This window comes from Eionea flava (assembly GCF_055393785.1).
On record NZ_AP036018.1, the window covers coordinates 2,330,857 to 2,561,542 of the forward strand.

The 230,686-nt window shown below is 43.6% G+C and carries 206 protein-coding genes, 1 tRNA gene and 2 riboswitches (1 of these 209 cut by a window edge); of the genes, 83 read left to right on the plus strand and 124 right to left on the minus strand.

Annotation, left to right across the window (positions count from 1 at the left end):
* Positions 1 to 135: 135 nt before the first annotated feature.
* The gene (locus ACZ5O6_RS10060) at positions 136 to 1,083 is read left to right on the plus strand and encodes a helix-turn-helix domain-containing protein (protein WP_447091321.1); all 948 of its coding nucleotides are present in this window, start codon (positions 136 to 138) and stop codon (positions 1,081 to 1,083) included.
* A 14-nt stretch (positions 1,084 to 1,097) separates the two neighbouring features.
* Here the strand turns inward: ACZ5O6_RS10060 and ACZ5O6_RS10065 are convergent, their stop codons facing one another.
* The 13 genes from ACZ5O6_RS10065 to ACZ5O6_RS10125 form a co-directional block, all read right to left on the minus strand.
* A complete protein-coding gene (locus tag ACZ5O6_RS10065; protein WP_447091320.1) occupies positions 1,098 to 2,183 on the minus strand; it encodes a DUF3080 family protein in 1,086 nt (361 codons plus the stop codon).
* 28 nt (positions 2,184 to 2,211) lie between these two features.
* The gene (gene lipA, locus ACZ5O6_RS10070) at positions 2,212 to 3,216 is read right to left on the minus strand and encodes a lipoyl synthase (protein WP_447091319.1); all 1,005 of its coding nucleotides are present in this window, start codon (positions 3,214 to 3,216) and stop codon (positions 2,212 to 2,214) included.
* An 11-nt stretch (positions 3,217 to 3,227) separates the two neighbouring features.
* Positions 3,228 to 3,962, minus strand: a complete 735-nt coding sequence (gene lipB / locus ACZ5O6_RS10075; protein ID WP_447091318.1) for a lipoyl(octanoyl) transferase LipB — start codon at positions 3,960 to 3,962, stop codon at positions 3,228 to 3,230.
* Between the two features lie 12 nt (positions 3,963 to 3,974).
* A complete protein-coding gene (locus ACZ5O6_RS10080) occupies positions 3,975 to 4,277 on the minus strand; it encodes a YbeD family protein (protein ID WP_447091317.1) in 303 nt (100 codons plus the stop codon).
* A 58-nt stretch (positions 4,278 to 4,335) separates the two neighbouring features.
* Entirely contained in the window at positions 4,336 to 5,496 is a 1,161-nt protein-coding gene (locus ACZ5O6_RS10085) for a D-alanyl-D-alanine carboxypeptidase family protein (protein WP_447091316.1), read from the minus strand.
* Positions 5,497 to 5,746: 250 nt separating this feature from the next.
* A complete protein-coding gene (locus ACZ5O6_RS10090) occupies positions 5,747 to 6,676 on the minus strand; it encodes a septal ring lytic transglycosylase RlpA family protein (protein ID WP_447091315.1) in 930 nt (309 codons plus the stop codon).
* A 308-nt stretch (positions 6,677 to 6,984) separates the two neighbouring features.
* Positions 6,985 to 7,962, minus strand: coding sequence for a lytic murein transglycosylase B (mltB, locus tag ACZ5O6_RS10095; RefSeq protein WP_447091382.1), 978 nt, complete (start codon positions 7,960 to 7,962; stop codon positions 6,985 to 6,987).
* A gap of 72 nt (positions 7,963 to 8,034) precedes the next feature.
* Complete coding sequence (gene rodA, locus ACZ5O6_RS10100; protein WP_447091314.1) at positions 8,035 to 9,192, minus strand: rod shape-determining protein RodA; 1,158 nt, start codon at positions 9,190 to 9,192, stop codon at positions 8,035 to 8,037.
* Positions 9,192 to 11,081 (minus strand): penicillin-binding protein 2, encoded by a 1,890-nt coding sequence (gene mrdA / locus ACZ5O6_RS10105; RefSeq protein ID WP_447091313.1) that lies wholly within the window; start codon positions 11,079 to 11,081, stop codon positions 9,192 to 9,194. Before mrdA ends, rodA begins: the two co-directional genes overlap by 1 nt.
* Before the next feature lie 134 nt (positions 11,082 to 11,215).
* Positions 11,216 to 11,683 carry a 23S rRNA (pseudouridine(1915)-N(3))-methyltransferase RlmH gene (gene rlmH / locus ACZ5O6_RS10110; protein WP_447091381.1) on the minus strand — a complete coding sequence of 156 codons (468 nt, stop codon included), beginning with the start codon at positions 11,681 to 11,683 and terminating at the stop codon, positions 11,216 to 11,218.
* 1 nt (position 11,684) lies between these two features.
* Positions 11,685 to 12,041, minus strand: coding sequence for a ribosome silencing factor (gene rsfS, locus ACZ5O6_RS10115; RefSeq protein ID WP_447091312.1), 357 nt, complete (start codon positions 12,039 to 12,041; stop codon positions 11,685 to 11,687).
* A gap of 88 nt (positions 12,042 to 12,129) precedes the next feature.
* Positions 12,130 to 12,807: a nicotinate-nucleotide adenylyltransferase gene (gene nadD, locus ACZ5O6_RS10120; protein ID WP_447091311.1), complete on the minus strand. Its 678-nt coding sequence runs from the start codon at positions 12,805 to 12,807 to the stop codon at positions 12,130 to 12,132.
* The gene (locus ACZ5O6_RS10125) at positions 12,807 to 14,063 is read right to left on the minus strand and encodes a glutamate-5-semialdehyde dehydrogenase (RefSeq protein WP_447091380.1); all 1,257 of its coding nucleotides are present in this window, start codon (positions 14,061 to 14,063) and stop codon (positions 12,807 to 12,809) included. The genes nadD and ACZ5O6_RS10125 overlap by 1 nt, the downstream gene beginning before the upstream one ends.
* Before the next feature lie 257 nt (positions 14,064 to 14,320).
* Between ACZ5O6_RS10125 and ACZ5O6_RS10130 the strand changes: the two genes are divergently transcribed.
* From ACZ5O6_RS10130 to ACZ5O6_RS10145, 4 genes are all read left to right on the plus strand, one after another.
* Positions 14,321 to 14,941: a glycine zipper 2TM domain-containing protein gene (locus ACZ5O6_RS10130; RefSeq protein ID WP_447091310.1), complete on the plus strand. Its 621-nt coding sequence runs from the start codon at positions 14,321 to 14,323 to the stop codon at positions 14,939 to 14,941.
* A gap of 235 nt (positions 14,942 to 15,176) precedes the next feature.
* Positions 15,177 to 15,569, plus strand: a complete 393-nt coding sequence (locus ACZ5O6_RS10135; RefSeq protein ID WP_464283509.1) for a PepSY domain-containing protein — start codon at positions 15,177 to 15,179, stop codon at positions 15,567 to 15,569.
* A 13-nt stretch (positions 15,570 to 15,582) separates the two neighbouring features.
* The gene (locus tag ACZ5O6_RS10140) at positions 15,583 to 16,260 is read left to right on the plus strand and encodes a response regulator transcription factor (RefSeq protein ID WP_447091308.1); all 678 of its coding nucleotides are present in this window, start codon (positions 15,583 to 15,585) and stop codon (positions 16,258 to 16,260) included.
* 18 nt (positions 16,261 to 16,278) lie between these two features.
* Positions 16,279 to 17,664, plus strand: coding sequence for an ATP-binding protein (locus tag ACZ5O6_RS10145; protein WP_447091307.1), 1,386 nt, complete (start codon positions 16,279 to 16,281; stop codon positions 17,662 to 17,664).
* 61 nt (positions 17,665 to 17,725) lie between these two features.
* Here the strand turns inward: ACZ5O6_RS10145 and mtgA are convergent, their stop codons facing one another.
* The 5 genes from mtgA to mpl all read right to left on the minus strand — a co-directional run bounded on the left by mtgA (position 17,726) and on the right by mpl (position 23,689).
* Positions 17,726 to 18,412 (minus strand): monofunctional biosynthetic peptidoglycan transglycosylase, encoded by a 687-nt coding sequence (gene mtgA, locus ACZ5O6_RS10150; RefSeq protein ID WP_447091306.1) that lies wholly within the window; start codon positions 18,410 to 18,412, stop codon positions 17,726 to 17,728.
* Positions 18,405 to 21,056: an efflux RND transporter permease subunit gene (locus ACZ5O6_RS10155; RefSeq protein WP_447091305.1), complete on the minus strand. Its 2,652-nt coding sequence runs from the start codon at positions 21,054 to 21,056 to the stop codon at positions 18,405 to 18,407. The genes mtgA and ACZ5O6_RS10155 overlap by 8 nt, the downstream gene beginning before the upstream one ends.
* Positions 21,057 to 21,147: 91 nt before the next feature.
* Entirely contained in the window at positions 21,148 to 21,444 is a 297-nt protein-coding gene (locus ACZ5O6_RS10160; protein ID WP_447091304.1) for an Rdx family protein, read from the minus strand.
* A gap of 57 nt (positions 21,445 to 21,501) precedes the next feature.
* Complete coding sequence (locus ACZ5O6_RS10165; protein WP_447091303.1) at positions 21,502 to 22,155, minus strand: flavin prenyltransferase UbiX; 654 nt, start codon at positions 22,153 to 22,155, stop codon at positions 21,502 to 21,504.
* A 91-nt stretch (positions 22,156 to 22,246) separates the two neighbouring features.
* Complete coding sequence (mpl, locus tag ACZ5O6_RS10170; protein WP_447091302.1) at positions 22,247 to 23,689, minus strand: UDP-N-acetylmuramate:L-alanyl-gamma-D-glutamyl-meso-diaminopimelate ligase; 1,443 nt, start codon at positions 23,687 to 23,689, stop codon at positions 22,247 to 22,249.
* Positions 23,690 to 23,889: 200 nt separating this feature from the next.
* Here mpl and ACZ5O6_RS10175 point away from each other — a divergent pair, with 200 nt between their 5' ends.
* The 4 genes from ACZ5O6_RS10175 (at position 23,890) to ppa (ending at position 29,046) form a co-directional block, all read left to right on the plus strand.
* Positions 23,890 to 25,155 (plus strand): 6-phosphofructokinase, encoded by a 1,266-nt coding sequence (locus tag ACZ5O6_RS10175; RefSeq protein WP_447091301.1) that lies wholly within the window; start codon positions 23,890 to 23,892, stop codon positions 25,153 to 25,155.
* 371 nt (positions 25,156 to 25,526) lie between these two features.
* Entirely contained in the window at positions 25,527 to 26,870 is a 1,344-nt protein-coding gene (locus ACZ5O6_RS10180) for an HD-GYP domain-containing protein (RefSeq protein WP_447091300.1), read from the plus strand.
* Positions 26,871 to 27,016: 146 nt separating this feature from the next.
* A complete protein-coding gene (locus ACZ5O6_RS10185) occupies positions 27,017 to 28,363 on the plus strand; it encodes an HD-GYP domain-containing protein (protein WP_447091299.1) in 1,347 nt (448 codons plus the stop codon).
* A gap of 152 nt (positions 28,364 to 28,515) precedes the next feature.
* Positions 28,516 to 29,046: an inorganic diphosphatase gene (gene ppa / locus ACZ5O6_RS10190; RefSeq protein WP_447091298.1), complete on the plus strand. Its 531-nt coding sequence runs from the start codon at positions 28,516 to 28,518 to the stop codon at positions 29,044 to 29,046.
* An 84-nt stretch (positions 29,047 to 29,130) separates the two neighbouring features.
* Here the strand turns inward: ppa and ACZ5O6_RS10195 are convergent, their stop codons facing one another.
* From ACZ5O6_RS10195 to ACZ5O6_RS10215, 5 genes are all read right to left on the minus strand, one after another.
* Positions 29,131 to 29,436, minus strand: a complete 306-nt coding sequence (locus ACZ5O6_RS10195) for a cupin domain-containing protein (protein ID WP_447091379.1) — start codon at positions 29,434 to 29,436, stop codon at positions 29,131 to 29,133.
* 41 nt (positions 29,437 to 29,477) lie between these two features.
* The gene (locus tag ACZ5O6_RS10200; RefSeq protein ID WP_447091297.1) at positions 29,478 to 29,969 is read right to left on the minus strand and encodes a GNAT family N-acetyltransferase; all 492 of its coding nucleotides are present in this window, start codon (positions 29,967 to 29,969) and stop codon (positions 29,478 to 29,480) included.
* 69 nt (positions 29,970 to 30,038) lie between these two features.
* Positions 30,039 to 30,500 (minus strand): OsmC family protein, encoded by a 462-nt coding sequence (locus tag ACZ5O6_RS10205; protein ID WP_447091296.1) that lies wholly within the window; start codon positions 30,498 to 30,500, stop codon positions 30,039 to 30,041.
* 22 nt (positions 30,501 to 30,522) lie between these two features.
* Positions 30,523 to 31,452 carry a DMT family transporter gene (locus ACZ5O6_RS10210; protein WP_447091295.1) on the minus strand — a complete coding sequence of 310 codons (930 nt, stop codon included), beginning with the start codon at positions 31,450 to 31,452 and terminating at the stop codon, positions 30,523 to 30,525.
* Positions 31,453 to 31,560: 108 nt separating this feature from the next.
* The gene (locus tag ACZ5O6_RS10215; RefSeq protein ID WP_447091294.1) at positions 31,561 to 32,016 is read right to left on the minus strand and encodes a GFA family protein; all 456 of its coding nucleotides are present in this window, start codon (positions 32,014 to 32,016) and stop codon (positions 31,561 to 31,563) included.
* Positions 32,017 to 32,431: 415 nt separating this feature from the next.
* Here ACZ5O6_RS10215 and ACZ5O6_RS10220 point away from each other — a divergent pair, with 415 nt between their 5' ends.
* Positions 32,432 to 32,716 carry a hypothetical protein gene (locus ACZ5O6_RS10220; protein ID WP_447091293.1) on the plus strand — a complete coding sequence of 95 codons (285 nt, stop codon included), beginning with the start codon at positions 32,432 to 32,434 and terminating at the stop codon, positions 32,714 to 32,716.
* A 67-nt stretch (positions 32,717 to 32,783) separates the two neighbouring features.
* Here ACZ5O6_RS10220 and ACZ5O6_RS10225 read toward each other — a convergent pair whose 3' ends face one another.
* The 3 genes from ACZ5O6_RS10225 to ACZ5O6_RS10235 form a co-directional block, all read right to left on the minus strand.
* Positions 32,784 to 35,270, minus strand: coding sequence for a DNA polymerase II (locus ACZ5O6_RS10225; protein ID WP_447091292.1), 2,487 nt, complete (start codon positions 35,268 to 35,270; stop codon positions 32,784 to 32,786).
* Positions 35,271 to 35,343: 73 nt separating this feature from the next.
* Complete coding sequence (locus ACZ5O6_RS10230) at positions 35,344 to 36,387, minus strand: DUF2333 family protein (RefSeq protein WP_447091291.1); 1,044 nt, start codon at positions 36,385 to 36,387, stop codon at positions 35,344 to 35,346.
* Between the two features lie 91 nt (positions 36,388 to 36,478).
* The gene (locus ACZ5O6_RS10235) at positions 36,479 to 38,440 is read right to left on the minus strand and encodes a bifunctional diguanylate cyclase/phosphodiesterase (protein WP_447091290.1); all 1,962 of its coding nucleotides are present in this window, start codon (positions 38,438 to 38,440) and stop codon (positions 36,479 to 36,481) included.
* Positions 38,441 to 38,775: 335 nt separating this feature from the next.
* Between ACZ5O6_RS10235 and ACZ5O6_RS10240 the strand changes: the two genes are divergently transcribed.
* The 11 genes from ACZ5O6_RS10240 (at position 38,776) to coq7 (ending at position 51,562) form a co-directional block, all read left to right on the plus strand.
* A complete protein-coding gene (locus ACZ5O6_RS10240) occupies positions 38,776 to 40,665 on the plus strand; it encodes a protein-disulfide reductase DsbD family protein (RefSeq protein WP_447091289.1) in 1,890 nt (629 codons plus the stop codon).
* A 365-nt stretch (positions 40,666 to 41,030) separates the two neighbouring features.
* Positions 41,031 to 41,477, plus strand: a complete 447-nt coding sequence (aroQ, locus tag ACZ5O6_RS10245; RefSeq protein WP_447091288.1) for a type II 3-dehydroquinate dehydratase — start codon at positions 41,031 to 41,033, stop codon at positions 41,475 to 41,477.
* 56 nt (positions 41,478 to 41,533) lie between these two features.
* Positions 41,534 to 41,995 carry an acetyl-CoA carboxylase biotin carboxyl carrier protein gene (gene accB, locus ACZ5O6_RS10250; protein WP_447091287.1) on the plus strand — a complete coding sequence of 154 codons (462 nt, stop codon included), beginning with the start codon at positions 41,534 to 41,536 and terminating at the stop codon, positions 41,993 to 41,995.
* Between the two features lie 19 nt (positions 41,996 to 42,014).
* Complete coding sequence (accC, locus tag ACZ5O6_RS10255) at positions 42,015 to 43,355, plus strand: acetyl-CoA carboxylase biotin carboxylase subunit (protein ID WP_447091286.1); 1,341 nt, start codon at positions 42,015 to 42,017, stop codon at positions 43,353 to 43,355.
* Position 43,356: 1 nt separating this feature from the next.
* Positions 43,357 to 44,271, plus strand: coding sequence for a 50S ribosomal protein L11 methyltransferase (gene prmA / locus ACZ5O6_RS10260; protein WP_447091285.1), 915 nt, complete (start codon positions 43,357 to 43,359; stop codon positions 44,269 to 44,271).
* Between the two features lie 123 nt (positions 44,272 to 44,394).
* Positions 44,395 to 46,035: a DUF3426 domain-containing protein gene (locus ACZ5O6_RS10265; RefSeq protein ID WP_447091284.1), complete on the plus strand. Its 1,641-nt coding sequence runs from the start codon at positions 44,395 to 44,397 to the stop codon at positions 46,033 to 46,035.
* Positions 46,036 to 46,213: 178 nt separating this feature from the next.
* Entirely contained in the window at positions 46,214 to 47,350 is a 1,137-nt protein-coding gene (gene dusB, locus ACZ5O6_RS10270; protein ID WP_447091283.1) for a tRNA dihydrouridine synthase DusB, read from the plus strand.
* Complete coding sequence (gene fis / locus ACZ5O6_RS10275; RefSeq protein WP_447091282.1) at positions 47,347 to 47,676, plus strand: DNA-binding transcriptional regulator Fis; 330 nt, start codon at positions 47,347 to 47,349, stop codon at positions 47,674 to 47,676. Before dusB ends, fis begins: the two co-directional genes overlap by 4 nt.
* Before the next feature lie 117 nt (positions 47,677 to 47,793).
* Positions 47,794 to 49,368 carry a bifunctional phosphoribosylaminoimidazolecarboxamide formyltransferase/IMP cyclohydrolase gene (gene purH / locus ACZ5O6_RS10280; RefSeq protein ID WP_447091281.1) on the plus strand — a complete coding sequence of 525 codons (1,575 nt, stop codon included), beginning with the start codon at positions 47,794 to 47,796 and terminating at the stop codon, positions 49,366 to 49,368.
* A gap of 183 nt (positions 49,369 to 49,551) precedes the next feature.
* A complete protein-coding gene (purD, locus tag ACZ5O6_RS10285) occupies positions 49,552 to 50,850 on the plus strand; it encodes a phosphoribosylamine--glycine ligase (protein WP_447091378.1) in 1,299 nt (432 codons plus the stop codon).
* A gap of 64 nt (positions 50,851 to 50,914) precedes the next feature.
* Complete coding sequence (gene coq7 / locus ACZ5O6_RS10290) at positions 50,915 to 51,562, plus strand: 2-polyprenyl-3-methyl-6-methoxy-1,4-benzoquinone monooxygenase (protein WP_447091280.1); 648 nt, start codon at positions 50,915 to 50,917, stop codon at positions 51,560 to 51,562.
* Positions 51,563 to 51,594: 32 nt separating this feature from the next.
* Here the strand turns inward: coq7 and ACZ5O6_RS10295 are convergent, their stop codons facing one another.
* A complete protein-coding gene (locus tag ACZ5O6_RS10295) occupies positions 51,595 to 52,014 on the minus strand; it encodes an OsmC family protein (protein ID WP_447091279.1) in 420 nt (139 codons plus the stop codon).
* A 200-nt stretch (positions 52,015 to 52,214) separates the two neighbouring features.
* Here ACZ5O6_RS10295 and crp point away from each other — a divergent pair, with 200 nt between their 5' ends.
* Complete coding sequence (gene crp, locus ACZ5O6_RS10300; protein ID WP_447091278.1) at positions 52,215 to 52,850, plus strand: cAMP-activated global transcriptional regulator CRP; 636 nt, start codon at positions 52,215 to 52,217, stop codon at positions 52,848 to 52,850.
* A 17-nt stretch (positions 52,851 to 52,867) separates the two neighbouring features.
* Here crp and trpC read toward each other — a convergent pair whose 3' ends face one another.
* From trpC to rpe, 6 genes are all read right to left on the minus strand, one after another.
* Complete coding sequence (gene trpC, locus ACZ5O6_RS10305) at positions 52,868 to 53,674, minus strand: indole-3-glycerol phosphate synthase TrpC (RefSeq protein ID WP_447091277.1); 807 nt, start codon at positions 53,672 to 53,674, stop codon at positions 52,868 to 52,870.
* 228 nt (positions 53,675 to 53,902) lie between these two features.
* Complete coding sequence (trpD, locus tag ACZ5O6_RS10310) at positions 53,903 to 54,940, minus strand: anthranilate phosphoribosyltransferase (RefSeq protein ID WP_447091276.1); 1,038 nt, start codon at positions 54,938 to 54,940, stop codon at positions 53,903 to 53,905.
* 35 nt (positions 54,941 to 54,975) lie between these two features.
* Complete coding sequence (locus ACZ5O6_RS10315) at positions 54,976 to 55,578, minus strand: anthranilate synthase component II (RefSeq protein WP_447091275.1); 603 nt, start codon at positions 55,576 to 55,578, stop codon at positions 54,976 to 54,978.
* Between the two features lie 81 nt (positions 55,579 to 55,659).
* Entirely contained in the window at positions 55,660 to 55,962 is a 303-nt protein-coding gene (locus ACZ5O6_RS10320) for a hypothetical protein (protein WP_447091274.1), read from the minus strand.
* Positions 55,963 to 56,011: 49 nt separating this feature from the next.
* Positions 56,012 to 57,478 (minus strand): anthranilate synthase component I, encoded by a 1,467-nt coding sequence (trpE, locus tag ACZ5O6_RS10325; RefSeq protein ID WP_447091273.1) that lies wholly within the window; start codon positions 57,476 to 57,478, stop codon positions 56,012 to 56,014.
* A 98-nt stretch (positions 57,479 to 57,576) separates the two neighbouring features.
* Positions 57,577 to 58,245, minus strand: a complete 669-nt coding sequence (gene rpe, locus ACZ5O6_RS10330; RefSeq protein ID WP_447091272.1) for a ribulose-phosphate 3-epimerase — start codon at positions 58,243 to 58,245, stop codon at positions 57,577 to 57,579.
* Positions 58,246 to 58,414: 169 nt separating this feature from the next.
* Between rpe and ACZ5O6_RS10335 the strand changes: the two genes are divergently transcribed.
* A complete protein-coding gene (locus ACZ5O6_RS10335; RefSeq protein ID WP_447091271.1) occupies positions 58,415 to 59,572 on the plus strand; it encodes a DUF3530 family protein in 1,158 nt (385 codons plus the stop codon).
* Positions 59,573 to 59,620: 48 nt separating this feature from the next.
* Here ACZ5O6_RS10335 and ACZ5O6_RS10340 read toward each other — a convergent pair whose 3' ends face one another.
* The 6 genes from ACZ5O6_RS10340 to msrP all read right to left on the minus strand — a co-directional run bounded on the left by ACZ5O6_RS10340 (position 59,621) and on the right by msrP (position 64,979).
* On the minus strand, positions 59,621 to 60,412 hold the full coding sequence (locus ACZ5O6_RS10340) for a TSUP family transporter (RefSeq protein WP_447091270.1): 792 nt from the start codon (positions 60,410 to 60,412) through the stop codon (positions 59,621 to 59,623).
* The gene (locus ACZ5O6_RS10345; protein ID WP_447091269.1) at positions 60,409 to 62,208 is read right to left on the minus strand and encodes a C13 family peptidase; all 1,800 of its coding nucleotides are present in this window, start codon (positions 62,206 to 62,208) and stop codon (positions 60,409 to 60,411) included. Before ACZ5O6_RS10345 ends, ACZ5O6_RS10340 begins: the two co-directional genes overlap by 4 nt.
* 122 nt (positions 62,209 to 62,330) lie before the next feature.
* On the minus strand, positions 62,331 to 62,948 hold the full coding sequence (locus ACZ5O6_RS10350) for a SprT family zinc-dependent metalloprotease (RefSeq protein WP_447091268.1): 618 nt from the start codon (positions 62,946 to 62,948) through the stop codon (positions 62,331 to 62,333).
* Between the two features lie 12 nt (positions 62,949 to 62,960).
* A complete protein-coding gene (locus ACZ5O6_RS10355) occupies positions 62,961 to 63,305 on the minus strand; it encodes an MGMT family protein (RefSeq protein WP_447091267.1) in 345 nt (114 codons plus the stop codon).
* Positions 63,306 to 63,356: 51 nt separating this feature from the next.
* Positions 63,357 to 63,947: a protein-methionine-sulfoxide reductase heme-binding subunit MsrQ gene (locus ACZ5O6_RS10360; protein ID WP_464283510.1), complete on the minus strand. Its 591-nt coding sequence runs from the start codon at positions 63,945 to 63,947 to the stop codon at positions 63,357 to 63,359.
* 57 nt (positions 63,948 to 64,004) lie between these two features.
* Positions 64,005 to 64,979 carry a protein-methionine-sulfoxide reductase catalytic subunit MsrP gene (msrP, locus tag ACZ5O6_RS10365; protein WP_447091265.1) on the minus strand — a complete coding sequence of 325 codons (975 nt, stop codon included), beginning with the start codon at positions 64,977 to 64,979 and terminating at the stop codon, positions 64,005 to 64,007.
* A 529-nt stretch (positions 64,980 to 65,508) separates the two neighbouring features.
* On the opposite strand from msrP, the gene ACZ5O6_RS10370 reads away from it, so the two are divergent.
* The 4 genes from ACZ5O6_RS10370 to ACZ5O6_RS10385 all read left to right on the plus strand — a co-directional run bounded on the left by ACZ5O6_RS10370 (position 65,509) and on the right by ACZ5O6_RS10385 (position 69,411).
* Entirely contained in the window at positions 65,509 to 67,191 is a 1,683-nt protein-coding gene (locus ACZ5O6_RS10370; RefSeq protein ID WP_447091264.1) for an NAD-dependent malic enzyme, read from the plus strand.
* A gap of 129 nt (positions 67,192 to 67,320) precedes the next feature.
* Positions 67,321 to 68,160, plus strand: a complete 840-nt coding sequence (gene tcdA, locus ACZ5O6_RS10375; RefSeq protein WP_447091263.1) for a tRNA cyclic N6-threonylcarbamoyladenosine(37) synthase TcdA — start codon at positions 67,321 to 67,323, stop codon at positions 68,158 to 68,160.
* Entirely contained in the window at positions 68,157 to 69,047 is an 891-nt protein-coding gene (locus tag ACZ5O6_RS10380; protein ID WP_447091262.1) for a DMT family transporter, read from the plus strand. Before tcdA ends, ACZ5O6_RS10380 begins: the two co-directional genes overlap by 4 nt.
* Positions 69,022 to 69,411, plus strand: coding sequence for a VanZ family protein (locus ACZ5O6_RS10385; RefSeq protein ID WP_447091261.1), 390 nt, complete (start codon positions 69,022 to 69,024; stop codon positions 69,409 to 69,411). Before ACZ5O6_RS10380 ends, ACZ5O6_RS10385 begins: the two co-directional genes overlap by 26 nt.
* On the opposite strand, the gene ACZ5O6_RS10390 is transcribed toward ACZ5O6_RS10385, so the two are convergent.
* Positions 69,359 to 70,402: a metal-dependent hydrolase gene (locus tag ACZ5O6_RS10390; protein WP_447091260.1), complete on the minus strand. Its 1,044-nt coding sequence runs from the start codon at positions 70,400 to 70,402 to the stop codon at positions 69,359 to 69,361. The two genes, ACZ5O6_RS10385 and ACZ5O6_RS10390, sit on opposite strands and share 53 nt — an antisense overlap.
* 335 nt (positions 70,403 to 70,737) lie before the next feature.
* On the opposite strand from ACZ5O6_RS10390, the gene gcvA reads away from it, so the two are divergent.
* Positions 70,738 to 71,709 carry a transcriptional regulator GcvA gene (gcvA, locus tag ACZ5O6_RS10395; RefSeq protein ID WP_447091259.1) on the plus strand — a complete coding sequence of 324 codons (972 nt, stop codon included), beginning with the start codon at positions 70,738 to 70,740 and terminating at the stop codon, positions 71,707 to 71,709.
* 46 nt (positions 71,710 to 71,755) lie between these two features.
* On the opposite strand, the gene ACZ5O6_RS10400 is transcribed toward gcvA, so the two are convergent.
* From ACZ5O6_RS10400 to ACZ5O6_RS10420, 5 genes are all read right to left on the minus strand, one after another.
* Positions 71,756 to 72,199 (minus strand): chemotaxis protein CheX, encoded by a 444-nt coding sequence (locus ACZ5O6_RS10400; RefSeq protein WP_447091258.1) that lies wholly within the window; start codon positions 72,197 to 72,199, stop codon positions 71,756 to 71,758.
* Complete coding sequence (locus tag ACZ5O6_RS10405; RefSeq protein WP_447091257.1) at positions 72,196 to 72,570, minus strand: response regulator; 375 nt, start codon at positions 72,568 to 72,570, stop codon at positions 72,196 to 72,198. Before ACZ5O6_RS10405 ends, ACZ5O6_RS10400 begins: the two co-directional genes overlap by 4 nt.
* A 52-nt stretch (positions 72,571 to 72,622) precedes the next feature.
* Entirely contained in the window at positions 72,623 to 74,773 is a 2,151-nt protein-coding gene (locus ACZ5O6_RS10410; protein WP_447091256.1) for an ATP-binding protein, read from the minus strand.
* Between the two features lie 87 nt (positions 74,774 to 74,860).
* A complete protein-coding gene (murU, locus tag ACZ5O6_RS10415) occupies positions 74,861 to 75,547 on the minus strand; it encodes an N-acetylmuramate alpha-1-phosphate uridylyltransferase MurU (RefSeq protein WP_447091255.1) in 687 nt (228 codons plus the stop codon).
* Positions 75,547 to 76,632, minus strand: a complete 1,086-nt coding sequence (locus tag ACZ5O6_RS10420; RefSeq protein ID WP_447091254.1) for an aminoglycoside phosphotransferase family protein — start codon at positions 76,630 to 76,632, stop codon at positions 75,547 to 75,549. The genes murU and ACZ5O6_RS10420 overlap by 1 nt, the downstream gene beginning before the upstream one ends.
* 209 nt (positions 76,633 to 76,841) lie before the next feature.
* On the opposite strand from ACZ5O6_RS10420, the gene ACZ5O6_RS10425 reads away from it, so the two are divergent.
* From ACZ5O6_RS10425 to ACZ5O6_RS10450, 6 genes are read left to right on the plus strand one after another with little or no spacing between them, the layout of a single operon-like run.
* Complete coding sequence (locus ACZ5O6_RS10425; protein WP_447091253.1) at positions 76,842 to 79,295, plus strand: LPS-assembly protein LptD; 2,454 nt, start codon at positions 76,842 to 76,844, stop codon at positions 79,293 to 79,295.
* Positions 79,285 to 80,625: a peptidylprolyl isomerase gene (locus ACZ5O6_RS10430; RefSeq protein WP_447091252.1), complete on the plus strand. Its 1,341-nt coding sequence runs from the start codon at positions 79,285 to 79,287 to the stop codon at positions 80,623 to 80,625. The genes ACZ5O6_RS10425 and ACZ5O6_RS10430 overlap by 11 nt, the downstream gene beginning before the upstream one ends.
* The gene (pdxA, locus tag ACZ5O6_RS10435) at positions 80,622 to 81,659 is read left to right on the plus strand and encodes a 4-hydroxythreonine-4-phosphate dehydrogenase PdxA (RefSeq protein ID WP_447091251.1); all 1,038 of its coding nucleotides are present in this window, start codon (positions 80,622 to 80,624) and stop codon (positions 81,657 to 81,659) included. Before ACZ5O6_RS10430 ends, pdxA begins: the two co-directional genes overlap by 4 nt.
* A gap of 3 nt (positions 81,660 to 81,662) precedes the next feature.
* Entirely contained in the window at positions 81,663 to 82,490 is an 828-nt protein-coding gene (gene rsmA, locus ACZ5O6_RS10440) for a 16S rRNA (adenine(1518)-N(6)/adenine(1519)-N(6))-dimethyltransferase RsmA (RefSeq protein ID WP_447091250.1), read from the plus strand.
* On the plus strand, positions 82,483 to 82,857 hold the full coding sequence (gene apaG / locus ACZ5O6_RS10445; RefSeq protein ID WP_447091249.1) for a Co2+/Mg2+ efflux protein ApaG: 375 nt from the start codon (positions 82,483 to 82,485) through the stop codon (positions 82,855 to 82,857). The genes rsmA and apaG overlap by 8 nt, the downstream gene beginning before the upstream one ends.
* Before the next feature lie 12 nt (positions 82,858 to 82,869).
* Positions 82,870 to 83,676, plus strand: a complete 807-nt coding sequence (locus ACZ5O6_RS10450; protein WP_447091248.1) for a symmetrical bis(5'-nucleosyl)-tetraphosphatase — start codon at positions 82,870 to 82,872, stop codon at positions 83,674 to 83,676.
* Between the two features lie 111 nt (positions 83,677 to 83,787).
* Here the strand turns inward: ACZ5O6_RS10450 and galE are convergent, their stop codons facing one another.
* Both galE and ACZ5O6_RS10460 read right to left on the minus strand, forming a co-directional pair.
* A complete protein-coding gene (gene galE / locus ACZ5O6_RS10455; RefSeq protein WP_447091247.1) occupies positions 83,788 to 84,810 on the minus strand; it encodes a UDP-glucose 4-epimerase GalE in 1,023 nt (340 codons plus the stop codon).
* 14 nt (positions 84,811 to 84,824) lie between these two features.
* Positions 84,825 to 85,721: a DMT family transporter gene (locus ACZ5O6_RS10460; protein WP_447091246.1), complete on the minus strand. Its 897-nt coding sequence runs from the start codon at positions 85,719 to 85,721 to the stop codon at positions 84,825 to 84,827.
* A gap of 469 nt (positions 85,722 to 86,190) precedes the next feature.
* Between ACZ5O6_RS10460 and ACZ5O6_RS10465 the strand changes: the two genes are divergently transcribed.
* Complete coding sequence (locus ACZ5O6_RS10465; protein ID WP_447091245.1) at positions 86,191 to 87,372, plus strand: hypothetical protein; 1,182 nt, start codon at positions 86,191 to 86,193, stop codon at positions 87,370 to 87,372.
* Here the strand turns inward: ACZ5O6_RS10465 and ACZ5O6_RS10470 are convergent.
* From ACZ5O6_RS10470 to tsaD, 4 genes are all read right to left on the minus strand, one after another.
* Positions 87,347 to 88,369 carry an NAD(P)/FAD-dependent oxidoreductase gene (locus ACZ5O6_RS10470; RefSeq protein WP_447091244.1) on the minus strand — a complete coding sequence of 341 codons (1,023 nt, stop codon included), beginning with the start codon at positions 88,367 to 88,369 and terminating at the stop codon, positions 87,347 to 87,349. The two genes, ACZ5O6_RS10465 and ACZ5O6_RS10470, sit on opposite strands and share 26 nt — an antisense overlap.
* Before the next feature lie 73 nt (positions 88,370 to 88,442).
* Entirely contained in the window at positions 88,443 to 89,045 is a 603-nt protein-coding gene (gene folK, locus ACZ5O6_RS10475) for a 2-amino-4-hydroxy-6-hydroxymethyldihydropteridine diphosphokinase (RefSeq protein WP_447091243.1), read from the minus strand.
* A 42-nt stretch (positions 89,046 to 89,087) separates the two neighbouring features.
* Complete coding sequence (gene folB / locus ACZ5O6_RS10480) at positions 89,088 to 89,456, minus strand: dihydroneopterin aldolase (protein WP_447091242.1); 369 nt, start codon at positions 89,454 to 89,456, stop codon at positions 89,088 to 89,090.
* A gap of 70 nt (positions 89,457 to 89,526) precedes the next feature.
* Positions 89,527 to 90,558, minus strand: coding sequence for a tRNA (adenosine(37)-N6)-threonylcarbamoyltransferase complex transferase subunit TsaD (gene tsaD / locus ACZ5O6_RS10485; RefSeq protein ID WP_447091377.1), 1,032 nt, complete (start codon positions 90,556 to 90,558; stop codon positions 89,527 to 89,529).
* Between the two features lie 266 nt (positions 90,559 to 90,824).
* On the opposite strand from tsaD, the gene rpsU reads away from it, so the two are divergent.
* Both rpsU and ACZ5O6_RS10495 read left to right on the plus strand, forming a co-directional pair.
* Positions 90,825 to 91,040 carry a 30S ribosomal protein S21 gene (gene rpsU / locus ACZ5O6_RS10490; RefSeq protein ID WP_009669848.1) on the plus strand — a complete coding sequence of 72 codons (216 nt, stop codon included), beginning with the start codon at positions 90,825 to 90,827 and terminating at the stop codon, positions 91,038 to 91,040.
* 82 nt (positions 91,041 to 91,122) lie between these two features.
* Positions 91,123 to 91,575, plus strand: a complete 453-nt coding sequence (locus ACZ5O6_RS10495) for a GatB/YqeY domain-containing protein (RefSeq protein WP_447091241.1) — start codon at positions 91,123 to 91,125, stop codon at positions 91,573 to 91,575.
* On the opposite strand, the gene ACZ5O6_RS10500 is transcribed toward ACZ5O6_RS10495, so the two are convergent.
* The 3 genes from ACZ5O6_RS10500 to ACZ5O6_RS10510 are packed head-to-tail and all read right to left on the minus strand — an operon-like array spanning position 91,572 to position 94,177.
* Positions 91,572 to 92,621, minus strand: a complete 1,050-nt coding sequence (locus tag ACZ5O6_RS10500; protein WP_447091240.1) for a flavin monoamine oxidase family protein — start codon at positions 92,619 to 92,621, stop codon at positions 91,572 to 91,574. The genes ACZ5O6_RS10495 and ACZ5O6_RS10500 overlap by 4 nt on opposite strands.
* Complete coding sequence (locus tag ACZ5O6_RS10505) at positions 92,618 to 93,355, minus strand: cupin domain-containing protein (RefSeq protein ID WP_447091239.1); 738 nt, start codon at positions 93,353 to 93,355, stop codon at positions 92,618 to 92,620. Before ACZ5O6_RS10505 ends, ACZ5O6_RS10500 begins: the two co-directional genes overlap by 4 nt.
* A 54-nt stretch (positions 93,356 to 93,409) precedes the next feature.
* Complete coding sequence (locus ACZ5O6_RS10510) at positions 93,410 to 94,177, minus strand: SDR family NAD(P)-dependent oxidoreductase (protein WP_447091238.1); 768 nt, start codon at positions 94,175 to 94,177, stop codon at positions 93,410 to 93,412.
* A 242-nt stretch (positions 94,178 to 94,419) separates the two neighbouring features.
* On the opposite strand from ACZ5O6_RS10510, the gene ACZ5O6_RS10515 reads away from it, so the two are divergent.
* The 4 genes from ACZ5O6_RS10515 to ACZ5O6_RS10530 all read left to right on the plus strand — a co-directional run bounded on the left by ACZ5O6_RS10515 (position 94,420) and on the right by ACZ5O6_RS10530 (position 99,472).
* Entirely contained in the window at positions 94,420 to 94,968 is a 549-nt protein-coding gene (locus ACZ5O6_RS10515) for a TetR/AcrR family transcriptional regulator (protein ID WP_447091237.1), read from the plus strand.
* A gap of 75 nt (positions 94,969 to 95,043) precedes the next feature.
* The gene (dnaG, locus tag ACZ5O6_RS10520) at positions 95,044 to 97,116 is read left to right on the plus strand and encodes a DNA primase (protein ID WP_447091236.1); all 2,073 of its coding nucleotides are present in this window, start codon (positions 95,044 to 95,046) and stop codon (positions 97,114 to 97,116) included.
* A 222-nt stretch (positions 97,117 to 97,338) separates the two neighbouring features.
* Complete coding sequence (rpoD, locus tag ACZ5O6_RS10525) at positions 97,339 to 99,141, plus strand: RNA polymerase sigma factor RpoD (RefSeq protein ID WP_447091235.1); 1,803 nt, start codon at positions 97,339 to 97,341, stop codon at positions 99,139 to 99,141.
* 254 nt (positions 99,142 to 99,395) lie between these two features.
* Positions 99,396 to 99,472: transfer RNA gene (locus ACZ5O6_RS10530), tRNA-Ile, on the plus strand.
* 280 nt (positions 99,473 to 99,752) lie between these two features.
* On the opposite strand, the gene ACZ5O6_RS10535 is transcribed toward ACZ5O6_RS10530, so the two are convergent.
* A complete protein-coding gene (locus ACZ5O6_RS10535; protein ID WP_447091234.1) occupies positions 99,753 to 100,226 on the minus strand; it encodes a universal stress protein in 474 nt (157 codons plus the stop codon).
* A gap of 78 nt (positions 100,227 to 100,304) precedes the next feature.
* A complete protein-coding gene (locus ACZ5O6_RS10540; protein WP_447091233.1) occupies positions 100,305 to 100,781 on the minus strand; it encodes a universal stress protein in 477 nt (158 codons plus the stop codon).
* A 169-nt stretch (positions 100,782 to 100,950) separates the two neighbouring features.
* On the opposite strand from ACZ5O6_RS10540, the gene ACZ5O6_RS10545 reads away from it, so the two are divergent.
* The 7 genes from ACZ5O6_RS10545 (at position 100,951) to olsF (ending at position 109,734) form a co-directional block, all read left to right on the plus strand.
* A complete protein-coding gene (locus tag ACZ5O6_RS10545) occupies positions 100,951 to 102,195 on the plus strand; it encodes an APC family permease (RefSeq protein WP_464283511.1) in 1,245 nt (414 codons plus the stop codon).
* Positions 102,196 to 102,325: 130 nt separating this feature from the next.
* Complete coding sequence (locus tag ACZ5O6_RS10550; protein ID WP_447091231.1) at positions 102,326 to 104,992, plus strand: AsmA family protein; 2,667 nt, start codon at positions 102,326 to 102,328, stop codon at positions 104,990 to 104,992.
* Positions 104,985 to 105,743, plus strand: coding sequence for a tRNA pseudouridine(65) synthase TruC (truC, locus tag ACZ5O6_RS10555; RefSeq protein WP_447091230.1), 759 nt, complete (start codon positions 104,985 to 104,987; stop codon positions 105,741 to 105,743). Before ACZ5O6_RS10550 ends, truC begins: the two co-directional genes overlap by 8 nt.
* Positions 105,744 to 105,839: 96 nt before the next feature.
* Positions 105,840 to 106,601: a UDP-2,3-diacylglucosamine diphosphatase gene (locus tag ACZ5O6_RS10560; RefSeq protein WP_447091229.1), complete on the plus strand. Its 762-nt coding sequence runs from the start codon at positions 105,840 to 105,842 to the stop codon at positions 106,599 to 106,601.
* Between the two features lie 72 nt (positions 106,602 to 106,673).
* A complete protein-coding gene (locus ACZ5O6_RS10565) occupies positions 106,674 to 107,825 on the plus strand; it encodes an IS4 family transposase (protein ID WP_447093036.1) in 1,152 nt (383 codons plus the stop codon).
* On the plus strand, positions 107,822 to 107,947 hold the full coding sequence (locus tag ACZ5O6_RS10570) for a hypothetical protein (RefSeq protein ID WP_447091595.1): 126 nt from the start codon (positions 107,822 to 107,824) through the stop codon (positions 107,945 to 107,947). Before ACZ5O6_RS10565 ends, ACZ5O6_RS10570 begins: the two co-directional genes overlap by 4 nt.
* 38 nt (positions 107,948 to 107,985) lie before the next feature.
* Positions 107,986 to 109,734 carry a bifunctional ornithine lipid synthase OlsF gene (gene olsF / locus ACZ5O6_RS10575; protein ID WP_447091594.1) on the plus strand — a complete coding sequence of 583 codons (1,749 nt, stop codon included), beginning with the start codon at positions 107,986 to 107,988 and terminating at the stop codon, positions 109,732 to 109,734.
* Position 109,735: 1 nt separating this feature from the next.
* On the opposite strand, the gene ACZ5O6_RS10580 is transcribed toward olsF, so the two are convergent.
* Positions 109,736 to 110,167 (minus strand): DUF6524 family protein, encoded by a 432-nt coding sequence (locus ACZ5O6_RS10580; protein WP_447091593.1) that lies wholly within the window; start codon positions 110,165 to 110,167, stop codon positions 109,736 to 109,738.
* Positions 110,168 to 110,566: 399 nt separating this feature from the next.
* Between ACZ5O6_RS10580 and ACZ5O6_RS10585 the strand changes: the two genes are divergently transcribed.
* A complete protein-coding gene (locus ACZ5O6_RS10585; protein ID WP_447091592.1) occupies positions 110,567 to 111,544 on the plus strand; it encodes a serine/threonine protein kinase in 978 nt (325 codons plus the stop codon).
* A 130-nt stretch (positions 111,545 to 111,674) separates the two neighbouring features.
* On the plus strand, positions 111,675 to 112,472 hold the full coding sequence (cysE, locus tag ACZ5O6_RS10590; protein WP_447091591.1) for a serine O-acetyltransferase: 798 nt from the start codon (positions 111,675 to 111,677) through the stop codon (positions 112,470 to 112,472).
* A gap of 53 nt (positions 112,473 to 112,525) precedes the next feature.
* On the opposite strand, the gene epmA is transcribed toward cysE, so the two are convergent.
* Positions 112,526 to 113,470, minus strand: a complete 945-nt coding sequence (gene epmA / locus ACZ5O6_RS10595) for an EF-P lysine aminoacylase EpmA (protein ID WP_447091590.1) — start codon at positions 113,468 to 113,470, stop codon at positions 112,526 to 112,528.
* Positions 113,470 to 114,042 (minus strand): elongation factor P, encoded by a 573-nt coding sequence (efp, locus tag ACZ5O6_RS10600; protein ID WP_447091589.1) that lies wholly within the window; start codon positions 114,040 to 114,042, stop codon positions 113,470 to 113,472. The genes epmA and efp overlap by 1 nt, the downstream gene beginning before the upstream one ends.
* Before the next feature lie 34 nt (positions 114,043 to 114,076).
* Between efp and epmB the strand changes: the two genes are divergently transcribed.
* Both epmB and ACZ5O6_RS10610 read left to right on the plus strand, forming a co-directional pair.
* Positions 114,077 to 115,147 carry an EF-P beta-lysylation protein EpmB gene (gene epmB, locus ACZ5O6_RS10605; RefSeq protein WP_447091588.1) on the plus strand — a complete coding sequence of 357 codons (1,071 nt, stop codon included), beginning with the start codon at positions 114,077 to 114,079 and terminating at the stop codon, positions 115,145 to 115,147.
* A gap of 104 nt (positions 115,148 to 115,251) precedes the next feature.
* Complete coding sequence (locus ACZ5O6_RS10610) at positions 115,252 to 117,321, plus strand: EAL domain-containing response regulator (protein ID WP_447091587.1); 2,070 nt, start codon at positions 115,252 to 115,254, stop codon at positions 117,319 to 117,321.
* 29 nt (positions 117,322 to 117,350) lie between these two features.
* Here the strand turns inward: ACZ5O6_RS10610 and serB are convergent, their stop codons facing one another.
* Entirely contained in the window at positions 117,351 to 118,565 is a 1,215-nt protein-coding gene (gene serB / locus ACZ5O6_RS10615) for a phosphoserine phosphatase SerB (protein WP_447091598.1), read from the minus strand.
* Between the two features lie 141 nt (positions 118,566 to 118,706).
* Between serB and ACZ5O6_RS10620 the strand changes: the two genes are divergently transcribed.
* On the plus strand, positions 118,707 to 119,867 hold the full coding sequence (locus ACZ5O6_RS10620; protein WP_447091586.1) for a hypothetical protein: 1,161 nt from the start codon (positions 118,707 to 118,709) through the stop codon (positions 119,865 to 119,867).
* Positions 119,868 to 119,874: 7 nt separating this feature from the next.
* On the opposite strand, the gene ACZ5O6_RS10625 is transcribed toward ACZ5O6_RS10620, so the two are convergent.
* The 11 genes from ACZ5O6_RS10625 to glyA all read right to left on the minus strand — a co-directional run bounded on the left by ACZ5O6_RS10625 (position 119,875) and on the right by glyA (position 128,861).
* Positions 119,875 to 120,534: a retropepsin-like aspartic protease family protein gene (locus ACZ5O6_RS10625; RefSeq protein WP_447091585.1), complete on the minus strand. Its 660-nt coding sequence runs from the start codon at positions 120,532 to 120,534 to the stop codon at positions 119,875 to 119,877.
* A 12-nt stretch (positions 120,535 to 120,546) separates the two neighbouring features.
* Positions 120,547 to 121,011, minus strand: a complete 465-nt coding sequence (locus tag ACZ5O6_RS10630; protein WP_447091584.1) for a phosphatidylglycerophosphatase A family protein — start codon at positions 121,009 to 121,011, stop codon at positions 120,547 to 120,549.
* Positions 121,012 to 121,036: 25 nt separating this feature from the next.
* The gene (gene thiL, locus ACZ5O6_RS10635) at positions 121,037 to 122,005 is read right to left on the minus strand and encodes a thiamine-phosphate kinase (protein WP_447091583.1); all 969 of its coding nucleotides are present in this window, start codon (positions 122,003 to 122,005) and stop codon (positions 121,037 to 121,039) included.
* A 109-nt stretch (positions 122,006 to 122,114) separates the two neighbouring features.
* Entirely contained in the window at positions 122,115 to 122,558 is a 444-nt protein-coding gene (gene nusB, locus ACZ5O6_RS10640; protein WP_447091582.1) for a transcription antitermination factor NusB, read from the minus strand.
* Positions 122,559 to 122,659: 101 nt separating this feature from the next.
* Positions 122,660 to 123,154, minus strand: a complete 495-nt coding sequence (ribH, locus tag ACZ5O6_RS10645) for a 6,7-dimethyl-8-ribityllumazine synthase (protein WP_447091581.1) — start codon at positions 123,152 to 123,154, stop codon at positions 122,660 to 122,662.
* A gap of 22 nt (positions 123,155 to 123,176) precedes the next feature.
* Positions 123,177 to 124,289: a bifunctional 3,4-dihydroxy-2-butanone-4-phosphate synthase/GTP cyclohydrolase II gene (gene ribBA, locus ACZ5O6_RS10650; RefSeq protein WP_447091580.1), complete on the minus strand. Its 1,113-nt coding sequence runs from the start codon at positions 124,287 to 124,289 to the stop codon at positions 123,177 to 123,179.
* A 289-nt stretch (positions 124,290 to 124,578) separates the two neighbouring features.
* On the minus strand, positions 124,579 to 125,217 hold the full coding sequence (locus ACZ5O6_RS10655; protein WP_447091579.1) for a riboflavin synthase: 639 nt from the start codon (positions 125,215 to 125,217) through the stop codon (positions 124,579 to 124,581).
* Between the two features lie 29 nt (positions 125,218 to 125,246).
* On the minus strand, positions 125,247 to 126,458 hold the full coding sequence (gene ribD, locus ACZ5O6_RS10660) for a bifunctional diaminohydroxyphosphoribosylaminopyrimidine deaminase/5-amino-6-(5-phosphoribosylamino)uracil reductase RibD (RefSeq protein ID WP_447091578.1): 1,212 nt from the start codon (positions 126,456 to 126,458) through the stop codon (positions 125,247 to 125,249).
* 4 nt (positions 126,459 to 126,462) lie between these two features.
* Complete coding sequence (gene nrdR / locus ACZ5O6_RS10665; protein ID WP_447091577.1) at positions 126,463 to 126,924, minus strand: transcriptional regulator NrdR; 462 nt, start codon at positions 126,922 to 126,924, stop codon at positions 126,463 to 126,465.
* Between the two features lie 113 nt (positions 126,925 to 127,037).
* Positions 127,038 to 127,478, minus strand: coding sequence for a GFA family protein (locus tag ACZ5O6_RS10670; RefSeq protein ID WP_447091576.1), 441 nt, complete (start codon positions 127,476 to 127,478; stop codon positions 127,038 to 127,040).
* 120 nt (positions 127,479 to 127,598) lie between these two features.
* Positions 127,599 to 128,861 (minus strand): serine hydroxymethyltransferase, encoded by a 1,263-nt coding sequence (gene glyA / locus ACZ5O6_RS10675; RefSeq protein WP_447091575.1) that lies wholly within the window; start codon positions 128,859 to 128,861, stop codon positions 127,599 to 127,601.
* A gap of 603 nt (positions 128,862 to 129,464) precedes the next feature.
* Here glyA and ACZ5O6_RS10680 point away from each other — a divergent pair.
* The 3 genes from ACZ5O6_RS10680 (at position 129,465) to ACZ5O6_RS10690 (ending at position 132,622) form a co-directional block, all read left to right on the plus strand.
* Positions 129,465 to 130,475: a C4-dicarboxylate TRAP transporter substrate-binding protein gene (locus ACZ5O6_RS10680; protein WP_447091574.1), complete on the plus strand. Its 1,011-nt coding sequence runs from the start codon at positions 129,465 to 129,467 to the stop codon at positions 130,473 to 130,475.
* 87 nt (positions 130,476 to 130,562) lie between these two features.
* Positions 130,563 to 131,219: a TRAP transporter small permease subunit gene (locus tag ACZ5O6_RS10685; protein ID WP_447091573.1), complete on the plus strand. Its 657-nt coding sequence runs from the start codon at positions 130,563 to 130,565 to the stop codon at positions 131,217 to 131,219.
* Positions 131,216 to 132,622, plus strand: coding sequence for a TRAP transporter large permease (locus ACZ5O6_RS10690; RefSeq protein WP_447091572.1), 1,407 nt, complete (start codon positions 131,216 to 131,218; stop codon positions 132,620 to 132,622). Before ACZ5O6_RS10685 ends, ACZ5O6_RS10690 begins: the two co-directional genes overlap by 4 nt.
* A 45-nt stretch (positions 132,623 to 132,667) precedes the next feature.
* Here the strand turns inward: ACZ5O6_RS10690 and ACZ5O6_RS10695 are convergent, their stop codons facing one another.
* From ACZ5O6_RS10695 to ACZ5O6_RS10705, 3 genes are all read right to left on the minus strand, one after another.
* Positions 132,668 to 134,113 (minus strand): hypothetical protein, encoded by a 1,446-nt coding sequence (locus tag ACZ5O6_RS10695; protein WP_447091571.1) that lies wholly within the window; start codon positions 134,111 to 134,113, stop codon positions 132,668 to 132,670.
* 189 nt (positions 134,114 to 134,302) lie between these two features.
* Positions 134,303 to 135,004, minus strand: a complete 702-nt coding sequence (locus tag ACZ5O6_RS10700; protein WP_447091570.1) for an alpha/beta hydrolase — start codon at positions 135,002 to 135,004, stop codon at positions 134,303 to 134,305.
* Positions 134,913 to 135,353, minus strand: coding sequence for a hypothetical protein (locus tag ACZ5O6_RS10705; protein WP_447091569.1), 441 nt, complete (start codon positions 135,351 to 135,353; stop codon positions 134,913 to 134,915). The genes ACZ5O6_RS10700 and ACZ5O6_RS10705 overlap by 92 nt, the downstream gene beginning before the upstream one ends.
* Before the next feature lie 202 nt (positions 135,354 to 135,555).
* On the opposite strand from ACZ5O6_RS10705, the gene ettA reads away from it, so the two are divergent.
* Entirely contained in the window at positions 135,556 to 137,220 is a 1,665-nt protein-coding gene (gene ettA / locus ACZ5O6_RS10710; RefSeq protein WP_447091568.1) for an energy-dependent translational throttle protein EttA, read from the plus strand.
* 206 nt (positions 137,221 to 137,426) lie between these two features.
* Positions 137,427 to 137,831, plus strand: coding sequence for a PilZ domain-containing protein (locus ACZ5O6_RS10715; protein ID WP_447091567.1), 405 nt, complete (start codon positions 137,427 to 137,429; stop codon positions 137,829 to 137,831).
* On the opposite strand, the gene ACZ5O6_RS10720 is transcribed toward ACZ5O6_RS10715, so the two are convergent.
* A complete protein-coding gene (locus tag ACZ5O6_RS10720) occupies positions 137,825 to 138,799 on the minus strand; it encodes a general secretion pathway protein GspB (protein ID WP_447091566.1) in 975 nt (324 codons plus the stop codon). The genes ACZ5O6_RS10715 and ACZ5O6_RS10720 overlap by 7 nt on opposite strands.
* 22 nt (positions 138,800 to 138,821) lie before the next feature.
* On the minus strand, positions 138,822 to 140,603 hold the full coding sequence (locus ACZ5O6_RS10725; protein ID WP_447091565.1) for an AAA family ATPase: 1,782 nt from the start codon (positions 140,601 to 140,603) through the stop codon (positions 138,822 to 138,824).
* A 277-nt stretch (positions 140,604 to 140,880) separates the two neighbouring features.
* Here ACZ5O6_RS10725 and ACZ5O6_RS10730 point away from each other — a divergent pair, with 277 nt between their 5' ends.
* On the plus strand, positions 140,881 to 142,872 hold the full coding sequence (locus tag ACZ5O6_RS10730) for a diguanylate cyclase (protein ID WP_447091564.1): 1,992 nt from the start codon (positions 140,881 to 140,883) through the stop codon (positions 142,870 to 142,872).
* A gap of 42 nt (positions 142,873 to 142,914) precedes the next feature.
* On the opposite strand, the gene radA is transcribed toward ACZ5O6_RS10730, so the two are convergent.
* From radA to mutL, 11 genes are all read right to left on the minus strand, one after another.
* Complete coding sequence (radA, locus tag ACZ5O6_RS10735) at positions 142,915 to 144,306, minus strand: DNA repair protein RadA (RefSeq protein WP_447091563.1); 1,392 nt, start codon at positions 144,304 to 144,306, stop codon at positions 142,915 to 142,917.
* A gap of 8 nt (positions 144,307 to 144,314) precedes the next feature.
* A complete protein-coding gene (gene rnr / locus ACZ5O6_RS10740) occupies positions 144,315 to 146,897 on the minus strand; it encodes a ribonuclease R (protein ID WP_447091562.1) in 2,583 nt (860 codons plus the stop codon).
* Between the two features lie 402 nt (positions 146,898 to 147,299).
* On the minus strand, positions 147,300 to 148,595 hold the full coding sequence (locus tag ACZ5O6_RS10745; protein WP_447091561.1) for an adenylosuccinate synthase: 1,296 nt from the start codon (positions 148,593 to 148,595) through the stop codon (positions 147,300 to 147,302).
* Positions 148,596 to 148,740: 145 nt separating this feature from the next.
* Positions 148,741 to 149,931, minus strand: a complete 1,191-nt coding sequence (locus ACZ5O6_RS10750; protein ID WP_447091560.1) for an ATP phosphoribosyltransferase regulatory subunit — start codon at positions 149,929 to 149,931, stop codon at positions 148,741 to 148,743.
* 41 nt (positions 149,932 to 149,972) lie between these two features.
* On the minus strand, positions 149,973 to 150,158 hold the full coding sequence (locus tag ACZ5O6_RS10755) for a DUF2065 domain-containing protein (protein WP_447091559.1): 186 nt from the start codon (positions 150,156 to 150,158) through the stop codon (positions 149,973 to 149,975).
* 174 nt (positions 150,159 to 150,332) lie between these two features.
* The gene (gene hflC, locus ACZ5O6_RS10760) at positions 150,333 to 151,235 is read right to left on the minus strand and encodes a protease modulator HflC (RefSeq protein ID WP_447091558.1); all 903 of its coding nucleotides are present in this window, start codon (positions 151,233 to 151,235) and stop codon (positions 150,333 to 150,335) included.
* On the minus strand, positions 151,235 to 152,398 hold the full coding sequence (gene hflK / locus ACZ5O6_RS10765; RefSeq protein ID WP_447091557.1) for an FtsH protease activity modulator HflK: 1,164 nt from the start codon (positions 152,396 to 152,398) through the stop codon (positions 151,235 to 151,237). Before hflK ends, hflC begins: the two co-directional genes overlap by 1 nt.
* A gap of 303 nt (positions 152,399 to 152,701) precedes the next feature.
* Positions 152,702 to 154,057: a ribosome rescue GTPase HflX gene (gene hflX / locus ACZ5O6_RS10770; protein ID WP_447091556.1), complete on the minus strand. Its 1,356-nt coding sequence runs from the start codon at positions 154,055 to 154,057 to the stop codon at positions 152,702 to 152,704.
* 129 nt (positions 154,058 to 154,186) lie between these two features.
* Positions 154,187 to 154,432 carry an RNA chaperone Hfq gene (gene hfq, locus ACZ5O6_RS10775; RefSeq protein ID WP_447091555.1) on the minus strand — a complete coding sequence of 82 codons (246 nt, stop codon included), beginning with the start codon at positions 154,430 to 154,432 and terminating at the stop codon, positions 154,187 to 154,189.
* A gap of 202 nt (positions 154,433 to 154,634) precedes the next feature.
* Positions 154,635 to 155,573: a tRNA (adenosine(37)-N6)-dimethylallyltransferase MiaA gene (miaA, locus tag ACZ5O6_RS10780; RefSeq protein ID WP_447091597.1), complete on the minus strand. Its 939-nt coding sequence runs from the start codon at positions 155,571 to 155,573 to the stop codon at positions 154,635 to 154,637.
* Between the two features lie 107 nt (positions 155,574 to 155,680).
* Entirely contained in the window at positions 155,681 to 157,549 is a 1,869-nt protein-coding gene (gene mutL / locus ACZ5O6_RS10785; protein WP_447091554.1) for a DNA mismatch repair endonuclease MutL, read from the minus strand.
* A 185-nt stretch (positions 157,550 to 157,734) separates the two neighbouring features.
* Here mutL and ACZ5O6_RS10790 point away from each other — a divergent pair, with 185 nt between their 5' ends.
* The 3 genes from ACZ5O6_RS10790 (at position 157,735) to ACZ5O6_RS10800 (ending at position 160,553) form a co-directional block, all read left to right on the plus strand.
* On the plus strand, positions 157,735 to 158,469 hold the full coding sequence (locus tag ACZ5O6_RS10790; RefSeq protein ID WP_447091553.1) for a substrate-binding periplasmic protein: 735 nt from the start codon (positions 157,735 to 157,737) through the stop codon (positions 158,467 to 158,469).
* A gap of 222 nt (positions 158,470 to 158,691) precedes the next feature.
* Positions 158,692 to 159,411 carry a substrate-binding periplasmic protein gene (locus ACZ5O6_RS10795; protein ID WP_447091552.1) on the plus strand — a complete coding sequence of 240 codons (720 nt, stop codon included), beginning with the start codon at positions 158,692 to 158,694 and terminating at the stop codon, positions 159,409 to 159,411.
* Between the two features lie 233 nt (positions 159,412 to 159,644).
* Entirely contained in the window at positions 159,645 to 160,553 is a 909-nt protein-coding gene (locus tag ACZ5O6_RS10800; protein WP_447091551.1) for a histone deacetylase family protein, read from the plus strand.
* 51 nt (positions 160,554 to 160,604) lie between these two features.
* On the opposite strand, the gene ACZ5O6_RS10805 is transcribed toward ACZ5O6_RS10800, so the two are convergent.
* The 9 genes from ACZ5O6_RS10805 to ACZ5O6_RS10845 form a co-directional block, all read right to left on the minus strand.
* The gene (locus tag ACZ5O6_RS10805; protein WP_447091550.1) at positions 160,605 to 161,492 is read right to left on the minus strand and encodes a DMT family transporter; all 888 of its coding nucleotides are present in this window, start codon (positions 161,490 to 161,492) and stop codon (positions 160,605 to 160,607) included.
* A 9-nt stretch (positions 161,493 to 161,501) separates the two neighbouring features.
* Positions 161,502 to 162,224, minus strand: a complete 723-nt coding sequence (locus ACZ5O6_RS10810; RefSeq protein ID WP_447091549.1) for an amino acid ABC transporter ATP-binding protein — start codon at positions 162,222 to 162,224, stop codon at positions 161,502 to 161,504.
* Positions 162,221 to 162,883 carry an amino acid ABC transporter permease gene (locus tag ACZ5O6_RS10815; RefSeq protein WP_464283512.1) on the minus strand — a complete coding sequence of 221 codons (663 nt, stop codon included), beginning with the start codon at positions 162,881 to 162,883 and terminating at the stop codon, positions 162,221 to 162,223. The genes ACZ5O6_RS10810 and ACZ5O6_RS10815 overlap by 4 nt, the downstream gene beginning before the upstream one ends.
* 10 nt (positions 162,884 to 162,893) lie before the next feature.
* Complete coding sequence (locus tag ACZ5O6_RS10820) at positions 162,894 to 163,556, minus strand: amino acid ABC transporter permease (RefSeq protein ID WP_447091547.1); 663 nt, start codon at positions 163,554 to 163,556, stop codon at positions 162,894 to 162,896.
* Positions 163,557 to 163,816: 260 nt separating this feature from the next.
* A complete protein-coding gene (locus tag ACZ5O6_RS10825) occupies positions 163,817 to 164,641 on the minus strand; it encodes a transporter substrate-binding domain-containing protein (protein ID WP_447091546.1) in 825 nt (274 codons plus the stop codon).
* Between the two features lie 213 nt (positions 164,642 to 164,854).
* The gene (gene putA, locus ACZ5O6_RS10830; protein ID WP_447091545.1) at positions 164,855 to 168,040 is read right to left on the minus strand and encodes a bifunctional proline dehydrogenase/L-glutamate gamma-semialdehyde dehydrogenase PutA; all 3,186 of its coding nucleotides are present in this window, start codon (positions 168,038 to 168,040) and stop codon (positions 164,855 to 164,857) included.
* A gap of 217 nt (positions 168,041 to 168,257) precedes the next feature.
* A complete protein-coding gene (locus ACZ5O6_RS10835) occupies positions 168,258 to 169,055 on the minus strand; it encodes a helix-turn-helix domain-containing protein (protein WP_464283513.1) in 798 nt (265 codons plus the stop codon).
* A gap of 575 nt (positions 169,056 to 169,630) precedes the next feature.
* Entirely contained in the window at positions 169,631 to 170,407 is a 777-nt protein-coding gene (locus ACZ5O6_RS10840) for a siderophore-interacting protein (protein ID WP_447091543.1), read from the minus strand.
* An 87-nt stretch (positions 170,408 to 170,494) separates the two neighbouring features.
* On the minus strand, positions 170,495 to 170,863 hold the full coding sequence (locus ACZ5O6_RS10845; protein WP_447091542.1) for a DUF2750 domain-containing protein: 369 nt from the start codon (positions 170,861 to 170,863) through the stop codon (positions 170,495 to 170,497).
* An 84-nt stretch (positions 170,864 to 170,947) separates the two neighbouring features.
* A riboswitch (cobalamin riboswitch) is annotated at positions 170,948 to 171,148 on the plus strand.
* A gap of 282 nt (positions 171,149 to 171,430) precedes the next feature.
* On the opposite strand from ACZ5O6_RS10845, the gene cobW reads away from it, so the two are divergent.
* The 6 genes from cobW to ACZ5O6_RS10875 all read left to right on the plus strand — a co-directional run bounded on the left by cobW (position 171,431) and on the right by ACZ5O6_RS10875 (position 182,325).
* Positions 171,431 to 172,543 carry a cobalamin biosynthesis protein CobW gene (gene cobW / locus ACZ5O6_RS10850; protein WP_447091541.1) on the plus strand — a complete coding sequence of 371 codons (1,113 nt, stop codon included), beginning with the start codon at positions 171,431 to 171,433 and terminating at the stop codon, positions 172,541 to 172,543.
* Between the two features lie 21 nt (positions 172,544 to 172,564).
* Positions 172,565 to 176,683, plus strand: a complete 4,119-nt coding sequence (gene cobN, locus ACZ5O6_RS10855; RefSeq protein WP_447091540.1) for a cobaltochelatase subunit CobN — start codon at positions 172,565 to 172,567, stop codon at positions 176,681 to 176,683.
* Between the two features lie 5 nt (positions 176,684 to 176,688).
* Complete coding sequence (locus ACZ5O6_RS10860) at positions 176,689 to 178,200, plus strand: cobyric acid synthase (RefSeq protein ID WP_447091539.1); 1,512 nt, start codon at positions 176,689 to 176,691, stop codon at positions 178,198 to 178,200.
* Between the two features lie 25 nt (positions 178,201 to 178,225).
* Complete coding sequence (locus ACZ5O6_RS10865; protein WP_447091538.1) at positions 178,226 to 179,371, plus strand: aminotransferase class I/II-fold pyridoxal phosphate-dependent enzyme; 1,146 nt, start codon at positions 178,226 to 178,228, stop codon at positions 179,369 to 179,371.
* The gene (bluB, locus tag ACZ5O6_RS10870) at positions 179,371 to 180,018 is read left to right on the plus strand and encodes a 5,6-dimethylbenzimidazole synthase (protein WP_447091537.1); all 648 of its coding nucleotides are present in this window, start codon (positions 179,371 to 179,373) and stop codon (positions 180,016 to 180,018) included. The genes ACZ5O6_RS10865 and bluB overlap by 1 nt, the downstream gene beginning before the upstream one ends.
* 372 nt (positions 180,019 to 180,390) lie before the next feature.
* The gene (locus tag ACZ5O6_RS10875; protein WP_447091536.1) at positions 180,391 to 182,325 is read left to right on the plus strand and encodes a methyl-accepting chemotaxis protein; all 1,935 of its coding nucleotides are present in this window, start codon (positions 180,391 to 180,393) and stop codon (positions 182,323 to 182,325) included.
* Between the two features lie 93 nt (positions 182,326 to 182,418).
* On the opposite strand, the gene cobM is transcribed toward ACZ5O6_RS10875, so the two are convergent.
* From cobM to ACZ5O6_RS10960, 17 genes are all read right to left on the minus strand, one after another.
* Entirely contained in the window at positions 182,419 to 183,231 is an 813-nt protein-coding gene (gene cobM / locus ACZ5O6_RS10880; RefSeq protein ID WP_447091535.1) for a precorrin-4 C(11)-methyltransferase, read from the minus strand.
* A 161-nt stretch (positions 183,232 to 183,392) separates the two neighbouring features.
* Positions 183,393 to 184,169 carry a precorrin-3B C(17)-methyltransferase gene (cobJ, locus tag ACZ5O6_RS10885; protein WP_447091534.1) on the minus strand — a complete coding sequence of 259 codons (777 nt, stop codon included), beginning with the start codon at positions 184,167 to 184,169 and terminating at the stop codon, positions 183,393 to 183,395.
* A 291-nt stretch (positions 184,170 to 184,460) separates the two neighbouring features.
* Complete coding sequence (locus ACZ5O6_RS10890) at positions 184,461 to 185,237, minus strand: cobalt-precorrin 5A hydrolase (RefSeq protein WP_447091596.1); 777 nt, start codon at positions 185,235 to 185,237, stop codon at positions 184,461 to 184,463.
* Positions 185,238 to 185,266: 29 nt separating this feature from the next.
* Positions 185,267 to 187,414 (minus strand): precorrin-6y C5,15-methyltransferase (decarboxylating) subunit CbiE, encoded by a 2,148-nt coding sequence (gene cbiE, locus ACZ5O6_RS10895; protein WP_447091533.1) that lies wholly within the window; start codon positions 187,412 to 187,414, stop codon positions 185,267 to 185,269.
* 25 nt (positions 187,415 to 187,439) lie between these two features.
* Positions 187,440 to 188,078, minus strand: coding sequence for a precorrin-8X methylmutase (locus ACZ5O6_RS10900; RefSeq protein ID WP_464283514.1), 639 nt, complete (start codon positions 188,076 to 188,078; stop codon positions 187,440 to 187,442).
* A 287-nt stretch (positions 188,079 to 188,365) separates the two neighbouring features.
* On the minus strand, positions 188,366 to 189,166 hold the full coding sequence (locus ACZ5O6_RS10905; protein ID WP_447091531.1) for a precorrin-6A/cobalt-precorrin-6A reductase: 801 nt from the start codon (positions 189,164 to 189,166) through the stop codon (positions 188,366 to 188,368).
* Complete coding sequence (locus tag ACZ5O6_RS10910; RefSeq protein WP_447091530.1) at positions 189,163 to 190,314, minus strand: cobalt-precorrin-5B (C(1))-methyltransferase; 1,152 nt, start codon at positions 190,312 to 190,314, stop codon at positions 189,163 to 189,165. The genes ACZ5O6_RS10905 and ACZ5O6_RS10910 overlap by 4 nt, the downstream gene beginning before the upstream one ends.
* A gap of 46 nt (positions 190,315 to 190,360) precedes the next feature.
* A complete protein-coding gene (locus tag ACZ5O6_RS10915) occupies positions 190,361 to 191,107 on the minus strand; it encodes a hypothetical protein (protein ID WP_447091529.1) in 747 nt (248 codons plus the stop codon).
* 78 nt (positions 191,108 to 191,185) lie between these two features.
* Positions 191,186 to 192,532: a cobyrinate a,c-diamide synthase gene (locus ACZ5O6_RS10920; RefSeq protein ID WP_447091528.1), complete on the minus strand. Its 1,347-nt coding sequence runs from the start codon at positions 192,530 to 192,532 to the stop codon at positions 191,186 to 191,188.
* Complete coding sequence (cobO, locus tag ACZ5O6_RS10925; RefSeq protein ID WP_447091527.1) at positions 192,532 to 193,122, minus strand: cob(I)yrinic acid a,c-diamide adenosyltransferase; 591 nt, start codon at positions 193,120 to 193,122, stop codon at positions 192,532 to 192,534. Before cobO ends, ACZ5O6_RS10920 begins: the two co-directional genes overlap by 1 nt.
* A 132-nt stretch (positions 193,123 to 193,254) precedes the next feature.
* The gene (locus tag ACZ5O6_RS10930) at positions 193,255 to 195,105 is read right to left on the minus strand and encodes an ATP-binding protein (protein WP_447091526.1); all 1,851 of its coding nucleotides are present in this window, start codon (positions 195,103 to 195,105) and stop codon (positions 193,255 to 193,257) included.
* Positions 195,106 to 195,256: 151 nt separating this feature from the next.
* A riboswitch (cobalamin riboswitch) is annotated at positions 195,257 to 195,527 on the minus strand.
* 161 nt (positions 195,528 to 195,688) lie between these two features.
* Positions 195,689 to 196,849, minus strand: coding sequence for a sirohydrochlorin chelatase (locus ACZ5O6_RS10935; RefSeq protein WP_447091525.1), 1,161 nt, complete (start codon positions 196,847 to 196,849; stop codon positions 195,689 to 195,691).
* Between the two features lie 47 nt (positions 196,850 to 196,896).
* Positions 196,897 to 198,783: a DNA topoisomerase IV subunit B gene (gene parE / locus ACZ5O6_RS10940; RefSeq protein WP_447091524.1), complete on the minus strand. Its 1,887-nt coding sequence runs from the start codon at positions 198,781 to 198,783 to the stop codon at positions 196,897 to 196,899.
* An 8-nt stretch (positions 198,784 to 198,791) separates the two neighbouring features.
* On the minus strand, positions 198,792 to 199,391 hold the full coding sequence (locus tag ACZ5O6_RS10945; protein WP_447091523.1) for a YqiA/YcfP family alpha/beta fold hydrolase: 600 nt from the start codon (positions 199,389 to 199,391) through the stop codon (positions 198,792 to 198,794).
* Positions 199,392 to 199,437: 46 nt separating this feature from the next.
* Complete coding sequence (gene cpdA, locus ACZ5O6_RS10950) at positions 199,438 to 200,229, minus strand: 3',5'-cyclic-AMP phosphodiesterase (RefSeq protein ID WP_447091522.1); 792 nt, start codon at positions 200,227 to 200,229, stop codon at positions 199,438 to 199,440.
* A gap of 123 nt (positions 200,230 to 200,352) precedes the next feature.
* A complete protein-coding gene (locus ACZ5O6_RS10955) occupies positions 200,353 to 200,904 on the minus strand; it encodes a DUF1249 domain-containing protein (protein ID WP_447091521.1) in 552 nt (183 codons plus the stop codon).
* A gap of 11 nt (positions 200,905 to 200,915) precedes the next feature.
* Entirely contained in the window at positions 200,916 to 201,548 is a 633-nt protein-coding gene (locus ACZ5O6_RS10960; protein WP_447091520.1) for an NUDIX domain-containing protein, read from the minus strand.
* Positions 201,549 to 201,665: 117 nt separating this feature from the next.
* Between ACZ5O6_RS10960 and ACZ5O6_RS10965 the strand changes: the two genes are divergently transcribed.
* From ACZ5O6_RS10965 to ACZ5O6_RS11000, 8 genes are all read left to right on the plus strand, one after another.
* A complete protein-coding gene (locus ACZ5O6_RS10965; RefSeq protein ID WP_447091519.1) occupies positions 201,666 to 203,036 on the plus strand; it encodes a TolC family outer membrane protein in 1,371 nt (456 codons plus the stop codon).
* Between the two features lie 192 nt (positions 203,037 to 203,228).
* On the plus strand, positions 203,229 to 204,152 hold the full coding sequence (locus ACZ5O6_RS10970) for a DMT family transporter (protein ID WP_447091518.1): 924 nt from the start codon (positions 203,229 to 203,231) through the stop codon (positions 204,150 to 204,152).
* Entirely contained in the window at positions 204,152 to 204,469 is a 318-nt protein-coding gene (locus ACZ5O6_RS10975; protein WP_447091517.1) for a putative signal transducing protein, read from the plus strand. The genes ACZ5O6_RS10970 and ACZ5O6_RS10975 overlap by 1 nt, the downstream gene beginning before the upstream one ends.
* Positions 204,470 to 204,693: 224 nt before the next feature.
* Positions 204,694 to 205,962, plus strand: coding sequence for a valine--pyruvate transaminase (locus ACZ5O6_RS10980; protein WP_447091516.1), 1,269 nt, complete (start codon positions 204,694 to 204,696; stop codon positions 205,960 to 205,962).
* 381 nt (positions 205,963 to 206,343) lie between these two features.
* Positions 206,344 to 208,005, plus strand: coding sequence for a flavin-containing monooxygenase (locus ACZ5O6_RS10985; RefSeq protein WP_447091515.1), 1,662 nt, complete (start codon positions 206,344 to 206,346; stop codon positions 208,003 to 208,005).
* 27 nt (positions 208,006 to 208,032) lie between these two features.
* Complete coding sequence (locus tag ACZ5O6_RS10990) at positions 208,033 to 208,860, plus strand: glycine/sarcosine N-methyltransferase (RefSeq protein ID WP_447091514.1); 828 nt, start codon at positions 208,033 to 208,035, stop codon at positions 208,858 to 208,860.
* Between the two features lie 36 nt (positions 208,861 to 208,896).
* Positions 208,897 to 209,838 (plus strand): phytanoyl-CoA dioxygenase family protein, encoded by a 942-nt coding sequence (locus tag ACZ5O6_RS10995; protein WP_447091513.1) that lies wholly within the window; start codon positions 208,897 to 208,899, stop codon positions 209,836 to 209,838.
* A 112-nt stretch (positions 209,839 to 209,950) separates the two neighbouring features.
* Positions 209,951 to 210,904, plus strand: coding sequence for a DMT family transporter (locus ACZ5O6_RS11000; protein ID WP_447091512.1), 954 nt, complete (start codon positions 209,951 to 209,953; stop codon positions 210,902 to 210,904).
* Positions 210,905 to 210,972: 68 nt separating this feature from the next.
* On the opposite strand, the gene waaA is transcribed toward ACZ5O6_RS11000, so the two are convergent.
* Entirely contained in the window at positions 210,973 to 212,283 is a 1,311-nt protein-coding gene (gene waaA, locus ACZ5O6_RS11005) for a lipid IV(A) 3-deoxy-D-manno-octulosonic acid transferase (protein ID WP_447091511.1), read from the minus strand.
* The gene (msbA, locus tag ACZ5O6_RS11010; protein WP_447091510.1) at positions 212,283 to 214,049 is read right to left on the minus strand and encodes a lipid A export permease/ATP-binding protein MsbA; all 1,767 of its coding nucleotides are present in this window, start codon (positions 214,047 to 214,049) and stop codon (positions 212,283 to 212,285) included. The genes waaA and msbA overlap by 1 nt, the downstream gene beginning before the upstream one ends.
* 228 nt (positions 214,050 to 214,277) lie before the next feature.
* Between msbA and waaF the strand changes: the two genes are divergently transcribed.
* Positions 214,278 to 215,318, plus strand: a complete 1,041-nt coding sequence (waaF, locus tag ACZ5O6_RS11015; protein ID WP_447091509.1) for a lipopolysaccharide heptosyltransferase II — start codon at positions 214,278 to 214,280, stop codon at positions 215,316 to 215,318.
* Between the two features lie 13 nt (positions 215,319 to 215,331).
* Here the strand turns inward: waaF and ACZ5O6_RS11020 are convergent, their stop codons facing one another.
* On the minus strand, positions 215,332 to 216,423 hold the full coding sequence (locus ACZ5O6_RS11020) for a glycosyltransferase family 4 protein (RefSeq protein WP_447091508.1): 1,092 nt from the start codon (positions 216,421 to 216,423) through the stop codon (positions 215,332 to 215,334).
* 112 nt (positions 216,424 to 216,535) lie between these two features.
* Between ACZ5O6_RS11020 and ACZ5O6_RS11025 the strand changes: the two genes are divergently transcribed.
* The 6 genes from ACZ5O6_RS11025 to ACZ5O6_RS11050 are packed head-to-tail and all read left to right on the plus strand — an operon-like array spanning position 216,536 to position 223,886.
* Positions 216,536 to 217,297, plus strand: coding sequence for a glycosyltransferase family 2 protein (locus ACZ5O6_RS11025; RefSeq protein WP_447091507.1), 762 nt, complete (start codon positions 216,536 to 216,538; stop codon positions 217,295 to 217,297).
* A 19-nt stretch (positions 217,298 to 217,316) separates the two neighbouring features.
* The gene (locus tag ACZ5O6_RS11030; protein WP_447091506.1) at positions 217,317 to 218,465 is read left to right on the plus strand and encodes a glycosyltransferase family 4 protein; all 1,149 of its coding nucleotides are present in this window, start codon (positions 217,317 to 217,319) and stop codon (positions 218,463 to 218,465) included.
* The gene (locus tag ACZ5O6_RS11035; protein WP_447091505.1) at positions 218,465 to 219,568 is read left to right on the plus strand and encodes a glycosyltransferase family 4 protein; all 1,104 of its coding nucleotides are present in this window, start codon (positions 218,465 to 218,467) and stop codon (positions 219,566 to 219,568) included. The genes ACZ5O6_RS11030 and ACZ5O6_RS11035 overlap by 1 nt, the downstream gene beginning before the upstream one ends.
* Positions 219,561 to 221,828 carry an O-antigen ligase family protein gene (locus ACZ5O6_RS11040; RefSeq protein WP_447091504.1) on the plus strand — a complete coding sequence of 756 codons (2,268 nt, stop codon included), beginning with the start codon at positions 219,561 to 219,563 and terminating at the stop codon, positions 221,826 to 221,828. Before ACZ5O6_RS11035 ends, ACZ5O6_RS11040 begins: the two co-directional genes overlap by 8 nt.
* Positions 221,829 to 221,842: 14 nt before the next feature.
* Positions 221,843 to 223,057 carry an FAD-dependent oxidoreductase gene (locus ACZ5O6_RS11045; RefSeq protein ID WP_447091503.1) on the plus strand — a complete coding sequence of 405 codons (1,215 nt, stop codon included), beginning with the start codon at positions 221,843 to 221,845 and terminating at the stop codon, positions 223,055 to 223,057.
* Positions 223,044 to 223,886 carry an aldo/keto reductase gene (locus tag ACZ5O6_RS11050; RefSeq protein ID WP_447091502.1) on the plus strand — a complete coding sequence of 281 codons (843 nt, stop codon included), beginning with the start codon at positions 223,044 to 223,046 and terminating at the stop codon, positions 223,884 to 223,886. Before ACZ5O6_RS11045 ends, ACZ5O6_RS11050 begins: the two co-directional genes overlap by 14 nt.
* Here ACZ5O6_RS11050 and hldE read toward each other — a convergent pair.
* The 8 genes from hldE to glnE form a co-directional block, all read right to left on the minus strand.
* Complete coding sequence (gene hldE / locus ACZ5O6_RS11055; protein WP_447091501.1) at positions 223,883 to 225,298, minus strand: bifunctional D-glycero-beta-D-manno-heptose-7-phosphate kinase/D-glycero-beta-D-manno-heptose 1-phosphate adenylyltransferase HldE; 1,416 nt, start codon at positions 225,296 to 225,298, stop codon at positions 223,883 to 223,885. The two genes, ACZ5O6_RS11050 and hldE, sit on opposite strands and share 4 nt — an antisense overlap.
* A gap of 11 nt (positions 225,299 to 225,309) precedes the next feature.
* On the minus strand, positions 225,310 to 226,329 hold the full coding sequence (gene waaC, locus ACZ5O6_RS11060; protein WP_447091500.1) for a lipopolysaccharide heptosyltransferase I: 1,020 nt from the start codon (positions 226,327 to 226,329) through the stop codon (positions 225,310 to 225,312).
* A gap of 8 nt (positions 226,330 to 226,337) precedes the next feature.
* Positions 226,338 to 226,967, minus strand: a complete 630-nt coding sequence (locus tag ACZ5O6_RS11065; RefSeq protein ID WP_447091499.1) for a 2OG-Fe(II) oxygenase family protein — start codon at positions 226,965 to 226,967, stop codon at positions 226,338 to 226,340.
* Positions 226,968 to 226,987: 20 nt separating this feature from the next.
* The gene (locus ACZ5O6_RS11070; protein WP_447091498.1) at positions 226,988 to 228,004 is read right to left on the minus strand and encodes an NAD-dependent epimerase; all 1,017 of its coding nucleotides are present in this window, start codon (positions 228,002 to 228,004) and stop codon (positions 226,988 to 226,990) included.
* A gap of 156 nt (positions 228,005 to 228,160) precedes the next feature.
* Positions 228,161 to 228,682, minus strand: a complete 522-nt coding sequence (gene gmhB, locus ACZ5O6_RS11075) for a D-glycero-beta-D-manno-heptose 1,7-bisphosphate 7-phosphatase (protein WP_447091497.1) — start codon at positions 228,680 to 228,682, stop codon at positions 228,161 to 228,163.
* A 13-nt stretch (positions 228,683 to 228,695) separates the two neighbouring features.
* Positions 228,696 to 229,262, minus strand: coding sequence for a D-sedoheptulose 7-phosphate isomerase (locus ACZ5O6_RS11080; RefSeq protein WP_447091496.1), 567 nt, complete (start codon positions 229,260 to 229,262; stop codon positions 228,696 to 228,698).
* A gap of 48 nt (positions 229,263 to 229,310) precedes the next feature.
* The gene (locus ACZ5O6_RS11085) at positions 229,311 to 230,231 is read right to left on the minus strand and encodes a branched-chain amino acid transaminase (RefSeq protein ID WP_447091495.1); all 921 of its coding nucleotides are present in this window, start codon (positions 230,229 to 230,231) and stop codon (positions 229,311 to 229,313) included.
* 156 nt (positions 230,232 to 230,387) lie between these two features.
* On the minus strand, positions 230,388 to 230,686 hold the 3' end of the coding sequence (glnE, locus tag ACZ5O6_RS11090) for a bifunctional [glutamate--ammonia ligase]-adenylyl-L-tyrosine phosphorylase/[glutamate--ammonia-ligase] adenylyltransferase (protein ID WP_447091494.1). It continues 3,052 nt past the right edge of the window; 299 of the gene's 3,351 nt are visible here — the last part of the coding sequence; its start codon lies off the right edge, out of view; it ends in the stop codon at positions 230,388 to 230,390.

The following is a 230,686-nucleotide window of genomic DNA, read 5'->3' on the forward strand; positions in this document are numbered from 1 at the left end:
AAATTACTCTCACTGCTAGTAAAAAATAAAAAAGCATTCAATCGAATCACTTATGCATCATGCGACTGCTAATTTTTATATCTGCCTTTAGAAACGTATGATGTCATCTTCTATAACATAAAATGTTGTACCTTTATGAACGATAGGGCTTTAAAAGAAACAAGCGCAGAACTTGTCAACCTTGACAACTTAACTGAATACGTACCTGGTGAATGTGATTTTTCTGTACGATCGAAAAGTGATTCAATGATGGTTAACCAGTGGTATTTTCCACAGGTGCTAGAAGATGCCCCACCTTTATTAGCACGCAACCACCATGGTTTTGGTCTACTTATTAGCGGGTCGATAAAGGGCAGCTTTCAACACAATTATGGCAAGTGGAAGAAAGCTGAGTTAGGAAACAACCAGTGGATAATGAGCCCAGCAAAGGGCAATGCTATGAACTGGCGCTGGAAGGCTGACTCCCCAGAGGACGTGCCACTTTCTGTTGTAGATTTTCATTTGTCGCCAAAAGTAATGGCCGACGTGGCTTCACAAGCACTTGATATTGATGGTGACAGCGTCATTGAATTGCCACACAAGCTAAATATTCCCGACAAACAACTGGGAGAGCTGGCTTTATATATTTTAAGTGAGTCAAAAAAGAATAACCCTTACGGGCAATTATTTATCGATACAGCGGCGCAACTCTTTGCGGTACACCTACTTAACAATCACTGCTCTACACCGAATAAAATATTAAAAAACGAGTACACAAATAAATTGTCTTCCGACCGATGTAAAAAAGTCACAGAATATATAGAGGAACATATCACGGAAGATCTATCACTTATAGAGCTCGCTAACGCAGCTAACTTAAGCGTTTATCACTTTTCCCGCGAATTTAAGCAAACAACTGGGTGCTCACCTCACCAATATGTAACTCAACGAAGAGTCGAAAAAGCAAAGCATTTACTGGCAACAACTTCATTGCCCATTGACCATATAGCATGGCAAGTAGGTATTAAAAGACTATCTCATTTTTCTACATTGTTTAAACGCTCAGTCGGTGTAACACCAACGACCTATAGAAAAAATACCTGATAACGGATTTTCGGTTATTGAGGGCGCTGACCACATTGCTCTAACAATATTTGCCAATACTGAGTGTGCCGTTTGATCGCGGTTGTAAATCTCGCCCACTCACTATCATCTGATTGATACACTGACTGCCAAAAGAGATGTGTTTTATTATCCATCTCTAACGTTATTAATAATGCATCGATAGCTGAAAAAAGGACAGATGTCTGCTGATGAAGAGTGGAAAAATACGTTTGCACCTGCTGAATATAATATTTATGAAAAACATTATCGACGATCATAAATTGTGAGCTTTTCTGCTGACTAACGCACAATGGACGCTCATCCATTCGCTGCTCTAGCATTTGGTCTGCTTGCTGTAGCGTATAGGTGACAATCTGCAACGACAAGCGAATTTCCCCTATATACTTAGACGACTCAATCGTTTGATAATGTGACTCGACACCATTCACAAATACATCAGCGGACTCGGTTTTTAACAATTGTTGATAACCTTGATTGAGTTGCTTTAATGCTTCTTGCAACTGTAACGACTGGCGTTTTACTTCAGTAAAAGACAATGCTTGAGTACCTAAAGAAAACAGATAAGAAAACTCTTTGCTTGCCACCGTCGCATTCCATACCGAATACGGCAAGTACTCCTGCTTATGCTGATAGGCTTCTTGTAAGGTTTGCGCTAATAGCGTATTGCTGGGCAACTGCTCCAAACAAGTTTTTGCTAACCGCAAAAAAGTAGCGTCATAGGCAAGCTGTTGTGTCGCCTCCATTACTCGCCCCAGCGCACCATTTTTAGCGCCAATATGTCGTTGCAATTCACACTCGGACAAGCGCAAAAACTCAAGCAAGTTGATATTAATACGGGGAATCGATTTTTGTAAGTCTCGCCGATCAGGATAAGGCGTTAATGGCGGTAACGCTTCTAAGGCATCGGGGTTGCGTTCAACTTGTAAGCTATTCGATAAACGGTAGAGGTAATTATCCATTATATAGCGTGCGGAATCACGAGATTCACAAGACACTAGAGCCGCTAATAGCAATATAAAAAAAGGAATACGACAAGCGAGTAAACATATCGTGTACGCTTGTCGTGTTGTTAATGGCATGAAGGCGCCTTAACTTAGGGGGCGTGTACTAGGCAACATCCACGCCATGCGCCTGTTGATCAGCATGATAAGACGATCGCACCAGTGGCCCACAAGCGGCTCGCTGAAAGCCAATACTGTCGGCAAAGTCTTTGTACTCTTGAAACTCTTCTGGTGTAACAAATCGCTTAACTGGCAAATGATCTTTTGATGGCTGCAAGTATTGCCCAATGGTGAGCATGTCGATGTTGTACTCGCGCATATCTTTTAAGACATCAAAAATTTCTTCTTTCGTTTCTCCTAAGCCAACCATTAATCCTGATTTAGTCATGACGTCTGGACGACGCGCCTTATATTGTTTAAGTAGTTCCAACGACCATTTGTAGTTGGCCCCTGGTCGGGCTTCGCGATATAAGCGAGGCACAGTTTCTAAGTTATGGTTGAATACATCAGGGGCTTCGCCTGCCAGAATATCTAAGGCGATATCCATACGGCCGCGAAAATCAGGAGTCAAGATTTCTACTTCTAAATTAGGAGAACGATCACGCGCCTCACGAATACAATCGGCAAAATGCTGGGCGCCGCCATCGCGCAAATCATCACGATCGACCGATGTCACAACAACATATTTTAAACGCATTTCTGCAATAGCTTCGGCTAAACGGATAGGTTCTTGTGCATCTAAATCGTTCGGTTTTCCATGCCCCACATCACAAAACGGGCAACGGCGAGTACAAATATCCCCCATAATCATAAAAGTAGCGGTACCACCGGAAAAGCATTCACCCAAATTAGGACAGGCGGCTTCTTCGCACACGCTCGACAAGCTGTTTTTACGTAATACCTTTTTAATACGCTCAACTTCTGGCGAAGCTGCGACTTTAACGCGAATCCAATCTGGCTTACGCAACATTTCGTCAGTGGCAATAACTTTTACGGGGATACGCTCTACCTTATCCGCATCACGTAGTTTTTCGCCTTTTTCGCGCCTAACAGTACGTCGTACTACGCCGGTGGGTGCAGCTGAATCGGTAGTGGGAGTATTCTCTGTCATTGCTGTTACCTCTAATCACATGGGTCGGCGCTAGTGACTACTGGCGACCAACGGTCTTGTGTATGCTCAATGGTTGATATTTTCATTAATTGAACAAACTGCTTGATAAGCGCCTCGGTGAGCGCTGCCTTGCTAGGAAGTGGAGCGGCTATCAAATCCTCGAGTTGAGTCATCGCGAGCCCCTCGTAACCGCAAGGGTTGATATACCCAAACGGCTTAAGATCCATATTTATGTTGATACTGACACCATGAAAACTACAGCCACGGCGTATTCTGAGCCCTAGAGATGCAATTTTAGCATCTTTTGTAGAGCTATTTTGAGGTTCGGGCGCTACTGAAGATAACGAAACGTAAACACCGGGCGCGTCCGGCTTAGCGTAAGACTCAATACGGTAGGCCGCTAACCATTGGATCACTAAATTCTCTAGCAGCGTCACCATATCACGCACACCCAGTTGGCGGCGTCGCAAATTAATCAGCGGGTACAATATCAGTTGACCAGGCCCATGATAGGTCACTTGCCCCCCTCGGTCTGATTTTACAATCGGAATATCACTTGTTTGAAGAATGTGTTCGGGCTTACCTGCCTGACCTTGAGTAAACACCGGCTCATGCTCCACAATCCACAGCTCATCTGGTGTGCTGTCATCACGCGCATTCGTAAACTGCGACATTAACTGCCAAATAGGTTCGTAAGGCTGTAAACCTAGATGACGAATGCATAATGGAAGCGTGCTACTCACCACAAACACCCATCATCATAATACAATTTTAATCGCGGGGTTTGCGCGTAAGGCTTTATGATACTCATCAAGCTGTTGCGGACCTGTCGCCGTAATAAACACGGTTACGGATGTAAATCGCGCTTTACCACTTTGCTTAATCGATACTTTATCGCGATTAAAATTAGGGGCAAATTGCTCTGTAGTCGCCAATACAAACTCTAACAAGGTATCACTCGACTCCCCCATGATTTTAACGGGGTAGTCATGGCAAGGGAACTCGATAAGCGGGGCTTTATCAGTACTTTCTGTGGTATTAATGGGTATTTTATTAGACATGATCATCTCTTAATTGTTGAAGTAAAAAAGTACACATCAGATAGTATGAGTACTATTTTTATTTAACACTAAAAAAACCACCAAAAAATAGCTGAATGCTGTCGATCATACGAGAGAAAAATCCGGCCTCTTCAATAGTGGCCGCTGAAACCACCGGTAAATTTAACAATTCTTCTTCATCTAAGGCGATAACCACATTGCCCAACTCTTGGCCCTGAGCGATAGGTGCAGAAATAACATCGTCAATATGTACTGTCGCTTTCAGGTCATTTTCGCTACCTCTGGGTACCGTTAAATACACATCGTTAGGGACAACAATAGACACTTGATCTGCCTGCCCTTTCCACACCATCGAAGTGTTGACAACATCCCCTTGGCTATACACTTTATGGGTATAGTAATAGCGAAAACCGTAAGATAAGAGTTTTTGTGACGAGGAAGCACGCGCAGACTCCGACTGTGTTCCTGTGACAACAGAGATGAGACGCATACCGTCACGTTCTGATGAGGCCGTTAATCCATAACCCGCTTCTTCAGTATGTCCGGTTTTGATACCGTCGACACTTTTATCAGTGAATAATAGGCGATTACGATTCGGTTGGTTGATTCCGTTATAGGTAAAATATTTTTCAGCATATAGCGCATAGTGATCAGGAAAATCCCTAATCAATGCCTGTCCCAAAATGGCTAAATCACGCACCGTACTAATGTGACCGTCGGCAGGCCAGCCGGTTGCATTTTTAAACGTTGTATTCGTCATGCCTAACATGGCCGCTTGCTGATTCATAATATCCGCAAAGGCTTGCTCGCTACCGGCAATATGCTCGGCAAGTGCAATGCTCGCATCGTTACCTGACTGAATAATCAAGCCTCTGAGAAGATCTTTAACGGTGACTTGTGTGCCTTCACGAACGAACATTTTAGAGCCGCCCTTTTTCCATGCTTTGACACTAATTGTTACCAAGTCATCGGGGTTAATCGATCCACGATCTATCTCGGACGAAACAATATAGCTGGTCATCATTTTCGTCATACTAGCCGGTGGCAATTGCATGTCGGCATTTTTTTCAACTAACACTCGACCCGTATTCGAATCCATCAAAAAATACGCCGTTGCTGATAACTGAGGGGGCGCAGGGATAATGACCGGTCGTGCAAAAACCGACATTGCCAGCAACAGGCTGGTGATAGTGAATAGTGATCGTATGAAGAACGCCATAAATAAACTCTTATAAATGTGATACGGGGAAAATTGCGCTGTATTCTACCACAGCCAACAAGATCTAGAATGGCACCAATTACACCTCAAGTATGTATAGCGATATTCGATGCATGTATGTATGTATGTATGTATGTAGAACGGGATCAATATGGAGCAGAATATACAAGAATGACGTATTTTAGCTAATTAGGTGTTAAAGCAATCCTTATCAACTATTCCATTTAATATGAAATCCGCACTATCGATTCTAGGGTGATTTAACCAGCTGTGGCTTTTTAACGCCTTGTTCGTAAAGTAATTGCTTGGTTTCTGAAACACGCTGAGCACTTGTCAGAGGCCCCACACGCACACGATGCCAGGAACCCTCTTGATTTGGCACAACAACAACTGGCGCACGGATAGCTGAAGATTGCAGTTTTTTCTGTAGCTTATTCGCACTATCAAGCGATCTAAAAGCGCCCGCTTGAAAATACACAGGCTGAAAGCTTACCGACGATGTAGAAGATGACGATGTATTGACTACGGGCGCTAACGGAGGGGCAACAGGAACTACGACGGGCACCTCATTGACAGGCTGAGTTTGAGCCACTGAAGGCGAGGCAGGAGAAGAAATTGCTCTAGGTACAACTGCAGATTGCTCTAACGGTGTCACATCCATTACTTCGACGTCTGCTACGCCTTGCTGTGCAAAGCCTAGCTTCAAGGCCGCCGCATAACTTAGATCAATAATGCGTTCGCTATGAAATGGGCCACGATCGTTGACTAATACAATAATACTGCGACCATTCGCTAGATTAGTAACACGAACATAGCTGGGGATAGGCAAGGTTTTATGTGCCGCCGTCATGCCCCACATATCGTACACCTCACCATTAGCGGTACGCCGACCGTGAAATTTAGTGCCGTACCACGATGCTCCACCCTGCTCTTGATAGCCCTCGCTGCTGGGTAATAGCGTGTAGGTTTTTCCTAACACCGTATACGGTGACTTATTACCCGCTCGAGTACGAATAACCGGCTGAGGTTGCGCATCGGCAATTTGCGATATATCTCTTTGCTCACTCGGTGCACTATCACCACGATCACTAGTGCTAATCGATGTGGGAATCAGATCAGACATACTAGAGCATGCCGAAAGAAAAACCGTGAGTGATGTAAGTAATAAAATACGTTTCATAATGAACTCGGTAAGAAGAGTGTGAACAAAGCGCAAAATATCTGAGCCAATCATTTCAATAGGCCATTACCTATTGTGAATTCTGAGCTAAATTACGCTCATAGAACAGAAAAACGGGCTATTTCTTCAGCAACTCTCGGCAGCAAGGGCAGATTTTTGCTCCTGCAAAACCTGCATTCCCTACTTCCATATAGGTCAAGCTGCCGCGAAGCTTATAGGATATATTTACAGCGTGTTGCTGAAGAAATAGCCTGTTTTTTTGTTCGAAGCCTTAAAGTGTTCCACGGATAGCCATTACAAAAAATCGCTTATTGATTTTTAGCCGCCGCTATTTCTTGGCTGAGTTGCCAAACAGCCATGGCATATAACCGGCTATGATTATAGCGAGTAATGACATAATAATTGTTCAGCCCTACCCAAAACTCCATGCCATTATCGCCCTCTAAACGAATCGCATTAGCGACTTGCTCGTCAAGCGACTCAACAGGCGTATATCCCTTCGCCGCCAAGCTGCTAACCGTATGTTTAGGCTTTAATGAATCGTTAAGAATGCTCGCGTCGTACGTATCACTAATACGCGTTCTAACAATGACCGGAGCGTCCTTTTTCCAGCCATGCCGCTTGAAATAATTCGCTACACTACCAATAGCGTCAGTCGCGTTATTCCAAATATCAGCGAAATCATCATTGGTGTAATCAATAGCGTACGCTCGGTAACTGGATGGAATAAATTGTCCATATCCCATTGCACCGGCATACGAGCCTTTCAGCGTTAGAGGGTCTTGCTTTTGCTCTCGCGCCAGTAAGAAAAACTCTTTGAGCTCTTTTCTAAAAAACGTAGAGCGCGGGGGATAATCAAAACCCAATGTACTCAACGCATCGATTACGCGGAAACTGCCTTTGTTACCGCCATAACGTGTTTCCACACCGATAATAGCCACAATCACTTGTGCGGGCACGCCAAATTCGGCCTCTGCTTTTTCAAGTGTCTCTTTGTTTTCGTTCCAAAATTCTACGCCTTTTTTGATGCGTGATGAGGTAAGAAAAATTTTACGGTAACTCCCCCACGTATGCGTTTTTTCTGCCGGACGAGAAATAGCATCGAGAATATTTTGTTTTTTCTTTGCTTCAGCGAACCAAGCCTGCATCTCCTCGCGAGAGAACTGATGCTCACTCACCATTTCATCAATAAACGCGTCAACTACAGGGCGATTCTGGTAATCGCCAGCAGCATAGGTCACTGGACTTATCAAAAATAAGGCAGCCACTAACAATGCGCGACTCATGATGGCTGCTTTTTTCATATCGATCACTTTCATATCTCCGTTTTTCACAACCTATTCAAAGGTCGCCATTAATTATTTATTAACCACCAAACGCTGCTCTGTACTAATAGCCATTAACAAACCAAAACCCAGCATCAGTGTTACCAATGATGTGCCCCCCAAGCTAACCAAGGGTAAAGGCACGCCAACAACCGGTAATAAGCCACCTACCATACCTACATTCACAAACACATAAATAAAGAACGTGAGAGTAATACTACCCGCCAATAAACGACGGAAGCTATCTTGCGCATTAACCGCGATCATAAAACCTCGTGCGATAATCAGCAAATACAAACTCAGTAGCAGTAATACACCAATAAAACCCAGCTCTTCTGCTAATACCGCAATAATAAAATCCGTGTGGCTTTCTGGCAAAAAATTTAAGTGCGACTGCGTCCCTTCTAACCACCCTTTACCGGAAACACCCCCAGAACCAATCGCCGTTTTTGATTGAATAATATTCCAACCGGCACCTTGCGGATCAGACTCTGGATTAAATAAGGTTAACACTCGTTGACGTTGATAGTCACGCAATACATATTCCCACATTGGCCAAATACTAGCGCCTAGCAGAGTAATGGCAGAAAAAATATAACGCCAACTTAAACCGGAATAAAAAAGTACAATAATGCCGGAGGTGGCAACGAGAATGGAAGTCCCTAAATCCGGTTGGCGAATAATCAACACTGTAGGAATAGCCACCAACACTAATGACCAAAATACATGCTTAAATTTGGGCGGTAGAGTTTTACTCGATAAATAAGCGGCAATAGCAATGGGCATAGCCAACTTCATAATTTCTGAAGGCTGAAACCGAAAGCCGCCTAAACTTAACCAGCGTTGTGCACCTTTAGCGCCAACGCCAATAAAAATAACAGCAATAAGCAAACAGACGCCGCCCACATAAAATACAGGCGCCCAACGAGAGACTAGTGACAAACGTATTTGCGCAACAGCAAACATACCCATATAAGCCAGTGCAAAAAAAGTCGCTTGGCGCTGCACTATTCGCATACTGCCTTCACTAGCACTATACAAAATCCACATGCCACTTAACGTTAACACCAGTAATAGAACGAGCAACAAAGGATCAATATGTATTGTTTGCCACACGCTACGCCTTTGCCGCAAGTCATTGCTAGCTTCTGGCATTCGACGCAAAAAGTCTTGCTGTCTAACTGAAGACATCAGGGCTGCACTCCATTAGCTTGGGCAACACGGTCGGGTGAACGAGACAAGTAGTCACCTAGTAAGTGCGCATCAAACAATTTTCTCGCCACAGGTGCTGCTGCAGATGAACCGGCCTCACCATTTTCAACAATAACAGCAATGGCAATCTCAGGATCTTCATACGGTGCAAAACCAATAAATAAGGCATGATCACGATGCCGCTCTTTGAGCGCCTCGGAATCATACTCTTCACCCTGTTTGATACCGACGACTTGTGCGGTCCCGGTTTTACCCGCGATATGGTAAGACAGGTTTCGACTAATACGGCGCGCAGTGCCGTTAGACGCATGTACCACATCATACATTGCCTGATGAATAGCATCCCAATGCTGTTGACTGACCGAATCCATTCGAGACACTTCTATAGGTTCAACCACCTCATCATTAATCGACTTCACTAATTGAGGTTTTAAACGAACACCTCGATTAGCCAGCGTGGATGTCATGACTGCTAACTGCAAAGGTGTCGCGGCGGCATCCCCTTGACCGATGCCCACATTAACGGTGTCTCCGGGAAACCAAGGCAAGCGCTTTGTTGCTTTTTTCCATTCACGTGATGGCCACAAGCCTTTACGCTCATTAGGCAAATCAACCTCGGTACGGCTACCCAATCCAAACATAGTGCCATATCGGTGCAAGGTATCAATGCCCGTACGATAAGCCATATCATAAAAAAAGGTATCGGATGATTGTACGATCGCCTTATGCACATTTACCCAGCCATGCCCGGTGCGCTTCCAGTCGCGATAAATGCGATCATCATATTCAAGCTTGTAGTAGCCCGGGTCAAATAATCGATGACTGGTAGTAATCGTTTTTGCATCCAAGCCCACCAAACCAAATGCCGGTTTAATGGTCGATGCTGGAGGGTAAGTTCCCTGAATGGATCGATCAAATAAGGGTAAATCAAGATTCCCCGTTAACGCGTTGTAATCCTTATGGCTTATACCGGTCACAAATAAATTCGTATCGTAAGTCGGTGTACTCAACATGGCGAGCACGCCTCCGGTTTTCACATCAAGAGCCACTACTGAACCACGACGGCCATTCATCGCCTGAAAGGCAGTTTCTTGTAAACGCCGATCAAGGTGTAAATGCAGGTCTTTTCCTGGTGTGGGCGGTTGTCGCTCTAAGGTGCGCAGTACTCGCATGCGCGCGTTAATTTCAACATTCTGAAAACCGGTTGTACCAAATAAAGTATCTTCGTAGTACTTTTCTAAGCCAATTTTCCCGATGGTTGAAAAGCCTTTATAGCGATCCTGCTCTACCTCATCGAAGCGATTCCATTCTTTATCATTAATTTTACCCACGTAACCGACACTGTGAGCAAATAAGAAAGGTGACGGGTAACTACGAACCAGTTGCGCTTCGACATCAACCCCCGGCAAGCGGTATTCATTGACGGCAATCAGTGCAATTTCCTGCTCCGTCAAACGATGACGTAACGCAACCGCTTGATAAGGGCGGCGGCCACTCTTACGTGATTTCTGGAAACGTTTAATATCGTCGTTATCGATAGTGATGAGTGCTTGCAGTTGCTCAATGGTCTGATCAATATCTGAGACATTCTCTGGTGTCAGGGAAAGTGTGTAGCTGGGGCGATTATCGGCGAGTAATTCACCATTGGCATCAAAAATTAAGCCACGCTTAGGGTGGATAGTTTGCACCAAAATACGATTATTATCCGACTGAGTCGCGTAATTTTCGTAGTTTACAACCTGTAAATTGTAATAACGTGTTAAGAGGATACCCAACATCAATAATACTAATAACATCGTCACCACGATGCGGCCAGAAAAAATTCTGGCTTCACGATGATGATCTTTGAAATGTTCCAGTTCTTGCATTATTGTCTTTTTGCTGAGTAAGTTTTATGTCGCCCCTATTTTTTGTCGCCCCTATTAAGCCATAAGAGGATCTATAGGTAAGCCGCAAAAGAAGCTACATAATAATCGTACTGTTTATACGAACACCTTTAGTATTACTTATGGTATGGGTGATTTTTTAAAATACTCCACCCACGATACAGTTGCTCGGCTAATAATACCCGCACCAATGGGTGAGGCAGTGTTAGTGGCGATAATGACCACGTTTGATCAGCTCTTGCCAAGCACTCGGCTGCAAGTCCATCAGGGCCCCCTACTAGCAAAGCCATATTAGCGCCAGCCATTTGCCATGACTCCATTTGCGCCGATAGCTGCTCTGTACTCCATGACTTGCCTTTGACATCAAGCGCGATCACGCGTTCACGTGGATGAATCGCTGCCAGCATAAGGCTACCCTCTTTGGCAATCGCCTTTTGTGGATCCTGCCCTTTGCCACGATGCCCTAAAGGTATTTCAACAAATTCGACCTGCCACTCACGGGGAAAACGCTTGATATAATCCTGTGAAGCCTCCTGCACCCAAGCAGGCATCTTAGTGCCAACAGCAATAACTCTTACGCGCATATTATTTTGGCATACTGCCGTCGTAATCTTCATCGCGCGTTAAAGGCGACCATAATTTTTCCAAATCATAGAATTTGCGCGTTTGCGGCAGCATAACGTGAACCACAACAGAACCGTAATCCACCAGCACCCAATCGGAGGAATCCATACCTTCCACACCGACAGGCTGAATCCCTTGTTTTTTCAATTCATCAACCACGTTGCCCGCAAGCGATTTAACGTGTCGATTAGAAGTACCTGTGGCAATAATTAAATCATCCATTACATCGCTAAGGCTAGTTACATCAAGGGTCACGACCTCTTGCGCTTTAAGGTCGTCTAGAGCTTCTAACGCTAGCTGGCTTACATTTTCTGTCATTCTATATCCTATTTAATCTTTCAATTGACTGTTCTACTGAGGAAACCGCTAAATAAACTAGAGGCTCCTTACGATGTTAAGTGACGACTCACTTATGTGGTTTGTCGTCGGCATATAATGCTTCGGTTTCAATATACTCACGTACGGCATCCGGCAAATATTGCAATACCGACGCGGCCTGTTCACTGCCATCATTACGCCGCAATTGATCACGGATAGCGGTTGCAGAAACAGCGAGCTCAGGTTGCTGCAAGACCATAAGCCCACCGGCGCACTGATGATGAACAATCACTGCATCATCCGCTTTATTCAGCCATTGCAAAAGCACGTTATTCGTCGGCAACACACTGTGAGGACGACGCATGACCGCAATATGTGACAGTTCACGTATGCGCTCCCACTGATACCATGTATCTAACTGCGCAAAAGCATCCGCACCCATAACAAACACAAGCGATGTCTCTGTGCCAACCTCTGCACGCACCTGCTCAAGTGTTGCGACAGTATACGAGGCCTGATCCCTCAAGAGCTCACGGGTATCAACCACGAGATGCGTATCATTCTGTACTGCTCGCTCCAACAATACCGTGCGTTGCTCGCTGCTTAACATTGGCGCTTGCCGATGAGGCGGTCGGTGACAAGGCACCAAACGCACTTCATCTAGCCCTAACATTGTTAATGCATATCTAGCGATGGATAAATGCCCCTGATGCACAGGGTCAAATGTTCCCCCCAGTAAACCGATGGCACGCGTTACGGCTGACATTAGGTACGAATGTGTCCATCACCAAAAACAATCCATTTTTGCGAAGTGAGCCCTTCCAAACCCACGGGCCCTCGCGCATGAATTTTATCGGTTGATATACCAATTTCAGCGCCAAGACCGTATTCGAAACCGTCGGCAAAACGTGTTGATGCATTCACAATAATTGAACTGGAATCGACGACCGTCATAAATTGACGAGCGCGCGTTACACTCTCGGTCACAATAGCTTCGGTATGACCTGAACTATACTGAGCAATATGATCAACCGCTGCCTGCATATCAGCGACCACTCGAACGGATAAAATAGGCGCTAAATATTCTGTTTGCCAATCGGTTTCTGTTGCAATCAACAGTTGCTGATCTAGCGTACGTGCAATATCGCAACCTCTTAATTCCACACCTTTATCACGATATGCTGCGGTCAATCTTGGTAGCAAGACTGGCGCTATAGACTCAGCGATAAGCAACGTTTCCATGGCATTACACACACCATAACGATGCGTTTTTGAATTAACCGCAATATCAAAAGCCTTATCGGTATCCGCAAGATCATCAATATAAACATGGCAAATACCATCTAAGTGCTTAATGACTGAAACCTTCGCATCATTAGCAATACGCTCAATCAACCCGCGTCCACCACGAGGTACAATGACATCAACATACTCGCTCATGGTAATTAATTCTGCCACGGCTTCACGGTCGGTCGTATCAATGACCTGTACAGCCGTCGCGGGCAAACCGGCTTGCTCTAAGCCTTGCTGAATACAAGTAGCTATCGCCTGATTGGAATTTAATGCTTCTTTACCGCCACGCAAAATCGTTGCGTTACCCGACTTTAAGCACAGACTCGCTGCATCGATCGTCACATTTGGGCGCGATTCATAAATAATACCGACAACGCCCAAAGGCACACGCATTTTCCCAACTTGAATACCACTTGGGCGATATTTCAGATCAGAGATTTCACCACAAGGGTCAGGCAATGCAGCAACCTGACGCAAGCCCTCAATCATCCCGTCAATACCGCTGTCATCAATCGACAACCGATCTAATAGCGCGGCATCAAGACCATTATCCTTGCCTTTACTCATATCGACCATATTGGCAGCAATCAACGCCGCTCGCTGCTCATCTAATGCGTTTGCAATGGCCAGTAGCGCGGCATTTTTTTTACCCGTATCTGCCGCAGCAATAACACGCGATGCCGCACGCGCCTGCTGACCCAATTGCTGCATGTAAGCCTTAATCGTCATTACCTTATTCCAAATAATCTCTTTAAATATTAACAAATATGTTGCACAACATAGCACTCGCGATAGCCACGCAAGCGCCATAAAATAGTGCCTAACTAAACTATTATACGGTATTAGGAAATTAATTGATGACTAAATTAGGTTTCAGTCTGAGTTCAGTTTTAACGCAGTAATCTAGAGGCTATTAACACTTATTGAATGCTCACTATCTTGTTAACCAGCGCTAAGTAACAAGATCAACAAAAGAGGATATGACAATGCCTAACACTCATCATGCATTAAAAACTCAAACAGACACTCAAAGACAACATTGGCAAAAAAGCAAAGTCGCACTCACCCTTTCACTCACTGTATTATTGACATCAGGGCATGCGTTAGCCGGTTCAACCACAACCTATGCCAAGGTCACCTCAGTCACCCCAATATACGAAACACTCACGGTAAAAGAACCTTATGAAAAATGTCATCTAGAAAAGACCTTACTCAAGCAACCCAAGCGCCATCACTCCCGTGAATACTCATCAACAACTCCCACCATTATCGGCGCACTGATTGGGGGTGCTATTGGCAATGAGCTAGGGCACAACAAAAGTAACAAGCGTGTTGGCGCCGTCGCGGGTGCTATCTTAGGCGGGTCAATTGCCAATGACCTCAAGCATCGTTCATCGAATCAACACTCGCACAATACCCGACGCCACACATCGCGATATGTCACCGAAGAAGTGTGCGAAACACATTATGATATCCGCCATGAAAAACAGCTCTCCGCTTATGATGTCAATTATGCGTATGATGGACAAATTTACACAACCGTCATGGATACACACCCGGGCAAGAGAATCCGTGTAGCGGTTGATGTTACGCCCATAGATTACTAATATGCAGAGACCTTTGCACGAAAGCCATTTCACTCTCATACGGCGTTTACCCCACAAGGGGGTACCGAGGAAAAATGTACTCAATCAGTCATTTATCATGCATAAACTCCCTCTCTCCGTGCATTTTTGCCTTGCCTGAGAGTAAAATCATCTTCCGTGCAAAGGTCTCAGTTTCCTATTTAAGGAACCGCACAATAAAATACACTCGTTTTCACCACTGATGGAGTTATTACTCTTGCATCGCGAACCGACTCAATATAACTGGCGACTACAGCACAAATGGCTGCTTATTAGCGCCATTGTGGTTTGTAGTTATACAAACGGTGTAGTGGCACAGAATCTTTCGCCATCGGAGGCGGCTGATAGCGCACGGCAAGTAACCGACGGAAAGGTGCTAAAAGTAAAACCCATCAATGGCGATACAATACACTACCGAGTGAAGATACTTTCTCCTGAAGGACGTATTCGCTACATTGTCATTGATGGCAATAACGGCAGCTTGCACCCAAGACCGCCACACACTCATCACTATTCAGACAAGCAAGCTCGCAAAAAACGCAAGCCTAATCCCCAACCTAAGCCCCAACCTAAGCCCCAACAAAATAACTATACAGAAACAGGTTTATAGTCGAGCCATTATTATGCGTTTATTATTAATTGAAGATGAACCCACCTTACGCAACAACTTACAACTTTTTTTAACGCAACACAGCTACAGTGTGGATAGCGCCGAAGATGGTCGTGAAGGTTTGTTCTTAGGCTCTGAACACCCCTACGACATTGCCATTATTGACATCGGCTTACCCGAAATTGATGGCATAGAAATTATTAAACGCTTACGCAACAACAACATCACCTTTCCTGTATTACTGCTAACCGCCCGCAGCAATTGGCAGGATAAAGTGACGGGCTTAGAAGCCGGCGCTGACGATTACTTAGTTAAACCGTTTCATAATGAGGAGCTACTCGCTCGATTAAATGCCTTGACTCGCCGCTCGAAAGGCCATGCTTCACCCGAAATTACAATTGGTGACATGACAATTAATACGGCCAGCAAAACTGTCGACGTTAATACAACAAGCGTGACGCTAACCCAATATGAATACAACACACTGGAGTATTTAGCCTTAAATAATGGACGGGTGATTTCAAAAACAGAACTCACCGAACACCTATACGATCAAGACTTCGATCTTGATAGCAACGTTATCGAAGTACTCATCGGCCGTTTACGCAAAAAACTAGATCCCGACAACATTCGCAAACCCATTACTACATTGCGCGGTCAGGGCTATCGTTTGACAGACCCCATTGCGTAATTCAATAGGCGGCGCAGTATGAAGCTCACGCTTTTTTCTTTTTTTAATAAGCGCTCGCTCTTACAGCGTTTTTTTATCGCATCGCTATTAATTTTACCGCTATTTATTGTGCTTAGCGGCACACTGCTATTAAACGCATTTCATCACAGCCAACTCAATGCCGAAGAGGAAAAGCTACAAGCACAACTGTATTTATTACTCGGTGTTGCCGAAGTCGAAAATGATGGGCCACAATTACCACAAGCACTAACAGAGCCGCGCCTTAATCAACAGTCATCCGGTTTATATGCCTTTATTACCGACAGCAAAAATACACTCCTATGGCGCTCGGCATCATCAGAATTATTGCCCACTTCATTGTTACCCCGCCACAACACGTTTCAACTCAATCAACGTTTATTCTCCCAAGCCAATCTTGAAAAGCCTAAAAGCTTATTAAACATGCTGAGCTATGATACCGAATGGGTGAACCCTAACAATGACGTAAAACGTTTACGCTTTATTATTATCAGTGATGCCGCCTCGATGATTGCCGAGCTTAATAGCTATCGTTCACGCTTATGGCAATGGCTAGGCTCTATGGGAGTTGCGCTCATTCTTGCACAATTATTGATTATGCGATGGGGCTTACAACCGCTAAAAAGGCTATCAAAGCAACTCGCACAATTACAAAACAATACAACTGAGAGACTAGGCAATGATTACCCTGCCGAAATACAACCGGTAATTGATGACTTCAATAACATTTTGCTGTCTGAAAAAAAACAACGTGAACGTTACCGCAACACCATGTCTGATTTAGCGCATAGCTTAAAAACCCCGCTTGCGGTTATTCAAAGTGAATTAACAAAAGAGCACAACCGTAATGAAATCATTGAGCAAGTCGAACGCATTGATCAAATTATTTCTCACCAACTACGCCGAGCCGTAGTACGAGTTAATCAAAGCCCCATTAACCATAATACCGATAAAATTTCTGTGCATACGATGGCTAATCGTCTCATTAAAATATTGGAAAAAGTGTACCCAACCATTAGCATTCGCAACCTATGCCACGACGACAGTTATTTTTACGGAGACGAGGCGGATTTATTAGAAGTGCTTGGAAACATTATGGACAACGCCTGCAAGCATGGTCATCAGCACGTCGTTATTAATGCTAATAACACAGAGCATGCACTAGACATACAAATCAGTGACGACGGCAAGGGCGTTGCTGACAACCAACAACACATTATCTTACAACGAGGCACACGGGCGGACACAGCAAAACCCGGACAAGGGATAGGGCTAAGTATTGCCGTTGATATTATCAGTAGCTATGGTGGGGAGATCAGCGTTAGCAATAACAATCCTGCTCCGCATTTATCCGGCGCTTGTTTTTGTATTCGCTTTAACAGTTAAATGACCAAGTATTTTTTCATTGACGATACATTTAGCCAGTAAAAAATCACACATGACTTGCTCAGAGATTCCCTAAGTAACGTGTTCCACCCAAGTTGCGTATGGCAAAGCGAATATTCAATGCGCGGTCGTAAACGTATGCGGAGGGCTTGGCCACATCAAGCACTTTAGGGTTAGGTAATACTGCAGCCAACAATGAGGCATCAATACGGTTTAATTGCGACGGAGCTTTATCAAAAAATGACTGGCTCGCCGCTTGCACGCCATAAATACCCGGACCGAATTCCACAACATTCAAATACAATTCAAGAATTCTTGATTTCGGCATTAACAGCTCAACAAAAACGGTTAAGTAGGCCTCAACGCCTTTACGGAACACGCTTCTGCTCGACCATAAAAAAATATTTTTGGTTAGTTGCTGACTAATCGTACTAGCACCACGCTTTGGACCACCCGATTGCGATAACACTATCTGCAACTGCTCAAAATCAAAACCATAATGCTTAGGAAATTTTTGGTCTTCTGATGCAATAACCGCCATTTGCATCATAGGGGCAATATCCTCTATGTCGGTCCACTGCTGATATATCCATACAGAATCAACAGACTCATCTGACAAAATAAAACTTGTTGTTGCTGGATTTAGCCAACGCAATGGCAAAACCAAAACGACGGTTAATACTAATACGCCGCATATTAGTAGCAAAATATAGCGCATTACATAAGAACGTAACGAACGTTTATTCATCACTTTCCTCTCTTCCTTTACCCAGCGGCTTAAGTACGAGCATCAATTGAGGTAGTAGTGTAAGAGAAGAAACAATCGCAGCCAGCATGGCTAAGCCGGTCAGCAAACCAAAATAAATAGAAGGAATAAACTTAGACAAGGCCAATATGGAAAACCCAACGATGACTGTGACGGAGGTGTAATACATAGCTCGGCCAATAGAGCCGTGAGCACGATGCATGGTTGCCACATAATCGCCATCTTTAACAAATTCTTCTTTAAAACGATAGATATAATGGATCGCATCATCCACGCCAATACCGACGGCAATCGCGGCAATCGTAATTGTCATCATATCCAGTGGAATACCCACCAAGCCCATCCCTCCAAGTACCACCAATGCGGCCAGCATATTGGGCACTAAGGCGATAAGCGAAAGCGATAATGAACGAAACAGTATTAAAAACATGAGCAAAATACCAATAAACACTGCTCCAATTGTTAAAATTTGCGAGGAAAACAAACTTTGCAACATATTATTATAAAGCACCAATACGCCCGTCACGCGAACATCTTTCTCAGCAAAGCCCATTTCTTCAACCGCATAACGACGCACTTCTTTTACCAATTCATTCCGACGCAAATCAGGGTCTGTTTCTTTCACTCGCATGGTAATACGCGTTTGATCAATGTCAGCCGCCAAATAAGGTTTCAGTAAGAAGCCTTTAATGTCGTCCGGTAATAAATTTCGCATTAAGGCTAATTCAAAGTCATTCACTTTCCGACCGTTAAGGTCATTCGCTACCTTGTAGGCAGTCGCCAGCGATTGCACCTTACCAATTTCAGGAAGGCTATTGAGGTAATCGTGAAAGCGGTTTATTTTCTCCAGCCCCGCTTGAGTAAACCAATAACTATCATAAGAGATAGCACTTGTATTTTCAGACTGATTCGCCAATGGATCTTCACCAAAAGGATCAACATCATCACCAAACTCTGCACCACGCTGAATATCCTTTGCGGGCTCAAAGGTATCGGCAAAAGGATCACTAGCATCGTGACCAAAGTCATCTTCAGGCGAAGCGAACGAGTCAGCGAATGATGTGTGTACAGGTGTCGATGGTTGCGGGTGATCAATAGTAATATCTAGAGTAATCGTGCCACCCAACTGTTGATCTATCACTAACATACCCTGATGAATTTCGGTAGACGAATGAAAATAATCAATAAACCGATTTTCTACTTCTAGCTGTTTTATACCAACAATACTGATTAACGCTGCAGCAATACCCAAGCCCAAAATTAGACGCCCGTTCCGCTCAGTGAAGCGTGAAAATAATAAGGTCAACGGTTCTTTTAATGGCTCATCTTGGGTTTTAGCTGAGCTTTTAATCACGTTACCATTAGCCACTGATACTTTTGGCAACATTAATAAACCGGCGGGAATCAATAGAAATGCTAATACAAAAGCAATCACTAAACCGATGACCATCATCCAGCCAAAATCGATCACGGGGCTAATACCACTCACCACTAAAGAAACAAACGCCACCATAGTCGTCAACACGGTATAGATACAGGGTCTTGCCATGTGATTAATCGTTTCTCGCAACCAATCGATCGGTTCTTTATCGGGTTGCAGCTCACTTTCTTCACGATAGCGAACGATCAAGTGGATCGTAATCATCAGGCAAATAATCAGTAATAGCGCTACAAAATTAGAAGATATAACCGTCAATCGCCAATCTACAGCAGCAAGAAATCCCAGCATAATCACGACGGCCAAAGAACATACGGTTAAGGGCAGGATAACCAATTGCCATTGACGAAAAATAACCGACAAAATAATGATAATAAAAATAATAATTCCCACACCAAATACAACAATATCGCTACGGATAAAGTCGACCATATCGGCAGCAATCATCGAGACTCCGCCCAAAAATATTTGGGCATCGGGCTTATAACGTTCAACAACACGACGTACATTCTGCACACGCTGATGGCTTTTTTCTGTCGCAGCCGTGCTGTAAATTAAAAACGCTTGAGACACTTCCTCTAAACGATTTTTCTCTGCCAGAGTTAGGCCTTGGGTATCGCGCTGCAAGCGTAAGGCATCACGCTCACGCACTAAACGAATAAAGGTTTCATCGATAGCTAAGTTAAGCAAAATAGCGGTGGTTTTACCGTCGGGGCCTAACAGCATATTTTTATAAATAGGTGAGCGTAAAAATTCTTGTCGAGCTAATTCACGATCAACGCCATCATCGCGCAACGTTTTAACCCCAGAGGTAACGTCGGTGAGAGACACTTTAGGGCTATATAGCAAGGGGACATCTAGAATAGAGTTGGCACTAACAACACCATCGACTTCCAATAGTGCAAAGCGCAACGCGGCTAGGTGATCTAAGGTTTTATCTTCAAACAAATCGCCATCGGGGGTGTAAGTGACAACCAAAAAATCACCCGATTGATAGCGCTTACTTACCTCACGAAAGTAATCGAGATCTTTGTCATATTCCAAGGTTAACGCATCTGACGATGCATCAATGGTGAGATTGGGTAGCTGAATAGCTAATACAATAGCGAGCACCATTATACTTACTACCGTTAGCATCGAATGCTTAAGAACTAACGAAAAATAGGCAGACTGTATTTTTTGAAACATAATTATTCCTACTCAGCGCCACTCAGTGCGGCCATTCTTTTTTATTTTTGATGTTATCTATTCATCGATTGTAGCAAGGGTTGATTGGCACTCATCGTGAGTGATCACTGTGCCCAAGATTTTTGTCAGGCGCAATAAAATCTCTTAGCCGCTGCTTCAATGCCGACAGTTCAGGAAAGCCTCCATCGCGCTTACGCTCCCAGATGCATTCAGTATCCACCCATATCGAGAACGCACCGTCATTATTGGGCACTAATGCGAGCTCGTGAATTTCTGTATCAAAGGTTGTTAACAACTCTTGCCCCATCCATGCGGATCGCAATAACCAGCGACATCGGCGACAGTAATGAATCGTCACTTTGCAATGAATAGGCTTATCGTCTGTCATTTGAGAACCTGCACACTGAAACTCCTATGGGAAAAATACGGTTAATGATTACCCGAGCTAAGCTTGAGAAATTTCACCCCACCTCGGCATCAAATCCTGCGGTAAACCTAACTGATCTAAGATACGAGCAACAATAAAGTCAATTAAATCTTCAACCGTATCGGCATTAGCATAAAAGCCAGGGCTTGCTGGCAACACCACGGCACCTAGCTGTGTCAGTTTTAGCATATTTTCTAAGTGTATTTGCGAGTACGGTGTTTCGCGAGGAACCACAATAAGTTGACGGCGCTCTTTCAGTGCCACATCGGCTGCTCGCTCAACGAGGTTGTTACTTGCACCATGAGCAATCGCAGATAAAGTACCGCCACTCGCAGGGCAAACCACCATACTCGCAGGGCTACTGGAACCCGAAGCTACCGGCGAAAACCAATCTTCGCGACTAAAGAGAGTCAATTGCTCTGACTGGGCACCGTATCGTTCACTTAAAAAATGCTGCTGCTTTTCTAAGCTATCAACATGCCCCGATTCAGGTAAACAAATAGACGTTTCGGTGGCAATAACCACTTCGGCTGCGCGCGACAGCAAAAGGTAAACACGACAATTAGCGGCCAATAAACACTGCAATAACCGCAAGCCATACTGCGCTCCGGATGCTCCCGTTATCGCCAAGGTAACTATTTTCTGCATAGTATTAGATGGATGATCGCTCATGACATACTCTCATTGCTTATTGGTTTACACGTAGCGCATTGTAGACTCACGCATAAGTCATTCGTGGTTAATCAGAGGTTCCTATAACTATTTATTGGTTTTGTAATGCCTGAACCAGCAAGCCATGAACACCACCAAAACCGCCGTTGCTCATCACCACCACATGCGCTTTTACCGATGGCTCGAGTGCGGCACGACACTTAACAACAGCAGCGACTAATGCACCTAAAGTATCGTAACGCTGACTAGGGGCTTCACTTGCCTTAATCACACCATCAATATCCCACGATAACGAGGGCGGATTAAACCACAATACTTGATCGGCTTGCGTAACAGAATCAGCCAAATGTGCCGCATGCACCCCCATGCGCATCGTGTTGGAGCGCGGCTCAATGACAGCAATAATATAGTCATCGCCCTGCTTTTTACGCAAACCTTCAAGGGTTGTCGCTATCGCCGATGGGTGATGAGCAAAATCGTCATAAATTTTGACACTTGCCACTCCAGCATCACGTATATCAGCGATACATTCCATACGACGCTTAACACCACCAAACTGTGACAACGCCTCACAACTAACCTCGGGCGTTACCCCCACATGCTGAGCCGCCGCAATAGCCGCTAAGCCATTAGCAATATTATGTTTGCCTAATTGAGACCAGTTAACTTGCCCTTGTTCTTGCCCTTGATAATATACGGTAAAGCCATCGCCTTCAGGTGTGACCATACGGTTATCCAACGCGTTATTATCTATCTTCTTCGCATGCCACGTCGCAGATCTATCTTGATCGTCTGAGCCCGCTTGAGACATCGTCGCCGTTTCACTCCAGCAACCTTGATTAATCACCTCATCAATAGCGGTGACTCCCGCTGGGTAAATCACACGCCCATTCTCAGGAACAGTTCTTACGACATGATGAAATTGGCGCTGAATGGCTGCCAAGTCATCAAAAATATCCGCATGGTCAAATTCAAGATTGTTAATCACTAAAGTACGTGGGCGGTAGTGGACAAACTTAGAGCGCTTGTCGAAGAAAGCACTATCATATTCATCCGCCTCAATCACAAAAAATGGGGTGTTTCCTAGGCGCGCAGACACGTCAAAATTTTGGGGCACTCCTCCAATAAGGTAGCCGGGTGACATATTGGCATACTCTAAAATCCACGCCAGCATACTGCTAGTGGTGGTTTTCCCGTGCGTACCCGATACGGCTAATACCCATTTATCTTGCAGGACATGGTCACTTAGCCATTGCGGCCCTGATATATAAGGTAGGCCTTTGTTTAATAATGCCTCCAATAGAGGATTACCTCGACTAATCGCATTGCCAATGACAAATTGGTCAGGTTTAAGATCTAGCTGATCAACACCAAAGCCTTCGATCAGCTCAATACCCGCCGCCTCTAATTGCGTACTCATCGGTGGATACACATTCGCATCGCAACCGGTCACTCGATATCCTTTCGCAATAGCCAATTGCGCCAGACTCCCCATAAAGGTGCCACAAATACCCAATATATGAATGTGGTTCATGTTAATAGACCTTAGCATTAGGTTGAGATAAATCGCAGAGCTTACACGATAACACGATGAAATTGCCATTAAATTGCCGTATCATTGCCGCCTTTCAGAATGCCTGCGCAATGAGCACAATCGGCTCTTACGCTGCGCTCCCAATGAGCAACCCAACCATCATTACTGACATTGTTCACCACTAAAAAGGTTCTTTGATTATGGCGAAGAAAAATGCGTTTTATGCACAGTCCGGCGGCGTTACCGCTGTGATCAATGCGTCAGCATGTGGCGTTATCGAAACGGCACGACAACACAAAAAACATATCGGTAAAGTGTATGCCGGAAGCAACGGTATTATCGGCGCATTACGCGAAGAACTTATCGACACAAGTAAAGAAAGCGCAAAAGCCATTGCAAGCCTAAAGCATACGCCGTCAGGCGCATTTGGATCTTGTCGTTATAAGCTCAAAAGCCTTGAAGATAACCGCGCCGAATATGAGCGACTTATTGAAGTTTTTAAAGCACACAACATCGGTTATTTCTTTTATAACGGCGGTGGCGACTCTGCAGATACCTGCTTAAAAATATCCCAACTCTCCGAGACCATGGGCTACCCCCTACAAGCCATTCATGTTCCCAAAACTGTCGATAATGACTTACCTTTTACGGATAATAGCCCAGGGTTTGGCTCGGTTGCTAAGTATGTCGCCATATCAACAAAAGAAGCCGCGCTGGATGTAAAATCTATGTGCGAAACCTCGACTAAAGTTTTTATTCTTGAGGTGATGGGGCGTCACGCTGGCTGGATTGCTGCGGCTGGCGGATTAGCGGCAGAAAAAGAAGGGGATGCCCCACACATCATTCTTTTTCCCGAAATTGCCTTTAATAAAGAAAAGTTTTTAAAGCGCGTAAAAAGCACGGTTAAAAAGCACGGCTACTGCGTTATTGTCGCCTCTGAAGGCGCACAATATAAAGACGGCCGTTTTTTAGCGGATGCCGGCAATACCGACGCTTTCGGCCACAAGCAACTAGGCGGTGTCGCGCCCACCTTAGCAACCATGGTAAAAGATGAGCTGGGCTATAAATACCACTGGGCACTGGCAGACTACCTACAACGCGCTGCACGCCATATTGCATCAGCTACCGATGTAGAACAGGCCTATGCCGTCGGTAAAGCGGCTGTAGAAATGGCAATAGAAGGAAAAAATGCGGTAATGCCTGCGATTATTCGTGGGAAAGGCAAGAAATATAGCTGGGCGATCAAAGAAGCCCCCCTTGATCAAATTGCCAATGTCGAAAAAATGATGCCTCGCAGCTACATTAGCAAAGATGGCTTTGGTATCAGCGAAGAAGGGCGTCAGTACTTAGCACCGCTCATTCAAGGGGAAGACTACCCGCCTTACGGCAAGAATGGCTTACCCGACTATGTGCAACTCAAAAAAGTACTAGCCGACAAGAAAATCAAAAAGAAATTTGTCGTTTAACTGACATTGACCTTATCTCAACCAACATATCTCTTGAGCAGCTACAAACACCATCACCTTGTAGCTGCTCACAGCTCGGTTCTATTGAGCTCACACATAACCTTAACAGCCCTTAAATTACTCTCTCTTACTATTAAACCCACATAATCGCCTATATTAATGGCTACCTAACTATTGCCTGCTACACTACATACGATGGCCTTATTATTTCCATCAAACATCAAGTACTTTTGTATAGAAACCTCTGCGTAGGCCATTCGGGCATAAGCCACCCCATGTAGGCTTTATCGGGGCTAGGAACAACGAGCGCCTAATCAGAGTTCTGCATTGCTCGCTCTTCGCGGGTTAGCAGCAATAGCAATGGATAAATAATGGATCGATACCTTTCTTATTTGCGAGCAAAACTTCGTGGCAAAGTCGATTTTATCGTGACGGACGATATTATTGCGCATCCAGAAGGCGATGTTGCAAAAAAAGGCGATATATTAGACAAAGAAAAATATCTTGAGCTCTCTCACCTCAATCTTAATGACACATTAGATAACCTGATCAAAATCGCTGAACCCCTCACATACACCGCGATATACGACGCGATTAATTTGCTCGTCAGTAAAGATAAGTCATTTAGCGAAATTGATGAAAACTTTGGCAAAGCCTCTTTATTAAGCCAGTGTTGCGAATCATTAAAGCGCTATCCCGAATTATTAGAAATAATGACCGTTATGAAGGTTGAAGCCGAAGAATTGTATGAGCAATCTGTGCTATCTGCTTACCTTGCCTATATTTCTGGCATCACCGCAAAATACTCTCAAGCTAAAATTGAGGCTGCATTTTTAGCCGGTCTACTACATGATATTGGCCTACTATTTATCCCAAAGAATTGCCTTGATAAAAGAAAAAGGCTGACAGCCCAAGAGTGGAAAGAGATACAACTTCACCCCATCATTGCCTTCAAACTATTGAAAGAAGTGGATGAGTTTTCTGCCACTAGCAGAAAAGCCATTTTAGACCACCATGAACGGCCCGACGCCTCCGGCTACCCCATGGAAAAAGAAGAAAAAGACATTAGTGAACTAGGCTCGCTAATTAGCTTATTGGATGATGTTATTGTCATTTACCAAAAACAGTTTAAACCGCTAAAACGCACAATCAAAAATATTTTCCCGATTATTCAAATGAATACTTTCGGCTATCACCAATCTGCAGTTACTGCGATAACGTTAATTCTCAAGCAGTTAAACGAGCAAAAAGTAGAGGATGTCGATAAAGAGACGGTCAAAGACCTTATCGATTACACTTACCAACAACAACTGTATATTAATAAAATCATGGATGTCATTAAGCAGGTTAACGACATTATAGGCTTTACTCACAATAGTAAAAGTGTGACCGCCATACAAAATATTGGCAATAAGATATCTGCTGTTATCGCAAGTTCGGGATTGCAAGAGTCTTCTTACATTGAATTACTGCAACGTTTAAACCAAGAAGACCACCAAACATTACATTTGGAAGTTGAAGAGACACGGCTCATGCTAGAAGAAATCATTTTTCAATTACAAAGTTATTACAAAGCTGCTAATTTATTCAGCACTAAGAACTCAAACAGTCTGTCTGAAAAAGTGGGGATATTTGCTGACGTATTTTCATCCACCGATCGACCACCAATCCCCGAATCCATTGTAGATTATTGGAACAGTTTGTCATCTAAATAATCTTTTTAAAAAATAATTACAATGTAAACATTTACACTGTCACCTAAACATTCATCTGCAACCTATTCTTTTTGCAAAGGATTTTCACTTCACTATACTGACCTTTACCGATGACAACATCGCATTTACAGGTTTGTAGATCCCCTATGAGTGAATACGCCAAAAACATAGCAAAGCTTCAAGAAAAAATGACGCTCGTCGCGACAGAAGATATTCTTAGTGATCAAGGAGTATTACTCGCTAAAAGCGGACTCGAACTGAATAAAAAAACCTGTGACACCATTCTTAATTTTAAATTATTAAAACCTTTAGAAAACTCTATAGCAATAGAAAACCAACTCAATGCCAAATCTATTTATGATCATATTAATCGCATTATATTGACGAATACGAGCATTCAATCTTTACATAAAAAAATATCAACGGATCGAAAACCATTACAAAAATGTTGCTTACGCATCGAAAAATTCCCCATGCTGCAACAAAAACTCACGGTATTGTGCGCACAACTACCCGACACATTCGATCAATCGATAAAATCTGCTTACTTCGCCTATCTATGTGCCACGCTAGATAATAAATCACAAACAGAAATTGAAGAATACTTTCTCGCAGGCTTAGCTCACGACATTGGTTTCTTACATATTGACCCTAACATTCTGAAAAAAAAGGGAAATCTAACACCTGAAGAATGGAATAGCATACAAGCCCACCCCATTATTGGCCATAAGATTCTCAGCGCGATAGCTGCATTTCCTAAAGTCGTTTCTAGAGCCGTACTAGAGCACCATGAAAACATTGATGGTACGGGATACCCAAGAAAAAAAGTCGGCGAAGGTTTAGGCGAACTTGGGCAATTACTCAATTTATTAGATAACGTCATTGCTATTTATGGGAAAAAGTTTGCAGCACAAGAACGCAGTTTCTGCAGTGTCATTCCTGTATTGCAAATCAACGTACACTCTTACTTTGCCAGCGTATCATCTACTATTATAAAGATGCTGAAACACGCACCTACACTCCCTTTCAAGTCTAGCGACCCTAATTTTGCTGCAAACACCGTTGCCCAATCAGAGAGTAAACAAAAATACATTCAGCAGACTACAAACATCATCAAAGATACTAATACAGAAGTTGGCTTTACTCACAATAATAGTGAAGTTTATTTCATCCAAAATATCGCCAATAACATAATTTTTATTGTTAATAGTGCAGGGCTATATGGCTCCTTTTATTTAGATGACGGTAGTGATTTAGATAAAGAAGAAAAACAACGACACTATAACGAGCTTGCCGATACACTCGTTATGCTTGAAGAGGTTATCTACCAATGCAGCTCTTATGAAAAAACAGCAAACTTTTTTGTTAACAAAAACCCTAAGAACCCCTTGGCAGCCATTATTGGCCAAGGGCTGAAGAAAATTGAAGCACTACCTTCGCCAGACTCCGCACCACAAAATGGAGGTTCTTTCCCTCGTACAGCCGTTATCTAGCTCCTCTTAGTGCGATAGTAAACACCTACCCTCCTCAAATACGATAAAAACGACCTAAAAGCTTGGTAAGCCTGCGACTTATGGTAAAATTTGCGCCAGTTTTTACGGGCAAAGCCCTATTTCCTCCAACTTAATACGAAAGAAACTATACTATGAGTCTTAATTCTGTGCCTGCTGGCAAAAAATTACCTGAAGAAGTGAATGTTATTATCGAGATCCCCCTTAACGGAGAGCCCGTTAAATATGAAGTGGATAAAGACAGTGGTGCCCTATTTGTTGATCGTATTTTAGGCACTTCTATGCACTACCCATGTAATTACGGTTATGTGAATGACACTCTATGTGGTGACGGCGACCCTGTCGATGTATTAGTTATTTCGCGATTTGGCTTTGCGGCTGGCTCTGTCGTTCGCTGCCGTCCAGTCGGCGTATTAAATATGACGGATGAGTCAGGAGAAGATGCCAAAATCCTTGCCGTTCCAGTGACAAAAATCAGCCCTATGAATGCACATATCAACGATATTGATGACGTTCCTGAGCTGTTACTCAAACGTATCAGCCACTTTTTTGAGCATTACAAAGACCTAGAAGAAGGCAAATGGGTAAAAGTAGAAGGCTGGGATAACGCTGCAGCTGCTAAAAAAGAAATAACCGATTCTGTTGAGCGCTTTAATAAAGGCTAAATAGAAACGACTCACCGAATACTTAACATCGTCTGCTTCAACAGAACAGGCGATGTTATACCCCTCTAGATATAACCACGCTCCCTATACGCTACCTTCAGATTCAACTACCAATACACGTGCAATACCTACTGGATGCGCAACATGCTCTGTGCCCACAGAGGCATAAAATATATCTCCCACATCAAGTAATACCGAGCGTTCAACCCCCTCTTCTCGGAAATACATCATTACCTGACCATCAAGTACAACGAAAACCTCTTCGCCATCGTTCACATGCCATTTATAAGGCTGATCCGTCCAGTGGAGCTTCGTACTAATACCGTTCATTGTCGTAATAGGCAACGAACCCCAAGCGGAGTCAGCAGTAAATTCACAAGGCTTAATCACTTTCAAGCGTATATCTCCGAGCTCAATGATAAATACAAATATTACAAATACAGACGCAAATATGTCACATCAAAAGGCAAGTGTGAGATTTCTTTAGTCTCACCTTCCTCAAAACCTAAACTGATATACCACGACTTTAGCGATAGGTGAGCGGCAATAATCCCAATACTAATGGTCGAAATAGCTAACTGTTCTGCGTGCGACACAATATACTCGACCAACATTTTGCCAATACCCTGCCGTTGATATGCCGGCAATACCGACAAGCGATTAAGGTATGCGGTATCCGGGCGCGGATGCTCAAATGCGACACAAGCAACAACACGCTCACCTTGCCTGCAAACAAAATATTGCTCTCCTCTCGCAATATCACTGGCCAACCATTCCTGCGTATAAAATGAAGGATGCTTAGGGTTATTTTGGCGAGAAATACCAAACTGCTCAGCAACGACTGCATTGGATTCAGCAATCACGGTAACAACATATTCGTGATCACTTTCTTGAATTTTTGCTAACGTGAACTCTTTTTTCATTCTTATCCTACTAATGACTTATGCGCTGAATATTTTACCAGTAACCTAAACACCCCTCAGTGCATAAAGTTAACTTTCTACTATTATGCGTGTTTTTACCGAGTTGGCGATAAAGCATTGCTCATGAGCCTGATGGTGCATCTGTTGAATCTCTTGCGTGCTCACTGTTGAACCAACCGAAAACTGAATAGAAGGACGAAGAGTCACCGTTGTCATCGCCATATTACCCTCATCATTTCGCTGCATCACACCCGTGGGTCTGTCTACATAGCGCTCCACAATATACTGTTGTTTGGCGGCTATCGATAAAAAAAACAACATGTGACAGCTGGACAATGAAGCCACAAAGGCTTCCTCAGGGTCGACACTTTTTTCACAAGAATAGGGCAAGGGAACAACATACGGAGATGAAGACGCCGGCACAGTAATACCACCATCAAATAACCATTCGTGTGCACGACTATATTTATTGTCTAGATAGACTTCATTCTCTCGACGCTGCCAAACCACTGTGGCTGTATATTCAGACATAAACCGACCTATAGAGATTAGCTCATTGACGTTTTTTGAAAAATTGATGCTTGAGTAAGCGGCCATCAATACCTAGCAAGCTAACAATAATAAACCCCATACCGATAAAATGCTCAACATATAATGTTTCACCTAATACAAGCACACCCAATAAAATGGCCGTCACCGGAATTAAAAAAGTTACCATTGATAGATTAGTAATTCCCGCTGACGATAAAATACGGAAATATAAAATATAAGCTAAACCTGTTGAAAATACTGCCAAGCAAATAACCGAAAACCACACGCCAAGGCTCGGAGATGATAATAGATAAGGCTGCTCAACCCATAAACTGATCGGCAGTAGCATTAAAGAAGAAGTGATTAACTGACCTGTGGCTATCGCTAAGGGCGGCAAACCTAGCGCCTTAAAACGCCTTCCATATACCCCTGAAATACCATAGGAAGCCGCTGCACAAAGCACCGCTAATTGAGCAAATACATTAGCATTTAAACCATCGAGCGATGAAGGACCTATCAGCACCACCACACCAATAAACCCAATGACAATACTCATCACTTTGCGAGAGCTAATACGCTCATCCGCGAGAAAAACACCCGCCATAATCACGGTAAACAACGGTGTGGTTGCATTAAAAATGGATGCTAACCCAGAAGGGATATGCGTTTGCCCCCAAACGATTAATGAAAATGGTAACGCACTATTAAAAACCCCCATCAACGCAAATTTTTTCCACACCCCAAACTGAGTCGGCAAACGTTGCCCCATCGCAATCATGGCAAGCCAAAGCGTCAATGCTGCTAACACTAAGCGTAAAGCAACAATCGTTAACGGAGGCAATTCTTGAACTGCCACCTCAACAAAAAAGAAAGACCCTCCCCACAAAATCGACAACAGCAACAACATTAGCCACTCTTGCTTGCCCATGGTTTGATTAATACTTGAAGACATTAATAACTACCTTGATAAATGGAGGCTAGGAAAATAAGGGGACAGCTAAGCATGCAATAAAATAATAAACAACGCATACTACAATGAAAAAGTATAAGTCACACCATCTTAGTTATTGCCAGCATCTACTCTCGAACTATCGCGCCCTTGGGCGTACTGGGGAAGTGGCTGCTCAATCTCATACCAGCAGGCCTTATTCTCAATAAAAATGTGTGCATCGGGCTTATAAGGAATATCTGTATCTAACGTACCCAAGCTAAACTCAACTATATCACTCGGCATGTTTGGTGATTTAAACAGTAAACTAGACCCGCAGTGAGAACAGAACGTTCTTTTTGTACCATTTGACGCTACATACGTTTTTAAGAAACTCTCGCCCGACAACCATTGAAATTGCTCTTTGCTGGCTTCGCCAAAAGTCGCAAAAGCAGCGCCGTGAAACTTACGACACATAGAGCAGTGGCAGTGCCCCATGTGTCGGCCAAGATTTCCTACCGAGTAACGAATCTCACCACACAAACACCCACCTTGATACCTTATTAACTGATTATCAATACTCATCATTATTACTCCATGACTATATTTAATGCCTCAAGCTATTCGCTAAAAATGTATGCACTATCTTCATCAACCTAATCGGCGGGAAGATAGGATGAGAGGTGATTCATATCACGCATTTCAATCACTTTTTTAGACTCTCTAAATTCGTTAAGAGCTATGCCAACACTCCAAAAAACAAGCATACTAGAGGAGACAAAAATCACCAGCCATTTTCGGCACTCACACGCGAGCCACTACATTTTCTTTAACGTTCAAGATTTTAAAGCCAACAAATACATAGCTGCATATAACCAAAAATCGCATTTTGCAAAAATAAAATTATAAAAATTCCGGTGAACTATCACTCGCATAACCACTCTTAATTGCGCATCAATTATTTAGCACATTAAATTTACATTAACTTAAAAGGTACATCATTATGAAAAACAAAAAATTAGTTTTAGTCGGCACTATATTACTAACCTCTCTAGGCTTAAGCCTAAATGCTTCTGCAGGAAAACTCGCATATGGCGGCGGCGAAAACAGAAACACTTTTTCAGAAGACATTCCATTTGGCGGCGGCGAGCACAGAAATACATTTTCAGAAAAACTTCCATTTGGCAGCGGTGAAAATAGAAATACGTTTTCAGGCGAGCATCCATTTGGTAATGGAGAAAACAGAAACACTGAAAACACACCTATTACCGAAGCGGGTCGCCGATAACACAGCAACCAGTAAAAAAATTCATGCTAACCTAGCAATAGGTGAGCATGAATTTTTCAAAAAACATCTACAGCAAGCGCAGTTGTGTATCGATAATACGCTCAAAATCATCATCTAAAAATCCAAGTATACTATTAGCAATAGGCTTAAGCTGCTTATCTATATAATGCTGATAATCAATTGAGCTTTGCAGATAATCAACCGGCTCAGGGCCATTAACTGTTATCACATAAGCAATCAAATCACCTTTATGCATAGCCTCGCCACAATGTGCCTGATATTTTTTTGCAGCTTTAATATGCGGAGGGTTAGACTTTTGATAATTCAATACATCACGACGAAGACGCTTTTGGTAAAGTAAATCGTCATCATATGCGCCCGACAATACATTATTAACTGTATCCACGATATAAGATTGATACGTCTGCCGGTCAAAAATTTTTTGATAGAGCGCTGTCTGAAATCGTTTTGCTAATACTGTCCAGTCAGTACGCACTGCCTCCAAACCTTTAAACACCAACTCACTATCGACGCCCTTTCGAATACGCCCCGCATAACGTTTTTTACTGCCTTTCTCAGAATTACGAATCGTCGGCATTAGAAAATCATAATAATGCGTTTCAAACTCAATCTCTAACCGACTGGTAATATTGAGCGTATCCGCAAGTGTTTTTTTCCACCAAGTATTCAACTGGCTAGCCAAAGCTTGACCTATCTGACTTGCCGCACCATTCGCAACATCAATGGTATCGTGCTGCTGAGAAAATGCATCGCCCAACCATACAAACAATGAATCTGTATCACCATAAATCACGGTATAGCCTTGCTGCTCAATAAATTCATGGCTCTTCTGGATAATTTCATGACCACGCAGTGTAATAGAACTACATACCCTAGGATCAAAAAAACGACAACCTGAAGACCCGAGCACGCCATAAAAAGAATTCATTATAATTTTAATCGCTTGAGACAAGGGCTTATCATTATCGGCTTTTGCTTGATCACGCGCTTGCCATAAACGCTCTATCAGTTCAGGGAGAATGGATTGTTCTCGAGAAAAAAATGCGCCATTAAAACCCTCAACAACATTGTCAGCCGATAACGACTGCTGCTGAGCAGACCAAAAACTGTAAGGGTCAATCATAAATGTGCGAATAATGCTGGGATACAGACTTTTAAAATCCAATACCAACACATGCTGATACAAACCCGGCTGCGATTGCATAACATATCCGCCGGGGCTAACAATATCCGATTCCATTTCACCTAGATTGGGTGCCACATAACCTTTTCTATGCAATTTTGGCAAATAGGCGTAATCAAAGCTAGCGACCGAGCCTCCCGCTTTATCCAAAGACATACCCGTGAGTCTTGAGCGCGCAATGGCAAATTCAAGCAGATTGGTCTTTTTAAAAATATCCCATACGAGTCGGCAGTCTTGCAAATTATATTTCGCCAAGGCAAGGCGATCATGCAGATCGTTAGAATAAAATAAATCGCTAATCGCTTGCCCACGATCATCATGAGAAATCAACTTACTTTCACCCAGCAATTGATTAGCCACAAACTGTAGGCTAAAGCTATCAAAGTGATAAAACGCCGTACGCAACAATTCTATTCCATCAAGTACGACTCTACCGGGCACACTCATATAACGACGCTGGCGATCAACCCAATCACCCTCATGACCGGTATCCGCTGAGCCCGACTGACCCTCAACACGCCAATGAGGGGCTTGTTGACCACGCCCTAAAGTGAACGAAATACCTAAACGCTGACACAACTTGGTCAGAATCCAACAATCAAATTGCACCACATGCCAACCAATAATAATGTCAGGATCATTTTTCTCCAGCCACGAGAGAAACTGAAGCAAACAATGTCGCGCCGTATTACATATAATCACCGACATATCTTCTGGCACATCAGGCAGTTCAGTATCACCCACCATAAACACAATGGCTGTATCACTGCCATAAACAGCGATTGAATACAGTTCTTTTGCATCCATTGATGTTTCAATATCTAACGATATGACGGAAAGCGACGGCTCATATTCGATTGGCTGACAGCGTCGCGTTTTTATTGTTGGGTGCTGCAAGGACTGACTAGCAGATTGAGATATAGAAGAGCTAGACGAAATATCATAGCCGTTTGATAGCGCCGCATCGGGCAATAAAATATCACTAGTGATAAAACGCTCCATCAAAAAGCGCTCTGTCGGGCGAATATCCGCTTCCCAACAGGTAATATCTTTAGCCCGCAATTGCTCAACAATGGTTTTTAATTGTCGCTGCTGAGAACAATAAACAGCAGTCACCGCCTCTCCGGTAGAAGAACGTAACGGCAGAGATTTGAGCGTTAAAAAAGACTGATTAGAAAAAAAGTGCTGTTGTTGCTGTGCGTCCAACTGCCGAATAAAAAAAACGGCACGCTGGCGAGGCACAATACATTGTACCGCGCCCTGATCCGTCGACAGCCACAATTCTATTTGTATACCATTAGGCGTATCCCGCCACTGGCGCGTTAGAATAAACCCCTGCAGCCCCGTCATGACATTCTCAAGTGGCTACTTGGCGCTGACTATAGAACCACTTAAAAAATCGTAGCATAAACGCCTTCGTATTTTACCCTTGTGCTAAAAGCTCTCGAATATCGATAATGGCCGCATGTGCGCGCGAAAGATAAGATGCCATCACCAAGGAATGATTTGCCATCATACCAAAGCCACTACCATTTAAAATCATCACACTATAAACAGGTTCTTGCGTCGCTTCTAATTCACGAATAATTTGGCGTAAACTAATCAGTGCATTTTTCTTTTCAAGTACATCCGCAAAATCAACCTCGGCTGCTTTTAAAAAATGAACCAATGCCCACGCACTTCCCCGCGCCTCGTAGAATACATCATCAATTTCTGTCCACGGGGTTTTAATTTCTAATTCGCTGGGTGCCGGCGTGGCCTGACTCGCATTTTCTTCGCCCGCCAAGTCTGTATTAATTCTGCGCTGTCCTACACTGGCACTTAAGCGCTGCGACAAACTGCCTAAACGAGACTCAACGGTGGCTAACCATGAATGTAAATTGTCGGCGCGCGCATAAAATTGCGCATTAGTTTTATCATCATCAACTAAACGCGCCTGATAAAGCCTTAAGTGTTTTATACCTTCACGGTAAACGGATTCTGATGAAGGAAAAATCCAACTTTGCGTATCAAAATTAAAACGAGGCTCGGCAATCACAAGGTCTTTATCTTCTGTCGACTGTGATTGCGAACGACTAAACGATTCACGCAATGTTTTACTGAGGTCGCGCACCTGTATCAACGCGCCATACTCCCAACTGGGGATATTATCTAACCATACGCCGGGGAGTGATATATCATTCGACAAATAGCCACCCGGTTTGTTTAACACAGTATCAGCAACATTAATTAAGGCGTTGGTTGTGGATACCCCGACAATAGCCGGAGTATTAGTAAGTTCAAGAGAAATAGGATCAGGTTCGCGACTCCAGTACATCGCCAACAAAAGGCAAACAATCAGATAAGTTAACACCAATACGATAAGCCAGCGACGCCACGACGAATTATCCGCGGTATCATCTCGCCAGTCATCATACCAATCACCCATGCGGGTAAAAGTGCGGGAAAGCCAAGAGTTAGAGGTCATAAAGAATACTCGCTGCGTTGATTCAACAAATCTCAAGTGATTGTTAACGCATCTATTCTAACAGTCCCTTAAAAAGAAACCAGCACATGAGTCAGCCAATAATATGCTGTAATGACGGCTTACCTAGCCAATACCCTTGACCACCTTGAATACCCAAATTAATCAGTGCTTGCCACTGCTGCTCCGTCTCAACGCCTTCGGCAAGTATTTTAATATCGCAACTATTGGCAATCGCCACCAATGAACGGATGAAGAAACGCGTATCCGCATCAGTGACTACATGTTGTATAAACTGCCGATCTATTTTCAGACAATCCACAGGCAATGTTTGCAAATAGGCAAATTCTGCCGAACCTCGCCCAAAATGGTGGAGGGAGAGTTTGGCATTATGCTGTTTGATCAGCATGGCAAAACGCCTAACCGCATCTTGCGAAAAAGACAAACCATTGGCAGGCAACTCAAACGTTAATCTTGATGCCAGCTCTGGGTTATTGGTGAGCATTTGCGCTAAACGTGAAATAAATGTTTCGTCCTGAATAGAGGCAATCGAGCAGTTGATGCAGATATTTTCAGGCAATACACTAAGACCACCGATAAGATTTTCAATTACTAGGCAATCAATGGCAGGAAGTAAGCGAAATCGCGTCGCCATAGGCATAAAAACACCCGCCGAATATTCGGTTTCGCCGGATCGCATACGAATCATAATTTCGTTAAATAATAAGCGACGCTCACCGTGCACCAACTCCCAAACAGGCTGAAAATAAAAGAAAAAATCCTTTTTCTCAATGGCATCATGAATCATTGCCGACCACTCACCCGACGATAGGGTTTGCTCGGCTTTGCCTGCCTTATGCCAAAAACAGCCGCTCACATTTTCACTTTGCGCTTGGCTTAATGCACCATCAGCCAATGCCATAAAATTGGTACCTGACGACAACACAGGCATGTATAAGGCACCAATAAAAACAGCGCACATTTCATCATTTTGCCATTCCATTTCTTGCAGAGCACTGTATATACCATCCATTAACTCTCGACTCTCGCTCTCCGTAACCGCCGGCACAAACAAAGCAAAATCAGCTCCTGAATGACGGGATACAATATATCGAAGATCTTTTGTCAACGAGTGCGTTTCTAGCAACTGTGAAAGTCGGTCAGCAATACTGCATAAATAGTCGTCGCCTTGTTGACGACCATGCGCCGCATTCATCGCCATCAAGTCGCCCGCACGAATAATCATTAATACGCCACTAGCTGCTGCACGCTCAATACTTAGCGCAGCAGTAAAACACTGATCAAAATGCTGGCGATTAGATAAGCCCGTCACCGAATCGGTATTCAGTTGCTGGCTTAAATGATCATTCATTTCTACATGATGATGAAACATGCCTTTGAGCTTTTCCACCATACGATTCATTGCCAAGACAACATTGCGCAGCTCAGGAATATTAGGCAAAGGCTCTTGAATGGTAAATTCACGGCGGCAAATCGCATCGGCCTGCTCTTCTACTCGTTTCAGCGGACGAAGGACGAACTTCAACCCTACCCCCAGCAACAAATAACAAATGACCGTCGCCACAAAGAACAACCATATCTGCTCTTTAAAAGAGCGCCACATATCTTGATAAGCAAAGCCGGGATGACTCACCACTTCTATTTCACCAAGCTGATACCACCCCGAATTCACTTGAGCAACACCACTCGGCTCCGGTAGAGGTAACCATTGCACAAACCAGTCAGGCACCTCGTTGCTTGCAATTGGTAAGGTACGATTAATCACTTCGCTACCGGTAGTATCTCGAAAGACAATTCGACGGTAATAACCACGATCAAAAATGGCATCAACCATTAAGCCCATTTGCACATTATCTTTATCTAATGCGGCTTGCGATAGGCTAAACCCCAGCGATGTTGCCGTATCCTGCGAATGAACCTTTAACTGCTCATAAATATTAAGCCGCGCGTTATAGAGTGTAATCACCATATTAGCAGCGAGCAAAAATAGAATAAGAGCAATAACGGCGAAAATAAGGCGGCGATGTAATGTCATAGGAGCGTCTTTTTAAAAGGCAAGGCTTCACTTAACTATAGCAAAGGACACCAAAAAGACCTGACGACAATACTGATATTTTGCTGAACAAAGCTCAGGCATCACTGTCTGAGCTACCATTGCCTCTATTTGAAGCGAATTATTTGAGAAATGTATAGGAGCCTCTGATTAACCTCGGATAACTGAGGCTCCTATAGTAAATGAGTCACCCCCAGTTCAGCCTTACACCTTATAATGGCCAACATATAGGTTATTGGCCTTGGGGATAACGGTGTTTATCCTTACTGATGTCACTGCACCACCTTAACTAACCCATTGTTTTTCATAAGGTATCTATGAATTTGAGCCAATCGCCAATCCTCACCCCCGGCGCAAACAACATAAAAAATACAGACAAGCGAGGATCAATCGCAACGTTATTCACGATAATAGCTGCAACCGTGTGCTTTTTGCTGAGCATAACTCACCAAGCTCAAGCACAATCCACACCGTTATTTTCCTCAAACACTACAGACAATCCTTTTAGCAATCCATTTGCGGGCAGCACAGAAGAGTTCTTACATGTTGATGAAGCCTATCAATTATCTGTTCGAGCAACAAAAGACCATATCATCGCCCAGTGGATCGTGGCCGATCACTACTTTTTATATGGCGAACAGTTTCGCCTATCCATTAACGGGCAAGCCGTAGAAGCAACACGCGCGGCCGGCGAAATCTCTTATGATGAAATTTTTGAGAAAGATGTCGAAAAATATTATGTTTACACAGAATCGATCATCGACAGAAAAGCACTGACCCAATCACTCGGTGGCGTACCCCATCCTAACGATATCCCTCTTACTTTATCCGTGACATATCAGGGCTGTGCCGATGCTGGCTTATGTTATCCACCGGAAACCAAATCATTTACGATTGAAGGCACTTACGCTCAAAAGTCCAGCGTTCAACAATCCAGCGCCCAAAAGGCCCTCAACGCTCCAGCAATACAGACCTCGACAGAAAACAACAACGACAGCATCACCCTTACGGCACTTATGCTGCTATTCGCGATTGGCGGAGGTGTCATTCTTAATCTTATGCCCTGCGTTTTTCCTGTCCTCTCAATCAAAGCCCTATCTATCGCTAGCCATACCGATACGCGATCACGCATTGAGCATGGCTGGAGCTACACCGCTGGATGCGTACTCACATTTATTGCTGTAGCCGCTACATTATTAGCGATACGCAGTGCTGGCCAAGCCGTTGGCTGGGGGTTTCAACTGCAATCGCCCGCGGTGATTACTTTTCTTAGCCTGCTATTTTTTATTATGGGCCTTAGCCTTGCCGGACACATTCAATTGGGCAACCGCTGGATGGGCCTAGGGCAATCGCTCACACAAGGGAATAAGCGCAGCCACTCATTTTTCACTGGTGTGCTTGCCGCCGTGGTTGCCAGCCCCTGTACCGCGCCATTTATGGCAACCGCTTTAGGCTATGCACTCACACAACCCACCAGTACTGCCCTGCTGATTTTTGCAGGCCTTGGCTTTGGCATGGCTCTACCTTTTTTATTACTAAGCCACATACCTCAACTCAGCCGAATACTGCCAAAACCCGGGCAATGGATGGACACCTTTAAACAAGCCATTGCCTTTCCTTTATACCTCACCAGCCTTTGGCTACTTTGGGTACTCGGTCAGCAAATAGGTATCAATGGAGTCATAACTACACTACTTGGCGGACTATTAATACTATTTAGCCTATGGCTATGCCATATTGGGGCTGGCAAGCGCCACTCTCGATTTAACACCGTTATTTTACTGCTCTGCGGTATAACGCTAGCGAGCATCATTTGGCAAAACAGCGACGCTCCGAATGACAACGCTCAGCCATCGACATCTCATACGCTTTGGCAACCTTACACGCCAGAAACCTTGGCGCAACTACGTGATAACAACGCCACCGTGTTTGTCAATCTCACCGCTGACTGGTGCATTACCTGTAAGTGGAATGAAAAACGAGTATTCACATCTCAGACACTAGAAGCGATGAAGAACAAAGGCATTTACTTACTCGAAGGGGATTGGACACGATACAACAAAGACATTACCGCATTACTTGACGAATATGGACGCGGCGGCGTACCGCTTTATTTACTGTTTCGCGGAGATACGTCAACACGCGCAATGATACTGCCCCAAATTTTAAACCCCACCGAATTTGAGCAATTACTATCGCAACTATGAGCACAATCAGACAAATCGCCAAAAAAGCCAAGACAATGGCAACAAATTAGCCGCTATTAAGGCGATTTTTGGCGAAAATACGACAACTTCTTAAAAAAGCGGCAGAAAGCGGGGTTAAAAGAGGGAAAATCTTGCATCTTGCTAAAAAGCCAACACACACATCATTATCTGGCCACAACATTTCCTTCAGGTACTCGCAAAATCATTAACTTCTTCTAAAATCGGCGAAAAAGCAGATAAAACAACAACAAAAACAGGTTTCAATAGACAAAACTTTTCTTTTCGTTCAGACTTGGCAGTATTAGTCAATTCACTAACGTACACGCGATCGCTAACAACAAGCCTTCCATTTATTTGAGCATATTATGGCATCGATACTTGCTTTACATGGCCCCAACCTTAATCTACTCGGTACACGTGAGCCTGAAGTTTACGGGTCAACAACGCTAGATGACATCAACTTAACACTAAGCACTCTGGCACATGATGAAGGCCACCACATGATGTGCTTACAAAGTAATGCGGAATACGAACTCATTGACCGTATTCACGATGCCAAAAAAGAACAAGTCGACTTTATTCTACTTAATCCCGCTGCATTTACGCATACCAGCGTCGCTCTGCGCGACGCACTGGCAGGTGTAGACATTCCCTTTATTGAAATTCATCTATCCAATGTTCACAGCCGAGAGAGTTTTCGCCAGCAATCATTTTTTTCCGATATTGCACAAGGGGTCATTTGCGGGTTTGGCGCCGCCAGCTATACATTAGCCCTGCAGGCCGCGTTTGAACATCTACAGCACACTAAATAACACCGCGCTTTTCACATTTTTTATTATTTATTACCTACATTACAGAGAGACATTTTATGGACATTCGTAAAATTAAAAAACTGATCGAGCTACTCGAAGAATCAGATATTGGCGAATTAGAAATCAAAGAAGGCGAAGAGTCGGTTCGCATCAGTCGCGGTAGCGGCAACCAACCCGTAATGGCCCAACCACAATTTATTCAACAAGCACCGGTTGCGCCAGCACCCGTTAGCGCTCCTGCAGCCGCGCCTGCCGTCGAAGCCGCTGCCGAAGCCAGCCCTGCTGGACATGTTGTTAAATCACCGATGGTTGGCACATTTTATCGCTCACCAAGCCCAAGCTCACCTCCGTTTATTGAGGTAGGACAGCACGTAAAAGCGGGTGACGTGATCTGTATTATCGAAGCGATGAAAATGATGAACCAAATTGAAGCTGATAAATCGGGAGTTATTGAAGCCATATTGGTTGACGATGGCGAGCCTGTCGAATTCGATCAACCAGTTGTCACTATTGTTTAATTAGCAGAGAATTTGGCTCATGATAAAAAAAATGGTTATCGCCAACCGTGGCGAAATCGCTTTACGCATTTTACGTGCCTGTAAAGAACTCGATATTAAAACTGTCGCTATTCACTCCAAAGTAGATCGCGACTTAAAACATGTACGCCTCGCGGACGAAGCTATCTGCATAGGCCCTAATGCATCAACCGACAGCTACTTAAATATTCCTGCAATTATTAGCGCAATGGAAATCACTGACTCCGTAGCCGTTCACCCCGGCTACGGGTTCCTCGCTGAAAATGCCGATTTTGCTGAACAAGTACAAAATAGTGGCTTTATTTTTGTTGGCCCTGACGCCGATGTGATTCGCATGATGGGCGATAAAGTATGCGCCATCGAAGCCATGAAAAAAGCCGGCGTACCGACTGTTCCCGGATCGGATGGCGAATTACCAGAAGACAAAGAAGAGTGCATGCGCATTGCTAAGCGTATTGGCTACCCTATTATCATCAAAGCCGCCGCAGGTGGTGGTGGTCGCGGTATGCGTGTTGTTCATACTGAATCAGCACTGATCAACTCCATTCATGTGACAAAATCAGAAGCGGGCGCCGCCTTTGGCGACGACACCGTGTACATGGAAAAGTTTTTACAAAACCCTCGCCATGTCGAAGTACAAATTATTTCCGACGGGCAAGGTAACACCGTTCACTTAAGTGACCGCGACTGCTCGCTACAACGCCGCCACCAGAAGGTGATCGAAGAGGCTCCGGCTCCCGGCATTCCACAAGATATTAGAGAAGATGTATACGCTTCATGCATTAAGGCCTGCAATGACATTGGCTACCGTGGCGCAGGCACCTTTGAATTTCTCTATGAAGATGGCGGCTTCTACTTTATTGAAATGAATACCCGTATTCAGGTAGAACACCCCGTATCCGAAATGGTTACCGGTATCGACCTCATTAAAGAACAAATTCGTGTTTGCAGCGGCGAAAAACTAAGCATCACTCAAGACGATGTCGTGGTACGCGGCCACTCGTTTGAATGCCGAATCAACGCCGAAGATCCGAAGACTTTCATGCCTAGCCCAGGCTTGGTGAGCACCTATCATCCACCCGGCGGCATGGGCGTACGTGTAGATTCACACCTTTACTCGGGCTACAAAGTGCCTCCTTATTATGACTCAATGATCGCCAAGGTGATCACCCATGGCGAGACGCGTGACATTGCTTTACGTCGCATGCGTAACGCTCTCGATGAAATGGTCATTGACGGCATTCGCTCCAATATTCCGCTACAACAAGAGCTTGTGCGTGATTCCGCCTTCGCTGAAGGTGGCGTTAACATTCATTATCTTGAGAAGAAACTCGGCCTATAATATGCCATGGCTACAACTGTTTGCGGATACTAATAGTAAAACGGCACCGACCATTGAAGATGCACTACTCAATGCCGGTGCCGTTTCCGTCACCTTTAAAGAACATATCCCTGCCGGAAAAGAAGAAAAACCCATTTTGGAACCGTCGCTCGGCGAAACACCTCTCTGGGAGCATACTCGCATTGTCGGCTTATTTGATGCCACTATTGATACGCATACCGTTAATAGACAATTAGCCGAGCAGTTTTCATCAAGCCTCTCTTTGACACTACGCTGGGAGCAACTCGAAGACAAAGACTGGGAACGAGAGTGGATGAAGAACTATCATCCCATTCAATGCGCTGACAACCTGTGGATTTGCCCTAGCTGGATAAAGCCTCCCGCACCCGAGGCCGTCAATATTTTACTCGATCCCGGTTTAGCCTTTGGCACAGGCACTCACCCCACCACTTACTTATGCCTTCAATGGCTCGCAGAACAGTCACTCGATGCACAACATATCGTTGATTATGGTTGCGGCTCCGGCATTCTTGGTGTTGCCGGTTTATTATTAGGGGCAAGCGCTGCAACCGGCATTGATATTGACCCACAAGCACTTATCGCGACACAAGAAAATGTTAGGCGTAACCAGTTAGCTTCGACACAGTTCCCGGTTTATTTGCCTGACGACTGCCCCGCATTAAACACGCCTGTACTCGTAGCGAATATTTTAGCGGGGCCTCTGGCAGAGTTAGCGAACGACCTCGTATCTATTCTTGCTCCAGGCGGAAAAATTTGTTTATCCGGTATATTGCATCATCAAGCAGAGGCCGTCATGCAGGCATATGCAGATCATATCGTATTCGACCCCATCGCACAGAAAGAGGAATGGGTCAGGCTCACCGGCTACAAACCTGCTCCCGCAATCGGCGTATAATCATCAACAATTAACTTAGGGAATCGCTAAACCGGTCATGAATGGTTTTTCGCTGACTAAAATGAACGCTACTGATTACACCGAGTTTACGTAAACACCGACAAGACACAACGAGTACAACACGTGACAGCCGACAACGATATAATCACCCGATGCCCGCAATGTGCAACCGCGTTTCGAGTAACCGCAGAGGTGCTTCACGTGGCCAATGGCGCTGTGCGTTGCGGTTCATGCCTTCGCGTCTTTAATGCCAAAGATTATCTCCTAACCGATAGTCAGCAAGACAAACCAACAATCCCTGAAGAAGAGCACTCCCCCGCTGAAGATGAAGGTTTTTCTGCTATCAGCGAGCCCCTTTCCGACGAAAAGCCCTTAGCACATGAAGAGCCCTCAGCACATAGAGAACCTTCAACACAAAAAGAACATTCAACACACAAAAAAGTATCAGCAAATGACGCTCACTCAAATAGCCCACTACCATTTCAAGCACCTGAATCAGAAGTAGCATCAAAAAAACCAAATCATCTAGCCAGCCAAACCCGCCTAGCACCTGAAAGCAAGAGCTCTTTGTTCTCTCATGGCAGCAGCGCCAATGACGAACCCGATGAAAGCTGGGCATTAGAATTACTACAAGAAGCTGAGCAAACCGAAGCCGCACTCGCCGAAGAAACACTCGATGAAGAGTTGATTTTTGCCGAAAAAGCCGACGATTTTTCTTATGAACCCATAGTCCATGAACCCTTTGCTCATGAACCCCAAAAAACATCTACTGACTATAGTGACGAACTCTCGCTGTCTTCGTTAGAGACGAGCATCAACCCTCAACTTACCCAAGAGACATCATCCGACGCTCTCAGCGCCGACATCAGCATCAACGACTTACTTGATGAAACAGAAACTCTTGAAAGCAGTGATCAGCTGCTCGATACGGAAGATGAATACTCTACGTTAATCCCAAACAATGACGCACTAACAAGCAACACTGAGCCCGCTATCGAGCCGATTAACGAAGTACTTAATGACGATGGCTGGGCGGATGACTTATTAGTGGATGAGCATAGCGCTCCCGATGCGATACTCGTGCCTTCAATGGTAACAACACCAAACGATAATGACTCAGCACAACAAGAATCAACGATCACTTCTGATCCAGTGCTTGCTGCAATAGATGACCAAGCTGTTAACGCATCAACAGAAAACGAAGCACCTAAAGCAAGCGACAAACCATCCGTCAATTTAGATTTTGAACGAGACAACATTCACTTTCATGAAGAACCACCTGCCCGCAGGCAATGGCCTTGGGCAGTAAGCAGTTTATTATTATTGATAATACTAGGAGGGCAAGTCGCTTGGTCGCAACTTGATCACTGGAGTACTCTACCCAGCTACCGAGCGTACTACGAAAGCGCCTGCAAAATAGTCGGTTGCCAATTACCAATCCAAACTAATATCAAGCAAATTCGTTCTACTCACCTCGTGGTGCGCAGCCATCCCGACCAAGCAGGCGCTTTAATTGTCGATGCTATTATTGCCAACGATGCTGCATTTTCTCAGCCCTTCCCCGGTATTCGTCTAATTTTTTTAAATATTGAAGAACAAACCATTGCTAGCCGCATTTTTAAACCGAGCGAATACGTAAAAGGCGAGCTTTTCGGTGAAACCAACATGCCTGCCGAGCAATCCATTCAACTGTCACTCTCTATCGCTGACCCGGGAAAACAAGCCGTTAATTACCGCTTAGAGATTGTACCAACCCCACCCTAGCGTCAAGGTAGGCTTATCAGCCTCAATATTGACAATAAAATGACCAATTTGTGACATTTTTGCTTTCATCAACATTGCGCTGACGGTATCATATGCCTCCTTTTTGGCACTGCCCAAAAAACAACCACTTTGTTCCACTTGTGCACAATATCATACAGCGCACATTTCTAGGATAAGCATGTTTACGATAGGTGATTGGTCAATTCCACACGCAACGATCCTTGCACCAATGGCAGGCGTGACCGATGAGCCTTTTCGTCAATTGTGCCTTGAGTTAGGCGCTGGCATGGCCGTATCAGAAATGGTGACCTCAGATGAGCGCCTATGGAAAAGCCGCAAAAGCCAGCAACGTTTATCGTCCTTAAAGAACCGTTCAAACAACAAGAAGTTGTCACCGACAACACTACAAGCACAGCCTGACTTTACTCAAGTACGCTCCGTACAATTAGCCGGCAATGATCCATTAATGATGGCGAATGCAGCAAAAGCGAATGCTGCTATGGGTGCCGACATCATCGATATCAATATGGGTTGCCCTGCCAAGAAAGTCTGCAAAAAAGCAGCAGGATCTGCACTATTACGAGATGAAAAACTCGTCGCTGAGATTCTACACGCGGTGGTTAACGCAGTTGATATACCCGTGACCTTAAAGATACGCACCGGCTGGAGCCAAGACGAAAGAAACGGCGTACAGATCGCACGCATCGCAGAAGATAGTGGCATACAAGCACTAGCGGTACATGGCCGTACTCGCGCTTGCGCCTTTAAAGGCGATGCTGAATACGACACCATTGCAGAGATTGTAAACCGCGCTGCTATTCCTGTTTTTGCCAATGGCGATATCACTTCGCCCGAAAAAGCCAAAAATATTTTGGAATATACACGCGCCAAGGCCGTCATGATTGGTCGTGCAGCTCAAGGGAATCCGTGGATATTTAGAGAGATCAATCATTATCTAGCCACTGGAGAACGATTAGACAAACCCTCTAGCGTAGAAATTTATCAAACCCTCAGCGGCCACATCCATGCCCTCCATCGATTTTATGGAGAACTGATGGGCGTACGTATTGCACGCAAACATGTCGGCTGGTACCTCAAATACCATGCTCAGCACGCCGAGAGTGATAGATCAGCGCAACATTACGAACAATTTAGACAAGTGTTTAATGCATTAACCATTGCTAACGAGCAGCTCGATGCCATCGAACACTTTTTCACTGGCACAGTAACATCAACCGATATTTATAGTGAAAAACAATCAGTAAAAAAGCAAACCATTATGACAAATAAAACAACAGGGGAAATAGCCGCATGAATACAGCTGAAAACACCGTTCTTGATACACCATTTCAAACCTCGGAACAGCAGCAAACCAACAATGCATCGGTATCCAGCATCGACTCATCAGCACAGAGCCAGTCACTTCGTGCATGTGTTGAAACGACAATGGAAAATTACTTTCGTCATTTAGACGGCCAAAACGTCAGCGATGTTTACAACATGGTATTAGCAGAAATAGAAGCTCCCATGCTTGAAGTTGTGATGAAAAACACACGTCAAAACCAAACGAAAGCATCAGAAATTTTAGGCCTTAATCGCGGCACACTACGCAAAAAGTTAAAACAGTACGGCTTACTGTAACGCGCCGATGTCAAACAACTATTGAGGGATACGCCACTGGGTGTATCCCTTTCTTTTTGCAAAAATCATCAATCACAGTCTTTAACTTGATACACAACTCATAGGATAAACACCCTCATGCCCAACACCGATCTCGTTACTGTTAAACGCGCTCTTATTAGCGTGTCAGACAAAACCGGCATTGTTGAATTCGCTCAAGCCTTACAACAGCAAGGCGTAGAAATATTATCGACTGGCGGCACCTACCGCCTATTATGCGACAACGACGTTGCGGCTATCGAGGTATCAGACTACACCGGTTTTCCAGAGATGATGGATGGACGTGTAAAAACACTTCACCCTAAAATTCACGGCGGCATTTTAGCCCGTCGCGACATTGATGGTGAGGTAATGCAAGCACACGGCATTAATGGTATTGATATGGTGGTAGTTAACCTATACCCATTTGCAGCCACCGTTGCAAAAGCGGATTGTTCATTAGAAGATGCCGTCGAAAATATTGATATTGGCGGCCCAACGATGGTTCGTGCAGCCGCTAAGAACCATGCGTTTGTCAACATCGTCGTGAACGCTACCGACTACCAAGCAGTGCTCGAAGAAATGAGCGCGAATAACGGTAGCACGTCTCTCAAAACACGCTTTGATTTAGCCATTAAAGCCTACGAGCATACCGCCGCTTACGACGGTATGATTGCCAACTATTTTGGCCGACAAGTCCCCGGCGGCAACGACCATTTTCCACGCACATTTAATACGCAATTCATTAAGTCACAAGACATGCGCTACGGTGAAAACCCTCATCAAAATAGCGCATTTTATGTTGAAGCGAATGCAAGCGATGCCAGCGTGTCAACCGCTACGCAACTACAAGGTAAAGCATTATCGTTTAACAATATTGCAGATACCGATGCTGCACTAGAAACGGTAAAACTTTTTGATGAGCCAGCCTGTGTCATTGTGAAACACGCTAATCCTTGCGGCGTTGCCACTGACAGCGACTTGTTATCTGCCTATGAAAAAGCATTTGCCACAGACCCAGAATCGGCCTTCGGTGGCATTATTGCCTTTAACCGCGAACTAGATAGCGCCACGGCTCAAGCAATTATCGATAAACAATTTGTTGAAGTCATTATCGCGCCTAGTGTTGCCAATGGCGTCAGTGATATCGTTGCCGCTAAAAAGAATGTGCGTCTACTTGTCTGCGGCCAGCTAGGTCAACCACATAGTGCCCTTGATTTTAAACGCGTCAATGGCGGCTTGCTGGTGCAAGATCGCGACCTTGGCATGATTACCGCTGATGATCTTAAAGTCGTCACGCAACGCCAACCTACCGAGAGTGAAATTCGTGACTTACTTTTCACATGGAAAGTCGCAAAAATGGTTAAATCCAATGCGATTGTTTATGCTAAAGATGGCCGTACTATTGGCGTGGGCGCTGGACAAATGAGTCGTGTCAACTCAGCTCGCATTGCGGCTATCAAAGCAGAACATGCTGGCTTACCGGTAGAAGGTTCGGTTATGGCTAGCGACGCCTTTTTTCCATTCCGCGATGGCATGGACAATGCCGCGAGTGTCGGGATTAGCTGTGTTATTCAACCCGGTGGTTCTATGCGTGACGATGAAGTCATTGCCGCCGCCGACGAACATGGTATGGCAATGGTCTTTACCGGCATGCGACACTTTAAACACTAAGGTCTATTAATCGAAGCGCCATTCATCGAAATAAAATGGTTTGATAAAAAAATCGAGTAACTATTCAGCAAAGCCAGTAACTGTTCAGATTACGTTCAAATTTGTGCAGGATAAGGCGAAAAATTTGAACGTAAACTGAATAGTGGCAACATCGACAGCTCATCAACACAGGTACATTACATGATAAATGTTTTAGTCATTGGCTCTGGCGGCCGCGAACACGCCCTAGCATGGAAAGCAGCGCAAAGCACACAAGTCGAAACGGTATTTGTGGCTCCGGGTAATGCCGGCACGGCACTCGAAAGTAAACTCGAAAATATCGCTATAGACCCAATGGCGTTTGAAGCATTAGCTGACTTTGCTGACCGTAATAACGTTGGTTTAACCATTGTAGGTCCGGAAGCTCCTTTAGTTGAGGGAATCGTTGATTACTTCCAATCACGTCAATTAGCGTGCTTCGGCCCTTCAAAAGGTGCCGCACAGCTTGAAGGCTCTAAGTCATTCACCAAAGATTTTTTGGAACGACACAATATACCAACGGCTGACTACGCCACCTTTACGGAAGTCACACCTGCACTCGCTTATTTACAAGAAAAGGGCGCGCCTATTGTCGTTAAAGCCGATGGCTTAGCCGCAGGCAAAGGGGTTATTGTTGCTGAAACACTCGAACAAGCTGAAGATGCCGTAAAAGATATGTTGTCAGGTAATGCCTTTGGTGAAGCCGGCTGCAAAGTCGTGATCGAAGAATTTTTGCAAGGCGAGGAAGCCAGCTTTATTGTCATGGTCGATGGCAAAAATAGCCTAACCATGGCCACCAGCCAGGACCATAAACGTGCGGCCAACGGTGATACAGGCCCCAACACCGGAGGCATGGGAGCTTATTCACCCGCTCCTGTCGTAACAACAGAAATCCATCAACGCATTATGCGAGAAGTCATCGAGCCAACGGTGGCGGGGATGGCAGCAGAAGGCAACGACTACACTGGTTTCTTATACGCAGGCTTGATGATCGCTAGCGATGGTACACCTAAAGTGATCGAATATAACTGTCGCTTTGGTGATCCAGAAACACAACCGATTATGATGCGCTTACAATCAGACCTAGTCGCTTTATGCCTTAGTGCTCTTAATGGTGAACTCGATCGCTGTGATACACAGTGGGATTCACGTCCCGCGGTAGGTGTCGTATTGGCTGCAGGGGGCTATCCCAATGCTTATCGCAAAGGCGATGTCATTAGCGGTTTACCTAGCAACGACGACCACAGCCGTAAAGTCTTTCATGCTGGCACTGCGCTCAATAACGAGCAGGTCACCACTCAAGGCGGTAGAGTATTATGCGCAACTGCACTCGGAGATGATGTCACCGACGCACAAAAAAATGCTTATCAACTTACACACGCCATCGAGTGGGACGACGTATATTATCGTGATGATATTGCATATCGAGCAATTGCGAGAGAGCAAGAAAAAGCGGACGCTTAATCGGCTCGCTTTACAATTGAAGCTGTGACTTTGGAAGAACAACGAGCACTTATCGGAGGTTATTATGCAACGCAGACCATCACTATCATTGATTGATCGCTTAATTACCGAATCGGATAAGGTACTGCGTACACTCGCCACGGGGAATAAGGCGAGTGGACAAGCCTCGCCATCACGCACCATAGAAGAAGGGCAGCTTAGCGATAGTGAGCGTTCACACGCTGCCAACCTTATGCGTATCAACCACACTGGGGAAGTCTGCGCCCAAGCGCTTTATCAAGGACAGGCACTCACTGCAAAATTACCGCACGTTCGAGAAGAAATGGATACAGCCGCCAAAGAAGAGGTCGATCATCTCAATTGGTGCCATGAACGCTTACAGCAACTGGATAGCCGCCCTAGCCTCCTTAACCCTGCATTTTATGGTTTATCATTTGGCATGGGAGCGCTCGCAGGCGCTGTCAGCGACAAGGTCAGTTTAGGATTTGTTGCGGCAACCGAGGATCAAGTCTGCCTACACCTTGAGAAGCACTTAAGTGAGCTCCCCGCTAATGACAATAAAAGCAGGGCAATCGTTGAACAAATGTTAGAAGATGAAGCGCGACACAAACAGTCGGCCTTGGAAGCTGGCGGAGCTGAATTTCCTGCACCAGTTAAACTCGGCATGCAGCTGCTATCAAAAGTAATGACAACAAGCACTTATCGTATATAGCGATCAATAAATCCGGCACTGCAAAAAGCTTATTAGGCTTCCTGCAATGTGTAACCGTGAGTCAGCTCGACACCCGCCGCTTCCATCATCATTGATGCCGAACAATATTTAGTCGCCGACAACTCCACCGCTTTTGCGACCTGCTTTTCTTTTAGATCGTGACCGCTAACAATAAATTGCAGATGCATACGTGTAAATGGCGACGGCACACCTTCTGCACGTTCACCCGTTAATTCTACTCGGCAATCAACCACTTGCTGGCGCCCTTTCTTCAAGATACTCATCACATCAAAACTGGCACAACCGCCTACGCCCAATAGCAGCATTTCCATAGGCCGAATACCCATATTGCGACCACCATGATCTTCTGGGCCGTCCATCACTACACTATGACCGCTACCCGACTCGCCCAAGAACATTGCGTTATCAACCCACTTAACCGTTGCCTGCATATCGTTATTTCCCGCTTAACCATTGATTAACAAAGAAGCGTAGATTAGCACACTACGCCGCCAATTTAGGCAATCAAGGCTGACACGAATAGAAAATTGCTGGTATCATGAATCTATTAGACGATCGTCGTAAAGCCTTACGCCTTGAAGCGGTCTTCGTTAAACACGATTAAAACATTATAAAAAATACAGGAGTTCTCGTGGTTTCTTCCATAACACCACATATCGATAACGTAGAGACCTTTCTTAGTCACTGCAATATGCGTAAATGCTCCCCCAAGAGCACGCTGATTAGCGCGGGAGACAAAAGCGAGCATCTCTTTTATATCGTCAATGGTTCAGTCACTGTCATTATTGAAGATGATGAAGGACGAGAAATTATCGTTGCTTATCTTAACGAAGGTGACTTTTTTGGCGAGATGGGGCTTTTTGATGATGACGGTGATGAGCGCAGCGCTTGGGTTAGAACAAAAACACAATGTGAAATTGCGGAAATTTCTTATGAAAAGTTCCACGAATTACGCGTTACTCACCCTGAATTCATGTTCGCACTCTGCTCACAAATGGCTTACCGCCTTCGTAACACAACACGTAAAGTCAGTGACCTTGCCTTTTTAGACGTGACTGGCCGTGTTGCAGGTGCGCTGCTAGATTTAACCCGCGAGCCAGATGCACTAACGCACCCTGACGGCATGCAAATTAAAATTACGCGTCAAGAAATAGGCCGTATTGTGGGTTGCTCACGTGAAATGGTTGGGCGTGTGTTGAAAACATTAGAGTCTCAGGGACTCGTTTCTGTTTCAGGAAAAACCATGGTCGTTTACGGCACTCGCTAAAAACGACTGTCAATCCCCTAAAAAAACATCTCCGCTAGGCGCTGACCCGGATCATCCGCACGCATAAAGGCCTCACCCACTAAAAAGCTATTCACACGATGCTCACGCATCGCTTGCACATGCTCTAATGTATGTATTCCGCTCTCAGTAACAACGATGCGATCATCACCTATTTTTTCAAGCAAGTCATACGTGGTGTTTAGGCTGGTTTCGAAGGTGTGGAGATTACGATTATTAATACCTATCAAACGATTAGGGATCGTCAGAGCCGTTTCCAATTCTTGAGAGTCATGCACTTCAACTAAAACATCCATCCCCAATGTTTGAGCAAGGTCATTTAATGTGGTGAGTTTTACCACATCTAACGCCGCGACAATCAATAAAATACAATCTGCCCCCATCGCCTTGGCTTCATACACTTGATATTCATCAACGATAAAATCTTTACGAATAACCGGTAAATCGACAGCATTTCGCACATCTTTTAAATAGGCATCGGCACCTTGAAAAAAATCAACATCGGTTAATACGGATAAACAAGCAGCACCCGCATCGGCATAACTACGCGCGATATCTGCAGGGTAAAAAGGATCGCGAATCACCCCCTTACTGGGCGATGCTTTTTTAATTTCAGCGATCACCGCCGACTGGTTAGCGGCTAGCTTTGCCTCCATCGCAGCGACAAAACCACGCGCTACTGAGGCTTGTTCAACCTGCTCGCGAAGCTGCCCAATCGGCGTATGCTGGCTACGTTCATCAATCTCTTGAAATTTTCGAGTAATAATTTTTTTAAGCACCGTCGGTGCAGAATCAGGGGTAGACATAGTCGTTACTTTTTATTCCTTTCAATATTCATATCAATTTTTACCCGTGGTGCATTCTAAAATTTCGAACAAAAAAGCAGGTTATTTCTTCATCAACACGCTGTAAATATATCCTATAAGCTTCGTGGCAGCTTCCCTGCTGCCAAGAGTTGCTGAAGAAATAACCTGCTCTTCTGTTCTATGAGTTCAATTTGGTTCAGAATGCACCACAGGTATTTTTAATTGTTATTAAATCGACCGGCAGCACTCAGTAAATGCAGCAAGTTCTTGTATTTTGGCTTTGGCTAGACCACTGCCGATAGCATCTTCAGCCATACGCACGCCTTCCTCTAAGGTAGAGGCGATACCTGACACATATACCGCCGCGCCAGCATTTAAAGCAATAATATCAGCCGCCTTATGTGCAAACTGACCTTCTTTTTTACCCAGAGCATCATTGATCAAAGCAAGAGACTCCTGTGCGGAACTCACTGACAAACCATCAAGATTGGTTGTGGATAGACCCAGCGCTTCTGGACTGATGGTGTATTCAATCACCTTATCTTCTTTTAATTCAGCAATATGGCTCGTACCTGACACCGTTAACTCATCAAGGCCATCACTTGCATGCACAACCATCACGTGCTCACTACCCAACTTTTGTAATACCTCGGCCATAGGACGACACAGCGCTTGATCAAAAACACCGATCACTTGGCGCTTTACACCGGCAGGATTGGTCATGGGGCCGAGCATATTAAAAATAGTACGCATCGCCAGCTCTTTGCGTGGCCCAATCGCGTGCTTCATCGCCCCATGATGGGCAGGAGCAAACATAAAGCCTACGCCCACCTCTTCCACACAACGCGCCACTTGTTCAGGTTTTATATCAAGATGAACACCTGCAGCTTCAAGTACATCAGCACTACCGGTAGAGCTCGATACGGAACGATTACCGTGTTTAGCTACTTGACCACCACAGGCCGCAACAACAAAAGCCGATGCCGTTGAGACATTAAATAAATTGGCGCCATCACCTCCGGTACCGCAGGTATCCACCAAGTGATCGCCATTGATCTCGACCGGCGTCGCTAATTCGCGCATGACTTGCGCCGCGCCAGTGATCTCTTCAACCGATTCGCCTTTCATTCGAAGCGCCACTAAAAAGCCTCCAATTTGCGCCGGCGTTGCCGCGCCCGTCATAATCTCGCGCATTACACTGGCCATTTCGATTTGGCTTAGTGAATGTTGAGCAACGACTGTATGTAACGCTTGTTGGATATTCATAGTTAACGCCTTTGAATGAGGTAATAAATGGCCGGTTAAACAGACTGGACTGCCGTCGAGTAAGCCGTCAGAAAATTATTGAGCAACTGATGACCATGCTCGGTGAGAATCGACTCTGGATGAAACTGAACGCCTTCAACATCTAGCTCTCGATGCTTAACGCCCATAATTTCATCTAATGAACCATCGTCATTTTGAGTCCATGCGGTAATTTCTAAACACTCAGGCAAGGTGTTTTTATCAATAACCAATGAATGATAACGCGTAGCATTAAATGGGCTGGGCAGACCTGAGAACACACCTTTGTTATTATGAAAGACAGGGGATATTTTACCGTGCATAACCTGTGATGCACGAACCGTTTTCCCACCAAAAACTTCACCGATACTTTGATGTCCTAAACAAATCCCCAATACCGGCACACGGCCTGCGAAATGTTTAATCGCCGCTAAAGACACACCAGCTTTACTCGGATTACATGGGCCGGGAGAAATGACAACATACTCTGGTTGCTCAGCCGCCATTTCATCAACCGAGACTTCGTCGTTGCGAACGACTTTTACATTCGCATTTAACTCACCAAAATATTGCACCACGTTGTATGTAAAAGAGTCGTAGTTATCGACCATTAACAACATAACTATTACCTATTTATTATCGTAACTGTTCAGCTTACGTTCAAATTTACGCATGACTGCGTTAAAAAACCTCTAAAAAAGTCAATCCACTTTATCCGCAGGCGTTTTCGCGGCTACAACTCTATCAACAAAAAGTCGCTCACCCACTTTCCAAACTGCATAAAACAGCACGCTAACAAAGGCGTGGAAGACAATCATGACAAATTGCAGCGCAGCGCCTTCTTTGATCGCCATTAAGCCAAATTGATTAATCAAATTGACATTGGCTTCAAAAAGGTAAAATAAATTAATCGAAAAATAACCAAAACCTAAAAAACTCACCGTCATGATGCATAAAACAACAATAGGCGAACGTTCTAAAAAATGAATAAAAGAAGATAGCATGTGCACGCCCTTTACAGTCAGTTAAAAAGAGTCAGTTAACAATTCCGAATTAAATCACCTTATCAACAGCACGGAACAACGCTCGTGCCTTATTCATCGTTTCTTTCCACTCAAGCTCAGGGATCGAGTCAGCCACTACCCCTGCGCCCGCCTGTACATAAACTTTGCCGTTTTTAATAACGGCAGTACGAATAGCAATAGCCGTATCCATATTGCCATTCCATGCAAGATAACCAACAGCTCCGCCATAAATACCGCGCTTTTCTGTTTCGAGTTCATCGATAATTTCCATAGCACGAATTTTAGGCGCACCAGATAAAGTGCCTGCGGGAAGCGCTGCGCGTAACACATCCATTGCCGTTAGACCTTCTTGTAGTTCGCCGGTGACGTTAGAAGTAATATGCATGACATGGGAATAACGCTCGACAATCATTTTTTCAGATAAGCTGACAGTGCCGGTTTGCGCAACACGCCCAACGTCGTTACGACCTAAATCAATTAACATTAAATGCTCTGCAATTTCTTTGGGGTCTGCAAGCAGCTCTTTTTCCAAAGCAATATCTTCTGCATCGTTATAACCACGGCGACGAGTCCCCGCGATAGGGCGAACCGTGACTTCATTATCTTCTAGCCGCGCCAAAATTTCTGGGCTAGAACCAACAATATGATGATCATCTAAATCAACAAAATATAAATAAGGCGACGGGTTAATACTGCGTAGTGCACGGTATAGATTGAGTGGCTCGGCCTCAAAGTCCATCGATAGACGCTGCGAAACAACCACTTGCATGGTATCGCCATCCAACACGTATTCTTTAATATTATCGACTGATTGAGCAAACGCAGCCTCTCCCGTATTGGAGGTAAAAAGCGTTTCAGCACGTTCTTGGGCTTGCAAGTTAATTGCCGGCAGCAGTGAAAGCGGCTGTTGTAATTGTCGCCCCATTTCATCTAAACGCTGCTCGGCTTTAGTCAAGGCGTTATCAATGGCTGGATTTGCCATAATGACAAAATTTAATGTGCCCGACAAATTATCAAAAATAATAATTTCATCCGAAACCATCAATAAAATATCAGGCGTACCAATAACATCTTTATTAACACCAGCCGCTAATGTCGGCTCAACGTAGCGCACACAATCATAAGCAAAGTAACCAACCAAACCACCATGAAAGCGCGGCAAGTTTTCTAGTTCCGGCGCACGATAACGCGCTTTAAACGTTTCGACAAAAGCAAGAGGGTCTTCAACTTTATGGGTCTCAGTAACAACGCCATCAACCTCTATCGTCACACGGTAACCATGAACGCGAAGCAAGGTACGACAAGGCAAACCGATAATAGAATAACGCCCCCATTTTTCACCACCTTGCACCGACTCGAATAAGTAAGAGTAAGGCCCTTTTGCTAATTTAATGTATGCAGACAATGGCGTTTCGACGTCCGCCAAAAAAGTACGCATAACAGGAATACGATTGAATCCCTGAGCAGCAAGTTGTGAAAAGTCGTCTTGATTCATAATAATTACTATTTTAAATCGCTGCGGATAACAACGAAGGTGTTACAAAAAAGTGGATAAAGAATTAAGGAACCCCTTAACAATCACGCAAGCCCATTTTATTTAGCTAATTGTTCTCGCATCGCAGATATTGTTGCCCGATAATCGTCTTTTCCAAATATTGCCGATCCGGCAACAAATGTATCGGCGCCTGCGGCAGCTATTTCGGCAATATTATCCACTGTCACGCCACCATCAATTTCTAATCGTGTATCGCTACCAGTAGCATCAATAGCTGCACGAGCTTCGCGCAACTTATCCAATGTGTAAGGGATAAATTTTTGCCCACCAAAACCTGGGTTCACTGACATTAACAACAACATATCTAACTGTGGTAACACGTGACGAATACTATCGATAGGCATTGCTGGGTTAAGCACTAACCCCGCCTTACACCCTTTTTGCTTAATCAGCTGCAAAGAACGATCGACATGACGAGAAGCATCAGGATGAAAAGTAATATAGGTCGCACCGGCATCGGCAAACATCGAAATCAAGTCATCCACAGGATCAACCATTAAATGCACATCAATCGGTGCTGTAACACCATGTTTGCGCAAGGCACTACACACCATTGGGCCAATGGTTAGATTAGGGACATAGTGATTATCCATCACATCAAAATGCACAATATCGGCCCCTGCAGCAAGGACATTATCGACCTCTTCACCTAAACGAGCGAAATCAGCCGACAGTATAGAGGGAGCAATCATGGGGGGCTTTTGCATATCATACCTTTGCTTATATCAATAGGCGGCCTTAGCGCCAAGTAACCGTATTTCATAAAACCACTCATCACATGTGAAGGTAATATGAACACGGGTTAACGTAAAGCTGAGCATTGTAATTGATAACGCTAAAACACACCATGTGCGGCATGTGGTCTACACTCTATATATGGGTAAAAAACATCACTTAGCAACTATATTCGTCATCTGCCTAGGTTTACTAGCAAATACTGGGTGGGCTCAGAATACTGAACCAACGACAAACACGGCCGAGAATGAAGAGACGGAGAATACTGACAAGCAACAAACGCCTGAAACCAATACACCTTCTCGCCTTTCTAGCAAAATAACACGATCGACAATTACCGCTGACCGAAAACGTAAGATGCAGTTATTAGCCGACCAGTTACCCAGCGGACAACCTTATTGGCTAAACGATGGCACCAGCGAATTTCTCGGTATCTGGCAAGAGGACCGATCAGGTGACGCCCAAGGCGCATTGCTCATACTGCACGCCGAAGGCGAACACCCTGCATGGCCTCAAACCACACAGCCACTTCACGATTCACTCCCAGAGTACGGCTGGGCAACCATGGCTATACAGCTCCCCGATCCGCTGAGCAAGCCTCTCCCCAAACGTACGTTAGCAGCTAAATCCATTGCGCAACCAACCAACCGTGACATTGTGAACGAAGGTGATGAGAGTGAAGGCGCTAATGACGAAAACAGTAGCGATGAAAGCACCACTAGCCAAGCTAACCCAGAAAAAGAAACGGCTAAAAATATGCAGCCTACTGAAAACAACAACCCCTCACCCCAAGCAACGCAAGATGTTGAAGATATTGCCGAAAAACGGCTAACAGTAGCCATCAAATTTTTACATGACAAAGGGCAATTTAATATTGTACTAATGGGCAGTGGCACTAGCGCCATTCGCGGGCATAAGTTAATGAAAGAAATCGTGCCGGTTATTGATGATGCCAGACTAAAAAAGAAGATAGAGAAGCCTATAAGAGGATCCATTCTCTTTAACGCCAAAAACACATTGCCGACCAGTAGCGAAGTATATAAAGATTGGTTTTTCGACCCTGAAATTCCAATTTTAGATATTTACACCGCAACCAACTTACAAAATCAGCAAGACGCTAAGATGAGAAAAGTCTTATCCAAAAAAAATAAAGCCATCGCTTATAAACAATTAAAAGTATCTGAATTATCTTACGAAAAAAGCTGGAAAGAAAACCGACTCTCTCGCCGCATTAGAAGCTTCTTAGATGCTTATATTCAAGGCATTGAAGTAACCAACGCCAAACTAAAAAAACAATAAAATAGACAGATTAACCTTTTAAGTTCGAGAATAAATAGAGAACAAACATCACCCGACAAACCACTCCTTCGCTATACCCCCAATACTCGTAAACAATAATAAAACACCAAACACGCGATAAAACTTAACACTATCGGTTGAAAGTAGATATTCATGTAAACGCAAGCCAATAACATGGCCTACCGCTGCACAAGGAAGTAGCCACAGGTGGTGCTCAAGCTGTAAATCAACACCATAATAAATAAAAGATGCCATCTTAATAACAACTAAAATAAACCACAGTACAAATAACGTATCGCGCAGTTGCGCTTTCGCTATATTCTTCACAAAAACCGCAACGATCAATGGCGCACCAATAAGTGATGTGCCACTGATATAACCACCTAACATTAAAAACACAACATCCAACACTTTGTGATTACTTTGAAAAGGCTTATTAAAAACGTAGGAAAAAGCATAAATTGTAATAATGCCAAAAATAATCACACTCATTATTTTCGGTGGCAATGTAAGCAAACCAAACACACCAATCATTTTTGGGATAATCATAATACCCAATGCTTTTTTCAGATAACGCCAATCGACGTTATTATTCACCGAACCGCCGCTTTCTGATATTTCCGGCTGTTTTTTACGATGATTTTGATAAACCGTTAGCGAAGAAAAAACCAGCAAATGAACAGCAATAATTGGTAAAAAAACAAGCGGCTGATTATCAATAATCAACAAAAATGGCAAAGCAAAAACAGCGCCACCAAAGCCAAAACCAGAGCGTACAATACCACTCCAAATAAATAGCAAACCAATCAAGGCATACTCATACCATTCTAATCCGATCATGGTGCTGCCGATTCACTCGCTGCGGAACGTACCGAACGATCATTATTGTCAGTTTTCTGCGCTCGCCACTTTTCCAGGTGCGCCACTATCGCCTTAGGCTTATAAATAAGCGGATTAGAATTTTCTAACCCTTGCGCCGCCTCCCGCCCCTTAACAATATCGCGCGCACGCTCAAAAGCGTCAATAAACGTTGCTGACGGGGCATCTTGATTGAATAGCGCATCTTTGAAGAATGCCTCACCAAAGTAAGTCATGGTTGAACGATCGCTACAACCAAACGACGTTTTATCAGCAGAGGCCGCAGTAATAACCATCATATAATCATCTTTAATCTCTTTAATAAAACCACCGGAGTAACAAGCAGAGATAACAACCACCTTATGACGCACAGGTAAGGCCGAGAGTATTTCGCCCAACTGCTCTGCCGGTAGCGAATCTAAAGACAACCCCGGTTGATACAGGTAAAAGCGAAAATCTGATGAGCCATGACTAGAAAGATAAACAAAAAGCACATCATTTTCGTTATCCATTTTTTCTGCGACTGCGTCTAATGTTTGCTGAATACTCGTTTGGGTTGCTAACGGATGCTGGTCGTACTCCAGTCGATTATTGATGAGCGCAATTGAGCGATGAGCGGTGTGGTAATATTGGTCAAACCATTGTTTAACTGAACTCACTTCACGACGAAATACCCCTTGCGACCCATCACCACCAATACCCACAAAATATAAATCAATCAGTTCAGGATTTTCTTGTTCTATGGCAGCTAAACTCGATTGCAATAGTGCCGACTGGTGATAGAGCGCATGCTCTGCCATCACGCTTGGCGACACCGCTAAACGTGGATCATCCGCCGATACGAGTTGACCACGATCCCACTCACCCTTGACCATCGCAATACCATCTAACGGCTCTGCATAGGTTAATATGCCTTTTCCATGTTTGCGCCCGCGAAGAAATTCACCCTCATACTTATCACCGTTTTCGGCAATTAACACGCCTTTTCCACTATAGCGACCATTTAAAAAACTTCCCGTATATTCTTCGCCATCATTATGCTGGTAAACGCCCACACCATGATAATAACCGGCTGTAAACTCACCTTCATAGCGGCGATCTTTTTCCTGATAAATCCCTTTGCCATCGAAAGCGTAATTAACAAACTCACCCTCATAAAAAGCATCTTCTTTTTCCCAACGCCCTTCCCCCGTGAAGTCATCATTAACAAATGTTCCAGCGTACACCTCTTCTAATAACTCGCCCTCTGCACTTTCATAAGAACGCGTATACACGCCGTCGCCATGAAATAGGTCTTTCTCAAAACCACCCTCATATTGATAACCACTCGCAGAAACTAAAACGCCTTCGCCGTGATAAAGGCCATCAACAAATTCACCGGTGTAGGTATTTTCGCCCGAGGTAAAAACACCGAGACCATTAGGTAACCCACTGTCCATTTGACCTTCATAAACATCATCATTGCTATAACGAAGTTTACCGTTACCTTGCATATCCCCACGCGAGAACATACCTTCATAAAAAAAGTCACGCGCATGTAAGACGCCTTCACCATGAAACAAACCTTCTTCAAACTCACCCTCATAGTATTCCTGATTCGGCCACACTAAACGGCCAGCACCGGACAATAAGCCTTTACGCAATTCACCTTCATATACCGCGCCATCGGCCAATGTCGCGACAGGCACAGGAATAGCTTTTGTATATCGATCTTTATACTCAATCGCTAATGCTCCAACGATAAGGCCACATGTCATTACAAACGCGTATTTAACCAAAACATTTTTCCTCTTAACGAGCCTATGATTAGAAGGGGATGATAAAAATAATAAAGAGTAGAGGAGAGCCGCGGCGAACTCAAGTACAAGCGACTATAGCAATGGCTTTTACCCAGTAACTTTTACTCAGTCTCTAGCATCAATTCAACCGCACAATCTTTGCATCGATAGCGCTGCTCACCTGATTGAATTTTTCGATGCCTCTGCGCCGTCAGCTCAACAGTGCGACAATCGCAACGATAAGCATAACGTGTTATTTTCCTTACTGGGATACCGCGTAAATCGTAATTCGCTCTCACCGTTGGCTTTGCCCCAAAAACACGCATTACATCACGCCACTGTTGCCCATGCGGGCGAATATGCCGCAGACCAAAAAGGCAATCCGTTACGTAATGTGCCACTTCATGAGGGATCGTATTACACCAACTATCGTCAGCATATTTTGCGAATAACCATGGGTTAAAACGAATGCAGCGCTCGTACGTCGGTGAACGCGATGAACGGCTAACACCCAACATGTCAATGACACCTTTTACGCCGACTCTTGTCATTCTTTTTGGCATCATCGATTTAACACGATACATCCCTGCCGTTTTACCTTTAATATCAAATAACACAGGAATCTCAGGAAAAGAGCGTTGATAATAGTTTTCAGCGACCAACAAATAACGCTGTACTTCTTGTGCGACACGTTGCTGTTGTTGCTTATCAATAGGGGAAATTAAAGGCGCTAGAGCCATCGAAATAAACCTTTACCAAAAATAGGTTTTGGGCACTCGTCCTGATGCCGTAAAAACAATGCCTTCTGACTCCAATTTTTTACGCTGATCATTCGCACCGGCAAAATCCGCAAGACATCCTTGAGCATTGACGATACGAAACCATGGCAAACTGGAGTCCTTAGGCAAGCGCTTCAATAGACGCGCACTTTGTCGAGGATTGGTAAGTTCTGATAGAGCAGCAAGGCGCCCATAACTACATACATGACCTTTAGGCACTTGAGACAACACCCAACAAAAACGCTCAAATACGGCATCGAATTGGGATGAAAGAGCCTCTGACGGGGAGTTATTTATTGCAGTTAGATCTTGAGTCATGCGAGACAGCATAACATCTCGCCGCGCTATTTTCAGCGGCAGTTGTGTGATCTATCGGTAAGATTTTTTCACGCGAAAAAACACACGCACCCCCAACAATACTGACAACAACAGGGCGTATACTAGCGGCCATAAAACATCCGCTTTTACCAACCACCAGTAATGCAATATAACAAGAACAGCCACAAGATAAACTAAGCGGTGCAGACTAATCCATGCTTTACCCATTCTTTTTTGCCAAAAATGCAACGATGTCACTGCTAGTGGCAACATAAAGACATAAGCAGCAAAACCGAAAGTGATATAAGGGCGCTCGACTATGTCATCAATAATCGATAGCCAATCAAAGAAGTGATCGAAGAGTAAAAAAACGCTTAAATGTAGAGAGGCATAAACAAAGCTCCACACCCCCAATAAGCGACGAAAACGGGATAAGACATTCCAATGAAACAGCCGTCGAACGGGCGTTATCGCCAAGGTTAACAAGAGTAGATATAGGGCCCACTCACCGGTAATATGGGTCAGCGCTTCAACAGGGTTGGCACCCAATCGATCATAGGCGACGCCCAGCACCAAATAACCGATATGCCCTATAAAAAAGCCAATAAGTAAGAACTTTACCCAGAAAACCCAATGGCGCACTCCCCACATACTCTATCACCCACTTCGATATTATGGACCCAGCCACAAAGGCATCGATTAAAAAAACCGGCGTAAATCCATACCCGCATACAAACCAGCGACATCATCAGCATAGCCATTAAACAGCTGTGTTTTTTGCTTAAACAACTTCCCTATCACGCGCTCTCGACGCTGGCTCCAACGAGGATGGCTAACATCGGGGTTAACATTGGAATAAAATCCATACTCTTGAGGACCTGACATATTCCAGCTGGTTTTGGGCTCGGTCTCACTAAAACGAATCTTGACGATAGACTTAATACTTTTAAAGCCATACTTCCAAGGAACAACTAAGCGCAACGGCGCACCATTTTGATTAGGTAACGGCTTTCCGTACAAGCCCGTCGCGAGCAACGTCAACGGATGCATCGCCTCATCTATTCGCAGACCTTCTCGGTAAGGCCACTCCAATACATCACGAGTCTGCCCGGGCAAAGGATTTTTAGGATCAAATAAGGTTTCAAAAGCAACATACTTCGCTTTGCTATTAGGCTCAAAACGTTTGAGCAAGTCTCCCAATGGAAATCCCACCCAAGGAATCACCATAGACCACGCCTCGACGCAACGAAAACGATAGATACGCTCTTCATAATCATGCGGCTTAAGAATATCTTCCAAGGTGTATACGCCGGGCTTCGCACATTCACCCGCAATTTCAACTTGCCAAGGGTCTGTCACCAAGGCACTCGCATTTCGCTTAGGATCGCCTTTGCCATAGCCCAGTTCGTAAAAGTTATTATACGTTGTAATATCATCAAAACTATGAGGAGTTAGTGCAGAAGTATCAGGCTCCACCTTGGCAAATTTACTGGCTAATAATTCATTACCTAAGGATCCATAAGAAGACATGGCTAACGTCGGTAAATAAGCAGCCAGCGATAACGCCATCGACTGTTTAATAAAGCGCCTTCGCTGTTGAAACAGTGCTTCATCGGTTACGTCATTTTCGGTGAGCTGATGTGCATTTTTAGCATGCGGTAATGAACGTAACATAGCGTAAAACCCTTACAAAATAATCGTTTTGGTTAGAGTGAACTGCAAACAGATAGTTCAACTCATATACCACTAAAAAACAGTATCATCTCGTGATACATGAATTATTTTTATTTAAAAAAAGCAGAATTCACTGTATAGTGGCGCTCGCAACAATGTCGTTCAGCAGGTTCGCGAACTGGCGTTTACCCACTATGCAGCAACAACTCAAGCATAGACGACAGTGCGATTAGCCACTCACTGTTATGGTATCGCTACCCAGCATAAGCGCTATATTGAGCGCTATCGCCCTATTAAGTACTGACTATTTAGTCACAGATTAACTTAATCTATTGCTTGCTTAAATTTTGCTTAATCGCATAGAAGGTATCGCGACCCCCTTCAGTCATCTTGCTCTCTTGATTTGTCCACTATACTGTACGGGCAACACTGAACAGCATCGAGCGCAACAAGAGCCAGTAACGCAAAAGACAATATCTTATGTTACGGTGCTTACCATTAATTGACCAACCGAGAAGACGCAGAGCCAATGAAAAAGAAACCGTTATATATCCAGTACGCAGGCCCAATGTTGTTAGAAACACCCCTTTTGAATAAAGGTAGTGCATTTACCAAAGAAGAGCGAAAGCATTTTAATCTAAGCGGACTACTACCGGATATTACGGAAACCATTGAAGAACAAACCGCTCGCGCTTATCAGCAGTTAACATCGTTTACCACCGATATTGATAAACACATTTATCTACGAAACATTCAAGACACCAACGAAACACTGTACTACCGACTCATCACTGAAAATCTGAATGAAGTCATGCCTCTTATCTACACCCCCACTGTTGGCCAAGCCTGTCAGCAATTCTCTCGCATTTATCGCCGCCATCGCGGATTATTTATTTCTTATAATGATCGCGACACCATTGATGACATGCTACAAAACGCGACCAAACGTAATATCAAAGTAATTGTTGTGACTGATGGCGAACGCATTTTAGGCTTAGGTGATTTAGGTATCGGCGGCATGGGCATCCCAATTGGTAAACTGGCGCTCTATTCTGCTTGCGGTGGTATCAGCCCTGCTTACACATTACCCATCACCTTAGACGTAGGCACGAATAACCAAGCATTGATTGACGACCCTATGTATATGGGTGCGAAGCATCCTCGTATTACCGGACAAGAATACGATGACTTTGTTGAGCGCTTTATGCAATCTGTGCAGAGCCGCTGGCCTGATGCGCTCATTCAATTTGAAGATTTCGCCGGACACAATGCCAATCGTTTACTTGACCGCTATCGCGATAAAGCTTGCAGCTTCAATGACGACATACAAGGCACTGCCGCGGTTACCGTAGGGACATTGCTAGCCGCTTGTAAAGCCAAAGGCGAGCAGTTAAAAGATCAAATCGTCACTTTCTGTGGTGCAGGTTCAGCGGGCTGCGGTATCGCAGAGCAAATCGTTGCACAGATGGTCTCTGAAGGCCTTAGTGATATGCAGGCACGCAAACGTATATTTATGATTAATAGCCGCGGATTAGTCATTGGCAGCATGAGCGGATTGAAAGATTTTCAATTGCGACTTTGCCAATCCGATGAGCGCTTAACCGAATGGGGTGTTAGTGGTGATACTGCCACGCTGGCGGAAACCGTAGAGCTTTCTAAATCGACAGTCATTGTTGGCGTATCAACCGTTGCCGGTTTGTTCACAAAAGAAATCATTGAACAAATGCAGGCTAATACAGCCAAACCCATTGTACTTCCCCTATCCAATCCAACCTCAAAAGTTGAAGCGCTACCAGAAGACATTTTGACATGGACAAACGGCAATGCCATCGTCGCTACCGGCAGCCCTTTTGATCCTGTCGAGCTCAATGGTAAGACATATCCCATCTCACAATGTAACAATAGCTACATATTTCCCGGCGTTGGTCTAGGCGTTGTTGCCAGTAAGGCGAACCGAGTTACTGACAATATGCTAATGGCTTCTAGCTATGCGCTAGCGGAGTACTCAGCCGTTCATAACTCAGGTTCAGGAGAGTTACTACCAGACCTGAACGATATCCGCGATGTAAGTAAATATATTGCCAAAATGGTTTACAAGCAGGCGATCATTGACGGCGTGACGCCAGAAGTGAGCGACGAAGAGATAGGCAAGGCCATTGACCGGAACTTTTGGCGTCCTTCCTACCGCCCTTACCGCCGCAATGCACTTTAAAGATGAAAGTATAAAGCGAATAAAAAAGCGAGGCTAAACACCTCGCTTTTTTCGTTTAATCCATCTAAGATTTGCGCGCACGAACAAAGACAACTCCCTATTTAATCGACGCTAGCAGCCACACGCTTTATGACAACCATGATTCACCCCGATGTTCGCGATCGCTTTGACGGCGTTATTCGCCTTTATGGCACACAAGCGATTAAGGCTCTACAAAATAGCCGCGTACTGGTTATTGGTATTGGGGGCGTAGGCTCATGGGTTGCTGAAGCGCTGGCAAGATCGGCCATTGGACACATCGCGCTAATGGATTTAGATGATGTTTGTATATCCAACATTAATCGCCAATTGCACGCGACTCAAAAAACCATCGGGCACTCTAAAATCGACATCATGGCTCAGCGATTGCGAGAGATTAATCCGTTGATACAGGTCGAGACGATTCACGACTTTATTGATGGCGACAATTTGGATAATTATATTCGTCGCGACTACGACATCGTTATCGATGCTATTGACGCTGTCATGGTAAAAACAAAACTGATTAATTTTTGCAAATGGAAAAAAATTCCCACCATTACTATTGGCTCAGCAGGAGGCAAACGCGACCCGTTAAAAATTATTGCTAGCGACCTTAGTAAAACCAGAAATGATCCACTACTGTCAAAAGTGCGCAATAACCTGCGACGCCAGCATCGCTTTAGTCGCAACCCCAAACAACGTTTTGCCATTACGGCCGTATACTCTACAGAGCAAATGACTTACCCAAACGACACCGGTGAAACCTGCTCGACTAAGGCATTTATTCAAGATGGCGCCAGCCTCGATTGCAATCAAGGTTTCGGCGCAGCCACGATGGTGACCGGAACTTTTGCTTTTGTTGCGGCCAGTGCAGCTATCGACAAACTCATTAAGCGCCACCAAGCCGCACAAGAGAAAAGCGCCATAACAAACCATACGAACGCATGAAGATATCCAGCGCTCACCTCACCCTGTACACATCAATTAGCTTATTGGGGCTCAATGGCTTATTTTCTAATGGGCTTCCGGTTGACGCGACCACGCTCACGCAAGTACGCAGTGTCTTTGCAGGCATCACCCTACTGTTATTTATTATCTGCATGCGAGGCACCATAAAACTACCCGATAAACGTTCGGCATTAACCGTATACGGTATTGGTATTTTATTAGGCCTACATTGGGTTACTTTTTTTTACGCTATGCAATCGGCATCGGTCGCTATCGGCATGCTAGCGCTGTATACCTACCCCATTTTTACTATTTTTATTGAGCCTTTTTTTACTCGCAAAAAAGTGCAAATGCTCGATATATTCCTAGCCGTAGTTGTTCTTATCGGTTTATTTATTATTGTTAGTGACCATTTGCCAGATAACCTAGTGAATGACAGCAGTGCCCAAGGTGTCTCGGGCAACGTCATCCTTGGCGTTGTTTCCGGTATCGCTTCTGCTATGTTGTTTGCTTTTCGCAATACGCTGCAAAAATACTGCTGCACGGCTGTACGCAGCGACACACTCATGCTTCACCAAATGTTAGTTATTACACTATTGCTAGCATTATTTATTGATATTGACACACTACAACAACTCGATGGCACACAATGGTTTTATATCGTTATATTAGGCGTGATTACGACAGCGATAGCACACACATTACTGGTAAAGAGTTACAAACTATTTGCCGCCAAAACAGTGGCTATGGTCAGTTGCTTACAGCCGGTATTGGGCAGCTTATTTGCTTGGCTAGTGCTCGATGAGACTATCAGTATATATACCGCCGTAGGCGGTAGTATTATTTTAGGTGTTGCTGCTTATGAATCTACTAAAGCGGCCACTTAGCCGCTGCTTATATTTCCAAAAGCAAAACACGTGGCTCAATCGCAGCGTGCTCATTATTTATGCAGCTATCGTATTGTGGCTATCACTTAAACCCACCGTCGATATTGCATCACCACTCTACAACGACAAGATCGCCCATTGCTTAACGTATGCTTTGTTCACTGCACTTATGTGGCGAATAAGCCATCACCGCAGTGTATTTATCGGTGGCGTTATATGCGTATTACTTTTCAGCACCATCATCGAAATCATTCAACCCTATACGGGCCGCCTATTTTCTTGGGGGGACATTGCTGCCAATGTACTCGGCGTCAGTTTGATGTCTCTATATCTTTCCCGCTTATCATTTGCCAAAGCGTTGTAAAGTGGCTGCCATTGCGATCTCTATCACCCACATAACGAATATGTGTATGCATATTGGCATCGGGATTGAGCTCAATCCCCCATAATCCTTTAATTTGATTAGGGATTAATGAATAGCGCATATCAATCACCCGATCTGGATAGCGCGGAGATACCGCCAAATAGTCATTGGAAAACCAGCGAAATCGCTCAACATCTCGTGCCTGCTGAGAATCTTCCTGTAACCACGGAAAGTCTCGCACCACATTGAGCTGCTCAATAGAACCGCCTTCGTAAAGCTTAACACCCCAGCCAACACGAATGGCATCCACGTAAAATCGCGTACCTTCTCGATACACGACCTTCCACACTAAAATATTGGCAAAACTAGGTTTCGCTTCAATACTCTCAGGCTGATGCCCTCTCGCTTCGGCAACAACACTCATAGCGACCTCAGCTCGCTCGCGCTGAATAATACCTAAGCTGATATAAGCCATAGCCCAGCACAATGCACCCAATGATAATATGCGAGACACTCCCTCTTTACGCCGCAGCAGCATGGCCAATATAACGAAGAACAGCAAAGGTAGAGTAAATAAGGGATCAATAATAGAGATGACATTCCAGGCCACTCGCATATCACTCAAAGGCCAAAGTAGCTGCGTACCATAGGTAGTCAAGGAGTCTAGAAGGCCATGCGTTGCATAACCCAAGGTACAAAACAGTAGCACCTGCTTAAAAGACAAGCCAATGCGGGAAAACCAAGACCTAAAGACAAACGAGAAAAATAGCGCACAAAGCAGTCCACCAAAAGGGATAAAAAGTAAGGAGTGCGTAAAATGGCGGTGATATTCCAAGCCCAATAGAGGGTCAACATCGGACTTAATGAGCACATCAAGGTCAGGCGCCATACCTGATAATGTCCCTAAGACCGTCGCAGCAATAAGTATCTGCCGCTTTGATATTTGCTGAGAGGCTATAGCACCGACAACACCCTGAGTAACTGGATCCATAATATCTCCTAAAGACAACAACAATAATCGCGATAATTGCGTAAGGTAACAGCATACTATATACGCACGCCACCGTTCTGATAGACGTCAAACTCACAAGCATAAAAAAACCGCTGCGGCAAAAGCCGTAGCGGTCTAAAAAAGGTGGCTTAAAAGGAGAAATGAATAAGAATGTAGCCAACACCCTATCCAGAAAAAACATAAAAATACATTTATGGCGCCTAAAATCGTAGATAACTACAAGAAGCGCGGATAATCTTGCAAATAATCCAGTTTTTACTTCTGTTACAATAGCTCTCTAAGCTCGCTAGACAGGCGCGCAATATAGTTGTGAATTGCTTATAAAACAAACGAAGTTTCTTCACGAGACTAATGAAAAAAATTCACCATTAGAGATCAACCCTATCAAACGTTTACCACCACTCAATGCCCTGCTAAGTTTTGAATCTGCAGCTCGTAATGGCAGCTTTTATCAAGCTGCGGAAGAGCTTTATGTCACGCCGTCAGCTATTAGCCACCAAATTAAATCACTAGAAAGTTTTTTGGGGGTGCAATTGTTCGAGCGCAAAAAGCGCCAGATCGAAATTACCGTTGCGGGCAAGCGATATACCAAGTTTATCCAAAAAGCACTTAAAGAGATCGACAAAGGTACACAAGACCTTATTGCCTCTCATGATACTGGCGAACTCAGCATCAGTATGACACCGGCTTTTCTAAATTACTGGCTACTTCCCAGAATCGATAAATTTTACGAAAAAAACCCTGACATTCAATTAGATATCAACGCGAGCGTCGCATTAATCGACTTCCCTCGCTCAGATATTGATATTGCTGTCTACTTTGGCCATGGCGACTGGCCGAACGTAGAAAGCTCTTTTCTTCGACACTCAGAACGCGTACCCGTATGCAGCCCAAAACTTTTAGAAAAGCACGCCATTAATACGCCCAGCGATTTACTGGAGCATAAGCTGTTTTTTGTCAAACAGCGTAAAGAGGAGTGGGAAGCCTGGTTTGATTTAGCGGAAACAGAATATAATATGCGCAAATACCCCATATCATTTTCAAGCAGCTCGCTAGCAGTAAAAGCAGCAGCGGAAGGTGTTGGTATTGCCTTGGCGGATATTAGTTTAGCCAGTGAAAGCATACGTAAAGGTGAGCTCATTATGCCTTTTGATGTACGCTTAAAATTAGAGAAGGCCTTTTATGTGGTTTATCAAAAAAACCGAAAAATGACTTTCGCAATGAAAGCCTTTAAAGAGTGGATGATGAACGAAATGTCATCCGATAGTATTGCCGAGGAGCGGTAAAACCACCGCCCCTCAAACCGTCATGCTGACTACGCACGACACGTCACTACTTTAAACATACGACCAAATGCCCCGTATAAGATTTCCAGCGAAAAGGCACATTAAAAGCCTGATCCTCTTCAGAAAATTGATAACCTTCACTCTCTCTTATCGCGGGAATAGAAATCACAAATTGGGAGCCAAACTGCTCCCTCACATTGCCTGAAATAGTATTGGCAACCTCACCGACAATGTCGATGATAAGCTCTGGCGTGACATATTTTTCACCTAAACTTAATAACAAATGACGCAACATAGCTCGAGCAGCAAGCACATAAACCTTCCCCTGACGAACACCTGACACATTGATCACCCCCATATAATCACTGGATGGCGCATCAGTAGAAGTCATAAGATAAGGGGTGCCCACAACGGCTTTACTATCAGAGACGGTTAGAAAATAGTTTTTAATTCCATCAATAAATGCCTGCACTTCATTTTCTGTCATCATGCGATATACGGCTCCGTTTCAAGTAATTCATTCAATGCTATTGTTAGCTCATTATCGCTAAAAGGTTTTTTGAGAAAGCCCTCTGCACCCTGCTTGATCGCCTCTAAAGCCGTAATTTTATCTGACAAAGCAGATACAACTAATATATGCACACGCGGATTTAAATCCGTCAACACTTTAATACACTCAACGCCGCCAAGCTCTGGCATCGTTAAGTCCATAGTGACCATATCAGGCTGCTCACTTTTAAATAGCGCTATCGCATCACGCCCATTAACGGCCGTTAATACCGTCAGCTCTTTATTCTCCAACGCACAACGTTCTATTTTTCTACGAACCGCTAAGGAGTCGTCGACGATCATCAACTTCATTGAAAGCTCTTTCTTTATTTATCGTTTAAAAATTAATAGGGGAAAAAATATTTTATGCGCACTGCGCCGATAAAGACTGAGACACATCGGCTGGGCTAGCATGATCAGGAATAGAAATACGAAACTCCGATGAACGCTTAGCCTTACAACCCACCGAAAGCGAAGCTCCCATATTATCGATATAGGCCTTAACCACATCTAAACCGACCCCCCTTCCTGCATGATTATCAACATACTTAGCTGTAGAGTAGCCCGGTTTAAATATCGTTTTCACTAAGTCTCTAGGCGTCATCGACTCAATTTTATTTGCCGCATATTGCCCTTCATCCAACAAATGTTGCTTAATTGCACCAAAATCGATGCCTCGCCCGTCATCTTTCACGACAATAGTGACAACATCATTGATCTTTTTAATCATCACCGCGATATGTCCCTTTTCATCTTTACCTAACGCCATACGTTTTTTAGGCTTTTCTAAACCGTGAATAATGGCATTACGCAACAATTGGATAATGATATTTTTCACGACACCTTGATGCTTTGCCGGAATCAATGTTTCATCAAATTGAGAAAAATCAAGATGTACTTTTTTGTGATGATCTCTACTGACTTTTTTAGCCAAGTTTTTTAATGCTAATTGTAACGGCGAATAAAATACAGCATCTGAAGGCGATGCATTCGCTTTTTTCAAAGATTGCTCGTGAGCAAGTTCATTAAAGCGCGACATAAACAAATGAATAGATTCAGCCGACTTCACTAACACGGTTAATTCAACGGTAATTGGCAAGAAGTCATCACCCTCAAGACTCTCTTTCTTATTTAAGATCACCAATTTATCTTCTAAGGCATGCAGATGTTTTTCGATCATCTGCAAGCCCAGCATCGACGCCTCACCCTTTAATGCGTGGACTACTCGATTAATATTATCCAACTTATCTTTGAATGCCGACAAAGAATACAGTGGCTTTTCTAAGGTCGAGTTAATCGCGCTTAGTTCTTCATCTAGCAAAGACATAAAATCTTTAAGCAATTGAAAATCAACATTCATTAATGATAAAACCGACTCAGCCTCCTGACTAATACGCTCATGACTTAACGCCAACTTTTCTCGCAACTCAACAATTTCTGTGACATCTTTAACGGATACTAGTAAGTGTACAATGGTACTTTTTTCAAAAACACGAGAAAACGTAAACTCAAAAAAGTGATCGCTTTCGCCATATTTATTAGTAATACTTAGCTTAACTTCTTTTAGAGGATTCAACTCATCCATCAAGCTAGACTTTACACGGGGATTAAATAATGAATCGACATAGTCTTTAGCAATCGTCAAATCATCCTTATTAACCAGCGGCGCCAATAATTCAAAAAAATCTTTACCCGAAAAATTCCGCTGACGAAATAAATTTTCCATGCTGGATGAATGCTCAGAACCTATTTCATAATTTGGGTTTAGCAAAAAAAGTCCATCGCGTACGGTCTGCATAATTTCTGACATCTCACGCTGCGCACGCTGACTTTTATCATCGCTTGAACGTAAGCGTTTAATAAAGTGAAATAAAATGATGAAAAAGTTAACCACGGCCAAAATTATCGCTACACCTTGTACTATACGAAGGCTGACCGTTTTTTGGTGCGCTTTGTTTTCAACGGCAGTAGCAAAAGCGGTGACTAAATTGAGGAGTTGATCACCCTTCTCACGAGAAAAAGCAATGGATCGCTCTGCTTTATCAAGCAATCTATTACGATCAATGTTTTCTGAATAATCTGCATACACTAAAGCACTGACTAGATTACGATAGGGCTGCCATATTTTTTCAGCATCTACCAAATATTGCTCGCTTAATAACTGATAATCATCACCAAGCAATAACGTATCTTGCCCCTGACCTTGACCGATTAAGCTTCCTCCATAAATAAATGCGTCAAACACTTCATCAAACTGCTTATAACTCGCGGCTAATTTTGACTGGCTTTCACTAATATCACGGTTAGCCACTAAATCGTCTCTGATCTGCTCTACACTATGGAACAAGCGTTGCGTAAGCATTGATTGACGGTTAGCCAGATGAATGGCATGAGCATCATCGGATATTTGATACGTTGTATAAAAATTTAGCAGGAGAACACCCGCATCAAGGACAAGAAAAATAGCAATCGCTGCTACCATTTCTTTGTATTTACCCAAGAGGTTGCGCCACATATCAAAAGCCCTAGAAGAAGGAGATCAGAAGCGCGCACTGTAATTGCAAGACATGTCAGATTTATGACAAATGCTTAATAATATTTTTTACACTGACGCTTCTTTTAGGCTCTGCTCAAGGGCGACCAGCCTTTCTGGTGTCCCTACATCACACCAATCACCCTCAAACAAAGAGCCTGATAAGCGGCATTTGGATATCCAATACAAAAACACTTCTTTTAGTGCAAACGCCTCTCGTCGTTGAGGATAATCAGCAATCATCTTTGGGTGGACTAACGCTAGGCCCGAAAAAGTATAAGCAGGCAATACGTCTTGTTTCATCATTACTGTCGACACATCAAGAGAAAAATCACCGTCGAGATTATGATCAGGGTTATTCACAAGCCACAAATGTGCCACGCTATCGTTCAACGGTGATGAAGCTATACGCGAGAATGCCAAGTCACACCAAACATCGCCATTCACCAACAAAAAGGGTTCGTCGCCCAGCAAGGAAAGCGCATGGTTTAACGCACCACCCGTCTCTAGCGCGTAAGGTTCTTGAGAATAAACAATACGCAAACCCCAGCGCTCACCATCACCCAGTGATGCGATGATTTTTTCACCCAAGTATGCGGTATTAATAATGACCTCAGACACACCTAGAGAGGACAGCTTTTCCAAATGATAAACAATCAACGGTTTTCCGTTCACAGGCAGCAAAGGCTTAGGCGTATTATTGGTCAGTGGCCGCATGCGCTCACCTCGACCTGCCGCCAAAATCATGGCTTTCATTATTGATCTCCTGCTGCGCGATAATCGGTATACCACGATTGAGCCTCAATCATTGGCAGTAATGTATCTTCGAACCATTGAGCAAATATTTGGGTCTGGGGGTAGCGATGAGACGCTTCCAATACATAACGGATCACAAGCGGTAAATCTTGTAAGTATCGCTGCTTACCATCTCTAATAGACAAACGAGCAAAGATCCCCAAGACTTTTATATGCCGCTGTAGTCCCATCCAATGAAACCAAGCCATAAACTGCTCTTGAGGCACCGCCTTCATAAGACCCGCATCAGCGGCTTGTTGCATGTACAGCATTGCCCATGCATCGACTTGCTCTGGCGCCCAGCGGACATAACAATCCTTCAACAAGGAAACAAGATCATATGTTATTGGGCCATACACTGCATCTTGAAAGTCGATCACCCCTAGCCGGCCGTCATCACAAAGCATCAAATTGCGTGAATGATAATCTCGATGCACAAGCACTTGCGGCTGTTCACGTGCCGATGTTGCCAAATGGGTCATAACGTCTTCAATGATTCTTTCCTCAGCCTCAGATAATGTATAAGCCAACATATCGTTAACAAACCATTGCGAAAACAATAACATCTCTTGTGTTAGCAATTCAGGCTCATACCTCGGTAACTCAATGGCAGAAGCCGGTGTTTTCTGTAAAAGAAGCAGCATGGACTGCGCCTGTTCATAATATCGATCGACCGTCTCAGGCGAGAGTACATCCAGCAAATCCGTGCGACCAAAACTTTCGATCAGTAGATAATTATTATCGGGGTCAGAGGCGTAGATAGCGGGTGTGGCAACACCATACGAACGCAATCGCTCTGATAGCTCCGCAAAATAAGCACCCGACTCACTCCTGCCCGCATCGACGGGCGCCACAACCAGCAAGCTCTCAGGTACTGTATTCGCTCGGTAGTATTGGCGAAACCCTGCATCACCCGCTAACGGAGTGAGCGATAGTGGTGTATTCGGTAGGCGACAGACCGTTTCTTCTACTTCTTTCGCCAGCGTCTCTCTCACCCACTCGACAAGCGTCGTGGGCATTGCGACGACTGATAAATGATTACTCAAAAAAACACCCCTAATAAATTGATCAAACGAAAAGAACCTCCGCAAGCAAGACGTTATATTCGATTAGCCAGAGATTCTCATAGAAATTTATGCGCTAAAACACGACGCCTTGACCATTTTACAGTAGAATTGCTGTTTTTATTCTCTGAAACACCCAAATGGTTAGTTAATAGTAATAACCAACCATAAATATGGAAGTAGAATCACCCATGTCATCACCTCGCCTATCCGGCAAAAAAGGCTTTTTACTACCTGTTATCGTCGGCGGATTGGTTGGCACACTTTACTCAACAATGAGTAGTGCAAACCTAAGGGAAACCTTAGACTGGGTAGCTTATGATCAACTCACCCCTGAACAGCAAGCAGCACTCCCTATTGGTAGCTGCGGCGCTTATATATCTCCCATAGCATATGATAATCAAAAGGTAGACAGTGGTAATGAACTTGCAACAGAAGCATCAGCGAATAAAAGCGAAATCATCGAAAAGCAAGGATTTAAGCAAATCACTCTGATTGGTGACGTTCTAGTAAAGCAAGGCGCTCAACAGCTTACAGCTAACGAAGCATTTTATAGTGAAAAAACCGGTTCAATCACTATTGAGGGTGAGTTAACAGTCAGGCAACCCGATCTATTGCTTATTGCCAACAAAGGCGTAGTCAATCAACGAGAGAACCGTCTATCCATTGACGATGCTACCTACGTTATTCATTCTGCCAATGTGCGCGGTAAAGGTCAGAAAATCACAAAAGACAATGAAATAATTGACCTACAGGGTAGTGAATATACCAGCTGCGAGCCTGGAAATAATAATTGGTTATTAAGAGGCAGCCAAATCACTATTGATACCGAAAAAAATCAAGGGATAGCCAAACATGTACGTTTAGTCGTTGAGGGTATACCCGTGTTTTACTGGCCTTATCTGAGATTTCCTGTGGGTAACGATAGGCAGTCTGGCTTTCTATACCCAGTAATAGAATCAAGCGGCGGCGCCATTAATGCATCTGTCCCTTATTACTTTAATCTTGCTCCTAACTACGATTTAACGTTAACTCCTCGCTTTTTACAGCACCACGGCACACAACTTGAGGCTTATGGACGGCATCTCAGTAAAAGCTTTGAAACAGACATTACGCTAGCTTATCTCAGCGACGATAAAGGCATACTTAGCGACAGCGAACAATCACTCGTCGATCAAGGAACTAAAACGAATGACGAGGTCAATCCCTTTGCTGGAGATGATCGATGGCTGGTTAACATCAATCAAATAGGCGGTAAAAATCAGCGTTGGTTCAGCCAAATTGATTACAATGAGGTTAGCGATAACGATTATTTAAATGATTTTGATGGCTCCAGCATCAACTCGACCAACGAGACAAGCCTAATACAAAAGATTACCGCAGGATATTTGTTTGAAAATTGGCGTCTAGAAATCAATAACCAACGATACCAAATACTTAATGACAATATTACCCGCCCTTACAAGTTACTACCCCAGATTTCTCTGGACGGGGAGTATGAACTGAAACAAACTCGATTTGGGATAATAAGTACCGAATTAGAAAACGAATGGACACGCTTTGATCATAGCGATGCCGATGACCGAAACGACAACACACTTGTCGGAAATCGATCAAGACTGAAGTATTCCATAGAACTAGATAACAGTGTTGACGCAGGCTTTTTTCGTCCAAGAATTCAAGCCCGGCATTTAAGCTACGAACTCAATGAATCAAAGCTTGCCACTGGAGCCAATACCTCACCCTCTTTAACCATTCCTCAGGCGGTTATTGATTCGGGCCTATATTTTAATCGAGATGGCAATGGCTACCAACAAACTTTTGAGCCAAGATTATTTTATTTTTATAGCCCGTTTAAAGATCAATCCAACCTGACCGGTGACGGTAGCAATATTGATTTTGATACCTCAAATCGCACGTTCAGCTACAACCAGCTTTTTAATGATACACGCTTTGCCGGAGGCGATCGTATTGACGATGCCAATCAGTTATCCATAGGATTAACAACCCGCTACGTGTCAAACCTATCAGGCTTAGAATGGTTTAGTGCTAGTATTGGTAAAGCCATATACTTCGATGAAAGAAGTGTCGCGGTTTCAGGTGTAGCAGATACAGATAACAATTCTAGACTGGCAGGCTTAATGAGTTCACAGCTTAGCAAAGAGTGGCAAATAACAAATAATTTTATTTATGATGATGATAACAATAGAATTGACGATAACACTCTCTCTGTAAAGTATCGGGGCAACGACAGCACGCTCTTCAATATAGGCCATCGCTTTTTACGTAACGCGGTTTCGTCCAGGACAACTCAGCAAACACAAACGTCAATCATACTACCTTTAGCCAACCGTAGTTGGTACATCTTAGCGCATACTAATTATGATCACACCAATGAACGAGAACTAGAACAGCTACTTGGCATTGAGTACAACAGTTGCTGTTATCGTGCTCGTTTTGCCTATAAAAAATTCATTGACGACGATCAAATAAGCGCAGGCAACACCAACATTAACTACGATGAAGGGCTGGTATTAGAGTTCCAATTCTTGGGTTTAGGAGGTACCGGCAGACAATTCAACAACCTATTTAACGATAATATTGAAGGTTACGAACAATGGCAGGCAACATATCGTGAAAACTAAACGACACTTTTTTGAATCACTTAAACGCACGATTACACATATGATTAAAAGAAATAATATCCAAAAAATATTAACATTGTACCTATGCGTGCTATCAACAATACTTGGCATTCATACTGTAAACGCAGCCGAAAATGTCGATAGCGTTATCGCTATTGTCAAAGACGACATTATTTTTGCACAAGAGTTAGCACAAAAAATGCAACAAGCCAAAGCTCGGCTCAACGCGCGCAAAAAAAGTTTCAATGAAACGGCCCTGCGAGATGAATTACTCGAATCGCTCATTTTGGAGAAACTTCAATTAAGCCTAGCCAAACAAAACAATTTAACGATTACCGATACCGAAATTGACACTGCATTAGAAAGGACAAAAGCTCAATTAAAACGCAATGGCGTACCTTTTGACGAATACCTTAGTAGTCAAGATTTATCGATTAATCAAGCACGAGCGGAACTAGAGAAAGAGCTCCTCATCAACAGGGTTCAGCGTGCCGTTATCAGCCAACGAGTAAATATTACTGAACGGGAAGTGGATAATTTTTTAGAGTCAAAAGAAGGAAAAGAATGGCTAACACCGCGATTCAATGTTGGTCAAATATTTTTTCCGTACACTGAAAAGAACAAAGAACGCGTTATGCAAGACGCTAAAAAACTGCACAACATCGTCAAAAGACAACCTGATAGCTTCCGCGCTTTTGCGCAGCAATATTCCAAAGGCCCTAACGCCAGCAAAGGCGGTGATATTGGCACACTAACAAAAGAAGAATTGCCGGACTTATTTGCAGAGCGCGTGTCTACTATGGAACCGGGCGATATTACTGCACCTTTTTTTAGCGGTGCGGGTGTACATATACTGACATTATTTGATCGAAAAGGGGCCGAACCTGTTGTCGTCACTCAGTACAAAACACGACATATTTTAGTTAAGCCTACTGATCTGTTAACCGAAGAAGAAGCAAAAGCAAAAATTGAAGACTTGCGTAATCAAATTAATAACGGCACTAATTTTAATACGCTGGCAACAGAAAATTCTGATGACTTAGGATCTAAGTCAGAAGGAGGAAGCCTTGGCTGGTCTTCACCGGGTGTTTTTGTACCGGCTTTTGAACAAGCCATGCAGAACACGCCAGTGGGAAAAATAAGCGCGCCATTCAAATCACAATTTGGCTGGCATATCTTAACCGTTGAAGAGAAGCGCACCAAAGATATTTTCGAAGACGTCAAACGATCTCAAGTACGTAACATTATTGGCAATCAACGCTTCCAAGATGAGCTAACTATTTGGTTAAGAGAGTTACGCGAAAGCGCTTATGTGGAAATACTCATTTGATTAAACGCATACTCTATACTGCGGGAGAACCCGCAGGCATTGGCGCCGATCTCGCGATTCTTTACGCCTCTCGTCATCAAAACGCCCACCAAAAACAATCATTACAATTTGTTGTAATAGGCGATCCATCTTTACTTCAACAGCGAGCAAAAGACCTTAAACAAGAGATTATACTCGTTGATATTGATACGAACGAGCCACCTTATCGCTTACGAGATAATGAAATCGGTATCATCCCGGTACACACCGCAGAGCCTGTGAGCACCGGCCAACTCAACGTTAGTAACGCACCCTACGTCGTACGCACACTCGAATTAGCGACACAGCTATGCATGAGTCAGCAATGCCATGCCGTTGTCACCGGCCCCGTACAAAAAAGCGTCATTAATGATGCCGGCATCCCTTTTAGCGGGCATACCGAATACTTTGCACAACAAACTCATACCGAACAAGTAGTGATGATGTTGGCAACAAAAGGCTTACGCGTCACCTTGGCAACGACACATCTACCATTAAAAGATGTTGCTGCAGCCATAACCAAAGACTCTCTGATACGCACGTTACGCATTATTCATAATGATATGCGATGTAAGTTTTCGCTCGACACCCCACGCATTGCTGTCTGCGGGCTAAACCCTCATGCCGGAGAAAATGGTCATTTGGGCAGAGAAGAAATTGACACCATTATCCCCGTATTAACTCAACTACGAGAAGAAGGGATAGACTGCCAAGGCCCACTACCAGCCGATACGCTGTTCACTCCAAAATATTTAAACAATGTCGACGTATTGCTCGCGATGTATCATGATCAAGGTTTACCTGTACTTAAATTTAAAGGGTTTGGAGCAGCAGCAAACATTACACTTGGCCTTCCCATTATTCGAACCTCTGTTGATCATGGAACAGCATTAGATTTAGCCGGTACTGGAAACATTGATACTGGTAGCCTTATCACCGCGATCGATTATGCATTATCTATGCATGCAGTCACTGAGCAACCGGCCGCCGAAATTGACAAACACACTAACGAATAATTTATGAATAAACCGTCAGCGCCCTTCGCCCACAAAGCACGTAAACGTTTTGGTCAAAACTTCTTAACTGACCAAAGTATTATCAACCGTATAGTGACGAGTATTAATGCGAAAACATCGGATCGATTAATTGAGATTGGCCCCGGACAAGGTGCCATCACACAGCAACTTATTTTGGCATGCCCACAGTTACAGGTAATTGAGCTCGATCGCGATTTAATTCCTATTTTATTAGCGCAATTTGCCAAATATCCCGATTTTGCCATTCACCAACAAGATGCTTTACGTTTTGATTTTGCCTCCTTAATCAAAGATGACCAACCACTACGTATTGTGGGCAACTTGCCGTACAACATTTCCACACCTCTCATATTTCACTTATTGTCTTACCAAGAACGTATTCGCGACATGCACTTTATGTTACAAAAAGAAGTCGTTAATCGATTGGTGGCCAGTGCGGGAGAAAAAAATTATGGCCGACTCAGTATCATGGTGCAGTACTATTGTGAAACAGAACATTTGTTTGCCGTGCCACCTGAATGCTTCGATCCTAGGCCAAAAGTGGACTCAGCCATCGTACGCTTGCAACCGCACAAAACACTGCCTTACATTGCCGATAATGTTGATCATTTAAGTCACCTAGTCAACTTAGCGTTTCAGCAACGTCGTAAAACACTGCGTAACAGCCTTAAACAATTAGCCGACACTGAAATCTTAGAGCAGGTTTCAGAGCAACTGGATATTAAGTTATCACTGCGCCCAGAAAACCTCTCCATAAAAGATTATGTTAATTTAAGTAACACCTTACACGGTTTATCAGCACATGAGTGAATTTACCATCCGCATTTCAGTTAAGAGCGCTTACCTCGATGAGTACTCGCAACCGCATAAAAATCGTTTCGCATTTTCCTATACAGTAAGTATCGAAAACTGTAGTGACATGAGCGCCCAACTACTCAGCCGCCACTGGGTTATTACCGATGCCAAAGACAAAATTCAAGAGGTCAGTGGTGATGGTGTGATTGGAGAGCAACCACATATAGCCCCCGGTAAAAAATATACTTACAGCAGCAACGCTATACTAGAAACTCATGCGGGTATTATGGAAGGGTCATACACTATGCGCACCGAAGCGGGCACAGTTATTCAAGTACCCATACCGGCGTTTTCGCTCACTCGCCCACAATCACTGCATTAACCTACTTCTACTATGGCAACATACGCAGTTGGCGATCTACAAGGGTGCTTAGCGCCTCTCAAGCAACTTCTGAAGATCGTTAATTTTGATCCTATTAACGATAGATTATGGCTTACTGGCGACTTAATTAATCGTGGCCCAGAGTCCCTCGACACCTTACGTTTTATTTATGCAATGGGTGACACCGCCATTACCGTTTTAGGTAATCACGACTTACATTTATTAGCCGTAGCTGCCGGTGTGCGAGAAGCATCTCCATCAGATACTTTAGATGAAATAGTAAAAGCACCCGATAAGGACGAACTTCTTCACTGGCTACGCCGCCAACCATTAATTCACCATGACCACGATCTTGCCTACACCATGGTTCACGCAGGTATCCCGCCCCAGTGGTCATTAAAAAAAGCCCTTAAGCGCGCCAACGAAGTCGAAGAAATTTTGCAAAGCGATGCATACGAGTACTATCTATCAACCATGTATGGCAATACACCAAAGCGCTGGGAAAAAGGCTTAGACGATCACGAACGCTGGCGAGTCATTACTAATTATTTTACCCGGATGCGTTTTTGTAGCGCCGATGGCAAACTAGAACTAACCTCCAAGGCTGGCATTCATCACGCACCCAAAGGTTATGCCCCGTGGTTTGAACACCTGAACCGTAAAACCTATTACGATCGTATTGTGTTTGGGCATTGGGCGGCACTTGAAGGACAAGCGTACAGCGAAAACGTATTTGCTTTAGATACTGGCTATGTGTGGGGTCAGAAAATGACAATGATGCGACTGGAAGATCAGCAACGATTTACCGTTGATGCTTGAAACGACACTATATTCACAAAAACGCTCCTATCGTCATGCCTGCGAATGCAGGCATCCAAAAAACCACAAAATAGTGGCTTTTATATCATGCAGTACAATCGAAATTTGCACTTATTCTGAACGAAACCCCTGAGGGTTTGTCGATTGCCAACGCCACGTATCTTCAACCATTGCCGTTAAGTCGTACTCAGTTTTCCATCCTAGTTTTGCCAATACTAGCGCCGGATTTGCATAATAGCTTGCAAGATCCCCTTCACGTCGAGGAGCAAACTTATAGGGTATTTTTTTACCACAGGCACCTTCAAACGCAGCCACTACATCCAAAACACTATAGCCCTTACCTGCTCCCAGATTAAATACTTGGCAACCTCGCTCGCCATCAACCATGGCTTGCAACGCTTTCACATGCCCTCGCGCCAAATCAACAACATGAATATAATCACGCACACCCGTACCATCAGGCGTCTCATAATCATTACCAAAAATCTGCAAAGCCTCTAAACGACCCACAGCAACTTGAGCCACATAAGGTAGCAAATTATTTGGAATACCTTGCGGATCTTCGCCAATTAAACCACTGGGATGCGCACCGATAGGATTAAAGTAACGCAATAAGCTCACCTGACATTGGCTATCGTTCACACGACACGCATCACGTAGGATCTCTTCTACCATCAATTTTGTTCGGCCATAAACATTGCAGGCACTCGTCGGCAAATCTTCAACATAAGGGCTGGGTGCGTCCGCACCATATACTGTCGCAGAAGAACTAAATACGATGCGATGACATTGGTATTCCGCCATCACTTCGGCCAAAGCAATACTACCTGACACATTGACATCATAATAATGCAAAGGAATTTGCGCAGACTCGCCAACCGCTTTTAGACCCGCAAAATGAATCACAGCATCAACGGTATGTGCAGAAAATACCGCACGTAAATCAGCACGGTCGCGCACATCGCCTCGAATAAACGTTAACTTTTTGCCCGTGATACGTTCTACGCGACGCAAAGACTCTTCATAGCTATTACAAAGATTATCAAAAACCACCACCTCAAAACCGGCATTAAGCAGCTCGATGCAAGTATGACTACCAATATAGCCCGCACCGCCAGTGACCAAAATTTTCACTATCATTCCTCTCTCTATGACTGTTCTCTCGCAGGGGATTTGCGAGAAAAAACTGTACCACGTACATGATATAAGGTTAGCCCAAACAGCACCAATCCGGTACCACTGATAATATGCCACGTTAATGGCTCATTTTCGAAAAAATGACCCAACAATAAGGCAAATACAGGGCTAATCATACCAACCGTTGATACAACATAAGCCGACAAGCGATGCAGTAAAAAATAATACAGCGCAAAACCCAGCAGTGAACCCGCAATAGCCAAATAAAGAATCGCCAACCCTGCCTGGGCACTGATAGGCCAAGGCATTGCTCCATCCAACCACCACCAAGCGATAGCCAGCATAGGTACAGAAAAGCAAAGGCCGCCGGTAGTTTTTTGTAATACCGGTATATCACTCTCTATTTTTTGCAAAAAAGTTCCGCTAATTGAGAAAGAAAATACCGACAAAAGCATCGCTATAATGCCATACGCACCCTCTACACCCACCCAGCGCAATTGATCCGCAAAGATAACCAACAAGCCGACAATAGCAATCAATAAGGCAATAACCCGCTGCACGGTAAATACTTGTTTGCCTAAAATGAAGTAAGAAAACACCCCCATCACGAACGGTGTCGTACTAAAAATTACCGATATTAGACCCGAAGTAATCCATTGGGATGCCCAATACACCAACAGAAAATTAGGCGCGATACCAATCGCTGCCACCGTATAAAAACGAATATCATTACGATACCCAAATAGCGACTCGCCTTTTATACGAACAAGACATAGCGCAATCACCGCCGACAATAAAATACGCCAAAAAATGGCTCCCGCAAACGAGACCTCGTCGGCACTCCACTTAATAGCCAACGGTGTGGTTGACCAAATAACAATAAGCAAGCCATAGGCAATACTATTCACAACATCAACTCCTCAAGGATCTGAAACAAACCTCTAAAAATACACATCACATCTATAAAAGCCTTACCCCCTTACAAAAAAACCGCAGGGTTTAGGCTGCGGTTTTTAATTAAAAACGAATTAATCAATAATCAACGCAGAAAAAACCTTGGGGCACACATGCGTAGCCGCCAAATATTGACAGCCAGGACCGCACTGGCAATAAACGTTATCGCCTTGGTTGTTTTCATTGTAGTTACTTGCATTATGGTTACTTGCGTTTTCATCAGTTTTTTCTTACCAATATATTTACACATCTTCGTTCATCTACAAATTCTCTGTAGACTATGACCTTTGCAGGCTATGAATAGCCAAACAAAATTTTAAAGAACAACCAGTCTCGCGGATTTTTAACCGCAACGCAAGTAGCAATTCACTCAATGAACGATTACTCTACTCTTTACCTGAATAATTCTAAGTATCGTTAACCATGAATACATACCTCGTCGGCGGTGCCGTACGCGATCAATTGCTTCGCTTCCCTTATCACGAAAAAGACTGGGTGGTCGTCGGTAGCACACCGGATGACTTACTAGCGCAAGGCTATACGCCTGTGGGTAAAGACTTCCCCGTCTTTTTACACCCAAAAACACACGAAGAATATGCATTGGCTCGCACCGAGCGAAAAACTGCGCCAGGCTATAAAGGCTTTACTTTCCATACCGACAAACACATTAGTCTCGAAGAAGATTTACAGCGTCGCGACCTGACCATTAATGCAATCGCCATGAATGAAGCGGGAGAAATCATCGACCCTTATGGCGGACAGCGAGACCTCGACAATAAATACCTACGACACGTGTCAAGCGCATTTAATGAAGACCCTGTGCGTATATTACGTGTCGCACGTTTTATGGCACGCTATTATCACTTAGGCTTTCGCGTGGCAGATGAAACACTGGAACTGATGCAACAGATGGTCATTCAAGGAGAAACTAGAGCATTAGTTGCTGAACGCGTATGGCAAGAAATGGAGAAAGCCTTACATGAGCGCCACCCCGAACAATTTTTTATTACCTTGCAGAAATGCGGCGCACTCAAGGATATTTTACCTTCGGCAAGCTCAATACAAAACGTAATAGACACTGCCGACATGTCGTCAATCACCGGCACATTAGCACCACTACTTCACGCTATTGATCACCACAAATTGCAACATATCACCAACGAAAAATGGACGATTCATCAAGCAATGGTACATTTTTCAGCCTTTTGCTTTATCTTTAACACAGAGGATATTGCGAAAATCTGCCAACAATTATCGGCACCTAATCATTTCACAATAATGGCGACACGCCTAAAGCAATACTTCAATCTCTGCACGGATAGCACGCAATGGAGTACATCTTCATTAAGCAAACTCTTCAAGCAATGTGATGCGATAAGAAAGCCAGAATCGTTCAAGCATTTACTAAATGCCTGTAGAGCAATTGACGATGGAGATGAAAGAAAAAGTGCAGACAATAGCACGCGATTATTAGAGGCATTACACGCTTATCAAGCAGTAGATCATCAGGCGTTAATGCAGCAAGGCTTTGAAAAAGCAGCGCTAGGAAAAGCTATTCAACAACAGAGAGAGCAACAACTTAGCGACTGGTTGAAGCGCTGCTAATATCCTGACTCATTATTTTAGCGGCCAATGCGCCACCAGACACCGCGCTTACCACACTAGGAAAGCCTGTATTACATATATCACCGGCGGCATAAATACCCGCAATATTCGTGCGACCACACTGATCAACTTGTAAAAAATATTGCTCATCACAACTCAAGTTCTCACCTAAACCTTCAGCGATACACGCGATCAGAGATTCACTATTCGGCCGATAACCTGCCAACAAATGAATGGTATCGACGGCAGTTATCTCAACAAAAGAACATCGATCAGATTTTTCAGAACGTACACTAAGCTGCACATTTAATTGGCCATTAAGCCGTGATGTCGATGCGAGCGTCGCATGCTCAATAATCGTTGCCTTCTCATGACCGGCAACCTTATCCATAAACTTTCGCTGTGCTCGCGGGGTTGAACGTGCAACCACAATAACTCTGCACCCTTGCTCTAGTAACATGCTAGCGTTTTCAAACGCATTATCGCCAGCACCTACAACAACAACCGTCTTACTTTTTTGTTGCTCTATATCAACAAAGGCATAAGGCCCTTCAATAATATACGGCGCAGCAATATCGAGTATCGTGTCTGGAAAAATATGTTTGTCAACGTAACGCGTTCCGGTTGCTATTAATACACCCGCGCATTCAAGTGTGCTTAATGCATTGTCGTCAGCAGTTTTCGACGAACGCAATGTCAGGCAAAAATTACCCGATGTATCTCGAGTCATAGAATGCAACTGTGTTTGCACACGCAGATCGATAGCTTTTTCTGAGATATGCTGATCATAACGTGCTGCCATTTCTGGCCCCGTAACATCGGTTTGACCTAGCACCCAGTCATTCGATAAAAAATTAACATTCAACATGCCGCCCGTCGCAACCCCCTGCTCTAAAATAATTGGGGTTAGGCCTAGATTATTTAGCCACAGCGCTGCCGATAAACCAGCGGGGCCTGCACCAATAATAGCAATGACGGGGGATGATTGAATATTCACGAGATCTCTTTACACAAGCACTTTTAGGAACATTACATGAGTTCGATAACTGCATTCATGACCATTAATTTATCTACAATGATACGCAAGGTGGCGACACCGATATCACACGATCACGCCATATAAAATCCACAGGATAAAGATCACTTGGCGATAGCAATTTAGATTTTCTCTCAAGCATTTCATGCCATAAAGCCAGCCATTCTTTCTGCGCTTGCGGGCATAAACCTGTAGGCCAAATATCCGATAAGGGTCGCAATACATAATCACAAACAGCAATATCAGGATGAGGTAATACCACATCATCTTGATGAATCACCGCATCACCATACAGCAAAAAGTCTATATCAATACTCACCACTTGCGGGTTGGTACGATCTCGACCACATTGTTGTTCAATATCGCGAGTGAGGTTTTTGATGGATGGCACAGACCAATCACTATCAACGAGAACGACGGCATTGTAATAGCTCGCCATGTCATTCATGGCTGTCGGCGATTTATTTTTTTGGCTTAATTTTGGAGCGCTTTTATAAATGGGCGATACACACAATTCGCCCAAGTGCTCACTTAAGGCATCAAGCGCATAACGAAAATGCGCTTCTTGCTGAGTATTACTACCCAGACCTAACACAACTTTTTTCGATAGCACACTGACGGATAACGATGATGACATTTAATGCTTACTCTATTTATTGATTGGGTCAGTACTGTCTCGTTAATCCTTTACCAATAATTGGGAACCACGCTCAATAGAAATGCCAACGCAATTAACATTCGTCATTACATCCAACTTTTTAACCGCCACTTTTACCCAAGCGACTGTATATTGTTGCTGGATCATATCGGCAATATTTTCGGCCAAGGTTTCAATAAGGCGGTACTGGCCTTTATCTGCCAGCGCGGCAATTGAAGAACACACGGCAGAATAATCAATCGTATATTGTAAATCATCATTTTCTGCCGCCTGCCGAATATCGGTTGCCATATCAACATCAATACACAAACGTTGCTTAACCGCACGTTCCCATGGATACAAACCCACGATAGTTTCCAAGGTTAAATCCCGGATAATTACTGTATCCATTACTATTTACCTGCTACTTACTGTCATCAATGGTTAACGGTTTATTTATTATTTGAGCCAATGCACACACCTAATCAATTGCCGGCAGTTCATCCAAAGGCCAACGAGGCGTGACTTTAATCGCTAAACCTTCCTGCTGTTGAGCCAATAAACGCTGGCAACCTGCATAGGCGATCATTGCACCATTGTCGGTACAAAATTCGTGACGCGCATAAAACACATGAGAATCCATTTTTTTCAATGCAGATTCTAAACGCTCACGTAAGCGCGTGTTTGCAGACACACCCCCGGCAATCACTAATGTGGATAACGCCTCTTGCTCTAGCGCACGGCGACATTTAATCACCAACGTATCAACAACCGCTTCTTGAAAAGCACAAGCGATATCGGCGCAGGTTTGATCATCGGGCAAACCATTAGCTTGCGCGTATTTCGTCACGGTATTGAGTGTAAAGGTCTTTAACCCACTAAAACTAAAATCTAAACCTGGGCGATCAGTCATTGGACGTGGAAAAGAAAAACGACTGGCGTCGCCAGATTCTGCCAATTTAGCAATCATTGGGCCGCCGGGGTAGTCCAAGTCCAACATTTTAGCCGCCTTGTCAAAGGCCTCACCGGCCGCATCATCTAGCGACTCACCCAGTAAACGATATCGACCGATACCATCTACCCGCACTAGCTGCGTATGACCACCCGACACCAACAAGGCGACAAACGGAAATGACGGCGGCGTATCCTCTAGCATCGGCGCAAGCACATGCCCTTCCATATGATGCACACCAAGTGCCGGCACATCTAAGGCCAGCGCTAATGCTCGTCCAGTACATGCGCCCACCATTAGCGCACCAACAAGCCCTGGACCTTTGGTATAAGCAATGCCATCAATATCTTGCTTGCTCATTTGGCATTCTTTTAATAATTCGTCGACTAATGGCAATAGCTTGCGCACATGATCACGAGAGGCCAACTCTGGCACTACGCCACCATATTCACTATGTAAGGCAATCTGGCTATACAAACGATGCCCCAACAAACCCTGTTCGCTATCGTATAGCGCAACACCAGTTTCATCACAGGATGTTTCTATACCTAAAATACGCACGCGCTCACTCTCTCTAAAAACTATTGATATTTCATCTTCGCTGGTACTGGAAAACGCCTTATTTGATGGCGACAACACAAAAGAACCCGTCTTCGTTGGCTGCGCATCATACCAGACAGAACAAAATACCACACAAACACTTGTGATCGTCATCGCGACTGTGTAAAATCTGCGCCCCTTGTAGTTGCCTGTTGCGATCTATTCGACCAGCCGGCCAAGAGATTACACCGAATTCATATATTATTATTGATTAAATAGGGTTAACTATGCCTGCAGTAAAATTGAAAGAAAACGAGCCATTCGATATCGCTCTTCGTCGCTTTAAGCGTTCTTGTGAAAAAGCAGGCGTTCTTGCTGAAGTTCGTCGTCGTGAACATTACGAAAAACCAACCACCGTACGTAAGCGTCAAGCTGCAGCGGCGGTTAAGCGTCATGCGAAAAAGGTACAGCGCGAGTCGAAAAAGTTTCAGCGTTTGTACTAAACCGTACATTTTTTGTACGCGCAATTTCTTGGGTTAGCAATCTGGCTAGCCCAATCTGCTCCTCAAAGATAGCGTAATAACCATGGCTAAATGCGAGTTACAATTACGTATTCATGACGAAATGAAAGCGGCTATGCGAGCTAAAGACAAGCCTCGCCTAAATGTTATTCGTCTTATTCAGTCGGAATTTAAACGTATTGAAGTCGACGAGCGCATTGAGCTAGATGAAGCTCGCGTACTCGCGGTACTCGATAAAATGGTTAAGCAACGACGAGACTCGGCCAAGCAATACGAAGATGCTGATCGCCAAGAACTCGCTGACCAAGAACACTTTGAAATTACTGTTGTCAGTGAATTTCTCCCTCAAGCACTGACCGATGAAGAAGTCACCCAACTTATTAATGACGCTATTGCAGCAACTAATGCTAGCGGCATGCAAGATATGGGAAAAGTGATGGGCATACTCAAGCCACAACTACAAGGTCGCGCTGACATGGGTGCAGCCAGCAAGTTAATTAAGGCGCAACTGAGCTAAAACTCTCTCTCACAATAGCTATCGACAGAAGCTAAAGCACCCTCCAGATAACCAGCCTCTGCTTCTGCATATTCTGACCCGACAAAATTGATTTTCTTCGACGCCAATTCTTGCTGGTAAGCTCTCAGGTGTATTGATGGGTGCCTAGGCGATTCAGTAACATCTTCAGCCGTACACACCCATCTATCTTGCGACCAGTCTTGAACATAACAGCGCGATGGTTTTGCCGCTTTTTCTCCAAACACATCCACCAATTGCTTAACACAAAGATGCTCTAATGTCTGACCACCCAAGGCTTCGCGCTGCGCAACACTTAAGCCTAAAAAGCCAAAGAGCGCACACACCGACTCATCATCAGCACAAGCATCGTGCAATTCAATCATTGGCCCAACCCGGCTAAACACATCACCCGCCAAACCCTCTTTGCGCCAAAATGCACTGGGGTATACCGCAACAAACTTTGCCTGCGCCGCCATCCATGTCGGCGTGCTTGATAAACTCTTCACGCAATCAGCGGATAAAAAATCTGACAAGGGCAAGCGAGATAACAACAGTCGGGGTGGCGCAGCAAACACAACCTGCTTAGCGCTAAACTGCTGATCTCCGCTACCCAAAAGCCAAGCTTCTTTATTTTTCTGCAACCGCGTAACAGGGCACGACAAGTAAACCGATTGCGGCGATAACGAGCGCTGCAACGCACAGATCAAGGCCATCATTCCACCCACTACTCGGTAGGATAACAACGCGCTAGCACCAACCGAGCGCTGCGGTAATTCGGCTGTGCTAATTTGATACAGCACATCACCCACAGCATATTGTTCAAACCACAACAACGATAGTTCACACAATAGCGCTTGCATACGCTGCTGATGCGGCCAAAACCATGTCGGCCCAAGGTCTAGCGAATTCACACTATGGATACGGCCACCCAATTCAGGCTTTGCCTCTAACAACACATAAGGGACATTTTTTTGCTGTAAGCGATAGGCAAGATAAACACCCGCCAAACCACCACCAACAATAGCAACATCAACTGGCTTTATCACAACTGCCCGCCTGACAAATGCCCCATTTTTATCCACACCTCTGCGCCCTCCTGAATGACCAAAGGCTCATCGGGCAAGGTAGCAAAACGCAACCATGATCCTACCTCATACCGATCACCACCTAACAGCACGCCACCCGATAATACGAGCAACTCAATGCCTTTTTCTGCGACTTCAACGACTTTCTGTTCGCGACACCAGTCAGAAAATCGCATAGTGTTCTCGGCTGTCAATAACGATACTCGTTCATAACCATCAAACAAAATAGACGCCTGCCCCACCTCGCGATCTTCTGGCCGAATAACTTTATGCTCGCTATCGTCCAGCGCAAATTGCTGCAATTTCACAAAGATCAAACAACCCTCTCGGCTAAATGGCTGATGGGAAGACTCGGGCGGGTTTCTGACATAAGTACCCGCCGGATAATCGCCATGCTCATCAGAAAAAACGCCCGACAACACAAAAAACTCCTCGCCTAAAGGGTGAAGATGAGGAGCAAAGTGACTATTGGGCTGATAGGCAACAAGGCTCGTCGCCCGCGTTGTTTTCTCCCCGCCATTGCGTTCCAACAACAAACGCAGCACGCCTTTTGCGGGCGAACTTAACCACTGAGATCGCTTCGCACAGATTGCTGCAAACACTGACAAATCAGCATTCAATTGCTGAGCCACTAAAGCCTGCTCATCAATCACAACCGCTTGGCTTTCGTGATATAAATCATTCCAAAACGTCACGTTATTATCCTCCATATACTGAGCGGCAAGCGCCTAAATAACAAAACCGGCGAATTAATTACGACCGGCCATCACACCGCCATCAACATCAACGACGGTACCTGTAATCCAGCCCGCTTTATCTGACAACAAAAACTCTGCAGCATTAGCCACATCATCAACCGAGCCAATACGCCCAATCGGATGAAAGGCATTAAAGCCTTGTAGCGTTTCTTCAATCTTCTCTTTTTCAATAAAAGATTGATAAATGTCCGTTAGTACAACTGCGGGCGCAACGGCATTTGCTCGAATACCGTCGCCTGCAAGCTCCATCGCGAGGTGCTGCGTTAGCGCATGTAAACCTGCTTTTTGCATTGAGTACGCGGATGATGGCGTAGCTTTGACCGCTTGATGCGCCCACATTGAACCAATATTCACAATAGCACCCTCGCCATGATGCTTCATATTTTTTGCCACCGCCTGCGTGATAAAAAAGAAAGATTTATTCATATCCATCTGCTGATCATAATCAATCTGTGTGTGTTCCAAAAAACTCACCGGCTTAAAATATCCTGCCGCATTGACCAGATAACGAATATGACGCTCATCTTTTTCTATACCGGCAATCAATGATTCAACTTGCTGAGAATCATAAAGATCAACCGACACCGTATCGATCACCGCCCCCGGATAGCCGGCCATTAACGCTTGCTGCACAGCCTGCAAAGAAGATTCATTTCTTGCCAATAAGATGACCGCATTCCCCTGCGCCAACAAACGCTCGGCAATCGCCTTACCCATACCACTTGACCCACCCACTATTAACGCCACTGATGATTTCATTACATTTCTCACTCTATTTTTATCAATCGCCTAACCAACCAAGCCATAAAATCAAACAATAAAGCCTGCTAGCACCATTATTTAAATCTACCTATCTTCCGATAGGTAGATTTAAATAATAACCACCCACTCATTAGCTGTCAACATCTACCTCTCGATAGGTAGATGTTGCATGCTACAATACCGTTATCATTGAACTCAAAACGCACAACCAATAATCTGTCTATTACTAAGGGGGACTAATGTCTTCAGACACCATTGAACGCATTATTCAGTCAGCGGAAAACCAAGCGCGCACTGGGGGCTACCACGGGTTTAGCTTTCGCGAAATCGCCAAAGATATCGGTATTAAAAGCGCTAGCATCCACTACCACTTCCCCACAAAAACAGACTTAGCCACTGAACTCGCAAAGCGCTATACCGAAAAATTTAACGGCCACTTACAAGCCATTAGCGATACCGACAAAGGGCTAGAAGAACAGCTCAGTAGTTATACCGCATTGTTCTACCACGCCATTAAAAATGATCAAAAAATGTGCTTATGTGGATTATTTGCCGCCGAGTCGGAGGTGCTACCCAAGGAAGTGCAAACAGCAACAAGGCAATTTTTTGAAGCACAAATTCAATGGCTAACCGACCTAATGCTACATCACAGGATTGATCTAGCCGAAGATAAAGCGATCGGCTTATTAGCCAATTTAGAAGGCGCCATGCTATTAGCCAAAACCTTTGATTCTGAGGACATGTTCACCCGTGCCATCAATATTCAGCGTTATCTTGCAAACACTTAGCGCAACAGATGCCCGTGTCATAAAGGTGTCGTTTTTTCTGTTAAGTCTTCTCTGTAGGCGGTAAACTTCAACGCTATGGCCGGCTCTATCCCTCAACCTTTTATTGATGACCTACTCGAACGCGTCGACATTGTCGATGTGATAGATAGCCGTGTAAAACTCAAAAAAACCGGCAAAAACTATTCTGCCTGCTGCCCCTTTCACGACGAAAAAACGCCCTCTTTTAGCGTCAGCCCCGACAAACAGTTTTATTATTGCTTTGGTTGCGGCGCAAGCGGTAATGCTATTGGCTTTGTGATGGATTATGAACGCCTAAGCTTTCCCGAGACAGTAGAAAGCCTTGCCAAGGTGGCCGGTGTTGAAGTGCCTAGAGAACAAACCAAAGACCCTCAAAAGCGCGCAGCCAACGAAGCTAAAGAAAAAGCACGTAAACTACTCTTTAGCCTGATGGAACAGGCCAATGATTATTACCAAGAACAACTGCGAGAACACCCCAAAAAAAGCACGCCTGTTAATTACCTAAAAAATCGCGGTTTAAGCGGCCAAATAGCCAAAGAGTTCGGTATTGGTTACGCTCCAGCGGGTTGGGATAATTTAATTAAAACCCTCGCTACCTCTAATGAAAGACAAGACTTACTGCTTGATGGCGGCATGCTCATTCGCAACGAGGAAAAAAACCGTCTCTATGACCGCTTCCGTGAACGTATCATGTTCCCTATTCGCGATAGTCGTGGACGCGTGATTGGATTCGGCGGCCGGGTTCTTAATGACGAAAAACCCAAATACCTCAACTCCCCCGAAACCCCCATTTTTTTCAAAGGCAAAGAACTTTACGGCCTTTATGAAGCGCGCCAGGCTTACCGACAACTGCCCCGTGTACTCGTCGTAGAAGGCTATATGGATGTGGTAGCACTCGCCCAATATGGCATTCGTTATGGTGTAGCCACACTCGGCACTGCCTGCAGCGAAGAGCATTTGCGCATTGCCTTTAAATATACCAATGAAGTGGTATTTTGTTTTGATGGTGATGAAGCAGGCCGCAAAGCGGCTAGACGCGCGATGGAAAACTCACTCGCGGCCATGGAAGATGGTCGCCAAATTAAATTTTTATATCTGCCCGAAGGCGAAGATCCCGACACCCTTGTGCGCCAAGTAGGTGAAGACAAATTCACTCGACTTATCGAAGGCGCATCGCCACTTGAACAATTCTTATTTGAAGAGCTAGGACAAACGGTCGACACTCAAACCATGGAAGGCCGTGCACGCTTATGTAAAATGGCCGCTCCCATGCTAGACCAACTCCCTCGTGGAGTATACCGAGAACTCATGTTCAACCAGCTCGCCAACCGCACACAATTGAGTGTTGATGCACTAATGCGGTTACTAGAAGAATTACCTCAAGAGCCACCTCAATCACCAACACAAACCGATACAAAACAAGCGGTACAGCAAAGCGTCAGCACAGGCTCTCAAACCCCTGCTAGCCAACACTCACATACATCACATTCACCCGACTCAATTAATAACGAACACTCGCACAGTAATCAATACTCAACTCACGATTATTCATATAGTGATGACAACCACTATTTTGAAACACCCAGCTACAACAACGAAAGCTCAAGTCAGGCACACACTCTAAGCAGCGACCGCCTGAAGAATCCTCAAGCTCAAACGGGATCTTCTCACCAGCTCGCGCATCAAGCGCTAAGTCTATTGCTCTTTCAGCCTAACGCCGCCAGCAGTCTGAATGAATTACATCTAGACGACCTGAGACACAGCAATGAAAAATCCGTCACCATGTTAGTTAATCTTATTGATTTACTACAGCAACGACCTGAGTTTACTCGCAGCCAGATTATCGGCCATTGGCAAGGCACTTATGGTGCAGATGACAGTAACCAGCTACAAAAACTCGCTGACAAAGCGGCTATTTTTTACCACGCAAACGACCTCACACACACCGACGAAAAACAGAGCTTTAATCCGCAGCAAGAGCTCGTTGATGCAATCCAATTACTCACGCAACAACAGCAGCAACGAGACTGCGATAACATCATCGAGCAACTTAACAATAAGCCTAGTCACGAATGGTCAGCCGCCGAAAAACAGCTATATTTGAAAGCCATCGCAGCTCGCGCTAATTAACCCCACATAAACTGTTGATTTTTGTAAAAAACGCCCCACTTTATATCCTTACTAGAACGTTAAGCCCTAGCATAAAAAGTAAGAAATCGTCTATAATTACGGGTTTAGCCTAAAACTTCTAATCAGTATCTCGAATAGTGTATAACAGCGACCCGATTGGTCAATTCAGTTCCAGTCAACTGCGAATATAACTTAGAAATACCCTGCGCAACCGGAGCGTGCATGTCAGACAACAAGCAAGAATCTCGCATCAAACTACTGATCGCCCGAGGTAAAGAGCAAGGTTACCTAACCTATGCCGACGTTAACGACCATTTACCTGAAGATATTTCTGATCCTGATCAGGTCGAAGACATTATTCAAATGATTAACGACATGGGGATTCGCGTGTATGAAACCGCGCCCGATGCCGAAGAAATATTGATGACCGATGGCGACTCGTCTGCCGATGAGATTGCCTCTGCTGAAGCGGCGGCTGCACTTGCCGCCGTAGAAACCGAAGCTGGACGCACAACCGATCCCGTACGTATGTATATGCGCGAAATGGGTACCGTTGAGTTACTGACCCGCGAGGGCGAAATTGCCATTGCTAAACGCATCGAAGAAGGTACCCGTGACCTGATGCACGCCTTAGCCTGCTGGCCAGAAGTTGTTCAAGGGCTAATCAATGAATTTGATCTTCTCGCCAAAGAAGAGCGACGTATTCCTGATCTGATCGCTGGCTGGCTAGACCCCGCCGACGACGTTCCTGCCGCTGGCCCCTCTGCCGCCAAAAACACCGACAGTGATGACGATGACGAAGAAACAGATACCGGACTAGATCCAGAAGAAGTTAACGAGCGTTTTGGCGCACTTAAAAAGCAACTTGCCAAAACAGACAAAGTGATCAAAAAACATGGCAGAACAAGCAAAGAAGCAGATAAGGAACTATCTGAGCTAGGCGACATCGTTAAATTTTTCAAACTCCCCCCTCGCCAATTTGATCCTATGTACTACAAGGCACGCGATGTACTCGACGATGTCCGCAGAGAAGAACGCAACATCCTATCGTTGTGCGTGCGCACCGCGAGAATGCCACGCAAAACGTTCATCAAAGAATTTCCCGGCAATGAAATCAACCTAGATTGGATCCCGGAAGTCATTGAGAAAAAGCGTGACTACTCGGCCAACCTTATCGTGGTTAAAGAAGAAATTCTGCGCTCGCAACGCAAACTTAACCATATACAAGAGAGCGTCGGCCTTGAGCTTGCAATGATTAAAGAGATCAATCGACGCATGTCTATTGGTGAAGCACGCGCACGTCGCGCCAAGAAAGAAATGGTAGAAGCTAATTTACGCTTGGTTATTTCGATTGCGAAAAAATACACCAATCGCGGCTTACAATTCCTTGACCTGATCCAAGAAGGCAATATCGGTCTCATGAAAGCCGTCGACAAGTTTGAATACCGCCGCGGTTACAAGTTTTCAACCTATGCAACTTGGTGGATTCGTCAGGCCATCACACGCTCCATTGCCGATCAGGCGCGCACCATTCGTATTCCGGTACACATGATCGAAACGATCAACAAGCTCAATCGTATTTCTCGTCAAATGTTACAGGAAATGGGGCGCGAGCCTACGCCTGAAGAGTTAGGCGAACGCATGGAAATGCCTGAAGAGAAAGTGCGCAAAGTCTTAAAAATCGCCAAAGAGCCCATCTCGATGGAAACCCCCATTGGTGATGACGAAGACTCGCACCTAGGCGACTTTATCGAAGACAACACTATTACTTCTCCTGTGGAATCTGCAACCGATGTTGGCTTAACCGAGTCTACACGCGACGTACTATCTGGCCTTACCGCACGAGAGGCTAAAGTACTTCGCATGCGCTTTGGTATCGACATGAACACCGACCATACCCTCGAAGAAGTGGGCAAGCAGTTTGATGTAACCCGTGAGCGTATTCGCCAGATCGAAGCCAAAGCACTACGCAAACTACGCCACCCTAGTCGTTCAGATCATTTAAGAAGTTTTTTAGACGAGTAAGTTGGACGAATAAGAAAAAATCGGTATGATACGCGCCTCTCGAAAGAGAGGTGTTTTTGTTTCGCCTCACTGCTTATTAAATACAGTGCAAGTGCAAAACATTAAGTAAAATAACTCTGTAATCACAAAAGACTGAACGCAGAGGTTTTGTTTTCTAGCAAAGAGCCGCGCAACGCATTGAGGGAATGTACATCAAGTACATGACCGAAAGAAGTGAGCACGCGATGCCGCTAGAGAACAAAAGATCCAGTTCAGGGCCCGTAGCTCAGTTGGTTAGAGCATCCGACTCATAATCGGCAGGTCGACAGTTCGAGTCTGTCCGGGCCCACCATTCTTTACAAACACTTCTTAGAGCATCCGACTCAACTCTCTATACATTCAGGCAGGTCGACAGTTCGAGTCTGTCCGGGCCCACCATTCTTTACAAACACTTCTTAGAGCATCCGACTCAACTCTCTATACATTCAGGCAGGTCGACAGCTCGAGTCTGTCCGGGCCCACCATTCTTTACAAACACCTCTTAGAGCATCCGACTCAACTCTCTATACATTCAGGCAGGTCGACCGTTCGAGCCTGTCCAGGCATCCCCCACTCTCCCACACAACAGCGTATTAGCCGCTGACTGGTACGAGCAATACGGGTCTTTTACTGGTACGCATAACTCTATCTGCAACCGACCCCAAAAGAAACTGACCAATTGCACTATGAGCATTTGAACCCATAATGATCATGCCTGCATTTATTATATCTGCGTATTTTACTATCGACTCGGCAGCGTGACCTTTGATTATTTCAACATTAGGCCGAGTGATTGCCTCTTCCTTTATTGCTCTTTGGTCAAAAAAATCATTCGCTAAATTCTCTAACTCGGATTTAGCTCGGCTTAATGTATTTTCTTCGATTTCATCCCATAGCTCTATCGAACCACCATAGAAGACACTCGCATCTACAGGCCGCACTACATTTAGCAGCGTCACTTTTGCTTGATATTTTTCGGACAAACTTAAGCCCATGGATAACAATTCTGAACTCGTATCATCATTAAAATTCACCGCACACAATATAGTATTGATAGTCGTTAACATGTATCACCTCACGACGTAAATTGACTTTAAATGAAATCATAACGCGCTACTTAACCTCAATATAAATACTTAGGATTACTAAGCAGCGAGTATTGGCACCAGTAACACCGGTCTCGAACTACTACGAATAACCTTATCCGCCACCGAACCTAAAAGAAGCCCACCAATGACATTATGTCCATTTGACCCCATGATAATAACGTCTGCATTTATGTCGTCTGCACAACCTAGTATTGACTTGGCAACATGACCTTGAATAACTTTCACGTCAGGAAGATGGGTATTTTCACCCTGCGCCAGCTCTTTATCGCAAAATTGGCTAACCTGTTCATCAATTGCTGCCAGCGCACGATCTAACGCATTTTTCTCGATCTCGTCCCAAGCTTCCATTGAACCCCACGCATAGATACTCGCATCGATAGGCTCGATTACATGCAGCACGGTTACTTGCGCCTGATATTTTTCAGCCAAACTCATTGTCATGAATAATGTTGTTAGATCTGTATCTGCGTTCAAGTCTACCGCGCACAGGATGGTATTAATTGATGTCAACACAATATCACCTCACTAGTAAAATTAGCCTCGAGAGAAACGTTATCGCCCTCTCCCACCAACACCTATAAAACATCAAAAGTTTCGCGCACTATTTGATTTCGATCAAAGAAGCCTTGGATATATTCAACTACCTTACTATTCATCAAACGATCAAATTATGGGGAGTATTTTGGAAAAGAGAGCATCTTTTACGAAAAAGATTAGCTTAACTTTATTAACATTTTATGGGCTAGGCACCATTGTTGGCGGTGGCATCTATGCCCTGCTAGGTAAGGTCGCCAGTGAAGCGGGGATGTCTATGCCCCTGTCGTTTGCTTTGGCAGGGATAATCGCGGCGCTGAGTGCCTGCTCATTTTCGGAATTATCCGCACGTTACCCTGTCAGCGCAGGTGAGTCTTTTTATGTATCAAAAGGTTTTAATAACAATTTGCTAGCCGCTATCGTTGGCATTTTAGTTATTTTTACAGGCGTTGTGTCTTCTGCGACGTTGGCCGTCGCCACCGCTCGTTTTTTATATGATGTACTACCACTCTCTTCTGCGCTTATTATTATTTTTTTAGTGATCGGCATGACACTAATAGCTATCTGGGGCATCAGTCAGTCTGCAAAGCTAATTATGCTCATTACCGTCATAGAAGTCGGCGCACTACTATACATATGTGTTGTGAATGTAGATGCACTACAAGAACTGAGTATGCGCTGGAAGGAAATTATTCCGTCGGGATCCGACAATGATTTTTACTGGGTCGGCTTGCTCGCAGGCTCTTTTTTGGCATTTTATGCCTTCATTGGCTTTGAAGACATGGTCAATATTGCAGAGGAAGTGCGCGATGTAAAAACCAATATGCCTAAAGCTATTTTTTGGAGTATTGGGCTGTCAACGTTACTGTACATTGTCATTGCTACGATAGCTGTACTCAGTGTGCCCATTGATACACTTGAAAAAAGTAATACCCCTCTCACACTATTGGTGAGCCACCAACCTGTATATGCGCATACAACACTATGGGCCATCAGCGTTCTGGCAGGGATAAACGGCGCGCTCGTGCAAATTATTATGGCGTCTCGGGTAGTTTATGGTATGGCAGCCAACCGTTTACTGCCCTCTCTTGGAAAGCTATCCACCCTTTCAGCTAGAACAAAAACACCCATTTTTTCAACTGCTGTAGTGGCTGTCGCAGTACTCTTATTGGCCCTATTTTTTCCTATGGAAACGTTAGCCAAACTAACAAGCACCATCGTCTTTATTGTTTTCTTTTTCGTCAATAGTGCTTTATGGAAGCTCAAAAAACCTTCATGCACAACACTCTCCTCCTCTTTTGACGGGGTAACATTTCCTAGGTGGATACCTCTAGTCGGCACGCTATCATCGCTTACAATGCTGACATTCCAAGTGTATCGGTGGGTTACGTAAAAACAGTAAATGCAACCGTATAACCAATCCCGCGTACTGGTACGGTACGCTTTTTTGACATACTTTCTTATAGCGACTACCCTCCCTCGCTGAATGTCTTACAAAAAATACTTCTCGGGATTATCGACTCATGCGCTTGCTGCTTAACACCGTTATCGGGATTGCCTTACTGTTTTTTTTGCTGATTATCAGCGGCTTAGCATTACTACAATATTCCCCTCAATCATTATTATCATTAGCGCCTTATATTAGCCCTTATCGAGTCACTGCAGAAAAGGTAGCGATTGACCTGCGCACACCGAGTGTTTATATGATCGACGTGCAAGTCGATAATAGTGAAGCTGAAGCCGCTACTCTCAGCAGCTTCAGCTTTTCCACCTCATGGGAGTCACTAAGAAAGGATAGCCAAGAGTGGACTGTGCGCGCTGAGAGTGGCGTTATTCACCTCAACCAATTGACCTCCTCTCAATTAGAAGCACCCTCAGAATTCTCAGCGCCCAATATCGGTGACTTGCACAATATCTTACAAAAAGCGAACATCGCTGTTACTAACATTAACGTCACTATTGATGATTCGACATCCACTCAGCTCGATTACCTGCGCCGGCCAGAAGCATTAAAACCCGAAGAGCAAGGGCTTGCCTTTTCGCTGACTTACCAACAAAACAATATCACTATGCCAATAGAGGGCACGCTATTATCAACGATCAATAATGGCATACCTGAAATCGCACTCAGCCTTCCCACGCTAGATTTACGAGCGATTACTGCCGCGAAAAATAGTGATGACACCCGCTCATCACAACAACAGGCACCATCATCTAATCAATTAACAACGTCTAAGCAAGAACCTCGTATTGACTGGTCATCCCTGTCGCAATTTACTCCGTTAACACTGGTTTTTGATGCCGAAAAAATACAACTTAGCCAAGGTGATATTACCGCTCTTCGCTCTCGTATTATTTTCGAGGATGCAGGCGGTTCGCAACGAATTCGACAAGAACATAGCGCCAAAGTAGACCTTGCGTTAGCTAATGATTTTTCAATCAAACAGTCCATTTTAGCAACCAGCGATTGGACCCTACTGGACACGGTTACCGAAGGGGCAGACATTGATGGGGAGGTACATATAACCTTAGGGGATACCGCAAGTAGCAAAAAAACAGATGCCAAAATAACAGCCAAAGGAAAAATAAATATTAATGGATGGATGGGGCAAGAAATAACCTTGAGCGCTGCACTTAACCGCTTTCCGCTCATTGCACGATCACAAGCAGCGAAACAACAGAAAAAAGAGATAGAAAAACTGCTACCCTTTGATTCACAATCTCAGCTACGTCTCCAAAAAAATACACTAGCACTAAACGATTTTTCTATTAATGCTAAGACATCGGATATTACCGGTAGTCTGTCGGCCGTTTTCAACAAAGACATGACCGACCTACGTGATATCACCTTCGACATTACATCTAATCGGCTAGTGATTCCACCGTCTGAAAAAAACCGTACCGCTAATAACGATAGCAGTACCGACATTCACTCACTGATAGAGAAAGCACGTAAGGTGACCGCAACGGGCGCTATAAAAATTGGCGAAGTGGTATACAACAACGAAGTATTTCTTGATAGCTTACAGACTCAGCTTTTACTCAAAGATGAAAAACTCACACTTAGCGATATTGCATTGCGTGCAGCAGGCTCAGATCTAAACGGAAACATCACAGCCCACCTCAACGAAAAGGTAAACTACCTTTATGCCATGACATTTGATCTTGATTCAACACAGATTACTCTGCCCGGCACTCCGCCAAACACAACAACGAAGCAGTCGACAGCCGCCAATCCAACAACAGTCAAAAAAGAATCACTATTTTCTGACGAACTACTCCCGACAGGTTGGCTAGATACACTTAAGACTGATGGGCAACTGAATATCGCCAAGGTAGTTCGTGATGGCAATGTATTAATTAGAAACGTCAACAATCGTGTCACTACAGATAAAAATAAGCTGCAACTCAAGAGCCAAATAGAGAATATTGCTGGGGGCAATAGTACTATTGATATCTCACTCGACAACACAAAAGACACTCTCTCTATAGCCATTGATGCTAGCGCTAAGAATATTATTCTTGAACAATTGGCGCTCGTTTCAAAGGAATCGTTGAGTGGAGGAAAAACTGATTTAAGTCTATCACTAAATAGTTCGGGCAATTCTACTCAAGCGTTAGCTAGCCAACTTCAAGGTAATATACTGCTTACGACTACCGACGGTGTCATCGCCAACAACACGTTTGAGCTGATTGGCTCAGATATTTTTTTGAAGTTAATCAATACCATTAACCCGTTTTATAAAAGCACCAAGACCACCAATTTAGAATGTGCGGTCATTAAATCAAATATCGTTGACGGAAAAATGTTATTTGATGATTCTATTGCGATCAAAACATCAAAAATGGTCATTGTGGCCAATGGTAATATTGATCTAGCCAGCGAAAAAATAAATCTAGGAATTAATCCAAAAGCGAGAGAAGGTGTAGGAATTGATCTAGCCAGTCTGGCTAAATTTGTTGCGATTCAAGGCACTTTAACACAGCCTAGCGTTGGCGTGAGCGGTAAAGGTACCGCTAAATCTTTACTCAATATTGGGGCTGCTATTTCAACCGGAGGTTTATCATTACTTGCTAGCAAGCTGGCCGATACAGTTATTTCTGGTGACGCCTGTGAAACTGCTAAAAATGCCTTTTCAACTAATGCCTCAGGGGCCACTCAAAAAACCTCAGCCAAGCCCAATGATTAGCCATCCTGTCCTTGATACCCCTATCCTTAAAATGCCTGACGCTCCTCTATCCATTATTTATCAAGATGAGTATCTCATCGCCATCAATAAACCAGCAGGCTTACTCGTTCATAAAAGTCCGATTGATAAACATGAAACACACTATGCCATGCAAATATTACGCGACCAAATAGGTCAATGGGTATACCCCTTACATCGCTTAGATAGGCCCACATCCGGGGTTTTATTATTTGGGTTATCACCTCAAATTGCACAATTAATGGGTAAACAATTTGAAGAGCACACCATCAAAAAAACCTATAACGCAATTGTCAGAGGCTATATTAACGAGGAGGGTGTCATTGATCACGCCATTAAACCCACCGCCGATTTTAAGCAGGATAAAAAACGAATAGCACTCAAAACACCTCAGCATGCGGTTACTCACTATCGTCGCCTAGGCACACTAGAAGTTGACTATGCCGTTGATCAATTTCCTACGAGTCGATATTCTCTGGTTGAGTTGTCACCCCAAACCGGCAGAAAACATCAATTGCGCAAGCATTTAAAACACCTTAGCCACCCTATTATTGGCGATCCGAAATACGGAAAAAGTAAACACAACAATTTTTTTAAACATCATTTTGACTGCCATCGCTTACTACTTGCAGCAACGGCACTTCAATTCACTCACCCTATTACTGATCAAACGGTGCGCATTAACGCCAGCCTTGATGGTGTTTTTTTAGATCTATACGCGAAATTTCTTTGACGAATAGTCATCATTTTGTCATACACACTTCACAAAAGTGTCATCTACAGCTCTTACTCTAGCGTTATTCTATTGTTATCTTTATGAACGCACCTTATGAAAGAAAAGACGCATTATCGTACAGTTTGGCTATCTGATATTCATCTTGGGTGTAAAGACTGTAAAGCAGACTACTTAATTAATTTTTTAGACAACAACACGATTGATACCTTGTACTTAGTCGGTGACATTGTTGATCTATGGGCTCTTAGCAAGCAATTTTGCTGGCCAGAATCTCACAACACACTTTTTCATAAACTACTTTCATTACCCGATGGCGATAACGCTGGGCATAAAACACGTGTTATCTATCTCCCGGGCAACCATGACGAGCCTGCACAAAAATACGATCAAATGGCGTTTGGCCATGTAGAAATTCATCGTGAATATATTCACACCACTGCTGATGGAAAAAAATTATTGCTATTACACGGAGATCAATTTGATAGCGAAGTTTGTTTTGGTCGCACTCAATCATGGATAGGTGACAAAGGTTATGACTTATTACTCTTTATCAATCGCTGGTACAACGCTATACGTGTTAAACATGGTTATCCTTACTGGTCACTGGCAGGTCATATTAAAACCCGCATTCGCGGAGCCAACGAAGCCATTGCCCGATACCGAGGTGCCGCTATAGCACGCGCCAAAAAAGACAATGTTGATGGTATTGTCTGCGGACATATTCATCATCCAGAAGTCACAACCATTGATGGTATCACTTACTATAATGATGGCGACTGGGTAGAAAATTGTTCGGCTTTAACAGAGGACAAAAAAGGCACTATTCGCTCACTACTGTCCCACAGTTTGATCTAGATAAGAAAGCCTGAACCTCACTTGTTATAATGATTCTGCGAAGAAAACATTACTAACAAAGGGGTTCAGGCTTTGTCACATCATAACACCGCATTTCATCAGTTACTAAAACCATTATCTAGACATGAATTTGAAGGGCTTGCTAAAAAGCATCATGTAGGGCAAAAATTAAGGTCGGCCACTCGCTGGGATCAGTTTATTGGTATGGCGATGTCGCAGCTATCTGGCCGCCAAAGCCTACGAGATATTCAATCTAATTTAGAATCTCAACAGGATAAGCTGTATCACTTGGGTGCAAAACCCGTTTCAAAATCAACGCTATCTCGATTAAATGCCAATCAACCTGCAGAACTCTACGAAGCACTTTTTTATAAACTACTGAATCGCTGTAAAAACCAATCCGGCCAGCACAAATTCCGTTTCAAAAATCCATTGTATTCACTGGATGCAAGTGCGATTGATCTCTCACTAAAACTGTTTCCTTGGGCAGCTCATCGAGATGATACCGCTAATGTAAAACTCAGCGTGGGCTTGAACCATGGAACACTGATGCCTGAGTTTGTCGCACTGAGTGATGGCAACGAAAATGATATGGTTAAAGGTAGAGAATTCACCTTTCCAAAAGGAAGCATTGTTGCTTTTGATAAGGGGTATGTGGACTACCAATGGTTTGGAAGTCTTACACAGCAAGGTGTATCGTTCGTAACGCGCCTACGATCTAAAGCCGTTTACCGCGTGTTAGAGCGCAGAGAAGTCAACAAAAAGAAAGGCGTTTCAAGTGATCAAGTTATTCAGCTGAGCAGTGCTCACGCCATCAAACGCGGTGCGCCTACGCTACGACGGATAGGCTACCGAGACAAAAATAGCGGTAAGTTCTATACGTTTTTAACCAACAATTTAATACTGGCGGCGAGTACGATTGCTGCCATTTACAAAGACCGCTGGCAAGTCGAATTATTCTTCAAAGCGATTAAGCAAAACTTACAAATCAAAGCGTTTTTAGGCTTATCAAAAAACGCCATATTGACACAAATTTGGATAGCAATGATTACCTATTTACTACTCGCTTTTGCTCGGCATTCAGCAAAGAAAGGGTGGACAGTGCAGCGCATTCTTCGGGTGATCCAACTCAATTTATTTGAACGAAAAGCCTTGAGAGAGATACTTGATCCAAGTCCTCCTCCTAAACAAAAAGACCAACCTCAAATGAGGTTGGTCTTATGATTTCAAACTGTGGGACAGTAGTGACTATTCGCTTAGTTTTTTGGGCGGAGGAATTGGCAAAAAAAACATCACCCTCGTTACGGTTACTTCCTAAAAAAATCAAAGTTAACGAAGCCGCTTAATACATTCAAATGTTCTTTCACCCAAATGATAATAATCCATGGTGACTACCCAAATGCTGACCGCCAATGACATTATTGAGAAACACTACCCCGCTTTATCTCGTCGCCCTTGGTTAAAAAAGCCAACAAGCATTTTTTTACGTTATTTATTAAAAGAGCGAGAAATCAATCAATTTTCGCAATCTTACCCTCACCTTAAAGGCTTTGATTTTGTTGAGCAAATTTTAGAATATTTTTGCTTTAGCTATTCTTCACGCGACACCGAAAAAGAGAATATTCCCTCACAAGGGAAAGTCGTCATTATGGCAAATCATCCCATTGGATCACTAGATGGCTTAGCATTAATCAAACTAGTGAGCGAAGTACGGCGTGATATTAAAGTAGTTGCCAATGATATGTTAGCGTCAATTACACCATTGGATACGTTACTTTTACCGATCAATAGTCGCTCGGGGAACATAGATAAAGCACAATTACATAAGATTTACTCACATCTTCAAAATGATGGGGCTGTGATCATTTTTCCGGCTGGGGAAGTCTCTCGCCTCAAACCTCAAGGCGTTCGCGATAGCCGTTGGCATAACGGATTTTTGCGTATAGCATCCAACACCCAATCACCCCTACTGCCAATTTATATCGATGGAAAAAACTCTCCCTTATTTTACACACTATCGATGGTATATAAGCCACTAGCAACATTAATGCTCGCGCGCGAGATGTTTAAACAAAGCACTAAGCATCTTCCCATTCGTATTGGCGAGATTATTCCTTATGACAGCTATAACAACAGCTCTATCGCCGAACATCAAAAGGTTAAATTATTACGTAAACACTTATATCGTGTCGGCCAAAATAGGCGTGTCATTTTTACTACACAAAAAGCCATTGCTATGCCAGAAAATCGCCAAGCATTATCACAAGCAATACGTACCTGTGAAAAGTTAGGCAGTACTCACGACGGCAAAGACATTTATTTATACAAGCACAGCGATAGCTCACCAATTTTGCGAGAGATTGGGCGCCTTCGAGAAATTGCTTTTCGCGCCGTCGGCGAAGGGACTTATCGGCGTAGAGATATTGACCAATACGACACAACATATTTTCACATTATCTTATGGGATAACCATGACTTAGAGATCGTTGGCGCTTACCGTCTAGGCGATGCCACTAAGCTAGCTCAAAAGAGTCACAAACTTTATAGTGAGACACTCTTTAACTACACCCCCAAAATGGAACCTTATTTTGAACAAGGTTTAGAGCTAGGAAGAAGTTTTGTTCAACCAAAATATTGGGGTAAGCGTAGTTTAGATTATTTATGGTATGGCATTGGTGCTTTTTTAACACACCGACCACAATATCGTTATTTATTTGGGCCAGTATCTCTAAGCGACAATTTACCAACAACGGCAAAAGATATATTGGTGCACTTTTATCAGCTATATTTTTCTCACAGCACGCACCTAGCCTCAGCAAACATACGTTATGATCTACCACAAACAACAATAGATATTTTCGCAGGAAATAATTACAAAGAAGATTTTTCGCGCTTAAAAAGTGTAATGAATAATATGGGCGTTGCCATACCAACACTCTATAAACAATACACGGAATTATTCGAAGAGGGTGGGGTTCACTTTTTAGATTTTGGTGTAGACCCCGAGTTTAATGCTTGTGTTGACGGTCTGGTACTCACCGACTTACAAAAACTTAAAGACAAGCGCCGCAAGCGCTACATGGGAACGTCACTCGAGAAAGAGCAAGAATTATCATTGCCCCAGCTTGTATAAGTTATTGATCAACGTCATCCATATCGGCTTGACCAGAAATGCGTCGACGAACATGCGACCATGACATACCGATACCAAGCACTAAAGCAACAATAACCAACACTACATACTGAAAAACGATCCCTTGTAACACTAGCCACTTCAGATCCACTAATACCCAGATAACACAGGCAAATAGTGCTGCCACTAAGCTAATACCAACAGGGCCAAGCGAGCGTAATGTCGCTCGCATATAAATCACCCAAGCAATAGCGAGCAAAATACCACAAAGCAATAGCACCGGTAGCGATACGAGAGCTTCTTGTGTGGGAGATATTTGTGTCACAGCCAAGTGATAAAAAGAATAGCCTGTCGGGTTAAACGTTAACATCACTAACGTCAATGCTAATACGAAACGGATTGAAAAACTCGAAAAGGTAAATGAAGCAGCCATTTTTACACTCTTTTTACTGCGCTCTTTTATTGCGCGATTAACTGGATTCGCAAAGAATCTGGATAAACCAACCTTAGAAGGTTCGTTTTAATGATTAATTTTGACAGTTTATAGTATCACTAGCAACTCTATGCATACCCCCTGTGCTCACACCCTTCTCGTTAAGGTTGATTCACTACAAAATAGCCACCATAGTTTTATCTCTAAAACCTGTGGTGCATTCTGAGCTAAATTTGCATTCATAGAACAGAAAAGCGGGTTGATGAAGAAACAACCTGCTTTTTTGTTCGAGATTTTAGAATGCACCACGGGTCTCTAAAATAAATCAGTAACCAGTCGCAATCTGCCAGCGGATGTTTTAATCTCCTTAGCGCCTACCATCCAACCTTGGAAACACACGTGCTAGAAACGACATACCATAACCTAACACCCGACTGCGTAATGGATGCAGTTGAACAACTCGGGTTTTACAGCGATGCTCGCATTCTCGCACTGAATAGTTATGAGAACCGCGTTTACCAAGTCGGCATAGAGGACGGAGAACCATTAATCGCCAAATTTTATCGCCCGCTTCGATGGAGCAATGAACAAATCTTGGAGGAGCACCAGTTCACTCAAGCCTTAGTCGATATTGATATCCCTGTTGTGCCACCGCTCACCATACAAGACAGCACCTTACACGAACACGCGGGTTACCGTTTTAGCGTATATCCCCGCCGTGGAGGACAGGCACCCTCCCTGGACAATGGTGACCATTTAGAAATATTAGGCCGCTTTCTAGGGCGTGTACATAACTTAGGTAAAGCAACACTATTTACCCATCGCCCCACGGTTGATATTGACAGTTACGGCATCGCCAGCCGTGAGTTTTTACTCGCCAGCAATATGATCCCCAAGGAGTTACATATTGCCTACGAAACGCTGAGTAACGATTTGCTCAGCCGTGTCCAAGATGTTTTTGGATCGATTGACTATAACCCTGTTCGTCTACATGGCGATTGCCACGGTGGTAATATTTTATGGCGCGATGATAGCGCTCATTTTGTCGATTTTGACGATGCTCGCAATGGCCCAGCCATTCAAGACTTATGGATGATGCTCTCTGGCGATTACCAGCAACGCTGTATTCAACTCGCCGATGTGCTTGAAGGTTACACTGAATTTTGCGACTTCAACCCGGCAGAAATCACCCTCATTGAAAGCCTACGCACATTACGGATTATGCATTACAGTGCATGGTTGGCTCGGCGCTGGGAAGATCCGGCATTCCCACACAACTTTCCATGGTTCAATACCGAACGTTATTGGGCCGAGCATATTTTAGAATTGCGTGAGCAATTATCTGCACTACAAGAACCCGCTTTGCGTTGGCTATAACGAACATTGATGCTTGAGGTGCTCAACTTTTCATTGGTATGATGCTTTTCCACAAGCGTACCACCTAGAGAATGCACGCCAAACATGCGTGAAAAACCATCACACCAATAACGTAGATATACAAACCACTATGAGCAATAACGATCCCGTATGGGAAATGATGCGTAAAACGTCGCAAGAGCAAGCACAAGAAGAACCGGTACTTGCCAGTTTCTTACACGCGACCATTCTCAATCACGATAGTTTAGAGGATGCTCTTAGCTACCATCTCGCCAGTAAGTTAGATAGCCCTACCGCATCCGCCTTACTGATTAGAGAAATTATTGAGGAGGCCGTTCAGTCTTCTGACACCATTAGCCAAGCGATGCGTGCGGATATTGTCGCCACCTACGAGCGTGACTCTGCCTGTGAGTGCCTATCGACACCCTTCCTGTTTTATAAAGGTTTTCATGCTTTGCAGGCCTATCGAGTTGCACACTGGTTATGGCAGAATCAACGGCGACAACTTGCAGCGTTTTTACAAAATCATATTTCTATGGCTTTTGGTGTCGATATTCATCCTGCCGCCAAAATTGGTAAAGGCATTATGTTAGACCACGCCACAGGCATTGTGATTGGCGAAACAGCGGTAATAGACGATAACGTTTCTATTATGCAATCCGTCACTTTAGGGGGTACAGGCAAAGAGTGTGGTGATCGCCATCCAAAAATACACCAAGGCGTATTAATTGGTGCAGGATCAAAAATACTAGGCAATATTGAAGTCGGCGAAGGCGCGCATGTCAGCTCTGGTAGTGTCGTTCTACACCCAGTGCCCGCGCATAGTGTTGTTGCAGGTGTGCCTGCGAAAGTCATTGGCGAATCAGCGACATCTCAACCCGCACTAGATATGTGCCAAGAGTTACGCTGTAAAAACAGCACACATTAGCGTTGAACCCACATAAAATAGCATCGTTGAAAGTTAGACAACAGAGAGGAAAGCTAGAAGCTCACCACCTCTCTGATGTCACTTTTATCGAGCCAGCACATAAGCAAGCGATCAATACCTAAGGCAACGCCTGCACAATCCGGCATCTCGCCTTCTTTCAAAGCACTCACCAAGTATTCATCGTAAGGTAATTTAGGTAACTGATGGGCTTGCCGATAGGCAAGGTCGTCCTGAAAACGTTGCTGCTGCTCATTGCCATCATTAAGCTCCCAATAACCATTGGCGAGCTCGATACGATCAACATACACTTCGAAGCGCTTAGCCACTAACTGTCCATTATCATTATGGCCACGCCTTGCTAAAGCGGCTTGTGAGGCAGGGTAATCGCTAATCGCAACAATACCCAAAGGCAAGTGAGGCTCAACACAATGCGTAAAGAGAAGGTCCAGTAAAGTGTTTTTATCACTATTGATTACACCGTCGTCAACGGTATGGCCCAGCACATGCCGTACACATGACGACAATTCGTCTACTGTCGCTTGATGAGGGTTCAGCAATAGGACGTCGCTAAAAAGATCGGCGTAAGTGTAACGACTGATGGGCTTATCAGGGAAAAAAAGCGCGAGTAATTCACCCACTTCATTGATTAAGCGCTGCTCCGTCCAGCCCACTCGATACCACTCTAACATGGTAAATTCAGGGCGATGACGACGACCGCGCTCGCCTTGTCGAAAAGCTTTACCTAATGAATAGATGTCGTGCTGATAGGCCGCCAATAGGCGTTTAAGAAAAAACTCTGGAGACGTTTGCAAGAAAGCCGTTTGCCCCATGACATCGCTCTGCAAACTATCGATAAAAGGGTCAACCGTGGCATAGTCACCCAGAACGGGGACTTCGACTTCCAACACCTGTCGCTCACTAAAAAATGCTCTTAACTGCTGATACATCGCTGCCCGCTGTTGCAGCACAGACAACGATGCTGATGGCTGCCAAGCCATTAACTATCCTTAGCGCGACTCAAATACTCGCCGGTGCGCGTATCAACACGAATAACCTCACCCGTGCACAAAAATAGGGGGACTTTGACCGTCGCACCGGTGACTAATGTGGCAGGCTTAGTGCCACCCTGCGCTGTATCGCCTTTTAACCCAGGGTCTGTTTCTGCTATTTCTAGCTCGACATGGTTGGGCGGAGTGATCGCTAGCGGTGAACCATTGTATAAAGTAACAACCACTTGTTCTTGTTCTTTAAGCCATTTGTAAGAGTCACCTACTGCTTTTTGATCTGCAGGAAACTGCTCGAAGCTCACCGGATCCATAAAATACCAAAACTCACCATCGGTGTAGAGGTATTCCATATCTTGATCCATTACATCGGCGCCTTCTAATGATTCACCGGATTTAAACGTACGTTCCCATACGCGCCCCGTGTTAAGGTTACGTAACTTAACACGGTTAAATGCCTGCCCTTTTCCGGGTTTAACGAACTCGTTATCCAAAATGGCGCATGGTTCACCATCAAGCATGACTTTTAACCCACTACGAAATTCACTGGTAGAATAATTACCCATTATTTCCTCAAATTCATCAAATATTGAAACCGCAATGATACATCGAACCGCTACGACATGGCAGGCTATTAACAATAAAGATCAACAATTAATCGGCAGTGATCACGACGAGGGGACAGAGAAAGTCACCTGTTGGCAAGAACAACTACAGCAAACCATTAGTGACCCCGCAAAATTATTGGCCAAACTCAACTTAGACGCTGGGTATTTACCCGCGGCAATGCAAGCAGCCACACTCTTTCCATTACGCGTTCCCTTATCATTTGTTGCACGGATGAAAAAAGGCGACATTAACGACCCCTTGCTACAACAAGTATTGCCTGTGGGAGCGGAGAGCATAATAACACCGGGGTATTCTACTGATCCGGTTGGCGAGCAATCTGGCGACCTTAACGGGCTCATTCATAAATATCACGGTCGAGTATTGCTAATGGTGAACGGGCATTGTGCGGTTAATTGCCGCTACTGTTTTCGTCGCCACTTCCCTTATGAAGAGCATAAACTTAGCCGAGCACAATGGGGAGAGGTCATCACCCATATTCGCAATGACCACACTATCAGCGAAGTGATTTTTTCCGGTGGCGACCCATTAGCGTCGAACGATAAGCAGCTACTATGGCTAACCCAACAAATTGCCGACATTCCTCATATTCAACGCCTACGTATTCATACCCGCCTGCCTATTGTTATTCCAGACCGAATAACCGACGAATGCCTTCACTGGATGACATCAACACGCTTACAAACCATCATGGTATTGCATAGCAATCATGCCAATGAACTCAACGACAACGCATTACGACGCAATATTCAACGTATGCGTGAGTCAGGAATCACACTACTTAACCAAGCCGTGTTATTAAAGGGGGTGAACGATACCGTCGCCGACCAGGCACAACTCAGCGAAAGCCTCTTTGAAGCCGGCGTACTACCTTACTACTTACATGTGCTCGACAAAGTACAAGGAAGTGCACATTTTGCTATCGACGATATGACAGCAAAAGAATTACTCGCCGGAGTAACAGCAAGACTGTCAGGCTACCTTGTTCCTAAATTAGTGCGAGAAGTATCTGAAGAGCCCTCAAAAACTTCACTCATGGGTTAAAAAGCCAATAAATGAATAGAGCTATTTATGCGACTTAGCGCATAGCAAGCATCGGTCGTTACAGGTATTATAGGCGTATAATTGATAACGTATTTGATAAGCTTATGAATCTACCCTCTTCCTCTTTTCGCCTTATTATTGTTCACGACTCGCCGCAAGAAGCGCAACGTTTAAGTAGCATGCTACACAATGCAGGCAACCCATGTCGTGCCCAACACATTAACACCGAAGACACGCTAATTAAGGCACTAGAAGATCAAAACTGGGACTTGCTAATCACCTACGACGATGCAAAGAGCCTTTCTCCTGCGATTATTATCCGCCATATAAGAAAATTCGAACGGGATATCCCCGTCATTCTGTTAACTAACGAGTCAAGCAATAAGTCTGTCGTTGATGGCATGAAACTAGGCGCAGCAGATGTTGCACAGATAGATGATGACCAACATTTATTACTCATCATTAACCGCGAACTTGAAAATCGTCGGCAGCGAAAGCTCACTCGAGTCACTGAACGAAAGTTGAAAGAAATAGAAAGAAAAAATCAACGGCTGTTAGATAGCTCTCGCGAAGGTATCGCTTTTGTGCAAGACGGAATGTATCTCTATGCCAATGACTCTTATGCAGAAATGCTAGGTTTTAATGGTAGGGATGACATTGAATTTATGCCCATCATGGATACGATCAAAGAGGACGAGCATCAACACATAAAAAAAACGCTAAAAGATTTTACCTTACAGGTGAACGAAGACAATAACACGATAAAATTTACTGCGTTACTGCCTGATGGACAGGAAAAATCGATCACAGCCGACCTACTCCTAGGTGAGTACGAAGAAGAAGCCTGCACCCAACTCATTTGTCATACTCAAGTAGAAAATAGCGTATTAATGGAAGCGGAACTCCAAAATATTAAATACACTGATGCGCTCACTGGACTTTACAACCGAACTGCCCTGATTGAAGAAATCGAAAAAACCGTCGACATTGTCACCCAAGAAGAAATACAGCAGTCATTTATACTTATCGATGTCGATCGCTTTTCTAAAAAAGTAAAAAATGTATTAAGCATCACTGATGCCGACAAGTTACTGAAAAACATTGCCGTCTTTATTAAAAAGCACTATGACGGAGAAAACTTTATTGCTCGTGTATCCGATCATACATTTGCCGTTATTTCTGACGAACACGATGCAGAAAAGCTTATTAAGAATGCAGAAATACTGTGTCAAGAAATTACCGAACACTTTTTCGAAGTCGATAACAAATCGCTTCAATTTACCCTTAGCGTAGGTATTTGTTTAATTAATGAAGCCACAAAAAGTTCTCAAACCCTTATTCATCACGCTCTAAAATCCATAGAAGAATTGCGCAAGTCACAAGATGGCAACGGCGCTTTACTCTTCCAGAAAAAAACAAGTGAGGATGGCCTACTCGCCAGCACCATTAAAAAAGCACTAACTAACAATGATCTTTCTCTACTCTTTCAGCCTATTATTAGCCTGCGCGGTGAAGAAATAGAACGCTATGAAATACTACTGCGCATGAATATTGATGGTGAAGAGTTATCACCACCAAAATTTTTAGCCACCGCTGAAGAGCTAGGATTAAGCAACAAGATTGACCGCTGGGTTATTTTAGAGTCGATCAAACACTTACAGCGAGCAACCAATAATACACAACACTTCATTAATTTAACCGCTTCTACCTTACAGGATAATGGCTTACTCAACTGGGTAAAAGTGGCTCTTGATGCAGCAAAAGTACAGCCATCATCGATTGTATTTCAGGTAAAGGAAGCCGATGTGATACAACAAATCACTGTAACCAAACAATTCACCGAAGCCGCCAAGAAATTAGGCATAGAATTTAGCATCACTAACTTTGGTAGCGCCGCCATAGAGCCATTGACCACTCTAGAACACATCGACAATCAACATATTAAAATTGATGGCGCACTTGCCAAAGAACTACAAGACAATCCAGAAAACAGTAAAGACCTAGAAGAACTCGTCCAAGCTCTGCACGAGAAAGGAAAAGTGACGACCATTCCTCATATTGAAAAAGCCAGTATTTTATCGAAACTCTGGCAGCTTGGCGTACACAACATTCAGGGTAACTATTTACAAGCCCCCACCAATGAAATGAACTACGAGTTTTCTAGCGAAGACTAACCGGTTTAACGCTATTGATATTGGATAAGTTACTCATCGATATCAACAGCGTTAAATCCCATAAGATACAAAACGCTATCAAGCCCAAGATAACTCACATTAAATTTTGCGGCGGCCTTAACTCGAGGCTTAGCACGAAAAGCTACCCCCATACCCGCAGTATCGAGCATAAGCAGATCATTAGCACCATCACCTATTGCGACCACTTCCGATAGACGCAAGCCTTCTTTTTCGGCCAGCATTTTTAACAGTTCAGCCTTACGTTCCCCATTAACAATATCGCCAGAAACCTTGCCCGTGACTTTGCCATCAACAATATCTAAATTGTTTGCATACACATAATCAACGCCCAACTTTTGCTGTAAATAACGGCCAAAATAATCAAACCCGCCAGATAATATGGCCGTTTTATAGCCCCGCTTATTGAGATTAACAAAAAGCTTTTCAACACCAGGATTTAATTTCAAGCGACTCGCTATAGAAGCCAAGACCGATTCATCAAGCCCCTCTAAAAGCGCCATACGCTGACGAAAACTCTCATCAAAAGCAATATCACCGCGCATAGCCGACTCAGTAATCGCTGCGACTTTATCACCAACGCCTATTTCTTTTGCTAACTCATCAATAACTTCAGCATCTATTAGCGTGGAGTCCATATCAAAACAAACTAAACGGCGATGACGGCTATCATAACCATTTTTTTGCAAATGAAGGTCAAGCGAGCGCTCTTGTGATAACTGCAACAATGCCTGTCGCAAACCACTCTCATCGCTTGGGGGCGTGGATGCTAGGCACTCCACAACAAAAAATGAATGGCTCTCTTGCTCAATCATGTCACCGTCTGACAACCATTGAATGGTTTCAAAAGATAAAGAAAATTCGCTAGCAACTGCATTGACTGCAGAAATATCAGCCAAAGAGATCGTCTCACCCATCAACAACAAACGGTAAGCCGGCTGCGCAGAACAGGTCGTATCTTGTGCTAATACGCTATCAATACTGACTTCACATTGGTTTTCCTGTGCATAAGCACGAATTGCCGCCGATAAATCATCAAACAAGCGATGGTAGTCGTTGCTTTTATCATCTGATAATTTGATATCAAATAAGGCATGCAAAGAATATCGTGTTGTGGTTCGTGTTTGTTGCACATCCCTTAATGTGGCAGAGTGCGCATCGGCTAATTGGCCAACAACCGCCAAAGCATCGGTATTTTTCGGGCCAAACAATGTGACTAACATCATACTATTCACAGAAACATCCTCTTTTGAAAGCGTAGGGTTTTATACTAACATTAATAAAAACGCCTTAATTATGATGTCTATTATAGCGACAATTATTAGGTTAAAATAGCGACCCACAAAATAAAAGGCCATGTAAACGGTATGCTCAAACCTACGCATTTTTCTATAGCATCCTTAATCAAGGCAAGTAATATAGAGCATAGACCTTACCGTTTTCTTGCTATTGTTGTGGCAGCGATACTATTTGGAAGTCTAATCAACAAAATTATTGACCAACCAACCTATAGCGACACGCAAGCATTTGCAATTAATCAATACGGCGACCACTTCTCGTCAATCATTAGTGATCGAATCACTAATAGCGTATTACAAAAAGACGCCATCAGCATTCAGGCGATTGTACAAAACATCCTCAAAATTTCCGCTATTAATTCTATTATTGTTTACGACAATAATAACCAAATACTCGCTCAAGCACTTAATGAAAAACCAGAAACGAACACTATGGATGCGGAGTATTCTTCGCCCATCATTTCTAATGAAAACATCATTGGTTCCATAGCCATCACCATCAACCACAAAAAGCTCACAAAAAGTCACGAACAAGAAAACTACTTACTGTGGTTGCTTTTTGTTGTTTTATGTACCCTCATAGCATTGGACTATTTTAAAAAGACAAACGAAATAGAAAAGCCTGCTATAAAAATAGAGGCCGAACAAAAAAGCATTGAAACAACACCTCATAAGAAAGAAGAAGATACTCAGCGTTTTTACACCATCATCAAGCTACATAATAACAATACGCTATACAAACAAATCAATAACGACTTAAGACAACAACAAATCTCGCTACTTAAGGAAAATATTGGGCATGCTCTTCGCTTATATGGCGGAAAGCTTGTTGTTATAAGCGATCAATCTATTGTGCTTGTTTTTGATAACACACCGATAGAAAATATTCTTTATGGATCGCAGCTTTTATTGGCTCTGCATCAGCATCAGAAAAAGTCGTTAATGGAATTGAGCGCTGTCATCTTGTCACATATCGACGACAAACAGATCACACAACAGCTTATGCAAGCTCAATCATTTAATGGAATAGAAAAACCGTTTGAAATGTACATACAGCAAGAAATAGCAGAGCAATACGAACTGAGAAAATATGTAGAATATACAGAAGAAAAGGAGACGGCATTTGCGGTTAAAATCGACCGACTCAAACCTCATTACCAAAAGCTAATTAATAATCAAATAGAGCAACTAGTACAAAATAAGAACTCGGCTAGCCTTTTAAACGAATAAGCTAGCGTCACCGTTGCTCCAGTACTAGTACACCATTATCCGTTTTCATATCAACGTTACTTAGAAAACTATTGCCAAGCAATATAACCGGCAAAGCATCGTTAAGTGAAACTGTCGCAGCCACATTGTACTGAGATATTTCACCGATCGTCACTTTTTTGAGTACCACTTGCCGACCTTCTGTCACACCATTGGCCGTAGACATTCGAATCGGCTTACCTCGACTATAATCGATGCCTAAATTTTTCGCAGCCGATGCTCCCATAGAAACCGATGTTGCACCCGTATCGATAACAACATTGACTGTACGACCATTAATTTGCGCTGCCGCCCAATAATGCCCGCCATCTTGGCTAGATATGCGTACTGTTTTAACCGAGGGTTGCTTATAACCAATAGAGACTTGCTTTGAAAGCACAAGCCGTTGTGAACGACCATTTACACGAACAACAGCTTCTTGCCCCTCAATAGCGAGGAGAGTAACGCCGTCTTTTTCTTTATTCATTTTAAGGATGTGATCATTACCATCCAAGGCGACCAACGCAGATTTCTTACCAAAAAGCCCTTTTAAAACGATCGTATCGGCTGCAAATGTTGTCGCACTTAGAGAAGAAAATGCAACAAGAAAAATTATTAATAATGAGAGAGATTTATGATTTTTCATCATAGGATATTCCTTTTAAACTAAAGCGAGCTCAGCACTCCAAACAATAACACCCCATAAAAGCAGGGCTGAAATCATACCAGCGACAACATCGTCCAGCATAATACCCAGTCCACCGTGTATATTTTTGTCAAAATAACAAATCGGCCAAGGCTTAATAATATCAAAAAAACGGAAAAGCAGAACGCCTAACAACAACCAATACCAGTCAAAGCCCAAAAAAACCAGTGGTATCAGTGTAATCCAGAGTCCAACAAATTCATCCCACACAATAGCCGGGTGATCGTGCACACCTAATTGCTGCGCCGCCACCTGACAAAGGTAAATACCCAATACCGCAGACACTAAGGTCACCAGTAAATAATCCCAAGCGGGCAAAAATAGCATCAAAAAAAAGAAAGGAACGGCCGCTAATGTCCCCCATGTGCCCGGTGCCTTTGGCGCAAGTCCACTACCAAAGCCAAGAGCGAAAAATTGCACAGGGTGCTTTAATAACGTAAAAAAATTAGGCAGTAAAATGTTGGTAACCTCGCTGATTGGCAGGAAGTGAATAAGGCAAACCCTGATCGTAACAGCTCACACCGTGACTCGCATCCACAACGTGGCCAATAGCACTGACATCAAGCGCATGCTGGATACTATAACGTTTAAATGACTCGATTTTATCATCACTCACGGTAAATAAGAGCTGGTAGTCATCTCCACCGCTAAGTGCCCACGAATAATAATCATCAGAATAGTGCGTTAAAGCACTGTCTATCGGTAATTGGTCGATATTAATTCTCATACCTACACCACTTGCATCGGCTATATGCTGAGCGTCAGCCAGTAAACCGTCGGATATATCAATAGCCGCTGAAGAAAAAGGAAGCAACTGGCGACCTAGTACTATTTGTGGTGATGGCGCATAAAAACGCGAATGTAAATGCTTAAGCACTTCTGAAGATGGCGTGATACGACCTTGTATTGCAGCTAAAGCAGCGGCACCATCGCCTAAATTACCACTCACAAATAGGTGATCACCAATACATGCAGCGCCTCGCGTCAATAATTGGCCGGGATCAACACAGCCGTGTACTTGAACACTGATCGTTAACGGCCCACACGTCGTATCACCACCAATAAGATCCATCGTATGGCTGTCAGCAATATCGAATATTCCACGACTAAAGGCCTCAAGCCACGCCTCATTAACATCGGGCAAGGTCAGAGCCAATGTAAACCAAAGTGGTGTAGCACCCATCGCCGCAAGGTCACTAATGGCCGTACACATGGCACGCGTGGCAATATCATAGGGGGCGGCAGAAGCAGGAAAGTGGCGCCCTTCTACTAAAGTATCAAGGGACAAAACTAGCTGCTGTTGTTCAGGCACTGACAATATCGCGCAATCATCACCAATGCCTTTAATCACCGATGGCTGAGTTGCTTGCCGTGAAAAGTAATGTTGAATAATGCCAAACTCGTCGAGAACCATAAGGCACACTATATAAGACTGGTTAAAAGTATGTTGTTTTGCTCACGATAAGGCACGGTGTTTACTCAATAAAAAAGACAAAAACCTTATTTTCGATATAGCGCCGTTGCTATTTTTTATCGGCCTTTACTTCTAGCGCACGCAACTCAACGGCTAGCTTATCAAGCACACCATTAATAAATTTAAAGCTATCCGTTGCGCCAAATTTTTTCGCTAACGACACCGCTTCATTGATAACCACTTTATAAGGCACATCAATACGATGCATAAATTCGTACGTGGCTAAACGCAATAAAGACAGCGTGATAGGGTCTAGCTCTTCATTATTGCGGCCTTGCAGATGCGGTAAATAGGTAGCATCTAGTTCGGTCACATTAGCCGGCACTTTATGTACGAGCTCATGAAAATAATCCGTATCGGTATGTGTCATATCATTATCGACGCGAAACTCGGCTTCGATTTCATTCAGGGCAGCGCCCGTCATGCTCCACTGATAGAGTGCCTGCATACCAAAATGGCGAGCTTTACGACGGGTAGCGGGAGAAACTTTCATGAATACACTCTTACTATTACAGCAATCACTATTAATTGCTGATTCTATTAAATTTGATGTTGGCACTAACGCGCCAACCATTAATTAAACATTTATTAACGCTATGACTTGAGCGTGGGCAAACTCGCTTGCCAGCGCATCAATTCGGTTAGCGCAAAAACCGCTTCGACCCCTTTATTGGCAACACTATCATCGGATCGTTTTTGTGCATCTTCGATATTGTTTACACCAATAACTTCATTAATAATCGGCTTATGAAATCGATCGCTTACACGACCAAAACCGTCGACAACCTGTTGCATCACATGATCATCGTGGGTGGTATCGCCTTTTAACACAACACCAAATGCAATCACTGCGTCTAAGCGACTATCACTTTCAAACAAGCAACGTGCTGCATAAGGCAGCTCTAATGAACCCGGCAAAATATGCGTAGAAATATTTTTCCGATCTACATTAACGGCTAACAATTCATCAACCGCGCGATTGACCATCGCATCAACACATTCTGGATGCCACATCGAGGCAATAATAGCCACACGGGCATTAGGAATGGAGTGAAAATCACTCACGGGTTTCGGTAAAAATCCAGCCATAGTTTTTCTACTTAAGGTCTACTTATTCAGGATTAGATAAAACATCAACCACTTCGAGATCAAAGCCCGATAACGCTGAAAACTTCATTGGGGCAGACATAAGGCGCATCTTTTTCACACCCATATCACGCAGTATTTGCGCACCAGTACCCACCTGACGATACACGGTATCTTGAGACACCGTTTGTTGCACGCCAGTTAACATTGATTCAATCCGATCTTCAATATCACTGCTATTTTCTTCATAGCACATCAATACCACAACACCGCTATCTTCCTTTTCCACTTGCGCCATCGCATCATGAAAAGTCCATGATTTAAATTCGGCATCCTGTTTTTCGATAGAAAGCAAATCTCTCGCTGTATCTAAAAGGTGTACTCGCACCAACGTCGGCTCATCATCACTAATGTCGCCTTTAGCCAAGGCAAAATGCATATCACCGCACACCACATCGCGATAGGTCGATAATAAAAATTCACCATAACGCGTTTGCACATTACGCTGATTAATACATTCCACCGTTTTTTCAGTCACTGAGCGGTAGTGAATTAAATCAGCAATTGTCCCAATTTTTAAATCGTGCTGTTCTGCGAACTGCTCAAGATCCGGACGGCGCGCCATTGTGCCATCTTCATTCATAATTTCCACAATCGCGGCGGCCGGTTCATAACCTGCCAGCCTTGATAAATCACAACCCGCTTCAGTGTGACCGGCACGGCTAAGCACACCGCCTGGACGCGCCATTAAAGGGAAAATATGTCCAGGCTGTACGATGCTTTTAGGGCTCGCATCACGCGCAACGGCGGCGCGCACTGTCTTCGCTCTATCTGCTGCAGAAATACCCGTTGTCACGCCTTCGGCGGCTTCAATCGACAAGGTAAAATTCGTCGCATATTGCTCACGGTTATCATTCACCATCAAGGGTAAGTCCAACAAACGACAACGTTGCTCAGTCAGAGTAAGACACACCAAACCACGCGCATGAGTAGCCATAAAATTAATATCTTCTGCACGCACTTGCTCCGCCGCCATAACAAGATCGCCTTCATTTTCACGATCTTCATCATCCATTAAGATGACCATCTTGCCTAAACGAATATCTTCTACTAACTCTTCAATGGTATTAAGTTTCATATGTTCTCTTTTAGTAACTATTCAGCTTACGTTTAAATTTACGCATGACTGCGTTAAAAAACGATCATTTACACGTGTAAACCACATTTTTCGCCTTATCCTGCACAAATTTAAACGCAATCTGAACAGTGATTGGTTTTGCTGAATAGTTACCTCTTTTATTGATATTACCCATGGTGCATTCTGAGCTAAATTGCACTCATAGAACAGAAAAATAGGCGGTTTCTTCAGCCACTCTCAACAGCAGTTATTTTCACTCAAAAATATGACCAGCTATGCTTTAAAGGGGTTATTCATCGGACGCTTTAGGCGCATGTTTCATCGGTTCTGCCGCTTTATCACCCAATAACAAACGCTCAAGATAACGCGCAATCACGTCCACTTCCAAATTGACTTTAGTACCAGCTTGATAACGCCCCATGACCGTATGATCAATCGTATGCGGCACAATGTTGACATCAAAATCACAACCATCAACAGAGTTAACCGTTAAACTCGTACCATCGATAGTAATTGAGCCTTTGTGAGCAATATACTTCGCCATCGCAGGCGGTACGCGCACCAAGAAGCGCTCCGAACGAGCATCAGGATGACGGCTCAGCACTTCACCAATACCATCGACATGCCCACTAACAATGTGCCCACCTAAGCGACTTTCTGGTGTTAACGCACGCTCTAAATTAACTGTCGTACCTGCCTGCCATTCACGAATCGTCGTTAAATCAAGGGATTCCACCGACACATCCGCATAGTAGCCCTGTGCTGTTTTTTCAATAACGGTCAAACACACACCATTAGTCGATATTGAATCCCCCAATTGCACCGCTTCCATCGGTAGGTTGGTGGTATCAATATGCAATCTTACATCGCCACCCACCGGTTCTACCGACACAACATGCCCTACAGCTTCAATAATTCCAGTAAACATTGTTCCACCTCATTAATCGCTAAGGCCTGCTAACAGGAGTCAGGCCTTGTGGTCACCGAAAAGGTGAATCTGACATCATCACCAATCATACGTTGATCGATGATGGTTAGCGCTTGCTTATCACTCATTGTTTGCAACGGCCATTCTGCCATCGGCCTTGCGTCACTGCCCATTACTATCGGTGCCTGATACACCACGAGTTCATCAACTAAGCCCGCGACTAGGCAACTACCCAATAATGTAGCGCCGGTTTCTAACAGTACATCATTACAGGCATAACGAGATGCCAAAATAGACAGCACTTGCTCAACATCTACACCCTTATCGCATACCGCAACGCTTTCAATCACAACCCCTGAAGGGTGGCGCGCGAGCAAACGTTGTTTTTTAGCATCACTTACCGTATCAGCCGTAAAGATAATCACATCGGCAATCGTATGCTTAGGATTTTCCACGCCATCGAAAATAGCGGCTTGGCTGTGATCATTTTCGGCTAACTGCAGTGAGCTATCCAAAACCACGCGCAAAGGCGGGCGAGCAAGAATATCGTCCATATTGGGTAGCTTCGCCTGATCAGCTCTTACGGTTAGACGGCTATTATCTTGCAAAATAGAACCCACACCCGTAACAATAGCGCAACTTTTGGCACGTAACTGTTGTACATCTCGCCTTGCTGCTGCACCTGTAATCCACTGGCTTTCGCCACTACGCATCGCCGTACGACCATCCATACTCGTCGCAATCTTCGCCGTCACCCAAGGACGACTACACCGCATACGAGAGACAAAACCACGATTAATCGCTTCGCATTGCTGAGGTAATAACGGGCCATCCACTATGCGCTGCGCTGCGCGCAATATTTCTAAACCCTTGCCAGCGACTAGAGGATTAGGGTCTTCCATCCCATAAACGACACGGGTAATACCGTATTCATTTCTGGCTAAAGCCTTGGCGCAAGCACCCGTTCGGCCTTGGTGTGCACAGGGCTCTAAGGTTACATAAGCGGTGATATTACCGGCCAAACGTTGCGCAGACATCTCTGCTGTCAATAGCTGTTGCAGTGCATTCACTTCAGCATGAGCTTCGCCGGCACGATAGTGCCAACCTTCAGCAACAACTTGATCATTTTGTACAAGCACGCAACCCACACAAGGATTAGGGCGCGCAGTATATCGGCCTTTTTCTGCAAGCTGCAGTGCACGTGCCATAAATCGATAATCACTCGCCGAAAAACTCATCATTACATTAGCTAAGTGACGGCTTTTCTAAGCGATCAAGCTCTTCTCGGAACTCATTAATATCTTTAAAACGACGATAAACCGAAGCAAATCGAACATAGGCGACTTCATCGAGCTCACGCAACTGCTCCATTACCTTTTCGCCAATTAATAAAGCAGCAATTTCACGCTCTCCCGTACTCTGCAAATAGTGTTTAATTTGGTTAACCGAAGACTCTATCGCCTCGGCACTGACGGGACGTTTTTCTAAGGCGCGATGCAGACCTGCACGTAGCTTATTTTCGTCGAAAGGTTCTCGCGATTCATCCTGTTTGATGACACGAGGCATCAACAATTCAGCTATCTCGTAAGTCGTAAAGCGCTCGTGGCATGACAAACATTCACGGCGGCGGCGTATTTGATCACCATCTGCGACTAAACGAGAATCGATAACCTTTGTATCATCTGCTGTACAGAAAGGGCAATGCATGCACCGGCCTCCAAATTAAAGGGCGACATAATACCACAAAAGCCCGGCTAACTATCGCTATGCTCAATCAACCGAGGCACTTACTCAATGGTAAACCCGACAAGTAAAACGACTTAACTCGGCTGCTTCGCATACGCGGGTAAATGTTCCGGCAATTCGTACCACGCAACTTTTTCACTCACCCATATATGGGCAGAAGGGGAAAACAAAAACGCATCTTCTTCGGTCAGCGTATTAAGACCCGATGAACATGTTGGCTTGAGCTTTAACTTAATGGATTGAGGAGCAAAAGGGTTGAGGTGATAGATGCGGTTGCCACAACCGGAACAAAAATAAGCGATATTTCGATGACCGCTCTCTGCTTTTCGCTCCCACTGCCGCATTTCTCCGGTGAACGTAATATCACTAGCATCAACAAAGGCGGTTACGCTAAAAGGGCTTGTCGACAATTTTTGACACTCTTTACAGTGGCATGCCCACACATTGGTTGGCGCTTTTCGCAAAATATAAGACACCTGCCCACACTGGCATGACGCTTTAATCGGTAATACCATCACTGCACTCCTTAGTTTATAAAAGCCCTACGACGAAGCATTTAAAAAATGCCAGCCCAATAAAAAGGCCACTTAATCATTAAGCAGCCTTCTTATCAATATTTCAGTAGCAACTGACCATTAACCATACACAGGGAACTTAGCGCATATAGCCAATACTTTTTCTTTAACTTGGGGAATCACTTGTTCAGACGTGCCATTCTCAAGAGATTCAAGTACGTCACAAATCCAATGCGTTAACTCTACAGTTTCTACCTCACCAAAACCACGCGTCGTAATTGCCGGTGTACCTACCCGTAAACCTGACGTCACAAATGGCGAGCGTGGATCGTTAGGCACAGAATTTTTATTCACCGTGATATAGGCTTCGCCCAATGCCGCATCAGCATCTTTACCTGAATAGTCTTTACCAATGAGATCAACCAACATTAGATGATTTTCAGTGCCATTTGAGACGATATTGATACCGCGATCCATAAAGGTTTTTGCCATTGCTTTTGCATTGACGACTACCTGTTTTTGATAGGCAACGAACTCGTCGCTCATCGCTTCTTTAAAACTTACCGCTTTTGCCGCGATCGCATGCATAAGCGGCCCACCTTGCCCACCCGGAAAAACGGCTGAATTCAGTTTTTTCTCGATCTCTGGATTGGCCTTAGCTAAGATCAAACCACCACGAGGGCCACGCAACGTTTTGTGTGTTGTCGTAGTCGTCACGTCAGCAATTTGTACAGGGCTAGGGTAAATACCCGCAGCGACAAGGCCCGCCACGTGCGCCATATCAACCAATAAATAAGCGCCAACTTTATCTGCAATATCACGGAAACGCTGCCAATCCATAATTTGTGAGTACGCTGAAAAGCCTGCAATAATCATTGTTGGCTTGTGCTCAAGCGCTAAGCGTTCCACCTCGTCGTAATCGACTTCGCCAGTTTCTGGGTTCAGACCATATTGAATCGGGTTATAGGTTTTACCTGAAAAATTAACCGATGCACCATGCGTTAAATGCCCACCATGCGCCAAGCTAAAACCAAGAATGGTGTCACCGGGTTTACATAAGGCCTGAAATACTGCGGCGTTAGCTTGCGAACCGGCATGAGGCTGCACATTGGCATAATCCGCACCAAACAGTGTTTTTGCGCGATCAATCGCTAATGCTTCCGCCTGATCAACATACTCACAACCACCGTAGTAACGCTTACCCGGATACCCTTCAGCATACTTATTCGTTAGCTTCGAACCCTGCGCAACCATCACCATAGGGCTGGTGTAGTTTTCTGATGCTATTAGCTCAATATGCTCTTCTTGGCGACGCGCCTCAGATTGCATAGAAGCCCATAATTCGGGGTCAAAGTTTTCAATGGATTGTGAAGGATCAAACATAGGAAGGAGCACCTGCAATTGAAGTCATAATGAGGGTAAAAAAGAGCGCATATTTTATCCGCAAACCAATAAGATGTCACTGTTTAAAGAGTCGATGAGAAACCACATATTGAGACCATATCCTCACATCACTGCTGCCCCATTAAGTTATGTTTGGTCACTATGCAGCTGCAGTATCCAAGGCTCTCAGCTATCTTAGCCAACGTGGAGAAACGGATTTCCAACCATTATTCAAAGCACGCCGTGAATACGTCCATGTAGACTCAACACCCGCGTCCATGCGGGTGATGGCTTTGCCTAATGGTTGGAACTCCACTACTGAGAAGTTAACAGGACAACCGTGTCCTCACATAACAAACATACCGTCAAACAACTGCCCTTTTCTCTCAGACGTAACAAATCAAGCCTTAAAAAGAATTTTCTTTCTTCACAAAAAACACATATAGGAATTTTTTTTCTTATTTTTTAACGAACACGCAAAAAAACCAAAAAACGTTGCTACCTGTCGTTGTTATCAGAAAAAAAGCCATGTTACGTTAGAGGAATGACGACAAATGTTGGTCATTGCCATTCAATCTATTACCTATTTTCTGGAGAACAGTCATGCTGAAAAAAATCAATAAAATTTCACTGATATCCGCATTCACCTTTAGCTTTATTGCAGGCGATGTCTATGCTGCAACAGAATGGAATGTATCGCTATGGAGCAAAAGACGCGCATTTACAGAGCATGTCGAAAAGCTCGCCGAACTGGTTGATTCAAAAACCAATGGTGATTTCAAACTCAATATTTCTTATGGCGGCTTATCTAAAAACAAAGAAAATCTTGATGGTATTTCTATCGGCGCCTTTGAGATGGCGCAATTTTGTTCTTTTTACCATGCGGCTAAAAACCCAACGATTACCGTCACTGAATTACCGTTTGCCAAAGATGTATCGCTTAAACGTCTCACTGAAATTTCACAAGCGGTATACCAGCACCCTATCGTAGCCAAAGATCTAGCACGTTGGAATGCAACACTTCTAATGCCATCACCGCTTCCACAATACAATTTAATCGGTGTCGGTGACACACCACAATCGCTAGCAGACTTTAAAGGCAAGCGCCTTCGTGGGCCAGGTGGTATTGCCGGTGTAATGAGTCAATTAGGTGCGGTCAAGACAGGTGTAGCCGCTAACGAAGTTCGTCAAGCACTAGATTCCGGCGTCATTGACACGGTGGCCTTCGCGCAACACGCACACTTGGCTTTTGGTTCGATACAAGCTGGTAAATGGGCAACAACGAATCTTAATTTAGGAACCGCAAATTGCCCTGTTGTTGTCAATACTGATGCATTAGCGTCTTTGAGTGAGGAACATAAAAACGCTCTACTAAGTTCAGTTGATGAGTCTTTAGAGCATTACGTTGCCAACTATGAAGGCAAGGTGATTGGTAAATACAACGATACGCTAACCGAAAAAGGGATCGAGCGCGTGACTTTCACTGAAGAACAAGCAGCAGCGCTAGACAAACTTGCTGTTTCAGTACGCGAAAGCTGGATTAAAAAATATGAAGGCAAATTTGATGCTAAAGCGCTTTATGATTTTACTGAAGCACAATTTGCAAAAGAATGAATAAAAAATTCTTCGCACATTAGATAATGATTATTTGCGCCTACACACGTGGGCGCTTTTTTGCAAAAAGCGAGAAGAGACTTTTCTATGTCGGGCACATCTACAATCAATAAAGACGGTTCATTACTGAGCCGCACCGATCAATTATTTTTTAAATGTGAATCTTTTTTTAATTTGATAGGTGGCATCGTTATTTTCGCCATAGTATTACTGGCAGTTGCTAATATTCTCGGCAGAAAATTCTTTGAGCTACCTGTCGACGGTTATATTGACTGGACAGAACAGTCAATGGCCTTTTTTGCATTCTTAGGAATAGCTTACTGCCAACGACAAGGCGGACATATTCGCATGGATATTTTTGTGGGCTCCTTACGTGGCCGCACACTATGGATATTCGAACTCTTTTCTACATTCATCATGTTTGTGATGACACTACTACTGACTTACGGTTCCTACGGGCACTTTTTACGCGCATGGACAAATGGCGATAGCTCATTTGATATCGAATTACCAACATGGCCAGCCAAATTAGTCGTACCGTTTGCACTAAGCATTTTATCGATACGCCTGTTTTTACAACTATGGGCCTATGCACGCGCCATCAAAGAAAATAACGACAACCCTATTGCTATACCATTAATTGAAGACGTCGCCACACAAGCGGCAAAAGAAGCCGCAACGGTTTCAGGTGCATCGGTTGACGCTACCGAATATGACAGCGCACACGCAGGAGAACAAAAATGAGCCTGCTAGATACAATGATGACTGTTGCCCCCATTGATATGGGGTTATGGGTTACTGGCTTTATGCTGTTTGCGGTTGTTATCGGTGTACGGGTTGCCTACGCCGCGGCAACGGCAGGCTTTCTCGGTTTGGTCTGGTATTTTTCAGCAAAAATGGGCTTTGACCGAGGCTTTATTGTTGCGCTAAAAATGGCAGGGACTATTCCACACTCCAAAGTATCTACCTCTGCACTGTCACTGATTCCAGTATTTATTTTAATTGGATTCCTTGCTTATTATGCCGGGCTCACCAAAGCATTATTTGAAGCCGCTAAACGTTGGGTGGGCTGGTTACCGGGCGGTATGGCTCTGGCTACAGTATTTTCCACCGCTGGATTTGCTGCAGTATCTGGTGCATCGGTTGCAACCTCTGCAGTATTTGCACGCATTGCGATCCCTGAAATGTTACGTCTGGGTTACGACAAATGCTTTGCTGCGGGAGTCGTTGCTGCATCAGGAACGCTAGCCTCACTCATTCCACCTTCTGCCATTTTGGTTATTTACGCCATTATTGTTGAGCAAGATGTGGGCGCTTTGCTCATGGCCGGATTTTTACCCGGTGCGGTGTCTGCAGTCATTTATGCAAGCTTGGTCATTGGCCTTGCCATGAGCAACAAAAAATATGGCCCGCCGATTAAAGGTTTTACGTGGAAACAACGCTTTGAATCATTACCGCCGACATTACCAATTTTTTTCGTCGTGTTTATTATTATTTTTAGTGTCTATGGCGGCTGGGGCACCCCCACTGAAGCCGGTGCATTAGGCGCGTTTGTCGTATTTTGCATGGCCGTTTATAAAGGCATGAAATGGGAAAACATGAAAGGCGCTTTAATGGAAGCGGGCAAGCTCACGGTGATGATCTTTACGATTATTTGGGGAGTTTTACTCTATGTTCGCTTTTTAGGTTTTGCGGATTTGCCTCACGCTTTTTCAGACTGGATTGCCAACCTTGATCAAAACCCAATGATCACATTGCTGCTAATTTTGCTGGCCTATGCGGTACTAGGCATGTTTATGGATGCGATTGGGATGTTGCTATTAACATTGCCTGTCGTTTTCCCTGCCGTCATAGCATTAAACGGCGGCATGGATGTAACGGCAGCAGACTCAGCCTTTGGAGTATCTGCGACCGGCTGCGCCATTTGGTTCGGGATTATCGTCGTAAAAATGGCGGAATTCTGCCTCATCACGCCTCCCATCGGGCTCAACTGTTTTGTGGTCGCCGGTGTTCGTCCAGAATTGACGGTTCAAGATGTATTCCGCGGTGTCACACCCTTTTTTATTGCTGACATCATTACCATCGGTGTGCTGATTGCCTTCCCCAGTATCGTACTCTGGTTGCCGGGCATTATGGGCATGGTTTAAAAGTAAAAAGAGGGATAAGGCTAGCGCTTCTTGGATCTCAAATAGCTAATTGAGGTCCAAGAAACCTAGAGTGATTAAATTATTTAACATATCAAACGTTGCTGTATCCGTACTACCAAATGGGCTCATGTCTCCGACTTGCGAGAAATCTTCGTTAGTACCTGCCCCATTGCGAGTACGGATAATAAGATCAGTAATACCGTCACCAGAAGCGGTAAAACCCCACCCAGCGTCCGCTGGAAGTGCAGCCCGGCTAATATCATTATACCCTCCTTGTAAATCAAGCATGATGTAACTCTCACCGGGTGAACCATAGGGGTGATCGACAAAATGAAAATAAGGCAGTGCCTCGGCAGCAGTGATCGTACCATCGGTCAAGATACCACTTGGATCACCTGCCGCATTAACCGCTCCACGCAAAAGATCTGACAAATCGACAATATCAGCATCTGCATTAGTATTTACATCATCAACAATAAAGTCATGCAATCTAATGGATGTATAAGGCCCAACACCATCAATAGCACTGTTATTGGCTTCACGGCCATTAGCTGCCAAATTATCATAAGTGACGGTCAATGTATCTGACCCGCCAGAGACGTAAGCCGACTGATCACCAAGCCCAAGATCCACATTGCCATCATTACTACCATTACTCCAAACAGTAGCAAACCTATCACCAAAACCAATATCAAAATTATTTACCATTATGGTTTCATCTTCGACTGTAGTGACATTAATATTATTAACGCCTGCAGCCCTTTCAATGACCACATCAGCACTTCCACTTACAGTAGCTGTGGTTGTGGTTGTGGTTGTGGTTGTGGTTGTGGTTGTGGTTGTGGTTGTGGTTGTGGTTGTATTGTTGGCACTATTAATAACTTGTACCGGAGCATTAGCGTTTAAGCTAGTAAAAAGTTGGGTCGATGAATCAAGAAAGGTGCTAAAGCCACTAACTAAAATATTATCGCTACTAAAATCATCATCATGATTAACCGTAGGTATTTTTTCAGAACCATTACGCATGGTACGCAAGGGAATTAAATTCGAAACCCCACGCTCCTCAGCGGTAAAGTCTATAAGTATGCCTGAGGCTGACGGACTGCCTATATCAGGGAGTTTTAGTATAAATTCATCTGAAACAACAACGGGGTCATTAGGAAAAAACTCATTAAACATTTGAGCGATAATTAACGTAGGTTCCAAACCAACTTCTATGAGCTTGTCATTAGTAGAGTTAGACTTCAACATGAAGGTACTTTCAATAAATATGCGGTCAAACTCAATATAGCTTCCTTGATGAACAAGAGTCAATATATTGCTATAGAGTGGCTTAATAACAACCTGCGTTTTCGTTGAACAAACAATCACATCACCTTCAAAAACTAAAACACCTAACTTTGCAATAACCTTTTCACCGGTCGAACGAATAATGAGAGCATTCCCATTGCCCTTTAAATCATCCACTTTACCAATAACGTCGTCAAACATAAGATCCCTCATGCAGGCTAGCTTTTTGTCACCAATCTACCGTAATAACCATCAATAATCTATACCCATTCGGGCATTTTCACTCCTTATAAAATAACTTTAAAATCATGAGAGGGAGCTTACTTAGGAGCATAAAAATCTAAGGATAAGGTGATTAGCTTTAGACAGCAAAGACAATGACCCTTATGATCATTTCGAATCTATCCCTTGAAAAAAATCATCAATATCTTGGAGCACAGATAATCTATGGCGCAACGGAATAGATAGAGCCCCAACCGTCACTGCATGCCCAGCATTAGGGTACGAAATCATCCTTGCGCTCACTCCAACATCGCTTAACTCTTTAGCAAGCCTTTTGCTATTAAAAGGCTTAACCGTTGTATCATCACTGCCATGGAGTAATAATGCTGGTGGCGCTGATGCCGTCACAAAATTAATCGGCTGGGTACTATTAATATCTTCTGCTGCACTAAAGATCGCCTGTAAGCGAGAGCTGTTAAGTGGCAAAAAATCATAAGGGCCAGATAGCCCCACAAGTCCAGCTATTCTCTTTTGAGAAACACCAAGCTGCTCCAAATGCTGCGTATCTAACGCAAGTAATGCGGCAATATGCGCACCAGCGGAATGCCCCATAAGCACCACATTATCACTCGTATTATTGGCAACCCACCGAACAGCTTGGGCAGCATCACTCATAAACTCCGGAAATAAACCGTCAGGATATACTCGATAATCAGGGATAACGACTTGATAACCTAAGGCTGTAAAGGCTTGCGCAACAAAACGATAATCGCCTCTATCACCGGCTTCCCATGCTCCGCCATAGAAAAAAACTAAAGGAACCTCTGAATAAGTCTGAGTGAAATTTGCGGTGAGATAAAAATAAGTCATTTGAGGCGAATATTGAAGGGAATAGCGCGCTATTGGCGAAATATTCAACAAAAAATGGCGTGTTTTTAGCCAGCGAAAAATTACGCATGACTTGTTCAGATGTTCCTAAAGTTAAGCCCCGTGCATTCGATTGGGTAGGCGTATAAATATCTAGGCGCTGACGCGGTAAAGTACCATAGGCTTGATCAGCAGCTAACTCATACCCTTCTTTTGGGGTCACCCAGTCAACTAAACTAAATACGCAACCCTGCAAACCCAACATCATTGTCGCCAACAATCCTGCTTTCGCCGTACGTATCCGCATTAAACGACGTTTTGCAACCTCAGTGAGCTGGAAAAAATTAAACATGTTGATAATGACCGATTGCCAATCTAAAAGTGTTTCTTTATCTACGCATTGCAACGATATTGGTTTCACTGAAAGGAAGGAAGAATCTATCTCTGAGTTGCCTTCATACCGCAAACCGCTATCATAGTTAAACTTTTAAAGAGCATATCCGTGCCTTATGGCTCAATACGCTCACATTTATTGACTACAACAAGGTTTACTTATGGCTCAATACGTTTACACAATGAATCGCGTCGGAAAGGTTGTCCCTCCTAAGCGGGAAATCCTCAAAGATATTTCCCTGTCATTTTTCCCTGGCGCGAAGATTGGCGTGCTGGGTTTAAACGGTTCAGGTAAATCAACACTGCTACGTATCATGGCAGGTATTGACCAAGACTTTAATGGCGAAGCACGCCCAATGCCGGATATTAAAGTGGGCTACCTACCTCAGGAACCGCAGCTAAACGAAGATAAAAATGTGCGCGGCAATGTAGAAGAAGGGGTAAAAGAGGCCTTGGATGCACTCGCCGGATTAGACGCTGTCTATGCAGCCTACGCCGAGCCTGATGCCGACTTTGATGAACTCGCCAAACAACAAAGCCGCTTTGAAGATACCATTCAAGCATGGGACGCACACAATCTAGACAACAAACTAGAACAAGCGGCTGATTCACTTCGCCTACCCCCTTGGGATGCGGAAATTAGCAAACTATCCGGTGGTGAAAAGCGTCGCGTCGCTCTATGCCGTTTGTTATTGTCTCGACCCGATATGCTGTTGCTCGACGAACCGACTAACCATCTGGATGCGGAATCGGTTTTTTGGTTAGAACGCTTTTTACAAGACTTTAACGGAACCGTCGTTGCGATTACCCACGATCGTTACTTTTTAGATAACGCCGCCGGCTGGATTTTAGAGCTTGACCGCGGGCATGGCATTCCCTACGAAGGCAACTACTCCACTTGGCTTGAAACCAAAGAAGCCCGCCTTGCACAAGAATCTCGCGCCGAAGCCTCTCATCAAAAAGCCTTAAAAACAGAACTAGAATGGGTACGCCAAAACCCCAAAGGTCGTCGAGCAAAAAGTAAAGCCCGACTACAGCGCTTTGATGAATTGCAATCACAAGAGTTTCAAACGCGTAACGAAACCAACGAAATATATATTCCCCCGGGTGAACGCTTGGGTGACAAGGTTATTGAATTTCACAACGTTGTTAAAGGTTATGAAGATCGCGTACTGATTGATAACCTAAGCTTTACAGTCCCCAAAGGGGCGATAGTGGGTATTGTCGGTGGTAATGGTGCCGGTAAATCAACCCTATTTCGTATGATTAGCGGCGCAGAAACCCCCGACAGTGGTGAGATTGTCATGGGCGAAACCGTTAAAGTCGCCTATGTTGAGCAAGGGCGCGAAAACCTCGATGATAATCTCAATGTATGGGAAGCAGTATCGGGTGGGGCAGATATTTTAACCATCGGCAGCTATGAAGTGAGCTCTCGCTCTTATGTGGGTCGCTTTAACTTTAAAGGCTCTGATCAGCAAAAACGCGTGGGCGACCTATCCGGTGGTGAACGTGGTCGCTTACATTTAGCTAATACCTTAAAACAAGGAGCCAATGTATTACTACTTGATGAGCCCTCTAATGACTTGGATATTGAAACATTACGCGCATTAGAAGATGCACTGCTTAACTTCCCCGGTTGTGCATTGGTGATTTCTCACGATCGCTGGTTTTTAGATCGTATCGCAACCCATATTCTTGCCTACGAAGGTGATAGCGAAGCGGTATTTTTTGAAGGTAATTATACAGAGTACCACGAGGACTTATTGCAGCGTAAAGGTGATAAAGCGCAACCACAGCGCATGAAGTACAAGCCAATTAAAAGCTAGGCTATTATGTAGCCTCAGGCCTTGTGCTTGAGGCTACATACCTATCCGCTCAGCCCTCACCGATCGTCTATTTACCACCTCTTCATCGCAACACACTACTGTACGCAGCTTATCCAACCTTCGTCTATACTCTAGTAAAGTAACAATCAAACCAATGAAACGCGTGCTAATGCAGATCACCTAAGGCAAGCGGTGGCGGAGATGACATGTCAACCTTATACGACCCTAACGACAAAAATGATAGCGAGAAACGCCGATTCACACGCGTAGCGTTTGTCAGCCATATTTCACTGAGCAAAGAAAAAGAGAACTTTCAATGGGAAGGAACCGTCGTTGACATATCATTCAACGGCATATTAGTGAATATTGACACCGAATCATCAATAGGGGAAATGGGAGCCATTATTAACGCGACCATCCATTTTGAGAACGATGCACGCATTGATGCCACACTCCAATTCGCTCATCATCACGACAAATTCTACGGCTTTAGCTTTCACGAAATAGACTCAGACAGCCTAATGCATTTGCGACGAATAATAGAACATAACCTAGGTGACAGCTCAATCTGTGAACGAGAACTACTCACTCTCTTTCGTTATCATCAGTGAGGCGTCCAATTGCGCATAGCAGGTAAAGAAAAAACCACGCCTTCGTAGCTGAGTATCAATTCATCCTCGGCGATCTTCTCAATATAAACGCCATTATTCATACGCTCACCTGAACGCCGCTTAGCACCATTAAGAATCACAAAACCGCTTTTATTATCAGACGCATAAATATGTGCGCCGTAATTTATTTCGGGTATGTTTTTCTGAAACATACGATCTAAATCAAAGATACTGGTAATATCTAAGCGTTCTTTTTCTGCGCTATTTGTTTTTGCTACGCTGCTCTCGGCTTGCTTTTCAGATACAGCCTTCGGCAGAGACTTGCCACTACTTTTATCGGAAACGTTCGCACTTAACTCTTGATTATTTTCATACAACGATTGTACTAAGGGCGAACCCGTTGATTTTTTATAAAGTGCCGAAACAGCAGCATTAGATTCGCTTTTCTGTTGATCATTTTTTGTTATAGCACTTTCATCAATAACAATACTTTCATCGACAACAATACTTTCATCAACTAGCGCCTTGGCCGGTGACTTTAGCAGGTTATCATCGTGCGTGGATTGAACAACCGGAGTTGGCGCACCACCTATTTGACGGAAACTATTCTCATTATTTACATTCGCTTTTTTGCGCTCGCGATCTATTTCTGTTCGCATCTGCCGACCATCGATGCTGACATGCGTATTATCAAAGGTATGCGTTTCCGACATCACCCCACCACTAGTAGATGATGCATCAAATGGTGAAAAATAGAATAAGCCACCTGCGCCTAATAAAAATAATAGGACAAAAATTATGCTGAATAACATAAAACGGCGATGCTTTTTTTCATCATCAACAGTATGACGAAAAAAAGAGTCGTCCACTACATATGCCGAACCCATTACCTGTTCAGACTTTTCGTCAGACGTGCTTTGCCTACGTTCCTGCTCTGATTTTTTTAATGATTCTAATATATAAGACATGAATTATTCAGAGGTTCCATAATCACTTTTTAGTATTTTTCAACGTCATAGCGATACCTAGATCATCATTGAGTTGCAGTAATGTTTCAACACCCGCTTTGCCATCTTCCTTTAGCTGATAGCTTCTCTGAAACAAACGAATACGCTGTTCTAGGCGTGAATTATAAACTCGCTTTGTTAGTACCGCATCTTGTCGATCCAGCGTTGCAAACGCATTAGCCAACCAATCTATCAACGTTGCATTAGAATCCTTATAAATATAACGTTTAAAACCCAAGGGGGCTTGCCATAGAAAAGTAAACTCTCCCAACCAACGATCTTTTAATTGATCTAAAGCAATATCAACCGTAGCATTTTCTTCGCTTGAAGATAAAGTGACCGCATGCGTACTATTAATACCAACCACCGTTAAGTAATGAGGTTTGCCTTCATGTAAAACAGATACAATAGCGGGGCGATTATACTTTTCAAATAATTCCCATTCGGCATTACTCTCATTACCGCAACGCCACAAACTCAATATCAATTGGTCACATACGTTTTGACTGGGCTGGTAAACTGGCAATGGGTTAACCAAGCGATTAATTAACGACTGCAAAGCTAATGCTTCACTCGTGTAATAGGTTGGCTCTCTCTGAGCCACAGGCTCGTCAATTCTATCCACTTCAGTCAAAGGGCTAGCCGCGGCTAAGGTATCGACTTCAGGCAATAGATAAACAAAGCGAGAAGGCGCTTCTATAGCAGGCTCATCAATTTTGTTCACTATCGGCGCCGGAGCAGAGTGATCGGTAAAAGAGACAGCGTCAAACCATAAGCCAAGCTGAGAAAGATAATGGTTTCTTTCTGCCGAAAAAGAGGTAAGAAAAACACCCAAAATAGTCAGCATCGCACCCAAAACAAAAATTATTTTCCACGCGCGAAAATGCTTTTTTCGAGTAGGAGTATATAAGGGGCGACCAACAGTATGTGGAATATAATTACCTTGGACTTCTCGGTGAGCTTGATTAAGTAATTTAGCCGTCACCGTCGATGAGTGGTTGGCGTAAGCCCCCAATAAAGCACGATCACAAATCACATTCACCAAACGAGGAACACCCTGCGTCATCGAAAACAATTGTTTTATGCGACGAGCTGAAAATAATGCCGTATTGCCGACAAAACCGGCCGCGCTTAATCGGTGTGCAATGTAATCTTTTACCTCTGGCAAACTAAGCGGGTAAATATGGTACCGCGCTGTAATACGCTGAGAGAGTTGCGACATATTAGGGTGGGCTAACATATCGTTAAGCTCAGGCTGCCCTACTAGAATAATTTTAAGTAACTTTTGTCGGTCAGTTTCTAAATTCGTCAACAGACGAACAAACTCCAGCACTTTAGGCTCAAGCTGTTGCGCCTCATCAATTAAAAGTACGGTATTAATACCTTGCGCATGATTCTCTAGCAAACGCGTATGAATTTGGTCAATGAGCCGCCGTATTCCCTGAGTTTCTTCCTTGCTATTCGGATTAACCAAATGAATACGCAGCTCTTTGGCTATTGCGATCAGAAGCTCTACCCGCCCCATACAAGGCGTTAAGATAAACGCCACTTGGGTGCTATTGGGTAATTCACTCAAAAAGCGTCGGCAAACGGTTGTTTTACCCGTACCCACATCACCTGTTAATAGCACAAACCCTGCCTCACTCTCTATACCGTGATAGAGATGAGCCAAGGCTTCTTGGTGCCGCTGAGTCATAAATAGATAACTCGGGTTAGGCGCAATAGAAAAGGGGGGCTCGCTGAGGCCAAAATACGAATAATACATGGCGAGTATTCTACTGGCGATTGACCCAATTTACGAATTAATCCATCAGTGCTTGGCTATTAGATAGAAAAGGAAGAATAGCGCAGCAGAGATTTTTTTAGCAAAATGAAAACGTTATCATTTATCTTCTCTGATACTGCACATAACAGATATTCTTATCTATACTTTATATTACGCTGTTAATGGTGACAGTGTTAAGAAGCAAGCCGGCGTACTTTCTGAAACATACGCCCAATTGACAAGATTGTATTTTATTCCCCCTCGATTAGGGCACATTATGTCTGCTTTTAGACGCCAAATTTCTCTTTTGGCTTTATACACTGCTATATTCATGGCAATTAGCTACCCAACCCACGCTTGGGCGCTTGAAAAAGTCGCATTGCAGCTTAAGTGGTTCCATCAATTCCAGTTTGCAGGCTATTACGCTGCGCTTGAAAAAGGTTATTACAAGGATGCCGGGCTAGATGTTTCGATTATAGAAAGATCGCCTAAAATCACTCCCCTTACCGTCATTTTGTCTGGGCAAGCAGAATATGGGATCTCTGATTCTAGCTTAATCTTAAATCGGCTCAATGGAAATCCAATCGTTGTACTCGGTGCAATATTTCAACATTCACCATTAGTACTCATGACACGAAAAGAAGATGAATTAATTAGCCCCTATGAATTAAAAGGCAAGCGTGTCATGCGTCAATACAATATCGATGATGCCTCGCTAACGGCCATGTTCCATGCATTAGATATAGATGAAAGTGACATTATTCATGTACCACATACCTTCAAGGATAATGATTTATTTTTAGGGAAAGTCGATGCGATGTCAGCCTATTCGAGCGATCAACCGTTCTTAGCTAAAGAAAAAGGCATAGCCGTTAATATTATCAACCCTATAAACTACGGCATTGATTTTTATGGCGATATGCTTTTTGTCAGCGAAGCAGAAATGTTGGCTCACCCGGATAGGGCAATACGCTTTTTAAATTCCAGCATTAAGGGGTGGCGCTATGCACTAGAAAATAGCGAAGAAATCATACAACTTATTTTAACTAAATATTCTTCAAAAAAATCAGCGGATCATTTACGATTTGAAGCTCAAGAAATTAAAAAAATCATTCGGCCCGATTTAATAGAAATAGGCCACCTAAATAAAAAAAGATTTGAGCGCCTAGCTGACATTTATCGTGCTGAAAAACTTACCGACATAAATGCATCATTAGCGGGAATTGATTATCGCGATCACATTAATCCGACCAACAAACTCTACAACTGGTTGTTTTGGCTAGCAATGGTCATTATGACTGCGCTTATTGCACTAACAGTATTAGTGACGATTAACCGGCGCCTTACACAAGTTATTGTTTATCGCACTGGAGCGCTACAATCCAGCAAAAAGAAATTAGAACACTATATCAGCGTTGTTAATCAGTATGTCGCCACGTCTACCATGGACACCAAGGGTTTAGTTATTGATGTATCCGATGCCTTCTGCACTATTACAGAATATGACAGAGATGAACTCATAGGAAAGCCACATCTTATTAGTGGCCATTCAAAAAACAGCGAAGAAAAAAACAAAGACATTTGGCAATGCTTAATATCAGGTGAATCTTGGCATGGCGAAATAGAAACTCAATCTAAAAATGGCCACCCCATTTGGCTAGAGGCCAACATCCAACCTAATGCCAATAAACAAAATGAAATTAGCAACTATACGTTGATATTGATAGATATAAGCGACAAAAAACGCATTGAACAGCTATCGATTACCGATAAACTAACGGGTTTATATAATCGCTTTAAATTAGACAGCGCCCTAGCTTTTGAGCTCTATCGAGTAAATCGAACGCAAGAAAAAATTTCTATTGCCATGATTGACATCGACTTTTTTAAAGACATCAACGACAACTACGGCCATATCATCGGTGACAAAATACTGGTGCATATTGCGAATATTATTAAACAGTCATCACGCTCTTTGGATGTTGTTGGGCGGTGGGGAGGGGAAGAATTTTTTATTATATTACCCTCAACAGATTTAGACGGTGCTTACGCACTAGCGAGCAAAATCTGTAAGAATATTGAGGATAGCGTATTCGATGACATCACTGTAACCGCCAGTATTGGCGTAGCATCATTTCACTTAGGTGAGCAAGCAGAAGATTTTATCAAAAGAGCCGATGACGCCTTATATTCTGCAAAACATAAGGGCAGAAATCGAGTAGAAAGCAATCAAGAACGAAAAGTACATTACCTTAGCGATCATACGTAACATAATAAGCCTTATCATTGATCGACAGGCTTCACTCAAAAACTATAAATTATCAACAGCATCCAAAGCGTCAGATAAATTTTTAACCGCAATAATATCCATGCCCGCTATTTTTTGCCGTGGCGCATTCCCCACAGGAACGATCGCTTTTTTGAAACCATGCTTGGCTGCTTCACGCAAGCGCTCTTGGCCGCTAGGAACAGGGCGAATTTCTCCTGACAAACCTACCTCACCAAATACCATTAACGTTGGCGGTAATATACGGTCACGAAAACTGGAAACGATAGCGAGCAATAATGCCAAGTCAACACTGGTTTCAATAATCTTTACGCCACCGACAACGTTCACGAAAACGTCTTGATCACCCACCATTAAACCGCCATGACGATGTAAAACAGCCAATAACATATTGAGCCGGTTTTGATCTAGACCCACCGCGACACGCCGAGGGCTACCACCGTGACTATCATCAACAAGGGCTTGAATTTCAACGAGTAATGGCCTCGTCCCTTCCCATATCACCATAACCACAGAACCGGAAGACACTTCTTCGGCACGCTGCAAGAATATAGCGGATGGATTACTGACTTCACGCAAGCCTTGCTCAGTCATCGCAAATACGCCGAGCTCGTTCACTGCACCAAAGCGGTTTTTATTACCCCGCAACGTGCGATAGCGCGAATCATTTTCGCCTTCAATTACGATCGAGCAATCAATCATATGTTCCAATACTTTTGGCCCGGCTAAACTACCATCTTTAGTGACATGCCCCACCAAAATCAAAATAGTGCCTGACTGTTTAGCAAAACGCGTTAAATACGAGGCGCTCTCTCTCACCTGTGTCACACCACCGGGCGCTGATTGCACCTCTGGCATATGCATCACCTGAATGGAATCAATCACCATAATTTTTGGCTGAATCGTTTCTGCAGTAATACACAGTTGTTCAACATTAGTTTCAGATAACATATTCACATTTTGTGATTGCAGGCCCAATCGTTGAGCGCGCATCGCCACCTGCTGCAATGATTCTTCACCGGTGACGTAAAGCGTGGTATTGGTTTCGGCTAAATGACAAAGTACTTGCAACAATAACGTCGATTTTCCTGCGCCTGGATGACCACCAATGAGTACTACTGAGCCAGAGACTAAACCACCCCCTAACACACGATCAAATTCTTGAGTACCACTACTAATGCGCGGCACATCCTCTAGATTAATTTCTGATAATGTCTGAATTTTATTATCAGCGGTGCCGGCATAGCCTTTACGTGCAGTCGTTGCCGGCGCATTCGCGGCACTACTTTTACTGGCTTGCGCAATACGCACTTCAGATAGACTATTCCATGCCCCACAGCTCGTACATTGCCCTTGCCATTTAGCAAAGTCGTCGCCGCATTCGTTACATACATAGGCTGTTTTATTCTTTGACATATAATGGATTACTTCGCTTTACGCTTGCGAACTGTACGCTGACTGGATGATGGTTTTTTCGAACTGGGTTTTTTAGTCGCTATTTTTTTAGCCATCTTTTTGGTAGTGGTTTTTTGGGCCGTTGATTTTTTTGCCGTTGGCTTTTTCTTTTTAGCCGGTTTTTTCACATTATCTGAAGAGACTGTTTTTTTCTTCACAGGTGTAAAGTCACCTCGGCGAATTTTTTCACGTTCGGTTATTACCTCTGATTCTGATGTGTTTTTTTCACGCGTATCTGGCTTACGGCGACGACGTTTTTTTGCTGCAGATTTAACAACATCAACTAATTCAAAATCGACTTTTCGATCATCTAATTTAACGGCAGCGACTTGCACTTGCAATTCATCACCCAAGCAAAATACTTGGCGTGTGCGCTCACCGACTAAACGATGATGCGCTTCTTCATAGCGATAGTAGTCGGATGGTAATGAGGTAATGTGTATAAGACCTTCAATATAAACATCAAGTAATTCAACAAATACACCAAAGTTGGTCACTGCTGTAATAACACCTGAAAAGACGCTGCCAATATGATCTTGAAGATACTCACACTTTAACCAGCTTACAACATCTCGTGTCGCATCATCAGCCCGACGCTCAGCCATGGATGTTTGTTCACCTAAACGCAACATATCCTCAATTTTATAAGGATAAATATGCTTTTTGGCAATCACTTTGGCGCCTTTTACCCGCTGCACATGATCGGAATATTGGCGGCTACGCACAACATGACGAATAGCACGATGAGTTAACAAATCGGGATAACGGCGAATAGGCGAAGTAAAATGGGTATAAGCTGAATAAGCTAAACCAAAATGCCCTTTGTTCTCTGGGTGGTACACTGCTTGGCTCAAGCTGCGTAACATGACAGTTTGAATCACTTTAGCATCAGGTCTATCGCTAATACGTTCTATCATTTGTTGATATTGTTTAGGATCAGGTTTGACCTTGGCGCCAAAATCTAAGCCTAATTCAGCTAGGAAAGTATTTAAATTTTCTAACTTTTTCTCTTTAGGGCCATCGTGTACACGATACAGACCATCTAACTCATGCTTTTCTAAAAATTTAGCCGCGCAAACATTCGCGCAAAGCATACATTCTTCAATCAGTTTGTGGGCATCATTACGCTCAACGGGAATGATCTTTTCAATCTTTCGCTGATCATCAAATAAGATTCGCGTTTCAGTGGTTTCAAAATCAATCGCACCACGCTTTTCACGTACACGGCGCAACACACGATAAAGGCTTTCTAGCTCATCAACATGAGGAACTACAGCCTGATATTGCTCACGCAAAGCAATACCATCACGATGCTCTTCACGACTGTCATCCCCGTTATTTTTATTGGACTTGGCCGTAAGCATTTTTCCTACTTTGGTGTAAGTCAGGCGCGCATGCGAATGAATAAGCCCTTCGTAAAATTGATAACCACTCACGCGACCTGCTGCACTAATAGTAATTTCACACACCATTGCTAAGCGATCAACATGAGGGTTTAGTGAGCAAAGGCCATTGGATAATGCTTCCGGTAACATGGGCAAGACGAAATCAGGAAAATACACCGACGTACTACGCACTTCCGCTTCTTTATCGAGCGCACTCCCTAAAGCAACATAATGTGATACATCTGCAATAGCAACATACAGTTTCCAACCGCCTGACTTTTTGGTCTCACAATAAACGGCATCATCAAAATCCCGCGCATCTTCGCCATCAATTGTGACAAAAGGTAAATCCCGTAAATCGACCCGGCCTTGTTTATCCGCTTCGTTAACCTCATCAGGTAATTGGCTTGCTTGAACCTCGACCTCTGCCGGCCATTGATGGGGTAAATTATGCGCACGAATCGCAACATCTATTTCCATACCCGGCGCCATATGATCACCCAAGACTTCGACAATACGACCCATCGCTGGCGATTGACGACTGGGATATTCAATAATATCGACAATAACAAATTGATTATTTTTTGCCTCTAGCGTGTTGCCTTGGGCAATTAGTACATCTTGGGTAAGACGAGGATTATCCGGCTTAACATAACCCACACCTTTATCATTAAAATAGCGTCCAACAATTTGTTGCGTGTGACGTGCAAGAACTTCAACAATTTTTCCATCTTTACGGCCACGCATGCCGTCAGGCGCTAAACGCACGAGCACTTCGTCACCATCAAACACTTGTCGCATTTGTCGATAGGGCAAATAAATATCATCGCTATTATCTGCCGGAATAAGAAATCCAAAACCATCTTTGTGCGCTTGAATACGACCTCGAATTAAATCGAGTTTGGAAACGCGAGCATAGGCTTGTTTACGGTTACTGTGTACCTGTCCATCGCGCTCCATAGCAAATAAACGTCGACGCAACGCTTCTTTTTGATCAACATCATCAAGCGATAAAGCAGCCGCTAACTGGGCGTGAGTTCTTGGCCCTACCGCCTTGTCGAGCACATCTAAAATGCATTCACGGCTGGCGATGGGCTTATCGTATTTTTTTGATTCACGCTTAGCGTGAGGGTCGACGATTTTCTTTTTATTTTTTTTTGCAGTCATTGCTGTCACTTTGTAGCAACTGGCCACCATAAGGTAGCGAGTCTGATTAGGAGGCTAAAACGAGGCGCCGAATAATATTTCAGCTTTTTGGACTATACCTTAGAGGGGGGGAAACATCTATCGCGCGAAAAAAGACAGAGACTCGCGACTACAGAATGCAGCCGCGATCATTTTACTTATTAGACCACTGCTGTCCCGTTAACTTTTAAAACATGGATTCGCTGCTTATGGCTGTGGCCTTCACCAGCATGGATGCTGGTGTAGAGCTTACATGGACGTACTCGCAGCGTGCTACAGCCATAAACAGCGAATCCATGTCTGGCACTGGGTTGAAACACTGAAAATCAGATAAATACTGGCCTACCTAGCAATAGGAAAAATTTTAATGAGGTAGCAGTATTCTTACACATTAAACGGATGACGCAATACAATCGTCTCTACACGATCAGGGCCCGTAGAAACAATATCCACCGGAGCACCCACCAATTCTTCTAAGCGTTTAATATAAGCGATAGCATTTGCAGGCAGATCATCCATTGACTGTGTACCGAAGGTGGTTTCACTCCAGCCCGGCATGGTTTCATAGACAGGTACGATGTTATCCCAACCTGCGCTATCAAATGGCACACTAATCGTTTCACCGGCGGCGTTTTTGTAACCGGTACAGATATTGACAGACTCTAAGCCATCCAGCACATCCAGTTTCGTTAAACATAAACCCGATATAGAGTTGATACGAATCGCATGCTTAACTGCTACAGCATCAAACCAACCACAACGACGCTCGCGCCCTGTTGTCGCACCAAATTCATGGCCTTTGACACCTAGATGCTGACCAACATCACAAGATAATTCAGTAGGAAACGGCCCTGAACCAACACGCGTGGTATAAGCTTTAGTAATACCCAATACATAATCAATATACATGGGCCCCATACCCGAACCCGTTGCCACACCGCCAGCGGTGGTGTTTGATGATGTCACGTAAGGATAAGTCCCGTGATCAATATCGAGTAACGAGCCCTGCGCACCTTCAAACAAAATACTTTGATCAGCTTCACGCGCGGTATGTAGCGTATCGGTAATATCTAATACCATGGGCTTTAATTCTTCAGCCCATACGAGAGACTCGGCCAATACGGTATCGTAATCAACTGGGGCTACGCCGTAATAATTAACGAGAGCGAAGTTATGATATTCCATGACTTCTTTGAGCTTTTCTGCGAAGGATTCGGGGTTAAACACATCACCCAAACGCAAGCCTCGACGAGCGACTTTGTCTTCATACGCAGGTCCAATGCCTCGACCAGTCGTCCCTATTTTATCGTTACCGCGTTTAATTTCACGCGCCTGATCAAGGGCGACATGATAAGGAAGAATCAATGGACAAGCAGGTGATAAACGTAGGCGCTCACGAACGGGCACACCGCTCGCTTCTAAGCCTGCCATTTCTTTGAGTAATGCATCGGGGGCAAGTACTACGCCATTACCAATCATGCATTGCACACCATCACGTAAGATCCCTGAAGGGATAAGGTGTAATACGGTTTTTTTGCCATCAATTACTAATGTGTGGCCGGCATTATGCCCACCTTGAAAGCGCGCCACTAACGACACTTGATCTGTTAGCAGGTCGACGATTTTGCCTTTACCTTCATCACCCCATTGAGTGCCGAGTACGACGACGTTTTTACCCATAGTTTTTACCCATTACTGTTGTCTTTTCATCGAGCGTTTTAGTCTAACTTTTTAGCCAAACTGTTTCGTCGAAACTTGTTCATTGAGACCTCGCACGAAAGCTTGTTGACGCTCTCATGCACTATAAAAATGTGAATATTAGCGCTTAAAGTGCCACAGGGACGACGCTATATTCGCCATCCACAAACTCCAACTGTCGATCACATTGCAATTCATTCATATTATCTTGTGCCGCAGATAAGCCACAAACGACGCGCTCGCCTTGTTGACGCAAACGTTGAATAGCTTGCCACTGCCGTGGCTCATTAGAGGCTGGCGCATAGATGCCTGAAGCTTTAGCTGAAAGAGAGATCTCTGACAAACGCATGACCGACGTAAGGTTGAGCCCAAAGCCGGTCGCAGGCCGTGAACGGCCAAAGGCCTCTCCGATGTGATCATAACGACCACCATTCGCAATAGCATCGCCATAGCCTTCGGCATAAGCGGCAAACACTGTACCGGTGTGGTAGTGGTAACCCCTTAACTCACTAAGATCAAAATATAAATTAATAGCGGGATAACGATGCGCGATCGCTTCTGCGACTTCAATTAATTCATCAATAGCGGCATGCGCTTCTGCAGGCGCACTAGCTAGTGCTTGCTGCGCTTGTTTAAGCACGGAAATATCACCGCTCAATGTCGACAGTGCTAGCAACCATTGCCCGGCTTCTTCGGACGCAACATATTGCTTAATCCATTGCTGTATTTCTACTTGGTCTTTGGATTGTAAAAGATCAAAAAGCGCCAACTCTTGGCTGTCGCTAATATCCAAAGACTCCGCCAGTGCCTGATAAATACTGACATGACCTAAATCGAGCGTAATGCGCTCCACACCCACAGAAGTGAGGGATTCTAATAATAGGGAGATAACTTCTATATCGGCCTCTAAGCCCGCCTCACCAAATAATTCCACCCCCACTTGCAAAGGAGTGCGAATGGCCAAGGGAGATTTAGGTTGAGCATGTAACACATGATCGGCATAACATAAACGATTAACACCTTCGCGCCTAAAACTGTGGGCATCCATTCGTGCAGCCTGCGGCGTCATATCAGCACGCAAACCCATAGTACGACCTGATAATTGGTCTGTCACTTTAAGGGTTAATAATTCTAAATCTCTACCGACGCCACTAAAAAGTGACTCCGTAAACTCTAATAACGGCGGAATAACGAGCTCATACCCCCAACAGCGATATAAATCGAGTAGCTGTCGACGTAGCTGCTCTACCCCTTGCGCCTGCGCGGGTAAAATTTCTTCGACACCATCCGGTAATAACCAGCGATCTACATTTTTCATATTTCTCTTTTACCATTCACGTCGATCTAATTGATCTAAAGCTAGACTAACAAATAAAGTAGCCCCACCCCGAACAACATGCTTGCCAAGCCCATTATGCGCAATTGACGATCAGTAATAAGCGCCAATTGAGCCACTAAACGCCGCCACTTTGACGGATATAAAAAAGGGATAACCCCTTCAAGAATAAACAATAAGCAGATGGCTTTAAGCAGTGATTCCCACATAACGTTAACAAAACCCCACCTATTAGCACTTGTGATTGTAGAGTGCAGAGTTCGAGTGGCACTCGTACTATCATAAAAAAACCGAGTTCTAAGAACTCGGTTTTGCGGATTTTACCACTTTTTATACAGCACTGCGTGGTTTTTTATGCCTAGGTGCCTAATGGCGTTAACAAGCTAGTTAGATAATGCACTAGCACCTTGAGGCGATTGGCCTTGGCTATTTTTCAGGTAGCGAAAGAAATCACTATCAGGGTCAACAAGCATGATATCGCCTTTGTTTTGAAAGGTAGATTTGTAAGCTTGTAAACTTCGCACAAAACTATAAAACTCAGGGTCTCTGCTATAAGCCGACGCATAAAGCGCGGTTGCTTTTGCATCACCCTCACCACGTAGTAGTTCCGCATCACGATAGGCTTCTGCTTCAATCACTGTACGCTGACGATCAGCATCTGCACGAATGATTTCCGCCTGCTCTTTTCCTTTTGAACGATATTCACGGGCTTCTTTTTCACGACCGGCGCGCATGCGATCATAAACTGAATTACGCACTTCGTTAGGCAGGTCGATACGTTTAACGCGAATATCAACCACTTTAACACCTAGCTCACTACCCACCGTTTGGTTGATCGTCTCCACCAGTGATGCCATTAACTCATCACGCTCACCCGATACCACTTCGTGTAAAGTGCGTTTACCAAACTCATTACGCAAACCATCACTGATACGTACCGCAAGGCGGCGACCAGCAACATCAATATTACCGCCGGTTGAGGTGTAATAAAGTTCAGCATCAGATACCTGCCACTTCGCATAAGAGTCAACAACTAAACGCTTATTTTGAATAGTGAAGTAATTTTCTGGCGGTGCATCCAAGGTTAAAATACGAGAGTCAAACAAACGTACTTCATCAGAGAAAGGTAATTTCCAGTTAAGCCCAACCTCAGGTCTAATTTCTTGCAACTTACCAAAACGTAGTACAACGCCTTTTTTGTACTCTGGAACTACATATAATGTTGCACTCATAACAAGCGCCGCGATAAGGATAGCGATGATCCCAATGATACTTTTCATTGACATTAGCGTACTCCTCCACGATTTCGGTTAGCCTGATCACGGCGCAGCTGCTCTATCACCCGATCACCAATTTGGCGAATATCATCTTCGGTGATATTTTGCGTATGCCCACCGCTCAATGACGATGAACGATTGGCATTTTGTGATGTTAACTTATCCAACGGTAAGTAGATCATATTATTACCACCTTCAACATCGACCAGTACTTTAGAGCTATTAGCCATTACTGACTCAATAGCATCGATGTATAAACGTTCACGCGTCACATTTGGCGCAAGGTTGTAGGCAGTCAGTAGTTGATTGAAGCGTTCTGATTCACCTTCTGCCCTAGCAATCACCTGATCACGATAAGCATTAGCTTCTTCAATAGTACGCTGCGCAAGACCACGCGCCTCTGGAACAATACCGTTTGCATAAGATTGCGCTTCATTCTTTAAACGCTCTTGATCTTCTTTCGCCTTGACGACATCATCAAAGGCATCTTTCACTTCGGCAGGCGGCTTACCTTCTTGCAGGTTAACACCGACGATATTGATGCCCGTACCATAGCTTTCGAGATAATCCTGTAAGCGCTGACGCATTTCTGTGGCAATTTTCCCACGACCTTCGGATAATACGGGGTTAAGCTCTGTAGAGCCGACCACATGACGTAACGCACTATCTGCAGCATGTTCAAGACTAACCACCGGATCATTCACATTCAGCGAAAAAGCTTTAACATCCGCAATGTTATACTGAATAGTCACTGGCACTTCAACAATACTTTCATCTTCGGTCAGCATAAGACCGCCGGCTACGTATTCCCGCTCACCTGTCACATTATGAATGATCACTTCATCAATTAATGGGGGATTCCAATGGAGGCCCGCCGTTACGATGTTATGAAATTTACCCAAGCGTAAGACAACCGCTTGCTTCTGTTCATCTAATTGATAAATACCAAAGCCCGCATAAACAATAGCAACGAGTACTAGGCCAACAACGATCATAGAACCGGATACACCGCTTCCACCGTTATTACCATTACCGCCTTTACCGCCGAACAGGCCATTGATTTTCTTTTGAAAGTTTTTCAGGGCTTCATCCAAGTCTGGTGGTCCACCGCCGTTATTGCGGTTACCGCCCCACGGGTCTTGGTTGTTGCCACCCGGTTCATTCCAGGCCATACGTTTCTCCAGTTATTGTCATACGAATGTGTAGTAACGAATCATTACTATCCAGTTAACTTAATCTCGTCATACCGGGCTTGACCCGGTATCTAGTCAATCGCTGAAACCCGTGGATTCCGGATAAGCAAAAAACGCTTTCCGGAATGACGTGCTTCTTTTCTATTGTAATGTCGCCTAATAAGTAAAATGTCTTTGATCATGATTCATCGTCCGTGCAGCTAATTTACTTTAAGTTAACTGGGCAGCAATGGTAACGAATAGTAAAAATTTGCACAAAAACATTTTGACCTTCAAGCAAGCCTAAGATGATTCCTGAGAGGACTCCCACGCTTCACTGGCAGTTAAGATGGGGGCAGTCCCTGACCATTCCAAGTCTTTTTCGGCAATCCCTTCGCTGCCAAGCATTTTCAAAAACTCAACACGAGGAATGGCGATAGATAATTCGCTATTTCCCGCTTCATCATACTGTTCATCTTCTATTGATTCAGCCGCATATAACTTGGCTCTCAGCTTAGATAGTGCGGACTCAACGACGACAGGAAACATCAGCGTACCTGTAATCATTTTATCACCCAATCGCTCAGCCAGCGCAGCAAACAATAGATCAATACCCTCGCCAGCTTGAGCCGATAACCATACAGCAACGGGCACACCCTGATCATCTCGATCAATGCGAGGCGACTGTTCCAGTAAATCGAGCTTATTATAAACTTTTAATTGCGGCAGCTCGGCGGCGCCAATTTCTTCTAATACTTCTTCCACTTGCTCTATATTTCTCGCCCGCTCTTCATCGGCAGCATCAATGACATGCAACAATAATGAAGAATGCGCCGCCTCTTCTAATGTCGCTCGAAAAGCCTCAATTAAACGGTGCGGCAAGTGACTAATAAAACCCACTGTATCGGCTAATACAGCTTTACCGACATTCGGCAAAGTGATTTGTCGCATTGTGGGGTCTAGCGTCGCAAACAATTGGTCCTCAGCATACACACCGGCATCGGTGATACGATTGAACAAGGTGGATTTACCCGCATTCGTGTAGCCCACTAATGATACTGTGGGTGTGGATGCCCGCAGACGTGAGCGACGGCCTTGATCACGCTGCTTACGCACCTTATCTAGACGGCTTTCTATCGACTTAATACGCACACGTAATAGGCGTCGATCAGTTTCTAACTGTGTTTCACCTGGCCCACGTAAACCAATCCCCCCTTTTTGGCGCTCCAAGTGTGTCCAGCCGCGAATAAGGCGGGTCGACATATGGTGAAGCTGCGCTAACTCAACTTGCAGCTTGCCTTCATGGGTACGGGCGCGCTGTGCAAAAATATCTAAAATTAAACCGGTGCGATCAAGCACCCGACACTGAAACAACGCTTCAAGGTTGCGCTCTTGGCTAGGCGTTAGCGTGTGATTAAAAATCACCAATTCAGCCTCGTGAAGCACAACTAGCTCGCGCAACTCTTCTGCCTTACCGGAACCGACAAATGTTTTAGCAACAATTGACGATCGTTGACCGGTGACAAATTCGACAGGGTCGCCACCTGCAGATAAAACAAGCTCTTCAAACTCCCTAGGGTCATCACGGGTATGAGATTGAGGAAGCTGCAGATGGACGAGTATTGCTCGCTCGCCAGATTTGGGACGCTCAAAAAACAAGGCAGGGTCTCAATAAAGAAAAAGGGAAATACGAAAAATTAGCAGCCTGATATTCTCCGGCTGCTAATCGATGGTAACGGTATGCGACACACCGCCAACTAGACATGAACAGAAAACGGACGTTATTAATTAAGCGTCTTCGCCTTCATCGTGCTCAACCATAGGAACACGTACCGCTCTTGCAGGCACAACCGTAGAGATGGCGTGCTTATAGACCATCTGGCTCACAGTGTTTTTTAATAAAATAACAAATTGATCAAATGATTCGACCTGCCCTTGAAGCTTGATGCCATTAACAAGGTAAATGGAAACAGGGATGCGCTCCTTACGTAACACATTTAGATAAGGGTCTTGTAGGCTTTGCCCTTTTGACATGAGGTTCTCCTTGGAGTAATAAAAGTAGTTGTTCGCATATAGCTGCCGTAGACCATTAGCTATATGACTATTAAATGCTCACCACATTAGCAGCACACGCTGAGTGTTACGCCTGCTAAATATTACTATAGCAGCAAAATGTATCATTAAGACATTATCTGGCGTAAAAATTCCCTTCAGCGTGTCTTTATATGACAATAATTCACAAAGAGTTCAATAGCTTGGCAATATTTTCTTTAGATTCTACGGCTAAAGTCGTAGGGTCGATGATAACATCGCAACATTGAAGATCATCCCATCCACGCAACCACGTCAATTGCCGCTTTGCCAATTGACGAGTCGCGGCAACACCTTTGCTCACCATGGTCGCATGATCGCATTCTCCCGCAAGATATTCCCACATCTGCCGATAACCCACCGATCGCATGGATGGCAAATCTACATGCAAGTCCCCGCGCTGATATAAAGCGCGCACTTCGTCCTCAAAACCATTATCTAACATTAACTGATAACGACGCTCAATACGCTGATGCAAAAGCTGACGATCCGTAGGTAGCAAAGCATATTGCATAACACGATACCGCTGTGTGAATGTTTCTATCGTCGATGATTGCAACGCTTGATCTGCCCTATATGCCGTCATGGTTTTTCCACTTAAACGGTAAACCGCCAGTGCACGGGCAATTCGCTGAGAATGATTGGGATGAATATTACTCGCTGATTCAGCATCAACGGCCGCTAGCTCACTGTGCAAAGCGGGCCAGCCTTTGTTACGCGCCTCCTCCTCTATGGTTGCACGCATCGCTTCATCAGTGGCAGGCATATCGGCCAAACCTTTTAGCAAAGCATTAAAATACATCATCGTGCCACCAACCAGCACAGGAATACGATTGGCCCGATGACTACTATCGATTTTTTGCTGTGCATCACGGCAAAAGTCAGCGACAGAATACGTCGTTTTAGGGTCACAAATATCGATCAACGCATGGGGCGCTATCGCCAGCTCTGCCTCTGTTGGCTTGGCCGTACCAATATTCATACCGCGATAAATTAAGGCTGAATCAACACTAATAATATCCACGGATCTCTGTTGCGATAAAGCAATGGCTAAATCTGTTTTACCCGAAGCCGTTGGCCCCATAACAAAAATGACAGGAAGTTTAGAGGACTTGTTCACGTTTCAGCCTATTCGATGTTATAGATGTCGGCGATAAATAGCATTCAGACCAATCGCATTGTTGCCTATGGCTACTGCCCACGCATAAACCATTTATCAATCTCAGATAAAGAGAAATGCATCCAGGTCGGACGACCATGATTACACTGTCCACTGCGCTCAGTTGCTTCCATATCGCGTAACAGCGCATTCATTTCTGGCACACTTAACTGACGATTGGCACGCACTGACCCATGGCATGCCATTGTCGATAACAGCTCATTCATATGCTGTTTAATACGATCACTACTGCCGTATTGAATAAGGTCTGAAAGCACGTCACGCACGAGCTGTTCGACATTCGCACTTTTGAGCGAGACTGGGATTTGGCGTATCAATAAACTTTCCGGGCCCGCCACTTCGATAACAAAACCGAGTTGATGAAAAACCGTATGATGACTTTCCGTACAGGCGACTTCTTTTTCGCTTACGGCCAATGTTTGCGGCACCAATAAGGGCTGAGCCTGAACACTGCCCTGCTCAAACGCTTGCTTCATACGCTCATACACCACGCGCTCATGCGCAGCATGCATATCTACAACGATCAAACCTTGGGCATTTTCAGCAAGAATATAAATACCTTTTAACTGAGCGATGGCATAGCCCAACGGCGGAGCATCGTTATCAACGGGAGCCTGACCATTGCTCGCCTGTGTGGATACCTCTGAAGCCTGACCATAAAATTGCATCGCCTCGCGTATTTGTGGCGTTTCGATATTAACCGGCGGGTATGCTTTAGCATAATTGACCGATGCGCCATTGTTGTCGCTAGCCTGTAAAGCAGCAGCCTGAGCCGCTAACGGCATAGATTGCTGATCGCTGATGATCGCAGCATGAGAGTCAGCACTCACACCCGCAGCGACAGCTAACGATGAAGCCCCCGTGAGCTGATCATCGGGGCGAATCTCTGCCAAGGCATGATGCAGACTACTATAAATAAAATTATGCACAGTACGCCCATCACGAAAACGCACTTCGTGCTTAGTTGGGTGCACATTTACATCAACGGTTGCCGGGTCAATCTCCAAATACAACACAAATGCAGGATGACGACCATGATATAGCACATCGCTGTACGCTTGACGCACCGCATGGCTCACCAGCTTGTCTTTAATCGCTCGACCATTGACATAAAAGTGCTGCAAATCCGCCTGACTACGCGAAAACGTCGGTAGCGCCACCCAGCCCCATAGGCGTAATCCGTGGCGTTCGATATCTACTGTTAGGGCATTTTCCATAAAGGCAGGGCCACAAATTTGTGCGACACGGCGATTTTTTTCTGCCTCAGAATTACCCGCACGGAGACTATGTATCGTTCGTTGATTATGGCGTAATTCAAAGGTCACATTAAAATTAGCTAGCGCTAAGCGCTTCACGACATCATCAATACGATTGAACTCGGTTTTTTCGGTACGTAAGAATTTACGTCGCGCTGGTGTATTAAAAAATAAGTCACGCACCTCAACGGTTGTTCCTTGTTGGTGTGCGGTTGGCGTTACATCCGTCGACATTTCTTGGCCTTCAGTTCTAGCCGCCCACCCTTGCGCCGAATCGCTGGTATTACTGCTTAACGTCAAGCGTGACACTGAGCTCACACTCGCCAATGCTTCACCACGAAAGCCTAATGTGGCTACCGCCTCAAGATCATCTAGCACATGGATTTTACTAGTGGCATGACGACTTAGCGCTAAGGCTAAATCTTCTTTCGCAATACCATGCCCATTATCCCGTATCCGCATAGTTTTAATGCCGCCATTTTCCACCTCAATATCAATACGAGATGCACCAGCATCTAGGCTGTTTTCTAGCATTTCTTTAATAACGGATGCCGGTCTCTCAACAACTTCACCAGCCGCTATCTGGTTAGCGAGCCTAGGGGGCAATAACTTAATTTTTGACATGAATAATGATCGACTATAGGTAGATGAATAAATAGGAAGCCTTTAAAAAAATTATACAGTAAAGCACATAGTATTTTTTCAGCATTTTTGCACACATATCCATGAGAAATATTGATCTTTCGCCAAACCAAACTAGGCTTACAGGTGAAATCACTCAAGAAACTTCTCAACATAGGCGTTATCTTATGCAAAAACCATATTTTTTATCTATTTATCATCAATTAGGGCTTTTATTCGTATTGATTTCTATGGGGCTATCTGGGCAAGTTTACGCATCGTCGCTCAACCAATTAAACATCATGACCGAGGATTTCCCCCCATTTAACTACAAAGAAAATGGGAAAGCGGCTGGCACTGCAGTTGATTTATTACTACAAGCGAGCGCCTCTGTGGGACAGCCCATCGAAAGAGATAACATTAATGTTATGACCTGGGCACGCGCCTACAAAATGGTACAGTCTGGCCCTAATGCACTCTTATTCAGTATGACTCGTACCGAAAAGCGGGAAGACTTATTTAAGTGGGCGGGGCCGGTAGGATCAAACCGTATTGTTATTTGGGCAAAAAAGTCATCCAATATTGCTGCGTTTGATGATGTTAAAGATAACAGTCTGCGCGTTGGCGTCGTCAGAGACACCGTGGGAGATCAGCTCATGGTGGCAGCAGGTGCCACTGACGATTTACTCGTCAGAAACTCAAAACCTGAGGGTGCTGCAAAAATGCTAGTGAGCGATCGAGTAAAGTTATGGGCGTATAGTGAAAATAGCGGCGCCCAACAACTAATTGATGCCGGTGAAAACATTGATAATTACAAAGTAGTCCATGTATTGAGCTCAAAAGATCTCTATTTCGCTTTCAGTAAAGATGTTGATGACAGCGTTGTAGAAGCACTTCAAAAAGGTATTGACGCAACACGATAGAACAATCACCAAACGAAAATGCCTTATATCAACCACTGCGGCGAAGATATAAGGTGTTTTTTATGGCCGCTCACAAAAAATGCATTCTTACCAAAAAGATATAAACCCACTTTTTTTATTCTCTTCTATTCCAGAAAACTAATGACAAGCGTACTTGCTATCAGCTTTTTCTTTCCTATACTTTTAAAGATGAAGAAAAATCAACTAACCAAGGTAATTATTATGAAACGCACTTTATCTACTTTTTTATCCAGCTTAGCTTTCGTTTGCATGGCGCAAATATCATCTATTCATGCTGCCGATTTTAGCTCACTGAATATCATGACTGAAGAATTCCCACCGTTCAATTATTCAAAAGATGGTCAGCTAACAGGCACCTCTGTCGAGCTACTTCTAAAGGCCAGTGAGGCTGCAGGCCACCCTATCAGTAGGAGTGACATTAATATGGCCGCATGGGCACGCGCGTATCAAACAGCCGTGTCAGGCCCTAATGTAATGCTATTCACAACCACCCGAACAGAGCAACGGGAAAATTTATTTAAATGGGCAGGGCCAATTGGAGTAAACCGTACCGTTGTATTTGCTAAAAAGTCTTCCGGCATTGGACAAATCTCTGACATGTCTACTATCGACAAGAAAGTGGCTGTAATTCGTGACTCGGTAGACGATCAATTAACTGTAAAAGCAAATACTCCTGCAGGCATGATCACACGTGCCTCAAAGCCTGATGCTGCAGCTAAAATGTTAGCTACAGGTCGAGTTGATTTGTGGGCTTACAATGAGATTACCGCAAAAGAAATTTTACAGCGTAATGGCCAAAACGTGGATGATTATGAAATCGTTCATGTACTAGCAACGAGCGACTTATATTTTGCATTTAGCAAAGATGTAGACGATGCTGTTGTCGAGCTACTACAGAAAGGCGTTGATATGGTGAAATAATTCACCATTAAAAAACCTGATGTCTTGCATTACTTCCGTTATGCAAGACATCATCTTTTACAGATTTAATTGTCAACACTGATTACACGAATAGGTTTTTCGCTATCTCTTCACTCCCTTTATTTTCAAATACTCTCTCAATATCTTCTTAACCTACTGCACGCTGCTATTTTTTTGATTCTATTTAAGCGCTAAGCTGATAAAATTTCATATCAGTTAACAACGTAAAAAATATGGCCATACCTCTTATTTCACACCCAGCATATAGCTTTCCTTTTCCGAGCAAGCACCGCTTCCCCATGGATAAGTTTGCGCGCCTTACAGACTATTTATCTCACAAAACCATACTAACGCCTTCTAATTTGTTTCGCCCTGGAAGAAGTAAAGACGAATTATTACAACAAGCGCATTGCCCAAACTATATTGATGCGTTTATTCATAATCGTCTAGACCCCAAAGCATTACGTCGAATGGGCTTGCCGTGGAGCGAGCCACTCGTTAAACGCACACTCATCTCGCCTAACGGTACATTTTTAGCCGCTCAACTGGCATTAAAATATGGCATTGCCTGCCATTTAGCGGGAGGAACTCATCACGCACATTTTGATTTCGCGTCTGGCTTTTGTATTTTCAATGACCTAGCTATCACCGCTAATGCACTACTGCTACAAGGGAAAGTAAAAAAATTATTAATTTTTGATTGCGATGTTCATCAGGGTGACGGCACGGCATCTATTCTAAATAATAATGATCGCGCTTACACATGCTCTATTCATTGCGAAAAAAACTTTCCTGCAAAAAAAGCGACCAGTAATATCGATGTCGCACTAAAGCCCGATACTAAAGATGATCAATATGTAGCGTGTGTGCACGACACGCTTCTACAACTGATCGAAGAGCAACAACCTGAATTAATTATTTATGATGCTGGAGTTGATGTGTATGAACACGATCCTTTAGGCTTGCTGAGCATAACATTACAAGGCATTCGTCAAAGGGACAGAGCGGTACTGGAAATGTGTAAAAAGCATAACATACCCGTCGTGACTGTCATTGGTGGAGGTTACGACGATGATTGCGCTGCGCTAGCACAACGACATGCAATAGTAACAGAAGAAGCCTATCGTATTTTTGTCGATTAAATGAATCGTTGGCGTACAGTATTTATTCAACGAATAAATACTGTACTAAACTCATCTACCTACGCGCTGCAATGCCAAACCGATAACAATAATAACTAACCCTGCAAAGGTTAACAGTTGCAATGGTTCGCCCAACACTTGATTAATGATAAACAAGCTCACAAAAGGCGAAAGAAAAATAAGGGAACTAATACGCGATGTATATTCTGTTGTCTGCAATGCCATCTGCCACAAGATAAAGGTAAAACCCATTTCAAACAAACCAATATAAGCCATGCTGGCAAGAATATTGAGTGACGGATTCATTAACGACATCAACCCATCAATATCATTTATGCAAGCAATAACAATGAGCACTGGCAGGGCATAAAGAAAATTTTGAAATAAAGCAAGAATCGGTGGGCGGCTATCTTTTACATTAAGCAACCAATAAATAGCCCAAATAAAAGTACTCACTAATGCCAGTACAATACCAATAGAGTCCACTCCACCTGGGAGGCTTTTACCTGCGACCGAAATAAGAAAAACGCCACTATACGCAACAAACATTCCAGCAATATCCCAACGAGATATTTTTCTACCTAGAAAAGGCACAGCTAACAAACCAAGAACAATCGCCCATGTGTAATTGATTGGCTGAGCAATTTGAGCCGGCAGTCGATCATAAGCTTCAAACAGAATAAGATAGTAAAGCACGGGATTTAACATGCCGAGCTTGATAGATTGATATCGGTACGCCCACAGAGAAGTAAGGGCTAAAACAAATTGTTTTTGAAATATTAAGACACTAGCAAGAACAAGAAGAGAGAAGAACGATGCTCCCGTCAGCAACAATATAACTGACGTTAAGCCAAGGCCTATCTTAAAAGCCGACGCTACTGTTGACCACAACAGCACCGCAGATAAACCATAGCTTAGAGCACGCGCCTCCCTCTTCAATTAAGTAGCCTAACGAACGTTAGCTAAGAACTTTTGAGTATGAACACTTTGCGGATTACCAAAAATCTCATCCGGCGTACCAATTTCTTCCATAATACCTTCATGGAAATAGGCAACACGATCCGATACTTCTTTTGCGAAACTCATTTCATGAGTTACAACAATCATTGTCATACCATCTTCAGCCAGTAGACGCATAGTATCCAGAACTTCACCTACCAACTCAGGATCAAGAGCAGATGTTGCCTCATCAAACAACATATAACGTGGTTCCATTGCCAATGCACGAGCAATTGCAAGGCGCTGCTGCTGCCCACCGGACAAGGCACTAGGATAGTTTTCTAGCTTATCGCCGAGACCTACGTGCTTTAGTTGAGAAGCCGCAATTTGCTCAGCATCGGCTTTGCTTAAACCTTTAACAATTCGAGGAGCTAATGCAACATTCTCCAACGTTGTTAAATGAGGAAAAGCATTCCACTGCTGAAATACCATGCCAATATTTTCACGCAAAGTATTCACGTTAGTTTTCTTGTCATGAACACTCACACCATCAACAATGATTTCACCGTTATTAACTGGCTCCAAACCATTGATGCAATACAGCAAAGTAGACTTACCAGAACCTGAAGAACCAACAATGGTTAGTACTTCACCATCGGCCACATCAAGATCAATACCTTTTAAGACTTTTACATCACCGAATGATTTATGAACATTTCTGATTTTAATCATTGTTGCCACCTTTTTTCTATATAACTACTCGCCTTCGAAATCGGATATGAAAGGGCGAAATAAAAGAGACCCGCGATTGCCAAAACAGTAAACGTTTCTGCTGTACAAGTAATTAATATTTGAGACGCTTTGAGTAATTCAATGTAACCAATTACTGACACCAAGGCTGAATCTTTAAGCACACTGAGTGCGATACCTACCCAAGAAGGTAATACTGCGCGTAAACCTATCGGCCATACAACATAACGCATATCTTGCCAGTAGGTCATGCCTAGCGAGCGCGATGCTCTACGTGTTGTACTTGGGACTGCATCGATACCACTACGAGCAACTTGAGCCACCAGCGATGCGGTATACACCGATAATATAATGGTACCCGACCAAAACGCAGGTAAAGGATAGCCCGCAATGGCAATGAAGCTGTCGAATAGAATTAATTGGATAATTAATGGAACGCTTCGAAAAACATCCAAAAAGCCATTAACAATCATACGGACAGCCAAATTGCCCGCATTTAACATCCAACCAAAAATAACACCGAAAATAGTACCAACACTAATCGCGATAATTGAAATTTCTAGCGTTCTTAATGCTGCTTCACCTAAGAAAAGTAGATCGCTAGGTTGTAAATCACCAAAAACTTGAACGGTTGTAGCCATGAAATACCTCCTATTGATCTCTAAACAAGCGCCAGCCGATAAGGCGCATAATACCTAGAGCGATTTTTGCAATAAGGTAGTAAATAACCGCCGTTGCCGCAAAAAATTCGAATGCTCTAAATGTTTTAGAATATAAAAATTGCGTTTCGCCCGTTAGTTCGCGTAGACCGACTAACATACCCAGAGAACTGATCAATATGACCCAGATAAACTGGTTAGTCATTGGGTGATAGATGATACGGACTACCTGAGGAACAATAATGTGATACTGCGCCTGAAAGAAAGTCATGCCTAACGATTGAGCTGATCGCAACTGCGAAGAATGAATAGCATTAAAGCCACCACGGAATGTCTCTGCCATATAACCTGCGGTATTAAATGACAAGGCAATTAACACAACAAAATATGAGTCAATAAGAATGCCCACTGCTCCTAAGCCGAACTTAAAAAAGAACAATTGAAATAGAGCGGGTGTATTACGTGCGATTTCAATCCAAGTGCCTGCTAGAAATCTAACTAGCCAGATCTTGGATGTACGAAAAAAGTAAATAAATAGGCCGATAAACGTACCTACCAACATAGATAGAATGGAGACCTCAAGGGTGACCCATGCTGCATCTAAAATTTGGGGTAATGATTGAAAAACTGGACGCCACAAAAACTGATAGTCCATTGGTACCTCCTAACAATATCACTGAGATTATTGTAAATATTACTTATGATTCACTGTATACGACTAACAATGTAGCAAACTGAGCGCTGTAGCTGCCCTATTTATTATTATCATGTTCGTAATGACAAAGTTAAGTATAGTGCCGGACTAGTAAAACGCCATTCATAAAAAAATTATGGATAGTAATACTCTGTAATACTTGGAAAAATGATAGGTAGCGCACAAAGTACGCTACCAATTTTGCAGATAGGACGCTGGGCTTAGTAGTAAGTGCCTGGAACAGTCATATCTGGAGCTGTACCACCGATCCACTTGCCATAAAGCTCTTGGAAACGACCAGTACGTACTTGACGGTTAATGAACAAGTTCAAGTAGTTAATCCATCCGAACTCTTTACGTAGTGTCATCATGCCTACAATATCAGCACCGAAAGGAGCAACTGGTCCAAGCTTAATACCTTTGAACTTGCCTGAAGCCAATACGTTAGCAGCCGCTGTATCAGTTACGATAACCGCATTTACTTGACCCTGAGATACTGCTAGGAAAGATTCGTTTTCGCTTTGGAAAGAAGAATACTTACCTTTAGAACCTTCCCAGTTCTCTTTTTTATAGTCTAAGAAAGAACTTTCGTAAGTCGTACCAACAGCAGCACCTACGTTCAAGTCTTTTAGATCTTCCCAAGAATTCGCTTCTACCTTATCAGATAGTAGTGCTTGGAATTGGAAAACCATGTAAGGAATAGTAAAACCAACAGTTTGAGCACGCTCAAGAGTGTCAGAAGAAGAAGCAATGGCTACGTCAACTTTGCCTGAAATCAAGCTAGGAATACGCTCAGCCCATGTTAGACCAACGACTTCATATTCGATGTTCATGGCTTTTGCTAAATCAGCACACATGTCAACATCCATACCTACTGGATTGTTGTCGCTGTCGCGGAAGCCCATTGGTGGGAAATCAAGAACAACACCACAACGAACTTTACCCTTTGACAATACGTCATCAAGCTTGTCTGCTGCTACGTTACCAGAAGCCAACAAGCCAAAACTTGCTGCTAGTAGTGCTTTTTTGAAAAAATTACTTTTCATGTTTTTCACCTTTTTTAGTTATAAAAATTATTAGTATATTTTATGTGGGTACTGCTTAACTTAAACGATAGACGACTCAAAAAACAAGTCACTATTTATTTAATCGGCCAATTTACACGTAGATGTTCAAAACGGCGACTGGCCTAGTCTATCAAAGACGCCGTTTTGCACTTGCAAGAATCTACGAATACTTTTTCAAAACTATGATCTTTACTACGATCCTTGAGATTCAGGAGCGAGTAAGCTCGCGTTACCACCAATAGCAGCAGTATTTAAGCAAATAGTCTTTTCTGTGATAAAACGCGTCAAATAATTCGGTCCGCCCGCCTTAGGGCCAGTACCCGATAAACCACGGCCACCGAATGGGTTCACCCCAACAACGGCGCCTACTTGGTCACGATTAATATACACATTACCTACACGTGCTCGACGCGCGATATATTTATAGGTTGTGTTATTGCGTGAATGGATACCTAGCGTCAAACCGAACTGCATACTGTTTACGTCTTGTATAACTTGATCCATTTCTGATGCAGCAAAACGCGCCACATGCAATATCGGACCGAATTTTTCATCTTTCAACTGCTTGATAGAATCGATTTCTAGCAACGTTGGTGGAACAAACGTCGCATTATCGAAGCCTTCTGGCATTTTTCCTTGGTAAGACTGCTTTGCAATAGACTTCATTTCTTCAATATAAGATAGCAAGTCTTTTTGCGCACCTTCATCAATAACCGGCCCCATATCTGTTGCATAATCACCGGGGAAACCTAAGTTTAGCTCATCAATAGAGCCTTTGATTAATTCGATAACACGATCAGCAATATCTTGCTGAACATAGAGCACACGTAATGCTGAACAGCGCTGACCCGCAGAACTAAAGGCAGAGCGGATAACATCAGTCGCCACCTGCTCAGGTAACGCGGTTGAATCGACTAACATCGCATTCAAACCACCCGTTTCAGCAACAAGCGTCGCGATAGCTGATTCACGATTGGCTAACTGTTTGTTAATGATGCGGCCTGTTTGGGTAGAGCCCGTAAAAGCCACACCAGCAACATCAGGGCTTTTCATCAATACGCCACCCAACTTTGAGCCTGAACCCGTTAGCAATTGCAAGGCACCTTTAGGAATACCGGCTTCATGCATCATTTGCGTAGCTCGGTAAGCAATTAGGCTCGTTTGTTCTGCAGGCTTAGCGATTACCGAGTTACCCACTGACAATGCTGCCACTACTTGACCGGTGAAGATCGCTAGCGGGAAGTTCCACGGGCTAATACAAACAAATACACCGCGACCTTCACAGTGCAGCTCATTAAGCTCACCCGTAGGCCCTGGAAGCACTTTAGGATTATTAAACATATCTCGCGCTTGCTGTGCGTAATAACGACAAAAATCAACGGCTTCACGAATCTCATCAATAGAATCATCTAAGGTTTTACCCGCTTCGCGAATACACAAAGCGATCAACTCTTCGCGATTATCTTCAAGCAACGCAGCCGTTTTATCTAACGCAGCCGCACGCTCTTCAACATCAGTCATCGACCATGAATCAAAAGCCTCTACCGCCGTTACCAACGAATCAGCCGCCATTTTTTCATCAGCATGCATAATGTAGCCGACTTTTTGCGTGTTATCGTAAGGGCTAAAAACTTCAGTTGAATGTGTCGAACCACCGTCCGAACCATCGGCACCAACAATAGGTTTAGCCGACCACTGGGTATCATTATATTTCTGTATAGCGTTCATTAAAGGCGTTCTCTGTGAAGCGATATGCAAATTAATCCCTTTTGAATTATCGCGGTCGTTAAAAATATTACCCGGCAAAGGAATATGAGGATTCACAATGCTGGAACGAGTCATTAATAGCTTGGTTGGGTGCACAGTCAACTCATCAACCGGCACGGTAGCGTCTTGCAATTTATGCACAAACGAACCGTTGGCACCATTTTCTAGCAAACGTCTAACGAGATAAGGCAGGAGATCTTCATGGCTACCCACCGGGGCGTAAATTCTCACGCCAACATGCGGATGTGACTTCATCAATGACTCATAAAGCCCTTCACCCATGCCGTGTAAGCGTTGAAATTCAAACTGTCGATCACCTGACATAGCCAAGATACTGCCAATAGTCTGGGCATTATGACTAGCAAACTGAGGGTAGATAGCGCCCACCGTATAATCAGATAAGAGGAAGCGCGCGCAGGCAAGATAAGAAGTATCTGTGGACTCTTTGCGAGTAAATACGGGATAACCTTCAAGACCTAATTGCTGGCAAAGTTTAATTTCCGTATCCCAATAAGCACCTTTAACAAGACGCACAGGAATTTCATCACCTTGAGCCTTAGAGGTTGAAGTAATCCAACACAAAACATGCAACGCACGCTTAGAATAAGCCTGCACAACTAAACCAAACTTACCCCACCCTTTTGCAGCATTCGAGTTATACACTTGCTTAAATAATTCAAGCGATAGCTCAAGGCGATCCGCCTCTTCCGCATCGATAGTAATACCGATATCGTAAGACCGAGCTTTCTTAACAATGGTTTTAACTATTTCAACTAATTCAGGCAATGTCTCATGCTTATGAGATTCCTCATAACGAGGATGCAGAGCGGAAATTTTAATCGACAGGGTGTGGCCTTCGCCGGTCTCAGGACGAGACTTGGCATTGTTTGCAATATTATCTAGCGCGCCTAAATAGCTGTCTAAATAACGTTTAGCATCTTCGCGTGTGTGCGCAGCTTCACCCAGCATATCAAAAGAATATTTACAGCCTTCTTTACAAAAAGGGATCGATCGCTTGCTAGCTTCTTGTATGGTGCGTCCAAGAACAAAATACTCACCAATAATTTGCATCGCCACTTTCATTGCACCACGCAAGGTCGGCGCACCGCACTTGTAAAGTAGCTTCTGCAGACCAGTTGATGCATCACCGTGATTAACATTACCTGTTTTCACGAAACGACCAGCAATCAACAAGCCCCAAGTAGACGCATTAACAAACAAGCTGTTATCACCGTCAAGATGCGTTTTCCAGTCAGCCGCTGTCAGCTTATCTTTAATCAATGCATTACGCGTAGCCGCATCGGGAACACGAAGTAATGCTTCAGACAAACACATCAATGTAATGCCATCGTCGTCGCTGAGGCTATATTCTTGCAGAAGCTTATCAACGACATGCGCACCTTTTTTGCTCATACGTGTCTGTTCGATAAGAGGACGAGCCGTCGCATTAATTTCCAGCATCTCTTGAGAAGATGGATCCGCGATAGCAATAAGTCGCTTCATCCAAGTTTCTTCATCAATACTGTAATTTTTCGACAGCTCTTGAAGGAGTTGATCGTGATCTAACTTGATCCAATCTTCAACGAAAGATAAATTATTTACTGGTTTCATATTTTTGCACTCTACTCGTTAGGAGCGAAGTATCAGCCAATATTCACCAAGAAGATTGCATAAAAATATGCATTGATTGCAAAAAAATATGAAGGGGAGATCACCTACTGTTGACAATAACTCAAGCCAAAATCGACGAAAGCACTGAAAACAAAGGGGTTCAGCCGAAAAGAGAAAAACACAAATAACTTTTTGTTATGAAACTTGCAAAATCACACTATCTAACGCTATTACGATATTGGCTTGGAGAACAGCCCACCTTTTTAGTAAAAGTGTTCGTAAATGCGCTTTGACTTGAAAAACCTAGAGAAAAACAAATGTCGGTCAAGTTTTTATTCGTATTGCCCAGTAAAAACTTAGCCACTTTAATCCGCTCTAAAATAAGGTATTGGTGCGGCGATATACCTGTTTTGTCACGAAATTTTTGATAAAAATGACTCGCGCTCAAATCACATACCTGAGCCAGCTCAGACACTTGAATTTTTTCTGCGATATGCGCATGAATATACTGTTGAATAACATTAAGATCTAATCGGTCACCGTGAATACGCTGCTCCACCGCTGATGAGCTGCCAGATAAACGGTTAGATAAACTACGAAGAACCAACTCCGCAACGAGTGGCTTAAAAGAGGGGTCGTCTCCATATGCTTTTATTTCATTCGCCAACGAAAACAGCATTAAATGCATTTGCTGATCTATCGAAAAATATCGCCTCGAATCGAATAAGCGACGCAAATCGTCATCACTATCGCCATGCAAGCTATTGGTTTCTATTAAATCTTTACCGACATCTAATAAAAAAACATTATTCTCGTCGTCGCCACAGAAGCTATGCTTTTCATTAGAAGGAACAATACAACCGGAATAACCATCGACTTTTCCTCCCAACCCTTCGATTTCAAACTTTGCCTCACCGGCAATACCTATAATAATTTGGTGATGCTCATGCTTATGAGAATCTGCTTGCACAGAAAGGTGAGATGTTCGCGCTAAGATGTCGTTGTTTTGTATCATAATAGTGATGTTGACGAATTAAAAACAACATTCTCCGGAGTATGAATGACGGTGCAAAATGCACGACGTGTTTTTCTAAGTCTTCACTAAGCCATCTTACGACGCCTTAGCTATGAATAAAGTTTAAAAGATCAATCTCTACATACGTTAAGATAATACGTTAAACCACACTCTTTCAAGTAAAAAATACTTAATATTACAATCAGCATCACTCTTTAATACTTTTAAAGAATATTGGGAAGTAGTTATATAACAAAAACGAGAGAAACAACACAAAACGCACCAACCTGTTGCACTTTCGCGTACATTTGACAAATAAAAAATACAGACCCTATATTTTTTATCGACACATAAGCGGCACTTACTTTCCGCAGCACAACTAAAATCTCTCAATACAAATTATGACTGTGCTATAACTTGGCTGCATTACAAAGAAAATTTGTTACCAATCAAAATAACTGTGTAATATTTTGGTGTTAATACCGCTACTGACAACCACCTATTAACGATTAGAACAAATCACCCTATACACTATAAAATTAACAGGTACGCCGTAATAAAAAGTACGGATTTTATTATTTTTCGGCATCCATTTTTTTTGCTTTTTTATGCTCTTCGTCACTTCCACCTAACTTCCAATAACTACTGATATACAACTTTTTACTATCAACCTCTTGTTCGTGCTTAAAATATTTTCTCAATTGCTTCATCACGCCAAACTCTGTTGCCGCCCAAACAGCAGCGTTACCCGGTTGCCACGGCAACGCTTTAACAGCGTTAGCTAACAAGCATTCATCAGATGACGGATGAGAATTAATTACCCAATGAACCTGCATGCCGCTTGGTAACAATGGAAGTATTTTATCAGCTTCACTTAACACTTCGATGACAACATACCCCTTTGCAGACGCGGGCAATTTTTCAAGATTAACACTAAGCGCTGGTAAAGCGGTCATATCGCCCACCAAAAAAAACCAGTCAGCATCATGAGAAATTATTTTGGCTGGACCGGGGCCATCCATTGTTATTTCATCACCTATGGCACAATGCTGCGCCCAAAAAGAGGCCGGGCCTTCATCGCCATGTAAAGCAAAATCCACCGTTAGCTCTCGCACAGCCAAATCAAAATGGCGAATAGTGTAAGAGCGCACACGCGCCTTTTCATCCAGCGCGCCACTATCACTTGGATAAACTTCATTCTGACTCATTAGAAATCGTAACTTAATATACCCACTCTCAAAGTCTTCGGGAAAGCTAGCTAAATCTTCACCCGAAAAAACAATCCTTAACATATTGGGGCTTATTAGCTGTTTACGACTAACAAAAATTCGACGTATCTCTCTAAGCGACATAATTCATTCACCTTAAAATCAAAAAGGGTAGTAAAAAAATAGTAAACTTTTGCGTAAGCCTCAGATTCCTAAGGCAACCAGAAACGCCTAAGACAAATAATCACTTTCAAAAGCATGGAGGATATCTAAAGGTTCGTATTCTGCACCTTCTAATTCAGCATTCCAATTAATGCCTACAAGTACCACATCGCTATGCATCCCTGTTAGCCAATCATCCATAAACTCTTCTAATGATATCGCCACAGCCTCATGTCCTGCCCAATCATCTCCCGCATGTACTGCAGCAAACTCTGGCTGTGACCAAAAAGGCATCACGCTTGCATCGGCGTATTTCTCTGATGCTGACAATGCCCAACTACCATCACTATGCTGCAAGCCCCACACACAGCCAGTATTGACCGCCTCTTCAAAAAACAGGTGATAGTTTTCTTCATAATTACTGGTCAATTCAGACATACATCGCTCACTTTTAATCAATACTATTTGTAGGGCAACAATTATACATCCTAAGTGCATTCTCTTCTGTGGCTATTTTATTTACAATAGCCGTTCGGTTATGGTTCTCGTGATGTATTAACGAAGAGATTAATAGGGAATGCCCGTTGGCAGCTGTCCCCGCAACTGTAATAAGCAAGCTATTGGTTAATACCACTGGACTTTTGAACGTCTGGGAAGGTAGTAACCGTATTTTTTAGCATTTGAGCTTAAAGCCAGTAGACCTGCCATAACCGTGAACAACCTGATGGTCGGGGTGTGCAATCAAGGTTATAGTCGTGCAGTCTTTGTTGACGTTGCGTCAAGTAGATGTGTTTATTACATCTATTTTTCACACATAATGTATTATTTTATATAAGCCTAAAATAATCATACAAACAGCGGCTATCTCCTGCCTATCACCAACGAATCATCATTTATTTAAAGTGCCTCTATGCATATAACATCGAAGCACATGGCGTTGCGACACCGATAGAGTGTTAGCGCTGCCTATCACCAACAACACACCATGATCGAAGGAAGATAGTTATGCAATTACACAAAATACCTGCCACTGTGGTTACTGGATTTTTAGGCAGCGGAAAAACCACGCTACTATCTAATGTCTTAAAGCAAGCTAAGGGCAAACGTATTGCCGTTATTGTTAATGAATTTGGTGAACTTGATATTGATGCCGATGTATTACGCAACTGCCCTCTTGACTGCGAAGACGACGATAAGGACAGCGATGCAACAAGCACAGCAAATAATAACAGCAACGGCATTTATGAGCTCGCCAATGGTTGCATTTGCTGCACAGTTGAAGAAGAGTTTTTACCTGTCATGCAAGAACTGGTTGCGCGACGCGATGACATTGATCACATTTTGATAGAAACCTCCGGCCTCGCCTTACCTAAACCATTAGTACAAGCCTTTAATTGGCCCGACATCAAACAGCACTGTACTGTTGATGCAGTTATTACCGTGATTGATGGCCCTGCTGTTGCAGCCGGGCGATTTGCTCATGATACCGATAAAGTTCAGGCTCAACGCTTAGAAGACGACAGTTTAGATCATGATCCTAGCCTGCAAGAGCTACTCGATGATCAGCTTAGTGCCGCTGACCTTGTGGTCGTCAGTAAAAATGATTTGCTCACCGACAGTGAGCGCAGCACGGTTGATGCAATCATTGGACACAAAGTACCTAGCAGTGTAAAAACCGCCTATATTAATCATGGTGATGCCCCCCTAAATATGCTGATTGGTATTGAGGCTGCTACAGAAGATAGCATTGAGCACGTACACAATCATCATGATCACCACCATGCGCACGGCGAACATCATGATCACGCACACGACCATTTTGATTCGTTTGTGATCACCTTAGGCGAGATGGATAGTGAAAAACTACAAACCATTTTGCAGCGCCTGCTCAACACATACCGCATTTATCGCGCTAAAGGATTTATTGCCATTCCCAATAAACCGATGCGACAAGTCTTACAAGCGGTTGGCACACGTATTGATACGCACTTTGATCGACCGTGGGCAAGCGGCGAGGCGCGTAACACACAACTGGTTTTTATTGGTAAAGCCATCAATAAAGAAATAATAACCGCAGAACTGTTACCGGCCCTTAGTGCTGTAACAAATGCTAAATAGCCATAGCGCTGGAAATTTGTTTTGCATTTATTAGCCGCACAGCCCGGAGGGTTTACCGACGACGAAGGAATTATTGATCTTGGGCAATCCCCGGGTGACATTGTTCTTTTATCGGCAGCCGATAGCACGCTGGCAGGCTTAGCGAATGTCGCTGAATCACTGCCCCCTCACTATCCTGCTGTACGCTTAGCCAATTGGATGCAATTACTGAAGCCCGCCGCGCTAGATTTATATCGCGACAAAGTACTTGATCATGCAAAAATCGTCATTGTTTCTCTGCTCGGCGGTGAAAGTTATTGGCAATATGGCGTTGAGCAATTATGCCAGTGGGCGACAGAAAAAAACCATGATCACCAACGCCAACTTATTATTATCCCGGGTGATGATACACCCGACGAACAAGTATTTTCTCTCTCAACGGTCGAAAGAAATATATCAGTTAACGTATGGCGATATTTACGTGAAGGCGGCACAACGAATCTTCAGCACCTCTACTATTTTTTAGCTGACCAATTAATAAAAACCGGGGATGAATGGGAAAATCATTGGGCAGAACCTCGTGCATTACCACGATGCAGCCTTTATTTTTCTACCAAACTATTTTCTACGACATGCACTTCCATACCAAGTTCTTCAACACGAAGCTCTTCAATACCCACAAGTAAAAAAAGCACACCGCGGTTAACATTCGATGATTGGCTGGATCATTGGGACAAACCTAAAGAAAACCAAACCGAAAAAAACACGACCCCCGTGTGCGCCATCATTTTTTATCGAAGTCATTTACAGTCAGCCAACACCACTATGTTTGACAAGCTAATTAGTACGGTGGCGGAATATAATTTACGTCCGCTACCTATCGCGGTTAACTCGCTAAAAGATACGGCATCCTTAAATCTTATTAACGATTGGTTAGCACGCAGCCAAACACACCTTATTATCAACACGACCGGTTTTGCGAGTCACACCGTTTCTAGCCCTGATTTATCATCAGAACCCAGCCAATTTTCTTCTCCTTTTGATCGTAACATTCCCGTACTACAATGCATTTTGTCGAGCTCGACGATCGACGACTGGCATTCTTATAGCCAAGGTTTGCGCAGCCGTGACATTGCGATGCAAGTTGTATTACCCGAAATGGATGGCCGCATTATTACTCGCGCTATCAGTTTTAAAGCCGAGGCTTATTTTTCTGAACGCTGTGAAATTTCAGTCGTACGTTATGCTCTGCATCAAGAACGCGCACAGTTTGTCGCACAACTGGCTCAGGCTTACACAAGGCTCGCCACCAAAAAAAATAATGAAAAACGCATCGCGTTTATTTTAGCCAACTACCCCACTAAAGATGGGCGCATTGGCAACGGCGTTGGCTTAGACACACCGGCTTCAACTATCGCTCTGCTTAATGCGTTGAAAACCAGCGGCTACCCTATTGACAATATCCCTAACGATGGCAATGCACTTATCACCGAATTACTGGGAGCAGTAACCAATAATCCCAATACTCTGCACCAGCGCCCTTGCTGGCAAAGCATGAGCCTTAGCGATTATGCACACTATTTTTCTAAACTACCTGACGATTGCCAGCAAGCCGTTGTTGAGCGCTGGGGAACCCCCGAGAGCGATCCTAAATATCGTAACGGGCGCATAATGTTGGCGGGTATTCGGCTTGGAGAAACATTTATTGGTATTCAGCCTGCTCGTGGTTTTAATCAAGATTTGCTCGCTAATTATCATGACCCCGATCTCGTCCCACCCCATAGTTACCTCGCTTTTTATTTTTGGTTACGCCATTGCTATCAAGTCGATGCGGTTGTACATGTGGGCAAACATGGCAATCTAGAATGGCTACCCGGCAAAGGCGTCGCACTGGCCGATACCTGCTGGCCGGATATTGCACTTGGGCCGATGCCACACTTTTATCCCTTTATCGTGAATGACCCCGGTGAAGGTGCACAGGCAAAACGTCGCACACACGCCGCTATTATCGATCACCTTATGCCGCCCATGACGCGCGCAGACACCTATGGCGCAATGGCCGAGCTCGAAGGTTTAGTTGATGAATATTACCAAGCCTTAGGCATGGATACGCGACGTGAAGAATGGCTACGCAATGAAATTTTACGCCTAGTAAACGATACACATCTGCGAGAAGAATTACCCATAGCCGATAACTCTGCAGATGATGAACAAGCGGTTTTATCCAGCCTTGATACCTATTTATGCGATATTAAAGAAGCACAAATTCGTCACGGCCTGCATATCCTCGGCGCGCTACCTAATACTGAAAAATTGACAGACACGATGGTTGCCTTATTGCGCTTACCGCGCAGTACATCAACGGCTGATAGTGTCAATTCACAAATCCATCAACAACATGTTTCGACTGCCTACAGCCAAGGAATTTTACATAACTTAGTTCGCGACCTGACCTTATCGATTAATAAAAGCGGTGAGTTGTTTGATCCATTAACCGCCTCTGTGGACGCGTGGCTTGGCGATAAACCATCGTTACTGGCTAACGTATCGAGTGAATCATGGCGTACCAGTGCTGACACCCGTGAACGCTTGGAAATATTAGCCGCTCTCTGTGTTCGTTATTACGTGTTAGGCGATACACATAGCATTAATACCGATAGCTCCGGCAACACTAACGACACCGATACGATTGAAGCGCTACTATTAACACTGCCACAGGCACTTCCTACTACTTTTTTGCAGCTTGATTATGCAAAATCGACATTATTATCTGCCTTAGAAAAAAGTGCAGAGCAAGAAATCAGCGCTCTACTTAATGGCTTAAAAGGAGAGTTTATTCCCCCCGGCCCTAGCGGCGCACCAACACGCGGACGTCTAGATACCTTACCAACAGGACGTAATTTTTTCTCCGTAGATAATCGCTCGATCCCTTCACCTGCAGCATGGGCGATTGGACAGCAATCAGCACAGGCGCTCATTGAACGTCATCTACAAGAACATGGCGATTATCCCAAACAGCTAGGTTTATCCGTATGGGGAACCGCTACCATGCGTACCGGTGGTGACGACATTGCACAAGCTTTTGCCTTAATGGGGATTAAACCGATATGGGCAGCAGGCTCCCAGAGAGTTGTCGATTTTGAAATTATGCCGAGCATGCTAATGAACCGACCGCGAGTCGATGTCACACTGCGCGTGTCCGGTTTTTTCCGTGATGCATTCCCCAATGTGATCGCTCTATTTGATGCCGCTGTTTTAGCCTTAGCCGAATTAGACGAACCGGCACAAGCGAATACCATTCGCCAACATATTGAAAAAGATCAGCAACACTATATCGATGGTGGAACAGAGCCATCACTCGCACAACGTCATGCCAGCTACCGTGTGTTTGGTAGCAAGCCCGGCGCTTACGGTGCAGGCTTGCAGGGCTTAATTGATGAGCGCTGCTGGGAAAACGCTGACGATTTAGCCGAAGCCTATATCAACTGGGGGGGTTATGCTTATGGCCGCTCGATTAACCACAATGTACATGCCGACAACCATCCATCCGCACCGAATAGCCTCAGTGGCGGCATCGAAGGTGTTGCAGTCAAAGCCGTCTTCGAACAACGCTTGCGGCAGATCGATACGATTGCGCACAATCAAGATAACCGCGAACATGACCTTTTAGACTCGGATGACTATTACCAATTTCAAGGTGGCATGACCAACGCCGTAACAACGCTATCAGGCACAACGCCAACGGTTTATCATAACGATCATTCCAACCCTAGCAAGCCCGTTGTTCGTACACTAAAAGAAGAACTAAATCGCGTGATTCGCTCACGTCTGCTCAACCCGAAATGGATTAAAGCCATGCGTGAACACGGCTATAAAGGTGCCTTTGAAATGGCCGCCAGCGTGGATTATTTATTTGCCTACGATGCCACAACTCACATGATTGACGACTATCAATATGAGCAGGTGGCAAACGCCCTTGTCTTCGATCCCGATAACCGCGCCTTTATGGAAGCCAATAACCCCAGCGCCCTTGAAGAAATGGCGGAACGCTTGCTCGAAGCCACACAGCGTGGCCTGTGGGAAAACGATAACGGCTATGGTGAAAAATTACAAAATCTATTACTAGATATCGATGCACAACAAGAGACGCCTTCGCAGTAAGCACTATGAAACAATCATTCTCCTTAATGGTACAAGGCACAACATCCGATGCGGGCAAAAGCATTATTGTCACCGCAATTTGTCGTATTTTAGCGAGGCATCAACAATCGGTTGCGCCCTTTAAACCACAAAATATGGCACTGAACAGTGCGGTAGCCAGCGATGGTGGTGAGATTGGCCGAGCGCAAGCAGTACAAGCAGAGGCCTGCTACCTAAGCCCATCGATATTAATGAATCCTATTTTGCTAAAACCCAATAGCGATCTGGGCGCACAAGTGATTATTCGCGGCAAGGCTATCGGCAATATGAAGGCTCAAGAATATCACCGTTATAAGCCTGAGCTTTTGAACACTGTCATCGACACCCACCAACAGTTACGTGAAAAACACCAATATATTATTATTGAAGGTGCCGGTAGCCCCGCCGAAATTAATTTACGCGAGCATGACATTGCCAACATGGGATTTGCTGAGGCGATAGACTGTCCGGTGATCATTGTCGCTGATATTGATCGCGGCGGTGTATTTGCTCACTTATATGGCACCTATGCATTACTCAGTAATAGCGAAAAAAAACGGGTCAAGGGATTTATCATTAACCGTTTTCGTGGCGATGTAAATTTACTCACGCCGGGCTTAGACTGGCTGCAAGAAAAAACGGGCGTACCAACACTGGCGGTCATTCCTTATTTGCATGATTTACATATCGAAGCTGAAGATAGCATTAGCCAAAAAACAACATCGACTCAACACAGCCAAGAACAATTACATGTTGTTGTCCCCATTTATCCTCGCACCAGTAACCATACAGATTTCGATGCGCTCATTCATCACCCCTCTATTTTTTGCCAATTACTAAAAGATCCGAAGGAATTTTCTGGCGCAGACCTTCTAGTATTGCCGGGTAGTAAAAATGTGCGCGGTGATTTGCAATGGCTGAAAGACAGCGGATGGGAAGCCATTATTCAACGTCACCATCGTTTAGGCTGGAAAGTCATTGGCATTTGTGGTGGCTACCAAATACTAGGCCATTGGGTACATGATCCAGACGCGATCGAATCAACCGCAGGGTCAACACAGGGGCTGGGCTTACTGGATATAGAAACAACACTACTCGACAATAAAACGCTACGTAACGTCACTGGATATTTATGCCCAGCGTCTGAGAATGAAAAAAATACGACCGTAAGCGGATACGAAATTCATGCTGGCATCACAACCGGCGAATCAACCGCAACGCCGCTGTTCTCTTTAATCGAAAAAGACACTAAGCAACCGTTTATGGATGGTGCATGCAACTCGGATAACACCGTGATAGGCAGCTATTTACACGGTTTATTTGATAGCGATGATTTCTTGAATCATATTATTCGTTGGGGTGGAGGAAAAACCGATACCACATTTTGCTACCAAGACTTTAGAGAGCAAGAAATTAATCGGCTAGCAGATGCCGTTGAAGCAGAATTACCTATTGAGACTATTTATCAATTACTAAAAGGCAGCAACTCACTGCCTTAACAAAAAAGTGTTAACCCAATATTTTATGAACAATAAGAAAGAAAGCGACCTACCCTTACATGGCGGCGATATTGTCAGTGCATCTATGCGCTACCACATTCCTATTGATCAATGGGTTGATTTGTCGACCGGCATTAATCCTGAACACTATCCTATCGATAGTGTAAACATTAATGACTATTGTCGACTGCCTTATATTAGCCATGATTTTTATACGGCGGCACAAAACTATTATTTACCAAACCAGCTAAAAAACTCACTGCTCGCCGTTGCGGGTACACAAGTAGCCATTCAAACATTGCCGCATTTATTAACCGATCACCCTGTTTTAATACCCGATATTGGTTATCAAGAACACCGTTCACATTGGCAAAAAAATCATTCAACGATTATCAACTATCCTGCTGAAACCTTATCTATTTCTACGGAGTTTATTGAGAGATCCATCGAAAAAAATAAGCGACAGCATCTTGTTATTATTAATCCGAATAATCCTAGCGGTGTGGTGTTTAATAAATTACAGCTAATCGAATGGGCAAAAAAAATAGACCGCTCAGCCTATATAATTATTGACGAAGCCTTTATTGATAGCACTCCCGAAAATAGCGTGCTCACCGAATCACTTCCCAGTAATATTATTGTATTACGCTCTTTTGGAAAATTTTTTGGCTTAGCAGGCATTCGTCTCGGCTTTGTTTTTGCTTGTTCATCATTAATTCAATCGTTACAAGAGGCTATTGGCATATGGCAAGTCAATGGCCCCGCTCAGGCATTAGCGATTGCTGCACTCAACGACACCCCGTGGCAGCAACGCATGATAAAAATCATCAACGATAATGCCTTGCATACACAACAATACTGCCAACCATTAACACAAATAAGTGAAAAAATTGTACATAGCGACTTATTTTCCAGTTACTTTATGTCTACAGATAAAGCGCTGACCATTAACCAACACCTAGCACAACACGGAGTGCTAACACGTGTCGTTTTATTTGATAAACAACCAGAAAAAATAACCAACACAGCTCCCGTACTTTTTTCAAAAAAAGACAATAGCAGCAATGCGATATTACGTGTGGGAAGAATATCCAAAAATGATGCATTCGCAACCAATAAGCTATCGCAATCATTAAACAGCCTATTAAATATTCATGGAGTGTTATCATAATGCGATCACCACATAGCTATAGCGATAGTGAAAAAGCGACTATCAACAAAGTCATGCGTGAGCGACGTGATATTCGCCATTTCAACAAAGAAATGATTGATCGCGACTGTTTTAACACCATCCTTTCCGCTGCACATCTCGCCCCCAGTGTTGGCTTAATGCAACCGTGGCGTTTTATTCACATCACCAACTTTGAATTAAGAAAAAAAATTCACCAACTTGTCGACACTGAAAGGCAATTAACTGCGAATGCCTTAGGTGAAAAAAAAGATGAATTCTTGCGATTAAAAGTGGAAGGGATTTTACAATGCTCTGATATTGTTATCGCCGCACTACCCGATAAGCGCGAAGAACATATTTTTGGACGACGTACGCTACCCGAAATGGATTTAGCCTCGCTGTCTTGTGCCATACAAAACATGTGGTTAACTGCGCGTGCTGAAGGTATTGGCATGGGCTGGGTATCATTATTTGAACCTAAGACTCTAAAACACTTGCTCAGCATGCCTAACGATAGCCATCCTATTGCCATTTTATGCATCGGCCATGTCGATCAATTCTATGAAAAGCCCATGCTAGTAGAAGAAAAGTGGGCAAATGAACGCCCTCTCAATGAATTCATTTGCGAAAACACATGGAAATACTAAAAATAAATTTATAAAAAAATACAACATTAGTTTTTTTCATGAAAAAAAACAGACAGTTGAAAAAAGCTCATTTGTAAAAAAATAACGAAAAAGCCTACCAAATTCAACACTTTTAGCATTCACTTGCAAAATACTACTGCTTCTTGCATTAAAAAAATAATTAATACGCTAAAAAAACAATATTTATAACCATAAGTAACTCTTTCATAATAATTTTTCGTTATGAATAGCTTTCCGTGAAATGTGGATCACACCTATTTTGTGACTACACTTGTATTAGGTTTATTAATAACCGCTATTAATTGCCGTGTAATTAATCATACACAACTATAGTGACTCCTTAACAAGTCTGGAAAGCAAAAAGTAAATGCTATGAACATACAAAAACTACGCAACGTTCTACCAAATATTAACTGGCGCAGCCCATTTAATTTTTCATGGAAGCAAAAGCTTATTATCGTTATTGCTATATCGCTTATTGGTTTAGTGGTTGTTGCCGGATCAGCATTCAGCGGATTAAATAGCGTTAATAACAGCTTTAAAGTACAAAGTGATGCCATTGATTATCAAAAACGCTCACTAACGTTCGCCAATGACTTTTTAGTCGTTGAATCCAAAGTTCAAACTCTCAGCGCTGACACCGCAGAATCATTCTTGGGTGATGTAGCAACATTATCAGGCAATGCTAGCATTATGCGTGATAAAGCACAGGCTCTAGGATATCAAGGACTAATTTCTGCTTCAGAAAAAATTGTTATTTTATCGGAGAAATATTTTACGATTAGAGAAAACTGGGCAGAAAACCGATCAAAGCTTGGCTTTACCTCTAACGATGGCATGAAGAGCAAAATTAGTACTTCTGCTGCCAATATGAAAAAAGTCTCTTTCTCTATGATCAACAAACCCATTAACGGCATCATCGATGCTCAAAAAGAATATTTGGTCAGCCAACAGGCCGAGCAAGAAACCATTATTGATGAATTTGTTAATGAACTAGAGCAAATTGTTATCTCTATGGACTGGCAAGAAATCGATACCGGTAAATTTATTAAGCAGTATCGAGAAGACTTTGAAATTGTTCGAGCTTTAGTCAACAAAGATAATGAAATTACAGCACCCATTGCAGAAATTTCCTCTCAACTGAATCAAAGAATTAGTGAGCAAAATAAATTTTTAGACGAAACAGTCGTTACAAAGCTAATTAACAATGCAAACAGCGCACAAGAAACGGCAAAAAACATCATGATGATTGCTGCTTTTATATGCGGGATTATTACTTTACTCAGCTTAGGTGCCATCGCAAGACAACTCAATATTCAATTAAAACATATGCAGGCTTTTCTTAAACAAGTGGCTGAGGGTAACTTTTCTGAGCAGCTTGATGTTAGCAGTAATACCAAAGATGAATTTATGCAACTACGTGGTGCGTCTAACCATATGGTCAGTGATATTTCGAATGTTATTTCTAAGGTCGTTGATGGTAATGAAGCTCTACTAGAAGTTCGCTATCAGCTTAAAAAAGCTGTTGAACAATTGGGCGTAACCAGTGAAGAGGTCGAGCAAAAAACTCAACAATCAACCGTGGCCACACAGCAAATTTCTTTAGCCGTTAATGATGTCGCCAAGCGTGCTGTCGAAGTCAGTGGCATCGCTCAGTCTGCTTCCAAAGAAGCGGATACTGTCGAAAAAGTGATTAACGGCAGCGTTCAGTCAATGGGGGATATTGCAGACCTAATTGAAACCACACATGAAGAAGTGATCAACCTTACTAAGTCTAGCTCCAAGATGTTAGGTATTATTGATGTCATTAATGGCTTAGCCGATCAAACAAATTTATTAGCACTCAATGCGGCTATTGAATCGGCCAGAGCCGGCGAAGCTGGCCGAGGGTTCTCGGTAGTAGCCGATGAGGTACGCGCACTGGCTCAAAAAACAGTGGGGGCGACGAGTAACATTGGTGAAATAATCAAAAGCTTTAGTGATGAATCTAAAAGAATGAGCGGATTAATGGAGAAAGGGATGAAGCTCGCCTCACGCGGACAAGAAAGTTCCAATAATGCTATGGAGTCTTTTGAATCGATGCAAAATTCTATACAGCAGGTTGCTTCAGAAATGGATCAAGTAGTGGTTGCCGTTGAAGAAATATCACAAAATACCAATGAAATATCGACACAGGTAGAACTTATTTGTGAACAAAGCGAAAGCACAAAAAATACCCGTCACGATTTAGAAGAACACACACAACACTTATCAGCCCAAGCCAAAACACTGGGTAAATTAACTAGCCGGTTTAAGTTAGCAGAATAAGGCCTCTCAATAAACCTAGTGATTATATATTGAGAAAAATAAGCCATAAACACTAAAGCTATTGCGGCTTCCACCGAAATAGCGTTAACAGTACTACTTTAAACTGGGATGCGCTGTTTTACTATGTGCATCTCGCTTAGCGTTCGGCTTTACTTTAGGACGATAAACGTGCGCTTGGTTTTCATCATAAAGATACGAATCTCTAAACTCATCCGTTCCCAACACTGCCCCCACTAAAATGAGTGAAGTACGTGTAAATTTTTTCTCTCGTACTTTAGCCACAATATCACTTAACGTACCGACCACTTTATCTTGATCAGGCCAGCCTGTGCGATAACACACCGCGACAGGGCAGTGCTCGCCGTAGAAGGGAATCAATTCTTCAACGATTTTATGAATACGAGTAACACCTAAATGAATGGCTAATGTCGCGCCCGATGCCGCTAATGCGGGCAAACGTTCTCGTTCAGGAAAAGGGGTTTTGCCTTCATAGCGCGTCATAATAATGGTTTGCGATACACCCGATAAAGTCAGCTCTTTACCTAACCATGCGGCAGATGCGGAGGTAGCACTCACACCGGGGATGATTTCATAATCGATACCGCGCTGCTCTAGGCGGCGAATTTGTTCACCAATAGCACCATAAAGTGAAGGGTCACCCGAATGTACACGCGCCACATCCAAGCCCTTCGCTTGCGCATCATCAATTAACATCATAATTTCATCAAGGTTGATACTTGCGGTATCCACAATACTTGCTGCTGTCTCTTCTACATCAGCAAAAATAGCACGCGGCACTAAAGAGCCCGCATATAAAATAATCGGGCATTTTTTTATCGCATGTAATGCTTTAATCGTAATAAGCTCCGGATCACCCGGGCCCGCACCAATAAAATAAACTTTCATCTTCTCACTCTTTAACAATTGTACTTACGAATTAAACAAAGCATGCTTTATGTACTATCGATGTGTAAATAACGAGTGTATAGGGACATATTTACAACGTATTTCATAAGGTTATACACCCTTTATTTGTGCCTTCATAGCATAAGCAAGCATTAAAAACCTTACAATTTTTTCCTATAGCCTCTTGGGGTATAAACCCATTGTTTATCCTTATATACAATATGCCGTGATTCACTATTACCCACAGACACCAAGGTAAACATATCCACATCACTCGCATCTAACTGATCCAACGTAATAATACTCACACTCTCATCTTCTCGTGTTAGCTGTCGCCCCAATACTACCGGCGTTGAAGATGGACGGTACTGTAATAAAATATCTCGTGCGGTATTGATCTGCCAATCCCGCTTTTGCGAACGCGGGTTATAGAAAGACACGACAAAATCCCCTTGTCCGGCGCTATGCAAACGTTTTTCTATTGTTTCCCACGGAGTCAATAAATCAGATAAAGATATAGTACAAAAATCATGGCCAAGCATTGCGCCCACACGACTGGCGGCGGCCTGCATGGCCGAGATACCCGCCACTACTTCAATATCAACATCGAGCCACTCAGGATGATTTTCTTTACCTTGCAAATGCTGGTCTAACAACTCAAACACTAAAGTCGCCATGGCATAAATACCTATATCGCCACTAGAAATTAGTGCGGTTGTTTTACCACTTGCGGCTAAATTTAACGCCAATCTCGCTCGGCCAATTTCTTCTCCTAGCGGTAAATCATGATGATTCTTACCGTCACAGACATCACCCAATAAATCCAAATACAAGCCATAGGCAACTAATTCATTGCTATCAGTAATAGCCGCTAACGCTTTGGGAGCCACCAAGTCTTTATCGCCTGGACCTGTACCAACCACATATAATTTTTTCATTACTTCTCCGGCTATTGCCTCTATTTCGTTCGTATCGTTATTGATGGCATATTCACTTTTAAAACATAGATTTTAGGTCTTCAGGCAAAGGCATCACCAGCATGGATGCTGGTGTTGAGCCTACACGGATGTATTAACGGCGCGCTTTGACTGAAGACCTAAAATCTATGTCTCTACATGTGCTAATTCTTAGCAACAAAAAATAAGTAAAGGAGTTGCTGCTACGAGTTTAATTTTTAATGGGACTGCAGTGATATCGAAATTAAAAATTAAACACTCGCTCACTAAAAACTACTCTTTATACATTCGCACTATCGCGCAAGTGGCTTTTGCATTCTTTTGCTTAGTTACGATTAGTTCCATCACGGCATCACTATTATATTTTTTTGCAGCATATAAAGCTGACGACTCTGCAACACCATAAACACCCACTGTTTTATACACATAATCAGACGGTGATTGCAGCAAGTGCTCTACCGTGAGCAGCTCTTTTACTGAAAAAGTATGAAATGGTTTATCATACTGTGCTGCACAATCAATGATCCCTTGCTCATCAGATTTTAGATCAATACTGTAAACACCGGCTACCTGATCAATAGAAATGTTTGCCTGTCGTAAACAGTCACTCACTAAAGCGTTAATATATTCTTTTGGACAATCACGCTCACATCCTACGCCAATAAAATAGTAGGGTTTAAGGTAACGATGCGCCGACGTGATGACTAACTGCGCATTTATTGTATCTGCAACCACTTGACCCCATTGGTTAGCGCCACCTTCGTGGCCTGACAACAAAGGAATAACAAATTGTCCATTCTCGTCTAACACTAATACTGGAGGGTCTTCTTTTTTATTTTTAAGCACCGGTGCTAATGTGCGCATGACAATACCGGCCGCACAAATAAAAATAAGCGGATGCCCTGCGACAAAAACATGCTGTACTTTTTCACTAAACGGCTGAGGTTTATACCATACGTCGCTACCATCGATTTGATCCGCCAAACGCTGAGCCAAACGCTTACCTTGCACAGTAAGCGCAATAATCATGGGAGATTGAAAAGATAACATCGACACAAAAGATACCGTTAACAATAAAATCAAGAAGAAGATTGTGAAAGTGGTTTTGAAGAAATCATGGCTCTTTTTTGCGCATCATTGGTGATCACAAATAGCGAAAAATAGGGGCCTGATTCCTGAGCTAATATTTCGACATCACGAACAATTTTTTCTTGTGCTCGTCCCACATATTCAAGATAGCAAGCATCAGCCGTTCGTTGCGATTGGGCAAGCGCCTGAAGTATTTTTACACGCGCACGCCCTGCTTTCATAATCACCACAGAATCGTGCTGCATCAACGCATTAAGTAGCTGTTCTTCTGAATGACGACCACTCATCACTGCAAACGATTCGGTTAACATCGTTAATGGGTGCTGCAATATTGACGCAGCGGCATTAATGGACGAAATACCCGGTACAACATGACTGCGATGTTCAACCGCACTATTCTGTAAACGCTCTAAGAGATAAGCAAAAGAACCGAAAAACAAAGGATCACCTTCGCATAAGAACACAACCTGTTTATTATCGGCTAAGGCAGCGGCAATCGCAGACGCTGCGTTATCGTAAGCTAGATTAGCTAGCTTACGCTCTTCTTTCATTGGCATCACGATAGGCAATAAGGTTTGCCCTGTTGTATTTATATCAGCAATGGCGCGCTCGGCAATCGTATAGGCCTGCGAATGCCCATGTTCATTGCATAAATAACTAATCACATCCGCCTGCTGAATCATTCTTTGCGCTTTTAACGTTAACAATTCGGGGTCACCCGGACCAACACCCACGCCACAAAAAGTAGGCAGCGCAACTAATGGTTCGCCCTGTGCTTGGCTATTTATTTTGGAGGGCGATACCTGTTTGGATTCTCTAGGCTTTATTAATGTATACAAAGTGACTGGCAATTTTTTTTGCTCATCCCACTGCAGTGAGTCAGAAAAATATCGACGTGTGATCCCGACTTCGGTACTTTCAATACTCTCCGCTGGTATCAGCTTGGATGTCACTAACATTTTCACAAATTGCTCAACGATTCGCTGCGTTTTTTCAATAACAGCACTCACAACCAAAGTACCACCAGCAGGTAATAGCGACCATGCCTGTTCTAGTAAGGCGGGCAACTCACCATCGCTACCGCCGATGAAAATCTTATGTGGTGTCGGTAAGGTGGATAAAATATCGGGCGCGCGACCCGCAACGATATGTAAATTTTTAACCACACCAAAACGATCACGATTCATTGCTAAGTATTTAAGACGTTCGCTATGACATTCAACCGCGTATATTTGTGCTTGCGGATGCCATCGCGATAATTCAACGGCCACACCGCCACAACCCGCGCCAATATCCCAAACGATGTCGTGATTATTGGTTTGTAATTGCGACAATATGGCTAAACGCACTTCACGTTTGCTAATCATGCCTTTACCCGCAGGCATACCTGTACTGAATTGCACATCGGGAATACCGGGAAACTCGGGCAATACGCCACCATCACCTTGCGTGGCAACAACACTAACGTGTAAATCATTAAATGTTAGTCGCTGCTGATCGCTCACATGCTGCATTAATGTACGCACCGAAAACGTCTGCACCTGCTGCTGAGGATAACCCAGCTGTTCACATACCGATAATGTCGAATCGGCAAAACCTGCATCAATACAAGCTTCTGCAATCGCATAAGGATGGCTGTGACGATCGGTGAGAATAACCAGGGTTTGTTGAGCACGCAGCACGCTGCGAATACTTACTAACGGGCGGCCATGCAAACTGATGACATCGACATCTTGCAATGCCAAGCCCAAGCAATGACAAGCCGCTTGAATACTTGATACTGCCGGATAAAATGCTAATTTAATCTGAGAGAATTGTCGGCTAAGCCAACGCCCAATACCGTAATATAAAGGGTCACCTGAAGCGAGAATAACGACACTTAACGGCTGAGTCGAGGTATCGAACAGTTGCGTGAGCGTAGTCGCGAGTGACGACAATGGAGGCAATATCTTTTTTTCCGCGCGGCTTACTTGATTACTATGATCAATCGTTGCTAATTGGCGCGACGAACCAAAAATAATATCCGCACTCTCAATTGCTGCTCGCACGTTAATCGCCAATACCGCATGTTCTGCCACACCCAGCCCCACAACATGAATAGACGGTGAATCGGTACTCTTTATTAACGGCTTATGCATGACAAATACTCTTTACAGATATTCATTAATAGTACTCGCCACGGCAACATCGTAGTAATGCATTACAGGTCGCAGCAGAGACAGCACTGCCACCCATCCGTCCAAGTAAGGTAATGCATTCAATACCTAAATCTTGATGACAATCCCACAACGCTTGTTTAGATTCTGCCGCACCAACAAACCCTACCGGCATTCCAATAACCAGCGCGGGTTTAGCAGCACCTTGCTGAAGTTTTTCTAACAAGCGAAACAATGCCGTTGGCGCATTACCAATAATGACAACACTGCCCTCCAATTGATCTTGCCAATGAGCAAGTGCTGCCATCGAGCGGGTTTCACCGGTTTTTTTTGCGATCAAGGCCGTCTCTGGATGATTGAGGTAGCACAACGGTTCTTCGCTAATCATACGCTTAGTGATGCCTTGCTTAACCATTTCGACATCGCATAAAAGCCGCGCGTTTTTTTGAAGAGCAGCAATACCTTGCGCACACGCTTGCTCGCTAAAACGCACCTGCTCAGCAACCGCAGGAAACCCAAGGCTATGCACTATGCGCATAACGACTTGTTGTTGCTCACGATCAAACGTATCGAGAGCAGTTAACTCACGAATTTGCCGAAAGCTGTCTGTCTCAATGGCTTGTGGGTTTATTTCATAATTGCTCATAGGCGTATTTATTAAATCATTCGACATGATATTTTTGATATAACTTCTCTAGAATTTTACTGAGTAAAATATTTTATTAACAAGTAATGGCGACTAATCATCACCATACTGGACTTGATTCGGCACTTATTTCCGGAGCTAATGGATTCTGGCTTTCGCCAGAATGACGGCGTAAAAATTTTTGGAACATTCGTAATATATTTTCATCAAAAAATTTCTTGTCACGTTGACCTTAATGCATATTTTCGTCATGCTAAATCTTGATTCGCACTCAAGTCATGTTGAACCTAATTCGTGCTTTCGTCATGCTGAACTTGATTCAGTATCGCCTGCTCGCAAGCGTCTATATTATCAAACCGTTTATGTTTAACCGTATTAAACGCTTCTGCTGGCGGTCTTGCCAACATAACAACGGGTACACGGCATTCACGCGCAACATGTAATTTTGCAGCCGTTGCATCACCACCGCTATTTTTACTGACTAAACAATCGATCGAATACTGTTGAAAAATTTCATGTTCAGCATCTGTATTGAATGGGCCAATCGCCTTTATCCATACCATAGATGGCGGCAATACAATCTTGGGTTTAACCGCTGTGCGCAACAATTGGCGCTGCTGTTTATTTTGCTGATGCAAGTGATTAACTTGGTCTTGCGTTAATTGCCCGGCAGTTAAAAACAATGACGAGAAAGACTTAACGGCCGTCAACACATCAGGCCATCGCTGTGCCGTTATCCATTGATCACCTTCCATTGCTTGCCACTGCGTACGATGAAAACGCATGTAATATATATTGGTTTTTTCCGCGACATGCATAGCAGTGCTTGTCATTTTTTCAGCGTAAGGGTGAGTCACATCAACAATCATATCAACCGCTTGCTGCTTTACGTAACACGCCAAACCACCAATAGCAGAAAACCCTCCCACTAATACCTCACAAGGCACATCGGGTGTGCGCACTAAACCAGCCACGCTATAAATAATGCGCGGCTTATTTTTTCCATTACTCTGTGAAAAATAGTAATGCAAACGCGACGTTAATTGCCGTGCGTCGGCGGTACCGCCTAACAGTAATATGGTGTTCATACTGCTTGCCCAACAAACTGGCCTTTTCTATCTATTGCACGAATATCAATGGCAATATGCTTAGGCACTTTTTTTCGAGCAACCGCTAGAGCCAACTCGCATAGACGATCGGCGATCGCAATATTTTCTTGATCACAAAGCTGCATCACTTCAACACTGGTATTTGCTTGTGCAATGTTATGCAATAAGTCGCCACTCGCACCCAAGGACTCTGCCACCATAGCAAGGTGTGAAAAATCGATAGCCGACACGCGGCTATTTAGGTCCATATGGCCATTGGCTAGCTTACTGATTTTTCCTAGCCCACCACAAATCGTTAAGCGCTGAATATTCACCTGCTTACAGTGTTTTAATACCGCCCCAGCAAAATCCCCCATTTCGATAAGCGCCATATCATGCAGTGGTTGATGATGTGTTTCGTAATACTGTTTAATGGCTAACTCACTAGCATTACCCGTCGTCGCCACTAAATGATCTAAACCATTTGCTTCAGCAACATCCATCCCCTGATAAATTGACGCAATCCATGCAGCACAGGAAAAGGGGCGAACAATACCGGTTGTGCCCAAAATAGATAAACCGCCCAATATCCCCAACCGTGGGTTCATGGTTTTTTGAGCGAGTACTTCTCCATTTTCAACGCCCACGGCGACATGAAATCCACCCGCGTATTGGTAGTCTTCTGCTACCGCGTGCAAGTGTTGCAGCATCATCTGACGTGGCACAGGATTAATCGCTGGCTCGCCCACTGCCAATGCCAAGCCCGCTTTAGTCACGGTGCCTACACCCTCTGCGGCCGCAAAAACAATGTCGGCAGCAGGTAACAAGCGTAATGCGACAAAAACCGTGGCTCCGTGAGTGACATCCGGATCATCTCCCGCATCTTTTACCGTCGTCACCACTACCGATACATCATCTTTGGCACCATCGCGACGCGTAAAGTCAGCCGCGACATTAAGTTCAACGGTTTTACCTTTAGGCAGAGTAATACTCACAGGGTTTGGCAATTGCGGAGCGTTACCTTGCGGATGCTGAGCAGACGCCGATAACAAATAATGTGCCCCAGCAGTCGCACAGGCAGTAGCACACGCACCAGTGGTCAGACCTGTACGTAGTGGTTTGTTATCTTCGCTGCTTTCGTTCCACATGCTGTATTCTCAAGTGCACCCGCTCCCGGTACAAGCCAAGAGCGAACTATAGGGTGCGTAATAATAGCGCACTACCCGCCACAATAGCGCCTAATGCTAACAAACCTCGAGCATACTGAAACAATGTTTGATAGCGGCGGTACAACAGACCTTGAATGTAAGTAAAGCCAATACCAAAAACGACCATCGAAATAATAACGCCGAATGAAAATAATAAGAGATAGGCCATACCCACCAGTAACTGCCCCGATGCAACAGCGGGAATTAGCGCTAGTGCAGGCGCACTACCAGCCAACCCATGAAAAATACCCACCATCATGGGCTGATGAACCGAATGTTTATGCGCTGCATCACTAGCAGAAAAGGCATCGTCATGCTCACTGATATCATGCTCGTCGGTATCATGTTCATCGGTATACAGGTGCGTATGTACAATATCACCATGGCGATGTTGACCAATACGCACACGACGCACCGCTAACTGCCATATTAAGTAAACACCCAAGCCAATGAGCAACAGCGCAACAGATACTTCGGCGACAAAAGACAGACTATCAGGTATTGATACGCCAATACCTAGCAACAATAAGCCGCCACATAACAGTACGCCACCATGACCTAAGGCCCAATAAAAAGCGAAAGAGAGAGTGCGCCGTAAACTTGGGTTTTGATTGTTCAATAAAGAAACCGCCATTACGTGATCAGCTTCTAGTGAGTGCAATAACCCCAAGCCTAGACCTAACAATAACAAGGGCCATAGATCGGTGGCGAGCGGCGAAAATAATTCAAACATTGACATGTCCTTTAATCATTCGTGATAGTCAATGGCTAATAGCATTGAGCGGTTTTACAAAAAAATGCATTATCTTACTTATTGAGAACCCAAAAATAACTGCGCAATCGCATCGGGATTTGATATAAAAAACAGATGCAAATACGTCGCCGTTAAACTACCGTGACGATAAATAGCTTCGCCCGGTGCAGGGTGGCGCTGGCGTTTACCATGCGCTATGGGTGGTGGCGTATCACTACTGCGTGAACGATGATGTGCGTGGCCGCGTAGCTCACCTTCGGGTAACGGGGCGGTTTGCATTCCCTGACAACCACGTTTACCACGCATAGCTCCATGTCCATCTAACAAATGCACCATGGGGTATGCCATATCATTAAGATCGGTGAGACTTTCGAGACAATAGAGGAATCCACCGCATTCCGCCAAAACGGGTTTATTGGCCGCAAAAAACGCATGAATGGACTGCTTCATGGCTATATTTTCAGACAATTGTTTTGCATGTAACTCCGGGTAACCACCCGGTAACCATAAAGCATCGGCCTGCGGCAAAGCGTCGTCGTTTAGCGGAGAAAAGAACACAATCTCTGCGCCCATCGATTCGAGTAGCGCAATATTTGACGGGTAAATAAAACTAAACGCCGTATCTTTTGCAACTGCGATTGTCTTACCCGTTAATGCTTGCTGAGACACCGATGCCGGTTCTACCGAAAGCGAGTCGACAGGGGAAAAGGTAACAGGTGATAAACGATCGCATAATGCATGTACACCGGCGCTCTCTAACCAATCAGCGCCAGCTTCAAATCGTTGTTCTAGCTCTTCTGCTACTTCTTCAGCCTGTACTAATCCTAAATGTCGCTCTGGCAATGCGACGGCATCCGATCGAGCTAAGTGTGCTAATAAAGGAATATGGTCAGGCAATGCAAATTCGATAAGCTCGCGGTGGCGATCAGAGCCACAATTGTTCGCCAGTAAGCCTGCAATGGTAATATCATCACGAAACGCTGCTAAGCCTGCGACGATGGCCGCAGCCGTTTGCGCCATCCCTTTAACATCCATCACGATCGCGATAGGAATAGAAAAGCGCGCCGCTAAGTCAGCGCTGGATGGTTCACCATCGAACATGCCCATGGCACCTTCAATTAAAATAATATCGGCTTGTTGTGCTGCCAAATATAATTGCTGCTGACACCAATCATCACCCGCCATCCATAAGTCTAATGGTTTTACCGGGTGGCCCGATGCCTGTTCAAGAATTTGAGGATCTAGATAATCGGGGCCGGTTTTAAACACATGAACTTGCTTACCCGCTCGACGCAGGCATCGTGCTAATGCAGCGGTTATTGTCGTTTTACCTTGTCCTGATGCGGGAGCCGCTAAAAATAAAGCGGGGCAAGTGACAGGTTTAGCTTGAGCATTAAGCGACATTAAAATTCAATTCCCGCTTGCGCTTTAACACCTAAACGAAACGCATGGCGCTCGTCTTGCACCACCGAAATAGTGTCGGCAATATCTTGTAGAGGTAAAGCCATAGTGCGTCCGGTAATAATCACTGTCTGATCCTTAGGACGCGACTGTAAAGCACTAACTACCGGCTCAACATCGAGGTAACCGTACTTAAACATATAGCTCATTTCATCAAAAACGAGCATATCGTACCGCTCATCTTGCAATAATTGTTCTGCTACAGCCCATGCCTGTTGAGCAGCTTCAATATCTTTTTCTTTATCTTGTGTTTCCCACGTAAAGCCATGCCCCATAATATGCCAATCAACTTGAGGATGGCCTTTAAAAAATTTATATTCACCCGTTTCGGTGCGACCTTTAATAAACTGGATCACTGCACAGCGTTTACCATGTCCAACCGAACGTAACATAGTGCCAAATGCCGAGCTACTTTTCCCTTTACCATTACCCTTTAATAAAATAAGTACTCCACGCTCTTCGGTCGCCTTGGCAATTTTATTATCCATAACCGCTTTGCGTTTTTTCATTTTTTCTTGATGATTATCGCTCATATTTTTTTACTTTTTAAAATAATGTAAGAATCGGCTTAACGGCTAACACCTTAAAAATTAGTCGCACAGTCAAAAACTTCCTTCTATGTTTTAACCATTCATTGGGCAACAACACATTGATGCACAACAATGTTAGGCCGCCAAAGATAAATAATGCCCCTGTAATGCATGGGCCATTTTTTCTGCTTTACCACGTTTTACCGCAGACGTTTCAATATCAATGACAACCACTTCACCTAATAATCTCAAATCATCAATGGCTTGCGATGTTCGCCCATCAGTCACAATGTAAGTCACTATCTTTTGATCTGGAAAACATTGCTGCTGGCGTTGTTGAAATTGATAAGCCTGAAAAATTGCATCACGCAAAGGCGTACCGCCGCCAACAGATAAGGTATCAAACCATTGCTGCAATGCTTTTGGCGCCCGGCGTTGAGGCAGCAACACATCGACTCTCTGGTTGCCAAAGCCCATGACCATTAATTGCTCTCTGCGGGCATAGATATTTTGAGAGATACTCAATAGTGCAGATTTTGCTTGATCAACACCGTCATTTTGTAATGTTGATGCGGAGGTATCGAGTAAACATAAATGCAATGTCGATTGACTCGTGCGCTGAGGACGATAGCGAAGGCAGCGTAAAGGCCAACGGCCAACATTGGCAAGCAAGGTTGAAAGCCAGTGAATATTATTCAGCGTTTGCAACGGCTGGCGATGCGTTCGTTGACGCCACCCTTGGCTATGGCCTTTTTGTCGACCGGCAAGAGAACGTTTTGTGGATACGGGCACATGATTGCTGGTAACAAAAAGAGTACCGTAAAGCGATCTGATTTTTTCTACTACACTGTCATCAGCCTGTACCAATGATTGCCGAACCTCAGCATCCATCCCCCCCCAATCACCCGCAGCATTCTCTACTTGATCTGAATGATTGCTCTCGTTTTGATGATGAGAGTTTTGCGTTTGAGAAGCGTCTGGCTGAAAATTTTTCGATGCGTTATCTTTTTCTGGCGGTCTTGAATAAGGCGAACTCGACGGTGGCTTAGTCGAAGGCGGAGAACTAGGCGGTGTATTCGACGGCGCTTGTCGACGGTGCGCTAACACCAACTCTTCGACCGCTGCGATGTCTGATTCTGCGACAGTATCTCTTTGTTCCCAAGCCGCGTGTGCCATTGCAGCACGACACCACACGATGTCAGCACGCACCCCATCCACATTTTCTTCCAAGCATCGCGTTGCTATTTTTTCTCGCCACTGTTCCGAGCAACTCACTTGCGCTAAACGCACTCTTGCTTGCGCGATCTGTGAACGTAAATCCCTTTGCGCTTGCTCATATTGCGCAATAAAAGCAGACGGATCATTATCAAATTGTTCTCGTTGTTGAACAATGCATACGCGCTCTTTAACAGAATACGGCTGTGTTAAATTGACAGCCAAACCAAAACGATCTTGTAGTTGTGGTCGCAGCTCCCCCTCATCAGGGTTCATTGTTCCCAACAACATAAAACGCGCATCATGGGTATGGCTCACACCTTCACGCTCAACAACATTAACCCCTGTTGCAGACACATCTAGCAATAAATCGACCAAATGATCAGGCAATAAATTCACCTCATCAACATACAAAATACCTCGATGCGCTTTCGCCAGCAAACCCTCTTGGAATACAAATTGTTTCTCTTGCAGTACTTGCTCTAAATTAACGGCACCAATAACACTTTCTTCTGCTGCACCCAATGGCAATGTCACAAACGGGGCAGAACTACCCTCTTCTTTTCCGCTGAGCGGACTGTCGATAGGCAATAAATTGGTCATTGCTCGTGCTAACGTAGACTTGGCTGAACCACGTGGGCCGCTAATCAATACACCGCCTATGCGAGGGTTGATCGCCGCTAAAATTAACGCCAATTTAAACGTCGATTGCCCTGTCACCGCACTAAAAGGGAATTGCAATCGAGACAGCGAAGGAGAGGAATGAGTCATCGCTTTACCCTGTTAGTAGCTTATTGCAGAAGAAAAAATGAGAGGCCACCGGTTCGATAGACATCTGATAAAACGCAAAGCAGGGCACACGGCCCGTTTGATATGAATAATACAGAACATAATGTAACCTTGTTGATGCACCCACCGTGCATACGAAGTGAAAGACTAGGCCGGTATTCGGGCTATAAGAAAACTGTCAAAGCGCAATCTTAGAAAAGAATAAGCCTTGGCACTACACCCTGCCCCTTCCCAAACAAAGTGCTATTGCAGCCCAATATTCAGTGGTACAGAACGAGTTGTTATGTGTTTTCTTGACCGATGCGGGGGCAGCGATAGATAGCGTTTCACTGTTTAACACTAAAACACTCTATTCTTCCCGATTATCTCCCTTAAACTCATGTGCCTTATTACGTAAAAAAGACACACCAGATAAGTAAGCACCTAGAATCGTTGCGTCGATTGTAACAGCAAATAAACAACGGCGCATATGATTGTTATTGATGTATTACGAGCGACAAAGAAAGCATCAAAAACGCTACGTAAGCCTTAAATAGACCATCGCAGCGCTGAACTTTTGAGGGGGCTAGCGCGAGCGCTTGCACGCGGGTGTACCAGGCAACTCAACCTTTATTGCTTTTTCTTCATCAATAATGTGCTGAGGGAATTGCCGCATAAAGCAGCAACAAATATTTTCATTGATCATCGTTCGCGGCCCATTCGGATGCGCAATATGCTTATACGGCGCATGGCTATGTCCATGAGAGTGATCATGCCCATGCGAGTGCTCATGAGAATGAGAGTGCGCGTGATTATGCGAATGTGTATGCTCATTCACCGCCTCACCGCTATTATCCGTATCCGGTTTAAATTCGGCATGATGATGATGAACATCCACTTCGCCACGCGCGAGGCGCGCTTTAAAGTCTTCCATCAAACTCAATTGACCCGATGCTGACGGCTGGCCTGCAATAGTTTCTTCTATTCTTTCAATAAATGTATTAATCACATGTGATTGATCACGTAAATAATCGGCTCGCATAAATTGCACATCGGGAGTTTCACTCGCCACTTTATCCACATACCCCATGATGCGATCAATAAGACGGCCACCAAATAAGAAATAAGGCGCAACGACAATTTTTTTGTAGCCCAGCTTAATCGCCATTTCTAAACCGCGACCAACCGATGGATAGGTCACGCCGGAATACACCGTTTCTGCCCAACCAAATCCTAGATTCTCACACACGGTACGCGTTAGCTTAGCCGCTTCGGCATTGGCTGCCGTCACCGACGTGCCTCGCCCTACGACGACCAACATCGTGTCATATAATTCACCAGCCGCTGGCGCCTCTTGATAACCCATTGCGCCCAAAATACGCGCCTGAAAAGCTTCGATCATCTCCTCATGCAAACCTAATTCTCGACCATACTCGATAGTCAGACCGGGATGCTTATCTTGATAAGTGGTTAATACAGAGGGAATATCGTTTTGTGCATGCGTTGCCGCAAATAACATACCCGGCACTGCGTAAATGGTTTTGACACCCTGCGCCACTAAACGGTCTAAAGCCATATGAATATTCGGCGCTGAATATTCTAAAAAACCATACTCGACATGTAATCCGGGCACGCGAGCGCGTAGCCCCTTGGCCAATAAACTAAATTCTTCTTCGGCAATTTTGGCACGACTACCGTGCCCACAAATTAAGATTCCCGCATCAGCGGGAAGATTATCAATATTCATATAAAACCAACTGTTTATTGTTTAAATAGTATTGTCAGAAAATTTTCTTAACCCACATCGGCTAAGTTACCACTGCTTTCTAACCACGACTTACGATCGGCTGCGCGCTTTTTCGCAAGTAACATATCCAACATTTGGTGCGCACTGTCTTCAGAATCAACTGATAATTGCACTAAGCGACGGGTATCAGGGTCCATGGTAGTTTCTCGTAGTTGCAGAGGATTCATTTCACCCAAGCCTTTAAAGCGCTGCACATTTACTTTCCCTTTTTTCTTTTCTGCCGCTATACGATCGATGATGCCCTGCTTTTCTGACTCATCGAGAGCGTAGTAAACATCATTACCGATATCGATACGAAACAATGGTGGCATAGCCACAAAAATATGACCGTTATTAACCAATGCGGGAAAATGCCGCAAAAAGAGTGCGCATAACAAGGTTGCAATATGCAGCCCATCCGAGTCCGCATCCGCCAAAATACACACTTTGTGGTACCGCAGCTTTTCCAAATTATCGACACCGGGGTCAATCCCTAAAGCAACAGAAATATCATGCACTTCTTGGCTAGCAAGAATATCGGCGCTATCAACTTCCCATGTATTTAAGATTTTTCCACGAAGCGGCATGATCGCTTGAAACTCTCGGCTACGTGCTTGCTTAGCCGAACCACCCGCCGAATCACCTTCCACTAAAAACAGCTCACCGCGTTCTGGCTCTGCACTAGAACAGTCCGCGAGCTTACCCGGCAAAGCTGGCCCTTGCGTAATTTTTTTACGTGCCACTTTTTTGCTAGAACGGACGCGTTTTTGCGCATTACTAATACAAAAGTCGGCCAGTTTATCGCCATCTTCGGTATGCTGATTTAACCACAAGCTGAATGCATCTTTTGCAACACCGGAAACAAACGCCGCTGCTTCGCGAGATGACAAGCGCTCTTTAGTTTGACCTGAAAATTGCGGATCACCCAACTTGGAACTAAGCACAAAACAACAACTCACCCAAATATCATCGGGCGCTAATTTCACCCCTCTTGGCAATAGACTTCTAAATTCGCAATACTCTCGCATGGCATCCAATAAGCCGGTACGCAAACCATTGACATGCGTACCACCTTGCGCGGTAGGAATAAGATTGACGTAACTTTCTTGTGTGACTTCGCCGCCATTGGGGAGCCATTGCACCGCCCAATCGGCAGCTTCTGAGCGTCCGCTAAAGCTGCCGGTGAACGGCGCGAGCGGTAACACATCCCAGCCTCGGGTTGCATCACTTAGATAATCGGTTAAGCCATCTTCATAGAACCATTCGTCCGATTCGGCCGTTTGCTCGTTAGTAAATATTACTTTTAATCCGGGGCATAGTACTGCTTTAGCGCGCAACACATGGCGCAGGCGAGACACTGAAAACTTAGGTGAATCAAAATATTCCGGCGCGGGAAGAAAGTGTACGGTAGTGCCTGTATTGCGCTTGCCGCAATCACCGACAACCTGTAAATCTTTGGTTTTATCTCCATGAGAAAAAGCAATTTCGTGCACTTTGCCTTCGCGTTTAATTGTCACTAACAAGGTTTGGGACAGAGCATTAACAACACTCACCCCCACGCCGTGCAGACCGCCGGAGAACTCATAATTTTTATCAGAAAATTTACCCCCTGCGTGCAACGTGGAAAGAATCACTTCGACACCCGGTTTTTTTTGTACCGGATGCATATCCACTGGCATACCACGCCCATCATCACTCACCGTGATTGACTGATTTTTATGTAGAATCACTTCAATAGTTTTAGCGTGCCCAGCTAATGCTTCATCCACACTATTATCAATAACTTCTTGCGCAAGATGGTTAGGGCGTGTGGTCTCGGTATACATACCGGGGCGCTTTTTGACTGGATCTAAACCCGTGAGAACTTCAATATCTTCTGAGGAATAATTGGCCATGTATTTTTTTATCTCAATCTGTCGTAGGTAGTTTCAAAAAACATCATAATATCAGCATAGAATCGCTCAAAACCTTGAAAGCTGTGGTCACCACCGGGCTCGATGGTTTGTCGACACTGTCGATACTTTTCAACGGCTAAACGGTAATCAAGGGTTTCATCGCCTGTCTGAACAAGCAACCAATAAGCGGCTGTGTGCTGAATAATGGGCGTATCGTAACGCGAGAGTGCCACTAAGTCATCTTCCTGCAAACAATAAGTATCATCGGTATGGTAATTAGCGAGCGGTTGATTGATATAGTTGGGTAGTAAGTTAAGCGCATCGACTGCAGGATTAATTAAGACCGCGGGCAAATGATACTTCGCAACCAAGTAGGTCGCCCAAAAGCCACCTAGAGAACTGCCCGCCAAATAAATAGGTTCATCACTATCTAGTGCCGTTTCAACGATCTTCTCTAAGGATTTAGCACACTCGTTAGGATAAGGCGTTAATAACGGACAGCAGAAGCGAATATCGGGGCGGTTAGTCTGCAACCAACGCTGCAAGGATTGCGCCTTATAGGATAAAGGCGAGCTAAGAAAACCGTGAATATATAACAGCGTTGGCATCAGCAAATATTAGTAAAGAGCCACTGATAATATTGGGGTGTTGACATTAATAACCTGTAGAATCAAAGGCAATGCCGTAATCTTTTTGGGCAACGCGTTCTACATCGGTGGCAAAAGTACCATCTGCATGTAATTCAAACCAACGATAGCCGGGCATACTATCCTCGACACCAAACTCATCTTGGTTAGGCGTAAACTGTATACAGGTTGATGGTGTGGCAAACAGACTCACTCCCTGATATTCCCCCGTAAACTCTTGATGTATATGCCCCCAGAGGACAATTTTCACCTGCGGGTGAGTATTTATCACCTCCCAAAAAGCCTCGGCATTACGCACAATATAGCGGTCCATCCATGCACTACCAATCGGCACCGGCTGGTGATGCAAGCTAACCATGACATGTTTATCGCTATGGAGCGACAATTGATGCTCCAAGAACACCAACTGTTGATCACTAAGCTCGCCATACGTCTCGTTCGGCACCCGCGAACTCAGCAATATCACAACCCACTGATCGATGATATGAACGGTAGCATTGACCTGCTCACCCAACACTTTCATCATTTCAGGGTCGTCATGATTACCCGCTAACCAAGCGAAAGGGTAACTAATTTTCTCAGCCATAATGGTGTGTAAGCGAGAGTAAACAGGAGGAGACGGATGATTGGCTAAATCACCCGTGAGCAATAGAAGATCATTACTAGGGTGCTGCTGATTCATTAGCGTTAGCACATCATGCAGTCCCTCATCGGGATTCATCGATAATAGTTCGTCACCCTCGTGCTCTCCAAGGTGGCAATCGGTAATCTGAGTAATGCGGACAGGAGAAGAAGTCATAGAAAAATTAACAACAGCATGTCGTGTAAGTAGGTGATATTCTTTATTCGTTATTTTTGTGGTGATCTATCAATCTTTCTGTAATAAAACCTTGAGCCTTCAAGGCGGAGAGCATCTAGCTAACTAACCTTCTGGGGTAGCTCGTTTCGTTAGCATATTACCCGCCATCCGGCCATGAGACAAACAATGGCTCAACAGTTCACCCAAAAAACGATTCATCTGTGCTTTTTCATCAATTTGGTGCATATCAACATTGGGATATTCATAACGCGGTGCAAACGATTGATAACGTTGGCACTTGACCACTTCAGCCATACTCGCATCATGATATAAACGCACATCTCCCTGATAAACCGTTTGCTTTTTTTGACGATCAGCACTGCCTTCATTTTTAATGAAGTCGGGCGCGCTTTGCAAGGAAAATAACTGAGCAATGTGAACTACCGTCGTATATTTTGTTTGTTCTAACACGGTAACATGGAAATCGCTCTCCGCACTCGATAAATCACCCACCAAATAATGCTGTGCCTTACCGACACTCAGGTCTTTGATATTGCGCATAAGACGAAGCAAGCGGTGATAATTCATTTCGCATTCAACCAATTGTGCCGGCAAATCCGTTTTGTAGCGCTTTTTACGTGCTATGTGTGAAGCTGTCTGAATATCTATCGTCAACGCAATAACTCCTATACTCTAACTGGATGGCCTAACTGATCCTTATTAGCAGCCAACCACTGCAGACAAATTAATGTTGCCGCATTGTTATACTCGCCATCATAAATTCGATTAAGCACCGTCTCTTCATTGTATACGCTAAAACGAATATCTTCATTTTCTTCTGGCAACCCGAAAACGCCACCCGCATGACGCAAGTCAGCCAATGCACAATACAAGGTCAAGCGCTCATTAGTGCCTCCCGGACTACTGTAATAATCACAGATCCGCCGTAGTTCTTGTGGCTTAACACCTGCCTCTTCCCACAACTCACGGCGCATCACCTCTTCATCAGATTCACCTTTTTCTGCTACACCTGCGACCACTTCTTTACACCACGGACGAGACGTATCATTAACTAAGCCAATGCGAAATTGCTCAACCAAGCCAATTAAACGATGTTGAGGGTCGTAAATAATAGCGGCCACGGCTCGCCCTCTCACAAATAACTCTCGCGTAACAGGCGCAGACCAAGCACCACCAAATAAGCGGTGGCGCAACTGCACTTTTTCAATGGCGAAAAAGCCTTTATAGACCGTTGAACGCTCAGAAATATCTACCGCCCCTGTTTCGGGAATATCAGAAAGTTGAACAGAACTTGCCATATTAATCATTACCTACATCGTCACGAAGCCAGATCTATCATCCAGTATCGACCTTGTTAGAGTAAAAAGCTACACTGTTTACAACGACTTCACCTTTAGGGAATTTTTGGTCAACCAATGAACACACGCTTCGATTTTTTACCGACACCACCGCTAACCAAGCGCCCATTCTTCTTGCTGACATGTGTCGCATTGCTATCTGTGCCTACACTAGCCAATGCACAAACTGAATCATTGATGGACATTTACGCACTTGCTCAAAAAAATGACCACGAGCTAAGATCAGATTACGCAGAATACCTAGCAGGAACTGAAGCAGCCGCCATTAACCGTGGCGCATTAAGACCGCAAATTAATGCCACCGCCAGCGCTAGCCGAATCAATACCGATACCAGTGGCACAACACCAGCAGAAAGCGATACCGACAACCAAAACTATGGCATTGAGCTAACGCAACAACTATTAAATGCGAACGCCTGGGATACCTACCAGCAAGGGAAAGCACAAGCATTACTGGCAAAGGCAACTTACGATGTTAGTGAACAAAACTTGATTATTCGTAGCGCTGAGGCTTACTTTGATGCACTGCGCGCTATCGACCAATTACAGACAGATAAAGCCGAAGAAAAAGCTCAAGCCACTCTGTTAGAGCAAACCAGACAACGCTATGAGGTAGGATTAATTTCGATTAATGACGTTCACGAAACACAAGCTGCTTTTGATAATGCAAGAGCCGGCCGCATTAATAGCGAGGCCAATGTCGGCATTCGCCTAGACGAGCTAACGGTCATTACTGGCAAAATACATGAGAACATCGCCCCTCTTAGCGAGGACTTTACCGTCCTTGAGCCATCGCCGAAAGATAAGCAAGCCTGGGTTGATTTTGCTTTAGCGAATAACCTATCGCTCAAAGCCAGCAAACTACGCGCAAAAACCAGCGAACTGGGCGCAAAAGCTGCAAAAAGCAATCATTTACCGACCGTTAACGGCTCCGTTAGCTACGGCAAGTCTCACAGCGACACCGACATTGACCAAGGTGGCAACACAAATAGCGATACGGCGACAACAACATTCAGCCTCAACTTTTCTATGCCGCTGTACACTGGCGGAACACTATCCGCAAGACAACGACAAGCCGAACAAACGCTGATCAAAGATCAAGAAGATCTACTATTTACCCGCCGTAGTACCGTACAAAGCACCCGTTCATTATATTTGTCGGTCACTACAGGCATTGCTCAACTTCAAGCACGCCAACAAGCGATTGTATCAAACGAGAGCGCGCTATCCGCCACTAAAGCCGGCTACGATGCAGGCACGCGTGACATTGTGGATGTGGTTAATGCACAAAGTAACCTATTTGAAGCACAGCGAAACCACTTAGATACCTTATACGACTATATCGTCAATACCTTAAGCCTTAAGCAGGCAGCAGGCATACTACAGGTCAGTGACATTCAAGCGCTGGATGCTTCATTAGACAAATAGCGGCATATGGTAAGCCGCTATACCTCATACTACGGTGCGCCGAAGCATTTCATATAGATGAGCGCCACAGGTCTCTGCATCTGTCGATATTACGTGAATAAAATGCAGCAATAAGACTGTGTCATATCGACGATTCTTCAGTTAACGACATAAACACCACACTAGCCTTACACCACCACGAGCTCCCATTTTATGATGTCATCACGCTTACCGGTTCTCATTCTATTATGCAGCTCTATTGGCTGGGGCCTAACATGGATACCTATCAAGACCATTCAAAGTATGGGCTTACCCGCGGAACAACTTATTTTTATTGCTTTTAGTAGCGCGGCGTTGGTATTGCTACCCGTACTGTATCGTCAACGTTCACAATGGCTTGCCACCATACACTTAATGGTACTACTCGCCATATTTGGAGGGTTTGCCAATATGGCCTTTCAAACCGCAATGGCAAAAGGCGACGTTATTAGAGTCACCATCTTATTCTATATGCTACCGGTATGGAGCATGTTAGGTGGCTGGTGGATTTTAAAAGAACACATCGACAGTAAACGTATCATTGCATTATTCCTCTGCTTAGGCGGTGCCATCTGCATATTAGAAGCATGGACTATAAACTGGAATACATTGACCGGGGTTGATCTGCTCGCCTTAGGGTCTGGGTTTGGCCTAGCGGCGACCAATATTCTATTTCGCTTAACACCACACACCCCCTTAGCCAGTAAAATGGCCGCAATGTTTATTGGCTGTGTTATTTTTGTGGGTGGCGCACTCCTTTTTTTACCATCCTCAGATACGACGACTCTAAGTTCAGCCCCTTTCTTCAGCACACCGACATTACTCGCCGTCGCGTATGGCTTATGTTGGATTATGCTCATCACCGCAGGGAGCCAATGGGCTGTCACACGTATAGAAGCCAGCCGCTCCGCAGTGATTATCGTGATGGAATTAGTCGTCTCTATTGGGTCGGTTGTTATTATTACCCAAGTCCCTCTTGAGCCCCATGAGCTCATTGGAGGAATAATGGTATTTACCGCCGCACTTATTGAAGGTTTACGCGTCGAAGAAGCACCCATGCCTCACAAAATAGTGAAGCCACAAAATGAGAGCTCTTGATGAAACGTGTATACACTCATGAAAACCGGCTACTCGTTAGCCATGCTAAAAATATTCTCGATAATGCCAATATTGATAACACACTTAAAAACGAGTTTGCAGCTGGTGCCATGGGCGACATAGCGCCACTAGACGCATGGATGGAGCTTTGGGTTGTCAACGAGAGTGACTACGACACATCAACATCATTACTAGAAACCATCGAAAATTCCCACACCATAACGACTGATACCTCCACATGGGCTTGCTCTCATTGCAAAGAAGCTAATCCAGCGCATTTTATGTTCTGCTGGAATTGTCAGCGACAACAACCATAAAAACAAAAGCTCATTCGTACAAAGGCCTTTTTACTATTACCACGTTTACTTTACGGCAACGTCAACATAGGCATTATGAACGCTACGTAAGCCTCGAAAACACTGAGCTACAGCGAATAATTCACCGTATTTTTTGTTTGCCTTCATGAAAACTTCGCGTTAATCTTTGTGCTTATTTTATTACCAACACGTCAATTAAAAGACTCACCGCAAGGCATCACGTCATGAAATCGCTTTCTACTTTTGGACAAAAATTTACAAAAACATCCGGCATTACTGAATTAATGCAAGATTTAGGAGAAGCCGTCAAAAACAATGATCCCGAGACATGTATGCTCGGCGGCGGTAACCCTGCATTCATTCCAGAAGTCACTGATGTTTTTCGCAGCGAGATGCAACACCTGTTAGACAATAGGGAATTTGACAAAGCCTTAGGCTTTTACAGCTCTCCGCAAGGGGAAAATCAATTTATTGAAGCCTTGGTTAACTTTATTAACGACGAATACCAATGGGGCATTACCAGTAAAAACATTGCCTTAACCAACGGCAGCCAAAACAGTTTTTTTTACCTATTTAACGCACTGGCTGGAGACATGGTTGACGGTTCGAAAAAGAAAATATTGTTTCCTCTCTCACCAGAATATATTGGTTATCGAGAACTGGGCTTATCGGACGACATGATTGCGTCACAACAACCCACTATTGAGCATTTAGAAAACCAACAATTCAAATACCACATTGACTTTGATGGATTAAAAATCACTGACAACATCGCCGCCATTTCCGTATCTCGCCCAACCAACCCCACAGGCAATGTCATTACTAACGATGAACTGTCTCGCCTTGATGCATTAGCACAAGAACACAATATACCTCTTATTATTGATAATGCTTACGGCGCACCTTTTCCCGGAGCCATTTATACCGATGCTGAATTATATTGGCATGACAATATTGTATTAGGCATGTCGCTATCTAAGTTAGGCTTACCCGGTTTACGCACAGGTATTATTATCGCAAAAGAAGAAATCATCAGCGTTATGTCAGCAATGAATGGCACGCTGTGCTTATCACCTAGCAATATGGGCGCAAGCCTTATGACGCGCTTGATTACATCAAAAGAAATTCTTGCCTTACGCGACGATGTCATACGACCTTATTATGAAAAAAGAATGACCGACGCACTAGCGCTAGCGCAAAATACATTTAGCGGCATGCCAGTACACATCCACAAACCCGAAGGCGCATTTTTCTTATGGCTTTGGTTTGATGGCTTACCTATGACATCAAAAATGCTCTACCAACGTTTAAAAGAAAGAAAAGTCCTTGTTATACCTGGGGAAGACTTCTTTATTGGCATGGATGATGATTGGGCTCATCAACGCGAGTGCATTCGAGTAAACTACGCTTCATCGGAAGATCAATTAACACGCGGACTAGCAATCATAAAAGAAGAGATCTTAACGGCTCACAAACTTGCCCAAGCGTCATAAATAAAAAACACCACCTCCTTTCAAAAAACCGGCTTTTTAAGATCGCCTTAAAAGCCGGACTAATAAAAAATCATAATTTTCAATAAACTAGCAGACACTCCGCACACAAATCGTGAAAAAAACTTATTCGCATTGTTGATAAATGCGATAACAAAAATAAATAACGATTGTTTTTACAAGCAAAAAATATTTTTTAACAAAAAATAAAACCAAAAAAAACGCTTGCAAAAAAATATTAAATATTGCAAAAAAATACTATTTTTTAAATAAATGTTTAAAAAAAGTTAGTTTTAAAATAATAATAAAGCTCTTGGAGAACGCAATTGTTCGCACAAGTATTAGTGCATATAAATATCTATAAAAATAAAAAGAGAGATATGCATGCACAACGAATCATGCAAAAAAAATAATTACGACGTTATCGTTGTTGGCGCTGGTATTGGCGGTATTTACTGCGCTTATCAACTCAAAAAAATGGGTTTATCGTTTCTTGTTTTAGAAGCTGGTAGCGGCGTAGGCGGCACATGGTTTTGGAATCGTTACCCGGGCGCAAGATGCGACATTGAAAGCATTGAATATTCCTATCAATTTTCCGAAGAATTACAGCAACAATGGGAGTGGCCTGAGCGCTACGCCTCACAAGAGGATATGCTAAAATATTTACGACATGTAGCAAACACATTTGAACTCAATGCATTCATTAAGCTATCAACTACCGTTACCTCTCAACGTTTTGAACATAAGCAATGGAAAACAACCACAAAAAGTGGAGAAACGTTCCAATCAAAATTTTGCATTATGGCGACAGGTGCTGTTTCTTCACCGAGAACGCCTGACATTGAGGGGATAAATAATTTTTCAGGTGAAACCTATCACACCAGCGAATGGCCCAATAAAAAAATTGCTTTTAACGATCAACGCGTTGCCGTTATTGGCACGGGAACATCCGGTATTCAATGCATACCTATCATCGCCGAAAACGCAAAAGAACTGCATGTTTACCAGCGCACAGCCAACTATTACGTACCCATTCAAAATACACCTACAGATACTAGAATCACCCAAGAAATAAAGAAAAATTATCGAGCTTTTCGTGAAAAAAATGCACGTTTAGCTGCAGGATATTCCGCAGGCGACTTATCCAGTACTTGTAGTGCTATATCTTCTCAATTATCAGTTAACGAAAGAGAGGCGATTTTTGAATCCGCTTGGCAACGTGGAGGTTTTTATTTTCAGGCCGCATTTAACGATCTATTAAAAAACACCGAAAGCAATGAATTAGCTGCCAACTTTATCCGTAAAAAAATACGAGCTATTGTTAAAGACCAAAAAATTGCCGACACTTTATGCCCAAACATTACATTTGGCTGTAAACGCTTATCTATGGGGAAAAATTACTACGAGACCTTCAACAAGAACCACGTTTTCCTACATGACATATCGAAAAATTCTATTAAAAAAATCACTCAACATGACATTGTTTTAGCTAACAACCAATCTCAACCTATCGACATCATTGTATTTGCTACCGGTTTTGATGATATGGTTGGCGCACTCAGAAAAATAAAAATTACAGGGATAAAAAACATTGCTCTACAACAGCAGTGGGAAAAAACGAACCCGACCATGCATCTAGGCATGATGACTGCCAACTTCCCAAATATGTTTTTTGTTACAGGCCCAGGAAGCCCATCCATAACAACCAATATGTTTGCCACTATTGAGCAAAATATTAACTGGATATGTGACTGTATTAATTACCTCATCAACAATGATATTGCTTCGATTGAAGTAAAACCTGACATTCAAGAACAATGGGCAAATCGAGTTAATCAACTAGCCAGCGAAACGCTATATTACCAATGCCAATCTCGTTATGTGGGTAAAGAGAGTAATGATCAATCTTATTTTATGCCTTATTTGGGCTATGTTGATTACGCTCAATTATGTCGACAAGCACAAGATAATCAATATAGCGATTTTATACTCAAACACTCATCCTCTTTTACTCAAAAAAACAAAAAGACAGAAAGCGTATTATAAAAACAACATGCCTATTAGGAGCATACTATGAGTTATGGCCATGCAGCACTCAACGCCGATGAACATGAAAAAACACAGCAATACAGCGCTGACCCTACAACAGACCGATACACCGATCTATACACTAATGAGTACATTGCTGCGTTTGTAAAAAAATGGGATGCCCTTATTGACTGGGAAGCAAGGGCACTAGGTGAAGGTACTTTTTTTATAGACATGCTTACACAGCACAACACACAAACGGTTCTTGATGTCGCTACAGGTACTGGATTTCATTCGATCAGTTTGATAGAGGCAGGATTTAATGTAACGTCTACTGATGGATCTGCAACGATGCTAGCGCGAGCATTTGAAAACGGAAAAAACCGTGGACATATATTAAAAACAAATCAAGCAGATTGGCGTTATTTAGGTGACTCGGTTACTGAACGTTTTGATGCGATTATTTGCCTCGGCAATTCATTCAGCCACTTACATGATGAAATGGATAGGCGACGTGCATTAGCAGAGTTTTACTCAGCATTAAAACCTGATGGAATCATGATTATCGACCAAAGAAATTACGACTACATGCTAAATTCAGGATTTAAAACTAAACATAAATATTATTACTGTGGCGATAAAGTGAGTGCAGAGCCTGTACATATCGACAAGCATCTCGCTAGATTTCAGTACACTTTTCCCGATGGAGAGCAATACACCTTAAATCAGTTTCCCTTACAAAAGAGCTATTTTTGTCAGCTACTTCAAGAAGCCGGATTCGCGAGCATTAAAACATTTGGCGATTTTGAAGAAACATTCGTTGACGATGAAAGCGATTTTTTTATTCATGTCGTAAAAAAAACAACGACATAAAACCACCCCCATAATAACAATAGCGAGAGGATAATTATGAACACGTCTACAGCTGAAGCGACAAACCAGTCTGTCTCCAATCAGGACAAGTTAGTCAATCAACTACACTTTTCAGAAGAAGAATTAGAAAACTTTAAACGTGATGGATTTATGCGTATTAGAGGTCTATTCACTGAAAAGGGTATTGCTGGTATTCGACAACAAGTGGAAGATTGGATAGCAACCGATGAAATTAATAATGATGGCACGTTGTCACGGTTTACTTGTCGTCGCAATGAAGGCCCTGTTATCAATCAAATGCTTAACCATGCTGAATTCCGTCATTTAATGACCAGCCTCACGGGGCGAAAGCTCATTTTCACTGAAGCACAATCTTTTGAATTATCAAAAGGTGGCGTTGGCTTACCATGGCATTATGCTTACATCGGAATGGGTTACATCAGACCAGCTGATCTAGGTTATACACTGTGGACACCACTACAATCAATTAATGCAAAAACAACAGGTGGCGGCATGGCCTATGTCCCTGAGCATATACACTCAGCCAGGTATGGTTTTGATTTAGGGAGTTTGCTGGCGCCTCAATACAACAAAGACCCAGAATCTATGGAAAAACACTTAGAGATACTTGAGGAAAATCATAAGGCGCTAATTCCATTTTTAGAGAAAAATAGAATTGAAGATGATTTTGAAATTGGCGATTCATTCATTTTTAGTAAATACGTATGGCACCGCAGTGCGCCTTTCCTTTCCGAAAGTAAAACTCGTCGTTTAGGCTTAGCTTTACGTTTTGTGGATTGGAATTCACGAAAAGAAGCCGTTCGCTGGAAAGCTGAGTACGACTTTGGTGGCGGCCTAATTACAGGACAGAAAAAATATGTTTATGGTGGCGGCGGCGAAGACCGATACGCACGCTTTACCGACATACCGCATGGCGAAGAAATTAAGTTTTCAAAAGAAACTAAACTTATTATTTAGCACCATTTTATCAAACTAAAAAATAACGGGCTTCGCGGATTAAAATAATAACGTTTCGCGAAGCCCGCCATTATTTACAGACTCACCGAAACCATACCACTTGGGGCAATTTATGATTGACACTATCTACGCAAAGCGCTATTTGCTGCTATTATTTGGCATCGCTTGTACTGCTTTCGCACCTTTTTGCATTCGCGAATCCTCATTACATCCCGTAGTGCTCGTTGCCTATCGCTGCTTATTATCGGCCATTGTACTCGCACCCTTATTCTTTTATCACTTAAAGAAAAACCCCCATTTTGACATGCGCGAGCTGGTTAAAGGAAAGGGAATTTATATTGCCGTTTTTGCCCCTGCTTTTTTCTTTTTTGCGGAACTTGTCGTATGGAATATAGGCGTACGCAGTGCACCATTAGTTAATGCTTCTATGCTAATTAATCTTATGCCTCTCGCCATGCCATTTATGCTATTTTTATTGTATAAAGTAAAAACAACCCCCCGCGAAAAGATCTCTACCGCCATTGCTATGCTTGGCTTATTAACGTTGTTTTACACAGATTTGAATTTATCTACCACCTATTTATATGGCGATATCATGTGCTTCTTTGGAATGATATTTTTAACTGCCTATTTATGCCTAGGCAAAAAATTCGCCGGCATGCCGAGTATTTTCCTTTATATTTTCCCGCTTTATCTCGTTACTGGACTTCTCGCACTGATTGCATCCATTGTCTATGGCGGGCTAACGGGTGGATATACGCCGGCCGAATACATTCCTCAAGACTCTTATCAGTGGTGGGTAGTCATTGGCTTAGCACTCGTACCTACCGTACTCGGACATACTATTCTTAACAAAAGCATGCAGAGCCTACGAGGGCAATCTGTCGCTGTCGTTAATGTGCTACACCCGGTATTCGCAGGCATCGTGGGTTATTTTTTCTACAGCGAAGTCCCTGGCGCCAACTTCTTTGTTGCAGCCGCATTAGTATTTACTGGTATATGGCTCGTCGTCACTGCTAATGACAAATTAGACTTACCAGCCTCACCTAAAGCACAAACTGCTTAGACATCATCGCTGCCATTACTACGCTTTGCTATCGAATTTTCATGGCAGAGCGTAGTAAGAAAACACCATTAACTGCTCGTTTCTTCCAACACATCAGCAATGAACTCTAGTGTTATTTGCAAGGCTCCCGTAGCTTCCTTCATATACTGTGAAGCGTTGCGCCCTGAAGACTCTCTACTAGAAGAGTCTAGCAACCAATGGTGTAGCTGTTGTTCTAATTGCTTGTAATCACGAGCAATAACTAAAGCTTGCTTCTCTTCCATCTGCGCAGCAATCGTCGAAAAATTATAAAGGCTTGCTCCGCTGATAATGGGCAAACCCCAAGCTGCGGGCTCCAACATATTATGACCACCGTGTGTAATAAAACTACCGCCGACAATAGCAATATCTGAAGCACCGTAAAACAACATTAATTCACCCACCGTATCACCAATAACAACTTGGGTTGTCGGAGCTATTTTTTCTTGAACACTATAACGAGCAACCGACAGTGACTGCTCCACACAATAAGTTGCCACATGATTAAAGCGCTCTGGATGTCGCGGAACTAACACCAAGCGTAAATGCTTATGCTGAGCCATAAGTGATTTAAAAACATGCAGAATTTTTTCATCTTCACTCGGGTGTGTACTCGCAGCAATCAGTACTGTTTTTTCGCCATCGCTAGACCATTGCTTCTTTAACATTGCGGCTTGCTTTCTTAATTTTTCGCTAACCGTAATATCTGATTTAATATTACCCGCAACACTGACTAGCGATGTACTCAACTGCCGCAAACGCAGTGCATCACTATCGGACTGAGCAATAATGCTTTGAAAATTAGAGAACATTTTTTTTGCAAAACAGCCTAATCGCTGATAACGCTGAAAAGATTTTTCAGAAAGGCGAGCATTAATTAATAATGAAGGAATATTACGACTTCGGCATGCAACGAGAGTGTTCGGCCACACTTCGGTCTCCATAAATAAGACACTCACCGGTCGCCAATACCGTAAAAAGCGCGCTAAACAATCAGGAAGATCATACGGCATATACTGATGATACACTCGACCACTACTAAGATACTCTGCATAGCGCTTCAAGACTTGGGCCGACCCTGTCGGTGTTGTTGTGGTAATTAACAGAGCATGGCCGGGGTAGTCGCTTAACAAACGCACCGCAAGAGGGTAAGCGGCTATCGTTTCTCCTACCGAGACAGTGTGTAACCATATAACGGGTAACTGGGGGGAAGAAGAAGGAAAACAAAAGCCAAAACGCTCAGACCACCGCTGTCGATATTTTGCCGCACGGATACTTCTCCACAACAAGCGCAAACAAATTACTGGAACAGTGCAATAAAACAGTAATGTATAACCGACTCTGAATAAATGGCTACACATTAGTCGTGACTGTCCGTATTAGTATTACTGTCCGTATCAGTATCAAACCCTTGCTGATGCAACTGCGCATAATGACTCTTGGCTTGTATCAATTCATGGTGGGAGCCTTCTTCGATAATCCGGCCCTGATCCATTACAATAATGCGATCAGCATTTTCGATAGTACTCAACCTATGAGCGATGACAATCGTCGTACGCCCAGCACTTGCTGTTTCCAGTGCTTGTTGAATATAACGTTCTGACTCCGTATCCAGTGCAGAGGTTGCTTCATCCAAAATCAAAATCGGCGCATCCTTGAGTAAGGCTCGCGCAATCGCAATACGCTGGCGTTGCCCACCTGATAAACGAGTTCCATTTTCTCCCACTAAAGTATTGAGACCTTCAGGCATTTTTTCAATAAACTCCCATGCATTCGCCTGTTTAGCAGCCTGAATGACTTGCTCTGTGGTTTTTTCCTGCATATCTCCGTAAGCAATATTATTATAAAGCGTGTCATTGAACAGGGTGATGCTTTGGTTAACAATAGAAATTTGTCGGCGTAAAAAGCTAATATCGTATTCTTCTAATGGTCTATCATCCAAGAGAATAGCCCCAGCATTCGCATCATAAAATCGTGGCAATAAGCTCACCAATGTCGTTTTCCCACTGCCCGAACGCCCCACAAGCGCTACTGTCTCACCGGCGCCAATATGGCAGTTAATAGATGACAACGCCGGCTTTGTAACGGCAGGGTAAGTAAAGACCAGCTCCGATAGTTTCAGGTCACCATTAATATCAATACCCGACACAGTCCCTGTATTTTTTTCCGCCGCTTCATCAAGTTGAGCAAAAATACTTTCCGATGCCGCTATGCCTTTTTGAATTTTGTTCATCACTTCAGTTAATTGACGCACCGACCGAGGAATTAAAAAGGCTGCCGTCAAATAGGTAATAAAATCACCCGCCGTTTCCGCATTCATATAACTCAGCGCTAAGAACACGACCACAGCTAAAGCTAATGAAATAACAAACTGCGTAAGAGGTGTGGCTAGCGCACTGGTTACTGCCAACTTCATATTTTGCTGATAATTATTATGGCTTTCTTTTGCAAAACGTGATCTCTCATAAGGCTCACCACCAAATACACGCATCACTCTAAAGTTATTAATCATTTCCGAGCAGACATGAGTAATATCTCCCATACTATTTTGCAACCGGGTACTTAAACGTCGTAATCGTCGACTAATTTTAGAAACAATAAAGCCCAGAGCGGGTGTAATCACAAGGAAGGTCAATGTGATTTTCCAGTCCATCCATAATAACGTGGCCACCAAAAAGATGACGGTTGCTCCTTCACGAATAAGCACTTTAAGCGCATCTGTCACGGCTTGAGTCACTTGTAGCACGTCAAAGGTAATACGTGAGATTAGCTCACCCGAGTTGTAATTATCAAAGTACCCATTCGGCAATAAGGTTAGATGATCAAACATTTGTTTACGCTGGGTATGAATCACACCGAAGGCAACACGCGCCATGCCGTACTCACCAACAAAACTCCCTAGACCTCGAAAAAAAACAATGCCTATAGCCAGCAGAGGAATAATATATCGCGCCTGCTTATCTTGAGAGTTGATGGCATCAGTAATTTCACCCAACAAAAGAGCAAATAACGATTGTGTTAAGGCAAATACAATAAAGCCCACCACCCCCAAAACAAACATGCCAATATGCGGCTTAATATAAGACAGTAATCGCAGATAAATTAGAGTATCGTTGTTTTTTTGCATACTATGCTGATTTCACGGTTGGCACTCGATAATGAATAGAGTGATGACTAACAATATTGCTTCGCTAAATAACAGCCTGTATTGTAGCGTTTTTAATGTGGGCTTGTCGGCTAATAGTTCGCGCAGTTAGGCGAGTAGTCATTAATGCACAAACATCCAGCATTCAGAACCACAAATATACCCTAACATCGGTTCACCCACCGTGATTGCGCAAAGAGCCCAGTAACAATGCACATTAGTCCACAAGCTCCGAAAAAAATACTGATCATTGGCCCGTCTTGGGTGGGCGATATGGTCATGGCTCAGTCGCTATTCATTGCGCTTAAACAACAGCAACCTGAGGCTATTATTGATGTTCTGGCACCAAGCTGGAGCCGCCCAATTATCGAACGCATGCCGCAAGTGCGCCAAGCGATCGCTATGCCTCTAGGGCACGGTTTATTTAAGATAAAGGAAAGACGAACACTAGGTATAGCGCTACGCAAAGAAAATTACACACAGGCGATCGTATTACCTAACTCATGGAAGTCAGCCCTTATCCCTTGGTTCGCCAACATTCCACTGCGAACGGGCTGGCGCGGCGAATGGCGATATGGCTTATTAAACGACTGCCGTATCCTCGATAAAAAAGCATTACCTTTGATGGTTCAACGTTTTGTGGCATTAGCTTTTCCCGCTACCGGTAAGCCGCCTACGCAACAGTGCTGCCCACCACCATTGCTAGAAGCGAGTCATGATCGATTGCCCACGCTATTACAAAAATTATGTTTACAGAATCACAAGCCAGTATTGGCACTCTGCCCGGGTGCGGAGTTTGGCTCAGCGAAGCAATGGCCTGCCAAACACTATGCAACCACCGCCCAAAAAATGATTGCCAAAGGCTATCAAATATGGATTATGGGATCACCTAGCGACCAAACTGTCGCTGATGCAATATATGAACAGCTAACAGAAAACGAGCAACACCGCACTGAGCGACTATGTGGTAAAACATCATTAGAGGATGCTATCGATTTATTATCTATTGCAGATCGAGTGGTTTCAAATGACTCAGGGCTTATGCACATCGCCTCAGCGCTCAACAAGCCTTTGGCTGCGCTCTACGGGGCAACCTCGCCGGCATTTACACCACCGTTATCGACAACCGCGAACGTACTTTCAATCCCCGTTGACTGCGGGCCTTGCTTTAAAAGGGAATGCCCAGAGAAGCACCACCGATGCTTAGAGGAACTACACCCTGAACAAGTAATAAGAGCGATACAAGATTGACCCAAAGCAAAAGTTAGCGCTCACTCACCACCTTTTCATAAAGCGCTATGTGCTGCTGAGCAAGCCCGTCCCAGGTGAGTGCTAATCGCTCTACCGTCAGATCACCCACTAAGCACTGATAACAAGCAGCTACCCAACAAGCAAGGTCCGGCGCCTCTGCATTTAAGTCACACACAAATCCTTGCTTTTCGTCAATCAGAGCAGCAACCCCGCAATGCTCAGACACAACAACCGGAATACCCGCCGCATTAGCTTCGGCAACGACCATACCAAAAGGCTCTGAACGAGCCGGATGCAGCAATAAGTCAATCTTGCTCAAAAACTCTTCAGTTTCTCCTATCCAGCCCAATAACGTGTAAGACTCTTTGGGCCAATGCTGAAACAATACGTCTACCTCTTCAGGATCACAGCCAGCCACAAGGAAGTGAATCTCAGGTAATAGTTCGCGTAGCGAGCCCAATATCGAACACGCGATATCCAACCCTTTACGTCGCCACTCGCGCCCCAAAAAACCAACGACCATACGACCATCTTGAAGACGCTTAATAGAAGAGAAGTGCTTTTCAACGCCGGGATATACCGGAGGCGCAATTTTATCTGCCACCTTAGGATATAAAGTGCTGAGTTGCTGCGCGATCATTGGAGAATTTGGGAAAATAGCCTGAACCTGCACCCCATGTAACTCCCTATATTCGAGCCATTTCCACATGTGTATACGTGGAGATAAAAAATCTAAGTATTTGCGTTTACGCATCAAGAAAGGAGGACCATGAAAAGTCGTCACATGATGGATCGAAGTTCGTTCGTGACTGTGCCAAACAACCGAGCCTGAAACTGAATACAGCCTAGCATGTGCCAAAACCCTACGAGAGAAACACCACTGAGCTAGCCAACGTGGCTTAGAGAATCTATTTCCTAAGGCAATAATTCGAAAATTTTCATATTCACACCAAGCGTCCGTATCTTCGCATTCATTGGTTTCACAGACAATAGTCACACTTTGACCTCGCCTCAGCAGAGCTTTAGCAAGCTGAAAAACATAGTTTTCCATGCCACCAACAGTACCAAAACGCCGAACAATATGAATAGAATGTATATTGAGCATAGTAGAAATAAAGACTCTGGGGAACGAGTAAGGTATTATGCACTCTCTCTATAATGATGCCAAACTGGTCACTACCTTTAATTCACGAAACTTTGCATTAGAAATAAGCACAATGACTTTACCCTTATCTGCCATCATCATCACTCAAAATGAAGAACACAATATTAAGCGCTGCATAGAAAGCGTGGCATTTTGTGAAGAAATCATCGTAGTCGACTCTGGCAGTAATGATAATACCGTAAACATAGCAACTCAGCTCGGCGCAAGAATTATTCATCAACCATGGATGGGATATGGCAAACAGAAGCAATTTGCCGTAGAGCAATCAACTCACTCATGGGTGTTATGCCTCGACGCCGATGAAGTCGTTAGCAATGACTTAAAGAAATCTATTATTGATTCAGATAAGAGCGGCATTACTATCTCCTCTTATAAAATGGCTCGCCAAAATCATTTTTTAGGTAAAGCATTACAGCATGGAGAAGGTTATCCCGACTTCAGTCTACGCTTATTCAATAAAAAACAGTGTTGTTGGTCTGATGATAGTGTACATGAAGGCGTTATTGTTAATTCGGGTAATACTAAAAAATTAAAGGGTGATTTACTACATTTTTCTGGAGAAACCATTTCAAAATATCTTGCAAAGCAAAACAAATACACACAACTTCAAGCAGAAAAATTATTTTTTTTGGGGGAAAGACCTTCTTCCATCAAATGCTTTTCTAGTCCCGCAATTAGATTTTTAAAATTTTATTTTCTACGCCTTGGATTTTTAGATGGAGCTGCAGGCTTTATCCATGTATCTATTGGTTGCTTTAATGCCTTTTGCAAATACGCAAAACTACTAGAACTACATCGAAAATCCAATAATTAAACCTTATTGCGGAAAACTAATGTCCAAGAAAAAAATCGCCATCATCAGGCAAGAGCAAACTGGAAGTGACGGTGGTGCGCAGGCATTCATTGACCTAATGCTAAGTGCGGTTGGAAAAAACTCGCCTATTGATATTTCTCTAATATGCAGAAAATGGAATTCGCCTACAACAACAGAAAATATAATAATTATAGACCCACCTTATTTCGGGCGGAAAAATAAACAAAAGAGCTTTAATAGCAAAACCAAACAATATCTACAAAAAAATCATTTTGATTTAATACAATCTCACGAACGCATAGATGGCTGCCACATATTTAGAGCTGGCGATGGCGTACATAAAACTTGGCTAAAACAAAAATTAAAAATCTCTAACAAATTACAACAATGGTGGATAAAAAAATCGCCCTATCATCGCGCATTATTAGCTGAAGAAAAGAAAATGTTTGAGGGGGAAAAACTTAAAAAAGTTATATGCAATTCTCACATGGTCAGGCAAGAAATATTAGAAAACTTTACTATTTCTGAAGAAAAAGTAACCGTTATTTATAACGGTGTGGACAAAAAACAATTTTTCCCGGTAAAAAAACAAAAAAAAGAAGAGTTGCGTAAAGAATTAAAAATACCCAACAATACGTTTACCTTTATTTTTTCAGGATCAGGCTTCGAAAGAAAAAATCTATCTGACACCATCAAAGCATTTAGCAAACTAAGAAAAAAATGTCATCTATTGGTAATTGGCAGAGATAAAAATAAAAATCGATATGAAAAACTGGCTAAAAATTTAGGATGCTATGATCGCGTTACTTTTTTAGGTCAACAGCGCAAAAAAGATATGCAAAAAGTCTATCAATGCGCTGATATTTTAGTACTTCCGACACTATACGATCCATTCCCTAATGTCATATTAGAAGCATGGGCTTGCGGCCTTCCTTGTATAACAAGCAAGCATGCAGGAGCGATTGATATTATCCCTTTATACCAATGCGGTACCATTGTTGATTTATTCAATATAGAACAACTTACTAAAGCGATGCAAAGTTATACCCAAAAAGAAAAATACGAAAACTCTTCTAAGGCTGCATTAAATGCCATAAAGCAGTTTTCTACAGAAAAAATGCAAGAAGAATTATTACTTCTATATAAGCATACAATGGAGAAAAAATAATGGACAACAAACACCATATAGTACACACGGAATCTTCTGGCGGCTGGGGAGGACAAGAAATACGCATCTTGAGTGAAATTCAAGAATTTATGCGCAACAAGCACCCAATAACTCTAATATGTGACATTGACTCACCAATAGCAAAAAGAGCTAAGGAGTATCAAATTCACACCATAGAACTTCCTATAGGAAAAAAAAATATTAAAGGGTTACTTGCATTAAAAAAATGGTTCTCTAGCAATAATTTTGACATCGTAAACACACATAGCTCCTCTGATAGCTGGATGGCTGCACTAGGAATGCGTTTAGCTCGTTGCAAAAAACCACTAATAAGGACAAGACATGTATCAGCTCCGGTATCAAACAACTTAGCCACTCGCTGGCTTTACCACAAAGCAGCTAACCATATTGTTACTACTGGTGAAAAGCTCAGAGAGACTCTTATCAGAGAAAATAACCTCAACCCAGAAAAAGTCACCTCTGTTCCAACAGGAATTGATACATCACTGTTCGTGCCTACTAACGAAAAATCTACTATTCGAAAAAAACTTAATATACCTGAAGAAAAAACAGTCATCAGCATTGTTGCTACCCTACGAAGTTGGAAAGGGCATAGCTACTTGATACAGGCTTTCCATAAACTTGCAAACAAAGACACTCACTTACTCATTGTTGGTGATGGGCCTCAATGGGAAAATATCAACGAGCAAATTCAAAGCTATAATTTAGAAAAAATGGTAACGCTCTGCGGAGACCAAAAAAATGTCATTCCTTGGCTTCAGGCAACAGACATTTTTGTATTACCTTCTTACGCTAATGAAGGTGTCCCACAAGGAATAATGCAAGCCATGTCGTGTGGATTACCTGTAATTTCGACAAATGTTGGAAGCATTACAGAAATCATCAAACACAAAGAAACTGGGCTTATTGTTCCAAGCAAAAATGCTGATGCTATCTGCAAATCCATAGAACTACTTATCAACGATCACCACATTAAAAACATATTAAAATCCAATGCTAAGACGCTTTCACTAAAGAAATTCAACGTAGACATTATGTATCAAAAAATGAATGCTATTTTCAAAAAGGTCGTCAATGATTAATACACCTATAAAAAATAATTCAGCAATCTTTTATGGGCTTTGCGGACTTGCTTTATCACTACCAATAATAGAAGTGACGAAGCATTTATTCATATTAATACTAGTTGTTTTTTTTATTTACGACTTACTATTAAAAAAATTAAACTTCGAACAATCATATCCTACAAAGTGTATTTATATATTTTTAACAGGCAGCATTATCGCTTCAATTGGCGCAACGCTAAATGGTTATGAGGTACAAAAATTACACGACATCATTCGTTACGGCCTAGTAGGCTTGATCATACTTTACGCTCCAATTTCAAAAAAACAGGCCTATATAATTTTAGGATGCCTGATTTTTTCAGCGTTAGCAGGCATCCTTGACGCCTACCATTCATTGCATCAAGGAAAAGAAAAGTATTTCGAACTTAGATCCGTGGGCCACATAAACCACTCTTCCATCTACATATTATTAACTGTAGGACTCACACTACCGCTTTTATTTTCTATAAAACATCGTGTGATTTCAATTTTAACTTATGCAACCATCAATGCTGCTCTCATCTATTCATTACTAGAAACCAATAGTCGCGCAACATTCATTGGGCTAGGGATAATAATTCTATTGCTTGTGATTTTTAGTGCTTTGAGAAGTAAAAAAATTGCTTGCATTTCATTGGCAATTACAATATTCGGCATCATGCTCACAATATGGAACCCGCCTTCTGCCCTCAACAAAATATATGGTAAAAGTAAATATTACGAAAACAAACTAACTCCTAGAGAAAAAGCATGGAACACTGCCTATCATGCATGGAAAAAAGAATATCTATTTGGTGTAGGCTACGGAAACTATAAAATAATCACTGAAAAATTCATGCAAGAACAATACATCAATAGCGAAATTGACACGGCGGATAAAACCGCGTTCATTTATTTACCTCATGCACATAACAGATTCTTCAATACTCTCGCTGAAGGAGGCCTAATTGGCTTACTTTCACTTCTATTACTATTAGCCGGATTTGCTGTCTACTTTTTTAGCTCACTACGAATTTCATCAAGCAATAAGGATACTTTCACGTTTTGGCTGATTGGATTTAATAGCTTAACCATTATTTCTATTGTCGGCTTATTCAATACAACGCTGCACCATGAACACGGCATATTAGCCATGATATTGTTATGTCTTAGCGTAAATCAAGTTATGCGCTATAAGCGAGATAACCATCAAAAAAGCTTCCAAAAAAAGCATACTGCCGACATTATTTTCGTAACAAAAGGGGAAACAGCCCCTTCTTTTCGCCATAGATTGGTGCCATTAATTCAAGCTCTTGAAAAGAAAGGGTACAATTGCTTAACAATAACGCTAACGAATTCATGGTATGTATGGCGCATACTAAAATACAAACACGCCTATCAAAACTGTAATGCGGTAATATTACATAAGCTATTACTTCCTAAAATAGAAACAAAACTTTTACACTCACTCAACTCTTCTATTATTTTAGATATTGACGATGCTATTTATTTGAAAGAACCTAAGTGGGTTGGTCACAACAGGAAATCACCAAAATCAAGAAAAAATAAATTTATTTACATGGTAAAAACATGTGAAGCTGTAGTCACAGGAAACAAAGTATTACTCAAAGAAATTAAAGATTTTTCTAAAAATATTCATGTAATACCCACAGGCACAGAAAAAAATACTTATGTTGATAAAAAAAATACCTACAATCTACCTTGCACTATCGTGTGGATTGGTCTTCCAAGCAATCTACGTTATTTAGAGATATTAAGGGATACTTTTACTCAGCTAACAGAAAAGTATTCCAACATTAGAATAAAAGTTATATGTAGTGAATTTCCCGACTGGCAAGACATAAAAATTGAAAAGGTTAAATGGAGTACTGATATAGAGAGTAAAGCACTGGCTCAATCTCACATTGGCATTATGCCTTTAGATGATAGTGAATACTCAAGGGGAAAGTGTGCTTTCAAATTACTCCAATATATGTCAGCAGGCCTCCCCTGCGTCGCATCGCCTGTTGGAGCGAACTGTGACGTAATTTCAAATGGTAACAATGGATATTTGGCACATTCAACTAAAGAATGGATAGAAAAGTTATCCTTGCTCATCGAGAACCCTGAACAACGTTTAGCTATGGGCATAGAAGGCCAGCGCGTAGTGCAAGAGAAATACTCTAAAACTAACATAGCTAAATCTTATAGAGATATTGTAATCAAAACTATTACAACAAACTGTCATAAGAAATAATAGACAAACGGATTATGCAACCACAAGATTATAACGTTACAATTGTAGGCGGTGGCATTGCCGGCCTATGGTTACATCATCGCCTAAATGACTTGGGCTACCATGCGTTATTGATAGAAAATCAAGCGATTGGCCAAGGGCAAACCTTAAGTTCTCAGGGCATTATTCATGGCGGTGCTAAATATTCCTTGAATGGTGTTCTATCGACAGCAACCTCATCTATCGCTGATATGCCGCAACGCTGGCTGAACTGCCTCGCCGGCGAAGGAGAAGTTGACCTTAGTGATACCAAGGTACTCACTAACAATCAGTTAATGTGGTCGACACAAAGCCTATCGTCTAAGCTCACCTCTTTTTTCTCAAGCAAAGCTCTACGAGGGAAAATGGCAGCCCTCAAGCAAGACAAACTCCCTGATTTCTTTCAACATGATGATTTCAAAGGCCTCTTGTACCAACTGAACGAGCCGGTTATTGACGTTCCTTCACTACTCCAGAACCTATCTCGCAAGTGGCGCCGACGTATTATTTGCACAAACGAGCCATACACAATTTCTGGCCAACAGCAGAATAAACAGACCCGTATAGTCATCGGTGATAAATTGCGTATCGACACACAGAAAGTTATCTTGTGTGGTGGCGAAGGTAACGAATCATTATTGCAGCAACTCAATATCACCAAACCCACTATGCAGCGCAGGCCATTGCATATGGTGCTGGCAAAAAGCAAAAACCTACAACCGCTCTATGCACACTGCATCGGCGCCAGCAGTAAACCACTGGCAACCATTACCAGCCATCAACACACTGACGGGGACTGGGTATGGTATATCGGTGGTAAAATTGCCGAAGACGGCGTTAAGTTACCCGAAGAAGAACTGATCAAACATACTCAAGCAACACTTCAAGAGCTGCTGCCTTGGCTAGATGTACAATCATTCGAGTGGGCAACACATCGCGTTAACAGAGCCGAACCCGAACAAGTCGCAATGCTAAGGCCAGATAACGCCTTCCTTGCAGTACAACATAATACTTATATCGCATGGCCAACAAAATTGGCTTTAACGCCTAACTTAGCGGATCAATGTATTAAACACATTCAACAAGATACACAAAACGCTGACGCATTTTCTGCGCACGAAAAAGCCGATAGCGAACGATATATCCAACAACACTTCCCTATTCGCTTTGCACCCACACTATGGGATCGAGCTTTTAATGCAACGTACTAAAATCAAAGGCACCGAGCTTGAAGTCAGTATTTTAGGCTTAGGCACTGTAAAGCTAGGGCGCAATACAGCGGTTAAATACCCAAAACACTTCGACATCCCCGATGATAAAGCAGCACTACATATTCTTAACACGGCTGCTGACTGTGGTATTAACTTATTAGACACGGCACCTGCTTATGGCAATAGCGAAGAACGGCTCGGCCAACTTCTACCAAAAACGTGCGGTCATTGGATAATTGCCACCAAAGTTGGTGAAATATTTGATGCTTCAGCAGGGGAATCCTATTTTTGCTTTACACCAGAACATATTCAGCAAAGCATTGAATCGAGCCTAAGGAGGCTGCGAAGAGACCATCTGGACATCGTACTCATCCATTCAAACGGGCAAGACAGGGATATTATTGAGCAAGAAGGCGCGCTAGAAACATTAAACTACATGAAACAAAAAGGTTTAGTTGGCGCCACGGGTATGTCGACTAAGACCATTGAAGGCGGCATACTTGCGGTGCAGCAAGCGGATATTGTGATGGTCACTCACAACTTAAGCTATAACGCAGAAGTAGCCGTTATAGATTACGCAAACGAGCAAGGGAAAAATATTTTTATTAAAAAAGCTTTAGCAAGTGGGCATAACACTTCAGCCGCAAGCGCTCATATTAAAGGAGAACAAATAGATAACATTCGCGCGAGTTTCGACGACATCTATTCCCAACAAGGAGTAAACAGCATTATTTTAGGTTCAATTACGCCAGAGCATATAAAAACCAACGCTACGAAAGCTATCGATAGCTTTAACCAACATCGCTTCCAAATTGAAACTGACGACTAAGCACGTGCTTTATTAATAATATTCGTTGTTGAACAACCGGGCACCATCGACATCACACGCACCTCACCACCATAAGCCCGAACAATTTCTTTACCAACGACTTGTTCTTCAGAATAATCACCGCCCTTCACCAAAATATCGGGTTCAAGCGCTTTGAGCAACTCCTCCGGTGTCTCGCCATCAAACATTGTCACCCAGTCTGTACTCTCAAGACCCTGCAACACAGCCAAGCGCCGATCCACAGAATTAATAGGGCGACCTTCGCCCTTCAGTGCAGTCACCGACTCATCACTATTAATAGCGACGACTAAACGATCCCCTAAGGCTCTTGCCTGTTCTAAATAGGTAACATGACCCGCATGCAAAATATCAAAACAGCCATTGGTAAAAACCACTTTTTCACCGCGCTGCTTGGCCAATTTAACCGCCAACACTAACTGCTCATTCGTCAATAAGCCTTGGCTTTGGTGATACTGATGGAAAGTGAGCTCTAGTTCGGGTGCAGTAATCGCTGTAGTTCCCACTTTCCCAACAACAATGCTGGCCGCAATATTCGACAAAGTAACCGCAGACTCAAGATCAGCGCCTGCCGATAACGATGCAGCTATTGTTGCAATCACAGTATCACCTGCACCCGTAACATCTGCCACTTCTTTGGTGATCGCGGGCAAATGAAAGGCGGGCTGTTCCGGTCGGAATAACGTCATACCCTTCTCGCTACGGGTCACTAACAAAGCACCAATATTCAAACGACTAATGAGTGCCTGCGCCTTTTCTTCCATTTCCATTTCTGAGTTGACCGCGCCTACAACCGCTAAAAACTCCGATAAGTTAGGCGTCAGTAAGTCTGCACACGCGTACTTAGAAAAATCCGTACCTTTTGGATCAACCACCACCGGTATGGCATGCTCAACCGCATAACGAATCACTTTTTGGCAATGACTCAGCGTACCCTTGTTATAATCAGATAAAACAATAACGTTGGCAGATTTGATCTGCTGTTGCGCAACAGACCAAAGGTCGCCCCATTCCTCACCGGATAACTTTTCTTCGAAGTCCATACGCAGCAATTGCTGCTGACCACCCATAACACGGGTTTTTACAATCGTGTCATTTGCAGAGCGATGAAAACCACAAGCAACGCCAATAGATTGCAACTGCGTGACTAACTGATCCCCTGCCGCATCATACCCCACAATGCCAGACAAACTGGCATGCGCGCCTAAAGATGCCAAATTCACAGCGACATTAGCCGCACCACCCGGCAATTGCTCTTCACGCTTGACATGAACAACAGGCACAGGTGCCTCTGGGGAAATACGCTCGACGTTGCCATAAAAATAGCGATCCAACATGATATCGCCAATAACCGCAACGTTGGCTGCCGAGTAATGAGGGAATGAAATAGACATAAGGAAACCTGTTAAGCGGTATTTGAGAATCTACATTGTTTTAATAGCGGCTGTAGTTGTCGCCATACTTGATCGACAGTGATATCTTGCATTGTTGCTGCACGTTCCGAATTTTGCGCTTCGATATGCTGCTGACAATTACCCGATGTACCAATCAATAAGGTTTCAGTCACTGCATATAAGGTAATAGCGGGAGTAGATGCTACTGCCGCCATATGCGCAAGCCCTGTATCACTACACACAGCTGCCTGAGCGCGCGACATAATGGCCGCCATGTCATTAAGCGATATTTTAGGAAGTGCAACAGCACCGGATAATTGATGAGCAATTTCTTGTGCTCGCTGATATTCTGTATCGCTACCGCAAGGCAGCAAAACAGATACGCCTTGCTCAGAGGCCAACTTAATTAATTCACGCCAATGTTCAACTGGCCACAATTTTGTTGGCCAGCTCGCATTATGAACAAAAACCACATACCGATTAGGTACTTCGACATTCGCTGTTGGCAAATCATATTGCGCCAGATCAACACCATAATCACAGACAAAATTATGCATTTTTTTAGGTGTAGAGTAGTTAAATATTTTTGAAAACAACTCACGCTGTCGCTCAATAGCATGCTGTCTAAGAGAGATCGCATAACGCTTTTTATAAACCCAATGCGCCGGTCGTTCTCTACAGCTATCGCGATCATAACCATGAACATCACTTTTTCTTAGCCAAGACACGCAAGCGCTTTTAAGGTTGCTTTGTAGATCAACAACAATATCGTATTGGTTTTGATTAAGCTGCTGATAAAATTTAGACAACTCTCCAGTGCGCCATGACTGTAGAATGTTTTTTCTCCAGCGTCGGTGCGCTGTAGTAAATACATGATTAACGGCTGGATGCCACTGCGGTACTTCCGCAAAACTTTCATCCACTACCCAATCAAAAGATATATTGGGAATATGCTTAACCGCATCCGTTAACGCAGGAAAAGCATGCATCAAATCGCCCATGGATGTTAATTTAATAATCAATACACGCATAGAGACAACTAAGCCTTTCGATGAAACATGTTTTTAAACCATGCGCTCACTTTATGACGATAAACATGATGCTTAGTGTACTTTTCTTCGACTAAATAATTAATTTGTAAGGACTGACGTTGCCCATCAAATGAATTATAACCATGCCAACAATTGTCCGTGACTTTAAACGCAACCATCTGACCAATAGCCGATGAAAACTCCGCGGCATAGTCATTAATATTATTTGAATTCAGCATGCGTAAACGACCACTTTCACTTTCCCAGCCATCATTAAAGTACAATAAAATGGTAATTAACTTTGTTTTAGAATCAGTATGTACCTGACCATCTTTTTGGCGAGAATAACCACGCGCTGTAATCACTATAGGTTTATCACTTAAGTCGACTGAAAATTTTTCAGCCATTAATTGACGAAACTGATCACCTTTAATTTCTTCAATTAAACAAGCCATCGCCCCTTTAATCTCCACACTTTCTAAAGGTAAGCTCCCACCATGATTCGATGAGGGAAAATCATTAAGTAAAGCACGACAAGAAGACAAACAAAGCGCATCATTAACGCTAAAAAAAGGATAAGGTATTTGAGCAACTTTTGCCGCCTTAATAGCCTTATAGTTTATGATTGATTGCATCATTAATAATATCCATTTTTAAATCACACCCGATAAAAACTTTTGTACCATTCGACAAATTTACTAATACCTTCTTCAAGCCCTATTGAGGGGATGTAACCCACATCATTGACAAGATCTTGTACATCTGCATAAGTATCAGGAACATCACCCGGCTGCATAGGCAACAGCTCTTTCTCTGTTGTTTTACCAAACGCTGTCTCTAAAGTGGTTATATAATCTAACAAACCAACAGGGTTACTACAGCCAATATTGTAAACTCTCCAAGGCGCCTTACTCGTACTCGGGTCTGGCGACACCCCAGACCATTTCTGATTGGGTTCTGCATTCACATCAAGCACACTAACCACTCCATTCACAATATCATCAATATAAGTAAAATCTCGTCGATGGTTACCATAATTAAATACCTTTAGCGGTTTAGCGTTAACGATAGCATCAGCAAACAAGAAAGGAGACATGTCGGGCCGTCCCCAAGGTCCATATACAGTAAAAAAGCGCAACCCTGTTGTCGGAACACCATAAAGATGACTATAAGTATGCGCCATTAACTCATTCGATTTTTTAGTAGCTGCATACAACGAGACGGGATGATCTACATTATCTTTAACCGAAAAAGGAATTGACTCGTTAGCACCATATACTGAACTTGACGATGCATAAACTAAGTGCTGAACATTATGATGACGGCAAGCCTCTAAAATATTAGTAAAACCCATAATGTTTGATTCAATATATTCACGAGGAGCTTCTATTGAATAACGAACACCTGCTTGCGCCGCCAAATGGACAACTTTATCAAACTTATGACTTAAAAATAATTCATCTATAGAATTCTGACAAGCAACGTCCATTTTTTTAAATAAAAAACGCCCCCCCCTATCAGCATCAGTAATCCACCGTAGTCGTGCCTCTTTTAAACTAACATCATAATAATCATTGAGGTTATCAATACCCACAACCGTATCGCCACGAGCAAGTAATACTTGCGAAACATGAGCCCCTATAAAGCCCGCCACTCCAGTGACCAATATATTCATTTTTCGCTCTTCATGTGTTTTTATATATCGCGTATTTAATGAACCTCTGCACAAGTCATGAATGGTTTTTCGCTCAGACTTATTCAGGGGTTCCTTAAGTTAATCATTTCAATCCAAAACTAATTTCATTGTTCCAGCAATACCGCCTACGAGTCGCTAATTAATATGAGCATTAACACTTTGCATTAAATTCAAACATGTAAGCACTGATGAACAATCTATTTTTTCTGCATTTTTAACCGAGCCTACTAAATAACGAAAAGCCACACCCGCAGAAATTGCCGCTTCAATATCGGACAACTTATCACCTACCATTAATGACTTTTCCATATTAATGGCGTATTTTTCACACGCCTGATCAAACAGCCCCGATTTTGGTTTACGGCAGTCGCAGTTTTCTTCTGGGGAGTGAGGGCAGTGAAAGACGTCTAAAATATTGACCTTATGCTTAGCCAGTTCACTGACATACCAATGTGTCAATTTTTGGTAATCGGCTTCCGAATAATAGCCACGACCGATACCCGATTGATTAGTCACTACAATCAGTGAAAATCCGTTAGCAACTAATAGCTGTAGCGCCTTAATAACACCGGGTAAAAATTCAAAACGATCTACACAATGGACATAACCATGATCAACATTAATAACACCATCACGATCCAAAAAAGCGACTTTCATAGCAAAAAACCACTTAGGTAGAAAATGACTCGTCAACAATCGCACATAACATATGACCAATAAATGCATGCACTTCTTGGATACGTGGCGTAAACGGCGACGGAACACAAATGCACTCATCAACCAAAGAGAGTAACTGACCACCACTGTCGCCAGTTAGCGCCACCGTACGACAACCCATTTTTCGAGCTGCTGTCATGGCCAAACAGACATTGGCGCTATTACCGCTAGTCGAATAACCCACTACAACATCTTGAGGCTTAGCCAGCGCCTCTACTTGACGAGAAAAAACATGATCATAACCATAGTCATTCCCAACCGCTGTTAATATCGACGTGTCGGTTGTCAAAGCGATCGAAGCCAAGCCTTTTCTTTCTGATAAGTAACGCCCAACTAATTCAGCGGCAATATGTTGGGCATCAGCCGCACTACCGCCATTACCCATCAATAAAATTTTACCGCCTTGCTCAAGCGCATCAACCCACTGTTGCCCAACGACTGCAACTTGGTCGGCCAAAGCCCGTGAGAAGTTCATCACTTCAATGTGCTGATCGAGTTGTGACAAGTAATTTTCTTTCATGAGCCTGTATCGTTAATTAGAATAAAAATAATGGGCTAGTACCTTAGATTAACAATACGTCAACCAATCAGTATGTGCCGCACTGCGACCATGCACCACATCAAAATACATGGTTTGTAATTTTTCGGTAATAGGGCCACGACCGCCATTACCAATCGTACGATTATCAACTTCACGAATGGGGGTCACTTCTGCTGCACTACCGGTAAAGAAGACTTCATCTGCGATATACACTTCATCACGCGTAATACGCTTTTCAATGATTTCATAACCACATTCTTGCGCTAAGACAAAAATAGTATTACGTGTAATACCATCAAGCGCAGAGGTGAGATCTGGTGTGTATATTTTACCCTTGCGCACAAGAAAGATATTCTCACCGCTACCTTCTGCAACAAAACCATCAACGTCAAGTAACATCGCTTCGTCATAACCATCGCGTAACGCTTCTTGTAGCGCCATCATCGAGTTCATATAGTTGCCATTGGCTTTTGCTTTGCACATGGTGACGTTAACATGATGACGAGTAAATGAAGATGTTTTAATGCGAATGCCCTTATTCAGGCCGTCATCACCTAAGTAAGCACCCCAAGACCATGCAGCAACCATTACATGTGTTTTTAAATTATCAGCACGCAAGCCCATACCTTCAGAGCCGTAAAAGCACATAGGACGCAAATAGGCGCTATTTAGATTGTTTTGCTTAACCGCTTGTATTTGAGCATCATTCAACTCGTCTTTTGAAAACGGGATTTGCATATCTAAAATTTTGGCAGAGTTAAACAAGCGGTCAGTATGTTCTTGTAAACGGAAAATGGCGGGGCCTTTATCCGTTTCGTAGGCACGCACACCTTCAAAGACACCCATGCCATAATGTAAGGTATGGGTTAATACATGCACCTTGGCTTCACGCCAATCAACCATTTCACCATCTAACCAAATAACGCCATCGCGATCTGCAAATGACATAACTTCTCTCCTGTGCGTAATTACGTGATATAGGAAGCCTCTAATTAACGTCGTTCAGGTACGTGTAGAATTTATAAGTACCTGTCACCATGGATTCAGAACCAAGGTCGAAATAACGAATAACCGTTAATGAGAGCTTCCATTTAAAATGCCGGTTTATTTATCTTCTTGAAGGCTTGCAACATGACTCTCTGCCGAAGCCAGCGACGGCATCCATTGATGCCAAATGGTTTCCACATCGCGCCGACATTCTTCCAGTTGGTAAGCCGTAAACTCATGTTGCATTTGCGCATGGCGAATAACCGGTGACTGCTCTTGTAAAGACAGCCGGTGCACTACCGCACGATAAGATTGGTAGATTTCAATTAATCGACGCGCCGAACGGGAATCTAGTCCAGAGACAGCAAGCATATTATCTTGTGTCGCGGTTTCTAAGCATTCGAGAATGCGAATAT

Bases quoted from the DNA above. Each gene is read 5' to 3' on its own strand.
- ACZ5O6_RS10235 (WP_447091290.1), bottom strand. From the start codon at position 38,440: ATGACATTACATCGCCGCCTTATTTTCGCCGTTATTGCTCTTATTCTA.
- ACZ5O6_RS10210 (WP_447091295.1), bottom strand. From the start codon at position 31,452: ATGTCTTCAAGTATTAATCAAACCATGGGCAAGCAAGAGTGGCTAATG.
- ACZ5O6_RS10835 (WP_464283513.1), bottom strand. From the start codon at position 169,055: ATGATACAAAACAACGACATCTTAGCGCGAACATCTCACCTTTCTGTG.
- ACZ5O6_RS10825 (WP_447091546.1), bottom strand. From the start codon at position 164,641: ATGAAAAGTAATTTTTTCAAAAAAGCACTACTAGCAGCAAGTTTTGGC.
- ACZ5O6_RS10385 (WP_447091261.1), top strand. From the start codon at position 69,022: ATGAATCTACTAAAGCGGCCACTTAGCCGCTGCTTATATTTCCAAAAG.
- ACZ5O6_RS10890 (WP_447091596.1), bottom strand. From the start codon at position 185,237: ATGTTATCTTTTCAATCTCCCATGATTATTGCGCTTACTGTGCAAGGT.
- ACZ5O6_RS10680 (WP_447091574.1), top strand. From the start codon at position 129,465: ATGCTGAAAAAAATCAATAAAATTTCACTGATATCCGCATTCACCTTT.
- ACZ5O6_RS10145 (WP_447091307.1), top strand. From the start codon at position 16,279: ATGAAGCTCACGCTTTTTTCTTTTTTTAATAAGCGCTCGCTCTTACAG.
- ACZ5O6_RS10915 (WP_447091529.1), bottom strand. From the start codon at position 191,107: ATGTTTGAATTATTTTCGCCGCTCGCCACCGATCTATGGCCCTTGTTA.
- coq7 (WP_447091280.1), top strand. From the start codon at position 50,915: ATGCAACGCAGACCATCACTATCATTGATTGATCGCTTAATTACCGAA.
- ACZ5O6_RS10745 (WP_447091561.1), bottom strand. From the start codon at position 148,595: ATGGGTAAAAACGTCGTCGTACTCGGCACTCAATGGGGTGATGAAGGT.
- bluB (WP_447091537.1), top strand. From the start codon at position 179,371: ATGCGATCACCACATAGCTATAGCGATAGTGAAAAAGCGACTATCAAC.
- ACZ5O6_RS10175 (WP_447091301.1), top strand. From the start codon at position 23,890: ATGGCGAAGAAAAATGCGTTTTATGCACAGTCCGGCGGCGTTACCGCT.
- ribD (WP_447091578.1), bottom strand. From the start codon at position 126,458: ATGATGAGTTTTTCGGCGAGTGATTATCGATTTATGGCACGTGCACTG.
- nrdR (WP_447091577.1), bottom strand. From the start codon at position 126,924: ATGCATTGCCCTTTCTGTACAGCAGATGATACAAAGGTTATCGATTCT.
- ACZ5O6_RS10725 (WP_447091565.1), bottom strand. From the start codon at position 140,603: ATGTATTATTCGTATTTTGGCCTCAGCGAGCCCCCCTTTTCTATTGCG.
- parE (WP_447091524.1), bottom strand. From the start codon at position 198,783: ATGGCCAATTATTCCTCAGAAGATATTGAAGTTCTCACGGGTTTAGAT.
- ACZ5O6_RS10200 (WP_447091297.1), bottom strand. From the start codon at position 29,969: ATGAAAAAAGAGTTCACGTTAGCAAAAATTCAAGAAAGTGATCACGAA.
- ACZ5O6_RS10700 (WP_447091570.1), bottom strand. From the start codon at position 135,004: ATGACTTATTTTTATCTCACCGCAAATTTCACTCAGACTTATTCAGAG.
- prmA (WP_447091285.1), top strand. From the start codon at position 43,357: ATGCCATGGCTACAACTGTTTGCGGATACTAATAGTAAAACGGCACCG.
- ACZ5O6_RS10755 (WP_447091559.1), bottom strand. From the start codon at position 150,158: ATGTGGGAATCACTGCTTAAAGCCATCTGCTTATTGTTTATTCTTGAA.
- radA (WP_447091563.1), bottom strand. From the start codon at position 144,306: ATGTCAAAGAATAAAACAGCCTATGTATGTAACGAATGCGGCGACGAC.
- putA (WP_447091545.1), bottom strand. From the start codon at position 168,040: ATGAAACCAGTAAATAATTTATCTTTCGTTGAAGATTGGATCAAGTTA.
- ACZ5O6_RS10800 (WP_447091551.1), top strand. From the start codon at position 159,645: ATGGCCATACCTCTTATTTCACACCCAGCATATAGCTTTCCTTTTCCG.
- ACZ5O6_RS10125 (WP_447091380.1), bottom strand. From the start codon at position 14,063: ATGACGATTAAGGCTTACATGCAGCAATTGGGTCAGCAGGCGCGTGCG.
- ACZ5O6_RS10220 (WP_447091293.1), top strand. From the start codon at position 32,432: ATGAAAAACAAAAAATTAGTTTTAGTCGGCACTATATTACTAACCTCT.
- accB (WP_447091287.1), top strand. From the start codon at position 41,534: ATGGACATTCGTAAAATTAAAAAACTGATCGAGCTACTCGAAGAATCA.
- ACZ5O6_RS10715 (WP_447091567.1), top strand. From the start codon at position 137,427: ATGTCAACCTTATACGACCCTAACGACAAAAATGATAGCGAGAAACGC.
- ACZ5O6_RS10205 (WP_447091296.1), bottom strand. From the start codon at position 30,500: ATGTCTGAATATACAGCCACAGTGGTTTGGCAGCGTCGAGAGAATGAA.
- ACZ5O6_RS10795 (WP_447091552.1), top strand. From the start codon at position 158,692: ATGAAACGCACTTTATCTACTTTTTTATCCAGCTTAGCTTTCGTTTGC.
- ACZ5O6_RS10450 (WP_447091248.1), top strand. From the start codon at position 82,870: ATGGCAACATACGCAGTTGGCGATCTACAAGGGTGCTTAGCGCCTCTC.
- ACZ5O6_RS10570 (WP_447091595.1), top strand. From the start codon at position 107,822: ATGATTTCAAACTGTGGGACAGTAGTGACTATTCGCTTAGTTTTTTGG.
- ACZ5O6_RS10080 (WP_447091317.1), bottom strand. From the start codon at position 4,277: ATGTCTAATAAAATACCCATTAATACCACAGAAAGTACTGATAAAGCC.
- efp (WP_447091589.1), bottom strand. From the start codon at position 114,042: ATGGGTAATTATTCTACCAGTGAATTTCGTAGTGGGTTAAAAGTCATG.
- ACZ5O6_RS10155 (WP_447091305.1), bottom strand. From the start codon at position 21,056: ATGTTTCAAAAAATACAGTCTGCCTATTTTTCGTTAGTTCTTAAGCAT.
- ACZ5O6_RS10560 (WP_447091229.1), top strand. From the start codon at position 105,840: ATGAAAGAAAAGACGCATTATCGTACAGTTTGGCTATCTGATATTCAT.
- ACZ5O6_RS10140 (WP_447091308.1), top strand. From the start codon at position 15,583: ATGCGTTTATTATTAATTGAAGATGAACCCACCTTACGCAACAACTTA.
- cobO (WP_447091527.1), bottom strand. From the start codon at position 193,122: ATGAGCGATAATCATCAAGAAAAAATGAAAAAACGCAAAGCGGTTATG.
- cbiE (WP_447091533.1), bottom strand. From the start codon at position 187,414: ATGCATAAGCCGTTAATAAAGAGTACCGATTCACCGTCTATTCATGTT.
- aroQ (WP_447091288.1), top strand. From the start codon at position 41,031: ATGGCATCGATACTTGCTTTACATGGCCCCAACCTTAATCTACTCGGT.
- ACZ5O6_RS10900 (WP_464283514.1), bottom strand. From the start codon at position 188,078: ATGAGCAATTATGAAATAAACCCACAAGCCATTGAGACAGACAGCTTT.
- accC (WP_447091286.1), top strand. From the start codon at position 42,015: ATGATAAAAAAAATGGTTATCGCCAACCGTGGCGAAATCGCTTTACGC.
- ACZ5O6_RS10515 (WP_447091237.1), top strand. From the start codon at position 94,420: ATGTCTTCAGACACCATTGAACGCATTATTCAGTCAGCGGAAAACCAA.
- msrP (WP_447091265.1), bottom strand. From the start codon at position 64,979: ATGTTACGTTCATTACCGCATGCTAAAAATGCACATCAGCTCACCGAA.
- ACZ5O6_RS10990 (WP_447091514.1), top strand. From the start codon at position 208,033: ATGAGTTATGGCCATGCAGCACTCAACGCCGATGAACATGAAAAAACA.
- ACZ5O6_RS10910 (WP_447091530.1), bottom strand. From the start codon at position 190,314: ATGTGGAACGAAAGCAGCGAAGATAACAAACCACTACGTACAGGTCTG.
- thiL (WP_447091583.1), bottom strand. From the start codon at position 122,005: ATGGTTCTCGACGAGTTTGGCATTATTCAACATTACTTTTCACGGCAA.
- ACZ5O6_RS10315 (WP_447091275.1), bottom strand. From the start codon at position 55,578: ATGTTGTTAATGGTCGATAACTACGACTCTTTTACATACAACGTGGTG.
- mtgA (WP_447091306.1), bottom strand. From the start codon at position 18,412: ATGAATAAACGTTCGTTACGTTCTTATGTAATGCGCTATATTTTGCTA.
- purH (WP_447091281.1), top strand. From the start codon at position 47,794: ATGCCCAACACCGATCTCGTTACTGTTAAACGCGCTCTTATTAGCGTG.
- ribBA (WP_447091580.1), bottom strand. From the start codon at position 124,289: ATGAAACTTAATACCATTGAAGAGTTAGTAGAAGATATTCGTTTAGGC.
- ACZ5O6_RS10185 (WP_447091299.1), top strand. From the start codon at position 27,017: ATGAGTGAATACGCCAAAAACATAGCAAAGCTTCAAGAAAAAATGACG.
- serB (WP_447091598.1), bottom strand. From the start codon at position 118,565: ATGATGTTAGTCACATTGTTTGGCCCGAAAAATACCGATGCTTTGGCG.
- ACZ5O6_RS10935 (WP_447091525.1), bottom strand. From the start codon at position 196,849: ATGAATATTGATAATCTTCCCGCTGATGCGGGAATCTTAATTTGTGGG.
- ACZ5O6_RS11050 (WP_447091502.1), top strand. From the start codon at position 223,044: ATGCAACGTACTAAAATCAAAGGCACCGAGCTTGAAGTCAGTATTTTA.
- cobM (WP_447091535.1), bottom strand. From the start codon at position 183,231: ATGAAAGTTTATTTTATTGGTGCGGGCCCGGGTGATCCGGAGCTTATT.
- ACZ5O6_RS10350 (WP_447091268.1), bottom strand. From the start codon at position 62,948: ATGGCTCTAGCGCCTTTAATTTCCCCTATTGATAAGCAACAACAGCAA.
- ACZ5O6_RS10790 (WP_447091553.1), top strand. From the start codon at position 157,735: ATGCAAAAACCATATTTTTTATCTATTTATCATCAATTAGGGCTTTTA.
- ACZ5O6_RS11020 (WP_447091508.1), bottom strand. From the start codon at position 216,423: ATGCTCAATATACATTCTATTCATATTGTTCGGCGTTTTGGTACTGTT.
- ACZ5O6_RS10875 (WP_447091536.1), top strand. From the start codon at position 180,391: ATGAACATACAAAAACTACGCAACGTTCTACCAAATATTAACTGGCGC.
- folB (WP_447091242.1), bottom strand. From the start codon at position 89,456: ATGGATACAGTAATTATCCGGGATTTAACCTTGGAAACTATCGTGGGT.
- ACZ5O6_RS11045 (WP_447091503.1), top strand. From the start codon at position 221,843: ATGCAACCACAAGATTATAACGTTACAATTGTAGGCGGTGGCATTGCC.
- ACZ5O6_RS10840 (WP_447091543.1), bottom strand. From the start codon at position 170,407: ATGTCGCTTAGAGAGATACGTCGAATTTTTGTTAGTCGTAAACAGCTA.
- olsF (WP_447091594.1), top strand. From the start codon at position 107,986: ATGGTGACTACCCAAATGCTGACCGCCAATGACATTATTGAGAAACAC.
- ACZ5O6_RS11025 (WP_447091507.1), top strand. From the start codon at position 216,536: ATGACTTTACCCTTATCTGCCATCATCATCACTCAAAATGAAGAACAC.
- ACZ5O6_RS10970 (WP_447091518.1), top strand. From the start codon at position 203,229: ATGATGTCATCACGCTTACCGGTTCTCATTCTATTATGCAGCTCTATT.
- ACZ5O6_RS10920 (WP_447091528.1), bottom strand. From the start codon at position 192,532: ATGTCGCTTAATGCTCAAGCTAAACCTGTCACTTGCCCCGCTTTATTT.
- ACZ5O6_RS10335 (WP_447091271.1), top strand. From the start codon at position 58,415: ATGGGTAAAAAACATCACTTAGCAACTATATTCGTCATCTGCCTAGGT.
- ACZ5O6_RS10340 (WP_447091270.1), bottom strand. From the start codon at position 60,412: ATGATCGGATTAGAATGGTATGAGTATGCCTTGATTGGTTTGCTATTT.
- ACZ5O6_RS10240 (WP_447091289.1), top strand. From the start codon at position 38,776: ATGAATTTGAGCCAATCGCCAATCCTCACCCCCGGCGCAAACAACATA.
- rpsU (WP_009669848.1), top strand. From the start codon at position 90,825: ATGCCTGCAGTAAAATTGAAAGAAAACGAGCCATTCGATATCGCTCTT.
- ACZ5O6_RS11040 (WP_447091504.1), top strand. From the start codon at position 219,561: ATGATTAATACACCTATAAAAAATAATTCAGCAATCTTTTATGGGCTT.
- lipA (WP_447091319.1), bottom strand. From the start codon at position 3,216: ATGACAGAGAATACTCCCACTACCGATTCAGCTGCACCCACCGGCGTA.
- nusB (WP_447091582.1), bottom strand. From the start codon at position 122,558: ATGAAAGTTTCTCCCGCTACCCGTCGTAAAGCTCGCCATTTTGGTATG.
- ACZ5O6_RS10425 (WP_447091253.1), top strand. From the start codon at position 76,842: ATGTCATCACCTCGCCTATCCGGCAAAAAAGGCTTTTTACTACCTGTT.
- nadD (WP_447091311.1), bottom strand. From the start codon at position 12,807: ATGTCAGCCGTAACGCGTGCCATCGGTTTACTGGGGGGAACATTTGAC.
- ribH (WP_447091581.1), bottom strand. From the start codon at position 123,154: ATGGCTGGATTTTTACCGAAACCCGTGAGTGATTTTCACTCCATTCCT.
- ACZ5O6_RS10165 (WP_447091303.1), bottom strand. From the start codon at position 22,155: ATGAGCGATCATCCATCTAATACTATGCAGAAAATAGTTACCTTGGCG.
- ACZ5O6_RS10085 (WP_447091316.1), bottom strand. From the start codon at position 5,496: ATGGCGTTCTTCATACGATCACTATTCACTATCACCAGCCTGTTGCTG.
- trpD (WP_447091276.1), bottom strand. From the start codon at position 54,940: ATGAATATCCAACAAGCGTTACATACAGTCGTTGCTCAACATTCACTA.
- rsfS (WP_447091312.1), bottom strand. From the start codon at position 12,041: ATGACAGAAAATGTAAGCCAGCTAGCGTTAGAAGCTCTAGACGACCTT.
- ACZ5O6_RS10400 (WP_447091258.1), bottom strand. From the start codon at position 72,199: ATGATGACAGAAAATGAAGTGCAGGCATTTATTGATGGAATTAAAAAC.
- rnr (WP_447091562.1), bottom strand. From the start codon at position 146,897: ATGACTGCAAAAAAAAATAAAAAGAAAATCGTCGACCCTCACGCTAAG.
- hflK (WP_447091557.1), bottom strand. From the start codon at position 152,398: ATGGCCTGGAATGAACCGGGTGGCAACAACCAAGACCCGTGGGGCGGT.
- ACZ5O6_RS10695 (WP_447091571.1), bottom strand. From the start codon at position 134,113: ATGTTTGACGACGTTATTGGTAAAGTGGATGATTTAAAGGGCAATGGG.
- ACZ5O6_RS10355 (WP_447091267.1), bottom strand. From the start codon at position 63,305: ATGACTCAAGATCTAACTGCAATAAATAACTCCCCGTCAGAGGCTCTT.
- ACZ5O6_RS10980 (WP_447091516.1), top strand. From the start codon at position 204,694: ATGAAATCGCTTTCTACTTTTGGACAAAAATTTACAAAAACATCCGGC.
- cpdA (WP_447091522.1), bottom strand. From the start codon at position 200,229: ATGACTTCTTCTCCTGTCCGCATTACTCAGATTACCGATTGCCACCTT.
- rpe (WP_447091272.1), bottom strand. From the start codon at position 58,245: ATGCAAAAGCCCCCCATGATTGCTCCCTCTATACTGTCGGCTGATTTC.
- ACZ5O6_RS10090 (WP_447091315.1), bottom strand. From the start codon at position 6,676: ATGAAACGTATTTTATTACTTACATCACTCACGGTTTTTCTTTCGGCA.
- msbA (WP_447091510.1), bottom strand. From the start codon at position 214,049: ATGCAAAAAAACAACGATACTCTAATTTATCTGCGATTACTGTCTTAT.
- miaA (WP_447091597.1), bottom strand. From the start codon at position 155,573: ATGGGGCCAACGGCTTCGGGTAAAACAGATTTAGCCATTGCTTTATCG.
- rlmH (WP_447091381.1), bottom strand. From the start codon at position 11,683: ATGCGCGTAAGAGTTATTGCTGTTGGCACTAAGATGCCTGCTTGGGTG.
- ACZ5O6_RS10985 (WP_447091515.1), top strand. From the start codon at position 206,344: ATGCACAACGAATCATGCAAAAAAAATAATTACGACGTTATCGTTGTT.
- ACZ5O6_RS10815 (WP_464283512.1), bottom strand. From the start codon at position 162,883: ATGGCTACAACCGTTCAAGTTTTTGGTGATTTACAACCTAGCGATCTA.
- hflC (WP_447091558.1), bottom strand. From the start codon at position 151,235: ATGTCAATGAAAAGTATCATTGGGATCATCGCTATCCTTATCGCGGCG.
- rsmA (WP_447091250.1), top strand. From the start codon at position 81,663: ATGAATAAACCGTCAGCGCCCTTCGCCCACAAAGCACGTAAACGTTTT.
- ACZ5O6_RS10390 (WP_447091260.1), bottom strand. From the start codon at position 70,402: ATGGATCCAGTTACTCAGGGTGTTGTCGGTGCTATAGCCTCTCAGCAA.
- epmA (WP_447091590.1), bottom strand. From the start codon at position 113,470: ATGGCTTGGCAGCCATCAGCATCGTTGTCTGTGCTGCAACAGCGGGCA.
- ACZ5O6_RS10230 (WP_447091291.1), bottom strand. From the start codon at position 36,387: ATGACCTCTAACTCTTGGCTTTCCCGCACTTTTACCCGCATGGGTGAT.
- ACZ5O6_RS10370 (WP_447091264.1), top strand. From the start codon at position 65,509: ATGAAAAAGAAACCGTTATATATCCAGTACGCAGGCCCAATGTTGTTA.
- ACZ5O6_RS10690 (WP_447091572.1), top strand. From the start codon at position 131,216: ATGAGCCTGCTAGATACAATGATGACTGTTGCCCCCATTGATATGGGG.
- murU (WP_447091255.1), bottom strand. From the start codon at position 75,547: ATGAAAGCCATGATTTTGGCGGCAGGTCGAGGTGAGCGCATGCGGCCA.
- ACZ5O6_RS11080 (WP_447091496.1), bottom strand. From the start codon at position 229,262: ATGAAAGAAAATTACTTGTCACAACTCGATCAGCACATTGAAGTGATG.
- ACZ5O6_RS10320 (WP_447091274.1), bottom strand. From the start codon at position 55,962: ATGCTATCTTCTTTTATTCATTTTTTAGAACGTTCGCCTATTGTTGTT.
- ACZ5O6_RS10750 (WP_447091560.1), bottom strand. From the start codon at position 149,931: ATGAAAAATGTAGATCGCTGGTTATTACCGGATGGTGTCGAAGAAATT.
- ACZ5O6_RS10810 (WP_447091549.1), bottom strand. From the start codon at position 162,224: ATGATTAAAATCAGAAATGTTCATAAATCATTCGGTGATGTAAAAGTC.
- ACZ5O6_RS10670 (WP_447091576.1), bottom strand. From the start codon at position 127,478: ATGGTATTACCGATTAAAGCGTCATGCCAGTGTGGGCAGGTGTCTTAT.
- ACZ5O6_RS10510 (WP_447091238.1), bottom strand. From the start codon at position 94,177: ATGAAATCATCAGTGGCGTTAATAGTGGGTGGGTCAAGTGGTATGGGT.
- ACZ5O6_RS10655 (WP_447091579.1), bottom strand. From the start codon at position 125,217: ATGTTTACTGGAATTATTGAAGCTGTAGGGCATGTTGTGTCGGTAGAA.
- ACZ5O6_RS10945 (WP_447091523.1), bottom strand. From the start codon at position 199,391: ATGCCAACGCTGTTATATATTCACGGTTTTCTTAGCTCGCCTTTATCC.
- mrdA (WP_447091313.1), bottom strand. From the start codon at position 11,081: ATGCAAGAACTGGAACATTTCAAAGATCATCATCGTGAAGCCAGAATT.
- ACZ5O6_RS11030 (WP_447091506.1), top strand. From the start codon at position 217,317: ATGTCCAAGAAAAAAATCGCCATCATCAGGCAAGAGCAAACTGGAAGT.
- dusB (WP_447091283.1), top strand. From the start codon at position 46,214: ATGTTTACGATAGGTGATTGGTCAATTCCACACGCAACGATCCTTGCA.
- tcdA (WP_447091263.1), top strand. From the start codon at position 67,321: ATGACAACCATGATTCACCCCGATGTTCGCGATCGCTTTGACGGCGTT.
- ACZ5O6_RS10295 (WP_447091279.1), bottom strand. From the start codon at position 52,014: ATGCAGGCAACGGTTAAGTGGGTTGATAACGCAATGTTCTTGGGCGAG.
- ACZ5O6_RS10705 (WP_447091569.1), bottom strand. From the start codon at position 135,353: ATGTTTAATTTTTTCCAGCTCACTGAGGTTGCAAAACGTCGTTTAATG.
- ACZ5O6_RS10975 (WP_447091517.1), top strand. From the start codon at position 204,152: ATGAAACGTGTATACACTCATGAAAACCGGCTACTCGTTAGCCATGCT.
- ACZ5O6_RS10580 (WP_447091593.1), bottom strand. From the start codon at position 110,167: ATGGCTGCTTCATTTACCTTTTCGAGTTTTTCAATCCGTTTCGTATTA.
- cobW (WP_447091541.1), top strand. From the start codon at position 171,431: ATGCAATTACACAAAATACCTGCCACTGTGGTTACTGGATTTTTAGGC.
- ACZ5O6_RS10215 (WP_447091294.1), bottom strand. From the start codon at position 32,016: ATGATGAGTATTGATAATCAGTTAATAAGGTATCAAGGTGGGTGTTTG.
- hldE (WP_447091501.1), bottom strand. From the start codon at position 225,298: ATGTCTATTTCATTCCCTCATTACTCGGCAGCCAACGTTGCGGTTATT.
- ACZ5O6_RS10730 (WP_447091564.1), top strand. From the start codon at position 140,881: ATGTCTGCTTTTAGACGCCAAATTTCTCTTTTGGCTTTATACACTGCT.
- ACZ5O6_RS11065 (WP_447091499.1), bottom strand. From the start codon at position 226,967: ATGATGCAATCAATCATAAACTATAAGGCTATTAAGGCGGCAAAAGTT.
- ppa (WP_447091298.1), top strand. From the start codon at position 28,516: ATGAGTCTTAATTCTGTGCCTGCTGGCAAAAAATTACCTGAAGAAGTG.
- ACZ5O6_RS10550 (WP_447091231.1), top strand. From the start codon at position 102,326: ATGCGCTTGCTGCTTAACACCGTTATCGGGATTGCCTTACTGTTTTTT.
- ACZ5O6_RS10845 (WP_447091542.1), bottom strand. From the start codon at position 170,863: ATGTCTGAATTGACCAGTAATTATGAAGAAAACTATCACCTGTTTTTT.
- ACZ5O6_RS10065 (WP_447091320.1), bottom strand. From the start codon at position 2,183: ATGCCATTAACAACACGACAAGCGTACACGATATGTTTACTCGCTTGT.
- ACZ5O6_RS10535 (WP_447091234.1), bottom strand. From the start codon at position 100,226: ATGTTAACGACTATCAATACTATATTGTGTGCGGTGAATTTTAATGAT.
- ACZ5O6_RS10960 (WP_447091520.1), bottom strand. From the start codon at position 201,548: ATGGCAAGTTCTGTTCAACTTTCTGATATTCCCGAAACAGGGGCGGTA.
- mutL (WP_447091554.1), bottom strand. From the start codon at position 157,549: ATGTCAAAAATTAAGTTATTGCCCCCTAGGCTCGCTAACCAGATAGCG.
- ettA (WP_447091568.1), top strand. From the start codon at position 135,556: ATGGCTCAATACGTTTACACAATGAATCGCGTCGGAAAGGTTGTCCCT.
- ACZ5O6_RS10465 (WP_447091245.1), top strand. From the start codon at position 86,191: ATGAATACATACCTCGTCGGCGGTGCCGTACGCGATCAATTGCTTCGC.
- ACZ5O6_RS11070 (WP_447091498.1), bottom strand. From the start codon at position 228,004: ATGAATATATTGGTCACTGGAGTGGCGGGCTTTATAGGGGCTCATGTT.
- ACZ5O6_RS10225 (WP_447091292.1), bottom strand. From the start codon at position 35,270: ATGACGGGGCTGCAGGGGTTTATTCTAACGCGCCAGTGGCGGGATACG.
- ACZ5O6_RS10905 (WP_447091531.1), bottom strand. From the start codon at position 189,166: ATGAACACCATATTACTGTTAGGCGGTACCGCCGACGCACGGCAATTA.
- truC (WP_447091230.1), top strand. From the start codon at position 104,985: ATGATTAGCCATCCTGTCCTTGATACCCCTATCCTTAAAATGCCTGAC.
- waaF (WP_447091509.1), top strand. From the start codon at position 214,278: ATGCACATTAGTCCACAAGCTCCGAAAAAAATACTGATCATTGGCCCG.
- rpoD (WP_447091235.1), top strand. From the start codon at position 97,339: ATGTCAGACAACAAGCAAGAATCTCGCATCAAACTACTGATCGCCCGA.
- ACZ5O6_RS10060 (WP_447091321.1), top strand. From the start codon at position 136: ATGAACGATAGGGCTTTAAAAGAAACAAGCGCAGAACTTGTCAACCTT.
- trpC (WP_447091277.1), bottom strand. From the start codon at position 53,674: ATGTCTACCCCTGATTCTGCACCGACGGTGCTTAAAAAAATTATTACT.
- cobJ (WP_447091534.1), bottom strand. From the start codon at position 184,169: ATGAAAAAATTATATGTGGTTGGTACAGGTCCAGGCGATAAAGACTTG.
- ACZ5O6_RS10625 (WP_447091585.1), bottom strand. From the start codon at position 120,534: ATGATGAAAAATCATAAATCTCTCTCATTATTAATAATTTTTCTTGTT.
- trpE (WP_447091273.1), bottom strand. From the start codon at position 57,478: ATGAATCAAGACGACTTTTCACAACTTGCTGCTCAGGGATTCAATCGT.
- cysE (WP_447091591.1), top strand. From the start codon at position 111,675: ATGAGCAATAACGATCCCGTATGGGAAATGATGCGTAAAACGTCGCAA.
- hfq (WP_447091555.1), bottom strand. From the start codon at position 154,432: ATGTCAAAAGGGCAAAGCCTACAAGACCCTTATCTAAATGTGTTACGT.
- waaC (WP_447091500.1), bottom strand. From the start codon at position 226,329: ATGCGTGTATTGATTATTAAATTAACATCCATGGGCGATTTGATGCAT.
- glyA (WP_447091575.1), bottom strand. From the start codon at position 128,861: ATGTTTGATCCTTCACAATCCATTGAAAACTTTGACCCCGAATTATGG.
- epmB (WP_447091588.1), top strand. From the start codon at position 114,077: ATGATACATCGAACCGCTACGACATGGCAGGCTATTAACAATAAAGAT.
- ACZ5O6_RS10160 (WP_447091304.1), bottom strand. From the start codon at position 21,444: ATGACAGACGATAAGCCTATTCATTGCAAAGTGACGATTCATTACTGT.
- gmhB (WP_447091497.1), bottom strand. From the start codon at position 228,682: ATGAAAGTCGCTTTTTTGGATCGTGATGGTGTTATTAATGTTGATCAT.
- ACZ5O6_RS10720 (WP_447091566.1), bottom strand. From the start codon at position 138,799: ATGTCTTATATATTAGAATCATTAAAAAAATCAGAGCAGGAACGTAGG.
- ACZ5O6_RS10405 (WP_447091257.1), bottom strand. From the start codon at position 72,570: ATGAAGTTGATGATCGTCGACGACTCCTTAGCGGTTCGTAGAAAAATA.
- rodA (WP_447091314.1), bottom strand. From the start codon at position 9,192: ATGTCTTCAGTTAGACAGCAAGACTTTTTGCGTCGAATGCCAGAAGCT.
- mpl (WP_447091302.1), bottom strand. From the start codon at position 23,689: ATGAACCACATTCATATATTGGGTATTTGTGGCACCTTTATGGGGAGT.
- ACZ5O6_RS10965 (WP_447091519.1), top strand. From the start codon at position 201,666: ATGAACACACGCTTCGATTTTTTACCGACACCACCGCTAACCAAGCGC.
- ACZ5O6_RS10820 (WP_447091547.1), bottom strand. From the start codon at position 163,556: ATGGACTATCAGTTTTTGTGGCGTCCAGTTTTTCAATCATTACCCCAA.
- ACZ5O6_RS10380 (WP_447091262.1), top strand. From the start codon at position 68,157: ATGAAGATATCCAGCGCTCACCTCACCCTGTACACATCAATTAGCTTA.
- ACZ5O6_RS10930 (WP_447091526.1), bottom strand. From the start codon at position 195,105: ATGACTCATTCCTCTCCTTCGCTGTCTCGATTGCAATTCCCTTTTAGT.
- apaG (WP_447091249.1), top strand. From the start codon at position 82,483: ATGAGTGAATTTACCATCCGCATTTCAGTTAAGAGCGCTTACCTCGAT.
- ACZ5O6_RS10180 (WP_447091300.1), top strand. From the start codon at position 25,527: ATGGATCGATACCTTTCTTATTTGCGAGCAAAACTTCGTGGCAAAGTC.
- ACZ5O6_RS11000 (WP_447091512.1), top strand. From the start codon at position 209,951: ATGATTGACACTATCTACGCAAAGCGCTATTTGCTGCTATTATTTGGC.
- dnaG (WP_447091236.1), top strand. From the start codon at position 95,044: ATGGCCGGCTCTATCCCTCAACCTTTTATTGATGACCTACTCGAACGC.
- ACZ5O6_RS10860 (WP_447091539.1), top strand. From the start codon at position 176,689: ATGAAACAATCATTCTCCTTAATGGTACAAGGCACAACATCCGATGCG.
- ACZ5O6_RS11035 (WP_447091505.1), top strand. From the start codon at position 218,465: ATGGACAACAAACACCATATAGTACACACGGAATCTTCTGGCGGCTGG.
- folK (WP_447091243.1), bottom strand. From the start codon at position 89,045: ATGTCATCATCGTTATCCGTCAGTGTGCTATCGAAAAAAGTTGTGTTA.
- ACZ5O6_RS10865 (WP_447091538.1), top strand. From the start codon at position 178,226: ATGAACAATAAGAAAGAAAGCGACCTACCCTTACATGGCGGCGATATT.
- ACZ5O6_RS10995 (WP_447091513.1), top strand. From the start codon at position 208,897: ATGAACACGTCTACAGCTGAAGCGACAAACCAGTCTGTCTCCAATCAG.
- ACZ5O6_RS10495 (WP_447091241.1), top strand. From the start codon at position 91,123: ATGGCTAAATGCGAGTTACAATTACGTATTCATGACGAAATGAAAGCG.
- ACZ5O6_RS10685 (WP_447091573.1), top strand. From the start codon at position 130,563: ATGTCGGGCACATCTACAATCAATAAAGACGGTTCATTACTGAGCCGC.
- waaA (WP_447091511.1), bottom strand. From the start codon at position 212,283: ATGTGTAGCCATTTATTCAGAGTCGGTTATACATTACTGTTTTATTGC.
- ACZ5O6_RS10130 (WP_447091310.1), top strand. From the start codon at position 14,321: ATGCCTAACACTCATCATGCATTAAAAACTCAAACAGACACTCAAAGA.
- ACZ5O6_RS10610 (WP_447091587.1), top strand. From the start codon at position 115,252: ATGAATCTACCCTCTTCCTCTTTTCGCCTTATTATTGTTCACGACTCG.
- ACZ5O6_RS10410 (WP_447091256.1), bottom strand. From the start codon at position 74,773: ATGTGGCGCAACCTCTTGGGTAAATACAAAGAAATGGTAGCAGCGATT.
- ACZ5O6_RS11085 (WP_447091495.1), bottom strand. From the start codon at position 230,231: ATGTCATTTGCAGATCGCGATGGCGTTATTTGGTTAGATGGTGAAATG.
- ACZ5O6_RS10620 (WP_447091586.1), top strand. From the start codon at position 118,707: ATGCTCAAACCTACGCATTTTTCTATAGCATCCTTAATCAAGGCAAGT.
- fis (WP_447091282.1), top strand. From the start codon at position 47,347: ATGAATACAGCTGAAAACACCGTTCTTGATACACCATTTCAAACCTCG.
- mltB (WP_447091382.1), bottom strand. From the start codon at position 7,962: ATGAGTCGCGCATTGTTAGTGGCTGCCTTATTTTTGATAAGTCCAGTG.